General features: G+C 73.3%; 193 protein-coding genes, 6 tRNA genes, 1 other RNA gene, 2 pseudogenes and 1 riboswitch (2 of these 203 running past the window's edge). Of the genes and pseudogenes, 84 read left to right on the top strand and 118 right to left on the bottom strand.

Annotation, left to right across the window (positions count from 1 at the left end; translation table 11 throughout):
- A protein-coding gene (locus SNOUR_RS25405) for a toxin glutamine deamidase domain-containing protein (RefSeq protein ID WP_067351297.1) crosses the window boundary here: on the top strand, positions 1-2,109 show its 3' portion. Its footprint begins 3,783 nt before the window's first position; only the last 2,109 of its 5,892 coding nucleotides appear in the window; its start codon lies off the left edge, out of view; the stop codon is at positions 2,107-2,109.
- Complete coding sequence (locus SNOUR_RS25400; RefSeq protein WP_067351295.1) at positions 2,106-4,349, top strand: SUKH-4 family immunity protein; 2,244 nt, start codon at positions 2,106-2,108, stop codon at positions 4,347-4,349. Before SNOUR_RS25405 ends, SNOUR_RS25400 begins: the two co-directional genes overlap by 4 nt.
- A gap of 79 nt (positions 4,350-4,428) precedes the next feature.
- Here SNOUR_RS25400 and speB read toward each other — a convergent pair whose 3' ends face one another.
- Entirely contained in the window at positions 4,429-5,400 is a 972-nt protein-coding gene (speB, locus tag SNOUR_RS25395; protein WP_067351292.1) for an agmatinase, read from the bottom strand.
- 181 nt (positions 5,401-5,581) lie between these two features.
- Here speB and SNOUR_RS25390 point away from each other — a divergent pair, with 181 nt between their 5' ends.
- Entirely contained in the window at positions 5,582-6,373 is a 792-nt protein-coding gene (locus tag SNOUR_RS25390; protein WP_067351289.1) for a phosphatase, read from the top strand.
- A gap of 55 nt (positions 6,374-6,428) precedes the next feature.
- Here the strand turns inward: SNOUR_RS25390 and SNOUR_RS25385 are convergent, their stop codons facing one another.
- The 6 genes from SNOUR_RS25385 to SNOUR_RS25365 all read right to left on the bottom strand — a co-directional run bounded on the left by SNOUR_RS25385 (position 6,429) and on the right by SNOUR_RS25365 (position 13,322).
- Entirely contained in the window at positions 6,429-6,962 is a 534-nt protein-coding gene (locus tag SNOUR_RS25385) for a GNAT family N-acetyltransferase (RefSeq protein WP_067351286.1), read from the bottom strand.
- Entirely contained in the window at positions 6,959-8,242 is a 1,284-nt protein-coding gene (locus SNOUR_RS25380) for an NsdA family TPR-like regulatory protein (protein WP_067351283.1), read from the bottom strand. Before SNOUR_RS25380 ends, SNOUR_RS25385 begins: the two co-directional genes overlap by 4 nt.
- Before the next feature lie 831 nt (positions 8,243-9,073).
- Positions 9,074-9,574, bottom strand: coding sequence for a hypothetical protein (locus tag SNOUR_RS46365; RefSeq protein ID WP_159425919.1), 501 nt, complete (start codon positions 9,572-9,574; stop codon positions 9,074-9,076).
- A gap of 871 nt (positions 9,575-10,445) precedes the next feature.
- Positions 10,446-11,342 (bottom strand): acyl-CoA thioesterase, encoded by an 897-nt coding sequence (locus SNOUR_RS25375; protein WP_067351280.1) that lies wholly within the window; start codon positions 11,340-11,342, stop codon positions 10,446-10,448.
- A 21-nt stretch (positions 11,343-11,363) separates the two neighbouring features.
- A complete protein-coding gene (locus SNOUR_RS25370) occupies positions 11,364-12,521 on the bottom strand; it encodes an acyl-CoA dehydrogenase family protein (RefSeq protein WP_067351277.1) in 1,158 nt (385 codons plus the stop codon).
- A gap of 144 nt (positions 12,522-12,665) precedes the next feature.
- Positions 12,666-13,322 carry an SACE_7040 family transcriptional regulator gene (locus SNOUR_RS25365; RefSeq protein ID WP_067351275.1) on the bottom strand — a complete coding sequence of 219 codons (657 nt, stop codon included), beginning with the start codon at positions 13,320-13,322 and terminating at the stop codon, positions 12,666-12,668.
- A gap of 135 nt (positions 13,323-13,457) precedes the next feature.
- Between SNOUR_RS25365 and SNOUR_RS25360 the strand changes: the two genes are divergently transcribed.
- Genes SNOUR_RS25360 through SNOUR_RS25345 form a run of 4 tightly spaced genes read left to right on the top strand, consistent with a single transcriptional unit; the run spans position 13,458 to position 19,297 of the window.
- A complete protein-coding gene (locus SNOUR_RS25360) occupies positions 13,458-15,098 on the top strand; it encodes a carboxyl transferase domain-containing protein (RefSeq protein ID WP_312633634.1) in 1,641 nt (546 codons plus the stop codon).
- Positions 15,099-15,106: 8 nt separating this feature from the next.
- Positions 15,107-17,182, top strand: coding sequence for an ATP-binding protein (locus tag SNOUR_RS25355; protein ID WP_067351272.1), 2,076 nt, complete (start codon positions 15,107-15,109; stop codon positions 17,180-17,182).
- Positions 17,179-18,135 carry a hydroxymethylglutaryl-CoA lyase gene (locus SNOUR_RS25350; RefSeq protein WP_067351269.1) on the top strand — a complete coding sequence of 319 codons (957 nt, stop codon included), beginning with the start codon at positions 17,179-17,181 and terminating at the stop codon, positions 18,133-18,135. Before SNOUR_RS25355 ends, SNOUR_RS25350 begins: the two co-directional genes overlap by 4 nt.
- A 7-nt stretch (positions 18,136-18,142) precedes the next feature.
- Positions 18,143-19,297: an acyl-CoA dehydrogenase family protein gene (locus SNOUR_RS25345; protein ID WP_067351266.1), complete on the top strand. Its 1,155-nt coding sequence runs from the start codon at positions 18,143-18,145 to the stop codon at positions 19,295-19,297.
- A 183-nt stretch (positions 19,298-19,480) separates the two neighbouring features.
- Here SNOUR_RS25345 and SNOUR_RS25340 read toward each other — a convergent pair whose 3' ends face one another.
- On the bottom strand, positions 19,481-21,076 hold the full coding sequence (locus SNOUR_RS25340; protein WP_067351263.1) for a beta-N-acetylhexosaminidase: 1,596 nt from the start codon (positions 21,074-21,076) through the stop codon (positions 19,481-19,483).
- Between the two features lie 236 nt (positions 21,077-21,312).
- Here SNOUR_RS25340 and SNOUR_RS25335 point away from each other — a divergent pair, with 236 nt between their 5' ends.
- Positions 21,313-21,588 carry a hypothetical protein gene (locus SNOUR_RS25335; RefSeq protein ID WP_039636211.1) on the top strand — a complete coding sequence of 92 codons (276 nt, stop codon included), beginning with the start codon at positions 21,313-21,315 and terminating at the stop codon, positions 21,586-21,588.
- 71 nt (positions 21,589-21,659) lie between these two features.
- Positions 21,660-23,489 (top strand): glutamine--fructose-6-phosphate transaminase (isomerizing), encoded by a 1,830-nt coding sequence (gene glmS / locus SNOUR_RS25330; RefSeq protein WP_067358745.1) that lies wholly within the window; start codon positions 21,660-21,662, stop codon positions 23,487-23,489.
- Positions 23,490-23,816: 327 nt separating this feature from the next.
- Here glmS and SNOUR_RS25325 read toward each other — a convergent pair whose 3' ends face one another.
- Positions 23,817-24,338, bottom strand: coding sequence for a universal stress protein (locus SNOUR_RS25325; RefSeq protein ID WP_067351260.1), 522 nt, complete (start codon positions 24,336-24,338; stop codon positions 23,817-23,819).
- Between the two features lie 1,024 nt (positions 24,339-25,362).
- Between SNOUR_RS25325 and SNOUR_RS25320 the strand changes: the two genes are divergently transcribed.
- The 3 genes from SNOUR_RS25320 (at position 25,363) to SNOUR_RS25310 (ending at position 27,439) form a co-directional block, all read left to right on the top strand.
- On the top strand, positions 25,363-26,631 hold the full coding sequence (locus SNOUR_RS25320) for a GlxA family transcriptional regulator (RefSeq protein ID WP_067351257.1): 1,269 nt from the start codon (positions 25,363-25,365) through the stop codon (positions 26,629-26,631).
- A 5-nt stretch (positions 26,632-26,636) separates the two neighbouring features.
- Positions 26,637-27,257, top strand: a complete 621-nt coding sequence (gene orn, locus SNOUR_RS25315; RefSeq protein ID WP_039636204.1) for an oligoribonuclease — start codon at positions 26,637-26,639, stop codon at positions 27,255-27,257.
- Positions 27,258-27,363: 106 nt separating this feature from the next.
- Positions 27,364-27,439: transfer RNA gene (locus tag SNOUR_RS25310), tRNA-His, on the top strand.
- 86 nt (positions 27,440-27,525) lie between these two features.
- Here SNOUR_RS25310 and SNOUR_RS25305 read toward each other — a convergent pair.
- A complete protein-coding gene (locus tag SNOUR_RS25305; RefSeq protein WP_067351255.1) occupies positions 27,526-28,176 on the bottom strand; it encodes an NAD(P)-dependent oxidoreductase in 651 nt (216 codons plus the stop codon).
- 161 nt (positions 28,177-28,337) lie between these two features.
- Between SNOUR_RS25305 and SNOUR_RS25300 the strand changes: the two genes are divergently transcribed.
- Complete coding sequence (locus SNOUR_RS25300) at positions 28,338-29,246, top strand: helix-turn-helix transcriptional regulator (RefSeq protein WP_067351252.1); 909 nt, start codon at positions 28,338-28,340, stop codon at positions 29,244-29,246.
- Positions 29,247-29,362: 116 nt separating this feature from the next.
- Here the strand turns inward: SNOUR_RS25300 and SNOUR_RS25295 are convergent, their stop codons facing one another.
- The 4 genes from SNOUR_RS25295 to SNOUR_RS46360 form a co-directional block, all read right to left on the bottom strand.
- Positions 29,363-30,412, bottom strand: a complete 1,050-nt coding sequence (locus SNOUR_RS25295; RefSeq protein ID WP_067351249.1) for a chitinase — start codon at positions 30,410-30,412, stop codon at positions 29,363-29,365.
- Between the two features lie 149 nt (positions 30,413-30,561).
- On the bottom strand, positions 30,562-32,043 hold the full coding sequence (locus SNOUR_RS25290) for a sensor histidine kinase (RefSeq protein ID WP_067351246.1): 1,482 nt from the start codon (positions 32,041-32,043) through the stop codon (positions 30,562-30,564).
- Positions 32,044-32,089: 46 nt separating this feature from the next.
- A complete protein-coding gene (locus tag SNOUR_RS25285) occupies positions 32,090-32,782 on the bottom strand; it encodes a response regulator transcription factor (protein ID WP_039636196.1) in 693 nt (230 codons plus the stop codon).
- Between the two features lie 151 nt (positions 32,783-32,933).
- A complete protein-coding gene (locus SNOUR_RS46360; RefSeq protein WP_159425918.1) occupies positions 32,934-33,092 on the bottom strand; it encodes a hypothetical protein in 159 nt (52 codons plus the stop codon).
- A gap of 201 nt (positions 33,093-33,293) precedes the next feature.
- On the opposite strand from SNOUR_RS46360, the gene SNOUR_RS25280 reads away from it, so the two are divergent.
- Positions 33,294-33,866 (top strand): hypothetical protein, encoded by a 573-nt coding sequence (locus tag SNOUR_RS25280; protein WP_067351244.1) that lies wholly within the window; start codon positions 33,294-33,296, stop codon positions 33,864-33,866.
- Between the two features lie 29 nt (positions 33,867-33,895).
- Here the strand turns inward: SNOUR_RS25280 and SNOUR_RS25275 are convergent, their stop codons facing one another.
- Positions 33,896-34,753 carry a spermidine synthase gene (locus tag SNOUR_RS25275; protein WP_067351241.1) on the bottom strand — a complete coding sequence of 286 codons (858 nt, stop codon included), beginning with the start codon at positions 34,751-34,753 and terminating at the stop codon, positions 33,896-33,898.
- Positions 34,754-34,909: 156 nt separating this feature from the next.
- Positions 34,910-35,212 (bottom strand): chaplin, encoded by a 303-nt coding sequence (locus tag SNOUR_RS25270; RefSeq protein WP_067351238.1) that lies wholly within the window; start codon positions 35,210-35,212, stop codon positions 34,910-34,912.
- A gap of 230 nt (positions 35,213-35,442) precedes the next feature.
- On the opposite strand from SNOUR_RS25270, the gene SNOUR_RS25265 reads away from it, so the two are divergent.
- The 5 genes from SNOUR_RS25265 to SNOUR_RS25250 all read left to right on the top strand — a co-directional run bounded on the left by SNOUR_RS25265 (position 35,443) and on the right by SNOUR_RS25250 (position 40,562).
- On the top strand, positions 35,443-36,522 hold the full coding sequence (locus tag SNOUR_RS25265; RefSeq protein ID WP_312633619.1) for a hypothetical protein: 1,080 nt from the start codon (positions 35,443-35,445) through the stop codon (positions 36,520-36,522).
- Positions 36,523-36,584: 62 nt separating this feature from the next.
- A complete protein-coding gene (locus SNOUR_RS25260) occupies positions 36,585-37,763 on the top strand; it encodes a glycosyltransferase family 4 protein (RefSeq protein ID WP_067351233.1) in 1,179 nt (392 codons plus the stop codon).
- Entirely contained in the window at positions 37,760-39,190 is a 1,431-nt protein-coding gene (locus SNOUR_RS25255; RefSeq protein WP_067351230.1) for a sugar transferase, read from the top strand. Before SNOUR_RS25260 ends, SNOUR_RS25255 begins: the two co-directional genes overlap by 4 nt.
- Positions 39,187-39,312: a hypothetical protein gene (locus SNOUR_RS48475; RefSeq protein WP_312633616.1), complete on the top strand. Its 126-nt coding sequence runs from the start codon at positions 39,187-39,189 to the stop codon at positions 39,310-39,312. The genes SNOUR_RS25255 and SNOUR_RS48475 overlap by 4 nt, the downstream gene beginning before the upstream one ends.
- A complete protein-coding gene (locus SNOUR_RS25250) occupies positions 39,309-40,562 on the top strand; it encodes a glycosyltransferase (protein WP_067351226.1) in 1,254 nt (417 codons plus the stop codon). Before SNOUR_RS48475 ends, SNOUR_RS25250 begins: the two co-directional genes overlap by 4 nt.
- A gap of 78 nt (positions 40,563-40,640) precedes the next feature.
- Here the strand turns inward: SNOUR_RS25250 and SNOUR_RS25245 are convergent, their stop codons facing one another.
- A complete protein-coding gene (locus SNOUR_RS25245; RefSeq protein WP_079142871.1) occupies positions 40,641-41,123 on the bottom strand; it encodes a hypothetical protein in 483 nt (160 codons plus the stop codon).
- Positions 41,124-41,395: 272 nt separating this feature from the next.
- On the opposite strand from SNOUR_RS25245, the gene SNOUR_RS25240 reads away from it, so the two are divergent.
- A complete protein-coding gene (locus tag SNOUR_RS25240) occupies positions 41,396-42,925 on the top strand; it encodes an NsdA family TPR-like regulatory protein (protein WP_067351223.1) in 1,530 nt (509 codons plus the stop codon).
- 65 nt (positions 42,926-42,990) lie between these two features.
- Here the strand turns inward: SNOUR_RS25240 and SNOUR_RS25235 are convergent, their stop codons facing one another.
- A complete protein-coding gene (locus SNOUR_RS25235) occupies positions 42,991-43,584 on the bottom strand; it encodes a histidine phosphatase family protein (protein ID WP_067351221.1) in 594 nt (197 codons plus the stop codon).
- Positions 43,585-43,846: 262 nt separating this feature from the next.
- Between SNOUR_RS25235 and SNOUR_RS25230 the strand changes: the two genes are divergently transcribed.
- The 6 genes from SNOUR_RS25230 (at position 43,847) to SNOUR_RS25205 (ending at position 49,711) form a co-directional block, all read left to right on the top strand.
- Positions 43,847-45,037 (top strand): hypothetical protein, encoded by a 1,191-nt coding sequence (locus tag SNOUR_RS25230; protein WP_067351218.1) that lies wholly within the window; start codon positions 43,847-43,849, stop codon positions 45,035-45,037.
- On the top strand, positions 45,028-46,587 hold the full coding sequence (locus SNOUR_RS25225) for a hypothetical protein (protein WP_067351215.1): 1,560 nt from the start codon (positions 45,028-45,030) through the stop codon (positions 46,585-46,587). The genes SNOUR_RS25230 and SNOUR_RS25225 overlap by 10 nt, the downstream gene beginning before the upstream one ends.
- Positions 46,588-46,669: 82 nt before the next feature.
- The gene (locus SNOUR_RS25220) at positions 46,670-48,028 is read left to right on the top strand and encodes an AAA domain-containing protein (RefSeq protein ID WP_067351212.1); all 1,359 of its coding nucleotides are present in this window, start codon (positions 46,670-46,672) and stop codon (positions 48,026-48,028) included.
- Positions 48,029-48,228: 200 nt separating this feature from the next.
- The gene (locus SNOUR_RS25215) at positions 48,229-48,612 is read left to right on the top strand and encodes a DUF8844 domain-containing protein (protein ID WP_174717897.1); all 384 of its coding nucleotides are present in this window, start codon (positions 48,229-48,231) and stop codon (positions 48,610-48,612) included.
- A gap of 273 nt (positions 48,613-48,885) precedes the next feature.
- On the top strand, positions 48,886-49,581 hold the full coding sequence (locus SNOUR_RS25210; RefSeq protein WP_067351209.1) for a bifunctional DNA primase/polymerase: 696 nt from the start codon (positions 48,886-48,888) through the stop codon (positions 49,579-49,581).
- Positions 49,582-49,637: 56 nt separating this feature from the next.
- A tRNA-Lys gene (locus SNOUR_RS25205) sits at positions 49,638-49,711 on the top strand.
- A gap of 50 nt (positions 49,712-49,761) precedes the next feature.
- Here SNOUR_RS25205 and SNOUR_RS25200 read toward each other — a convergent pair.
- The gene (locus tag SNOUR_RS25200) at positions 49,762-50,967 is read right to left on the bottom strand and encodes a M6 family metalloprotease domain-containing protein (RefSeq protein ID WP_067358740.1); all 1,206 of its coding nucleotides are present in this window, start codon (positions 50,965-50,967) and stop codon (positions 49,762-49,764) included.
- A 403-nt stretch (positions 50,968-51,370) separates the two neighbouring features.
- Here SNOUR_RS25200 and SNOUR_RS25195 point away from each other — a divergent pair, with 403 nt between their 5' ends.
- A complete protein-coding gene (locus tag SNOUR_RS25195; RefSeq protein ID WP_067351206.1) occupies positions 51,371-53,236 on the top strand; it encodes a putative bifunctional diguanylate cyclase/phosphodiesterase in 1,866 nt (621 codons plus the stop codon).
- Positions 53,237-53,257: 21 nt separating this feature from the next.
- Here SNOUR_RS25195 and SNOUR_RS25190 read toward each other — a convergent pair whose 3' ends face one another.
- The 3 genes from SNOUR_RS25190 to SNOUR_RS25180 form a co-directional block, all read right to left on the bottom strand.
- The gene (locus tag SNOUR_RS25190; protein WP_067358738.1) at positions 53,258-54,388 is read right to left on the bottom strand and encodes an LLM class flavin-dependent oxidoreductase; all 1,131 of its coding nucleotides are present in this window, start codon (positions 54,386-54,388) and stop codon (positions 53,258-53,260) included.
- 140 nt (positions 54,389-54,528) lie between these two features.
- Positions 54,529-55,254 carry a maleate cis-trans isomerase family protein gene (locus SNOUR_RS25185; protein WP_067351203.1) on the bottom strand — a complete coding sequence of 242 codons (726 nt, stop codon included), beginning with the start codon at positions 55,252-55,254 and terminating at the stop codon, positions 54,529-54,531.
- A 55-nt stretch (positions 55,255-55,309) separates the two neighbouring features.
- The gene (locus SNOUR_RS25180; protein WP_067351200.1) at positions 55,310-56,218 is read right to left on the bottom strand and encodes a maleate cis-trans isomerase family protein; all 909 of its coding nucleotides are present in this window, start codon (positions 56,216-56,218) and stop codon (positions 55,310-55,312) included.
- 209 nt (positions 56,219-56,427) lie between these two features.
- Between SNOUR_RS25180 and SNOUR_RS25175 the strand changes: the two genes are divergently transcribed.
- Positions 56,428-57,483 (top strand): D-2-hydroxyacid dehydrogenase, encoded by a 1,056-nt coding sequence (locus SNOUR_RS25175; protein WP_312633607.1) that lies wholly within the window; start codon positions 56,428-56,430, stop codon positions 57,481-57,483.
- 84 nt (positions 57,484-57,567) lie between these two features.
- On the top strand, positions 57,568-58,986 hold the full coding sequence (locus tag SNOUR_RS25170) for an amidase (RefSeq protein WP_067351198.1): 1,419 nt from the start codon (positions 57,568-57,570) through the stop codon (positions 58,984-58,986).
- A gap of 6 nt (positions 58,987-58,992) precedes the next feature.
- On the opposite strand, the gene SNOUR_RS25165 is transcribed toward SNOUR_RS25170, so the two are convergent.
- Positions 58,993-59,493 carry a DUF3830 family protein gene (locus SNOUR_RS25165; protein ID WP_039636164.1) on the bottom strand — a complete coding sequence of 167 codons (501 nt, stop codon included), beginning with the start codon at positions 59,491-59,493 and terminating at the stop codon, positions 58,993-58,995.
- Between the two features lie 234 nt (positions 59,494-59,727).
- Here SNOUR_RS25165 and ehuB point away from each other — a divergent pair, with 234 nt between their 5' ends.
- The 6 genes from ehuB (at position 59,728) to SNOUR_RS25135 (ending at position 64,306) form a co-directional block, all read left to right on the top strand.
- Complete coding sequence (gene ehuB / locus SNOUR_RS25160; RefSeq protein WP_312633602.1) at positions 59,728-60,579, top strand: ectoine/hydroxyectoine ABC transporter substrate-binding protein EhuB; 852 nt, start codon at positions 59,728-59,730, stop codon at positions 60,577-60,579.
- The gene (ehuC, locus tag SNOUR_RS25155; protein ID WP_067358734.1) at positions 60,576-61,316 is read left to right on the top strand and encodes an ectoine/hydroxyectoine ABC transporter permease subunit EhuC; all 741 of its coding nucleotides are present in this window, start codon (positions 60,576-60,578) and stop codon (positions 61,314-61,316) included. The genes ehuB and ehuC overlap by 4 nt, the downstream gene beginning before the upstream one ends.
- On the top strand, positions 61,313-61,963 hold the full coding sequence (gene ehuD / locus SNOUR_RS25150) for an ectoine/hydroxyectoine ABC transporter permease subunit EhuD (RefSeq protein WP_067351194.1): 651 nt from the start codon (positions 61,313-61,315) through the stop codon (positions 61,961-61,963). The genes ehuC and ehuD overlap by 4 nt, the downstream gene beginning before the upstream one ends.
- On the top strand, positions 61,953-62,786 hold the full coding sequence (gene ehuA, locus SNOUR_RS25145) for an ectoine/hydroxyectoine ABC transporter ATP-binding protein EhuA (RefSeq protein ID WP_376738546.1): 834 nt from the start codon (positions 61,953-61,955) through the stop codon (positions 62,784-62,786). The genes ehuD and ehuA overlap by 11 nt, the downstream gene beginning before the upstream one ends.
- A 570-nt stretch (positions 62,787-63,356) precedes the next feature.
- On the top strand, positions 63,357-64,115 hold the full coding sequence (locus tag SNOUR_RS25140; protein ID WP_067351190.1) for an IclR family transcriptional regulator: 759 nt from the start codon (positions 63,357-63,359) through the stop codon (positions 64,113-64,115).
- Positions 64,116-64,232: 117 nt separating this feature from the next.
- Positions 64,233-64,306 (top strand) — tRNA-Lys (locus tag SNOUR_RS25135).
- 228 nt (positions 64,307-64,534) lie between these two features.
- Here SNOUR_RS25135 and SNOUR_RS25130 read toward each other — a convergent pair.
- Positions 64,535-66,487, bottom strand: coding sequence for an AMP-binding protein (locus tag SNOUR_RS25130; RefSeq protein ID WP_079142870.1), 1,953 nt, complete (start codon positions 66,485-66,487; stop codon positions 64,535-64,537).
- 423 nt (positions 66,488-66,910) lie between these two features.
- Positions 66,911-67,504 carry a lytic polysaccharide monooxygenase auxiliary activity family 9 protein gene (locus SNOUR_RS25125; protein WP_067351188.1) on the bottom strand — a complete coding sequence of 198 codons (594 nt, stop codon included), beginning with the start codon at positions 67,502-67,504 and terminating at the stop codon, positions 66,911-66,913.
- A 395-nt stretch (positions 67,505-67,899) separates the two neighbouring features.
- On the opposite strand from SNOUR_RS25125, the gene SNOUR_RS25120 reads away from it, so the two are divergent.
- On the top strand, positions 67,900-68,427 hold the full coding sequence (locus SNOUR_RS25120; RefSeq protein ID WP_067351185.1) for a DinB family protein: 528 nt from the start codon (positions 67,900-67,902) through the stop codon (positions 68,425-68,427).
- 280 nt (positions 68,428-68,707) lie between these two features.
- On the opposite strand, the gene SNOUR_RS25115 is transcribed toward SNOUR_RS25120, so the two are convergent.
- The 3 genes from SNOUR_RS25115 to SNOUR_RS46355 all read right to left on the bottom strand — a co-directional run bounded on the left by SNOUR_RS25115 (position 68,708) and on the right by SNOUR_RS46355 (position 70,926).
- Positions 68,708-69,970 (bottom strand): hypothetical protein, encoded by a 1,263-nt coding sequence (locus SNOUR_RS25115; RefSeq protein ID WP_312633599.1) that lies wholly within the window; start codon positions 69,968-69,970, stop codon positions 68,708-68,710.
- Positions 69,970-70,386 carry an SsgA family sporulation/cell division regulator gene (locus SNOUR_RS25110; protein ID WP_312633598.1) on the bottom strand — a complete coding sequence of 139 codons (417 nt, stop codon included), beginning with the start codon at positions 70,384-70,386 and terminating at the stop codon, positions 69,970-69,972. Before SNOUR_RS25110 ends, SNOUR_RS25115 begins: the two co-directional genes overlap by 1 nt.
- 372 nt (positions 70,387-70,758) lie before the next feature.
- Positions 70,759-70,926 (bottom strand): hypothetical protein, encoded by a 168-nt coding sequence (locus SNOUR_RS46355; protein ID WP_159425917.1) that lies wholly within the window; start codon positions 70,924-70,926, stop codon positions 70,759-70,761.
- Between the two features lie 78 nt (positions 70,927-71,004).
- Between SNOUR_RS46355 and SNOUR_RS25105 the strand changes: the two genes are divergently transcribed.
- Positions 71,005-71,078, top strand: a tRNA-Lys gene (locus SNOUR_RS25105).
- Positions 71,079-71,112: 34 nt separating this feature from the next.
- On the opposite strand, the gene SNOUR_RS44760 is transcribed toward SNOUR_RS25105, so the two are convergent.
- The 11 genes from SNOUR_RS44760 to SNOUR_RS25050 all read right to left on the bottom strand — a co-directional run bounded on the left by SNOUR_RS44760 (position 71,113) and on the right by SNOUR_RS25050 (position 81,115).
- The gene (locus tag SNOUR_RS44760) at positions 71,113-71,448 is read right to left on the bottom strand and encodes a hypothetical protein (RefSeq protein ID WP_067351180.1); all 336 of its coding nucleotides are present in this window, start codon (positions 71,446-71,448) and stop codon (positions 71,113-71,115) included.
- The gene (locus tag SNOUR_RS25095; RefSeq protein ID WP_067351177.1) at positions 71,432-71,767 is read right to left on the bottom strand and encodes a hypothetical protein; all 336 of its coding nucleotides are present in this window, start codon (positions 71,765-71,767) and stop codon (positions 71,432-71,434) included. Before SNOUR_RS25095 ends, SNOUR_RS44760 begins: the two co-directional genes overlap by 17 nt.
- 105 nt (positions 71,768-71,872) lie before the next feature.
- Positions 71,873-72,652, bottom strand: coding sequence for an HAD-IIA family hydrolase (locus tag SNOUR_RS25090; RefSeq protein ID WP_067351173.1), 780 nt, complete (start codon positions 72,650-72,652; stop codon positions 71,873-71,875).
- 122 nt (positions 72,653-72,774) lie between these two features.
- Positions 72,775-73,839: a 2-aminoethylphosphonate ABC transporter substrate-binding protein gene (locus SNOUR_RS25085; RefSeq protein ID WP_067351171.1), complete on the bottom strand. Its 1,065-nt coding sequence runs from the start codon at positions 73,837-73,839 to the stop codon at positions 72,775-72,777.
- A 56-nt stretch (positions 73,840-73,895) separates the two neighbouring features.
- Positions 73,896-74,693 carry an ABC transporter permease gene (locus tag SNOUR_RS25080; protein WP_067351168.1) on the bottom strand — a complete coding sequence of 266 codons (798 nt, stop codon included), beginning with the start codon at positions 74,691-74,693 and terminating at the stop codon, positions 73,896-73,898.
- Positions 74,680-75,657 (bottom strand): 2-aminoethylphosphonate ABC transporter permease subunit, encoded by a 978-nt coding sequence (locus tag SNOUR_RS25075; RefSeq protein ID WP_067351165.1) that lies wholly within the window; start codon positions 75,655-75,657, stop codon positions 74,680-74,682. Before SNOUR_RS25075 ends, SNOUR_RS25080 begins: the two co-directional genes overlap by 14 nt.
- A complete protein-coding gene (locus SNOUR_RS25070; protein ID WP_067358726.1) occupies positions 75,650-76,786 on the bottom strand; it encodes an ABC transporter ATP-binding protein in 1,137 nt (378 codons plus the stop codon). The genes SNOUR_RS25075 and SNOUR_RS25070 overlap by 8 nt, the downstream gene beginning before the upstream one ends.
- 151 nt (positions 76,787-76,937) lie before the next feature.
- Positions 76,938-77,678 (bottom strand): phosphonatase-like hydrolase, encoded by a 741-nt coding sequence (locus SNOUR_RS25065; RefSeq protein ID WP_067351159.1) that lies wholly within the window; start codon positions 77,676-77,678, stop codon positions 76,938-76,940.
- On the bottom strand, positions 77,672-78,793 hold the full coding sequence (locus SNOUR_RS25060) for a TIGR03364 family FAD-dependent oxidoreductase (protein WP_067351156.1): 1,122 nt from the start codon (positions 78,791-78,793) through the stop codon (positions 77,672-77,674). Before SNOUR_RS25060 ends, SNOUR_RS25065 begins: the two co-directional genes overlap by 7 nt.
- A 147-nt stretch (positions 78,794-78,940) precedes the next feature.
- Positions 78,941-79,711 (bottom strand): GntR family transcriptional regulator, encoded by a 771-nt coding sequence (locus tag SNOUR_RS25055; protein WP_067351154.1) that lies wholly within the window; start codon positions 79,709-79,711, stop codon positions 78,941-78,943.
- A gap of 240 nt (positions 79,712-79,951) precedes the next feature.
- On the bottom strand, positions 79,952-81,115 hold the full coding sequence (locus SNOUR_RS25050; protein WP_376738545.1) for an ROK family transcriptional regulator: 1,164 nt from the start codon (positions 81,113-81,115) through the stop codon (positions 79,952-79,954).
- A 56-nt stretch (positions 81,116-81,171) separates the two neighbouring features.
- On the opposite strand from SNOUR_RS25050, the gene SNOUR_RS25045 reads away from it, so the two are divergent.
- Both SNOUR_RS25045 and SNOUR_RS25040 read left to right on the top strand, forming a co-directional pair.
- Positions 81,172-82,281: a Gfo/Idh/MocA family oxidoreductase gene (locus SNOUR_RS25045; protein WP_067351152.1), complete on the top strand. Its 1,110-nt coding sequence runs from the start codon at positions 81,172-81,174 to the stop codon at positions 82,279-82,281.
- A complete protein-coding gene (locus tag SNOUR_RS25040; RefSeq protein ID WP_067351149.1) occupies positions 82,278-82,766 on the top strand; it encodes a heme-degrading domain-containing protein in 489 nt (162 codons plus the stop codon). The genes SNOUR_RS25045 and SNOUR_RS25040 overlap by 4 nt, the downstream gene beginning before the upstream one ends.
- 238 nt (positions 82,767-83,004) lie before the next feature.
- Here the strand turns inward: SNOUR_RS25040 and SNOUR_RS25035 are convergent, their stop codons facing one another.
- The 6 genes from SNOUR_RS25035 to SNOUR_RS25010 all read right to left on the bottom strand — a co-directional run bounded on the left by SNOUR_RS25035 (position 83,005) and on the right by SNOUR_RS25010 (position 89,036).
- The gene (locus SNOUR_RS25035; protein ID WP_067358723.1) at positions 83,005-83,862 is read right to left on the bottom strand and encodes a fumarylacetoacetate hydrolase family protein; all 858 of its coding nucleotides are present in this window, start codon (positions 83,860-83,862) and stop codon (positions 83,005-83,007) included.
- Positions 83,863-84,000: 138 nt separating this feature from the next.
- Positions 84,001-85,023: a YidC/Oxa1 family membrane protein insertase gene (locus tag SNOUR_RS25030; RefSeq protein ID WP_067351147.1), complete on the bottom strand. Its 1,023-nt coding sequence runs from the start codon at positions 85,021-85,023 to the stop codon at positions 84,001-84,003.
- Positions 85,024-85,222: 199 nt separating this feature from the next.
- Positions 85,223-85,531 carry a DUF6412 domain-containing protein gene (locus SNOUR_RS25025; protein WP_067351144.1) on the bottom strand — a complete coding sequence of 103 codons (309 nt, stop codon included), beginning with the start codon at positions 85,529-85,531 and terminating at the stop codon, positions 85,223-85,225.
- Between the two features lie 254 nt (positions 85,532-85,785).
- Positions 85,786-87,294: a sodium:solute symporter family protein gene (locus SNOUR_RS25020; RefSeq protein ID WP_067351142.1), complete on the bottom strand. Its 1,509-nt coding sequence runs from the start codon at positions 87,292-87,294 to the stop codon at positions 85,786-85,788.
- Positions 87,291-87,548 (bottom strand): DUF3311 domain-containing protein, encoded by a 258-nt coding sequence (locus SNOUR_RS25015; RefSeq protein ID WP_067351140.1) that lies wholly within the window; start codon positions 87,546-87,548, stop codon positions 87,291-87,293. The genes SNOUR_RS25020 and SNOUR_RS25015 overlap by 4 nt, the downstream gene beginning before the upstream one ends.
- A gap of 132 nt (positions 87,549-87,680) precedes the next feature.
- Positions 87,681-89,036, bottom strand: a complete 1,356-nt coding sequence (locus SNOUR_RS25010) for a DUF445 domain-containing protein (RefSeq protein ID WP_067351138.1) — start codon at positions 89,034-89,036, stop codon at positions 87,681-87,683.
- 324 nt (positions 89,037-89,360) lie between these two features.
- On the opposite strand from SNOUR_RS25010, the gene SNOUR_RS25005 reads away from it, so the two are divergent.
- A complete protein-coding gene (locus SNOUR_RS25005) occupies positions 89,361-90,671 on the top strand; it encodes an SGNH/GDSL hydrolase family protein (protein WP_067351135.1) in 1,311 nt (436 codons plus the stop codon).
- Between the two features lie 111 nt (positions 90,672-90,782).
- Here the strand turns inward: SNOUR_RS25005 and SNOUR_RS25000 are convergent, their stop codons facing one another.
- The 4 genes from SNOUR_RS25000 to SNOUR_RS24985 form a co-directional block, all read right to left on the bottom strand.
- Positions 90,783-91,493 carry a DUF1707 SHOCT-like domain-containing protein gene (locus tag SNOUR_RS25000; RefSeq protein WP_067351132.1) on the bottom strand — a complete coding sequence of 237 codons (711 nt, stop codon included), beginning with the start codon at positions 91,491-91,493 and terminating at the stop codon, positions 90,783-90,785.
- A 28-nt stretch (positions 91,494-91,521) separates the two neighbouring features.
- The gene (locus tag SNOUR_RS24995; protein ID WP_067351130.1) at positions 91,522-92,556 is read right to left on the bottom strand and encodes an ABC transporter ATP-binding protein; all 1,035 of its coding nucleotides are present in this window, start codon (positions 92,554-92,556) and stop codon (positions 91,522-91,524) included.
- 66 nt (positions 92,557-92,622) lie between these two features.
- The gene (locus tag SNOUR_RS24990) at positions 92,623-93,387 is read right to left on the bottom strand and encodes an ABC transporter permease (protein ID WP_067358721.1); all 765 of its coding nucleotides are present in this window, start codon (positions 93,385-93,387) and stop codon (positions 92,623-92,625) included.
- Between the two features lie 73 nt (positions 93,388-93,460).
- Positions 93,461-94,255, bottom strand: a complete 795-nt coding sequence (locus SNOUR_RS24985; protein ID WP_067351127.1) for an ABC transporter permease — start codon at positions 94,253-94,255, stop codon at positions 93,461-93,463.
- A gap of 381 nt (positions 94,256-94,636) precedes the next feature.
- On the opposite strand from SNOUR_RS24985, the gene SNOUR_RS24980 reads away from it, so the two are divergent.
- On the top strand, positions 94,637-96,919 hold the full coding sequence (locus tag SNOUR_RS24980; RefSeq protein WP_067351125.1) for a transglycosylase domain-containing protein: 2,283 nt from the start codon (positions 94,637-94,639) through the stop codon (positions 96,917-96,919).
- 30 nt (positions 96,920-96,949) lie between these two features.
- Here SNOUR_RS24980 and SNOUR_RS24975 read toward each other — a convergent pair whose 3' ends face one another.
- The 3 genes from SNOUR_RS24975 to SNOUR_RS24965 form a co-directional block, all read right to left on the bottom strand.
- Entirely contained in the window at positions 96,950-97,270 is a 321-nt protein-coding gene (locus SNOUR_RS24975) for a DMT family transporter (protein ID WP_039636118.1), read from the bottom strand.
- A gap of 31 nt (positions 97,271-97,301) precedes the next feature.
- A riboswitch (guanidine-III (ykkC-III) riboswitch) is annotated at positions 97,302-97,363 on the bottom strand.
- Between the two features lie 69 nt (positions 97,364-97,432).
- Positions 97,433-97,735 carry a GroES family chaperonin gene (locus SNOUR_RS24970; protein WP_052287519.1) on the bottom strand — a complete coding sequence of 101 codons (303 nt, stop codon included), beginning with the start codon at positions 97,733-97,735 and terminating at the stop codon, positions 97,433-97,435.
- A gap of 138 nt (positions 97,736-97,873) precedes the next feature.
- Complete coding sequence (locus SNOUR_RS24965) at positions 97,874-98,194, bottom strand: DUF3618 domain-containing protein (RefSeq protein ID WP_067351123.1); 321 nt, start codon at positions 98,192-98,194, stop codon at positions 97,874-97,876.
- A gap of 262 nt (positions 98,195-98,456) precedes the next feature.
- Here SNOUR_RS24965 and bcp point away from each other — a divergent pair, with 262 nt between their 5' ends.
- The gene (gene bcp / locus SNOUR_RS24960; RefSeq protein ID WP_067351120.1) at positions 98,457-98,924 is read left to right on the top strand and encodes a thioredoxin-dependent thiol peroxidase; all 468 of its coding nucleotides are present in this window, start codon (positions 98,457-98,459) and stop codon (positions 98,922-98,924) included.
- A gap of 75 nt (positions 98,925-98,999) precedes the next feature.
- Here bcp and SNOUR_RS24955 read toward each other — a convergent pair whose 3' ends face one another.
- A complete protein-coding gene (locus tag SNOUR_RS24955; protein WP_067351117.1) occupies positions 99,000-100,277 on the bottom strand; it encodes a sensor histidine kinase in 1,278 nt (425 codons plus the stop codon).
- Complete coding sequence (locus SNOUR_RS24950; RefSeq protein ID WP_067351115.1) at positions 100,277-100,783, bottom strand: hypothetical protein; 507 nt, start codon at positions 100,781-100,783, stop codon at positions 100,277-100,279. The genes SNOUR_RS24955 and SNOUR_RS24950 overlap by 1 nt, the downstream gene beginning before the upstream one ends.
- 460 nt (positions 100,784-101,243) lie before the next feature.
- On the opposite strand from SNOUR_RS24950, the gene SNOUR_RS24945 reads away from it, so the two are divergent.
- The 4 genes from SNOUR_RS24945 to SNOUR_RS24935 all read left to right on the top strand — a co-directional run bounded on the left by SNOUR_RS24945 (position 101,244) and on the right by SNOUR_RS24935 (position 104,351).
- Complete coding sequence (locus SNOUR_RS24945) at positions 101,244-102,785, top strand: MFS transporter (RefSeq protein WP_067351112.1); 1,542 nt, start codon at positions 101,244-101,246, stop codon at positions 102,783-102,785.
- Between the two features lie 135 nt (positions 102,786-102,920).
- Positions 102,921-103,583, top strand: coding sequence for an HNH endonuclease (locus SNOUR_RS24940; protein ID WP_067351109.1), 663 nt, complete (start codon positions 102,921-102,923; stop codon positions 103,581-103,583).
- On the top strand, positions 103,580-104,269 hold the full coding sequence (locus tag SNOUR_RS43320; RefSeq protein WP_079142869.1) for an HNH endonuclease signature motif containing protein: 690 nt from the start codon (positions 103,580-103,582) through the stop codon (positions 104,267-104,269). Before SNOUR_RS24940 ends, SNOUR_RS43320 begins: the two co-directional genes overlap by 4 nt.
- A tRNA-Leu gene (locus tag SNOUR_RS24935) sits at positions 104,269-104,351 on the top strand. Before SNOUR_RS43320 ends, SNOUR_RS24935 begins: the two co-directional genes overlap by 1 nt.
- A gap of 54 nt (positions 104,352-104,405) precedes the next feature.
- Here SNOUR_RS24935 and rdgB read toward each other — a convergent pair.
- The 4 genes from rdgB to SNOUR_RS24915 all read right to left on the bottom strand — a co-directional run bounded on the left by rdgB (position 104,406) and on the right by SNOUR_RS24915 (position 106,776).
- Positions 104,406-105,041 carry an RdgB/HAM1 family non-canonical purine NTP pyrophosphatase gene (rdgB, locus tag SNOUR_RS24930; RefSeq protein ID WP_067351106.1) on the bottom strand — a complete coding sequence of 212 codons (636 nt, stop codon included), beginning with the start codon at positions 105,039-105,041 and terminating at the stop codon, positions 104,406-104,408.
- Positions 105,042-105,050: 9 nt separating this feature from the next.
- Positions 105,051-105,464, bottom strand: coding sequence for a hypothetical protein (locus tag SNOUR_RS24925; RefSeq protein WP_067351102.1), 414 nt, complete (start codon positions 105,462-105,464; stop codon positions 105,051-105,053).
- Positions 105,465-105,663: 199 nt separating this feature from the next.
- The gene (gene rph, locus SNOUR_RS24920; RefSeq protein ID WP_067351099.1) at positions 105,664-106,395 is read right to left on the bottom strand and encodes a ribonuclease PH; all 732 of its coding nucleotides are present in this window, start codon (positions 106,393-106,395) and stop codon (positions 105,664-105,666) included.
- Positions 106,396-106,542: 147 nt separating this feature from the next.
- Positions 106,543-106,776 (bottom strand): PTS sugar transporter subunit IIB, encoded by a 234-nt coding sequence (locus SNOUR_RS24915; RefSeq protein ID WP_067351095.1) that lies wholly within the window; start codon positions 106,774-106,776, stop codon positions 106,543-106,545.
- A 258-nt stretch (positions 106,777-107,034) separates the two neighbouring features.
- On the opposite strand from SNOUR_RS24915, the gene SNOUR_RS24910 reads away from it, so the two are divergent.
- Both SNOUR_RS24910 and SNOUR_RS24905 read left to right on the top strand, forming a co-directional pair.
- Complete coding sequence (locus SNOUR_RS24910; RefSeq protein WP_067351091.1) at positions 107,035-108,369, top strand: PTS transporter subunit EIIC; 1,335 nt, start codon at positions 107,035-107,037, stop codon at positions 108,367-108,369.
- A gap of 283 nt (positions 108,370-108,652) precedes the next feature.
- Complete coding sequence (locus SNOUR_RS24905; RefSeq protein WP_376738544.1) at positions 108,653-109,864, top strand: PTS transporter subunit EIIC; 1,212 nt, start codon at positions 108,653-108,655, stop codon at positions 109,862-109,864.
- 65 nt (positions 109,865-109,929) lie between these two features.
- Here SNOUR_RS24905 and SNOUR_RS48470 read toward each other — a convergent pair whose 3' ends face one another.
- The 9 genes from SNOUR_RS48470 to clpS form a co-directional block, all read right to left on the bottom strand.
- The gene (locus tag SNOUR_RS48470) at positions 109,930-110,052 is read right to left on the bottom strand and encodes a hypothetical protein (RefSeq protein ID WP_312633575.1); all 123 of its coding nucleotides are present in this window, start codon (positions 110,050-110,052) and stop codon (positions 109,930-109,932) included.
- 38 nt (positions 110,053-110,090) lie between these two features.
- Complete coding sequence (locus SNOUR_RS24900) at positions 110,091-110,843, bottom strand: MBL fold metallo-hydrolase (RefSeq protein WP_067351085.1); 753 nt, start codon at positions 110,841-110,843, stop codon at positions 110,091-110,093.
- Between the two features lie 369 nt (positions 110,844-111,212).
- Positions 111,213-112,163 carry a PLP-dependent cysteine synthase family protein gene (locus tag SNOUR_RS24895; protein WP_067351082.1) on the bottom strand — a complete coding sequence of 317 codons (951 nt, stop codon included), beginning with the start codon at positions 112,161-112,163 and terminating at the stop codon, positions 111,213-111,215.
- A 1-nt stretch (position 112,164) separates the two neighbouring features.
- Positions 112,165-112,446, bottom strand: a complete 282-nt coding sequence (locus SNOUR_RS24890; protein ID WP_067351079.1) for a MoaD/ThiS family protein — start codon at positions 112,444-112,446, stop codon at positions 112,165-112,167.
- A gap of 161 nt (positions 112,447-112,607) precedes the next feature.
- Positions 112,608-112,790 carry a putative leader peptide gene (locus SNOUR_RS24885; protein ID WP_067358720.1) on the bottom strand — a complete coding sequence of 61 codons (183 nt, stop codon included), beginning with the start codon at positions 112,788-112,790 and terminating at the stop codon, positions 112,608-112,610.
- A gap of 174 nt (positions 112,791-112,964) precedes the next feature.
- Positions 112,965-113,390: a M67 family metallopeptidase gene (locus tag SNOUR_RS24880; protein WP_067351077.1), complete on the bottom strand. Its 426-nt coding sequence runs from the start codon at positions 113,388-113,390 to the stop codon at positions 112,965-112,967.
- 147 nt (positions 113,391-113,537) lie between these two features.
- Positions 113,538-114,980: an amino acid permease gene (locus SNOUR_RS24875; RefSeq protein WP_067351074.1), complete on the bottom strand. Its 1,443-nt coding sequence runs from the start codon at positions 114,978-114,980 to the stop codon at positions 113,538-113,540.
- Between the two features lie 350 nt (positions 114,981-115,330).
- Positions 115,331-115,924 carry a DUF2017 domain-containing protein gene (locus SNOUR_RS24870; protein ID WP_039636080.1) on the bottom strand — a complete coding sequence of 198 codons (594 nt, stop codon included), beginning with the start codon at positions 115,922-115,924 and terminating at the stop codon, positions 115,331-115,333.
- Positions 115,921-116,253 (bottom strand): ATP-dependent Clp protease adapter ClpS, encoded by a 333-nt coding sequence (gene clpS / locus SNOUR_RS24865; protein WP_067351071.1) that lies wholly within the window; start codon positions 116,251-116,253, stop codon positions 115,921-115,923. Before clpS ends, SNOUR_RS24870 begins: the two co-directional genes overlap by 4 nt.
- Positions 116,254-116,494: 241 nt before the next feature.
- Between clpS and SNOUR_RS24860 the strand changes: the two genes are divergently transcribed.
- Both SNOUR_RS24860 and SNOUR_RS24855 read left to right on the top strand, forming a co-directional pair.
- Positions 116,495-117,823, top strand: a complete 1,329-nt coding sequence (locus tag SNOUR_RS24860) for a nicotinate phosphoribosyltransferase (protein WP_067351068.1) — start codon at positions 116,495-116,497, stop codon at positions 117,821-117,823.
- Positions 117,824-117,959: 136 nt separating this feature from the next.
- The gene (locus SNOUR_RS24855) at positions 117,960-118,556 is read left to right on the top strand and encodes an isochorismatase family protein (RefSeq protein WP_067351064.1); all 597 of its coding nucleotides are present in this window, start codon (positions 117,960-117,962) and stop codon (positions 118,554-118,556) included.
- Positions 118,557-118,590: 34 nt separating this feature from the next.
- Here the strand turns inward: SNOUR_RS24855 and SNOUR_RS24850 are convergent, their stop codons facing one another.
- Entirely contained in the window at positions 118,591-118,947 is a 357-nt protein-coding gene (locus tag SNOUR_RS24850) for a hypothetical protein (protein WP_067351061.1), read from the bottom strand.
- Between the two features lie 117 nt (positions 118,948-119,064).
- Complete coding sequence (locus SNOUR_RS24845) at positions 119,065-121,455, bottom strand: immune inhibitor A domain-containing protein (protein WP_067351058.1); 2,391 nt, start codon at positions 121,453-121,455, stop codon at positions 119,065-119,067.
- A 411-nt stretch (positions 121,456-121,866) separates the two neighbouring features.
- Between SNOUR_RS24845 and SNOUR_RS47505 the strand changes: the two genes are divergently transcribed.
- Positions 121,867-122,166 carry a hypothetical protein gene (locus tag SNOUR_RS47505; protein WP_067351055.1) on the top strand — a complete coding sequence of 100 codons (300 nt, stop codon included), beginning with the start codon at positions 121,867-121,869 and terminating at the stop codon, positions 122,164-122,166.
- A gap of 65 nt (positions 122,167-122,231) precedes the next feature.
- On the opposite strand, the gene SNOUR_RS24835 is transcribed toward SNOUR_RS47505, so the two are convergent.
- Positions 122,232-123,008 (bottom strand): RDD family protein, encoded by a 777-nt coding sequence (locus tag SNOUR_RS24835; protein ID WP_067351052.1) that lies wholly within the window; start codon positions 123,006-123,008, stop codon positions 122,232-122,234.
- A 105-nt stretch (positions 123,009-123,113) separates the two neighbouring features.
- Positions 123,114-124,688, bottom strand: coding sequence for an RDD family protein (locus SNOUR_RS24830; RefSeq protein ID WP_067358718.1), 1,575 nt, complete (start codon positions 124,686-124,688; stop codon positions 123,114-123,116).
- Positions 124,689-124,928: 240 nt separating this feature from the next.
- Here SNOUR_RS24830 and SNOUR_RS24825 point away from each other — a divergent pair, with 240 nt between their 5' ends.
- On the top strand, positions 124,929-125,405 hold the full coding sequence (locus SNOUR_RS24825) for an SsgA family sporulation/cell division regulator (RefSeq protein WP_067351050.1): 477 nt from the start codon (positions 124,929-124,931) through the stop codon (positions 125,403-125,405).
- A 66-nt stretch (positions 125,406-125,471) separates the two neighbouring features.
- On the opposite strand, the gene SNOUR_RS24820 is transcribed toward SNOUR_RS24825, so the two are convergent.
- Together SNOUR_RS24820 and SNOUR_RS24815 are read right to left on the bottom strand one after the other, a co-directional pair.
- Positions 125,472-126,974 carry a dihydrolipoyl dehydrogenase family protein gene (locus tag SNOUR_RS24820; RefSeq protein WP_079142868.1) on the bottom strand — a complete coding sequence of 501 codons (1,503 nt, stop codon included), beginning with the start codon at positions 126,972-126,974 and terminating at the stop codon, positions 125,472-125,474.
- Positions 126,975-127,051: 77 nt separating this feature from the next.
- Positions 127,052-127,342 carry a hypothetical protein gene (locus SNOUR_RS24815; RefSeq protein ID WP_067351047.1) on the bottom strand — a complete coding sequence of 97 codons (291 nt, stop codon included), beginning with the start codon at positions 127,340-127,342 and terminating at the stop codon, positions 127,052-127,054.
- 142 nt (positions 127,343-127,484) lie between these two features.
- Here SNOUR_RS24815 and SNOUR_RS24810 point away from each other — a divergent pair, with 142 nt between their 5' ends.
- Positions 127,485-129,152 (top strand): hypothetical protein, encoded by a 1,668-nt coding sequence (locus SNOUR_RS24810; RefSeq protein WP_067351045.1) that lies wholly within the window; start codon positions 127,485-127,487, stop codon positions 129,150-129,152.
- Positions 129,153-129,163: 11 nt separating this feature from the next.
- On the opposite strand, the gene SNOUR_RS24805 is transcribed toward SNOUR_RS24810, so the two are convergent.
- Genes SNOUR_RS24805 through SNOUR_RS24795 form a run of 4 tightly spaced genes read right to left on the bottom strand, consistent with a single transcriptional unit; the run spans position 129,164 to position 131,074 of the window.
- Complete coding sequence (locus tag SNOUR_RS24805; RefSeq protein ID WP_039641541.1) at positions 129,164-129,574, bottom strand: VOC family protein; 411 nt, start codon at positions 129,572-129,574, stop codon at positions 129,164-129,166.
- 48 nt (positions 129,575-129,622) lie between these two features.
- Positions 129,623-130,030 carry a helix-turn-helix domain-containing protein gene (locus tag SNOUR_RS24800; protein WP_312633563.1) on the bottom strand — a complete coding sequence of 136 codons (408 nt, stop codon included), beginning with the start codon at positions 130,028-130,030 and terminating at the stop codon, positions 129,623-129,625.
- Positions 130,027-130,167, bottom strand: coding sequence for a DUF397 domain-containing protein (locus tag SNOUR_RS48465; protein ID WP_312633561.1), 141 nt, complete (start codon positions 130,165-130,167; stop codon positions 130,027-130,029). The genes SNOUR_RS24800 and SNOUR_RS48465 overlap by 4 nt, the downstream gene beginning before the upstream one ends.
- Positions 130,130-131,074, bottom strand: a complete 945-nt coding sequence (locus tag SNOUR_RS24795) for a helix-turn-helix domain-containing protein (protein WP_167739067.1) — start codon at positions 131,072-131,074, stop codon at positions 130,130-130,132. The genes SNOUR_RS48465 and SNOUR_RS24795 overlap by 38 nt, the downstream gene beginning before the upstream one ends.
- 189 nt (positions 131,075-131,263) lie before the next feature.
- Between SNOUR_RS24795 and SNOUR_RS24790 the strand changes: the two genes are divergently transcribed.
- Positions 131,264-131,608, top strand: a complete 345-nt coding sequence (locus SNOUR_RS24790) for a hypothetical protein (protein WP_079142867.1) — start codon at positions 131,264-131,266, stop codon at positions 131,606-131,608.
- On the top strand, positions 131,605-131,982 hold the full coding sequence (locus SNOUR_RS24785) for a hypothetical protein (RefSeq protein WP_067351037.1): 378 nt from the start codon (positions 131,605-131,607) through the stop codon (positions 131,980-131,982). Before SNOUR_RS24790 ends, SNOUR_RS24785 begins: the two co-directional genes overlap by 4 nt.
- On the opposite strand, the gene SNOUR_RS24780 is transcribed toward SNOUR_RS24785, so the two are convergent.
- A complete protein-coding gene (locus SNOUR_RS24780; protein ID WP_067351034.1) occupies positions 131,960-133,324 on the bottom strand; it encodes an FAD-binding oxidoreductase in 1,365 nt (454 codons plus the stop codon). The two genes, SNOUR_RS24785 and SNOUR_RS24780, sit on opposite strands and share 23 nt — an antisense overlap.
- Positions 133,325-133,472: 148 nt before the next feature.
- Positions 133,473-134,630, bottom strand: coding sequence for a 4-hydroxyphenylpyruvate dioxygenase (gene hppD / locus SNOUR_RS24775; RefSeq protein ID WP_067351032.1), 1,158 nt, complete (start codon positions 134,628-134,630; stop codon positions 133,473-133,475).
- Between the two features lie 129 nt (positions 134,631-134,759).
- On the opposite strand from hppD, the gene SNOUR_RS24770 reads away from it, so the two are divergent.
- The 6 genes from SNOUR_RS24770 (at position 134,760) to SNOUR_RS24745 (ending at position 139,706) form a co-directional block, all read left to right on the top strand.
- Positions 134,760-135,227, top strand: a complete 468-nt coding sequence (locus SNOUR_RS24770; protein WP_067351029.1) for an Lrp/AsnC family transcriptional regulator — start codon at positions 134,760-134,762, stop codon at positions 135,225-135,227.
- Positions 135,228-135,293: 66 nt separating this feature from the next.
- On the top strand, positions 135,294-135,941 hold the full coding sequence (locus SNOUR_RS24765; RefSeq protein ID WP_067351026.1) for an ABC transporter permease: 648 nt from the start codon (positions 135,294-135,296) through the stop codon (positions 135,939-135,941).
- On the top strand, positions 135,934-137,238 hold the full coding sequence (locus SNOUR_RS24760) for a betaine/proline/choline family ABC transporter ATP-binding protein (RefSeq protein ID WP_067351023.1): 1,305 nt from the start codon (positions 135,934-135,936) through the stop codon (positions 137,236-137,238). The genes SNOUR_RS24765 and SNOUR_RS24760 overlap by 8 nt, the downstream gene beginning before the upstream one ends.
- A complete protein-coding gene (locus SNOUR_RS24755) occupies positions 137,235-138,119 on the top strand; it encodes an ABC transporter permease (RefSeq protein ID WP_067351020.1) in 885 nt (294 codons plus the stop codon). The genes SNOUR_RS24760 and SNOUR_RS24755 overlap by 4 nt, the downstream gene beginning before the upstream one ends.
- A gap of 14 nt (positions 138,120-138,133) precedes the next feature.
- Positions 138,134-139,114, top strand: coding sequence for a glycine betaine ABC transporter substrate-binding protein (locus SNOUR_RS24750; RefSeq protein ID WP_512700991.1), 981 nt, complete (start codon positions 138,134-138,136; stop codon positions 139,112-139,114).
- Positions 139,115-139,283: 169 nt separating this feature from the next.
- Positions 139,284-139,706, top strand: a complete 423-nt coding sequence (locus SNOUR_RS24745; RefSeq protein WP_067351015.1) for a hypothetical protein — start codon at positions 139,284-139,286, stop codon at positions 139,704-139,706.
- A gap of 31 nt (positions 139,707-139,737) precedes the next feature.
- Here the strand turns inward: SNOUR_RS24745 and SNOUR_RS24740 are convergent, their stop codons facing one another.
- The 4 genes from SNOUR_RS24740 to SNOUR_RS24725 form a co-directional block, all read right to left on the bottom strand.
- Complete coding sequence (locus SNOUR_RS24740; RefSeq protein ID WP_067351013.1) at positions 139,738-140,526, bottom strand: S16 family serine protease; 789 nt, start codon at positions 140,524-140,526, stop codon at positions 139,738-139,740.
- Positions 140,527-140,655: 129 nt separating this feature from the next.
- Positions 140,656-141,297, bottom strand: a complete 642-nt coding sequence (locus tag SNOUR_RS24735; protein WP_067351011.1) for an IclR family transcriptional regulator — start codon at positions 141,295-141,297, stop codon at positions 140,656-140,658.
- Between the two features lie 405 nt (positions 141,298-141,702).
- A complete protein-coding gene (locus SNOUR_RS24730; protein WP_067351009.1) occupies positions 141,703-143,499 on the bottom strand; it encodes a DEAD/DEAH box helicase in 1,797 nt (598 codons plus the stop codon).
- Between the two features lie 111 nt (positions 143,500-143,610).
- Complete coding sequence (locus tag SNOUR_RS24725) at positions 143,611-145,248, bottom strand: MFS transporter (protein WP_312633553.1); 1,638 nt, start codon at positions 145,246-145,248, stop codon at positions 143,611-143,613.
- Positions 145,249-145,530: 282 nt separating this feature from the next.
- On the opposite strand from SNOUR_RS24725, the gene SNOUR_RS24720 reads away from it, so the two are divergent.
- Positions 145,531-145,602: transfer RNA gene (locus SNOUR_RS24720), tRNA-Cys, on the top strand.
- A gap of 524 nt (positions 145,603-146,126) precedes the next feature.
- On the opposite strand, the gene SNOUR_RS24715 is transcribed toward SNOUR_RS24720, so the two are convergent.
- The 6 genes from SNOUR_RS24715 to SNOUR_RS24690 all read right to left on the bottom strand — a co-directional run bounded on the left by SNOUR_RS24715 (position 146,127) and on the right by SNOUR_RS24690 (position 155,050).
- Positions 146,127-148,460: a xanthine dehydrogenase family protein molybdopterin-binding subunit gene (locus SNOUR_RS24715; RefSeq protein ID WP_067351005.1), complete on the bottom strand. Its 2,334-nt coding sequence runs from the start codon at positions 148,458-148,460 to the stop codon at positions 146,127-146,129.
- A 73-nt stretch (positions 148,461-148,533) separates the two neighbouring features.
- Positions 148,534-150,594, bottom strand: a complete 2,061-nt coding sequence (locus tag SNOUR_RS24710) for a (2Fe-2S)-binding protein (RefSeq protein ID WP_067351003.1) — start codon at positions 150,592-150,594, stop codon at positions 148,534-148,536.
- Complete coding sequence (locus tag SNOUR_RS24705) at positions 150,591-151,487, bottom strand: FAD binding domain-containing protein (RefSeq protein ID WP_067351000.1); 897 nt, start codon at positions 151,485-151,487, stop codon at positions 150,591-150,593. Before SNOUR_RS24705 ends, SNOUR_RS24710 begins: the two co-directional genes overlap by 4 nt.
- A gap of 232 nt (positions 151,488-151,719) precedes the next feature.
- On the bottom strand, positions 151,720-153,378 hold the full coding sequence (locus tag SNOUR_RS24700) for a beta-N-acetylhexosaminidase (protein ID WP_067350997.1): 1,659 nt from the start codon (positions 153,376-153,378) through the stop codon (positions 151,720-151,722).
- Positions 153,379-153,588: 210 nt separating this feature from the next.
- Entirely contained in the window at positions 153,589-153,873 is a 285-nt protein-coding gene (locus SNOUR_RS24695) for a DUF3039 domain-containing protein (RefSeq protein ID WP_026247947.1), read from the bottom strand.
- Complete coding sequence (locus SNOUR_RS24690; protein ID WP_312633549.1) at positions 153,860-155,050, bottom strand: MFS transporter; 1,191 nt, start codon at positions 155,048-155,050, stop codon at positions 153,860-153,862. The genes SNOUR_RS24695 and SNOUR_RS24690 overlap by 14 nt, the downstream gene beginning before the upstream one ends.
- Before the next feature lie 126 nt (positions 155,051-155,176).
- On the opposite strand from SNOUR_RS24690, the gene SNOUR_RS24685 reads away from it, so the two are divergent.
- Complete coding sequence (locus SNOUR_RS24685) at positions 155,177-156,187, top strand: LysR family transcriptional regulator (RefSeq protein WP_079142866.1); 1,011 nt, start codon at positions 155,177-155,179, stop codon at positions 156,185-156,187.
- A gap of 37 nt (positions 156,188-156,224) precedes the next feature.
- Here the strand turns inward: SNOUR_RS24685 and SNOUR_RS24680 are convergent, their stop codons facing one another.
- Positions 156,225-156,905, bottom strand: coding sequence for a hypothetical protein (locus SNOUR_RS24680; RefSeq protein ID WP_067350995.1), 681 nt, complete (start codon positions 156,903-156,905; stop codon positions 156,225-156,227).
- 201 nt (positions 156,906-157,106) lie between these two features.
- Complete coding sequence (locus SNOUR_RS24675) at positions 157,107-157,781, bottom strand: YqgE/AlgH family protein (protein WP_067350992.1); 675 nt, start codon at positions 157,779-157,781, stop codon at positions 157,107-157,109.
- A gap of 294 nt (positions 157,782-158,075) precedes the next feature.
- On the opposite strand from SNOUR_RS24675, the gene murA reads away from it, so the two are divergent.
- Complete coding sequence (gene murA / locus SNOUR_RS24670) at positions 158,076-159,422, top strand: UDP-N-acetylglucosamine 1-carboxyvinyltransferase (RefSeq protein ID WP_067350990.1); 1,347 nt, start codon at positions 158,076-158,078, stop codon at positions 159,420-159,422.
- A gap of 194 nt (positions 159,423-159,616) precedes the next feature.
- Here the strand turns inward: murA and SNOUR_RS24665 are convergent, their stop codons facing one another.
- The 4 genes from SNOUR_RS24665 to SNOUR_RS24650 all read right to left on the bottom strand — a co-directional run bounded on the left by SNOUR_RS24665 (position 159,617) and on the right by SNOUR_RS24650 (position 165,336).
- Positions 159,617-159,898 (bottom strand): HU family DNA-binding protein, encoded by a 282-nt coding sequence (locus SNOUR_RS24665; RefSeq protein WP_004951951.1) that lies wholly within the window; start codon positions 159,896-159,898, stop codon positions 159,617-159,619.
- A 245-nt stretch (positions 159,899-160,143) separates the two neighbouring features.
- The gene (locus SNOUR_RS24660) at positions 160,144-161,577 is read right to left on the bottom strand and encodes an NAD-dependent malic enzyme (RefSeq protein WP_067350988.1); all 1,434 of its coding nucleotides are present in this window, start codon (positions 161,575-161,577) and stop codon (positions 160,144-160,146) included.
- Positions 161,578-162,167: 590 nt separating this feature from the next.
- Positions 162,168-164,612, bottom strand: coding sequence for a HelD family protein (locus SNOUR_RS24655; RefSeq protein WP_067350985.1), 2,445 nt, complete (start codon positions 164,610-164,612; stop codon positions 162,168-162,170).
- 109 nt (positions 164,613-164,721) lie between these two features.
- The gene (locus SNOUR_RS24650) at positions 164,722-165,336 is read right to left on the bottom strand and encodes a CGNR zinc finger domain-containing protein (protein ID WP_067350982.1); all 615 of its coding nucleotides are present in this window, start codon (positions 165,334-165,336) and stop codon (positions 164,722-164,724) included.
- Positions 165,337-165,602: 266 nt separating this feature from the next.
- Between SNOUR_RS24650 and SNOUR_RS24640 the strand changes: the two genes are divergently transcribed.
- Positions 165,603-166,379 (top strand): class I SAM-dependent methyltransferase, encoded by a 777-nt coding sequence (locus SNOUR_RS24640; RefSeq protein WP_067350976.1) that lies wholly within the window; start codon positions 165,603-165,605, stop codon positions 166,377-166,379.
- Positions 166,380-166,446: 67 nt separating this feature from the next.
- On the opposite strand, the gene SNOUR_RS24635 is transcribed toward SNOUR_RS24640, so the two are convergent.
- Both SNOUR_RS24635 and SNOUR_RS24630 read right to left on the bottom strand, forming a co-directional pair.
- On the bottom strand, positions 166,447-167,637 hold the full coding sequence (locus SNOUR_RS24635) for a uroporphyrinogen-III synthase (protein WP_067350973.1): 1,191 nt from the start codon (positions 167,635-167,637) through the stop codon (positions 166,447-166,449).
- A 178-nt stretch (positions 167,638-167,815) separates the two neighbouring features.
- Positions 167,816-169,240, bottom strand: a complete 1,425-nt coding sequence (locus tag SNOUR_RS24630; RefSeq protein ID WP_067350970.1) for a nitrate/nitrite transporter — start codon at positions 169,238-169,240, stop codon at positions 167,816-167,818.
- Positions 169,241-169,917: 677 nt separating this feature from the next.
- On the opposite strand from SNOUR_RS24630, the gene SNOUR_RS24625 reads away from it, so the two are divergent.
- On the top strand, positions 169,918-171,819 hold the full coding sequence (locus tag SNOUR_RS24625; protein ID WP_067350969.1) for an asparagine synthase-related protein: 1,902 nt from the start codon (positions 169,918-169,920) through the stop codon (positions 171,817-171,819).
- 154 nt (positions 171,820-171,973) lie between these two features.
- Here SNOUR_RS24625 and SNOUR_RS24620 read toward each other — a convergent pair whose 3' ends face one another.
- Entirely contained in the window at positions 171,974-172,510 is a 537-nt protein-coding gene (locus tag SNOUR_RS24620) for a DUF4232 domain-containing protein (RefSeq protein ID WP_229921415.1), read from the bottom strand.
- A gap of 188 nt (positions 172,511-172,698) precedes the next feature.
- A pseudogene (locus tag SNOUR_RS24615) lies at positions 172,699-173,430 on the bottom strand (LysR substrate-binding domain-containing protein); the annotation flags it as partial.
- On the opposite strand from SNOUR_RS24615, the pseudogene SNOUR_RS43310 reads away from it, so the two are divergent.
- Positions 173,431-173,876: pseudogene (locus SNOUR_RS43310) on the top strand (MFS transporter); the annotation flags it as partial.
- 85 nt (positions 173,877-173,961) lie between these two features.
- On the opposite strand, the gene ssrA reads toward SNOUR_RS43310, so the two are convergent.
- The 5 genes from ssrA to ftsE all read right to left on the bottom strand — a co-directional run bounded on the left by ssrA (position 173,962) and on the right by ftsE (position 177,848).
- Positions 173,962-174,330, bottom strand: a transfer-messenger RNA (tmRNA) gene (gene ssrA, locus SNOUR_RS24610).
- Between the two features lie 124 nt (positions 174,331-174,454).
- Positions 174,455-174,955, bottom strand: coding sequence for an SsrA-binding protein SmpB (gene smpB / locus SNOUR_RS24605; protein ID WP_067350966.1), 501 nt, complete (start codon positions 174,953-174,955; stop codon positions 174,455-174,457).
- An 18-nt stretch (positions 174,956-174,973) separates the two neighbouring features.
- Positions 174,974-176,170: a S41 family peptidase gene (locus tag SNOUR_RS24600; protein WP_067350963.1), complete on the bottom strand. Its 1,197-nt coding sequence runs from the start codon at positions 176,168-176,170 to the stop codon at positions 174,974-174,976.
- A 67-nt stretch (positions 176,171-176,237) separates the two neighbouring features.
- Complete coding sequence (gene ftsX, locus SNOUR_RS24595) at positions 176,238-177,149, bottom strand: permease-like cell division protein FtsX (protein WP_067350960.1); 912 nt, start codon at positions 177,147-177,149, stop codon at positions 176,238-176,240.
- A 9-nt stretch (positions 177,150-177,158) separates the two neighbouring features.
- Entirely contained in the window at positions 177,159-177,848 is a 690-nt protein-coding gene (gene ftsE, locus SNOUR_RS24590; RefSeq protein ID WP_039635973.1) for a cell division ATP-binding protein FtsE, read from the bottom strand.
- A 392-nt stretch (positions 177,849-178,240) separates the two neighbouring features.
- On the opposite strand from ftsE, the gene SNOUR_RS24585 reads away from it, so the two are divergent.
- Positions 178,241-178,432 carry a hypothetical protein gene (locus SNOUR_RS24585; protein ID WP_039635971.1) on the top strand — a complete coding sequence of 64 codons (192 nt, stop codon included), beginning with the start codon at positions 178,241-178,243 and terminating at the stop codon, positions 178,430-178,432.
- A 143-nt stretch (positions 178,433-178,575) separates the two neighbouring features.
- On the opposite strand, the gene SNOUR_RS24580 is transcribed toward SNOUR_RS24585, so the two are convergent.
- The 4 genes from SNOUR_RS24580 to SNOUR_RS24565 form a co-directional block, all read right to left on the bottom strand.
- Positions 178,576-179,484 carry a hypothetical protein gene (locus tag SNOUR_RS24580; RefSeq protein ID WP_067350958.1) on the bottom strand — a complete coding sequence of 303 codons (909 nt, stop codon included), beginning with the start codon at positions 179,482-179,484 and terminating at the stop codon, positions 178,576-178,578.
- Between the two features lie 335 nt (positions 179,485-179,819).
- Complete coding sequence (gene prfB / locus SNOUR_RS24575) at positions 179,820-180,935, bottom strand: peptide chain release factor 2 (protein ID WP_067350955.1); 1,116 nt, start codon at positions 180,933-180,935, stop codon at positions 179,820-179,822.
- A gap of 156 nt (positions 180,936-181,091) precedes the next feature.
- Entirely contained in the window at positions 181,092-182,390 is a 1,299-nt protein-coding gene (locus SNOUR_RS24570) for a serine/threonine-protein kinase (RefSeq protein ID WP_067350952.1), read from the bottom strand.
- Positions 182,391-182,569: 179 nt separating this feature from the next.
- Positions 182,570-184,195, bottom strand: coding sequence for a serine/threonine-protein kinase (locus SNOUR_RS24565; protein ID WP_067350949.1), 1,626 nt, complete (start codon positions 184,193-184,195; stop codon positions 182,570-182,572).
- Between the two features lie 535 nt (positions 184,196-184,730).
- Between SNOUR_RS24565 and SNOUR_RS24560 the strand changes: the two genes are divergently transcribed.
- The 5 genes from SNOUR_RS24560 to SNOUR_RS24540 all read left to right on the top strand — a co-directional run bounded on the left by SNOUR_RS24560 (position 184,731) and on the right by SNOUR_RS24540 (position 194,466).
- Entirely contained in the window at positions 184,731-188,591 is a 3,861-nt protein-coding gene (locus tag SNOUR_RS24560; RefSeq protein WP_079142865.1) for an FtsK/SpoIIIE domain-containing protein, read from the top strand.
- A 985-nt stretch (positions 188,592-189,576) separates the two neighbouring features.
- Complete coding sequence (locus tag SNOUR_RS24555) at positions 189,577-190,875, top strand: ABC transporter substrate-binding protein (RefSeq protein WP_312636049.1); 1,299 nt, start codon at positions 189,577-189,579, stop codon at positions 190,873-190,875.
- Between the two features lie 97 nt (positions 190,876-190,972).
- Positions 190,973-192,307 carry a carbohydrate ABC transporter permease gene (locus SNOUR_RS24550; protein ID WP_067350946.1) on the top strand — a complete coding sequence of 445 codons (1,335 nt, stop codon included), beginning with the start codon at positions 190,973-190,975 and terminating at the stop codon, positions 192,305-192,307.
- On the top strand, positions 192,304-193,239 hold the full coding sequence (locus SNOUR_RS24545) for a carbohydrate ABC transporter permease (protein ID WP_376738543.1): 936 nt from the start codon (positions 192,304-192,306) through the stop codon (positions 193,237-193,239). The genes SNOUR_RS24550 and SNOUR_RS24545 overlap by 4 nt, the downstream gene beginning before the upstream one ends.
- Positions 193,240-193,494: 255 nt before the next feature.
- A complete protein-coding gene (locus tag SNOUR_RS24540; protein WP_067350943.1) occupies positions 193,495-194,466 on the top strand; it encodes a class I SAM-dependent methyltransferase in 972 nt (323 codons plus the stop codon).
- Between the two features lie 67 nt (positions 194,467-194,533).
- On the opposite strand, the gene SNOUR_RS24535 is transcribed toward SNOUR_RS24540, so the two are convergent.
- A complete protein-coding gene (locus SNOUR_RS24535; protein WP_067350940.1) occupies positions 194,534-195,223 on the bottom strand; it encodes a class I SAM-dependent methyltransferase in 690 nt (229 codons plus the stop codon).
- 252 nt (positions 195,224-195,475) lie between these two features.
- Here SNOUR_RS24535 and SNOUR_RS24530 point away from each other — a divergent pair, with 252 nt between their 5' ends.
- The 3 genes from SNOUR_RS24530 to galE all read left to right on the top strand — a co-directional run bounded on the left by SNOUR_RS24530 (position 195,476) and on the right by galE (position 202,062).
- Positions 195,476-199,033, top strand: a complete 3,558-nt coding sequence (locus SNOUR_RS24530; RefSeq protein WP_067350937.1) for a bifunctional glycosyltransferase/CDP-glycerol:glycerophosphate glycerophosphotransferase — start codon at positions 195,476-195,478, stop codon at positions 199,031-199,033.
- 317 nt (positions 199,034-199,350) lie between these two features.
- Entirely contained in the window at positions 199,351-201,030 is a 1,680-nt protein-coding gene (locus SNOUR_RS24525; RefSeq protein WP_067350936.1) for a glycosyltransferase family 2 protein, read from the top strand.
- 45 nt (positions 201,031-201,075) lie between these two features.
- Positions 201,076-202,062 carry a UDP-glucose 4-epimerase GalE gene (galE, locus tag SNOUR_RS24520; protein ID WP_067350934.1) on the top strand — a complete coding sequence of 329 codons (987 nt, stop codon included), beginning with the start codon at positions 201,076-201,078 and terminating at the stop codon, positions 202,060-202,062.
- Between the two features lie 69 nt (positions 202,063-202,131).
- Here galE and SNOUR_RS24515 read toward each other — a convergent pair whose 3' ends face one another.
- Positions 202,132-203,901 (bottom strand): CocE/NonD family hydrolase, encoded by a 1,770-nt coding sequence (locus SNOUR_RS24515; RefSeq protein WP_067350931.1) that lies wholly within the window; start codon positions 203,899-203,901, stop codon positions 202,132-202,134.
- A 113-nt stretch (positions 203,902-204,014) separates the two neighbouring features.
- Here SNOUR_RS24515 and SNOUR_RS24510 point away from each other — a divergent pair, with 113 nt between their 5' ends.
- Complete coding sequence (locus SNOUR_RS24510; protein ID WP_067350928.1) at positions 204,015-204,770, top strand: TetR/AcrR family transcriptional regulator; 756 nt, start codon at positions 204,015-204,017, stop codon at positions 204,768-204,770.
- A 72-nt stretch (positions 204,771-204,842) separates the two neighbouring features.
- Here the strand turns inward: SNOUR_RS24510 and SNOUR_RS24505 are convergent, their stop codons facing one another.
- Both SNOUR_RS24505 and SNOUR_RS24500 read right to left on the bottom strand, forming a co-directional pair.
- Complete coding sequence (locus SNOUR_RS24505) at positions 204,843-205,937, bottom strand: alpha/beta hydrolase family protein (RefSeq protein ID WP_312633525.1); 1,095 nt, start codon at positions 205,935-205,937, stop codon at positions 204,843-204,845.
- A 262-nt stretch (positions 205,938-206,199) separates the two neighbouring features.
- Positions 206,200-206,958, bottom strand: a complete 759-nt coding sequence (locus SNOUR_RS24500; protein ID WP_067350926.1) for a GntR family transcriptional regulator — start codon at positions 206,956-206,958, stop codon at positions 206,200-206,202.
- 212 nt (positions 206,959-207,170) lie between these two features.
- On the opposite strand from SNOUR_RS24500, the gene SNOUR_RS24495 reads away from it, so the two are divergent.
- On the top strand, positions 207,171-207,587 hold the full coding sequence (locus tag SNOUR_RS24495; RefSeq protein ID WP_067350923.1) for an ATP-binding protein: 417 nt from the start codon (positions 207,171-207,173) through the stop codon (positions 207,585-207,587).
- A gap of 47 nt (positions 207,588-207,634) precedes the next feature.
- Here SNOUR_RS24495 and SNOUR_RS24490 read toward each other — a convergent pair whose 3' ends face one another.
- Positions 207,635-209,617, bottom strand: a complete 1,983-nt coding sequence (locus SNOUR_RS24490) for a glycosyltransferase family 2 protein (protein ID WP_312633522.1) — start codon at positions 209,615-209,617, stop codon at positions 207,635-207,637.
- 148 nt (positions 209,618-209,765) lie between these two features.
- On the opposite strand from SNOUR_RS24490, the gene SNOUR_RS24485 reads away from it, so the two are divergent.
- The 3 genes from SNOUR_RS24485 to SNOUR_RS24475 all read left to right on the top strand — a co-directional run bounded on the left by SNOUR_RS24485 (position 209,766) and on the right by SNOUR_RS24475 (position 213,942).
- A complete protein-coding gene (locus SNOUR_RS24485; RefSeq protein ID WP_067350922.1) occupies positions 209,766-212,426 on the top strand; it encodes a YfhO family protein in 2,661 nt (886 codons plus the stop codon).
- Between the two features lie 74 nt (positions 212,427-212,500).
- Positions 212,501-213,493, top strand: coding sequence for a glycosyltransferase family 2 protein (locus SNOUR_RS24480; protein ID WP_067350919.1), 993 nt, complete (start codon positions 212,501-212,503; stop codon positions 213,491-213,493).
- Positions 213,493-213,942, top strand: coding sequence for a GtrA family protein (locus SNOUR_RS24475; protein ID WP_067350917.1), 450 nt, complete (start codon positions 213,493-213,495; stop codon positions 213,940-213,942). The genes SNOUR_RS24480 and SNOUR_RS24475 overlap by 1 nt, the downstream gene beginning before the upstream one ends.
- On the opposite strand, the gene SNOUR_RS24470 is transcribed toward SNOUR_RS24475, so the two are convergent.
- On the bottom strand, positions 213,939-216,119 hold the full coding sequence (locus tag SNOUR_RS24470; protein WP_067350914.1) for a PIG-L family deacetylase: 2,181 nt from the start codon (positions 216,117-216,119) through the stop codon (positions 213,939-213,941). The genes SNOUR_RS24475 and SNOUR_RS24470 overlap by 4 nt on opposite strands.
- Before the next feature lie 348 nt (positions 216,120-216,467).
- Between SNOUR_RS24470 and SNOUR_RS24465 the strand changes: the two genes are divergently transcribed.
- The gene (locus SNOUR_RS24465) at positions 216,468-218,147 is read left to right on the top strand and encodes a serine/threonine-protein kinase (protein ID WP_174717896.1); all 1,680 of its coding nucleotides are present in this window, start codon (positions 216,468-216,470) and stop codon (positions 218,145-218,147) included.
- 105 nt (positions 218,148-218,252) lie between these two features.
- Here SNOUR_RS24465 and SNOUR_RS24460 read toward each other — a convergent pair whose 3' ends face one another.
- Positions 218,253-218,888, bottom strand: coding sequence for a TetR/AcrR family transcriptional regulator (locus SNOUR_RS24460; RefSeq protein WP_067350911.1), 636 nt, complete (start codon positions 218,886-218,888; stop codon positions 218,253-218,255).
- A 155-nt stretch (positions 218,889-219,043) separates the two neighbouring features.
- Between SNOUR_RS24460 and SNOUR_RS24455 the strand changes: the two genes are divergently transcribed.
- The gene (locus SNOUR_RS24455) at positions 219,044-219,985 is read left to right on the top strand and encodes an ABC transporter permease (protein ID WP_067350908.1); all 942 of its coding nucleotides are present in this window, start codon (positions 219,044-219,046) and stop codon (positions 219,983-219,985) included.
- A 4-nt stretch (positions 219,986-219,989) separates the two neighbouring features.
- The gene (locus SNOUR_RS24450; RefSeq protein ID WP_067358701.1) at positions 219,990-220,793 is read left to right on the top strand and encodes an ABC transporter ATP-binding protein; all 804 of its coding nucleotides are present in this window, start codon (positions 219,990-219,992) and stop codon (positions 220,791-220,793) included.
- A 203-nt stretch (positions 220,794-220,996) separates the two neighbouring features.
- On the opposite strand, the gene SNOUR_RS24445 is transcribed toward SNOUR_RS24450, so the two are convergent.
- The 3 genes from SNOUR_RS24445 to SNOUR_RS24435 form a co-directional block, all read right to left on the bottom strand.
- A complete protein-coding gene (locus tag SNOUR_RS24445) occupies positions 220,997-225,955 on the bottom strand; it encodes an NAD-glutamate dehydrogenase (protein WP_067350906.1) in 4,959 nt (1,652 codons plus the stop codon).
- Between the two features lie 404 nt (positions 225,956-226,359).
- The gene (locus tag SNOUR_RS24440) at positions 226,360-227,022 is read right to left on the bottom strand and encodes an HAD family hydrolase (protein WP_067350903.1); all 663 of its coding nucleotides are present in this window, start codon (positions 227,020-227,022) and stop codon (positions 226,360-226,362) included.
- Positions 227,023-227,125: 103 nt separating this feature from the next.
- A protein-coding gene (locus SNOUR_RS24435; protein WP_067350900.1) for a DUF6912 family protein crosses the window boundary here: on the bottom strand, positions 227,126-227,131 show its final stretch. The gene runs 501 nt beyond the window's last position; 6 of the gene's 507 nt are visible here — the last part of the coding sequence; its start codon lies beyond the right edge, outside the window; the stop codon is at positions 227,126-227,128.

The raw sequence follows: 227,131 nt of genomic DNA, 5'->3' as shown, positions 1-227,131 counted from the left end.
CAGCCGCAGCCGCAGCCGCAGCCGCAGCCGCACAACCCGTACACCCAGAACCCGCAGACCCCTCACCACCAGCAGCAGCCCCAGTACGGCCAGCACCAGTACGGCCAGCACCAGCAACAGCAGCACAACCCCTATCAACAGGCCCAGCCGCAGCACCCCCAAAACCCGTACCAGCAGCACCAGCAGCAGAACCCCTACCAGCAGCACCAGGGGCCGCAGCCCCACAACCCGTACCAACAACCGCACCAGGGCCAGCCCCAGCACCCGTATCAGCAGCAGCCGCACCAACAGCACCAGCCGTACCCGCAGCAGCACGCGCCGGCGCCGCACCAGCAGCCGCAACCCCACGTGCCGCAACAGCAGCACCCCCAACAGCCCCACCAGCAGCCCCAGTACGGCCAGCAGTACGGCGGCGGGCGCCACCCCGCGGGCGCACCGGAGACCCACCACGCCCCCGGCGACGGGCACGCCCCGAACGCCGAGCACCCGCGCCACGACGCACCCGGAACGACGCCCGAGCACACCCCGAACCCCACAGCGGACCACCACACAGCGGACCACCCCACAGCGGACCACCGCACTCCGGACCACACGGCGGACCACACCCCGGAGCAGCACTCCCCGGATCACCACGCGGCGGACCACCACCCCCAGGACCACGGCCCCGAGCACCCGGCACCGGCACACGCCGGCCCGGAGCATCCGCACGCCGCGGCCCCGCCGCGCAACCCCGGCATGCTCCCGCCGCCGGACCCGTCGGGCCACCCGCACGCGCCGGAGCCGATGGACCTGGACGAGCCGCACCACCCGCACGACCAGCACGACGCACATCACGGCGATCACGACGTGCACATGGCGGACGCCGACCACGACGCCGACCACGACCGGCGTCCGCTGCCGGACGCGGAGGACCCGCACCACAAGCACCTGGACCTCGAACCGGACTCCGAGCAGCAGTCGCTGCGCGAGCACGCGCCCGTCCACCGCATCGAGCTGGACCACGTCCACGACCGGATGCGCGACTGGGCGGAGGACGGACGGCTGTCCCACCTCCTGGAGGAGTCGCACCAGCGTCTGGCGGCGGAGCGGGCCGCGCTCAAGGACGGCGAGCAGCCCCCGCCGACCGCGTTCACGCACCAGGAGCTGGAGCACCACCTCGGCGAGGACTTCCGGCGGATGAACGACGGCGAGCGCATGGCGGTCGTCGCCACGCTCGCCCGTGTGAGCAGCGACTACCACGAGAGCCAGGGCGTCGGCCACAACCCGAACCACGACTCCCAGCCGTACGCCAACGCGGGCGACCGCGCGGACGGCACCCCGGACCCGGCCAAGTCCTCCGACCGGCCGGTGAGCGCGGAGTCACGCGAGAGCGCCAAGCCCAATTTCCCGATCAAGTACCGCAACGAGGGGGACGCGCCGAGCGACCTGGCGACCCTGCACGAGCGGCTCACCGGCAAGGCCAAGAAACCGACGGTGGCCGAGGTGCACGGCATCGTCGATTCCCTCGGCCGGCACAAGCCCGATTTCTCCGGAAAGAACTACGCGGTGGTCGAGGTCACCGATCACAAGGGCAACACCACCTATATCGTCGACTCCTCGGTGCCCGCCGACCGCAGCGGCGTGACCCCCCGGCACTCGGAGAAACACCTGCTGGACTGGGTGGAGCGGCAGAATTCGCTGCGGCCCGAGGGCGAGAAGTACCACGTCGCGAGCCTCTACACGGAACGAGAGCCCTGCGGCAAGGGACAGGGGCACGCGCATTGTTCGAGGCTGCTCGATTCCCATACGTCGATGCACGGAAAGCCGGTGTACTACAGCACGACGTACCGCACCGACCCGGAGGGCCTGGAATCGCGCGCGGCGGAGCGCGAGAAACAGCGTCAGAAGTACGCTTCCCAGATCGAGAAGGCGAATCAGATCCAGGACCAGGACGAACGCCGTGAAAAGCTCAAGTCGATCAGCCAGAAGATCAATAACGCGGTGAAGAAGGTGGAGTCGCCGGCCGAGCAGAGCATGACGGCCGAGATGGACGCCCACCTCAGAGTCGTGGGCCAGATCTGGGCAAAGTCAATGACGCACATCGTTCCCCCGCAAGAGAGCTCCCCGTGACAGAACCGACCGCCGACCAGCCCCTGCACACCGCCGACCAGGCCACCGCCCGCGTCCTGGACTGGTGGGAGAACCACCGCGGTGACGCGAGCCGGGCCGACCTCGTCGTGGACCGGGACCGGGCCGCCGCCGGGGCGGTGGTGCGGGAGGTGCACCGGCGGGTTCCCGGCAGCGTGCTGCTCGACGCGGCCGGGAAGTCGGCGGAGGGACTGCTCCGCGAACTGCTCGCCGAACTGGGCGTGTTGGAGAAGTGCCGCTACTCCTTCGCCTGGGGGCAGGAGATCAGGAGGCTCGGCCGGGACCACCTGGTGCTGATCGACCGCGCCCTCTCCGCCGGCCCCACCCGCCGTTCCGCCCAGCCCGGTCTGGTGGTGCAGCGCCTGGCCGAGCAGCTGCGCCTGACCACCGGCATCGGCGTGGTCCTCGCCGTGCCCCCGGAGCACAAGGTGCGCAAGGGGCGGATCACGCTGCGCCTCGCCGCCCCGGCCGCGGAGGCACCGCCGGCGTCGCCGACCGCGCTCCCCCTGCCCGTCCAGGCGCTCGCCTTCTCCGAGCCGCGCCGGGTCCCGCCGGCCGTATGGCGGGAGCTGATCAGCGCGGCCACCGCCGCCGGCCTCGCCGCGCCGGACGCGGGCACCGGAGCGGCAGCTGCCCCCGGGACCGAGGCGGAACTCCTCGCCCTGGCCGCGCAGTTCCCCGACCACCTCCGCTGCGTCGACGGCCACGTCGGTTTCCACGACGAGAGCACCGCCGAGGCGATCCGCCGGGCGCACGGCCCCGAGCTGCCGGCCGCCGTCGGCCGCCACCTGGTCGCCTGGCTGCGGGAGCGGGCGGCCGACTTCCGCCACCCCGACGGCTGGGCCGCCTCCGGGCCCCTCGGCCGCTACGCCGCCGACGGCATCGCCATGCACGCCGTGCAGGCGGGCCTCTTCGACGAGTTGGTCGGCGACGGGACGGTCGTGGCCCAGGTCCCGCCGGATGTCCTCGTCGACGCCGCGCACTGCGCCCACGACGGCTCGCTCCCCGGCGGCAACGCCGCCGCCGACGCCGTCCACCTCCGCATGTACGGCCTGTCCCGACCGCCCCAGCCCGCATGGGCGGCCTGGCTGCACCTGATGGCCACCGCCCGCAACGACACCGCGCTGGCGGACGGCATCGCCCGCTCGGGCGTCCGGCTCCCGTGGCGGACCCTGTGGACCCACTGGCGTCCCCCGGGCGGCTTCCACCACACGTACCTGCGCCCCGGCGTGCTCGACACCCAGTTCTCCGTACGCTGGCAGGGCGCTCCGGCCGTCCTCTCCGTCGGGGAGGCCGTCCACGTGTGGGATCTGGCGTCCGGTGGGCTCCTCGCCGGGCCCTGGGCCGCGGACGGCGACTTCCCCGCCGAGGCCCGGTCCGCCCTCACCTGGGCCGCCGGCAGCCATCCCGCCCCCGGGCCGGCCTCGGTCCGCGAGCTGCGCGCCGCAGCCGACACCGCGGACGGCTGGCGGGGCGCACTCGAAGAGCTTCTCCACACGTATCTGGACACCGGGTTCGCGCTCTCCCCCGATGCCCCGGCGCCGCTCGTGCTGTCCGGCGCGGGCGGGCTCCTCGCCGTCCAGCCGCGGCCGGGAGTGGGCGTCGACGCCCTCCAGCAGCCGGACGTCCAACTGCTCCTCGGCAACCTCACCGCCGCCGGCCCGGCCGCACCGGCCGACGCCCCGGCCCCCGCGCCGCGGGACCTCGCCGACATCTACGGCACCGGGGCGTACGTCACCACGGCCGCCGAGGACCTCCCCGAGGACCTCACCGACGCCACCGCCCGCCGCGTCCTGACCGGCACCGGCCTCCCCGGGTTCGACGACCAGGGCCTCGCCCTCCAGCCGTCCCACGAGGACCACCTCCAGGAGGTCCCGTGGCCGGAGGACCTCCCCGAACAACCCGACGAGGAAGGCCCGTTCCACCGCCTCGGCAGGTGGATGGGCGGTTATGTCGTCCTCGACGGCCCGACCGGGCACGTCCTGCGCCGCCCCGTCGAGTACGACGACCCCACCGCGGAGAACGGCGTGCGGGTCGCCACCGACCTGGAGAACTTCCTGACGATGGCGGGGCTGTTCGTCACCGGACGCCGCATCCTGACGGAGATCCAGAACCGCGACGAGGCCCATCTGATGCGCCAGCACATCGACGACGCCCTGTTCGCCGTCGACTGGGAGTGCTCCGACGCGGGCGCCTGGCAGTACCCGCTCCACGAGGAGTGAGCGCCCCGGGAGACGGAACCGCCGGCGGGACCGGAGAGGCCCCGCCGGCGGTTTTGTGCCGTCCGCCGTCCGCGGTCGGTCAGCCGCGCGCGTCCGCGATCTGCCGGGACATGATCGTGGTCAGCTCGTAGGCGGTGTGCGAGGCCGCCACGGCCGTGATCTCGGCGTGGTCGTAGGCGGGGGCCACCTCCACCACGTCCGCGGACACCAGGTTGCAGGACGCCAGCCCGCGCAGGATCTCCAGCAGCTCGCGGGAGGTCATGCCGCCCGCCTCCGGCGTGCCGGTGCCCGGGGCGTGGGCCGGGTCGAGGCAGTCGATGTCGATGGAGATGTACAGCGGCCGGTCGCCGATGCGCTGGCGCAGCTGGTCGGCGACCTCGTCGGCACCGCGCCGGTAGATGTCCGCCGAGGTGACGATGCCGAAGCCCATCTTCTCGTCGTCGGTGAGGTCCTTCTTGCCGTAGAGCGGACCGCGGGTGCCGACGTGGGAGAGGGCGGAGGTGTCGAGGATGCCCTCCTCGACGGCCCGGCGGAACGGGGTCCCGTGGGTGTACTCGGCGCCGAAGTAGGTGTCCCAGGTGTCCAGGTGCGCGTCGAAGTGCAGCAGCGCCACCGGGCCGTGCTTCTTGGCGACCGAGCGGAGCAGCGGCAGCGCGATGGTGTGGTCGCCGCCGAGGGTCATCATGCGGGCGCCGGTGCCGAGGATGTCGTCCGCGGCGGCCTCGATGGTCTCCACGGCCTCGTTGATGTTGAACGGGTTGGCCGCGATGTCCCCCGCGTCGGCGACCTGCGCCAGCGCGAACGGCGAGGCGTCCTGCGCCGGGTTGTAGGGCCGCAGCAGCCGCGACGCCTCGCGGATCGCGTTGCCGCCGAAGCGGGCGCCGGGGCGGTAGGAGACGCCGGTGTCGAAGGGGACGCCGACGACGGCGACATCGGTCCGGCCGCCGACCTCGTCGAGGCGGGGCAGCCGGGCGAAGGTCGCGGGCCCGGCGTAGCGCGGAACGCGGGAGGAGTCGACGGGGCCCACGGGCTCGTGCGATGCGGTGGTCATGGCGCTGAGATTAGGGACCGGCCGACCACCGGGACATGGACATTTGCGGAACTCGGAGCCTTTGCGTTCGACATTCCGTCCAACGCTCGCGGTGTCCGTCGCGCGGCGCCCGGTGCGCCCGGCCGGTGTCCGCGCCTTGGAACGCCCCGCCCTCGGAGATCCGTACGGGCACAATGTCGCTATGCCGATAGCCGCTGCAGCCCCCTCGCGTGCCGAACTCGTCGACCATCTGGTCCGGACCCGGATCGCGGGGAACGTCGCCACCCCCCGCGAGAACAACCTCCTCCACTACCGCAGGCTCGCGAACGGCGACCGCCACTACTGGTTCGGCCTGGAGCTGGGCGACCGCTGGACGGACGAGCAGGACGTGCTGGCCGTGATGGCGGAGCGCTGCGGCGTCAACGACGACCCGGACCACCGGCAGGGCCAGGACACCATCGACCCCGAGCTGACCGTGGACGCCCTGGACCGCGCCGCCGCGGTGCTGCGCAAGGCCGCCGCCGACCGCCAGCGGGTGCTGTTCGCCACCGGCCACCCGGGCGGCCTGCTGGACGTGCACCGCGCCACCGCCCAGGCCCTGCGCGAGCACGACTGCGAGATCATGGTCGTCCCGGACGGTCTGCAGGCCGACGACGGCATGGTCTTCCAGTTCGGCGACGTGGCGATGCTGGAGCGCGGGGCGACGCTGTGGCACACCCACTCCCCGGCGCCGATGGCCGCCGTCCTCGACGGCCTGGAGCGCGCCGGCCGCCCGCTGCCGGACCTGGTGATGGCCGACCACGGCTGGGCCGGCTGCGCGGGCCAGCGCGGCATCCCCACGATCGGCTTCGCCGACTGCAACGACCCGGCGCTCTTCCTCGCCGAGTCCGAGGGCACCGTCCAGGTCACCGTCCCGCTGGACGACCATGTACTGAGCCCGCGCCATTACGACCCGCTCACCGCTTATCTACTGGACGCGGCAAGGCTCGGCTGAGGGCTCACTGGACTGAAGCCCCCGGGCGGGGCGGCTCCCCTCGGTGGCGCCCCGCTCAGCGCACCGTCCTGATCATCACGGTCAGGACCGGTGAGGCTGCTGAGGGCCGGCTCTGGCCGATGCCTTCGTATCCCCAGGTTTGGTAGAGGTGGTGCACCTTTCCGTCTCCGGCAGCGGGGTTGACCATGAGGGTGACGTACGGCTCGTCACATTCGGCGAGAAGGGCATCGTGGATGCGCCGAGCGGTGCCGGTACCGCGCCAGGGAATGCGCACACCGATTTCTTTGAGGGCCACGGCATGCCGGTCGGTGTATTCAGCCGACGGGGCGGGACTGACGCGCTTCCACCAACGGTCTTCGGAGTCAACGGTGTTGGCGTACGCATAGCCAATGGGCTCGTCCTGATCGTAGGCGAGGACAGCTACCCAGCCGGGTTCCTTGGAGTGCCGGTCGAGACGCTCGGCGAAGGCCGAGACGGCGTAGTTCGGAAGGTGCAGGAGGTCGGCGCGGACATCGGCATATACATCCAGGAGATGCCGCCGGGCCGGTTCGAGCGAGTGGAACGTACGCAGCTCGATGGTGGACGTCATACCGATTCCTTCCGGGTGGCGTGCGTGCACTGGCTCCACTGGCGGGCGGCCGAACTGCCCGGCGCCAGGGCGTGAATCTTGGTGTTGAAACCGCGGAGCATCTGGGCGACCCGCGGGTGGTGGGCCGCAATATCGGCGGAGATCGACATGGCGGTGGCAACAGCCGGTTCCAGGTCACCTTGGCCAAGTTGGGCGCATGCCAAGCGAGTACTGGCAATGGCCTTCGACCTCTGCATGTGCGGGCGGAGAGCCGCCAGACACCTGTGCGCATGCGCTTCGGCCGTCTCGTATTCGCCGAGTGCCAGGTACCCGGTGAGCGCAAGGGAATCCAGCTCCGCCCGGTCGTAGAACGAGGTCATCCATACGGGACGATCGGCACTGGGATCGGCGCGCTCCATAGCATCCTGGGCCTGACCGAAGCCGCGCCGGGTAGCCGAGGCATTTCCAGCTACGCCTTGAATGGCAGCCTGCCTGGCCAGAGCGAGGGAAGCGAACAGTGGATCGCGACGCGTGATGGACAGGCTTCGGGCAACGTCGTTTGCAGCCAGGGCTTCGGCTGGGCGCCCCATGTGCCGGTACAGCGTCCCGGCGTGTGACCAAATTCTGAACTTGATGGCCGGATCGGCAGCCAATTCGGCAAGGATCTGGGCTTCCCGCATGTGACCGATCGCGTCTGCGTAACGCCGACCGTCGATGGCCGCCCACATCGCGGAGGACCGGAATGCCGCCGCGCAACCGTAGACGTGAGCACGGACCCGCTGGCTCGCGCTCCCGGAGTTCTGCAAGGCCAGGGCCTCACCGGCGAGCGCCGCAGCTTTCTGCTCGATGCCGAGTCGGCCGCCATGACGGTGGTCGCTCACGATGATCTCGGTAAAGCGTTGCTGGAGCCGGACGACGTCACTTGTTCCGATGCGATGGCTGGAGGCGGACGCGGGTGTGGCCGAGGCAGCGGCCCAGGCCGTCCCGGCTGCAAGGAATCGACGACGTTCCACGGCGTCCTCCGGTGGCGGTTCGGGCGCGGGCGACGGGGCGCCGCCCCGCGGTACGAACCCTAAAGCGGTGGCAGCCAGGCCGGTGACCTTCTCCAGCGCGACCCGGGTCGCCGACTTGGGCCACCGTACCCGGCCCGCCTTCCAGTCACGGATCGACGAGCCGTCCAGCCCTCCGACCCTCCCCGTGAGGTCACCGACCGCTGAATTCACCGCCTCGGCCAGCGAGTTGGAGCTGTAGCCGTGCTCCTTCATCCAAGCCTCAAGCACTGTGTTCCGCGAGGCATTCATGTACGCACGGTAGTCCGGCGATCACCGCGTCGCCAGCTAAAGGACTGGCCAAATCGCCCTAGGAAACGGAGTGAAGGAGTCGCTCAATCTCCCTAATCGCCTCACCCCGGCGCGGCGTTAGCTGGTCGCAAGCCGACTGTGCCCGCGTCAGCAGCGCCTGGAGGACTGAACCACGATGTCGACTGACTCAACCGCTCGCCGCGCCCTCGCCAACGCCGCTCCACCCCCTCGTTCGGCACACGCCTTACGGACCGACGCCGACCTCCTGCCGCCTGAGGCCAGCGCATTCCGCCGTCAGCAGGGCGGCCCAGCCGGATGGGACGCCGTCCCCTCCCTGAGGACGTGGACGGTCGACGAAATCACGGGCAATGCATGCCCCTGCTGCCACTGCGTCTACAGCCTGGCGCGGGAGAAGGTCAGCGGTCCCGACGGACGACATGCCTGCCGGTCGTGCGTCGCCCTGCTCGGCGTCCCCGCAAGCTCGGAGGCCACGCTGTGAGTTCCGGGAAGCTCAAGAAACTGGCGGAAGTCGGAGATGAGGTCGAATACGCCCCGGGGCGGCTGGCTGTCGTGACCGACATCCGCCAAGGCATCCCATATCTGCGGAGGCCGGGAATGGCGGAATGGCCGGTGGCGGACCCGACCGCGTTAACGGTGAGTCGGAGTCGTGCCGAGCGCCTTGCTGCCGACGACTTCCATTGAAGACGAGAGGCTCCTGGCCCCGCCCCGACCGGCTGGGGCCAGCGGGCATAGGGGGACTAAGACGTGCCCTATGGCGAGCCGTCAGGTATGAGGTGCCTCATCGTACCCAGGCGCCTGGGAGCGCAGCCGCTACTTCCTTGCCGCCTTCAGGAACTGATCGACCGTTGCTTCAGCCTGTCGGGCGATCAATGCCACTCCACACGAATCGTTTACGGACTGGCTCAGGACCTGCCCTTCCGGGTCGAGTGAGATCTCTACGTCCATAAAGGGTTGGGTGTCCCCCTTCGCGAAACTTGCTCCCTCGCGCCATCGCGGAATCACCCACCACGCGTTCGCATATTCGGTGGCGTGCGTCAGGTTCAACATCTCGCTGCTGCGGTGAATTTCTGCGTGATAGCGAGAGAACTCGTCACCAGGTTGCGCGAGCCATTTGGGCGCGTCGCGCGTGTGCCGCATGTCACCTGATGTCGTTTCCCAGGAGAATTCGCCAGAATCGGGGTGGCTGCTCCCCGCTGTACATTTGTCACCCCTGGTGAAGCCGAAGTATGTGATGACGTTAACCCGGTCGAGGCCAGACCTCAGCGGTACGTCGATGATTCTCTCCGATGCGGGCTCGGCGCCCGGATCCACCGAAGCGCCCGGGTGTGTAACGGGAGCAGCGCATGTGAGAGGGATAGAAGACGACATGTCTCACTGTTGCAGCCCCACGTGCCACATCCCTCTTCCAATCTCTCATCGTGCTGCCCTTGGCGTCGAACCTGGTCGGAGAGCCCAGAGCCACCCAGGACGCACCCAGGACGAATGCACTCACCGATCCGGTGTTGCGGATTGTGAAGTGCACCGGAACGTGGAGCAGGGACCCGTCCGCGCTCATAGTGGGATCGCCGAACGAGATTGCGAACGGAATTCTTACGGGAGTGGTGTACGGAACATAGAGCTGTGAATAGCCCAGACTCGCGACTCCGATGGCACCGGAGACCACAACGCTCAGCGCGACACCCTTGGGATGTGGAATCCCTCGCCATACCCGCTGTCGGGTAAGCGTCCACAGCGCCCAGATCGCCCAGACCGCCAGGCCGATCCATAGCCAGAGAAACGGCGTGTAGTCCCCGCCTTCGATCTGGACGACCAGAAACATCAGATCCGTGACCGCTACGGTGCCGACCCCCAGGAGGACTGCTACACCCGAGTAGCGCAGGTTTCGCTTCCCCCAGTAGTCGCCCAGCGCCAGGACCGCGGCAACTTCCACCGAATCCACCACCTCGCCGGTCGGCCCTGGGTGGCGGGGGTGGGTGGCGGGGTGGGTGGCGGGGGTGGGGTGGCGGGGTGGGTGGCGGGGGTGGGTGGCGGGTGGGTGGCGGGGGTGGGTGGCGGGGTGGTGGCGGGGTGGCGGGGGGTGGGTGGGGGGGTGGCGGGGGGTGGGTGGTGGGTGGGGGGTGGTGCGGGGGTGGCGGGGGTGCCATGCCCTAGGGGCAATGGCACCCGTAGCCGCAAGCCATCCCTACACCCGCGGCACCCGCACAACCCCCTCCTGGATCACCGACACCACCAACTGCCCGTCGGCGGTGAAGATGCGGCCCTGGCCCAGGCCCCGCCCGGCCCGGGCGGTGGGCGACTCCTGGTCGTAGAGCAGCCACTCGTCGGCGCGCAGCGGGCGGTGGAACCACATCGCGTGGTCCAGGCTCGCGCCGACCACGTCGCCCACCGCCCAGCCGCCGCGGCCGTGCGCCAGCAGGATCGAGTCCAGCAGCGTCATGTCGGAGACGTAGGTGACCAGGCAGACGTCGAGCAGCGGGCGGGGGATCTCGCCGTCGTCGTCGAGCTTGCCGTGGGTGCGGAACCAGACCTGGGAGCGGGGCTCGCGCGGCTGCCCGACGGTGACGTAGGGCGGCTCGTCGACGTACCGCAGGTCGATCGCGGCGCGGGCCTCCAGGAGCCGCTCGGCGACGTCCGGGGTGAGGAACCCCTCGGCGGCGTGCCGGGGCAGCATCTCGGCGGCGGTGGGCAGCTCCAGCGGATCCGGCGCGGCCGGCATCGGCTCCTGGTGCTCCAGCGCCGCCTCCTCCTGCGCGTGGAAGGACGCGGTGAGGTGGAAGATCGGTTTGCCGTGCTGGACGGCGACGACGCGGCGCGTGGTGAAGGAGCGGCCGTCGCGGATGCGGTCGACGGTGTAGACGATGGGTGCACCGGGGTCGCCGGGGCGGAGGAAGTAGGCGTGGAGGGAGTGCGGCGGACGGTCTGCCGGGACCGTGCGGCCGGCCGCGACCAGTGCCTGCGCGGCGACCTGGCCGCCGAAGACCCGGGGCACGACCGAGGCGCGGCTCAGGCCGCGGAAGATGTCCTGCTCGATCCGCTCCAGGGCGAGCAGATCGAGCAGCGACTGCAGTGCGTCGTTCACGTGCGTGCGGCCCTCGCGCCCTTACAGGCCCATGGACTTGGCGATGATGGACTTCATGACCTCGCTGGTGCCGCCGTAGATGCGGTTGACGCGGTTGTCGGCGTAGAGGCGGGCGATCGGGTACTCGTTCATGAAGCCGTAGCCGCCGTGGAGTTGGAGGCAGCGGTCGATGACGCGGTGGGCGACCTCGGTGCAGAAGAGCTTGGCGGAGGCCGCCTCGGCCGCGGTCAGCTCACCGGCGTCCAGGGCCTCCAGGGCGCGGTCGGCGACGGCCTCGGCGGCGTCCACCTCGGCCTGGCAGGCGGCCAGTTCGAACTTGGTGTTCTGGAAGGAGGCGACGGTCTTGCCGAAGACGGTGCGCTCCTGCACGTACTGCTGCGCGAACCGGACGGCGGCCTTGGCCTGCGCGTACGCGCCGAAGGCGATGCCCCAGCGCTCGGAGGGCAGGTTCTGGCCGAGGTAGGAGAAGCCCTTGTTCTCCTCGCCGAGCAGGTCCTCGACGGGCACCTTGACGTCGACGAAGGCCAGCTCGGCGGTGTCGGAGACCTTCAGGCCGAGCTTGTCGAGCTTGCGGCCGATCGAGTAGCCCTCGGACTTCGTGTCGACGGCGAAGAGGGAGATGCCGAAGCGGCGGTCGTCCTCGCGGGGAGCGGAGGTGCGGGCGCAGACGATGACGCGGTCGGCGTGCACGCCGCCGGTGATGAAGGTCTTGGCGCCGTTGAGGACGTAGTGGGTGCCGTCGGCGGAGAGCTTGGCGGTGGTCTTCATGCCGGCGACGTCGGAGCCGGTGCCCGGCTCGGTCATCGCCAGGGCCCACATCTCCTCGCCGGAGACGAACTTGGGCAGATAGCGCTTTTGCTGCTCCTCGGTGGCGAGCATCTGGAGGTACGGCAGGCCGAGCAGCACATGGACGCCGGAACCGCCGAAGCTGACGCCGGCGCGGGCGGTCTCCTCGTAGATCACGGCCTCGAACTTGTGCGAGTCGATGCCGGCGCCGCCGAACTCCTCGGGCACACGGATGCCGAAGATGCCCAGCTCGGCGAGCTTGTAGTAGAAGTCGCGGGGCGCCTGGCCGGCGGCGCACCAGTCGTCGTAGACCGGTACGACCTCGGCCTCGATGAAGGCGCGTATGGTCTCCCGGAACGCCTCGTGATCCTCGTTGAACACCGTCCGGCGCATGCCCTCGGCCTCCTTCGCCACCCTGCTTGGCTAAGCGTTTGCTCAGCGAAAGCTACCCGCCGGTCACCAAAGCTGTCCAGAGGTGGGACGGGCCCGCGGCCGACCGCGGAAGCGGTGGGCGACGGGCCCGGCGGGACGTGTCACTCAGCCCGCCCGGCGGGACGCCGCGACGCCCTCCACGGCCACCGGCGCGGCCACCGCCACCTCCGCGTCCACCGCCCCGAACGCCCCCAGCGCCAGCCGGTGCAGCAGCCGCGCCATCTCCGCGCGGCCCGGGAGCGAACCCGGACGGCCCAGGTGCGGGGTGGAGTTCAGCAGCCCGAAGACCGCGTGCACGGCGGCCCGCACCTCGGACTCCGCCGACTCGGGGTGGACCTGCCGGACGACCTCCACCCACAGCTCGACGTACTGCCGCTGGAGCTGCCGCACCCGCTTGCGGTCGGCCTCCCGCAGGCGGTCCAGCTCGCGGTCGTGCAGGGTGATCAGGGGGCGGTCGTCGAGCGCGAAGTCGATGTGCCCGTCGATCAGCGCGTCGAGCACCGCCGGGGGGCTCTCGCCGCCCTCCTCGATCCGCATCCGGCCGCCGGCCAGCAGCCGTTCGCTGATCCCGACGAGGAGTTCGGCAAGCATCGCGTCCTTGCCGGCGAAGTGCCGGTAGAGCCCGGGGCCGGAGATGCCCACGGCCGCCCCTATCTCGTCCACGCCGACGCCGTGGAAGCCGCGCTCCGCGAAGAGCCGGGCGGCCTCCTTGAGGATCTGCTCGCGGCGGCTGGTCGGGGCGGGGGCGTGCGCATTGCTCATGCCGTCGATTGTAGACAGCCGGGTTAGTGGTCGTTAACCTGAGGGGAAAGAGGTTAACGCCCATTAACCCGCCTGGCCCCGGACACACCCCGCGGCACCCGGCGGGCAGCCGACCGAGCGAGGGGGCCCATAGCGATGGAGGCCATCGAGCAGGCACCGGTGCTGGCGAGCACCGCCGACCCGGCGTCCGACGCCTGGCGGGCCAACGAGGCCGCGCACCGCGAGCTGTCCGGGCAACTGCGCGAGAAGCTGGCCGCGGCCCGACTGGGCGGCGGCGAGAAGGCCCGGGCCCGGCACACCGCCCGCGGCAAGCTGCTGCCCCGTGACCGGGTGGACACGCTGCTGGACCCCGGCTCCCCGTTCCTGGAGCTGGCGCCGCTGGCGGCGGACGGGATGTACGACGGGGCCGCGCCGGCCGCCGGGGTGATCGCCGGCATCGGCCGGGTCAGCGGCCGGGAGACCCTGATCATCGCCAACGACGCCACCGTCAAGGGCGGCACGTACTACCCGATGACGGTCAAGAAGCACCTGCGCGCCCAGGAGGTGGCGCTGGAGAACCGCCTCCCGTGCCTGTACCTCGTCGACTCCGGCGGCGCGTTCCTGCCGATGCAGGACGAGGTCTTCCCCGACCGCGAGCACTTCGGGCGGATCTTCTACAACCAGGCCCGGATGTCCGCCGCCCGCATCCCGCAGATCGCCGCGGTCCTCGGGTCCTGCACGGCCGGCGGCGCCTACGTCCCGGCGATGAGCGACGAGGCGGTGATCGTGCGGGACCAGGGCACGATCTTCCTCGGCGGCCCCCCGCTGGTGAAGGCCGCCACCGGCGAGGTGGTCAGCGCCGAGGAACTGGGCGGCGGCGAGGTGCACTCCCGCGCCTCCGGCGTCACCGACCACCTCGCGGAGGACGACGCGCACGCCCTGCGGATCGTCCGCACCATCGTCGCCACCCTCGGCGACCGTCCGCCGCTGCCCTGGTCCGTCCGGCCCGTCGAGGAGCCCAAGGTCGACCCCGCCGGGCTCTACGGCGCGGTGCCGGTGGACTCCCGCACGCCCTACGACGTCCGCGAGGTGATCGCCCGGATCGTCGACGGCTCCCGCTTCGCCGAGTTCAAGTCCGAGTACGGCACCACCCTGGTCACCGGCTTCGCCCACGTGCACGGCCACCCGGTGGGGATCATCGCCAACAACGGCATCCTGTTCTCCGAATCCGCCCAGAAGGGCGCCCACTTCATCGAGCTGTGCGACCAGCGCGGCATCCCGCTGCTGTTCCTCCAGAACATCTCCGGTTTCATGGTCGGCCGGGACTACGAGGCCGGCGGCATCGCCAAGCACGGCGCGAAGATGGTCACCGCGGTCGCCTGCGCCCGCGTCCCCAAGCTGACCGTCGTCATCGGCGGCTCCTACGGAGCGGGCAACTACTCGATGTGCGGCCGCGCCTACTCCCCCCGCTTCCTGTGGATGTGGCCCAACGCCAAGATCTCGGTGATGGGCGGCGAGCAGGCCGCGTCCGTCCTCGCCACCGTCAAGCGCGACCAGTTGGAGGCGCGCGGCGAGGAGTGGAGCGCGGCGGAGGAGACCGCCTTCAAGGACCCGATCCGCGCCCAGTACGAGAACCAGGGCAACGCCTACTACGCGACCGCCCGGCTGTGGGACGACGGCGTCATCGACCCGCTCCAGACCCGCCAGGTGCTCGGCCTGGCGCTGACCGCCTGCGCCAACGCCCCCCTGCCCGGGCGGGACGACGCAGCGCCGGCCTTCGGCGTCTTCCGGATGTGAGAGGACCTATGACCAGCTTCGACACCGGCCTGTTCGACACCGTCCTGGTCGCCAACCGCGGCGAGATCGCGGTCCGCGTCATCAGGACGCTGCGCACGCTCGGCATCCGCTCGGTCGCGGTGTACAGCGACGCGGACGCCGACGCCCGGCACGTCCGCGAGGCGGACACCGCGGTCCGGATCGGCCCCGCCCCCGCCGCCGAGAGCTATCTGTCCGCCGCGCGCCTGCTGGACGCCGCCGCCCGCACCGGCGCCCGGGCCGTCCACCCCGGCTACGGCTTCCTCGCCGAGAACGCCGCCTTCGCCCGCGCCTGCACCGAGGCCGGACTGGTCTTCATCGGCCCGCCCGCGGACGCCATCGACCTGATGGGCGACAAGATCCGGGCCAAGGAGACGGTCCGCGCGGCCGGCGTCCCGGTCGTCCCCGGCTCCTCCGGCAGCGGCCTGAGCGACGCGGAACTCGCCGCCGCGGCACGGGAGATCGGCATGCCGGTCCTCCTCAAGCCGTCGGCCGGCGGCGGCGGCAAGGGCATGCGCCTGGTCCGGGAGGCCGGCCGACTGGCCGACGAGATCGCCGCCGCCCGCCGCGAGGCCCGCTCGTCCTTCGGGGACGACACCCTGCTGGTGGAGCGGTGGATCGACCGGCCCCGGCACATCGAGATCCAGGTGCTGGCCGACGGCCACGGCAACGTCCTCCACCTCGGCGAGCGCGAATGCTCCCTCCAGCGCCGCCACCAGAAGATCATCGAGGAGGCGCCCTCGGTCCTGCTGGACGAGGCCACCCGGGCCGCGATGGGCGAGGCGGCCGTCCAGGCGGCCCGCTCCTGCGGCTACCGCGGCGCCGGCACCGTCGAGTTCATCGTCCCCGGCAAGGACCCGTCCGGCTACTGCTTCATGGAGATGAACACCCGCCTCCAGGTGGAGCACCCGGTCACCGAGATGACGGTGTCCTTCGATCCGGCCGGCGCCGGGCGCGGACTGGACCTCGTCGAATGGCAGCTGCGGATCGCCGCCGGGGAACACCTCCCCTACGCCCAGGAGCACCTCTCCTTCACCGGGCACGCCATAGAGGCCCGGATCTGCGCCGAGGACCCCTCCCGCGACTTCCTGCCGACCGGCGGCACGGTGCTGACCCTGCGCGAGCCGAGCGGCGACGGGACGCGCACCGACTCCGGCCTCACCGAGGGCGCCGAGGTCGGCAGCCGCTACGACCCGATGCTCGCCAAGGTCATCGCGCACGGCCCGGACCGGGCCGGCGCCCTGCGCAAGCTGCGGGCCGCGCTGGCCGCCACCGTCACCCTCGGCGTGCCCACCAACGCCGGCTTCCTGCGCCGCCTGCTGGCCCACCCGGACGTGGTCTCCGGCGAGTTGGACACCGGGCTCGTCGAGCGGGTGGCGGCCGACCTGGTGGCCGACGCGGTCCCCGACGAGGTGTACGCGGCGGCCGCCGCGGTCCGGCAGGCGGCCCTGGAACCGGCCGACGACGGCGGCTGGCGCGACCCGTTCGCCGCACCGACCGGCTTCCGGCTCGGCGGCGAGCCCGCCCCGGTGCGGCACTGGCTGCGCGTCCCCGGCCAGGACCCGGTGGCCTACGACGTCCGTCCCGGCGTGGCCCCGGAACACTTCGAGGTCACCGCGGACGAGGTGCGGATCACCGTCGAGGGCATCCGGCACACCTTCCACCGCGGCGGCGACTGGCTGGGCCGGGACGGCGACGCCTGGCACGTCGGCGACCACGACCCGGTGGCCGAGGCGCTGCGCGAGGCCGCCCGCGGGCACGGCGTGGACACCCTCGCCGCCCCGATGCCCGGCACCGTCACCGTCGTCAAGGTGGCCGTCGGCGACGAGGTCACCGCCGGGCAGGGCCTGCTGGTGGTGGAGGCGATGAAGATGGAGCACGTGATCTCCGCGCCGCACGCCGGGACGGTCACCGAACTCGACGTCGCCCCCGGCAGCACGGTCTCCATCGACCAGGTGCTGGCCGTCGTGGCCCCCCACGAGACCGCCGACGGCGACGACCCCGACGCCTCCGACGCCCCCGCAGCCCCCGACACTCCCGGCACGGACGAGGAGGCGACGGCATGACCACCGACGGCGCACCGGCGACCGGACTGCCCATGGAGGTGGCCGCGGAGGGCCTGCCCACCCGCGTGCGGATCCACGAGGTCGGTCCGCGCGACGGCCTCCAGAACGAGCAGGCGGTCGTCCCCACCGAGGTCAAGGCGGAGTTCATCCACCGGCTGGCCGCCGCCGGCCTGCCGGTCGTCGAGGCCACCAGCTTCGTGCACCCCAAGTGGGTGCCCCAACTCGCCGACGCCGAGCGGCTGTTCCCGATGCTTGGCGACCTGGACCCGCGGCGGCTGCCGGTACTGGTGCCCAACGAGCGGGGGCTGGAGCGCGCCCTGGCGCTGGGCGCCCGCCGGATCGCGGTGTTCGGCAGCGTCACCGAGTCGTTCGCCAAGGCCAACCTCAACCGCACCGTCGACGAGTCGCTGGCGATGTTCGAGCCGGTCGTCCGGCGGGCCCGGGACGAGAGCATGCACGTCCGCGGCTACCTCTCGATGTGCTTCGGCGACCCCTGGGAGGGCCGGGTGCCGATCGCCCAGGTCGTCCGGGTCTGCCGGGCCCTTCTCGACCTGGGCTGCGACGAGTTGAGCCTGGGCGACACCATCGGCGCGGGCACCCCCGGCCACGTCCAGCACCTGCTCGCCGCGCTCAACGAAGCCGGGGTGCCCACCACCCGGCTGGGCGTACATTTCCACGACACATACGGACAGGCTCTGGCCAATACCTTCGCCGCGCTCCAGCACGGCGTCACCACCGTCGACGCCTCGGCGGGCGGCCTGGGCGGCTGCCCGTACGCCAAGAGCGCCACCGGCAACCTCGCCACCGAAGACCTCGTGTGGATGTTGCACGGCCTCGGCATCGAGACCGGCGTCGATCTGGGGCGGCTGACCGAGGCCAGCGAGTGGCTGGCCTCGTTCCTGGGCCGCCCCAGCCCTTCACGCACCGTCCGCGCCCTCTCCCACAAGGAGTGAGTGACCCATGTCCCTGGACCACCGCCTGCCCGAAGAGTTGGAAGAACTCCGGCGCACGGTCGAGGCGTTCGCACACGATGTCGTCGCCCCGGAGATCGGCGCGTACTACGAGCAGCACGCCTTCCCCTACGACATAGTCCGCCAGATGGGCCAGATGGGCCTGTTCGGCCTGCCGTTCCCCGAGGAGTACGGCGGGATGGGCGGCGACTACCTGGCGCTCGGTATCGCCCTGGAGGAACTGGCCCGGGTCGACTCCTCGGTGGCCGTCACCCTGGAGGCCGGGGTCTCGCTGGGCGCCATGCCCATCTACCGCTTCGGCACCGAGGAGCAGAAGCGGGAGTGGCTGCCGAAGCTGTGCAGCGGCGAGATGCTCGGCGCCTTCGGCCTCACCGAGCCGGACGGCGGCTCGGACGCCGGCGCCACCCGCACCACCGCGGTGCGCGAGGGCGACGACTGGGTGATCAACGGCAGCAAGTGCTTCATCACCAACTCCGGCACCGACATCACCGGCCTGGTGACGGTTACCGCGGTCACCGGCCGCAAGGACGACGGCTCCCCGCTGATCTCCGCGATCGTCGTGCCGTCCGGCACCCCCGGCTTCACGGTCGCCGCCCCGTATTCCAAGGTCGGCTGGAACGCCTCGGACACCCGTGAACTGTCCTTCTCCGACGTCCGGGTCCCGGTCGGCAACCTCCTCGGCGAGGAGGGCCGGGGCTACGCACAGTTCCTGCGGACCCTCGACGAGGGCCGGGTCGCCATCGCCGCACTGGCCACCGGCCTGGCCCAGGGCTGTGTGGACGAGTCGGTGCGGTACGCCAAGGAGCGGCACGCCTTCGGCCGCCCGATCGGCGCCAACCAGGCCATCCAGTTCAAGCTGGCCGACATGGAGATGCGCGCCCACACCTCCCGGCTGGCCTGGCGCGACGCCGCCTCCCGGCTGGTGCACGGCGAACCGTTCAAGAAGGAGGCGGCACTCGCCAAGCTCTACTCCTCCGAGATCGCGGTGGACAACGCCCGCGAGGCCACCCAGATCCACGGCGGCTACGGCTTCATGAACGAGTACCCGGTCGCCCGGATGTGGCGGGACGCCAAGATCCTGGAGATCGGCGAGGGCACCAGCGAGGTCCAACGCATGCTGATCGCCCGCGAGTTGGGGTTCTAGGAACACCCTGTCCGTCTGGAAACACCCCGTCCGTCCCCGAGCGGCGAACCCCTCGGGGACGGGCGAACAGATCCCCTAAGGGGCCGCAGCGCCCCCTGTGGGGCCACAACGCGCCGGGCCCGGGAGGCTGTTCCCGGGCCCGGCGCGTCATCGCGACGTGTCAACCGCCGCCGCCCCGACGCGTCACCGCGCCGGCCACGGCACCTCCGGCGCCCGGTAGTAGTCGATGCCCAGGGCGTCCCAGCGGGGGCCCTGGGCGGCCAGCCGCGTCCGGTACGCGCCCCAGTCGTGCGTCCGGGCCGGCGACCAGCCCAGCTCGGCGATCCCGGGCAGCCGCGGGAACGCCAGGTACTCGATGTTCGACGAGGTCGTCAGGGTCTCCGACCACAGGGGTGCCTCGACGCCCGCGACCGCCCCGGCGGGCGCGCCCTCCAGGTACCTCCCCGGGTCCCAGTCATAGGCGCGCCGGACGTTCACATAGCCGGCCCAGTTCAGGCCGAGCGGGGTGTCCTTGTCGTACTTCATGTCGAGGTAGGCGCGGTCGGCGGGCGAGAGGATCAGCCCCGTGCCGTGCCGCGCGGCGTCGGCGACCTGCCGCCGCTCCTGCGCGCCCGTCTTGTCGTAGCCCCAGTACTGGGCGAGGGCGCCCCTGACCGGGTGCGCCCCGGTCAGCTGGTGCCAGCCGATCACGGTCTTGCCGTACCTGGCGACCACCGGCTGCACCCGGTCCATGAAGGCGACGTAGTCCGCGTGGCTGGTGGAGTGCGCCTCGTCGCCGCCGATGTGGAGGTAGCGGCCGGGGGTGAGCGCGGCGATCTCCCGGATCACGTCGTCGACGAAGTCGTAGGTGATCTTCTTGGGCACGCACAGCGAGCTGAAGCCGACCTTGGTGCCGGTGTAGAGCGGCGGCGCCTGGCCGTTGCAGTTGAGGTCGGCGTACGAGGCGAGCGCGGCGTTGGTGTGGCCGGGCATGTCGATCTCGGGGACGACGGTCAGATAGCGGCTGGCGGCGTAGCGGACGATCTCGCGGTAGTCGTCCTTGGTGTAGTGGCCGCCGCGGCCGCCGCCGACCTGGGTGCTGCCGCCGTAGGTCGCCAGCCGCGGCCAGGAGCTGATCGCGATCCGCCAGCCCTGGTCGTCGGAGAGGTGCAGATGCAGCTTGTTGATCTTGTACTGGGCGAGCTGGTCGATGTACCGCTTGACCTGCCCGACGGTGAAGAAGTGCCGGGAGACGTCCAGCATCGCGCCGCGGTAGGCGTAGCGCGGGGCGTCGGAGATCGTTCCGCCGGCGATCCGCCAGGGCCCGGGCTGCCGGGTCTCCTTCTCCACGGCGGCCGGCAGCAGCTGCCGGAGGGTCTGGACGCCGTGGAAGAGGCCGGCCGGGCGGGCGGCGCTGATGGTGACCGCGCGCCCGCCCGAGGTCAGCTTGTAGCCCTCCGCGCCGAGGCCGCGGGTGTCCCGGCCGCCGAGCCGGAGGACGATGCCGTCGGCGCCGCCGCGGGTGGTGACCGGCAGCGAGAAGCCGGTGGCCGGCCGCAGCAGCCCCGCCAGGTAGCCGGCGATCCGCTGGGCCTCGCCGGAGTTGCCGGGCACCCGGATCCGGGTGCCCGCACCGATCGTGTACGCGTCCCCGGCCGGGCGGACCGAGGCGGGCGCCGGGATCACCCGGTCCAGCGGGGTGACGGCACGGGCCGCGGCACCCTGCGACGGCACGGCGGCGGTCGCCGTGCCGGCCGCCGCGACCAGCAGCAGCGAGGTCAGGAGTCTGCGTCGTCTCATGGACGGTCCCTTCGGCGAGCTTCGAGCGCGGCACGTCTTCGGCTGGGGCGTTGCGGACGGCGCGTTTCCCTGGGCGCACGTTCTGACTGGCGTGGAGCGACCGGACGGTGACCATGCGTACCGCGCGCCTGGTTACCGGTCAAGGTGTAGACCAGTTTCGAGGCGCGTTCTGGTATACGTGCCCGATATCGGGCAGATTTCTTGCGAATCTTGGCGAGGACCCGCAATATCGACGGGTGCTCGAACGCCGTCCGTCCCACGAGGACCTCATCGACCACCTGGTCCGCAGCACGCCGCTCCAGCGCGGCGAGGCGGCCCGGGTGGTGCTGGACGTGCTGGCGTACTTCGACGAGACCACGGAGGGCTTCGTCCGCCGCAGACACCGCGAGCTGCAGTCCCAGGGGCTGCGGAACGAGGCGATCTTCGAGCGGATCGCACACGAGCTGCCGCACCGCGCCGTGTCGCCCCCCGCGCTCTCGCTGCGCCAGCTGCGCCGCCTGGTCTACGGCTGACCGCCGGGACGGACCAGCGCCCGCCGGAGGACGGCCGGGCACCCATGAACGCCAACGAGAAGGGTCACCGTATGTGCGGGATCGTCGGATACATCGGCAAGCGCGATGTCGCGCCGCTGCTCCTTGAGGGCCTCCAGCGCCTGGAGTACCGCGGCTACGACTCGGCCGGTATCGCCATCCACGCCAAGGGCACCGGCAAGGCCGCGGGCGGTCTGAAGACCGCCAAGGCCAAGGGCCGGGTCCGGGAGCTGGAGTCCCGCCTGCCGAAGCGGTTCGCGGGCAGCACCGGCATCGCGCACACCCGCTGGGCCACCCACGGCGCCCCCACCGACGAGAACGCCCACCCGCACCTGGACACCGAGGGCAAGGTCGCGGTCGTCCACAACGGCATCATCGACAACGCCGCCGAGCTGCGCGCCCGGCTGACCGCCGACGGCGTGACCTTCGCCTCGGAGACCGACACCGAGGTCCTGGCCCACCTCATCGGCAGCTCCACCGCCGCCACGCTGGAGGAGAAGGTCCGCGAGGCGCTCCGCCACATCGAGGGCACCTACGGCATCGCCGTGCTGCACGCCGACTTCGCCGACCGCATCGTGGTCGCCCGCAACGGCTCCCCGGTCGTCCTGGGCATCGGCGAGCACGAGATGTTCGTCTCCTCCGACGTCGCCGCGCTGGTCTCGCACACCCGCCAGGTCGTCACCCTCGACGACGGCGAGATGGCCACCCTGAAGGCCGACGACTACCGCACGTACACCACCGAGGGCTCCCGTACGACGGCGACGCCGGAGACCGTCGAGTACGCGGCCGAGTCGTACGACCTGGGCGGCCACGACACGTACATGCACAAGGAGATCTCCGAGCAGGCGGAGGCGGTGGACCGGGCGCTGCGCGGCCGGATCGACGACCGCTTCTCCACCGTCCACCTCGGCGGCCTCAACCTCGACGCCCGCGAGGCCCGCGCGGTGCGCCGGGTGAAGATCCTGGGCTGCGGCACCTCCTACCACGCCGGCCAGATCGGCGCCCAGATGATCGAGGAGCTGGCCCGCATCCCCTCGGACGCCGAGCCGGCCTCCGAGTTCCGCTACCGCAACCCGGTCGTGGACCCCGACACCCTCTACGTCGCCGTCTCCCAGTCCGGTGAGACCTACGACGTGCTGGCCGCCGTCCAGGAGCTCAAGCGCAAGGGCGCCCGGGTGCTGGGCCTGGTCAACGTGGTCGGTTCGGCGATCGCCCGGGAGACCGACGGCGGCATCTACGTGCACGCCGGCCCCGAGGTCTGCGTCGTCTCCACCAAGTGCTTCACCAACATGGTGGTCTCCTTCGCGCTGCTCGCCCTGCACCTGGGCCGGATCCGGGACCTGTCGGTCGCGGACGGCAAGCGGATCATCGAGGGCCTGCGGAAGCTGCCGGGCCAGATCGACGAGATCCTCAAGGGCGAGGACGACATCAAGAAGCTCTCGGCGCTGTACGCCGACGCCAAGTCGATGATGTTCATCGGCCGGGTGCGCGGCTACCCGGTGGCCCGCGAGGCATCCCTGAAGCTCAAGGAGGTCTCGTACATCCACGCCGAGGCGTACCCGGCCTCCGAGCTCAAGCACGGCCCGCTGGCGCTCATCGAGCCGGCGATGCCGACGGTCGCGATCGTGCCGGACGACGACCTGCTGGAGAAGAACCGGGCCGCGCTGGAGGAGATCAAGGCCCGCAGCGGTCGGATCCTCGCCGTCGCCCACCAGGAGCAGGAGAAGGCCGACCACACCATCGTGGTGCCGAAGAACGAGCCCGAGCTGGACCCGATCCTGATGGGCATCCCGCTCCAACTCCTCGCCTACCACACGGCGTTGGCCCTGGGCCGGGACATCGACAAGCCGCGCAACCTGGCCAAGTCGGTGACGGTGGAGTAATCCCCCGCAAGGGGGGAGCGCTGGCTCCGTGTGCGTGCCACCATACGCACACGGAGCCGGCGCCTCCCCTTTTGCCGGCGTCGCCCATTACGCCGGCGGGATGCCGCCACCCCGGGATCCGTCACTTCCCGACCGGCAGCACATCGTTGTGACCGTTTTCTACCCGTCACAAGCGCACGAGCAACCTCCGGACGGCAACCGGAGGCCCGCTCTCCACAATCCCCATGACGCCTCCTCAACTGTGGACATACCACGGAGAGCCGATCAACGAGGGGCGCAGGCAAGGGAGTTCACCCGCACTGCGGGCGGGTCGGCCGCGCGCCGGCGTCAGGGAATGACCATGACCGGGCGCTGCGCGCGGCGCGCCAGCCGGCCGGCCACCGAGCCGAAGATCCGGCCGACGAGGCCGTGCGTCGAGCCGACCACGATGGCGTCGGCCTCGTACTCCCGGCCGACCTCCTCCAACTCGTGGCAGATGTCGCCGCCGCGCTCGACGAGGATCCAGGGGACCTCGGCGAGGTGGTCGGCGCAGGCCAGCTCCAGCCCGAGCACCTCGGTGCGGTGATCGGGGACGTCCACGAAGACCGGGGGCTCGCAGCCCGCCCACACCGTCGTCGGCAGCCGGTTGGCCACGTGGACGATGATCAGGCCCGAGCCGTGGCGCCGCGCCATACCGATTGCATACGCCAACGCGCGTTCGCTCGACGTGGAGCCGTCGAAGCCGACCACGACGCCGTGCCGGAAGGCGGGATCGCAGGAGTGGTGCTTCTGTTCCGCCGCTTCGAGGTCCGCCATCGGATCGGCGACCTGCTTGCGGTCCGCGGGTTCAGGGGTTTCGTGACCGGCCATGGGTGTCTCGGCGAGAACGTCCTCTTGCGGAGGGGCGAACGGGGAACGGCGATTGACTTGATCCGGCAGTTGACCTGGGCGGCTCGATCAAGGAGCGGGAGCCATAGTTCAAAGAGGAACGATACGACTGGGAATCATCTTTCCAAGCCGATACCCCAAGAGTACGGCGCTACTCCTCCACCGCCCAGAACGCGCACGGACCCCCGGGGAGCCCGCACGGGGCGCCCCGGGACCGCAAGCGTTCCCCGGAGCATGCCGGAGCGTGGCGCGGATGGCAATGCCCCGGCCTGCCCCCGTACGTACCCCCGGCGGCCTCTTGTGATCGCCGGCGGCGCCGCCCCCGCCGGCCGTCCGCGGTGATCTCCACGCCACCGACGCCGTCCGGTAGATCACCCGACCCGGTGAGCGGCGGCGTACCCCGGGGCGCATCCGGACGCGCCCCGGCGCCCGTCACCTTGATCGCTCGCGGGGCCGCCGGGACGGATGCGGGCGGCGGTGCCGACGGCCCCGCGGCGGCGGCCGGCGCGCGGCGCGGGTCGTCAACCCGGCCCGGACGGACGGCCGCACGGCGACCCGTCGTAGACATCGATCACCAGGGGGACAGAAGTGGGCATACGCAGACAGAAAGGCAGGGGAGGGAGGGCATCAAGAGGGGGTCTACATCGACCGGTAGAGGCGTCCGCAAGTCTGTGCACGACCGTTTTCAGCCAACTTCCGGCCCGGATCCTCACCTTGCCCCAGACCCCCCTCAACCCGGGTGTGAGCAGGGAGGAAAGGACCGCCGGGCATGGTTGTGCCCTACTGCGAACGGGCAGAGCCGAGACGCGCACTTCCCATGCAGGCCCGACGAGTGGAACGCTTCGTGATCGAATGCTTCGCGCCAAGTTGCCATATCGACATACCAGTGGGTGGTGAACTTGGCACTCCATCCTCACGGGACACAGTAGATTCGATCTTGGTCAGTGACGGCGGGGGAACTGTGCAGGACCGAGAGGGCGAGACGACCGAGGGGGGCTTAAGTGCCATGAGCCAGGACTCCGCTGCCGTACCAGATGCCGCACGCAAGCTCGCCGCCCGACGACGCCGCGAAATAGTCGCGGTGCTCCTCTTCAGCGGCGGCCCCATTTTCGAGAGCTCCATTCCGCTCTCGGTCTTCGGCATCGACCGCCAAGACGCCGGCGTTCCGAGGTACCGGCTGCTTGTGTGCGCCGGCGAAGATGCGCCTTTGCGCACGACCGGGGGGCTCGAACTGTCGGCCCCCTACGGGCTGGAGGCGATCTCCCGTGCCGGGACGGTCGTCGTACCGGCCTGGCGTTCCATCACCCAGGCCCCGCCGCCCGCGGCGCTCGACGCGCTGCGCCGCGCGCACGAAGAAGGGGCCAGGATCGTCGGGCTGTGCACGGGGGCGTTCGTCCTCGCCGCGGCCGGACTGCTCGACGGCCGACCGGCCACCACCCACTGGATGTACGCGCCGACGCTCGCCAAGCGTTATCCGTCCGTCCATGTGGATCCGCGCGAGCTCTTCGTCGACGACGGCGACGTGCTCACCTCCGCCGGCACCGCCGCCGGAATCGACCTGTGCCTGCACATCGTGCGCACCGACCACGGCGCCGACGCGGCCAACGCGCTCGCCCGCCGCCTGGTCGTCCCGCCCCGGCGGACCGCGTCCGACCTCGGGCACCAGCGCTACCTGGACAGGTCATTACCGGAGGAGATCGGCGCCGACCCGCTCGCCGAGGTCGTCGCCTGGGCGCTGGAGCACCTCCACGAGCAGTTCGACGTGGAGACGCTGGCGGCCCGCGCGTACATGAGCCGACGCACCTTCGACCGGCGGTTCCGCTCCCTCACGGGCAGCGCGCCGCTCCAGTGGCTGATCACCCAGCGGGTCCTCCAGGCCCAGCGGCTGCTGGAGACCTCCGACTATTCGGTGGACGAGGTCGCCGGCCGCTGCGGGTTCCGCTCGCCGGTCGCGCTGCGCGGCCACTTCCGGCGGCAGCTGGGCGCCTCGCCCGCGGCCTATCGGGCGGCCTATCGCGCCCGTCGGCCGCAGAGCGGTGCACCCGAGCCCGCGCTGCGTCCGGAGCGGGCCGAGCGTCCCGAGCGCGAGCGGGCGGCGCTGGGCAGCGAGCGGTTCTCGGCCGCCGCACTGGGCGGGCACGGTCTGGCCGCCGAGGTGGCGGACGCGACCAAGCCGCCGTCGGAGGGGTACGCCACCCGACTGCCGGAGACCCCGGTCGGCCGGGGGGCCGGTCGGCCCGTACTGCCCGGTCAGCGGGAGCGCCCCGTAGGGTGAGACGTATGAACGATCGCATGGTGTGGATCGACTGCGAGATGACCGGACTCTCGCTGGCGAGTGACGCGCTTATCGAGGTGGCCGCCCTGGTCACCGACTCGGAACTGAACGTGCTGGGTGACGGGGTGGATGTGGTGATCCGTCCCCCGGCCGAGGCGCTGACCACCATGCCGGAGGTGGTGCGACAGATGCACACCGCCTCCGGGCTGCTGGCCGAGCTGGACTCCGGAACGACGCTGGAGGCGGCCGAGGCACAGGTGCTTGATTACATCAAGCAGCATGTGCCGGAGCCGAGGAAGGCGCCGTTGTGCGGAAACTCCGTCGGCACCGACCGCGGCTTCCTGCTGCGCGACATGCCGACGCTGGAGAGCTACCTGCACTACCGGATCGTCGATGTGTCGTCCGTGAAGGAACTGGCCCGGCGCTGGTTCCCGCGGGCGTACTTCAACAGTCCGGACAAGAACGGCAACCACCGGGCGCTGGCCGACATCCGCGAATCCATCGCGGAGTTGCGCTACTACCGGGAGGCCGTGTTCGTGCCCCAGCCGGGGCCGGACTCGGAGACCGCGAAGGCCATCGCGGCCAAGCACAAGCTGCCTGCCGAACCGGAGTCGGCGGCACAGTGACGCAGCTCGCTCCCAGGGACGCGAAACCTGGGAGCGAGCACCCCTCCGGAGCCTGTACACTTTTTCTCAGCCGGTGGGGAAAAGGAACCACACAGCACCGGTCTTGGTGGGTATAGCTCAGCTGGTAGAGCACCTGGTTGTGGTCCAGGATGTCGCGGGTTCGAGTCCCGTTACTCACCCCAATGTCGAGGCCCCCGATCTTCGGATCGGGGGCCTCGAGTGTTTCCGGGCGGATGCCGCCGCCGGCCGGGGCGGGCCGGCCGGGCCTTTAGTAGCCGACGGTGAAGCGCTCGCCGATGTGGGCGGGCCGCTCCAGCTCGTCGAGGAGCGCGACGGCGTAGTCCTCGGTGGAGATCCGGCTGCTGCCGTCCGCGCCGACCACCAGGTCCTCGAGGGCGGTGCGGTAGGTGCCGGTGCGCTCGCCGGGCTCGATGGTGCCGGCCGGGCTGAGGTTGGTCCACCGGACGTCGGAGACGGTGCGGTAGAAGTCCAGCGCGTCGCCGTGCGCGTGCATGATCTGCAGCAGCGGGATCGGGAGGCCCTCGGTGTCCCAGACCTGGACGCCGTCGGGCTTGCGGAGCGAGCCGGCGCCACCGACCGCGATCAGTCGGGGCATGTCCCCGCCCAGCAGGCGCAGGCCCTCGACCAGCGCCTCGGCGGCGGGCCGGATGGTGGCGATGTGGCCCGGGCCGTCGCCGCCGCCGACCGCGCTCACCACCACGTCCTGGCCCTTGGCGACCTCGGCGACGGATTCCGGATCGAGCACGTCGCCGTAGGTCACGGTGAGGGCGGGGTGGGTCATGGTGACCTTCGCGGGGTCGCGGACGGCCGCGGTGACCTGGTGGCCGCGGCGCAGCGCCTCGTCGAGGATGCGGCTGCCGATGGTGCCGGTGGCCCCGAAGAGAGCGATCTTGGACATGGTGGGTTCTCCCGGTGGTTCGGTGGGGGCGAGGTGTGCCCGTGTGGACCGCGGTGTTCCGGCCTCCGCGGTGCGGCTGCCGTTTTCCGCCATCAGTGGTGCTGACGTCTCCTACGCTAGGGGTATCAACGGGAGATTTCGGGGTAGCGAGGCGACGGGTCATGGTGAAAAAGCGACAGGACCCCCGAGAGGACGCAGAGGCGATCCGTGAGGTGCCGTTCTCCGCGCCGGCCGGGCGGCCCGCCGGCGTGGAGGTGCTGACCCTCGCCGAGCTGCGCGAGCGTGCGGACGCCTGTCGACTCTCCACCCCGCACCGGCCCGGATTCCACCATCTGCTGGTCCTGGACCGCGGGCGGCTGGTGCACTGCGTCGACTTCAAGGAGCACCGCCTCGCGCCCGGGGACCTGCTGTGGTCGCGCCCCGGGCAGGTGCAGCACTTCGGGGATCTGACGCGCGCGGAGGGGCGGTTGGTGCTCTTCGAGTCCGGGTTCCTGGACCCGGCGACCGCCGCCGCGGCCCGGATCGAGGACTGGTACGGGCCGGCCGTGCTGCACCCGGAGGACGCCGCGGCCCGGGCGCTGGACGAGGCGCTGGGGCAACTGCACCGGGAGTTCGGGGCGCTGGGCGGACTGCCGCTGGAGGTGCACCTGGAGGTGCTGCGGCATCTGCTGGCCGTCCTGGTGCTGCGGGCCGCGCATCCGGCCGGGCCGGCGGACGGGGCGGCCGACGGGACGTGCGAGGCGGGCGAGACGTATCTGCGGTTCCGCGACGCGGTGGAGCGGGGGTTCGCCCGCAGCCGCCGGGTGGCCGACTACGCCCGGGCGCTGGGCTATGCGCCGCGCACCCTCTCGCGGGCCACCGAGGCGGCGGCGGGGGTCGGCGCGAAGGAGTTCATCGACCGGCGGGTGGTGCTGGAGGCCAAGCGGCTGCTGGCGCACGGCGACCAGCCGGCCTCGCGGATCGCGGACCGGCTGGGCTTCGCGGACGCCACCAACTTCAGCAAGTTCTTCCAACGGCAGGCCGGGATCACGCCGATCGCGTTCCGGGCCGCCGTGCGGGGCGGCGACTGACCGGGGGCCGTCGGCCCGGGAGGGGTGGGGCGGGGCGCGGCGGGTGGGGGGTGGGGCCGCCGCGCCCCGCATCGAGGGCAGTCCGGGGCTCGGTACGGGCCCGGACCGGTGGGGGGTCAGCCGGTGTAGGCGCCGAGTGCCTGGGTGAAGGCCAGCGGGGCCTGGTCGAGGGAACTGCACGTCGGCTGGGCGGAGTTGGTGGATCCGCCGGGGCAGGGCCGGTCGCGGTTGGCGGACCACATGGCCAGCCAGGCCAGGCGCTTGCTCTGGGCGAACTTCACCAGGGCGGCGGCGTCGGCGGGCTTGAAGACCTCGCCCTGGACGTCGTTGACGCCGATCATCGGGGTGACCGCCACGGTCCTCCAGGCGTCCGCGTCGCCCAGGCCGAGGGCCTTCTTCAGCTGGGCCTGGGTGGCGGTGGCGGCCTGGGTGGCGTACGTGCCCATGTTGCCGTTGTAGGAGGAGCCGTAGTCCATCGCCATGATGTTGACCGCGGAGATCCGCGCGCCGTTCCGCTTGGCGTTGGCCAGGAGGTTGACGCCGTCCTGGGTGAGGCCCTCGGGCATCACCGGCAGGGTGAAGGAGACGTCGAGGCCCGGGTGCTGCTTCTGGAGCTGGGCGATGGCCTGGGCGCGGCGGGTGTTGGCGGCCGTGTCGGGCAGCGCGCCGCCCTCGATGTCGAAGTCCACCTTGGTGAGCTTGTACTGGTCGACGGCCTTGCCGTAGGCGGCGGCCAGTTGGGAGGCGGAGGAGCAGGCGGCGGCCAGCTCGGTGCCGTTGGCGCCGCCGAAGGAGACCCGGACGTCTCCGCCGGCCTTGCGCAGCGCCGGTATCTGCTGGGCCACCGCGTCGCTGCCGAGGTCGCCCGAGCCGCCCCACTTGGGGACGCAGCCGCCGCCGGAGGTGAGGAAGGCGAGGGTGAAGTGCTTGACCCCGGTCTGCCGCGCGGTGCCGGCCAGGTCGAAGGCCGGGGTGAGGGAGGTGTCGACGTACGGGGCGAAGCCGGCCTTGGCGCCGGCTGCGGGGGTGCCGGGCCGCGGGGCCTTGGTGGCCATCGCGGAGCCGGCGACGACGAACCCGCCGCCGACCGCCAGCGCGCCGGCCACCGCCGCGCCGATCACCATGGTCGTGCGGCTCGTCCGGCGCCGGTGTGCCGAGGAACTCATCTCGTGCCTGCCTGTCGTCACGTGGGGGGGTGGGGCGCACCGAGGGGGAGGTGCGTTCTGCACGCTAGCGGCAGCGAAACGGACAAATGCCGGGTTCCGTACGGCGGTTGGCGGAATTATGGCCCCCTTAAGGAAGCGGAAGGGGGCGGTTAAGAGCCGGCGCCCCGGCCCGGGGAGCCGGCGCCCGGCGCGGCGGTGCGGGCGGCCCGCCGTCCGTGGGCGCCGAACACCCGGCCGCCGATCCGGCGCCGCAACCGGTGGCCGCGCCGGGCGCCGGCGTGGGCCCGCCGCCCGTCCAGGGCCAGCCAGACCCGGACCTCGGTGCCGCCCAGCACCGAGCGCCCGATCCGGACGTCGCCGCCGGTGGACTCCGCCAGCCGGCGGACGATGTCCAGGCCGAGCCCCGTGGAGCCGCCCCCGGTCGCCGCCGGACGGTCCTCCCGGCCGCCGCCCGACCAGCCGCGGCGCAGCGCGGCGGCCGGATCGGCGATGCCCGGTCCGGCGTCCGAGACCAGCACGATCACCGCGTCGTCGGCGTTGTGGACGTCGACGGCGAAGGCGGTGCCCTCGGGGGTGTGCCGGAAGACGTTGCCGAGCATGGCGTCCAGGGCCGCGGCGAGGTCGGGGCGGGCGACCGGCACCCGCACCGGGCGGTCCGCGCCGGCGACCCGGACGGTGCGGCCCTCGTCCTCGGCCAGCGCGGACCAGAAGTCCATCCGCGCGCGGATCACTTCGGCCGCGTCGCAGCCGGCCGCGGCGGCGGCCTGTGCGGTGTGCTCCCGCTGGGCGCGGGCGGTGCGGATGATCTGGTCCACCTCGTGCTCCAGTTGCTCGACGGCGGCCCGGGTCTGCTCGGCGGCCGGTCCGTCGCCGAGCGAGGCCGCGTTGAGCCGGAGCACGGTCAGCGGGGTGCGCAGCCGGTGCGAGAGGTCGGCGGCCAACTCGCGTTCGTTGGTGAGGAGTTGGACGACCTGGTCGGCCATGGAGTTGAAGGCGCTGGCCGCCGAGCGCAGCTCCTTCGGGCCGTCCTCCTGGACGCGGACGCCGAGGTCGCCGCGGCCCAGGTCGTGGGCGGCGGCGGACAGCCGCTCGGCGGGGCGCACCATCCGGGTGCCGAGCCGGTCGGCGACCGCTACCGACCCCAGGACCAGCGCCAGGCCGACGCCGGCCAGTACCGCCCAGGAGGTGGCCACGCCGTTGGTGAGCGCGTCGTCGGGGACGTACACCTCGACGACGGCGATGCCGGAGGCGACCGCGGTGGGCTGGAGCAGCGCGGTGCCGCCGGGGACCTCGGCGATGGAGGCCCGGCCGAGCCGGACGGCGGCGGCGACATCGGCGGGGGCGGCCCGGCGGACGCCGACCTCGGTCGGGCTGCCGCCCTTGGTGGCCGCCGGGACGTGGATGCCGATCCCGCCGCCGGGGCCGGTCTCGGCGCTCGCCAGGGCCCGTTCCAACTGGGTGCGGTCGGTGGTGATGGCCAGGACGGGGCCGATGGCGGCGGCCTGCCGCTCGGCGCCTCCGTAGGCGCGGTCGGAGGCCATCTCCTTGACCACCAGCCCCAACGGGACCGCGAAGGCGACCACGACCATCGTGGTGACCGCCAGGGCCACCTTGACCAGGGCCCACCTCACGGCGTCCCGCCTCTCCGCCCCTGCGCCGGGCGGGGCCGCCCCCGGCTCACCGGGGCGGCTCCAGCTTCACCCCGACACCGCGCAGGGTGTGCAGGTACCGGGGCCGGGCCGCGGTCTCGCCCAGTTTGCGGCGCAGCCAGGACAGGTGGACGTCGATGGTCTGGTCGTCGCCGTAGGACTGCTGCCAGACCTCGGCGAGGAGTTCCTTGCGGGGCACGACCACGCCGGGGCGCTCGGCGAGGAAGGCCAGCAGGTCGAACTCGCGGCGGGTGAGGTCCAGTGCGACGCCGTCGAGTTCGGCCTGGCGGCGCAGCGGGTCGATGGACAGCCCGCCGACCCGGGTCGCCCGCGAGGGCGGTTCGGCCCCCGGCGCCCCGCCCCGGGACCGGCGCAGCACGGCCGCCATCCGGGCCGAGAGGTGCTCGACCGAGAACGGCTTGGTGAGGTAGTCGTCGGCGCCGTCGTTGAGCAGCCGGACGATCTCGGCCTCGTCGTCCCGCGCGGTGGCGATGATCACCGGGACGTCGGTGATGCCGCGCAGCATCTTCAGCGCCTCGCCGCCGTCCAGATCGGGCAGACCGAGGTCGAGGACGACCAGGTCGAAGCCGACGTGCGCGACCTCGCGCAGCGCCTCCAGGGCGGTCCCGACGCTACGCACCGCGTGCCCGGCCTCGGTCAGATGCCGGATGAGCGCGGAACGTACGAACTGGTCGTCCTCGACCACGAGCACTCGTGCCATGGGCGGCACCGTACGCCATACGGGCGTGTTCCCCTGCGCACGGTTGACGGGCGGACGGCGTCACCCCCGTTGGCGGGCGGGCGGATTGGCCCCCACCGGCGCCGCGGTGACGGCCTCCCGCGGCCCCGTACGGGCGGGCGCCGGGGTGCGGCTAGCCGTGCATCACCATGTTGGTGTCGCCGACCTGCGGGTCGATGAGTCGGGAGCCGAACAGGCCGCTCCCCGAAGGGTCCGGATCGGCGCTGGCCGGCGCACTGAACACGGCCAGCGTGATGAGGGTTCCGACGATGAGGGCTGCGACACGGCGCATTGCACGAGCCTCCCGAGAAGTCGCTGATCTTTCGCTCACTCTGCCCGAGTTCCTCCGCTTATACGCGCTAAATCCCTCTTGTGGCGGTTATATGACGCGGCGTCGGACCGGGGAAACCGAGGCGCCGCCCCGGCCCCGCACCGTCAAGCCCGCGTGGACGGGGTTGTTCTTTCCGCCGGCCGGCGTGGTCCTATAGGGGGCATGGACAGAGGGAGTTCGGGGCGGGGCCTGATGCACGCGGCGGCCTGGACGCTGGCGACCGGCGCCGCGGTCGCCCTGTCGTGGTTCGGCGTGCACACCGTGCTGTCCGGCACGGTGTACGACGCGCCGCGGGCGCTTCCGCTCTCCGACCAGGTGGCGTCCTCGGCCCTGCCGCAGGTCTCCTCCACCCATCGACCGAAGCCGTCCGCCTCGCCGTCCGCGAGCCCCTCCTCCTCCCCCGCCGACGACCGTCCGCCGCGGACCGCGGACCCGTCCCGCTCACTGGACGCCCCCTCGTCCACCTCCTCGGCCCTGCCCGGCAGCGGCACCCCGGCACCCACCGGCGACCGGATCCGCGGCTATGTCACCAACGGCGGCCGGGTGGTGCTCTCGCTGGGCGCCGACTCCGCCGAGCTGGTGTCCGCGACACCGAACGCGGGCTGGCAGATGCAGGTGTGGAAGCAGGACCAGTGGCTCCGGGTCGATTTCACCGGCGGCGGCGCGCACACCTCGGTGATCTGCACCTGGAACGGCCATCCGCCCCTGGTGGTGACCAGCAACCACGCGACGTAGCAGGTGAGTTGACGCGCCGTCGGACGCCCTTACGTGAAGACCCCGGCGGGCGGGGACGGCGAGGCGACCGCGGTGGCGTCGGTGACCGGGGCCGCGCCGCCGGTGAAGTCCAGCAGCGCCCGGCCGTGCTCGACCCGGCCGACGTGCGGGTCGCCGGCCGCCCGCCGGGTCAGCTCGGCGACCGGCAGCGTCCGGTCCGCGGCGAGCAGCACCGCGTTGCCGAACCGCCTGCCGCGCAGCACGGCCGGCTCGGCGGTCAGGGCCAGCTCGGGGAAGACGGTGTGGACGGTGGCTATCTGGCCGCGCAGGAACGCCAGCGGCGGCCCGTCGGCGAGGTTGGCCGCGTAGTGGCCACCGGGCCGCAGCGCCCGGCGCACCTCCGTCGCGAACTCCACGCTGGTCAGGTGCGCGGGTGTGCGGGCGCCGGCGAAGACGTCGGCGATGACCAGGTCCGCCCAGCCGTCCGGGATCCTGGCCAGCCCGGCGCGGGCGTCCGCACCGCGCACCCGTATGCGCCAGGTGCTCTCCAGCGGCAGCCGCTCACGGACGAGCTGGACCAGTGGGGTGTCGATCTCCACGACCTGCTGGGTGGACCGCGGCCGGGTCGCGGCGATGTACCGGGCCAGGGTCAGGGCGCCGCCGCCGAGGTGGACGACGCGCAGCGGCGCACCGGGCGGGGCGACCAGGTCGGCGATGTGCCCCAACCGCCGCTGGTAGGAGAACTCCAGGTACGCCGGGTCGTCGAGGTCCACGTGGGACTGCGGGGCGCCGTCTATCAACAGCGTCCAGCCGCGCGGCCGGTCCCGGTCGGGTCGGAGTTCCGCGACCCCGCCGCCCACCGTTCCGGTGACGGACTCCGGGCCGCGCCCGCGCCTGCTTCTCGCCATGCCTCCAGTATGGCGGTCCGCTGTGAGACGGTATCCGCAGGTCAGGGACGGCGCGAGAAGCCAGGCGGCGGACCGCCCGACGGCCTGAGCCGCGGGCAGCCCGCCTGGTGTACCGCGACCCGAGCCGGTCCGATGTCCCTTCGGACCGGCTCCGGATCACTTGTTGATGCAGTGGTTACCGAACGCCGGGTTCAGCAGCGCGATGATGTTGACGCTGTTGCCGCACACGTTGATCGGAATGTCGATCGGGATCTGGATGACGTTGCCGCTGAGGACGCCCGGCGAGTGCTTGGCGATCCCCTTCGCGTGCGCGCCGCGGCCATGGTGACGGCCCTCCTTGAAACGGCCGTGGCTCTTGCCGTGGTGCCCGCCGTCGTAGGCGGTGGCGGCGCCCGCGCCGCTCAGCACCAGGGCTGAGGTGGCCGCGGCCATCGCGGCGGTCTTGACGAACCGCTTCATCCCATTCTCCTTTTCAGTCGCGTATGGGGCATCGGACACAACGAACAATATGGGTTACGGATACGGCCGTTACCACTTAAGCGGATTCATTAGGCTGACTGGCTGGCGGACGACCGGTGGAAAACGGGGGTGCGGCCGCGGCGCGCCTGCCGCGATTTCCAACATGATTTCTGCCAGAGTTCTCTCCTGTTTGACTGATTGAAGTCGGAGAGGACCACATGCCGAAGTCGATGGACCGCACCAGGTGCGGCGCGGTATGCGCGCTCGCGACCCTGGCTTTGTCGGCCGCGCTGACTTCGGCGGTGGCCGCCCCGACGCCCCCGGAATCCCCGCGCATTCCGTTCGCCGAGCGCTTCCACATCACCGGGCACGGCGGCATCGCGCGGGCCGCCGGTACCTCGGTGACCTGCCGGCCCGCACCGCACCGGGCGGGGCCCGCCGGCCCGCCCTGTGCGGCGTCCCGACGGACCGACCGCACCACCGTCGCCCGAACGGCGTACCTCGACGCCGACGAGGACCGGCGCGCCGTCGGCTCCAGCAGCGCCCGGCTGCGGCTGCCGGCCGGCTCCCGGGTGCGCTACGCCCGGCTCTACTGGGGCGGCGACCTGCGTCCCGGTGGGCCCCGGGCGGCCCGGACCACCGGTCAGGTGCTGCTCGCCGGGCCCCGCGGCCGGTACGAGGAGGTGCGCGCGGACGGCCCGATCGGGCGCCGCAGCACCGCCTGGACCGACACCTACCAGGCGTCCGCGGACGTCACCGCCCTGGTGCGGCGCGGCGGGCCGGGCACGTACACGGTGGCCCAGGAGGCCACCGGGCACCGGGCGGCGCGGGCCGGGACCCGGGGCGGCTGGGTGCTGGTGGCCGCCTACGAGAACCCGCGGGAGCCGCTGCGGCGGCTGACGCTGTGGGACGGATTCGAGGCGCTGGGCGGGAAGCGCCGGGCGCTCGCGGTGGAACTGCCCGGGCTGCGCATTCCGGCGCATTCCCGGGGACGGGCCGGAGTCGTGGCCTACCACGGAACGCCCGGAACCCACGGAAAAATCTCCGCCCGAGCCGGTCGCATTACTCCGGTCGCGCTCCGTGGTGCGGCCGATCCAGCGAATGAGGGGCGGCAATCGATGCGCCCGAATTCCGGTCGGCAGGCGCCGGATGGGGCCACATACCACAACGCCCTCGGTTTTGATTCCGATGTCTTCGACCTGACGCCGGCGCTCCGGTCCGGAGGCGACCGGCTGGCATTCCGCTTCACCACCCGAAAGGCGGGTTATTTGCTCGGCGCGCTCTTCGTCCAGGCCGATCTCCGGCGCTGAGCGGCGGGCTTCGGCAATTCCCGCGGAGTTTTTGACAGCTCGGTAATCAGGGAGCAGTGCGCGTGCCGCCACAAGACCCGCCGTCCCAGGAGCGGCTCACGGTCCTGCATGTGTCCCAGCCGGTCGACGGCGGGATCGCCCGGGTCGTCGCCGGCCTGGTCCGTTCCCAGGTGGCGGCCGGGCTGCGGGTGGTGGTGGCCGCGCCGCCCGGCGGCACCCTGCACGTGGAGGCCGCGGTCGCGGGCGCCGAGGTGGTGCTCTGGCCGGCCCGCGGCGCCCTCGGCACGGCGCTGTCCGCGTCGGCGCGGCTGGCCCGGCTCGTCCGGCGCACCGGCCCGCACCTCGTGCACTCCCACGGTGCCCGGGCCGGGTACGCCGTCCGGCGGGCGGTGCGCGGGCGGATCCCCACCGTCCACCAGCCGCACTGCTGGCCGTTCGAGGACGGTGGGCCGGCGGGCCGCACGGCGCGGGTCTGGGAGCGGTACGCGGCCCGCTGGACGCACCGGATGCTGTGTGTGAGCGAGGCGCAGCGGGCGCGCGGGACGGCCGTGGGCGTGACCGGCCGCTGGGTGGTGATCCCCAACGGCGTGGACCTGCGGCGGTTCGCCCCCGCCGACGACGACGGCCGGGCGGCGCTGCGCACGTCCCTGCCCGCGCTGCGCGACGCGGTGCCGGCCGGGGCGCCGCTGGTGGTGTGCGTGGCGCAGCTGTTCCCGCAGAAGGGCCTGCCGACGCTGCTGCGGGCCTGGCCCCAGGTGACGGCGGCGGTCCCCGACGCGCGCCTGGCGCTGGTCGGCGACGGGCCGGACCGGGCGGCGCTGCTCCGGGCCGCGCCGCCCGGCGTGCTCTTCACCGGCGCCGCCGACAGCGTCGCCCCCTGGTACCAGGCGGCGGACCTGGTGGTGGTGCCGTCCCGGTGGGAGGGCATGGCGCTGGTCCCCCTGGAGGCGATGGCCTGCGGCCGGGCCGTGGTGCTCAGCGACGTCGGCGGGGCCCGCGAGTGCCTGCCGGCGGACGCCGCGGACGGCTGCCTGGTGCCGCCGGGCGACCCGGCCGCGCTGGCCCGGGCCGTCATCACCCTGCTGGCCGACCCCGAACGGCGGACAGCGCTCGGCGAGCGGCTGCGGGACCACGTGCGGATGGCCCACGACGGGCAGCGGGCGGCCGGCGCGGTGCTGAACCTCTACCGGGAACTGCTGGCGGTGCCGCCCGTCCTGACCGTGCCGCGGGCCGAGCGATGACCGCCGAGCGCGCGGACGCTCCGCCGGCGCACGCGGGGCGGCACGCCCGGCCGCCCGCCGGGGCACTGCCCCGCCCCGCCGCCCCGGCCGCCGCCCCGGTGGCACCGACGCCCCCCGGCCGGGCCGTGCCGCGCCGGGCCGTCCCCGTCCTGCTGGCGGCGACCGACGCGCTGGCCACGGCCGGCGCGACCCTCCTCGTCGACACCGACCCGGCACTGCTCGCGGGCCTGGTGCCGGTCCTGCTGCTGCTCAACTCCCGGGCCGGGCTCTACCGTCCGGGCCCGGCCCCGGCCGCGTTGGACGAGGTGGCACCGCTGCTGGGCCGGGCCGCCGCCGGCTGGTGCGCGGCGGGCGCGGCGCTGGCCGCGCTGCACCCCGGGCTCGCGCTGGGCCCGGTCGCCCTGCCCGTCGCGGTGGCCGCCCAGGCGGCGCTGGCCGCCACCGCCCGGGCCGTGGTGTACCGGGCGCGACGTGCCACCGCCCGGCGCCGGCCGCGGTCGACGCTGCTGGTCGGCCCCGAACCGGTCGCCCGGCAGCTGGCCGCGGCGCTGCTGGCGCACCCCGAGTACGGGCTGCGCCCGGTGGGCCTGGTGCCGACCGGGCCGGCCGCGCCGCAGGGCGCCCCGGCGGGCGCGGCGCCGCCGCTGCTCCGCTCGTCCGACGCGCTGACCCGTGCCGTCATCCGGTACACCGTCCGCGACGCGGTGTTCCTGCTGCCGCCGGAGAGCGACCCGTACGCCGCGGCGCTGCTGCGCCGGTTCCTCGGCCAGGGCACCGCCGTCTGGCTGGCCGGCGCCGCCGCGGCCCGCGACGGCCGGCCGCCGGGGCCCGGCACCGGCCACCTGTGGGGGTTCGCCTGCCGGCCGTGGGAGGCCGGCCGCCCCCGGCCCGGCGGACCGGCCAAGCGGGCGCTGGACCTCGTCCTGGCGTCGGCGGCGCTGCTGTTGACGCTGCCGCTGCTGCTCGGCTGCGCGCTGGCGGTACGGCTGGTGGACGGGCCCGGGGTGTTCTGCCGGCTGCCCCGTCTGGGCCAGGACGGCCGCCGCTGCGCCCTGCTGCGCTTCCGCATCGCGCGCCCCGGCACCCCGCCCGGCGGCCTGGGCCGCTGGCTGCGGCGCACCTCGCTGGACGGGCTGCCGCAGCTGTGGAACGTGCTGCGCGGCGAGCTGAGCCTGGTCGGGCCGCGCCCCGAACGCCCGTCCCGGGCCGCCGAGTTCACCCGCCGTCACCCCGGCTACGCCGCCCGTCACCGGATGCCGCCGGGCCTGACCGGCCTGGCCCAGGTGCACGGGCTGCGCGACGGCGCCCGCGCCGAGGAGCGGGCGCGCTTCGACAACCTCTACATCGACGGCTGGTCGCCGGGAGGGGACCTGCGGATCCTGCTGCGGGCCGCGGCCCGACCGCTGTTCCGGCGGGAGGACGGATGACCCCGACCACCCCGACCGACCGCTCCGCGCAGCCGCGGCACCGCCGCGCGCGGCCCCCCGACGAGGCCGACCCGGCCGCTGACCAGGCCACCCTGGCCGCTACCCCTGGAGGGATCCGGTGAAAGTCCTGCACGTCATCACCGGCCTCGAAGTGGGCGGCGCCGCGCAGCAGCTGCGGCTGCTGCTGCGGCGGCTGCCCGCCCACTGCGAGGTCGTCACCCTGACCCGCCCCGGCCCGCTCGCCGAGGCCATCGAGGCGGACGGCACCCGCGTCACCCACCTCGACATGACCGGCAACCGCGACCTGTCGGTGCTCCGCCGCCTGGCCGGCCTGATCCGCGCCGCCGACCCCGACCTCGTCCACACCCACCTCTACCGGGCCTGCGTCTACGGCCGGATCGCCGCCCGGATGGCCGGCGTCCGGGCGGTGGTCGCCACCGAGCACTCGCTGGGCGACGCGGTCATCGAGGGCCGGCGGCTGACCCGCGGCGTCCGCACCCTGTACCGGGCCACCGAACGGCTGGGCTCGGCCACCGTCGCGGTCTCCGACACCGTCGCCGCCCGACTCCGCCGCTGGGGCGTCCCCGCGCGGCGGATCCACGTGGTGCCCAACGGCATCGAGGCGCACCGCTTCGCCTACGACCCGGCGGCCCGGGCCGCGCTCCGGGCCCGACTCGGCCTGCCGCACGACGCGTTCGTGGTCGGCGGCGCGGGCCGGCTGGTGCCCGGCAAACGGTTCGACGTCCTGGTCCGCGCGATCACCCAACTCCCCGGCGTCCACCTGCTGCTGGCCGGCGACGGACCGGAGCGGGAGCTGCTGCGGCGGATGGCCGGGCAGTTCGGCTCCGGCGACCGGATCCACCTGCTCGGCGCCTACGGCGGCGCGGACGGCCCGGTGCCCGGCGACGGGCCGGACATCCCCAGGATGCTGTCGGCCATCGACGTCTTCGTCTCCCCCTCCCCCGACCAGGCGTTCGGCCTGGCGACCCTGGAGGCCCTGGCGTCCGGTCTGCACGTCCTCTACGGCAGCTGCCCGGCCGTCGACGACCTCCCCGACGACCAGGCCCCCGGCGCCCACCGCTTCGGCCACGGCGTCCACGAACTGGCCACCGCACTGCGGGAGTTGCGCCGCACCGAGCCCGGTCGGCTGCCCGTGCCCCCGGTGGTGCGCCGCTACGACATCGACCGCAGCGCCCAGCAACTGATGGCCGTCTACGAGCAGGCCCGCGACGCGACGCGACGGGCCCGCCCGGCGGCGAAGCTCACCGCGCCTCCCGTGGGGCCCCCGCCCCAGGGCCTGCCCCCGGGCTTCACGCTGCCCGACCCGTCGCCGGCCCCGGCCCCGGACGGGCACTCGCTCTCCAAGCGCTGACGGGCGACAGGGGCGGCACACGAAGCGGTGGAGGGGCGGCACCGGCCGCCCCTCCACCGCTTTCCGTCGCCGGCCGCCTCACTGGCAGCGGTCGACCGCCTCGATCGTGCGGGCCGCCTCGCCCAACGCCGCCCGCAGCACCGCCGGGTCGGTGGCGTCGGCGTACGCGCCGTCCGGCGGCACCAGCCAGCCGGTGCCCTGCACCGGCGGCTCCGGTGCCGCGCCGCCCTCCGGCCCGCCCAGGGGGATTCCGCGCCCGGACGTCTGCGTACAGGCGCTGCCCGGCACGTCCCACCCGGCGGCCGTCCCCGGCGGGACCAGGAAACCGAGGGTGTCGCAGGCGCCGTCGTGCAGCACCGGGCCGACGCCGTCCCGCAGTCGCAGGATGTCCACCGCCTCCAGTCCCTGCCGGGCCGGCACCGTGACCAGGTCACAGGGCTGGGCGACGATCCCGGGGGCGATGCGCCCCTCGCGGCCCGCGACCCGGCCCGCGGACTCCTTGCCGCCCCTGCTGACGCCGGTCTCCCACACGGAGAACCCCTCCTCCTGCACGCGCCACACCCTTTACACCGTCTTCAACGGAGAAACGCGTCAACAGCTACGGCGGCGGAACGCTGCAAAGGATGGCACTTCATGGCGGATCGAGGGTGAGATATTCCGGTTTGTAGCCAAACACAGGGTGGCGGACCCGTCACAGCCGGTACCGTCGTCCCGCCGCACCGCCAGGACGCGGCGAGGTCACACGATGGCACGGAGGAGGGTCGGCCTGGTGGATCGGGGTCGGGCCCGGCCGTGATCCACCGGGCCGCCCCTGGGGCACGGAGAGGTCCGCCATGGCGTCGCAAGCTCAACGTCCAGCGTCGTCCCGCACCGCACCCGCCCGCCCGAACACCGCCTTCCGACAGCTGCGCGGCCGGCTGTCGCCCGGCGAGTTCGCGGCGGCGGTCCGACGGTCCGCCCGTGAGATCGGCGAGCAGGTCTCGTGCGACGCCCGCTATGTGGGCCGCGTCGAGTCCGGGGAGATCCGGTGCCCGAACTACGCCTACGAACGGGTGTTCCGGCACATGTTCCCGGGGCTGACGCTGCCCGACATGGGGTTCGCGCCGCGGGAGACGGTACGCGGACGGCGGGCGCCGAAGGGGCGGGCGGCGTCGGGCACTCCGGTGGAGCAGGTGCTCGCACCGGGCGGCCCCGCGTCCCTGGCGACCGACCCCGACCACCGCGATACCCGTATCCAGAACTGCGAGGAGAGCGACGTGCTACGTCGCGCGTTCATCACCGGCGGCCCGGCGGCCGCCCTGGGCCTGGCCGGCCTCTGTCCGCCCGGCCCCGCGCCGCACGCATCGATCCCCCGGCCGTCGAGCCCGCTCGACCAGGGCAGGGCGCCGTCGCCCGACGGCTTCGCCGCGACCGTGCCCGGACCCCGAACCGCCCCCGGCGGCCGGGCCGGCGCCGCCGAGGCCACCGCCGTCGAGGAGGCCGTCCGCCGGATCCGCCTGCTGGACGACCGGCACGGCGCCGACGGCCTCTACCACCGCGCCACCCAACCCCTGCGCATCGCCTACGAACTGCTCGACGCCGGCGTCCAACGCCGCGCGGTCTACGACCGGTTGCACGCCGGCGCCGGCGAACTCGCCATCTCCGTGGGCTGGCTGGCGCACGACTCCGGCCGCTTCGAGGACGCCCGCTCGCACTACGCCGAAGCGCTGTCCACCGCCCGGGTCTGCGGCGACGCCGCCCTGGAGGCGCACGCGTTCTGCAACACCGCGTTCCTGGCCCGCGACGCCGGCCGGCCGCGCGAGGCGGTGCGGGCCGCACAGGCCGCCCAGCAGGCCGCCAAGCGGCTCGGCTCGCCGCGGCTGCGGTCGCTGCTGGCGCTGCGCGAGGCCGGCGGCTGGGCCGGGCTCGGCGACCGCACCGGCTGCACGCAGGCGCTGGCCCGGGCCGAGCGGCTGTTCGCGGCCGGGCCGAGCGAACGCGACCCGGAGTGGATGACCTTCTACGGGGAGGCCGAACTGGCCGGCCTCACGGCGCAGTGCTGGTCCGCGCTGGGCGAGCGGGGGCGGGCGGCGGAGCTGGCCCGCCACGCGGTGGCACTGCAGGATCCGCACTTCACCCGCAACATCGCGCTGTTCACCGCGGAGCTGGCCGGCAACCTCGCGGCCAGCGGCGCCGCCGAGGAGGCCGCCGCGGCGGCCCTCCAGACGCTCGCCCTGCTGACGCAGGTCCGCTCGGCCCGGATCCGGGCGATGCTGGACGCCGTCGCCCACACGCTCCGCCCGTACCGCAGCTGCGCCCCGGTCGCCGCGTTCCTGGGGCGGTACCGGGCGGCCGGCGACCCCGCGCGGCGCCAGCCGTCCTGACCCCCCGGTGCAAGCACCGGCTCCACCGGTGCGGCTGACGCCGCGCCCCCAAACCGGGTGCCGGCTCAGTCGAGGTGGCCGGTGTCGTTCCAGCTCACCACGGCCGGCTCGCCGTAGGCCCAGCCGAGCACCGACAGGGAGGTCGGCGCCAGCCGGAGCCGCGCCGCGAAGGAGACGTCCAGGCCCAGCCAGCGCGCGCCCAGCACCCGCAGGATGTGGCCGTGCGCGAAGACCAGCACGTCGCGGTCGGCCGAGCGCGCCCAGTCGACCACCGCGTCGGCCCGCGCGCAGACCTCGGCGAGCGTCTCGCCCGCCGGCACCCCGTCCCGCCAGATCAGCCAGTCCGGCCGGTCGGCCTTGATCTGCGCCGGGGTCAGCCCCTCGTACGCGCCGTAGTCGATCTCCAGCAGCGCGTCCCACTCCTGGGCCCGCGGCCCGAAGCCGGCCAGCTCGCAGGTCTCCTTGGCGCGCACCAGGGGGCTGGTGCGGACCTCGACGTCCGGCAGGCCGTCCCAGGGGGCGTGGTGCAGCCGCTCGCCCAGCAGCTTGGCGCCCCGGCGTCCCTCGTCGAGCAGGGGGATGTCGGTGCGTCCGGTGTGCCGTCCGGAGACGGACCACTCCGTCTGTCCGTGCCTGGCCAGGAGAATGCGCGGTGCCATGGGTCGTACCTCTCGCCGGATTCCCGGCTTGTCGTCGTGCTCGGCTGGGCGCGGGCGGCGCTGACCGCGGCCCTTCCATCATCGCGTACCCGCCGGGAAGCCGGCCGGGGGCCTCGGCCGAGGACCCGGCGCCGGCCGATCCGCCGCACCGGGGTCCGCCCTGCCCAGGGGCCCCGCGCGGGCGAAGCCGAGCGCCGGGGAGGATGCGCGAGCTCGGGGACCGGTGCCCGTACCGGGGGTGTGAGATGCCAGACTTCGGCGGGTGAACGTTTCCCGCGAAAGCCGACCGAGCCTGCGGAAGCAGTTGACCGAGCTGCGCGGACCCGGCGTGCGCCCCCGCTCGCTGGACGCCCGCGCGCTCGCCGCGCTCGCCGCCAACCCCGGCTGCCGGCGCCGGGCGCTGCTGGACGGCGCCGGCGTCGACAAGGGCGCGCTGGCCCGCGCGCTGGGCTCGCCCGCGGCGTACGGCCAGTCCCAGTTCGCCCTGGTCCGCGGCAACTCCTTCGAGGCCCGGGTGAAGGCCGACGGCGGCCTGGAGCTGCTGCGGCTGGTGTGCGAGCGGCTCGCGCCGGGCACGGCGGTGCCGGAGGACGGCGCGGTCGCCCGGCCCGACCTGTCCGCGGCCGGCCCCGAGGGCCGGGCGGCGCGCACCGCGCTGGCGCTGCGCGAGGCGACCGCGGCCGGCGGCTGGGCGCTGCTGGACCACCCCCTGCTGGCCATGGAGGTCGCCGGCTCCCCCGCCTACGTGGAGCCGGACGCGGTGGTGGTGCACCCGGACGGCAGCTGGACGGTCGTCGAGATCAAGTCCTTCCCGATGATCGACGGGACCGCGGACGCCGCCAAGGTCGGCGCCGCGGCCCGGCAGGCCGCCGTGTACGTCCTCGCCCTGGAGGCGGTGGCGGAGCACACCGCGGCGCACACCGGCCGCCCCGCCCGGGTCCGCGACCGGGCGCTGCTGGTCTGCCCCAAGGACTTCTCCAACCTCCCGACGGCCGCCGCCGTCGACGTCCGCAAGCAACGCGCCACCACCCGGCGCCAGTTGGCCCGGCTCACCCGCGTCGAGGAGATCGCCGCCGCGCTGCCCGCCGGGACCACCTTCGACCTGCGGCTGGCCGACGACGGCCAGACCCCGACCCGCCCGGCCGCAGAACTGGCCGAGGCGGTGGAGACGGTCACCGCCGCCTACGCCCCGGAGTGCCTGGCCGCCTGCGAACTGGCCTTCCACTGCCGCCGGCGGTCCCGCCAGGACGGCGCGGTGGAGAGCCTGGGCCGCGGCCTGCGGGGCGAGTTGGGCGGACTGCGCACCATCGAGGAGGCGCTGGCGGCGGCCGGCGGCGCACCGGAGGCGGACCCCGACGACCCGGCCGTGCAGGCCCTCCGCACCGCCGCCGCACTGCGCGCCGCGGCGCTCTCCGGCCGCACGCCCCGTCAGGGAGAGGACACATGTCGCTGATCGAGACGCTGGCCCGGATGGAGGCGGTGGCCGCGGGCCGCGCCCAGCCGCTGACCACGGTCCGCCACCGCCACCTCGCCGAACGCCCGCTGGTCCTGGTGCCGTTGACCACCGCCGGTGAGGCCGGCGCCCCGCTGGGTGCCCTGGTCGGCACGGACCGGGAGAAGCCGCTGCTGCTGACGGTCCCCCAGCCCCGCGACCGCGACCTGCGGTTCGGGTTCCTCGCCGACCTCGCCGAGGCGGTGCTGCCCTATGTGGACGGCTTCGCCGACGACGTCGAATTCGAGGAGCGCAAGGAGACCGACGCGGAGACCGGCCAGAAGGTCCCGGTGCAGGTCGAACTGTGCACCGACGCGCCACAGGTGATCGTGCCCAGCGCGGCCGGCATCGACTACGTCCGGCTGCTGGGCCGCTCCATGCGGTTCCGGCGGACGGCCGAGCAGGAGCCGGAGACGCCGCACCCCGCGCCGCCGCACGTCCCGCTGCTGGGCCGCTGGTTCACGCACCTCGGCGAGCGGGCCCGGGTGCCCGGCGCCGGTCTGCTGCTGTCCATGACGGGCCTGCTGACCCGTCACTGGGCGACCGGCCAGAGCGTCCTGGAGGACCAGCACCTGGGCGCGCTGCTCGCCTGGATCGCCCCGCCGCCCGGCGTACCGGCCCCGCGGGCGGCCGAGTACGCCGAGGCGGCGCGCGACGCGGACGGCCAACTGCGCTGCCCGCCGGCCGGTCCCGCCACCGACCCGGCGTTCGACAACCGGCTGCTGGCGCCCGCGATGGCCGGCTACGACGCCGGTCTGCCCGGCGCCGAGGAGGCCCTGCGCGCCCTCGTCGAGAGCCAGCTGCGGCCCACCTGGGACGCCGTCTGGCAGGGTATCGACCTGCTCCGCGGCCTTCCCGAGGGCGCCCGGGTCGCCGACCGCTGGAAGCGCGACCGCTGGTCGTACACCGCCCACCGCGACCGGATCCGGGCCGGGGAGCCGCCGCAGCCCAAACAGGACGACGCGGTCACCGCCGCCCGGAAGCTCGCCGCCCGGGAGGCCGCGCAGGCCCAACTGGACGCCCAGGAAGCCCTGGACGACCCGCTGGTGATGGCCGCCCGGCGGCTGGCCGGCGAGGCGCTGTACGGCACGGTCACCGCCGTCGAGATGGCGTTCTCCGAGGGCCGGCGGCCGATGCCGCGCCCCCTGGTGACGCTGCACACCGACGACCGCCCCCCGCTGTCCGAGGGCGTCAAGGTCCACCGCCCGCTGGCCGACGGCCGCACCCAGACCGCCGAGTTCGTCGCGTACGCCGCGGGCCCCGAGGACGCCGAGGGCGCGCCGGTGTTCCGGCTCACCGGCGGGATGGGACGCGGCCGCACTCCCGAGCCGGGCTCGGTCCCGGAGCCCGGCGAGACGACCTGCTGGACGCTCTTCGAGCACGCCCCGCGCGGCGGCCCGGGCCTGCCGGAGCCGGAGGACACCCCGTGGACGCACGGCGGCCCGCCGTCCGGCCCCGGCGACGCGCCGCCCGCCGCGCCCGACCCGGTGACCCTTGAGGACTTCCTGTGACCGGATCGCCCCGCCGCCGTCCGGCCCCGGCGCCGCGCGGCCACCGCCCGACGCCCGCCCACCCCCCGGAGAGCGCCCCGGCATGACGCCCCCTCAGCCCCTGCCCGTCCCGCCGCCGGTCGACCCCGCCGCGGCGGCGGCGAAGGCCACCGAAGCGATCCTCCACGACACCCTGCACAGCCCCCGGCGCGGCGTGGTCGTCGACTCCCCGCCGGGCGCCGGGAAGTCCACCCTGGTGGTCCGCGCCGCCCGCGAACTGGCCGCCGCGGGCCGCCGGTTGATGATCGTCGCGCAGACCAACGCCCAGGTCGACGACCTCGTGCTGCGGCTCGCCGCGAAGGACCCCGAACTCCCCGTCGGCCGCCTGCACAGCAGCGAGCCCGGCGCCTTCGACCCGGCCCTCGCGGACCTCCCCGCCGTCCGCACCTCCGCCAGGATCGCCGACCTCACCGCCCTGGACGTCGTCGTCTCCACCGCCGCCAAGTGGGCCTACACCAAGGTCGAGGAGCCCTGGCGGCACGCCATCGTGGACGAGGCGTACCAGATGCGCTCGGACGCGCTGCTGAGCGTCGCCGGCCTCTTCGAGCGGGCACTGTTCGTCGGCGACCCGGGCCAGCTGGACCCCTTCAGCGTCGTCGGCGCCGACCAGTGGGCCGGCCTCTCCTACGACCCCTCCGCCAGCGCCGTCGCCACCCTCCTCGCCCACAACCCCGACCTGCCGCAGCACCGGCTCCCCGTCTCCTGGCGCCTGCCGGCCTCCGCCGCTCCCCTCGTCTCCGGCGCCTTCTACCCGTACACGCCGTTCCGCAGCGGCACCGGCCCCGGCGACCGGCGGCTGGCGTTCGGCGTGCGCGGCGACGGCTCGGCCGTGGACCGCGTGCTGGACGAGGCCGCGGAGTCCGGCTGGGGCCTGCTGGAGCTGCCCGCCCGGCACACCCCGCGGACGGACCCGGAGGCGGTCCGCGCCGTCGCCGGGGTCGTCCGCCGGCTGCTGGACCGCGGCGGGGCCGCCACCAGCGAGCACGCAGGCGCCCCGGAGCCGCTGACGGCCGCCCGGATCGCGGTCAGCACCGCCCACCGCGACCAGGCCGCGGCGGTCCGCGCCGCCCTCGCCGGGCTGGGCGTGACCGGTGTCACGGTGGACACCGCCAACCGCCTCCAGGGCCGCGAGTTCGACGTCACCGTCGTCCTCCACCCGCTCTCCGGCCGCCCCGACGCGACCGCCTTCCACCTGGAGACCGGCCGCCTGTGCGTGCTCGCCTCCCGGCACCGGCACGCCTGCATCGTCGTCTGCCGCGCCGGCGTCACCGAGCTGCTGGACGAACACCCCGCCACGGAACCGGTCCAACTCGGCGTCACCGTGAAGTTCCCGGACGGCTGGGAGGCCAACCACGCGGTCCTCGCCCATCTCGCGGAACACCGGGTGGCCTGGCGCCCTTGACCGGACGGAGTCCGGCACGCCGCCGGAGGCGGCCCGGAGTTACCGCCCCGGACGGCTGGGAGGCCAACCACGCGGTCCTCGCCCATCTCGCGGAACACCGGGTGGCCTGGCGGGCGTGATCGTCCCGCGCACCGCGGCTCCGGGCCCCCTTGCGCGGAGCGGGACAATGGAATGCGGCAGACAACGATGGAGGTAGGTACATGTCCGAGCCGCAGTCGGCTCCCGATCCCCGCGGTACGGCGCCCGCCCCCCGCCGCATGAAACCCGCGCAGCTGCTGTTCGAGCCGCCCGAGGCCACCGCCGATCCCGAGCACTTCTTCGGGCTGGAGTCGATGGAGGACCCCGGCGCCCTGCTCGCCCGCGCGACCGAACTCACCATCGCCTTCCGGGCGGCGGCGGACCGCGCGACGGAGTTCCAGGCGATGGCCGCCGCGCAGCTGACCGACCCCCGTCGCTTCGACCGGCTGCCGCTCGCGGAGGTCGCCGAGCGGGCCGACTGGACCGAGGACTACGCGCAGAAGATGGTCGAGTTCGGCCAGAGCCTGATGCGCAGCGGCAGCACCGTGCCGCCGGACATCGACTGAGCGCCGGTGCGTCGGCGGGTGGGCACGCGGGCGCCGCGGGGCAAGGGGCCGGGCGGCCCGGGAGCCTTCGCGCGTCGGCCGGCACCCCCGTCGATCGCCCCGGCCCCCGTCACATACGTAACATACGTCACAGGTGCCCCTCTCGGCTCATGACCCAAGATCATGAGCCGCTGGCATATGCAGGGAGGGGAAGATACTCCCCGGCGCCCTGCCCTGTCCTGATTTCCGCCAATCGACTCGGCAGCGGCACGGGAAGTCGATAGAACCTGTCCCATGAGCGACTGGCTGCCTGAGACTCCCCGGAACCTGGCCTTCCCGACCACGGCGTACGTGACCCTCGCCGGGGCCGACTGGCTCGCCTCCGCCAGCCCGCACCCGGAGGGGATGCACATGCTGTGGGCGGAGCGGCCCACGGCGCCGAGCGTGCTGCCGTGCGGGGCGGTCTTCGACGTGATCAACGCCCCGGCGCTCTTCGGCCGGCGCATGGTGGACCGCCTGTGGTCGGCCGGGCCCGGGTCGGGTCCGGTGGCCACCCACCGGGGCCGGATCCTGCTCTTCGCCTCCCCCGGCACCGCGCAGCGGCTGCCCGCGCTGCTGGCCTGGGAGGAGTGGGGCAGCGCGGTGCCGCACCTGCTGTGTCACGGCAGCGGGGACGCGGTGACGGTGCCACCGCTGCACCCCCGTCCCGCCACCGCCCGCCCGGGGACGGCGCGGGCCGCGGGCGCCGGGCGCGGGCGGGCGGTCGGACACCCCGCCGAGGGCGCCGAGCCGGGCGACCCCGCGGCGTCCACCGGTTCCCGCTGGCTGGTGGCGCCGGACGTCCGCGACCCCTGGCTGCCGGGGCCCGACGTGCTGTTGTGGGCCTGTGTGCGCGCCGCCCGCGGCGCGCTCGGCGCCGACCAGGAGACCGCCCGCCCGCACCAGGAGCCCGCCGTGCACACCGCGGACACCGCGCTGACGGGCGGCTGAGGACCATCGATTTTTGCCCTACCCGGCCAGGATGCTAGTGTTTTCCCCGTCAGCAGGCGCCGCTAGCTCAGTTGGTTAGAGCAGCTGACTCTTAATCAGCGGGTCCGGGGTTCGAGTCCCTGGCGGCGCACAGACGGTCGAAGGCCCCCACTCCGGTGGGGGCCTTCGGCGTGCCGGGGGTCATGCGGTGCTGCGGGTGACCTTGACCGCCCATTCGCCGTCGGCGCCGCGGCCCTCGACCTGGATGCGCACGCCGTCCTCGGTGTCGTTCATACTCTCCCCGACGCCGAGCGGGGCGTCGGCGAGCGGCGGGTAGACGGAGGAGCCCCGGCAGGCCGAGGCGCCCGGGTGCCCGTCGAGCACCTGGACGGGGCCGGAGCCGGACGCGGTGGTGCTGCGGACGCGGTAGACGAGGACGCCCTCGGTGCACAGGGAACGGTCGTTGCCGCCCGCGACGCGGGCCTCCATGGCGAGTGCGCTGTCGGGGCCGGTGCGGACCACCAGGAGGCGGGGGCGGTGGCGCTCGTCGGGGTCGTCGGGGGCGGAGAGCGGGCGCAGCGCGTGCATCCGGGGGTGGTCCAGGCCGACGCAGTCGACCTGGGCGTCGGTGATCCAGCCCAGCCGCCACTTGTGCCAGGCGAAGGGGTCGGGGGCCAGCCCGAACTGGCTGCCCATGAGGTCCCAGTCGCCGACGTAGGTGTCCCAGTCGCCGTGGCCGTTCTCGGGGCGGTGGTAGAGGTCCGGCAGGTCGAAGACGTGGCCGGTCTCGTGGGCGAGGACGTTGCGGTCGGGCGGGCTGTGCTCGAAGACGGTGACGAAGCGGCGGAGCTCGACGCCGTCGGCGTGCATGGGCTGGTCGAGGTTGACGACCTTGGTGGCGTCCGAGTCGACGCCGGGGGCGCCGGGGTCGGCGGTGAAGTAGACGAGGTCGTAGCGGCTGAAGTCGATGACCGGGTCGGCGGCGGCGACCGCGTCGCGGAGGTAGGCGGAGCGGCGGCCGGAGTCCCAGTCGCGTTGTATGCCGTACGAGGTGGAGGGGTGCGGCATGCGGACCCAGCGGTTGTGGATGTGGGTGCGCAGGCGGAACTTGCCGTAGGAGGCGCGGTCGAAGAAGCGGGAGGTGGCGGGGAAGTAGTCGCCGGAGAGCTGCTGGGGGGAGGTGGTGGGCCTGGCGTCGGGGAAGGACAGGAAGATCATCACCGCGTCGAGGTGGCGGTCGGGGCGGGGGTAGGCGCCGTTCCAGCCGTCGACGCCTTCGGAGTGGTGCGCGTCGGTGCGTCCCAGGGCGCAGGAGAGGGCGGCTTCGGAGGCGGTGGCCGGGCCGGCGACGATGGAGGTCGCGATGAGCGCGCTCAAGGAGGTGGCGACGGCTGCGACGCGCCGCATGCAGCGGCGGTCCACCCCGTGGGGTGTCTGTACGCGCGGCACGTAGACCTCCAGGGGTGGATTCGGGACACCCACTTACCCTGTGGTGATTTCATGCTCTTCGTCCTGATATGGCAGCCCGAATGAGTGACCCGCGCGCCTCCCCCGCCTCGTAACGGAAAGTCACAAGCGACTAAAGGTGCAATAGGGGCGAACAGAGCCGGGCAGAATTGGCTGAACTTCCGTCATGCGTGCGGATGGTCACGGCTTCGTCGCTGGATCGGCCCTCGTGCCAGCCTCTATGATCGCCACACTTTCCAGCGCGAGGTCCCCCCTCCGTCACGAGACAAGTGCCATGCGGGAGCGAGCAGTGAGCGGACACCCCGACAGCACGGGCCGCACGCCCGGAGCGACACTGCCCTCGGTGACGGAGCGTGATGGTTCGACCAAAGACCCCGACGCCCGGACCGCACCGCCGTCCTCCCCCGCCGCTTCGGACGGCACGACCGGCCCGCCGTCGTGCGACGCCTCGGCGCGCTGCGACGGCACCGCCGCCTCGCTCGGCGACTACCGCGCCGCCTTCCACACCGCGAGCCTGCCGATGGCCGTCCTCAACCGCGACGGACTGGTGCTCGCCGCCAACCCCGCACTCGGCGAACTGGTCGGCGCCGACCCGGACGAGCTGATCGCCGCCAACGCCGCCGACCTCACCGACCTGGGCGCCGACCCGAGGGTGTGGGCCGCCTACCGCGAGGTGCTGTGCGGCCGCAGCGAGCGGCTGCGCTGCACCCGGCGGCTGAAACGGTCCGACGGGGCGTCGGTGTGGGTGGAGGTGACGGTCGAGCCGGTCGCCGAGGGGCAGCCGGGCGGCGCCGAACGGGTGCTGCTGTCGGCCGCGGACATCAGCGACCGGCACGATCTGCTGGCCCGGGTGCGCCATCTGCAGATGCACGATCCGGTGACCCGGCTGCCCAACCGCACGCTGTTCTTCGAGCGGCTCACCGCGGCGCTGGAGGCGGCCTCCTTCGAGCGGTCGGGCACCGGCCGGATCGGGCTGTGCTACCTGGACCTGGACGGCTTCAAGGCGGTCAACGACACCTTGGGGCACCGGGTCGGCGACCGGCTGCTGAGCGCCGTGGCGCAGCGGCTGACCCGCTGCGCGGAGAGCGCGGCGGAGCGCGGGCCGGGCCGCGGCGGGCACCTGGTGGCCCGGCTGGGCGGCGACGAGTTCGCGCTGCTGGTCGAGAACTCCACCGGCACCGACCAGCTGGCGGAGCTGGCGCAGTCGCTGCTGGACGCGCTCCAGCGGCCGTTCGACCTGGCCGGGCAGCGGCTGTCGGTGTCGGCGAGCATCGGCGTCGTGGAGCGGGCCGCCGGCGGAACCACCGCGACCGGGCTGATGCAGGCCGCGGACACCACGCTGTACTGGGCCAAGGAGGACGGCAAGGCCCGTTGGACGCTCTTCGACCCGGAGCGCAACGCCCACCGGATGACCCGGCAGGCGCTGTCCAGCACGCTGCGGCCGGCGGTGGACCGGGGGGAGTTCACCCTGGAGTACCAGCCGCTGGTCGGGCTGGGCGACGGCCGGGCGCAGGGGGTGGAGGCGCTGGTGCGGTGGCGGCACCCGCAGTTCGGGGTGCTGGCGCCGAATCGGTTCATCGCGCTGGCCGAGGAGAACGGCGCGATCGTGGAACTGGGCCGCTGGGTGCTGGAGCGGGCCTGCTATCAGGCGCGGGCCTGGCAGCTGGCGCACCCCGGGGGGCAGCCGCTGTTCGTCAGCGTGAATGTGGCCGTGCGTCAGGTGTGGGACTCCGACCTGGTCGCGGACGTCGCCGGGATCCTGGCGGAGACCGGGCTGCCGCCGCGGCTGCTCCAGCTGGAGCTGACCGAGTCGGCGGTGATGGGCTCGGCCGGCCGGCCGCTGCAGGCGCTGCAGGCGCTCAGCGACATGGGCGTGCGGATCGCCATCGACGACTTCGGCACCGGCTACTCCAACCTCGCCTACCTCAGCCGGCTGCCGGTGTCGGTGCTGAAGCTGGACGGGTCGTTCGTGCACGGCTTCCGTTCGCAGGAGCACCCCAACCCGGCGGACGAGATGATCGTGGAGGCGCTGGTCGCGCTGGCGCACCGGCTCGGGCTCACGGTGACCGCGGAGTGCGTGGAGAGCGCCGAGCAGGCCGAGCGGCTCCGCCGGATCGGCTGCGACACCGGCCAGGGCTGGCTCTACTCCCGGCCGGTGGCCCCGGACCGGGTGGAGGCGCTGTTGGACGCGGGGCGCGCCTGCGGCTGAGCCGCGCCCCGCGCGCCCGGGTCAGCCCCGCGGGAAGTCGTAGGCGTCCGCGATCAGGTCGTAGGAGCGGCGGCGGACCTCGCCGGTGTGGGCGTTGGCGGTGATCATCAACTCGTCGGCGCCGGTGCGCTTGGCGAGGTCGTCGAGGCCCTGGCGGACGGCGTCCGGGGTGCCGTGGACGACGTTGCCGAGCCAGCTGTCGACGAAGTTCTGCTCGACCTCGGTGAAGCGGTGGGCGGCGGCCTCCTCGGGCGTGGGGACCAGGCCCGGGCGGCCGGTGCGCAGCCGGATCATGGCGAGCGCGCCGGTGCGGACCTGACGGAGCGCCTCCTGTTCGTCCTCGGCGGCCAGCGCGGAGACGCCGATCAGGGCGTAGGGCTCGGCGAGCGTCTCGGAGGGGCGGAACGAGGCGCGGTAGAGGTCGAGTGCGGGGAGGGTGTTGGCCGCGGAGAAGTGGTGGGCGAAGGCGAACGGCAGGCCGAGCGTGCCGGCCAGGCGGGCGCTGAAGCCGGAGGAGCCGAGCAGCCACAGCGGCGGGCGGTGCGGGGACTGGACGCCGCCGGGAGCGGTGGCCTGGACGGGGCCGGGGACGGCGTGGATCCGGGAGTAGGGGTGGCCGTCGGGGAAGGAGTCGTCGAGGAAGCGGGTCAACTCGGCCAGCTGCTGCGGGAATTCGTCGGCCCCCTCGTGGAGCCGCTCGGTGCGGCGGAGCGCGGCGGCGGTGGCGCCGTCGGTGCCCGGGGCGCGGCCCAGGCCCAGGTCGATGCGGCCGGGGGCCATCGCCTCCAGGGTGCCGAACTGTTCGGCGATCACCAGCGGGGCGTGGTTGGGCAGCATCACGCCGCCGGAGCCGAGCCGGATGCGGTCGGTGTGCGCGGCGAGATGGGCCAGCAGCACCGCCGGCGAGGAGGAGGCGACGCCGGGCATGGAGTGGTGCTCGGCGACCCAGTAGCGGTGGAAGCCGCGGCGCTCGGCGGTGCGGGCCAGGTCGACGGCGGTGCGGACCGCGGCGCCGGCGGTGCTGCCGGCGCCGACCGTCACCAGGTCGAGCACGGACAGGGGGACGGGTGCGGTGCCCAGGGCGGTGCCGGGTATCCCGTCGCCCCCGGGCCGGTCGTCGGTGCTCGGGGTCTGCTGGTCTTCGCCGCTCACGGTGCGGGTCCTCCTCGCGTCGCGCGTGGTGACGTCGTCGGGGGTTCCGACGCCGGTGGTCTGCGAGCAGGACAACCGGAGCAATGCTCCGGTTATTCCCGGGCGGGGACGGGGATTCCGTGCGGGCGGGGCGGTGGGCCCTACGCGCCGACCGCGCGGGAGAAGAGGGCGCCCAGCTCCGGGCGGGCGAGCGGGCGGTCGAGCAGCCGCAGGCCCTCCCAGACCGTCACCTGATTGGCGGTGAGGACCGGTTTGCCGAGCGCCGCTTCGAGGGCGGGCAGGTGGGCGGCGGTGTGCAGGGCGGTGTCCGGCAGCAGCACGGCCTCGGCGTCCGGGTGGTCGCCGGCGCGGGCCAGGGCCAGCACCTCGTCGCGGCCCCAGGTGCCGACCTCGGCGGCGGTGACGATGCCGCTGCCGCGGGTGGCGACGACCTCGGCGCCGGCGGCCTTGAGGAACGCGTGGAAGTACGCGGCGACGTCGGCGGGGTAGGTGGCGGCGATCGCGACCCGGTGGACGCCGAGCGCCTGGACGGCGTGCGCGAAGGCGAAGGAGGTGCTGGAGGCGGGCAGCCCGGCGGTGGCCGACAGCTCCCGCACCTGCTGCTGGGCGCCGTCCCAGCCGAAGACGAAGCTGGCGCTGGTACAGGCCCAGACGACGGCCTGGGCGCCGCGGTCCCGCAGCGCGCCGACGCCGGCCGCGAGCCGGGCCGCGGAGCCCATCTCCAGCAGGGCGTCGACGCGGTGGGCGTCCTCGCCGATGTCGGTGTGGACGAGCGGCAGGCGGACCGCGCCGCCCAGGAGGGCCTCCAGGCGGGGGTAGTCGTCCTCGGCGGAGTGGCCGGGGTAGAGGAAGCCGACCGATGCCATGCAGTTCTCCCTTGCGGGTGGTGGGTGCGGTGCGCGGTGGTACGGCGGACCGGGCTCAGGCCGGGGGCTGATGCCCGGGGTCCTCGGGGTGGTACGCGGACGGTTCGGGGCCGTCGCCGGGCTCCGCTTCGGGCGGCGCGGGCGGGCCGGCGAAGGCGGCCTCGGGGGTGGGCGGGGCGGGGCTGCACGGCGGTGGCCGGGTGCCGGTCATGGCGGCCGGGCCGCTGCGCGCCACCGGGTCGAGCAGTGCCTGGTACGGGCCGACGGCCTGCACGCCGATGGCGCGCAGCGCGGCCCACATCGTCACCTGGTTGGCGGAGAGCACGGGCATCCGCAGCTCCGCCTCCAGTTGGGGGATGACGTCGTAGGTGGGGAGGTTGGTGCAGCTGATGAAGAGGGCGTCGGCGGCACCGACGACGGCCGCGCGGGCCATGTCGACGACGTCGCGGTAGGGGACCTTCCAGATGTGCCGGGTGAGTCCGAGGTAGGCGCGGCCGGTGACGGTGATGGCGGCCTCGCCCAGGTACTCCTCCAGGGAATCGGTGACCGATTTGGTGTACGGGGTGACGACGGCGATGCGTCGTGCCCCGATCTCCTGGAGCGCCGCGAGCGCGGCGCCCGAGGTGGTGAGGGCGGGTACCTCCCCCGCCTGGGTCATGGCCACGCACATCGCGCGTTCGCCGGCCATGCCGCCGACGAAGCTGCCGGACGTACAGGCATAGGCGATGACCTGCGGCGATACCGCGCACAGCGCCTGGACGGCGGCGTCCAGGGTCTCGTGCTCGCTGACCAGTCGGGCCAGGTCGAGGCTGACCTCGACGGGTACGAAGGGAGTTCGGGTCAGGTGGAGGGACACGTCGTCGGGGACCCAGCGCCACAGCTCGCGGTCGAGCGCGAAGTCGAAGGGCGCGACGACGCCCACGCCGAGCTGGGGCTGTGGGCCACCCAGGAAAGAGACGTCCATGAAGGCCCCTAGAAGGCACGAAGGGCTGGAATGGCAAGGCCAGTGGCCGGGAGAGGTGATGCAGCCGGACAAGCCGGGACGTCGGGACAGAGCCGTTGTTGACACGGTAGATACGACTTCTTAGCGTGGTCAATCCTCGCATCTCAGGCATCTGTCGGCGCCCTGTTTCGTGATACGGGGCACTCGTTTCAGAACGGTTTCTCTGGCCTATGTCCGATCGCACCGGAAGCACCGGAAGCACCGACGACACCGGAAGCACCCGCAGCACCGTCAACACCGGCAGCACTGTCAACACCGGCAGCACCGGCAGCACTGTTCTCGTACTGGGTTCCGATCCGCGCCCGCGGCTGGACCGGCTCGCCGGACGGGCCGAGGTGGTCTTCGCCGACGAGAAGACTCTGGCCGGCCTACTCCCCACCGCCGATGTGCTGTTGGCCTGGGACTTCACCTCCGACGCGATCCGGGAGAGCTGGCCCGGGCGCGGCCCGCGGCCCCGCTGGGTGCACACCGCGAGCGCCGGCGTGGACCGGCTGCTGTGCCCGGCGCTGATCGCCGACGACACCGTGGTCACCAACGCCCGCGGGGTCTTCGAGCAGCCGATCGCCGAGTACGTCGCCGGACTGGTGATCGCCATGGCCAAGGACTTCTACGGAAGTTGGGAGCTCCAGCGTCAGCGGCGCTGGCAGCACCGGGAGACGCTGCGGCTGGCCGGGACCCGCGCGGTGGTGGTGGGCTCGGGGCCGATCGGCCGGGCCGTCGGCGGCACCCTGCTGGCACTGGGTGTCGAGGTCGATCTGGTCGGCCGTCGGGAGCGGGACGGCGATCCGGAATTCGGCCGGGTGCACGCCGCCGAGGCCCTGAACGGGCTGCTGCCGCACGCCGATTGGGTGGTCTGCGCGGCGCCCCTGACGGAGGAGACCCGGGGGATGTTCGGGGCCGCGGCGTTCGCGCTGATGCCGCGCCGGGCCCGCTTCATCAACGTCGCGCGGGGGCCGCTGGTGGACGAGGAGGCGCTGGTCGCGGCGTTGCGGGAGTGGCGGATCGCGGCGGCGGCGCTGGACGTCTTCGCGCATGAGCCACTGGGCGCGGACAGCCCGCTGTGGGACGTGCCGCACCTGATCGTCTCGCCGCACATGAGCGGCGACACCCTGGGCTGGCGGGACGTGCTCGCCGCGCAGTTCCAGGACAACTTCGACCGGTGGGCGGCCGGCGAACCGCTGCTCAACGTGGTCGACAAACGCCTCGGATACGTACCGGTGCAGTGACCCCGCGGGCCGTCCGGCTCCGGCCCGCGGCGGTCCGTGCCCCGCCCGCCGTCCCACCCGGGGCGGCCGACGCTCGGAGGACGCATGACCAACGGACCGACCCGCCTCGCCGACCTGACCGCCACCCGCCTGACGGCCGGCTACGCCGCCGGCGAGTTCTCCCCCGTGGAGGTGACCCGGGAGGTGCTGGAGCGCGCCGAGGCCGCCCAGGCCGCCGTCAACGCCTTCACCCGGATCGACGCGGAGCAGGCGCTGGCGCGGGCGGCGGAGTCGGCGGAGCGCTGGCGGCGCGGGGCGCCGGCCGGGCCGGTGGACGGGGTGCCGGTCACCGTCAAGGACGTGCTGCTGATGCGGGGCGCGCCGACGCTGCGCGGGTCGCGGACGGTCCGGGCGGAGGGCGCGACGTGGGACGAGGACGCGCCGGCGGTGGCCCGGCTGCGGGAGTCCGGGGCGGTGTTCGTCGGCAAGACCACCACCCCGGAGTTCGGCTGGAAGGGTGTCACCGACAGTCCGCGGCACGGGGTGACGGGCAATCCGTACGACCCGGGGCGGACCGCGGGCGGCTCCAGCGGGGGCGGTGCGGCGGCGGTGGCGTCGGGGGCCGGGCCGCTGAGCCTGGGGACGGACGGCGGCGGGTCGGTGCGGATCCCGGCGTCGTTCTGCGGGATCTTCGCGCTGAAGGCGACCTACGGGCGGGTGCCGGCGTATCCGGCGAGCCCGTTCGGGACGCTGGCGCACGTGGGGCCGATGACCCGGGACGCGGCGGATGCGGCGCTGATGATGGACGTGATCTGCGGCCCGGACTGGCGGGACTGGTCGCAGCTGGCCCCGCCGACCGGGTCGTTCCGGGAGGCGCTGGCCGGGAAGGTGGCGGGGCTGCGGGTGGCCTACAGCCCGTCGCTGGGCTGGGACGTGCCGGTGGCACCGGAGGTGGCGTCGGCGGTCCGGCGGGCGGTGGACGCGCTGGCCGGGCTCGGTGCGGACGTCGAGGAGGTCGACCCGGGCGTGGCGGATCCGGTGGCGGCGTTCCACACGCTGTGGTTCAGCGGCGCGGCGCGGTTGGTGCAGCCGCTGGGGCCGGCCGACCGGGAGCTGCTGGACCCGGGGCTGCGGGAGATCTGCGAGCAGGGCGCCCGGTACGGCGCGCTGGACTATCTGGCGGCGGTGGACGTCCGGATGGCGCTGGGCCGGGCGATGGGCCGATTCCACAGCGTCTACGACCTGCTGGTGACGCCGACCGAACCGATCACCGCGTTCGCGGCCGGCGTGGAAGTGCCGCCCGGTTCCGGCCACACCCGGTGGACGGGCTGGACGCCGTTCACCTACCCGTTCAACCTCACCCAGCAGCCCGCCGCGACCGTGCCGTGCGGGGTGGACGGCGACGGGCTGCCGATCGGAGTGCAGCTGGTGGGCGCGCGGCACGCGGACGCACTGGTGCTGCGCGCCGCGCACGCCCTCTACGAGGCGGGGGCGGCCGGGATCCCGGCGCCGACGGTGCCGTAGGGGGCGTCAGGCCCGGCGGAAGGCGAGGGTCTCCCCCAGCGCGCCGGCGCGCCACAGGTCCTGGCAGGCGTCGGCCATCCGGTCCAGGCCCTCGACGACCGCGCCCCAGACGATGCCCGGCACCCAGCCCGCGTCACCGTTGATCAGCAGGTTGTTGCGTTCGTAGAAGAGCGCGAGGTCGACGACGGTGGCGCGGCCGCGGTGCTTGGCCGCGCTTTCGTAGCCGTAGGAGGCGGTGCCCAACTGGGTGTCGCTGAAGGTGAAGTAGCACAGGTCGCCGGGGATCGGGGTGACCGTGGGGTTCTCCAGCGGCGGCTCCTCGGGGGCGAACGGCGGGACCAGGGCGTAGATCTCGTTGCGGGCGTACTTGGCGTGGTAGACGTCGCCGCCGAGCGGCAGCGCGTCCCAGATGGCGGCGCACGTGAGCGGAGCACGATCGTCGAGCAACTTGGCCGTGCAGCTGACGCCGCGCTTGTCCAGGGAGACTTCGATGAAGCGATCGGTCATATCCCGAGCGTAGGGGGCAATACCGGCGTACGGGAACATCTCCCGCGGCGGTGTGAAGGGCTCGAAACCATCGGCATAGGTGTGAACGGTTCGGGTAGCCGCGCGCCCATGGCTCCACCACAGAGCACGACCTCAGACAATCAGGGACCACATCCCGGCGGCCACACCCCCTGGAGACCCGAGATATCAGGACAACGGACCAGCGGTCTTCGCCGCCGGTCGCTGCTCGCGGGGGTGGCGGCGCTCGGCGCAGCGGGGGCGATCGGCGCGGCCAGCGGCTGCAGCCGGGTCCCGACCGCGCAGGCGCAGGGCGGCGGGCGGCTGTTGGAGCGGCTGCGCGCCAAGGGCTCGGTGACGCTGGGGCTGGCCGGCGAGCAGCCGTACGGCTACATCGGCACCGACGGCAAGATGACCGGTTCGGCGCCCACCATCGCCCGGGTGATCTTCAAGCGGCTCGGCGTCCCGCGCGTCGAGCCCTTCCCGACCGACTTCGGCTCGCTGATCGTCGGCCTGAACTCCCAGCAGTTCGACGTGGTCGCGGCCGGGATGTACATCAATCCCGAGCGCTGCGCGCAGGTCGTCTTCGCCGATCCCGAGTACCAGATGCTGGACGCCTTCATCGTCCGCAAGGGCAATCCGCTGAAGCTGCGCACCTACAAGGACATCGCGCGGACCGGCGCGCGGATGGCCACCGGCGTCGGCTACGCCGAGATCGACTACGCCAAGGAGGCCGGGGTCACCCACATCACCACGCTGCCCGACCAGTTGGCGGGGCTGCTGGCGGTCGAGCAGGGACGGGTGGACGTCTTCGTCGGCACCGCGGTGACGGTCCGCAACGTGGTGAAGCAGTCGCGCACCACCAAGGCGGAGGCCACGCCCGAGGTCACCCCGTACGTGAAGGGGAAGCCGGTGATCGACGTCGGCGGGTTCGCGTTCCGCACCCCCGAGACCGACCTCCGCGACGCGTTCAACCGCGAGCTCCACAAGATGAAGCGGTCCGGGGAACTCCTGGACCTCATGCGGCCCTTCGGCTTCACCGCGCAGCAGATGACGGAGATCACCGCCAAGGAGAAGTGCCGGCCATGAGCGACATCACCTGGGGTCTGTGGGAACTCCTCCTCAAGGGCGTGTGGATCACCGTCCAACTGACCGTCTACAGCGCGGCACTGGCCGCCGTCGCGGCCTTCGGCATCGGTCTGGCACGCACCCACCGGCGGTGGATCGTGCGGTTCCTGTCCGGGGCCTACTTCGAGATCTTCCGCGGCACCTCCGCGCTGATCCTGATGTTCTGGATGTTCTTCGTGCTGCCGATGGGCTTCGGCTGGCAGTTGGCCCCGATGTGGGCCGCGGTGCTGACGTTGGGGCTGACCTACGGCGCGTACGGGTCCGAGGTCGTCCGGGGCGCGATCGCCGCGGTGCCGCCGGGGCAGCGCGAGGCCGGCGTGGCGCTCAGCTTCTCGCCCGCGCAGACGCTGCGGAAGATCGTCCTGCCGCAGGCCTGGCCGGGAATGGTCCCGCCGTTCAACAACCTGCTGATCGAGCTGCTCAAGGGCACCGCGCTGGTGTCGATCCTGGGCGTCGGCGACATCGCCTTCGGCGCCTCCCTGGTGCGCAACGCCACCGCGCAGAGCGCCCCCGTCTACACGATCATCCTGGTGATGTACTTCGTCCTGGCGTTCGCCCTGACCCGCGGGATGCGGGCGGTGGAGCGGCACGCCAAGGCCGGCATCGGGCAGGCGCCGGCCGGGCGGTCGCGGCTGCGGCCCGCCACCGGCCCGACGGTCACCGGTGCCGCCGCTCCCGCGGAAGGTGAGGCCCGATGAAGTTCGACTGGTCCGCGGTCGGCGCCTTCCTGCCGACGTTCTGGAACGGCGTCCTGGTCACCCTCCAGGCCCTGGCGCTCGGGTCGCTGATCGCCTTCGGGCTCGGCCTGGTCTGGGCGTTGGCGCAGCGCTCGTCCCTGAAGGCGGTGCGCTGGCCGGTGACCGCGCTCACCGAGTTCGTGCGCAACACCCCACTGCTGGTGCAGCTGTTCTTCCTCTTCTACGTGATGCCCGAGTGGGGCGTCACGCTCAGCGCCCTGGCCACCGGCGTGATCGGGCTGGGGCTGCACTACTCGACGTACACGGCCGAGGTCTACCGCTCCGGTATCGACGGTGTCCCGGCCGGCCAGTGGGAGGCGGCGATCGCGCTCAGCCTGCCGCGCCGCCGCACCTGGACCGCGGTGATCCTGCCGCAGGCGATCCGCCGGGTGGCGCCGGCCCTGGGCAACTACGTCATCGCGATGCTGAAGGACTCGCCGATGCTCTTCGCCATCGGTGTGCTGGAGATGCTGGGCGAGGCCCGGCAGTTCTCGTCCCAGACCTTCCAGACCGTCGAGCCGTACACGGTCGTCGGGGTCGCCTTCGTCGCCATCGCCTACCCCGCCTCCCTTCTCCTGCGAGCCCTGGAGCGCCGCCTTGTCCGCTGACCGCAGCACCCCGAACACCCCGCCCGCCGACGGCACCGACGCCGCCTCCGCCTCCGGACAGACCGAGCTGATCCGCTTCGAGGCGGTCACCAAGCGGTTCGGCTCGCACACCGTCCTCGACGCGCTGGACATGAAGGTCTACCCCGGCAAGCACGTCACGCTGATCGGCCCGTCCGGCTCCGGCAAGACCACGATCCTGCGGCTGATGATGACGCTGCTGAAGCCGGACGAGGGCACCATCAAGCTGGGCGACCGGTATCTCACCCACGAGGACAAGGGCGGCAGGCTCGTCCCGGCGAGCGACCGCTACAGCCGCGAGATCCGGAAGAACATCGGCATGGTCTTCCAGCAGTTCAACCTCTTCCCCAACATGAAGGTGCTGCGGAACATCACCGAGGCCCCCGTGCACGTCCTCGGCATGGACAAGGACGCGGCCGAGCAACGCGCCCGCGAGCTCCTGGACCTGGTCGGCCTCACCGCGCACCTCGACAAGTACCCCTCGCAGCTCTCCGGCGGCCAGCAGCAGCGGGTCGCCATCGCCCGGGCGCTGGCCATGCGCCCGCAGGTGCTGCTGCTGGACGAGGTGACCTCGGCCCTGGACCCGGAGCTGGTGGCCGGCGTCCTGGACCTGCTGCGGGACATCGCCCACAGCACGGACATCACCATGCTCTGCGTGACGCACGAGATGAACTTCGCCCGGGACATCTCCGACTGCGTGATGATGTTCGACGCCGGGCGGGTCATCGAATTCGGCCCGCCGGAGCAGATCTTCACGGCCCCGGAGCACGAGCGGACCCGGGAGTTCCTGAGCGCGGTGCGGTAGACGGCGCCGGCGGCGGTGCCCCGGTGGGCGCCGCCCGGGGGCGTGCGGAGGTGCGGCACGTGGTGCGCGTCTTTGCACGCCCCGCCCGCGTCCCGTCGGCCCGGTGGACGGGTGCCGGGACCGCGCACCGCGCATTTTTGAGACATCCGTGACCACTGCGCTGCAGGTGACGGATGAGGTGTATGAACATCAGACGGAAAGACGTACATCAGGCGGAAGGGCGGGGCGTGCGAGCCTCAGGCGAAAACCCGACACTCCGTCAACTCCGCACGTCACCGCCGGCCGTCAACCCCGATCGTCAGCGGACCGGCCGGTCGGCTCCGGTCAGCCGTTGTCGCCGGTCCGCGGGGCATCCCACGCTCCGCTCATGACCTGGGCATATGCCAGAGTGCAGGGCGCCTGCACAGACGCGTGAACCAATCCGGTTTTCGGTCAAGACCCCCTCCATCGGCGCCCGTTGACCGCTATCGTGGTACGAGCCCGTTGTCCGGAAGCGAACCGCGTTCCACGTGGTCGCGCCCGCCGACAACGGTCACGACGCAAGCGGTACCAACCTCTTAGGGGGACACCGTGGCGCTGAAGCCCGAGCCGACCGCGCCGTTCCATTCGGTGCAGCACGCCCTACGCGTACTCGAAACGATCTCGCGGCACGCCGATGGCGTGGCCGACGCGCAGATCGCTCGCGAGACCGGCCTGCCGGCAGCCCACCTCACACAGCTGTTGTCGATGCTGCGCCGCGAAGGCTACGCCCAACAGCTCGCCGACGGCGCGTATGTCGTCGGCGAGTCGCTTCTCCTGCTGGGCTCGGGCTCCGACCGCAGCCGCGCCCTGCGCGACAAGCTCCAGCGCACGCTGGACCAGCTGCGCGATTCGGTCGGAGCGGCGGTCTACATCAGCCGGTACATCGACGGCGAGGTGAAGATCCTCCACTACGCCGACGGCCCGCTGGCCCCCAAGGTCAACGAGTGGGCCGAATTCCGCCGCACGGCACACGCCAGCGCGGTCGGCAAGTGCCTGCTGGCCCAACTCGACCACGACGGGCGGATGGACCACCTCTCACGCCACAAGACCGCCCGGCTCACCTCCCGGACGATCACCAACGAGAAGGTGCTCTTCCACAAGCTCGACAGCCAGCCACCGACCGTCCCCGTCCTGGACCTCCAGGAGTACGCGGTCGGCACGGTCTGCGCCGCGGTGCCGATCACCGCCGGCAAGACGGTCGGCTGTCTGGCGCTGTCGATGCCGCTGGAGAACGCCCACCGCCTGCGGCAGGCCGCCGACACCCTCAACCGCAGGGCCGCGCCGGTCCTGCTGTCACTGGCGATCTGAGCACCGGGGCCGGCGGTGAGCACCCCGGCGCGCTCCGGCGCAGGGCCTCTCCGGGCCCGATCGCCAGGGTGGTCATGAGCACCCCTCTCGACCAGGTAGTATTTCTTTCGTCAGCAGGCGCCGCTAGCTCAGTTGGTTAGAGCAGCTGACTCTTAATCAGCGGGTCCGGGGTTCGAGTCCCTGGCGGCGCACAGCGAATAGGTCGCTGACCTGGGGCTTCTCGGTTCACCGAGAAGCCCCTTTCGCATGCCGTGGTGGCGCGTGCCCTGATTGCCGTGTGACGTAATCCATCCGCGTGCGTCCACGTCTATCCATATTTATCCGCTTCCATCCACGCCCATCCTTCGGTGTGCCGATGTCGGAGGCGTCATGGATGACGGTGGCGGTGGCGGTGGCGGTGGCGGTGGCGGTGGCGGTGGTCAACGCTCCAGAAGATGCTCCCGGCCGTGGTCGCGGTACTGCGACAGGAGGGCGGCACGGTCCTCGTCCGTGAAACGGCGGTAGCGCAACGGTCCGGAGCCCGGCCGTTCGACGCGGCCGCCCGCGGCTCGCGCGCGAAGGCGCGTCGGGGGCTCGATCGGCCGCCACCAGACCGGGTCCGGGCAGTGGAAACCGGCCCGCCGGAGCGCGACCCGATGGATCTTGTTGGTCGCGGTGACCGGCAGCGCGGCGACGGCCCGCACGAACCGGGGCGCCATCTTCGTACCGAGGTCGGGCTGGGCGGCGAGGAAGGCCGCGAAGTCGTCCGGGTCGAAGGCCGTGCCGTCGGGCAGCGCGAGCGCCGCCATGACCTGATCACCGGCGACCGGGTCGGGCACGGCGTAGACGGCGGCTCCGGTGGCCGGGGCGTAACGGGCGAGGATGTTCTCGATCACCGCGGCGGCCAGGTTCTCGCTGTCCACCCGCAGCCGGTCGTCCGCCCGCCCCGCGAAGTGGAAGAACCCCTCGGCGTCCCGGAAGAACAGGTCACCGGTCCAGTACCAGCCCGCGCCGACGCCGCCCCCGGACCGGCCCCGGGTGCGGGCGGCGGTGGCCTCCGGGTTGCGCCAGTAGCCCTCGAAGGCGCTGCGCCCCCGGTTGACCAACTCCCCTATGGCCTGCGCACCGTTGAGCAGCCGGCCGGCCGGGTCCAGGTGGGCGCGCGGCAGTTCGTCGCCGGTCTCCGGGTCGACGACGGCGAGGTCGTCCCCGGGGGCGGGGCGGCCGACGGCGCCGGCCGGGGTGTCCGGGGTGCGTTGCAGGGACGCGCCGCCTTCGGAGGAGCCGTACCCCTCGATCAGGCGGACGCCGAACCGGTCGGCGAAGCGGGCGACGTCCACGGCCCCCGCCTCCGTCCCGAACCCGGTGCGCAGCGGGTGGTCGCGGTCGTCGGGGGCGGGCGGGGTGGCGAGGAGGTACTGCACGGCCCGGCCGACGTAGGTGAAGTACGTGGCCCCGTAGCGGCGTACGTCGGGGAGGAAGGCGGAGGCGGAGAAGCGGCGGCGCAGGGCGACGGCCGCGCCGCCGGCGAGTGCCGGGGACCAGCCGGCGATCACCGCGTTGCCGTGGAACATCGGCATGCACAGATAGTGGACGTCCTCCCTGCGCACCCCGAAGTAGGCGACCAGGGAGTGGCCGGCGGCGGCGAGCCTGCCCTGGGTGCACAGCGCGGCCTTCGGCGCCCCGGTGGAGCCGGAGGTGAAGTAGAGGAGCATACGGGTGGCAGGGTCCGGCCGGCCGGCCCGGCCGTGCCCGGTGGCACGGAGCGCGGACCCGAGGACGTCCTGTGGCCGCGCGCCCTCGTACGGGGCGAGCAATTCCCGGTAGGCCGGATCGTCGGGGTCGTCGTCGGTGAGCAGGATGCGCTCGGGCGGCAGCGGCAGGTCGAGTCCGGCGAGCAGCGGCAGGTGGGCCCGTTCGGTGATCAGCAGCGCGCAGTCGGTGTGGGCGATGTCGCGGACCAGCTCCGGGCCGCGGCGGGTGGGGTTGATGCCGGCGACGGCGGCTCCGGCGAGCGCCGCCGCGCCCAGCCACAGCGGGAATTCGGGGACGTTGTCGAGCAGCACCCCGATGTGCGGCTCCGCGCCGCGCGGCAGTACGTCCCCCAGCAGTGCGGCCCGCGCGGCGGCGGCGCCGGCGACCTGGTGATGGGTGAGCGCCGAGTCCTGGTACTTGAGGGCGATGCGGTGGTCGCCCCACTGCGCCTGGACCAGCTCGGCGATGGTGCGGGCGCCGGGGCGGTCGGGGGCGGCCTCGACGGGTCGGTCGGGCGTGGTGACGGGGCCGCCGAGGCGGGCCTCGGCGGAGCTGCCGGCCGTGTCACGGCCGGGCGGACGGCAATCGCGGGCGTCGCGGGCGAGCGGACTGTCGCTGCGGGAGCTGTCGGCCACCATGACGGCGGAGCCTAACTGACGCAACGTCAGATGTGGAGGGCGTGGGCGGGCCGCACGCCGGTACGACCCGAGAGGACGCGATCAAACCGGAGAACTCCCCCACAGCCCCCTCAACCCCCGGGCCTGCCTCCGCCCCCACCCAGGACCAACCCGTGGTGTGACGCCCCCGAACTTCCCCCGCCCGTACGGTTCTTACACGGCGCCGAACCGACGAGACCAAACGACGAGACCAAACGACGGGACCAGGCCGACGGGACTAGGCCGACGGAACACCAGGCGGACGGGAGACCAGGCCGACGGCACTGAACCGGCGGGACGGAATCCCGGAGCGGCCACGGAGCAGTCACAGAACAACCGCACACGATCTCGGGGCGGCGAGGGCCTCCCCGAAGGAAGGACAGGGAGGCCCCATGAAGGCATCGCTCAGGAGAGATCGACGTCCGAGCAGGCGTAGAACGCATTGCCCGTGTCGGCGATGTTCCATACGCCCAGGATGATGTGGCGCCCGGACTTGAGGGTGGGGACGGTGCCCTGGTGCTGCACCGTCTCCCCCGGCCGCGCACCACGCATCGGCACCGTCATGAACGGCTCGGGTTCGAGGTCGGCGCGGGTGAGCGGCTTGGTGGGGTCGTAACCGTCCTTGGTGATGAAGTACTCGAAGTCCGTGGTCGCGTGGCGGGCTGTTAGGCGCCAGGTGAAGGTGTAGCCCTGCCCCGGCGAGAGCTTGGTCGCGGGCCACGCACCGCCGCGCGGGTCGTCCAGCTGGGCGAAGTTGTCGTGCCCACCGGAACATATCTTCCCGTCAGCCGGGCCGGCGGCCGGGAACCCCTTGGGCGCCTCGACACTCTGCGGCTCGTACTGGATGGCGCCACAGTCCTTGACGGTGCCGTTGGCGCAGAGCGCCTGCCGGCTCGGGGGCGCATCGCTGTAGCCATGACTGGAGGCACTGCCCGTCGCGAGAAAGGAGGCCCCGACGATACCGAGGCCGATCACGGCAGCACTGAGCTTCTTACGCATGCTTCGCTCCTGAAGTACGTGGGGGAAGGGAACGCCCGGAGAGGACGACGGAGAGGGAGGGAGGGAGCCGTCGGGTGGGTGGGGGCGGGGCAGGGGGCGGGGGCAGGGGGCGGGGGCAGGGAAAAGCGAGGAGAGACAGGGAGAAGGGCGCGGGGGTTGAGGTGCCCAGGGCGGCGGGCGTGGGGTGGGGTGGGGTGGGGGGAAGAGCGGAGGGGATAGCGGGAGCGCTGGGGGTCGAGTGAAGGCTGGCGCCGTGTGGTCCAGACCAACCGGCAGACTAGTGAGGCGAATTGAGCATGTCTAGACCATGAATCGATCGCGTCCGCGCCTCCGTCGTGGTCGTGCCCCGGTCGGATGGGCGGGGGTTGTCAGTGGTCTGTGTGAGAGTGACGGGCATGCAGACAACACCTGATGGCCGCCCGATTCCGCCCCCGCATGCCGGGGAGCGCGAGAACCTGAAGAGCTGGCTGGACTTCCATCGCGCGACGCTGGAACTGAAGTGTGCGGGCCTCGACGACCGTCAGCTGCGACTGGCCTCCGTGGCATCGTCGTCGATGACGTTGTTGGGGCTGGTTCAGCACCTGGCGGAGGTCGAACGCCATTGGTTCCAGCGGGTGTTCGCGGGCGAGGACGTGCCGCTGGTGTACGGGGAAGGTTCGGGTGACGGCTTCGCGCTCTCCCCGGACCGGGGGATCGATGCGGCCCTGGACCTCTGGCGTGCGGAGGTCGCCCGGGGCAAGGAGCTGATCGCCGATGCGTCGCTGGAGGACTCGGGTGCGCTCTCGGAGCAGGAGGCCGGGTACCTCGGCGACCAGGGGGTGTCGCTGCGCTGGATCCTGGTCCATCTGATCGAGGAGTACGCGCGTCACAACGGGCATGCGGATCTGATCCGGGAAGGCATCGACGGCGCCACGGGCGCCTGAGGTCGGCGCCGGCACTCACCGGGGCGGCGGGGCGGCACCACTCCCCGCCGCGCACCGAATATCGGACACCAGGCACCGGTCACCGCGCACCAGGCACCGCGAGTCCCAAGAACCGCAGGAACGCCGGGCACCACGCGAGCACCGCGCAGCACAGGAACACCAGAAGGCGCAGGAACACCGGGCGGCACAGGAACGTCGGGTGGCGTCGAGGTCGCGGGGGCGCCGGGTGTTGCGGTGGTGGGGCCAGGGGACCGGCCGGCCCCGGCCCGTCGGGCGGGGCCTAGGCCGCCTCGGGGAGGGGGCCGTCCGGTGTGGGGGCGGCGGCGGTTTGGACGAGGGCGGTGTAGGTGCGGCGCAGCGCGATGAGGGATTCCTGGGCCTCGCGGTAGACGGCGGCGTCGGGGCCGCCGCGGTGGGCGAGGGTGCGGACGGGTGCGCAGTGCCGGTCCATGGCGCTGAGCCAGGCGCGGTGCTGGGCCGGCAGGTGGCGGCGCAGGTGTTGGCGTCGGCCTTCGCCGGGGCGGCGTCCGCCGATGCCCAGGACGGCGTCGGCGGCCTGGAGGACAGGGGGTTCCAGGGCGCCCTGTTCGGCGAGCGCGGCGAGCACCGCGCGCTGCTGGTCGGTGGCCGGGGCCGCCGCCAACTCCGCTGCCTCGGAGTGGAGTTGGGCGCGCAGGGCGTGCTGGATGCGGACCAGGCGGCGCAGTGCCGTCGGTGTGGAGGAGTCGTCGGGGGCGCGGCCGGCCAGGGTGTCGGCGAGGCGGAAGAGCCAGATGCCGTGTGCCTCCAGGCGGGTCGCGGCGAGCATCAGCCGGTCCAGGCGGCTGAGCGGTTGGCCTTCCGGGGCCCAGCGCACGATCGGGACGAGTTGTTCGGTGCGGGCCAGCTGGTCGATGGGGATGTGGCGGCGCGGTTTGCGTTCCGGGGCCCAGTTGTGGAGCGCGAGGGTGGGCAGGGCGACGAACTGGTCGTGGTCGATGCGGTGGGCGATGGCGGCCCAGAGTTCCAGGAACGCCTCGTTGGCGACCTCGCGGGCGGCCGGTGCCTGCGGGTCGAGGGCGCCCCAGCCACAGGACACGGCGATGACCGCGACGCGCATCGCGGCGGCCTCGGCGTTGCGCGGCGAGAGGCGGGAGACGCGCTGTCGCAGGGCGGTCAACTCGTCGGCGCGGTCGGCGCGGTCGACGATGTCGACGGCGGTCGCGCGGTCGGTTGCGACGGCGGCGTCGCGGGCCAGGGCGTCCAGTCGGGTCCAGGTGCCGATCATGGAGCGTACGGGGGGCCGCTCGGGGAGGAAGCCGTGTGCGCAGGGGTCGTGCGGGGCCGGGGCGCCGGTGGTGTCGCCGTCGGCAGGGGTGGTGTCGGTGGGGGTGGTGTCGGTGGGGGTGGTGCAGCCGGTGCGGGTGCCGGGCGGGCCGGCCTGTGCCGGGATGCGGACGGCCGGGTCGGCGCCGGTGACCGGGGGCGCGCCCGCTTCGGTGGCGGTGGTCGCGCGTATGGTGCGGCGGACGTCGGGGGTGGTCGTCATGGGAGTGGGAGTCATCAGCACTTCCCCGCTAGCAGGCGGGCCAGGTGGGCGTCGATATCGAGGTGGCGGCCCTCGTGGCCGGGCGGGACGATGGCGGTGGTCTGCTCCAGCCAGGCGGTGAGTTCGGTGGTGCGCACCGCCAGCTCGCAGATGCTGTCGTCGGTGGCGAGTTCGATGTGTACGCGGTGGGCTCCGCCGGCGCGGTGGGTGGGCCAGACCCGGACGTCGCCGTGCCCGACCTCGTCGCGCAGTCCGTCGATCAGCAGGTCGCGGGCGAACAGCCAGGTGGCGACGGTCTCGCCGCGGCTGATGAAGGCGACCTCGACCTCGTAGGGGCGGTCGCTGCGGTAGCTGAACCGGCCGGCCACCGGAACCGTGTCGTCCGGCCCGAGGAGGAGCTGCATCTCAAGGGTGCGCTTGGCTGTCGACACCACGACGATCAACCTTTCCGAGGAGGGGCGAGTCCCGGGGCCCCGGGTCGGGGCTCGCGTCCTAGCAGACGTCGGCTTGCGGGATGGGGTTGCAGGCGATGGCGGAGTAGTGATGGACGCCATGATCCGCGGGGGAGCGGGTGGGTGCGGCCGGTGGTGCGGCGGCCGGGCCGGGTGGGGTGTGGTGGGTGCGGTGTTGCGGGCGGGGTGTTCGGGAGTGTCATTTCCCTTCACCTCCGGGCCGACTGGTCGTGGGGTCCGCGTGCCCGGCCCGGTTCCGCCGTGCCCCGACGCTGGCCTCACCCTCTCAACCGGCAGGAGATACCGCATGTTGACGGGGCAATCGCGGCACTGCGGCCATGGATTCGATCTTCACAGAGCGATGTGGGCGGCCTTGTAGGCGAAGGTCCTGATGTCGCGGGACTTTCGGCCCGGGTCGGAAGGGCGGGTGGTGCGGTAGAGGCGGGTGGGGTCGGCAGGGTGGGCGCGGAGGTGTGGGTGGGGCGGGCGGCGGGCGGGCGCGCGGGTGACGGGGATCACAGGGGGCGTGGGCGTGGGGGGCGTATTGGTGGGTACGGACCACCCCTGGAGTTCGTGTAGAGTTTTCTTCGTCAGCGCGCGCCGCTAGCTCAGTTGGTTAGAGCAGCTGACTCTTAATCAGCGGGTCCGGGGTTCGAGTCCCTGGCGGCGCACGTAGGACTGAGGCCCCTCGCATTGCGGGGGGCCTCAGTCGTGTTGTGGTGCGGTGTCGTGGGCGTCCGGGGTCGCGGGGCGCGGCGGGGGTGCGTGGGTCGTGGGGCGGCCGACGGCGGCGGCGTCGCCGGTCGCGGGGAATCGCGCCGGGCCGCTGTCCGGCAGGCCGGGGTGGCCGCCGCAGAGCCAGCAGGTCAGCAGCAGGACGGTCCAGACGATGCCCGCCAGGAGGCGGGTGGTGGCGGGTGCGTCGCGCGGGGGTTCCTTCCCCGTGGCGGTCCCCGGGGCGGTCGTGTGCTGTGCGTCCGTCGGGGCGGCGGGCCGGTCGGGGCGGTTCGGGGTGGTGGTTTCCTCAGTGTTCGTCGGCACTGCCGTTCCCCTGGCGTTCGCGGCGGAGGCGGAGTCGGAGGCGGAGCAGCTGGCCGGCGATGACCAGCGCCGCGCCGCCCGCGAGGACGAGGCCGACGGCGGAGGTGCTGCTCAGTTCGCGGTGGGCGGCGAGCTGCCGGGGGTCGGGGCCGGCGGGGTGCGGGGCGACGGGCGCGGTGCGGGGCGGGGCGGTGGCGGCCGGGGCGACGGCGGTCGGCGCGGTGGCGGGGCCGTGTGCGGCGGTGGCGGCGTACGCGGGTGTCGTGGTCAACGCGCACGCCGCGATCGCGGCGCAGAGTGTGAGCTGCGGTGAGCGCATGGTGCACCTCCGGATACTTCCGAAGGTCCGCCGGTGCGCTGCCGGGCGCATCCGGGGCGGGGCCGGGCTGCGCCGTTCGGGTGGGCGGGGGTCCGGCGGGGTGGGTCAGACCAGGTCGACGAGGTCGGCGATGGAGTCGACGACGCGGGAGGGGCGGAATGGGTGGCGTTCGACGTCCTCGGGGCGGGTCAGGCCGGTGAGTACGAGGAAGGTTTCCATGCCTGCTTCCAGGCCGGCGACGACGTCGGTGTCCATCCGGTCGCCGATCATGGCGGAGCTCTCGGAGTGGGCGCCGATGGCGTTGAGGGCGTGGCGCATCATCAGCGGGTTGGGCTTGCCGACGAAGTACGGTTCGACGCCGGTGGCCTTGGTGATGAGGGCGGCCACGGAGCCGGTGGCGGGCAGTGGGCCTTCGGTGGAGGGGCCGGTCTCGTCGGGGTTGGTGGCGATGAAGCGGGCGCCGTTCTCGATGAGTCGGATGGCCTTGGTGAGCGCTTCGAAGCTGTAGGTGCGGGTTTCGCCGAGGACGACGTAGTCGGGGGCGTGGTCGGTGAGGATGTAGCCGATGTCGTGCAGGGCGGTGGTGAGGCCGGCCTCGCCGATGACGTAGGCGGTGCCGCCGGGGCGCTGGTCGTCGAGGAACTGGGCGGTGGCCAGCGCGGAGGTCCAGATGGATTCCCAGGGGACGTCCAGGCCGATGCGGTTGAGGCGGGCGTGGAGGTCGCGGGGGGTGTAGATGGAGTTGTTGGTCAGGACGAGGAAGGGCCTGCCGGACTCGCGCAGCCGCTTGATGAAGGCGTCCGCGCCGGGGACGGGGACGCCTTCGTGCATGAGGACGCCGTCCATGTCGGTGAGCCAGGACTCGATCGGCTTGCGCTCTGCCACTGCCACTCCTGTGGTGCGTGTTGACCAGGGCTGGCCGGTTGGCCAGGGCGTCGGCCGGCCGGGTGGCGGCCGACGGCCCCAGCCTAAGTCAGGGGTGGGCCGCTGGTCCCGGTCCGTGGTGGTCAGCTTCCGGTGGCCGTCTTCCAGGCGTTGATGTAGGTGTCGAGGTTCTTGTCGATGTCGTTCCAGTTGGGTTCGAAGACGTCGACACCGTTCATGATCTTGGCGAGGGCGGTGGCGTTGGGGTCGGTGGCCTTGACGTCCTTGCGGGAGGTGAAGCCGCCGCCGACGGCGGAGACCTGTTGCTGGACGGGCTTGCTGATCAGGTAGTCGAGGAACTTCCGGGCGTTGGCGGCGTGCGGGGCGTCCTTGACCAGGCCGGCGGCGTAGGGGAGGGCGAAGGTGGTGGGTCGGGCGCCGGGCTTGGGGGCGGGGAAGAAGATGCCCTGGTTGGGCATGGACTTCATGTTGGCGTAGTTCATCTGGACGTCGCCGTTGGCGATCAGGAGTTCGCCCTTGTCGGTCTTGGGGGCGAGTTGGCCGGTGGAGGAGGACGGGCCGACGTTGTTGGCCTGGAGTTTCTTGAGGAAGTCCATGGCCGGGCCCTGGCCGCCGAAGTCGTGCAGGGCCTTGATGAGGACGGCGGTGCCGTCGCCGGCGACGCCGGGGGTGGAGTACTGGAGCTTGCCGGCGAAGCGGTGGTCGGCGAGGTCCTGCCAGGTGGCCGGGGGTTGCTGGAGTTCCTTCTTGTTGTAGATGAAGCAGAAGTAGTTGTTGACGATGGAGACCCACTTGCCGTTGGGGTCCTTGTCGGCGGCGGCGACCTGGTCGGAGCCGTTCGGGCGGTAGATGTCCAGCAGGCCCTTGTCGTCGGCCTGTTGGATGAACGGGGGCAGGGTGACGAGGACGTCGGCCTTGGTGTTGGCGCGTTCGCGGGCCAGGCGCTGGACGGCGGCGCCGGAGCCGGACTCCACGTAGTTGACCTTGATGCCGGTCTGCTTCTCGAAGTCCTTGAAGACCTTGTCGTAGAAGCCGTCGCCCTGTTCGCTCTTGAGGCCGTCGGCGCTGTAGACGGTGATCTCCTTGGCCTGGGGGTCGGCGGAGGGGGTGCCGCAGGCGGTGACGGAGCCGGCGAGGGCGAGGACGGCGGCGCCGGCGGCGAGGGGGCGGTGCGGGCGGCTGGGCATGGTGGGTGCTCCTGGGGGACGGTGCGCGGGCGGGGTGGAGTGGGGTGGTGTGGGGGTCAGCGGTAGGTGGCTCGGGTGCGGATGCGGGAGACACCGAGGAGGACGAGGAGGGTGGTGGCCATGAGGGCCACGGCGAGGGCGGCGCCGGTGAAGAGGGCGCCGCGGTCGGTGGCGGCGAAGATCTGGACGGGCAGCGGCATCCAGTCCGGGGGGTAGAGCATCATCGTGGCGCTCAGTTCGCCCATGGACAGGGCGAAGCACAGGCCGGCGGCGGCGGTCAGGGACGGCAGCAGCAGGGGGAGTTTGACGCGCCACAGGACGTAGGCGGGTCGGGCGCCGAGGCCGGCGGCGCTCTGCTCGTAGGCGGGGTCGAGGCGGGCGAGCGCGGCGGTCACGGACTGGTAGGCGAAGGCGGTGACCAGCACGGTGTGGGCGGTGATCACGATCTGCGGGGTGCCGTTGAGGAGGAACGGGGGGCGGGAGAAGGCGACGAGGAGGGCGAGGCCGACGACGACGGAGGGGACGGCGACCGGCAGGAGGAAGAGGGCGTCGAGGATCCGGCGGGCGCGCCGGCCGAGCTTTTCGGCGGCCAGGGCGGCCCAGGTGCCGGTGGTCAGGGCGGCGAGGCTGGCGGCGAGGGCGGTGAGGACGCTGGTGGTCAGGGCGGTCAGGGCGTCGCCGTGCGCGATGTCCTGATAGTGCGTCAGGGTCGGGCCGGAGGGGAGGGCGCCGCTCCAGCCGTCGGCGAAGGAGGCGGCGGCGATGACCAGCAGGGGGAGGGCGAAGACCGGGACGAAGAGGAGGAGGAACACCGCCCAGATGGTCCGGCGGGCGGCTGCGCTATGGACGAGCACGGTCGGCGCCTCCGGTGGCGAGGGCGGGGACGGGGGCGGGGGTGTGCGCTGCGGTGGTGTGGTGGGCAGCGGCCGGTTGCCGGGCGGGCTTGCGGCGGGTGGCGGTGCCTGCGGTGCGGGCCATGACCGTCCGGTAGAGGGCGTAGAGGGCGGCGGACAGTGCGATGTTGATGACCGCGACGACGCAGGCGCCGGTGTAGTCGCCGTCGAGGATCGCCTTGGTGTAGACGAGCATCGGCAGGGTGACGACGTTCTTGGCGCCGGTGAACAGCACGATCCCGAATTCGTTCAGGCACATGACGAGCACCAGGGCGCCGCCGGCGGCGAGCGAGGGCAGTGCCTCGGGCAGGATCACCGTCCGCACGATGCGTCCCGGGCGGGCGCCGAGCGAGCCGGCGACTTCCAGTTGTGCGGTCTCCACCTGCGCGAACGCGGCGAGCAGGGGGCGCATCACGAACGGGGTGAAGTAGGTGACCTCGGCCAGCAGGACGCCCCATGGGGTGTGCAGGAAGTCCAGGGGGCCGTGGGTGGCGCCGGTGAGGTCCGTCCACAGGCCGTTGGCGATGCCGACGGTGCCGTAGAGGAACAGCAGGGCGAGGGTGATCAGGAAGGAGGGGAAGGCCAGGAAGATGTCGATGAAGCGGGCCAGTGCCCGGCCGCCGGGGAACGGGACGAAGGCGATGACCAGGGAGAGCAGCAGGCCGAGGAGGAGCGCGCCGAGGGTGGCGCCGGCCGCGATCAGCACGGTGTTGGTCAGCGCGTCCTGGAAGGAGGTGGCGGCGAGGACGGTGGTGTAGGGGGTGGTGGACGGCCCGCCGCCACTTTCGGGGGTGAGGGACTGGCGGACCACCAGGGCGAGCGGGTAGAGGAACACCAGCGCGAGGGCGGCGACGGGTGGCAGGGCCCACAGGGCGGTGGTCCGGGTGCGGCGGGGCCCGGTGTCCGGTGTGGTGCGGTCAGGCATGGTGCGGTCCGCCGTCCGCCGGGTCGGTCGGGGTGTTCGCCGGGGTGTCGGGCCGGGCCGCGGGCTGGAGGTCGGCGGGGATGAGGGCGGCGTCCTGGGGGGCGAAGTGCAGGGTGAGTTCGGTGCCCAGTGGTGGGGTCTCGCGCAGTTCCCGCAGGTCGGCCATGAGGCGGTGGCCGTCCACCGTGAGGTGGAGCCGGTGGGTGGCGCCGCGCCACTGGACCTCGGTGACGGTGCCGCGCAGGGTGTTGCCCTGTGGGTCGGGGGCGGTGCCGAGGCCGAGGAGGTGCGGGCGGATGCAGAGGGTGGCGGTGGCGCCGGGGGTGGCGTCCCCGGTGGGGACGGTCAGGTGGCGGCCGGCGAACTCGACGCCGTCGGCGCGCACGGTCACCGGCAGCAGGTTGGCGGTGCCGACGAAGGATGCGGTGAATGCGGTGCGCGGCCTGCGGTAGAGCTGGTGCGGGGTGCCGCACTCGCGCAGCCGGGCCGATTCCAGGACGGCGATCCGGTCGGCGAGGGTGAGTGCCTCCACCTGGTCGTGGGTGACGTAGAGGATGGAGACGTGCGGCAACTCGCGGTGCAGGTGGGCGAGTTCGGCGAGCATGTCGGAGCGCAGCTGGGCGTCGAGTGCGGACAGCGGCTCGTCGAGGAGGAGGACGCGGGGGCGGATGGCGAGGGCCCGGGCGATGGCGACGCGCTGCTGCTGGCCGCCGGACAGTTCCCGGGGGTGCCGGTCGGCGTAGCCGGCCATGCCGACCATGTCCAGGGCTTCGGCGACGCGGCCGGGGATCTCGGCGCGCGGGGCCTTTTGTGCTTTGAGGCCGAAGGCGACGTTCTCGGCGACCTTCATGTGCGGGAAGAGCGCGTACTGCTGGACGACCATGCCGATGCCGCGCTTGTGGGGCGGCAGGTCGGTGACGTCGTGGCCGCCGATCAGGACGCGGCCGGAGGTCGGGCGGACGAATCCGGCGACGGCGCGCAGGGCGGTGGTCTTGCCGGAGCCGGACGGGCCGAGCAGGGCCATCACCTCGCCCGGTTCGACGGTGAGGTCGAGGGAGTCCAGGGCGGTGGTGCGGCCGTGGGCGACGGTGACGCGGTCGAAGCGGATGCCGGAATCCGTGGACGACACCGACGGCACTGACGACACTGACGGCACCGACGACCCGGCTGACCCGGCCGGGGCGGCGGGTCGGGCGGAGGCGTAACGGGAGGTGTCGCCGCGTAGCGGCGCCGTTGAGGGGTGGTGGCCGGGCGACGGGAGGGCCATGGGGGCGGGCATGTCACACCACTCCCAGCAGGGCGGGCAGTTCGGCGACCGAGTCCAGGACGTGGGTGGCGCCGGCGGCCCGGAGCTGCGCGGTGTCGTGGGCGCCGGTGCGTACTCCGGCGACCACCGCGGCGCCGCTGCGGCGTCCGGCGATCATGTCGTAGGAGGTGTCGCCGGCGACCGCGATCTGCGCCACGTCGTCGGCGGCGCCGGTATGCAGCAGGGCGGTCAGCACCATGTCGGGGTAGGGGCGGCCGCGTCCGCCGGCGTCGGCCGGGCAGAGGGTGCGGGCGACGAGGTCGCGCCAGCCGAGGGCGTCGAGGATGGCGTCCTGGGTGACCCGGGCGAATCCGGTGGTGAGGACGACGGTGCGGCCGGCGGCCTGGAGGGCCTCGATGGCTTCGCGGGCGCCGGGTACGGGGGCGATCCGGCCGGCATCGACGAGGGTGCCGTAGGCCGTCTCGAAGGCGCGGTTGGCGCGCTGGGCGGCTTCCTCGGTGGCCCGGGGGTCGCCGTCGGGGTCGGCGAACAGGTGCCGGAAGACGGAGATCTTGGATTCGCCCATGGTGGCGCGTACGTAGGCGAGTTGCTCGGCGTGCCGGGGGGTGCCGGGTTCGACGCCCATCCGGCGGGCGGCGGTGTCGAAGGCGAGCTCGACGAGGCCGCCGTCGGCGACGGTGGTGCCGGCCATGTCCAGGACGACGAGCCGGATGTCGTCGGTGTGCGGGGCGGGGTGTGTCAAGGGGCTCACCATCCCAGTGCGTTCACGGTGGTTTCGGCGATGGCCGGGGAACAGGTCATGCCGCGTCCGCCGGGTCCGGTGATCAGCCAGACGCCGTCGCGGACCTGCTGGCGGTGGACGACGCGGCTGGTGTCGGTGCACTGGGCGTAGACGCCGGCCCAGCGGTGGCGGATGCGGGGCAGCGGGCGGCCCAGGATCGTCTCGACGACTCCGGCGAGGTGCTCGTAGGGCTCCTCGACGGTGTCGAAGGCGAACGGGGTGTCGTATTCGTGGGTGTCGCCGATGGTCAGGCCGCCGTCGGCGCGCTGGACCATCAGCAGTTGCATCTTGTGGGCGGCGGCGGTCGGGGTCTGTGCCTGGTCGGCGTTGAGGGCGTCCAGGGCGTCGCCGCGGTAGGCGGGGTAGTAGCGGAAGCTGTCGGCGTCGGCGACGGAGGTGGTCAGCGGTTCGCCGAGCGGGTCGGTCTGCATCATCTGCAGGCGCACCCGGCGCACCGGCAGGTCGGGGACGAGTTCCCGGACCAGGCCGCCGAGCCAGGCGCCGGTGCACAGGATCACCGCGTCGCCGTGGTGGGTGGCGCCGTGGTCGTCGCGGACCGCGCGTTCGCCGACCACGTCGCGGACCTCGCGGCCGCCGAGGTAGGTGTAGCGGCCGGATGCCGACAGGGCTTCCTTGAGGGCGCGTTGGGCGACGCGGGGTTCGACGGCGGCGTCCCGTTCGCACCACAGGGCGGCGGTGAAGTCGCCGCGCAGTGCGGGGTTGAGGGCGCGGGCCCGGTCGGCGTCGAGGAGCCGGTAGCCGCGGGCGGTGGCGTCGGGGCGGCGGGTGGCGGCCTCGGCGACGGCGTATTCGGTGTCGTTGCGGACGACGGTCAGTGAGCCGATGGCGCGGAAGCCGATGCCGGGGACGCGGGCGCCGATGCCCTCCCAGAGTTCGCGGGCACGCAGGGCGGTGTCCAGTTCGGCGCCGCCGGCCCGGCCGCTGACCCAGATCTGTCCGAAGTTGCGGACCGAGGCGCCGCGGGCCTCGGCTTCCCGTTCGATGTGGAGGACTTCGTGGCCTCGTTCGACTGCGTGCCAGGCGTGCAGGGTTCCCAGCACGCCGGCTCCGACGACTATGACTCGCATGCCCCAGACGGTCGCGTCGGCGGGTGGCCCGCGGGGGACGATTCGGCGACGCGTCGGTTAACACGCGCTCAAACTTGGCCTAGACCCGTTATCTTCCCGTGACATGGCGGGCGGAGGTCCGCCGTCGTCCGGCCCGCGGCGGGCCCGTCAGGAGTCCCGGGCGCCACCCAGGTGCGTGGTGAACGAGAACCGGTCGCCCCGGTAGAGGGAGCGCACCCGTTCCAGCGGGCGGCCCTCGGTGTCCCGGGACAGCCGGTGGATGAGCAGCATCGGCAGCGCGCCGGGCGTCCCGATCAGCAGCGCCTCGCGCGGGGTGGCCAGGACCGTCTCCAGACGTTCGTCGGCGTCCCCGAAGCCGATGCCGAGCCGCTCGTGGAGGTAGCCGTAGAACGACGAGTCCGGCTCGAAGTCGGCGGCCAGGTCCGGGACTCGGGACACCGCGACATAGGTGCTCTCCAGGCCGACCCGCTCGTCGTCGGCGAGCAGCACCCGCTCCATGTGCCAGACCGCGTCGCCGGCACTGACGCCGAGGTCGCGGGCGAGCGCCGGCGGGCTGGGGAAGCGGTCCAGCGAGACCAGGTGCCGGCCGGGCGTGCGGCCCTGACGGCGGACGCCCTCGGTGTAGCTGGCGAGGGAGAGCGGCTGCTCCATCTTGGGTCCGGCGACGACCGTGCCGCGGCCCATCCGGCGCAGGCGCCCCTCCAGCACCAGTTCCCGCAGGGCCTGGCGCAGTGTCTCGCGGGACACCTCGAACCGCAGCGCCAACTCGCGTTCGGTGGGCAGCGGTTCGCCCTCGCCCAGCTCCTCCAGCAGGGCGGCGATGTCGACCTTCGCCGCGTAGTACTTGGGAATGCGTCCGTGCTCGGGAATGCCGGACCGGACGGGTGCGCCAGGATCCTGGCCGTACGGAAACTCCACCCGGCGATCTTCGCACCAGCGGCGGACCGGGGGGCCGGCACCCTCGGCACTCCTCTTCCGCGTGGCGGACAGGCCCTAGGGCCTGTCCGATGGGCCAGGGTCGGCAAGGCCGTGGCGTCTGGTGCGGTGCATCGCAAGGCGCCGGAGCGGCTCGATAGCGGAGCTATTGGGGCGTTTCGGCAACGCGGCGAGGTGCCGTACCAGACGCCGCGGACCCGGCCATGACCCATCGGACAGGCCCTAGCGGAACAGTCCGGTCAGCACCAGCTCCGCGGCGCCGTCCGCGACGGTCCGGGCCCCGCCGCGGGCCCGTTCCACCGGCACCGCGGGCGCGGCCCCGGGGTCGCCCCCGGGCGCCGGTCGGCCGCGCAGGGCCGCGTGGTCGGCCAGCTCCCGGGCCACGCCGTCCCGGAACACCTCCGGGTGCGCCAGGACGGTGCGGCCGCCGAGCAGCACCCGGTCGACGTCGAGGAGTTCGACGAGGTTGGCCGCGGCCACGCCCAGCACCCGGGCCGCCGCCGGCAGATCGCCGCGGGCCACCGCCGCCAGGCACAGCGCCTCGACGCAGCCGCACCGCCCGCAGCCGCACCGCGGCCCGTCCAGCTGCAGCACCTGGTGGCCGAACTCGCCGGCGCCGGTGTGCGGTCCGCGGTAGAGGCTGCCGCCGAGGACCAGCCCGGCGCCGAGCCCGGTCCCCAGGTGGAGGTAGGCGAACGAGGCGCCGCCGACCTCCTCCGGCGCCCGGCTGAGGCCGAGGGCCGCCGCGTTGGTGTCCTTGTCGAGGACGACGGGCAGGCCCAGGCGCGCGGCGAGCGCCTCCCGCAGGGGGAAGCCGTCCCACTGGGGGGCGCCGGTGACCTGGCGCAGGACGCCCGTGGCGTGGTCCAGCGGCCCGGGGCAGGCCACCCCCGCGCCGAGCACCGGCGGCCCGCCCGCCGCCTCCCGCAGCGCCGCGACCTCGCCGGCGGTGGTGGTCAGTACGGCCTCGGCGCCGGCGCCGAAGTCCAGCGGCGCGCGGCGGACCGCGGTCGGCCGGCCGGCGAGGTCGGCCAGCACGCAGACGATCTCGTCGCGGTCCAGGTGGACGCCGACGGCGTGCCGGGCGCCGGGGACCAGCCGCAGCACGGTGCGGGGCTTGCCGCCCGTGGAGGCCCGGCGGCCCGCCTCGGCGACCAGGCCGTCGGCCCGCAGCCGCGCGGTGATCTTGCTGACCGCCTGCGGGGTGAGCCCGGTCCGCTCGGCCAGCTCCAGCCGGCTCGCGCCCTCCTCCCCCGCCGCGCGCAGCAGCCCCAGCAGCAGGGCGGCGTTGTGCCCGCGCAGGGCGAGGAGGTTGGCGCCGGGCGCGGCGGCGCCGTCCGGGCGGGCGCCGATGTCCGGACGGTCGAGGTCGTGGTCGTGGCTCACCCCTCCATTCTCCGCACTGCTTGCACTTTGGCAACAGCGTTGCGAAAGTGGAGGGCATGAGCGACCCCGAAGCACGCACCGCCCCCCACCGCGTCGGCCTGATCGGCTACGGCCTGGCGGGCTCGGTCTTCCACGCCCCGCTGATCGCCGCCACCGACGGGCTGGTGCTCGACACCGTCTCGACCCGCAGCCCCGACCGGCAGGCGCAGGCCCGCGCCGAACACCCGCAGGTCCGCGCGGTGGCCACCGCCGAGGAGGTGCTGGACCGGGCCGCCGCCGGCGACCTCGACCTGATCGTGCTGGCGTCGCCGAACAAGACGCACGTCCCGCTCGCCACCGCCGCCCTGGAGGCCGGCGCCGCGGTCGTCGTCGACAAGCCGCTGGCCGCCACCGCCGCCGAGGCCGAGCGACTCGCCGCGCTCGCCGACCGCCGCGGGCTGCTGCTCTCGGTCTTCCAGAACCGCCGCTGGGACAACGACTTCCGCACCGTGCGCAAGCTGCTCGCGGACGACGCGCTGGGCGAGGTCCAGCGCTTCGAGTCCCGCTTCGAGCGCTGGCGGCCCCGGCCCAAGGGCGGCTGGCGCGAGTCCGGCGACCCGGCGGAGCTGGGCGGACTCCTCTACGACCTCGGCAGCCACCTCGTCGACCAGGCCCTGACCCTCTTCGGCCCCGCGGTCTCGGTCTACGCCGAGGCCGACATCCGCCGCCCGGGCGCCGAGGCCGACGACGACACCTTCCTCGCCGTCACCCACGCCGGCGGCGTCCGCTCCCACCTGTGGGTGAGCGCCACCACCGCCCAACTCGGGCCGCGCTTTAGGGTGTTGGGCAGTCGCGCGGGCTATGTGAAGTACGGCCTGGACCCGCAGGAGGCCGCCCTGCGGGCCGGCCGGCGCCCGGACACCGAGGGCGCCGCCTGGGGCGTGGAACCCGAGTCCGACTGGGGCCGGCTCGGCGCCGGAGAATCGCCGGTGACCGGCGGCGGACAGCCCGTCCCGACCCTGCCCGGCGCCTACCCGGCCTACTACGCGGCGATCGCGCGGGCCCTGCGCGAGGGCGGCGCGCCGCCGGTGACCGCCACCGAGGCCGCGGCGGCGCTACGCGTCCTGGAAGCCGCCAAACGCTCCGCCGCACAGGGCGTCACGGTCCGGATCGGAGCCGGTTCATGACGGCCCCCGGCACCGCCCACGGGCCCGACGAGGTCCGCGAACTGGCCGCCCAGGAGGAACGGCTGGTCCTGGACACCTTCGGCAACGACGAGGCGTGGGAACTGGGCTCCCTGCTGGTCGGACTGGCCCGGGAGCGCGGCGCCGCGGTGACGATCGGGATCCGGCGCGGCGCCCAACGGCTCTTCCACTGCGCGCTCCCGGGCACCTCCGCCGACAACGACGCCTGGATCGACCGCAAGTCCGCCGTCGTCGAACGGTACGGGGAGTCCTCCTACCTGGTCGGCGCCCGCTTCCGCGCCAAGGGCCGCACCTTCGAGGACTCCTCGCGCCTCGACCCCGACCGCTACGCCGCACACGGCGGGGCCTTCCCGATCCGCCTGCGCGGGACGGGAGTGATCGGCGTGGTCGCGGTGTCCGGCCTGCCCCAGGCCGACGACCATGCCCTGGTGGTCGAGGCCCTGGAGCGCCACCTGACAACGAGCTGACACCCGCACCGACCCACTCACGCCAGCCCCACCGGCCCGCTTCCCACCCCGCAACGGGAGGTGACGGGCCGGAGGGGCAGGGGGTGTCCGGACGTGAAGCGCAGCAGTCCGGACACCCCCTGCCCCGCAGGCCCGTCACCGCACCCATCGACCACCGCGCCGCAGGCGCACAAGACGAACCCCCACGGCGGGACAGCCGACAACGCGGGAAGCCGGCCAAGCGCAGCGAACGGGCGGATCAGGCCAACCGCAACGCCTGCCGTTGACGCCCCAACCCGTCGATCTCCAGCTCCACCACATCGCCCACCCGCAGGTACGGCTTGGGCTCGGGCTGCCCCATCGCCACCCCCGCCGGGGTACCGGTGTTGATCACGTCGCCCGGGTAGAGGGTCATGAACTGGCTGACGTAGCGGACCACTTCGGCCACCGGGAAGATCTGCTCGGCGGTGGTGCCGTCCTGCTTCAGTTCCCCGTTGACCCACAGCCGGATGCCCAGCGCCTGCGGGTCCGGTATCTCGTCGGCGGTCACCAGCCACGGGCCCAGCGGGTTGAACGTCTCGCAGTTCTTGCCCTTGTCCCACTGGCCGCCGCGCTCGATCTGGAAGGCCCGCTCGGACACGTCGTGCGCCACCGCGTAGCCGGCCACGGCCGCCAGCGCCTGCTCGTCGTCCTCCAGGTAGCGGGCGGTCCGGCCGATGACGACGGCCAGCTCCACCTCCCAGTCGGTCTTCACGCTGCCGCGCGGGATGAGGACCGTGTCGTCGGGGCCGACGACGGTGTCCGGCGCCTTCATGAAGACGATCGGTTCCTCGGGGGTGGCGGCCCCGGTCTCCCGCGCGTGGTCGTGGTAGTTCAGCCCGATGCACACGACCTTGCCGATCCGGGCGACCGGCGGGCCGATCCGCAAACCGGCGGTGTCCCGTACGGGCAGGTCGCCGGCGGTCACGGCGGCCCGGACGGCGGCCAGCGCGGCGTCGTCCGCGAGCAGCGCGCCGTCGATGTCCGTGACCAGGTCCGACAGGTCGCGCAGCAGGCCGGCCTCGTCGAGCAGCGCCGGGCGTTCCGCCCCCACCGGTCCGACACGCAGCAGCTTCATCGTCACAACTCCCGTGGTCGAAGGGTCGGCCCGGGAGGGTCCTCCCCGGCCGGCCGATGGGGGACGGCCATCGAGCGATTTGGCTGATCCTCCAAGAACGGGGTCCACTCCGCAAGACCCCGTTCACGGACTGGACCGTTACTGAGGGGTAGTAACGATCGGGCCGGTGTCGGCGTCGGCCGGACGGCGCTCGGCGTCGGTCCGCCGGCCCGATGTGCCCGCCCGCGCCGCGGTGTTGGCCCTGGCCCGCGCCGCCTTCTGCCGCGCGGCCCGGGTCCTGGGCCCGCCCCGCCGCACCGGCCGCTGGGCCGGGGGCTGCGGTACGCCGTCCACCGACGCCGCCGGACCGCCCGCGGGGGTGCGCTCCCCCTCCACTACCGGCCCACGGCCCTGCTCCGCCTCACGGTCCCCCGCCTGCTTCCCTTCCCCGGCCGCCTCGCGGTCGGCCGCCGGCTTGCGGTCGCGGTGCAGCAGGGCCCGCTCGCAGGCCGTCCAGGTCGTGGTCGTCACCATGTAGAGGCCGGCCGCCAGCGGCACCACGGCCACGGTGAGCAGCGTGCCGAAGGACAGCAGCGGCATCAGCCTGCCCAGGGCGCCCAGGCCCGGGGTCGCGGTGCCCGCGGCGGGCGCCGGGGCCGCGGCCGCCGCCGCCCGGGCGCGCCGGTAGTTCCAGGTGGCGACCGCCGCGATCAGGACGAACAGCGCGAGGTAGACCAGCCCCTGAGGTCCGGTCACGCCGCCGTCGGCGAGGGCCTGCCGCCACGTCCCGCCGAGCGGTGCGCCCAGCAGTGTGTGGCTCAGCAGGGCGTCGTTCCCGCTGGTGAACAGGTGGTACGTCACGAAGAAGACCGGGAGCTGGAGCAGGCTCGGCAGGCAGCCGGCCAGCGGCGAGGATCCCGTCCTGGCGTAGAGGTCGCTGATCGCCTGCTGGAGCCGCTCCCGGTCGTTGCCGTACTTGCGCTGGAGGGCGGCGATCTGCGGGGCGAGGGCGGAGCGGGCCTTCTCGCCGCGGGCCGCGGCGCGGGCGAGCGGGTGCAGCGCGGCGCGGACGCCGAGCGTGAACAGGACGATGGCGGCGGCGGTGGCCGCGGTGCCGAAGAGCGGTTCGATGACATGGGCACCGCGCGCCAGTGCCGCACCGAGGATGTCGAAAACGGACATGGGTGAGCCCTCCACGGGTCTCGTCGTGCCGGAATGGAGAGACGGCGTGACGAGCCGCGCGGGCACGCACCGGCGCAGCGGCAAGGCAGATCGGGTCGAGCCGCATCAGGTCACAGCTGATCGGCTCGGGTCACGTTCACGGTCGTCCCGGGCAGATGCCACAGGACGGTCGGACGTCGAGAGGAGTGCGCCGGAGCGGCTACGCGGCCGCCGGGAGGGCGCGGCCGGGTGCTCGCGGGCGCGGACGGCCGGCGGCGTCGGGGTCGCGCTGTGGCAGGAAGGCCGTACGGCGCTCGCGGTCGCGGATGGCGGTGCGTATCCGGCCCGGTGGGACCGGGCGGGCGACGGCGGCCAGGGCGAGGGCGCTGCACAACAGCAGCAGCACCGCCGAGGTGGTCGCGGCGGCGGCCAGCGACGTCGTCAGACCGCTCTGTTCGAGCAGGAGCTCGGCGAGCAGGAAGAACAGTGCGCTGGTGTAGAGCCGCCAGGCTTCGACGATGCGGTACATCCGGCGTCCCCCTCCCGCGCTCCCCCGCGCGTCGTTCTCGGTGCTCTCGGTCGTCGGTCCGACCGTCCGTCCCAGGGTAACCGCACCCCCGAGCCGCTGCGACAGTCAGTTCGAGAATTCACCCCCGCCGGTGAACGGTACGCCGTCGGCAACCGGGGGCGCACCAGCGGTCGGTGGCCGCACACGGGGCCGGCCGCCGCGGCGTACTGCCACGACGACCGGCCCGCGACGCGCCCCCGCCTCCGGGGCCGCCCTCAGCCGCTGCCGGACGCGGCGGCCCCGGCCCGGGGGAACTCGTCCTCCAGCGCCAGGACTTCGGTGTCCGGCCGGTCGTCGCCGCGCTCCCGCGGGCCGAGCCAGGTCACCGCCAGGGCCACCACCACGTTCACCGCGAGCCCGACGATCCCGGCGTTCACCCCCCACACCGGGTCGTGGCCGCCGAAGACCAGGACGCACACCAGGGCGAAGCCCGCCACCAGGCCGCTCACCGCCGCATACATCGTCAACCGCCGCCACACCAGCCCCAACAGCAGCATCGGCACCAGCTGCGCCATGCCCTCGTACGAGATCAGGGAGAGCCGGACGAGGGTGTTGGGCGCGGTGTAGGTGAGCACCAGCGCGAGCGCCCCGGCGACCACCACGACCACCTGCGACCAGAGCTTCTGACGGGACGCCAGCCGGGGCACCGCGCCCAGTACGCTGCGCCCCCACATCGTGCCGATGACCAGCATGAACACCGCCATCGGCACGATCGAGGAGAGCGCCGCGGCCACCCCGATCACCCCCACCGCCCAGGCCGGCAGGGAGTCCACGACCAGTTTGAACAGCGCCAGGTTGGACCCGGCGCCGGTCAGCCCCGGGACGACGAACAGCGCCGCCAGTCCCAGCAGCATCGGCACGAACAGCAGGACGTTGTAGAAGGGCAGGTACATGGCGTTGCGGCGGAGCACGTCGGCGTTGCGGGCGCCCAGGTAGCCGGCCACGGTCGTCGGGAAGATCACCACGGTCAGGGAGTTGATCAGGGTGGTGGTGATGAACCACGACTGGCCCAGGCCGCCGGAGGCGTGGCCGGGGAAGGTCAGCCACTGCGGCTTCTCGGCGACGATCCGGTCCAGGAACGGGCCGTAGCCGCCGAAGTAGTGCAGCGGGACGTAAACGGCGAGAAACCCGAGCGTGGCGATGACCAGCACGTCCTTGAGGACCGACACCCAGGCGCTGCCGCGCAGTCCGCTGACGACCACGAAGCCGGTGGTGACCGCGAAGCCGATGAAATAGGCCCAGTCGAGGCTGATCGTGCCGTAGGAGATGGTCGAGACGACCACGCCCATGCCGGTGATCTGGAGCTGGATGTAGGGCAGCAGGCAGACGGTGGCGAGGACGGCGACGGCGGCGCCGAGCCACGGCCGGCGGTAGCGGTGGGCGACGATGTCGGTGATGCCGACCAGGCCGTGCCGGCGGGCGTAGGCCCACAGCATCGGGCCGACGACGTAACCGATGGCGTAGCCGCAGGACATGTAGGCCAGGACGTAGAGCACGGGGGCGCCGAAGTTGTAGCCCCAGCCGGCCGCGCCGAGGTAGCTGAAGCTGGTGTAGCTCTCGCCGGCCATCAGCACCCAGATGAAGACGGTGCCCAGGCTGCGGCCGCCCACCGACCACTCGGTGAGGCCGCCGCCGGATCCCCGGCCGCGGACCGCGAGCAGTCCCAGGACGACGGTCAGCACCATGAACGCGGCGAAGATCGCGGTGGCGACGGTGGCGTTCACGCGCGCCCCCCGGTCAGCCCGTCGTCCCGGCCCCGCTTGTGGTCGCCGCGGCGTGCCAGCCACACCGACACCGGGGTCAGCAGCGTGGCGAGCAACATCCAGAAGAAGAGGAACGGCAGGCCGAGGACGGTCGGGGTGACCCGGTTGACGAGCGGCAGCACCACCAGGAACAGCACATACGGCAGCAGCAGCCAGAGCAGCGCGGGGCGCTTTCGGGATCCCGGGGGCGGGCCGCCGGGGGACTGGTTTCGCACGTGGGAAGAGCCTAGGCCCTGTCGTCGGGGTGGGGTAGGCACCGGGGCGGCCCCCGCCCGAGCCCCACCACCGACCGACGACCGACCGACGACCACGCACCCGTCTCCCGCCCCGCGACGGGAGGGGCGGACCTACCCGAACACCTGAGAGACGCTGTAGATGCACAGCCCCGCGAGGGCGCCCACGACCGTGCCGTTGATGCGGATGAACTGCAGGTCGCGGCCGATGTGCGCCTCGATCTTCCGGGAGGTGTGCTCGGCGTCCCAGCTCGCGACGGTTTCGGTGATCAGGGCGGTGATCTCGCTCCGGTACGTCGTCACCACGTAGACGGCGGCGCCCTCCAGCCAGCCGTCGACCTTGTCGCGCAGCCGCCCGTCGGCGGCCAGCCGGCCGCCCAGGGACAGCAGCGCCGCGCGCACCCGCAGCCGCAGTTCGCTGCGCTCGTCCTCGGCGGCGGCCACGATCATCGCGCGGACCGCGCCCCAGGCGGAGGCGATCAGGTCCTGCACCTCGCCGCGGCCCAGCACCTCGGACTTGAGCCGTTCGACCTTCTCCCGGGTGCCCGGGTCGGACCGCAGGTCGGCGGCGAAGTCGGTCAGGAAGCGGTCCACCGCGCCGCGCGCCGGGTGCTCGGGCATGTCCCGCATCTCGGTGACGAAGCGGAGGAGCTCCTTGTAGACCCGGTCGCCCACCTTGCGGTCGACGAACCGGGGGGTCCATCCGGGGGCGCCGCCGGAGACCGCGGCGACCACCGAATCCCCGTGGTCGACCAGCCAGTCGTGGGCGCGGGCGCAGACCAGGTCGACCACCCGGGTGTGGCCGCCCTCGGCGACGATCTTCTCCAGCAGGGAGCCGATGCCGGGCGCGATCTCCTGGGCGTCGGCGCGCCGGGTGATGGCCTCGCCGACCACCGCCTGGACGTCGGAGTCGCGCAGCACGGTCAGCGCGCCGCGCAGCGCGGTGGACAGCTCGGCGGTGACCCGGTCGGCGTTCCGCGGCTCGGCGAGCCAGTGGCCGAGCCGGGCGGCGATGCCGACCGACCGCAGCCGGCGGCGGATCACCTCGCCGGAGAGGAAGTTCTCCCCCACGAAGTCGCCCAGGCTGCGCCCGAGTTGGTCCTTCTTGGTGGGGATGATCGCGGTGTGCGGGATCGGCAGACCCATCGGCCGCTTGAACAGCGCGGTGACCGCGAACCAGTCGGCCAGCGCGCCGACCATGCCGGCCTCCGCGGCCGCCGCCACGAAGCCGGTCCAGCCACCCGCACCGGCCGCGCCGGCCCACTTCGCCAGGACGTACACCGCGGCGACGGCCAGCAGCAGGCCGGTCGCCAGGGCCTTCATCCGGCGGACGCCCTGCCGCTTCTCCTCGTCGGCGGCGCTGTAGCGGAAGCCGCCGGGCGCCGGCCGGCCGCCCGGCGCGCCGCCCGCCGCGGGCACCGGCTGCGCGGTCCGCGTCCCCTCGCTCCCCTCCGTATGGGTGCGTTCCATCCGTTCCACCACTCCCACCGTCTCCCCCGTCCTGCGTACGCCGTCGGGTCCGCGGCGCCCGTGCCGTCGAGTTCCGTCCATACCCGGCCGTACGCCCGTATGTGTCCCACAGTGCCCTACTCCCGGAACGCGGCACGAGTTCCCCGCGCCCGGGACACCCGATGCGGAGCAGGGCACCGGGCGGCCTCCGGGGGGTACGTGGGATCATTGACCACCGGCCGGAACGCGACGGCGCCGCTGTTCACCGGGCGTCCTCGGCCCGCCGCCCGCCCCCAGTCCGCCCGGAGCGTGCAGCTCCGCCAGCCCCCAGGAGACGCCTGCGGCATGACCAGACGTGTGGGTTACACCCTGCTCGCCGGCCTGGTGGCAGTGGTGGTGCTGATCTCGGCGGCGATATTCGTCGGCTTCGACGGCACCCCCGGCATCCGAGGCGGCGCCCCGAGCGAGCCGCAGACCTCGGCCGCACCGGCGGTTTCCGGCCAGTGGGTCGGCACCTGGTCGGCGGCCGTGGCCGCGGCCGAGCCCGGCACCCAGGACGGCTACGCGCAGATGTCGATCAGGAACGTCGTCCACACCAGCGTCGGCGGGTCCGGTGCCCGGATCCGGCTGTCCAACCTCTACGGCACCCGCCCGCTGCCGTTCAGCCATGCCTCGCTCGCCCTGTCGGCCGGCAGCGGCAGCCCGATGGCGGCGGCCGGGAGCATGCGCCGGCTCACCTTCGACGGCAAGCCGTCGGTGACCATCCCGGTCGGCGGCGAGATCACCAGCGACCCGGTCCGGCTGGCCGTGCCCGGCAACGCCGACCTGCTGGTCACCATGTACTCCCCGGCCCCCTCGGGACCGGCGACCTACCACCCCTACGCCCGCCAGACGTCCTATCTGGCGCGCGGCGACCACACCGAGGACGCCCCCGGCACCGCCTACACCGAGCAGAGCCCCTACTGGCGCTATCTGACCGGCGTGGACGTGCTGAGCACCCGGGCGCGCGGCGCGGTGGTGGCGGTCGGCGACTCGATCACCGACGGCATCACCTCCACCCCGGGCGCCAACCACCGCTGGACCGACTTCCTCGCCGCCCGGCTGCGCGACGAGCCGGGCGCTCCCCGCTACGGCGTCCTCAACACCGGCATCAGCGGCAACCGCCTGCTCACCGACAGCAACCGCCTCTCCCCCACCAACGGCCCGAGCCTGCTCTCCCGTCTGGACCGCGATGTGCTGTCCCGTACGGGGGTGAGGGCGGTGGTGGTCGAGATCGGCATCAACGACCTGTTCAAGACCCCGCGCCAGCTCGATCCGGAGAAGGTCGTCGCGGGCATGCGGGAGGTGGTGCGGCGGGCGCACGCCCACGGGCTGCGGGTCACCGGCAGCACCCTCACCCCGTTCGGTGGGCACCGCGGGTACTCCCACCAGCTCAACGCGGTACGCGAACGGGTCAACCGCCTGATCCGCTCCGGCGGCGTCTACGACGAGGTCGTCGACTTCGACCGGGCGCTGCGCGACCCGGCGCACCCGCTGCGGCTGCTGCCGGCATACGACTCGGGCGACCATCTGCACCCCAGCGACGCCGGTTACCGCGCGATGGCCGACGCGGTGGACGTCGACCAGCTCCGGCAGGCCGCGCCCGCCGCGCTCTGACCGCCACGGACCGGCCGGGCGGACGGGCCCGATGGCCCCGGTGGACCCGGTGCCCCGGGTCGGTGCGGTGCCATGCCGTGCGCGCCGTGCCGTGCCGTGTGGCGAAACCGGTCAGTCCAGTTCGCGGCGCACCCGGCGCTCCTCCTTCAGCCGCCGCCGCTCCTCCTTGCGCTCGGCCTTCAGGCGCCGCTCCTCGTCCTTGGGCAGCTTGCGCTCCACCCCGACGCCGCCCATCAGGGCCACCCCCGAGACGATCACCCGGGGCGCCCCGGGGTGGCCGGGGATCCCGTCCTCCTCGGAGTCGAAGCCGCCCATGATGCCCAGGCCGCGGATCTCGACCTCGACGCCCGGCGGCACGATGACGTTGACCCCGCCCATCACCGCGAAGACGTCGATGCGGACCTCCGGCCCGGCGAAGTCGGCCTCGCGCAGGTCGAGTTCGCCGCCGCCCATCAGGCACAGCGCGGTGAACCGGCGCCCGATCGTCCACCGGCCCTTGCGCTCGAAGCCACCCATGACCGCGATGCCCGTCGTGGAGCCCTTGGCGTCCTCGCGGATCCGCTCGGACCAGACCGTCACCGCTCCGCCGGGCGCCGGTTCCTTGCGGAGCGACAGCGGTTGCGCGGGCGCTGCGGCCACCGGCAGGTCGGCGGTGATCTTCTCCAGCTCCCCGTACGTACGGGCCTGGTGGGTGGCGTCGAACCGCTCGTCGAACTCCGCCATGTCCAGCCGGCCCTCGGCGAGGGCGTCCCGCAGGATCTCGACTACCCGGTCGCGGTCGGCGTCGGAAGCACGAAGCTGAGGGAGCCGTTCGTCAGTCATACGGACAGATTAGGGCCTGCCCGGTGAATCAGGGGCGAGACGGGTCGGGCGCCACCGGGGCCGCCCCGCCCGGGTCGCGGCGGGCGGCGCCCCCGCCCGCGTACAACTCGGCGATCAGGGCCTCGATGTCCGGTTCGCGAACCGCCAGGTCCACCAGCGGATAGCGCGCCGCGATCGCGGTCACCAGGGGTGCCGCGCTCCGCTCGGCCGGGAACGCCAGCCACTGCCGCGGGCCCTCCACCTTCACCGTGCGGGCCCCGGGAACGCCCTCGATCGGCGGGAGTTCCTCGGCCAGGTCCACCACCAGGGTGCGCTCGCCGTCGGCGGCGGCGCGCAGCCCGGCCAGGTCCCCGTCAAAGACCAGCCGGCCGTGGTCGATGACCATCACCCGGCGGCACAACTGCTCGATGTCGGTGAGGTCGTGGGTGGTGAGCAGGACCGTGGTGCCCCGCTCGGCGTTGGTCTCGCGCAGGAACGAGCGGACCTTGGCCTTGCTGACGACGTCCAGACCGATGGTCGGCTCGTCGAGGTAGAGCACGTCGGGGTCGTGCAGCAGCGCCGCGGCGATGTCGCCGCGCATCCGCTGGCCGAGCGAGAGCTGACGGACCGGGACGTCCAACAGCGGTGCCAGGTCGAGGAGTTCGATGCAGCGGTCGAGGTTGGCGCGGAAGGCGGCGGGAGGGACCCGGTACATCCGGCGGACCAGCTCGTAGGAGTCCTTCAGCGGCAGGTCCCACCACAGGGTGGTGCGCTGCCCGAAGACCACGCCGATGCGGCGGGCGAGGCGGGTGCGTTCCCGATGGGGGTCGATGCCGGCGACCCGCAGCCGGCCGCCGCTGGGCACCAGGATGCCGGTCAGCATCTTGATGGTGGTGGACTTCCCGGCGCCGTTGGGGCCGATGTACCCGACCATCTCGCCGCGCGGCACCTGGAAGGTGAGGCCGTCGACGGCTCGCACCTCGTGCCGGGTGCGGCGCAGCCGGCCCGCCCGGCGGCGGACGGTGAAGACCTTCTCGACGCCGGCCAGCTCGATCAGCGGCTCCGCGGCCACCCCGTCCGTCACGACAACTCCCTTTCCCCTGCGCTTCGTTGATCCTGTGTTCGGCGTCCGACATGTGGTGTTCCGATGTCAGCTGCCGGTGCTGCGGTAGGCGCGGACGCCGCACCGCCAGGCCAGCGCCGCGCCGGCGACCATCAGGGCGGCCACGGCGGGCCCCAGGAAGGCGGTCCAGGGCGGCAGCCCGAGCGGGTAGGGGCGGCCCAGCAGCCACAGTGCGGGCAGCCAGTTGACGAAGGCCAGCGGGACGATGAAGGTGACCCCGCGGACCAGGTCGCGGGCGAACACCGTCGGCGGGTACTGGAGCAGCGCGTTGCCGCCGTAGGTGAGGGAGTTCTGCAGCTCGGCGGCGTCCTGCGCCCAGAACTGGAAGGCCGCCCCGGCGGTGAAGACCGCGCCGAAGATCACCGCGCCGCACACCACCGTCAGCGGCACCATCAGGATCCGGCCGGGCGTCCAGTCCACCTCGATCCGGCCGGTCGACCAGAGCAGCACCAGCAGCCCCTGGGAGGTGCGGCCCAGGCGGCGCAGCGCGAACCGGTCCGCGGCGATCTGGGCGTAGACCGGTGCGGGGCGCAGCAGCAGGGTGTCGAGGGTGCCGTCGCGGATCCGGGCGCCGAGCCGCTCGGCGTTGCCGACCGCCAGGTCCGCCAGGCCCAGCGAGAGGCTGCAGGTGCCGTAGAGGAAGGCGACCTCGGGGAGGGCGAAGCCGCCGAGCGCGTGGACGCGGGAGAACATCAGCAGCAGCGCGACGAAGTCCAGTGCGCTGGAGGCGAAGTTGCCGAACGTCATCAGGACGAACGACGTCCGGTAGGCGAGCGTGGAGCGCACCCACATCCAGGCGATCAGGCCGTAGGCGCGGACCCCGTCCCCCAGGATCCGCAGCCGGCCGTCCGCCGCCCCGTCGGACCTAGCCACCGTGGACCACCACCTTGCGGGTGGCGGCGGACTGCAGCAGCCGTCCCAGCGCCAGCAGCGCCGCCGCCCAGGCCGCCTGGAACGCCAGCCCGCGCAGCAGCGCCCCGCCGGTCCGCGCGCCGATCAGGACGTCGGCCGGCACCTGCAGGAGCGCCGCCCACGGCAGCAGTTGGGCGACGTCGGACAGCCCGTCGGGGAAGACCCGCAGCGGCAGCACCATCCCGGAGAAGAACATGCCGGACAGGCCGCTGATCATGGCCAGTCCCGAGCTGTCCAGCAGCCAGAACGTCGACAGCGCGACGAGGTAGCGCAGCGCGAAGCTGACCACCACGCCCAGCAGCGCCGACAGCAGGAACCAGCCCCAGGTCAGCGGGTCGCCGGGAAGTGCCAGCGGGAAGGCCAGGGCGCCCACCGCCATCGGTGCCACGCCGCGCCCGAACAGCTGGATGCCGGCCCGGCCCAGATCCGCGGCGAGCCACCACAGCTGGAGGTCGGCGGGCCGGTAGAGGTCCACCGCGACGTCGCCGCTGCGGATCCGCTCCTGGAGTTCGGACAGGCCGCCGGTGGCGATCATGGCGACGGCCAGCAGCGCCTGGCCGGCCCAGACGAAGGTCAGCGCCTGCGCCGGGCCGTAGCCGCCCAGGTGCGGCCGCTGGTCCCACAGGGCGAGGTAGGCGTAGGCGATGATGAAGCCGAAGACGGTGTTGGTGACGATGCCCGCGGCGGTGGCGGCGCGATAGGTGGCGTACCGCCGGAAGCTGCCGGCCGCCACCGCCATGTACAACACGCCGTGCTCCCCGCGCTCTTGGTCGGTCCCGTCCGGGGGCGTGCGGGCGGGAAAGCACCGGAGCCTAAGGTGCGCCCGCGGCGGGCACCATCGATTTATCACTCGTTCGGGTGAGGCGAGGGCGCCATTCGGCCTGTCACCGGGCGGACGCGGGTGCGCGCCACCCCTGGCGACCGGGACACATGATGCGAAAGTTGCCTACCGGGCGTCAGTTGCCTTTTCCGGCATAGCGCATGGACCACCGCACACCGCACGGCATCCGCAACCGCACCGGAACGGCCGCACCCCGGTACGACGCCGGTCCCGACACCCCACCGGTCCTGACACGACACCGCTCCGCCGCGGTACAACCTCCGGCGGTGGCCGAGGAGTCACACAGACATGAGCGACGACGCGCGGCACGACGGCACGGGCAGCGAGCACGGCGAGACCGGCGAGACCGGCGAGGCAGCCGCCGACCGCCCCCGGCGCACGGGCTGGCGCCGGCTCGTGCCGACCTGGCGGGTGGTGGTGGGGGGCGTGCTGCTCTTCCTGCTGCTGATCGTGGGCGGGCTGACCGCCGGCTACCTCCTCGTCGGCATCCCGCCCGCCAACAGCGCCGCGAAGGCGCAGAGCAACGTCTACCTCTACTCCGACGGTACGGAACTGGCCCGCGACGGCGACGTGAACCGCGAGAACGTCCCGCTCGGCCAGGTGCCCAGGACCGTCCAGCGGGCCGTACTGGCCGCCGAGGACCGGGACTTCTACTCGGAGTCCGCGGTCGACCCGGCCGCGATGCTGCGCGCCGCCTGGAACACCGTTACAGGCAAGGGGAAGCAGTCCGGCTCCACCATCACCCAGCAGTACGTCAAGAACTACTACCTCGGCCAGGAACAGACCCTCACCCGCAAGGCCAAGGAGTTCTTCATCGCCATCAAGCTGGACCGCGAGGAGAGCAAGGACGAGATCCTCCAGGGCTACCTCAACACCAGCTACTACGGCCGCAACGCCTACGGCATCCAGGCCGCCGCCCGGGCGTACTACGGCAAGGACGTCGGCGCGCTCACCACCGCCGAGGGCGCCTACCTCGCCGCCCTCCTCAACGCCCCCAGCGCCTACGACATCACCGCCCACCCCGAGAACCGACCGCGCGCCGTGGCCCGTTGGAACTACGTCCTGGACGGCATGGTCAAGCAGAAGTGGCTCGGCCGCGCCGAACGCACCGCGATGGCCTTCCCCGCCCTCACCCGGGCCCCCGCCTCCGCCGGCCTCTCCGGCCAGCGCGGCTACCTCGTCGAAGCGGTCCGGGACTACCTCACCGGCCACGACATCCTCGACGACGGCACCCTGCGGGCCGGTGGCTACCGCATCACCACCACCATCGACCACAAGCGGCAGAACGCCTTCGTCAAGGCCGTCCGCACCCGGCTGATGGACCAACTCGACGGCCACCGCACGGTGGACGGCTACGTCCGGGCCGGCGGCGCCTCCATCGACCCCGCCACCGGCCGGGTCGTCGCCCTCTACGGCGGCATCGACTACGCCAAGCAGTTCGTCAACAGCGCCACCCGCCGCGACTACCAGGTCGGCTCCACCTTCAAGCCGCTCGTCTTCGCCTCCGCCGTCCAGAACGAGTCCGTCACCCAGGACGGCTCCCCGATCACCCCCAACACCGTCTACGACGGCACCAACAAGCGGATGACCGTCAGCCACGGCCACCCCACCGGCTTCGCCCCCGGCAACGAGGACGACCGCTCCTACGGCCCGATCACCGTCACCGAGGCCACCGACAAGTCCGTCAACGCGGTCTACGCGCAGATGGGCATCGACGTCGGCCCGGACACCGTCCGCAAGACCGCGGTGGCCCTCGGCATCCCCGCCGACACCCCCAGCCTCGCCACCTCCCAGGGCGCCATCTCCCTGGGCACCGCGACGCCCAGCGTGCTGGACATGACCCAGGTCTACGCGACCCTGGCGCACCACGGCCGGCAGCGCCCGTACACCCTGATCGACCACGTCACCAAGGCCGGCGAGGCCATCGACCTGCCGGAGCGCGAGGAGACCGCCGCCGTCGAGCGGGCCGCCGCCGACACCACCACCCAGATGCTGCGCAGCGTCGTCGAGGGCGGCACCGGCACCGCCGCGCAGGCCGCCGGACGCCCGGCGGCCGGCAAGACCGGCACCGCGGAGCAGGACAAGGCCGCCTGGTTCGCCGGCTACACCCCCGACCTGGCCACCGTCGTCGCCGTCCTGGGCCAGCACCCGGAGACCGCCGTCCAGGAACCGCTCTACGGAGTCGCCGGGCGGGACCGCCTCAACGGCGGCGACTTCCCCGCCCAGATCTGGGCCGACTACACCGCGGCGGCGCTGGCCGGCCGCCCCGCCCGCGACTTCGACCTCCGGCTCCAGGACGGCGCCGAGCCGAGCCCGTCCGCCGTGCCGTCCGCCGACGACTCGGAGTCGGCGAGCGATTCGGCCTCCCCGAGCACCGGCCCGACCGACAGCGCCACGCCCACCGGCAGCGGGGCGCCGACCGGCACCGGCGCCCCCACCGGCCCGACCGGCCGACCGACCCTCCCGCCGACCCCCACCGAGGTGCCGACCACCGCCGAGCCCACCGAGGAGTTCCCGACCGTGGGCCCACCGGACGCCGACGACTACGCGCAGCGGTGGACCGGCGGCTAACCGCCGGCGAGCGGGGCCGGCCGGTGAACCTCAGTGGCCGGACGTCGCCTTCAGGCCGACGACGGCGACCAACAGCAGACAGATGAAGAAGATCCGGGCGGCGGTCGCGGGCTCGCCGAGCACCAGCATCCCGACCACCGCCGCGCCGGCCGCGCCGATGCCGACCCAGACGCCGTAGGCGGTGCCGATGGGCAGGGTCCGGGCCGCGTAGGAGAGCAGCACCATGCTGACGACGATGCCCGCGCCGGTGGCGACACTGGGCCACAGCCGGGTGAATCCGTCGGTGAACTTCATGCCGATCGACCAGCCGACCTCCAGCAGGCCGGCGACGACGAGCAGGATCCATGCCATGACGGCACCTCCGTGAAAGGACTTCAACAGGGGTGCGTCGTCTTGTCCTGACCCGGTACGGCGCGTCTCGTCGGGTTGCCACCGAGGCTAGCAAAGGGCTCCCCCGCAGGTGGTGACGCGGATCACCACCCGTGAGGGAGCCCCTCCGGCACGGATACGGCGCTACAGGTACAGGCCGGTCGAGTCCTCCGCGCCCTCCAGGCGCTCCGCGGCCACCGCGTGCAGATCGCGCTCGCGCATCAACACGTACGCCACCCCGCGCACCTCGACCTCGGCCCGGTCCTCGGGGTCGTACAGCACCCGGTCGCCCACCTCGACGGTCCGTACGTTCTGCCCCACCGCGACGACCTCGGCCCAGGCCAGGCGGCGTCCGACCGCCGCGGTCGCGGGAATGACGATGCCCCCGGACGAGCGCCGCTCGCCCTCGGGGATGTCCGTCCGGACCAGCACGCGGTCGTGCAGCATCCGGATCGGCAGCTTGTCGTGGGTGTCCTTGGTGTTATTCGGGCTCACGGCATGACCGTACCTGCCCGACGGCGACGATCATGCACCGCGGGCCGGATCCGAGGGACCCGAGGCCCCGCCCGACGCCCCCGCGGGACGCTACTTGTGGCGCTTCTTGGAGCCCAGCGCGAGCAGGCCCACCACGGCCACGCCGATCATGGCCACCGGAATGATGCGCTCCAGCCGCGGCGCCCCGTCCTCGGACACCAGCTGACCGCGTACGTCCGAGACCAGGCGGTTGACGGCCACGTAGGCCCGACCCGCCGTGCGGTCCACGGCCGCCGACGCCTTCGCCTTCGCCTCGTCCATGATCGTCTTGGGATGGAGCCGGACGCCGATCTCGTCGAGCGTCACGGCGAGATCCTGCCGCCTGCGGACGATGTCCGCCTCGATCTGCGCAGGGGTCCTGGCTTCCGACACCGCGCCGCCTCCGTCATCTCGTGCCGATGCGTACAAGGGGCCGGACACGTTCCGGATCTGCCCCGTGCGGAACCGGCCACCCGATCATGTGCCGATTCGTGAAGGACAGTCTGTCAGCTCCCACCCGCGGGCGCCCCACAGCACCCCCGTTTCGCGCCGCCCCGGCGCCCCCGACGCCGTTCCGGCGCGCCGACAGGGCCTAATGTCGGGGCGTACCACCGACCCATCCGCAGCACCCACCGCAAGGAGACGGAGACCCACCATGAGCGAGCGACTCCAGCCCGGCGACACCGCGCCCGCCTTCACGCTCCCCGACGCCGACGGCAAGCAGGTCTCGCTCGCCGACCACAAGGGGCGCAAGGTCATCGTCTACTTCTACCCGGCCGCGCTGACCCCCGGCTGCACCAAGCAGGCGTGCGACTTCACCGACAACCTCGACTTCCTCGCCGGCCACGGCTACGACGTCATCGGCATCTCCCCCGACAAGCCGGAGAAGCTCGCGAAGTTCCGCGAGAAGGAGGACCTCAAGGTCACCCTGCTCGGCGACCCGGACAAGGAGGTGCTCACCTCCTACGGCGCCTTCGGCGAGAAGAAGCTCTACGGCAAGACGGTCACCGGCGTGATCCGCTCCACCGTCGTCGTCGACGAGGACGGCAAGGTCGAGCGCGCGCTGTACAACGTCAAGGCCACCGGCCACGTCGCCAAGATCATCAAGGATCTGGGGCTGTAACCGGGACCCGGGCCGGCACACCGCACGGCGGCAACGCCGCCGCACCGCCGCCGGCCCGGTCGCGGCGGCCACCGGCTACGGCGCCGGCACCGCCTCCGGGACCGTCACCACGGTCCGGTCCGGCAGCTCCAACACCGCCTCGGCGCCGCCCCCCTCGGCGGCGCCGAACTCCAGCCGCGCCCCCAGCACCTCGGCCTGCCCGGCCGCGATCGTCAACCCCAGCCCGTGCCCCGTACCGCGCTCCGGCGCCGCCGTACGGAACCGCCGCGGCCCCTCCGCGCACAGCTCCGCCGGATACCCCGGCCCGTGGTCCCGCACCACGATCCGCGATCCGGCCACCACCACCTCGATCGGCGGCTCGCCGTGCTTGGCCGCGTTCGCCAGCAGGTTCACCAGGACCCGCTCCACCCGCCGCCGGTCCGTCTCCACGATCACCGGCTCGCCCTCGACCGTCACCGACACCGCGAGGTCGTCCACCCCGCGCTGCCGCGCCGCCCGCTGCACGATCCCGCGCACCAGCGACGGCAACTCACAGGCGTCCAGATCGGCCCGCTCCACCCCCGCGTCCAACCGCGAGACCTCCAGCAGGTCCTCCACCAGCCGCCGCATCGCCTGCGCCCGGTCCCGCACCAGCTCCACCGCCCGCGGCTCCGGCAACAGCTCCGCCGCCGCCACCAGCCCCGCCACCGGCGTGCGCAGCTCGTGCGCCACGTCCGCGGTGAACTCCCGCTCCGCCTCCACCCGCGCCGCCAACGACATCGCCATGTGGTGCACGCTGCGGCCCAACTCGGCCACCTCGTCCCGGCCGTTGCTGGCCAGCGCGTCCGCGTCCGGCGGCTCCCCCGCCGCGATCCGCCGCGCCGCCGCCGCGCTCAGCCGCAGCCGCCGCGACAGCCGCTGCGACACGAACCACGACACCACCGCCATCAGCACGACCGTGCCGCACCCCGCGATCAGCAGCGCCCGGTCCAGCGCCACCTGCGCCGGATCGTCCTCCGGATACGCCGCCGACACCGACAGCGAACGCGTCGGCCGGTCGCCCTCCCCGCCGACCCCGGTCGCCGCCCACACCCGCGGGTCGTCGCCGCCGCTGAGATACGTCCCCGAGCGGTTGTGGAACACCGCCGCCCGCAGCGGCCGCGGCAACGTCGCGTCGTCCAGCTGGGCGCCCAGCGCCAACGTGCCGTCCCGCTCATAGATCTGCAGCGCCGAACTCAGCCGCTCATCCTGATACGCCCGGGCCGACCGCTCCCTCTCGGCGTCGGCAATGTGGTGCACGGCGAAGCCGAGCACCACCACCGCAAGCGCCGTCATACCCGAAATGGCCAGGGCGATCCGGCCTCGAATGCCCATCACGCGAGGTTATACATCTCCGTCGTGTCGCCGAGCGGCGTGGAACCCTCGTAGGTCACCTCCAGGCCCGTGAAGGCCCGTGCACCGTCGACCTCCTTCGCACCGTAGAGCCGGAACGTCGCCCGGTACCCGGCGTCCGTGCCCACCCCGGCCGCGGTCTTCTCGACCTGCACCACGCCACGGCCCTCGGCCTCGTCGGCGTCGTAGCGGTCCCAGGTGATCCCGGTCGCCACCATCCCGGCGTCCGCGCAGGTCAGCGTGATCACCTGGGGCCGGATCTCCGGCTCCCCGATCCCGCAGTCGCGCACGCCCGGGAGCCCGCCGGTGGGCCGGCCGTCCGACTTCACGTCCTGGACGGCCGAGGTCTTCGGGGCGGCGTCCACCGCGGACGCGCGCTGCGACGCCTGGCTGAACCACACCCCGCCGGCCGCCAGCGCGGTCACCACGAGAAAGGCCAGCAGGGCGGTGCGCCCGCGCCTCCAGCGGGCCCCTTCGCGGTCGGTCATCACACACTCCTCCCGAGGCACCTTCGCCCCGTCAACCCCACCAGCAAACAACGACCGCCGTGGCGGCCCCGCACCGGCTCCTGAGCCGGGCCACCGCACCGCGGCACCACACGACGGCTCACGGCCACCACTTCCTGCGACGAAAGGGCCCCCTTCGACGGGCCTGCGACGGAAAGGGGCAATTTCGTCACCGCCACTCTCCTCTCCCCCCGACACAGGCTGATTGCCCGAATGCCGCGGTGACCACTCGGCTGTGTACCAGTCCTGTAACAAGAGCCCCCGCCACGACAACCCTGCACTCCTGTGACGTGCGCCGTCCGGCCGACTCCGGGTGACATACCTCGCGATCACCGCCCACAGTGTTTCGACCCGCCGTCCAGCGTGCAGGCGCACCGGTCGTAGCCCCAACCCCCGCCCGCGCACCCCGTACCGCGCGCCGACCGACCGGGAGGACCGCCGCGTGCCGCACCTCAGTACCGAAGCCAGCCACTCCGCACCGGAACCGGACCGCGCCGCGCGCAGACGCCACCGGGTGCTCTTCCGCGCCATCGACCGGCGCCGCAACCCACGGCTCCGCCGCACCGACATCACGGTCACCGACGAACCCACCGTCCGACGCGCCGTGAAGGCCGCCGCCCTCGGCAACGCCATGGAGTGGTTCGACTTCGGGATCTACAGCTACCTGGCCCTCACCATCGGCAAGGTCTTCTTCCCCGGCGGCAGCTCCACCGCCAGCCTGCTGTCCTCCTTCGCCACCTTCGCCGTGGCCTTCCTCGTACGCCCCCTGGGCGGCGCCTACTTCGGCCCACTCGGCGACCGCATCGGACGCAAGAAGGTCCTCGCCCTCACCATGATCATGATGGCGCTGGGCACCCTCGGCATCGGCCTCGTCCCGTCCTACGCCAGCATCGGCCCGTGGTCCCCCGCCCTCCTCATCCTCTTCCGCCTCGTCCAGGGCTTCTCCACCGGCGGCGAATACGGCGGCGCCTCCACGTTCATCGCCGAATACGCCCCCGACAAGAAGCGCGGCTACTTCGGCAGCTTCCTGGAGATGGGCACCCTGATCGGCTACACGGGCGCCGCCGGCATCGTCCTCCTGCTCAACACCACGCTCGGCCCCGACACCATGCTCGCCTGGGGCTGGCGCGTCCCGTTCCTCGTCGCCGGCCCACTCGGCCTGGTCGGCCTCTACCTCCGCCTCCGGCTCGACGAGACCCCGGCCTTCCAGAAACTGGAGTCCACCCAGACCCACGCCCCCACCGACTCCCCCACCCGGACCGAGGAAGAGCCCTCCCACCCGTCCACCCACACCCCGAAGCGGAAGCTGGGCGAGATCCTCACCCGGCACTGGCCGACCCTCGTCCTGTGCATCGCCCTGGTCGGCGCCTACAACATCACCGACTACATGCTCCTCTCCTACATGCCGACCTACCTCACGGACACCCTGGACTACGACGAGACCCACGGCCTGCTGATCCTGCTGGCCACCATGGTCGTCCTCATCTGCCTGCTCCCCACCGTCGGCAGACTCAACGACCGCTACGGCCGCAAGCCGCTCCTGATGGCCGGGATGCTCGGCTTCTTCGTCCTCGCCATCCCGGCGTTCCTGCTGGTCAAACAGGGCTCCCTGCTCACCGTCGGCTGCGGCACGGCCCTCCTCGGCCTCTCCCTGCTCTGCCTCCTGGGCACCATGTCCGCCGCCCTGCCCGCCCTCTTCCCCACCAACGTCCGCTACGGCTCCCTGTCCATCGGCTACAACCTCGCGGTCTCCCTCTTCGGCGGCACCACCCCGCTGGTCATCACCGCCCTCATGGACACCTTCGACAAGAACGTGATGGTGCCCGCCTACTACACGATGGGCGCGGCCCTCGTCGGCGTCATCGCCGTCGCCTGCATGAAGGAGACCGCCCAACAGCCCCTGGAGGGCTCCCCGCCCTCGGTCTCCACCAGGGAAGAGGCCCTCGAACTGATCGCGTCCCAGACCCCGGAACCGCGCTTCTGACCACACCCGCACCCCCGCATCCTCCGTATCCGACCACTCACCCGCCGTAACCACCCCTGCGTTCGATCGTTGTTCAGTTCGACAACCGAGAGAGCGCACGGGGTGGGCCTGGTGCGCCTGCACCGAGGGGGCAACATGCCGGTGAGTCCGTACACCCGGGAGCGACTGGCGGCCGCGGCGTCGTCATCACGGACGCTGTCGGAGACGTTGGCGAAGTTGGGCGCGGACCCACGGAGTTCGCAACGGAACTACCTCAGAGAGCGGATGAGGAAGCTGGGGGTGGACACCTCCCACTTCGAGCGGGAGGGGGTGAAGTGGACGAAGGAGATCCTTGAGCCCGTGGTCGCCCTGTCCACAAGCGTCAACGAGGTCGTACGCCGCCTCGGACTTGATTGCGTAGGTGGCCACCAGACCCACATCGCCCGGCGGATCAAGGCATGCGGGATCGACACTTCACACTTCTCAACGGTGGTCCGTACCGAGAACATGAGGTACAACCAACGTCGCCGGACGGCCGAAGAGATCCTCGTCGAGGCCACCTCAGCGCACGCCAGACGACTTCCGAACAGCCGGCTCAAGAGGGCGATGCGCGAGCTGGGCGTAGCGGAGCGCTGCACCCTTTGCGGTATCGAGCCCGTCTGGCGAGGGGATCCGCTCCCTCTGGAAGTCGACCACATCGACGGCAACTGGCGGGACAATCGGATCCGAAACCTGCGGTTCCTCTGCCCCAACTGCCATTCGACGACCGATAGTTATCGGGGGCGGGGCAAGCGGCGCACCAAGGGTGGCGCGGCATGAGCAGCGGCGTGCAGTACACCCGTGAGCGACTCACCGAAGCTGCTGGCCAGTGTTCCGACATCGACGAGGTCATCGCATTCTTCGGCACCCGCCCATACGGCCAACTCCGCCGCTACCTCTACCGTCGCTTCAGCCATTTCGGGATTGATGTCTCGCACTTCCGTCACCGCGGCAACATGACCCGACGCAAAACCCGCCCCACACCTGAGGTGTTGCGCACCGCAGTAGCCGACTCGACTTCCCTCGCTGAAGTGCTCCGCCTTCTAGGACGGCCCGACAACGGACGCCAGCGCGCGATGCTGCGCAAGTGGATCACAGAAGAGCAACTGTCGACCGCTCACTTCCTGGGACAGGCGCATCAGCGGGGAAAGCCTGGGCCCGTGCCGGCCAAGCGCCCCCAAGAGATCCTGGTTCGGCACGACCGCAAGCACCGCACGAGAACCCGCCTACTGCGGCGAGCACTCCGAGAAATCGGCGTGCCTGAGCGCTGCGCCGGGTGCGGGGTCCTCCCGGAGTGGCTCGGCAGGCCCATGACCCTGGAGGTCGATCACATCAGCGGGGACTGGAGCGACGACCGGCAGGAGAACCTGCGGTTACTGTGCCCCAACTGCCACGCGATTACGAGCACGTGGTGCAGGGGAGGCAGAAGGCTACGGAAGACTCCCGGTACGATGGCAGGCAACTAGCGGCGGTGGTGCAATGGCGACACAGCTGGTTTAGGTCCAGTGACCCGTAAAGGGTTTGAGGGTTCGAATCCCTTCCGCCGCACACAAACGGCCTGCGATTCGAAGGAGCGATCGCAGGCCGTTTCTCTGTACAGACTCAGCCCAACAACTCCCGCACCACCGGTGCCAGCGCGCGGAACGCCTTTCCGCGGTGGCTGATGGCGTTCTTCTCGGCGGGGGTCAGTTCGGCGCAGGTACGGGTCTCCCCCTCCGGCTGGAGGATGGGGTCGTAGCCGAAGCCGCCGGTGCCGGCGGGGGTGCGGCGGAGGGTTCCGTCGAGGGTGCCCTCGACGACGCGCTCGGTGCCGTCGGGGAGGGCGAGGGCCGCGGCGCAGGCGAAGTGGGCGGCGCGGTGTTCGTCGGCGATGTCGGAGAGCTGGGCGAGCAGCAGGTCGAGGTTGGCCTGGTCGTCGCCGTGCCGGCCGGCCCAGCGGGCGGAGAAGATGCCGGGGGCGCCGCCGAGGACCGTGACGCAGAGGCCGGAGTCGTCGGCGACGGCCGGGTGTCCGGTGGCCTGGGCGAGGGCGTGCGCCTTGAGGAGCGCGTTCTCGGCGAAGGTGACGCCGGTCTCCTTGACGTCGGGGACGTCGGGATAGGCGTCGGCGCCGACGAGTTCGACGTCGAGGTCGGCCGCGTCGAGGATGGCGCGGAGTTCGGCGATCTTGCCGTTGTTACGGGTGGCGAGGACGAGGCGGCGGTGGGCCGCCGGGCGGCCGCCGGTGGGTGACTCCATGGGGCGTGATTATTCCTTGTCGCCGGGGGTGCAGGCCGCGGTGATGTCGCTGGTCGCCTGGCCGATGGAGGTGAGGTCGGGGGCCTTGTGGTCGCGCAGGGCCGTGCGGGCGTCCTTGATGCCGCCGTTCATCTTGTCGATGGCCTTGGACAGCTCGGGGTCGTCGGTGGAGGCGCTGAGCTTGCGGAGGTCGGCGTCGAGGGCGTCGAGGGCCTTGTCGGCCCCCTGGGGGTCGTCGACGGCCTTGTCGGCGGCGGTGCGGAGGGTGTCGACGCCGTCGACGAGGGCGGTGGCGGTGTGGGTGCAGTCCATGGCCTTCTGGACGGCGCCGCAGGCGGACAGGAGCGGGAGCGCGAGGGTGGCGGCGGCCAGTGCGGCGAGCGCGGTGGTGGCGGGGCGGAGCCGGCGGTGGGGACGGGCCATGGGGCGTTCCTTCCCTTGCGGTGTACGGAGGATGCGTACGGGAGCCGGGGGCCGGGGGCCGGGTCGGCCTCCGGTGGCGGTGTACGGCGGGCTCGGTACTGGGGGAAACGCAGGGCGGGGAAGGGGGGTTGCCCGGGCGGTGGGGGCGGGGGCCGTGGTGCGTCCCGCCCCTTTCCGGTGGCCGCGGTGGCCGCGGTGGTCAGAGGGTGCGGGCCAGGGCTTCCTGCTGGGCGGCGTCGAGGGCGCGGCAGCCGGCGACGGCGAGGTCGAGCAGGGAGTCGAGTTCGGTGCGGTCGAAGGGCGTGGCCTCGGCGGTGCCCTGGACCTCGACGAAGCGGCCGTCGCCGGTGCAGACGACGTTCATGTCGGTCTCGGCGCGGACGTCCTCCTCGTAGCAGAGGTCCAGGAGCGGGACGCCGTCGACGATGCCGACGCTGACCGCGCTGACGGTGCCGGTGAGCGGGCGGCGGCCGTGCTTGATGAGCTTCTTGCCCTGGGCCCAGCCGATGGCGTCGGCGAGGGCGACGTAGGCGCCGGTGATGGCGGCGGTGCGGGTGCCGCCGTCGGCCTGGAGGACGTCGCAGTCCAGGACGACGGTGTTCTCGCCGAGGGCCTTGAAGTCGATGACGGCGCGCAGCGAGCGGCCGATGAGGCGGGAGATCTCGTGGGTGCGGCCGCCGATCTTGCCGCGGACGGATTCCCGGTCGCCGCGGGTGTTGGTGGAGCGGGGCAGCATCGCGTATTCGGCGGTGACCCAGCCCTCGCCGGTGCCCTTGCGCCAGCGCGGTACACCTTCGGTGACCGAGGCGGTGCAGAAGACCTTGGTGTCGCCGAAGGAGACGAGGACGGAGCCTTCGGCGTGCTTGCTCCAGCCGCGTTCGATGGTGACGGGGCGGAGCTGTTCGGGGGTGCGGCCGTCGATGCGAGACATGGCTCAGACCCTATCGGCTGTGCCGAGGGCCCCGTTCCGGCGGCGGGGGTGCTCCCTTCGCCGGGGGCGGGGCCCTCGGGTGGCCGCGGGTGCGGGGCACCTCGCGTGCGCGTGTGCGCAGGTCATGCGCGCGTCATGAGTGGTGGCTCACATCATGTCTTCGATCTCGGCGGCGATCGGGTCGGCGTCGGTGCCGATGACGACCTGGATGGCGGTGCCCATCTTCACGACGCCGTGGGCGCCGGCGGCCTTGAGAGCGGCGTCGTCGACGAGGGAGGCGTCGTTGACCTCGGTGCGGAGTCGGGTGATGCAGCCCTCGACCTCTTCGATGTTGTCGAGTCCGCCGAGCCCGGCGACGATCTTCTCAGCCTTGGTGGCCATGTCCACTCCTGCTTGTCTCGGCCGTCGGCGGTTTCCGCCGCTCGGTTTTCACACGGTAACGCACGTTCGGCCCACTTCAGCGGGCGTCTGACCGCAATCTGACGAAGGATGGCGATCGTCGGAGGGGGTGTCCGGAAGGCCCCCTCCGACAAATGGTCTACACCACCAGTATGCGGCAAGCGGCGGGCCGGGCGCCGCCGGGTCGGCGCCAGGAGCACGCGGAGGGCGCGGAGCACGCGGAGGGCGCGGAGGGCGCGGATGAGTTCGGACGCAGCGGGCACGGCGCCGGGGCAGGGCCCGGCGAAGCCGATCAAGATCCGGGCGGCGGGTCTCTTCCAGGGGCTGCAGAAGATGGGCCGCAGCCTTCAGTTGCCCATCGCGGTGCTGCCGGCGGCGGGCATCCTGAACCGGCTGGGTCAGCCGGACGTCTTCGGCGACAAGGGGCTGCGCTGGGGGAACGTCGCCAGGGTCTTCGCGGGGGCGGGTGGGGCGCTGCTGGATTCCGGGCTGGGGCTGCCGTTGCTGTTCTGCATCGGTGTGGCGATCGGGATGGCGAAGAAGGCGGACGGGTCGACGGCGCTGGCGGCGGTGACCGGTTTCCTCGTCTACTACTCGGTGCTGCACGCGTTCCCGGCGAGCTGCGCCGTCGGGCAGAAGTACACCCAGGCCGGTCAGTGGACCGGGGTGTGTGTGGACACGTCCGCGAAGGTGACCCAGGCGGCGTTCCAGAATCCGGGGGTCTTCGGCGGCATCGTGATGGGTTTCCTCTCGGCCTGGCTCTGGCAGCGTTTCCACCGGGTGAAGCTGGTGGCGTGGCTGGGCTTCTTCAACGGCCGCCGGCTGGTCCCGATCATCATGGCCTTCGTCGGGCTGGTCTTCGCGGTGCTGTGCCTGTTCGTCTGGCCGCCGATCGGTGACGGGCTGATGCGTTTCAGCGAGTGGCTGACGGCGCTGAGTGCGTGGGGTGCGGGGATCTTCGGGGTGGCGAACCGTGCGCTGCTGGTGGTGGGGCTGCACCAGTTCCTGAACATTCCGTTGTGGTTCCAGTTCGGGAGTTTCACCAAGCCGGACGGGACGGTGGTGCACGGCGACATCAACCGGTTCATGGCGGGCGACCCGACGGCGGGCCAGTTCACCACCGGCTTCTTCCCGATCATGATGTTCGCGCTGCCGGCCGCGGCGCTGGCGATCACGCACTGCGCGAAGCCGCATCGTCGCAAGGAGATCGCGGGGATGATGCTGTCGGTCGGCCTGACGTCGTTCGTCACCGGCATCACCGAGCCGATCGAGTACGCGTTCATGTTCGTGGCGCCGGCGCTGTATGTGATGCACGCGGTGCTGACGGGGGTGTCGATGGCGGTGAGCTGGGGGCTGGGGGTACATGACGGCTTCAGCTTCTCGGCCGGTCTGATCGACTACGTCATCAACTGGGGACTGGCGACGAAGCCCTGGTTGCTCATTCCGATCGGGCTGTGTTTCGCGGCGGTCTACTACGCCGTCTTCCGTTTCGCGATCACGAAGTTCGATCTTCAGACCCCGGGGCGGGAGCCGGACGAGGTGGGGGACGCCATGGAGCGGGAGAACGTGAAGTAGCGCTCACCCCGGAAGCGCGGGGCCGGTCGGCTCCACGGGCATCCGGCGCGGGGAGGCCCGGCCGGTGCCCGATCACAGGTTCCTTGCGGTGCCTTCGCCGTGCTACAACAGGTCTACACCACCTCGCGTGTGGTGTAGACCTGCGGCCGGTCTGGCCGTGTCCCCCCGAGACGCCGCCGTCCCCCACCACTTCGTCCAGGCGGCGCCTTGTCCACTGGAGGAAGTTGTGTCCACGGCCAGTGCCGTCCCCGCGGCCGAGAAGAAAAAGAAGGGTTCCGGCGCGATGGCTGTCATGCAGCGCATCGGCCGCAGCCTGATGCTGCCGGTCGCCGTGCTGCCCGCAGCCGCCCTGCTCGTCCGCCTCGGCAACAACGACATGCTCGGCCGGGACTCGTTCCCGACCGTCATCACCAAGATCGCCGGCTATATGGCCGCCGGCGGCGGCGCGATCCTCGACAACATGCCGCTGCTGTTCGCCGTCGGCATCGCGATCGGCTACGCGAAGAAGTCGGACGGCTCGACGGCCCTGGCCGCGGTGACGGGTTACCTCGTCTTCCAGAAGGTGCTCGCCACCTTCACCGACAAGAACCTGCCGAAGGTCGCCGCCGTCGTGGACGGCAAGATCGTCATGAACGAGGCGCCGGTCAACGCCGGCGTGCTCGGCGGTGTCGTGATGGGCCTCGCCGTGGCGCTGCTCTACCAGCGCTTCTACCGCACCAAGCTGCCCGAGTGGCTGGGCTTCTTCGGCGGCCGCCGGCTGGTGCCGATCCTGTCGGCCTTCGCGGGCCTGGGCATAGGCATCGTCTTCGGTCTCATCTGGCCGGTGCTCGGCGCGGGTCTGCACAACTTCGGCGAATGGCTGGTCGGCTCGGGCGCCGTGGGTGCGGGCATCTTCGGTGTCGCCAACCGCGCGCTGATCCCCGTGGGCATGCACCACCTGCTGAACTCCTTCCCGTGGCTCCAGGCGGGCGACTACCACGGCAAGCACGGCGACATCGCGCGCTTCCTCGCCGGCGACCCGTCGGCCGGCCAGTTCATGACCGGCTTCTTCCCGATCATGATGTTCGCGCTGCCGGCCGCCTGCCTCGCGATCGTGCACTGCGCCCGCCCCGAGCGCCGCAAGGTCGTCGGCGGCATGATGCTCTCGCTCGCGCTCACCGCGTTCATCACCGGTGTGACCGAGCCGATCGAGTTCACGTTCATGTTCATCGCCCCGGTCCTGTACGCGATCCACGCGGTGCTCACCGGTGTCTCGATGGCCCTGACGTGGGCGCTGGGCATGAAGGACGGCTTCGGCTTCTCGGCCGGCGCGATCGACTACCTGCTCAACCTGGGCATCGCCTCCAACCCGTGGGGCCTGGCCCTGGTGGGCCTGTGCTTCGCCGCGGTGTACTACGTGGTCTTCCGCTTCGCGATCACCAAGTTCAACCTCCCCACGCCGGGCCGTGAGTCCGACGAGGAGCTGGCGGAGCTGCAGAAGGCCGAGTCCAAGTAGCCGGCACTTTCCGCCCGTTCACCGCCGGGTTCCCCTTCCGCACCGGAAGGGGAACCCGGTTTTTTTCATCCGCCGACACCACCGCCACCGCCGCGCCGGCCGGCGGCCGGTACGAACTCGTCGCCGGCGCCCACCGGATGGCCGCCGGGCCCGGCGCGGGTCAGGGCCCGGCGGACGACGTCGGCCACCTGCGGCAGTTGCCGACCCGCCTCGATCCGGGCCCGGGTCAGATCTCGTAGACCGCGCCGGCCTTGGCGACCTCGACCGGCCCGTCGTAGACCTTCTGGGCGTCGCGGAGGCTGATGTCCGGGTCGGTCCACGGCGGGATGTGGGTGAGCACCAGTCGGCCGGCGCCGGCCCGCCGGGCGTGCTCGCCGGCCTCCCGCCCGTTGAGGTGGAGGCCGGGGATGTCCTCCTTGCCGTGGGTGAAGGACGCCTCGCACAGGAAGAGGTCGGCGCCCTCGGCGAGGCGCTCCAGCGCCGCGCAGGGGCCGGTGTCCCCGGAGTACGTCAGGGTGCGGCCGCCGTGTTCGATGCGGAAGCCGTACGCCTCGACGGGGTGGCTGACCTGTTCGGTGCGGACGGTGAACGGGCCGATGGTCATGGTGCCGGGGGTCAGCGTGCGGAAGTCGAAGACCTCGCTCATGGCCGCCTCGTGCGGCAGGTCGGCGTGCGCGACGGTCAGCCGGCGCTCGGTGCCGGCCGGCCCGTAGACCGGCATCGGCGCGCAGCGGCCGCCGTCCGGCCGGTAGTAGCGGACGACGAAGTAGCCGCACAGGTCGATGCAGTGATCGGCGTGCAGATGCGACAGGAGCACGGCGTCCAGGTCGTAGAGACCGCAGTGGCGCTGCAACTCGCCGAGGGCGCCGTTGCCCATGTCGAGGAGCAGCCTGAAGCCGTCGGCCTCCAGGAGGTAGCTCGAACAGGCCGATTCCATGGAGGGGAACGACCCCGAGCATCCGACGACGGTGAGCTTCATGCGGGCGTGAACCTCCGTGGGCTGGGGGCACCTCCCAGCGGTAGCTGGGGGAGGGCGGCAGCCGGCGGCTCCCCTTGGGGGTGGTGGTCCCGGCGGTGCCGTGCCGGGCTGCTGCCGGGTCCTTGGCAGTCGGTGCGGTGCCCCCGAGCGTAAGGCGCGAAGGGGCGTGTGACGCCTTTGGTGGGGCGAGCTGTGGGCGGAATCACCAGTCCGGGTGGGGGTTCGGCGGGCGGCCGTGCACCGGGCTTCCGGTGGGCGGAAAGTCCGCCGTGCCCGCGCCGCGCGGGACGTGTCCGGCGGCGGCCCGGCGACGCGCGAAGGGGTGGCTCCGGCGGACGCCGGAAGCCACCCCTTCGGGGGCTGTCGGGCCTATGCCCAGAGCTGCCCGTGCAGCGTCGCGATCGCCGCCTCGGTCGACTCGGCGGTGTAGACGCCGGTGGAGAGGTACTTCCATCCGCCGTCGGCGACCACGAAGACGATGTCGGCCGACTCGCCGGCGCGGACCGCCTTCCGGGCGACGCCGAGGGCGGCGTGCAGCGCGGCGCCGGTGGAGATGCCGGCGAAGATGCCTTCCGTCGCGAGGAGTTCGCGGGTGCGGCGGACCGCGTCCTCGGAGCCGACGGAGAAGCGGGTGGTGAGGACGGACTCGTCGTAGAGCTCGGGGATGAAGCCCTCGTCGAGGTTGCGCAGGCCGTAGACGACGTCGTCGTAGCGGGGTTCGGCGGCGACGATCTGCACGCCGGGGACGTGCTCGCGCAGATAGCGGCCGACGCCCATCAGGGTGCCGGTGGTGCCCAGGCCCGCCACGAAGTGGGTGACCGAGGGCAGGTCGGCGAGGATCTCGGGGCCGGTGGTGGCGTAGTGGGCACCGGCGTTGTCGGGGTTGCCGTACTGGTAGAGCATCACCCAGTCGGGGTGCTCGGCGGCGAGTTCCTTGGCGACCTTCACGGCGGTGTTGGAGCCGCCCGCGGCCGGCGAGGAGATGATCTCGGCGCCCCACATGGCGAGCAGTTCGCGCCGTTCGGAGGAGGTGTTCTCGGGCATCACGCACACGATGCGGTAGCCCTTGAGCTTGGCCGCCATGGCGAGCGAGATACCGGTGTTGCCGCTGGTGGGCTCCAGGATCGTGCAGCCGGGGGTGAGCCGGCCGTCCTTCTCGGCCTGCTCGATCATGTGGAGCGCGGGCCGGTCCTTGACGGAGCCCGTGGGGTTGCGGTCCTCCAGCTTCGCCCAGATGCGGACGTCCTCGGAGGGGGAGAGGCGCGGGAGGCGGACGAGAGGGGTGTTCCCGACCGCCGCCAGCGGGGAGTCGTACCGCACGTCAGCTCTTTCCGCCGGCCACGGCGGGCAGGATCGTCACGCTGTCGCCGTCGCCGAGCTCGGTGCCGATGCCGCCGAGGAAGCGCACGTCCTCGTCGTTGAGGTAGACGTTCACGAAGCGGCGCAGATCCCCACCGTCGTCGACCAGGCGCTCCCGGATGCCGGCGTGCCGGCCGTCCAGGTCCTTGAAGAGTTCGTCGAGAGTGGCCCCGCTGCCCTCGACGGCCTTCTGGCCGTCGGTGTAGCTGCGCAGGATGGTCGGGATGCGGACCTCGATGGCCATGGGAGTGCTCCTGTCGGAGTTCGGGATGCGATGGCGGGGGCGGTGTGCGGGCGGTGCGTCGGCGATGCGCCGCGGCGGTGCGGGGATGCGGGCGGTGCGGCGCGCCGGAACGGCGCGGGGCCCTGCGGGGTGCGGCGTGGCGCCGCGGGCCGACGCGACGGTCAGCGCGCGGCGCAGCGCGGACAGATGGCGCTGGAGAGGCGGCACAGGTCGACGTGCAGTCGCGCGGCTCCGCCGCCGAAGGCGCCCAGGAGGGTGGAGGCGGAGCGGCGCGTGGCCAGCGGGGCGTGCGGCAGCACGCCCGGCCTCTGCTCGCTCACTCCGCACACGACACGGTCAACCATGCGGTCATCGTATCGATTCCCGGTCCGGGTTCTGGAACCCCGTCTCAGGATCCGGTCGGCCGCCGCACACCAGGTGGGACGGGGCACCGGCCCGGTCCGCCGCACGTGCCGTGCCCGGGGGCGAATGCCCAGGTCACGGCCGCAGACCGGCTCCGGCATGAGGTCCGCCACGGGTCAGGCGTAGCTCTCGACTATCCGGACCTCTTCCTCGGTGACCTCGCCGTCCACGATCCGGAACGAGCGGAACTGGAAGGGGCCGGCGTCGTCGGCGTCGGCGGTGGAGACCAGGACGTAGTGCGCGCCGGGCTCGTTGGCGTAGGAGATGTCGGTGCGCGAGGGGTACGCCTCGGTGGCGGTGTGCGAGTGGTAGATGATCACCGGCTCCTCGTCCCGGTCGTCCATCTCGCGGTAGAGCTTGAGCAGGTCGGCGGAGTCGAACTCGTAGAACGTGGGCGAGCGGGCGGCGTTGAGCATCGGGATGAACCGCTCGGGCCGGCCGCTGCCGGCCGGGCCCGCGACCACGCCGCAGGCTTCGTCGGGGTGGTCCTGGCGGGCGTGCGCGACGATCTCGTCGTGCAGGGCCTTGGTGAGGGTCAGCATGCGGCCAAGGATAGGGAGGTGCGTGCGAAGCACTCCGGCAAGGGTGGTGGTGGGCGACGGGCGGGCAGGCCCGCGCGTACCGAAGAGTGGTACGCGCGGGCCCGAATGCTGGACAGCCGGTGGATTTCCCGCCGGGCGCCTCGAGGGTCAGCCCTTCTCGGCCGGCTCCACGGGGGTCAGCTGCGCGCTGTCCCGGCGCTTGATCGCCAGGTAGCCCACGGCCATGATGAGCGCCCACACGGGGGCCGCGTAGAGCGAGATCCGGGTGTCCGGGTCGATGCCCATCATCACGATCACCATGGCGATGAAGGCCAGCGCGAAGATCGAGGTGTAGGGGGCACCGGGGGCCTTGAACTCGGACTGCGGCAGCTCGCCGCGGTTCGCCTTGGCCCGGTAGCGCAGCTGCGAGAGCAGGATGACGATCCAGGCCCACATACCGGAGATGGTGGCGAAGGAGACGACGTAGTTGAACGCGTCACCGGGCCACTGGTAGTTGATGTAGACGCCGAACAGCATCAGGCCGACCGAGATGCCGGTGCCCCGGGTGGGCAGGCCGTTCTTGCTGAGCTTGGTGAAGAACTTCGGGCCCTGGCCGTTGAGCGCGAGGTCGCGCAGCATCCGGCCGGTGGAGTACATCCCGGAGTTGGCCGAGGAGAGCGCGGCGGTCAGCACGACGAAGTTGACGATGCCCGCGCCGGCCGGCAGGCCGATCTGCTGGAAGGCGGCGACGAAGGGGCTGACGCCCGGCTTGAAGACCGTCCAGCTGACGACGGACAGGATGATGATGAGCGCGCCGATGTAGAAGAGGCCGATCCGCCACGGCACGGTGTTGATCGCCTTGGGGAGGACCTTCTTCGGGTCGGTCGCCTCGCCCGCGGTGACGCCGACGAGTTCGACGGCGAGGAAGGCGAACATCACGATCTGGAGCGTCATCAGCGTGCCGCCGATGCCCTTGGGGAAGAAGCCGCCGTGGCTCCACAGCAGGCTGAACGACGCGGTGTCGCCGGCCTTGGAGAAGCCGAGGGTGATGACGCCGATGCCGATCAGGATCATGCCGATGATCGCGGTGACCTTGACCATCGAGAACCAGAATTCGAGTTCACCGAAGATCTTCACCGAGATCAGGTTGATACCGAAGAGCGCGACGGTGAAGACCAGTGCGGACACCCATTGGGGTATGCCCTCGTTCCAGTACTGGACATAGGTGGCCGCGGCGGTCACTTCGGTGATGCCGGTGACGACCCAGAAGAGCCAGTACGTCCAGCCCGTGACGAATCCGATGAACGGGCCGAGGAATTCCCGGCCGTACTCGGAGAACGAGCCGGAGACGGGCCGGTACATGAGCAGTTCGCCCAGGGCCCGCATGATGAGGAAGATGACCAGACCGACGATGGCGTACGCCAGGATGATGCTCGGTCCGGCCTTGGAAATGGCCTTGCCTGCTCCGAGGAACAGACCGGTACCGATGGCGCCACCAATGGCGATCATCTGGATCTGGCGATTGCCCAGACCCCGCTGGTAGCCCTCTTCGGGGGCTTCGCCAGCGGCCTCGTTGCCGTCGCGATTCTTGTCGACCTGCACAGAGGTCATGAGTGGTGCGCCTTTCTCCATACCGACCCGGTTCTTTCCGGATCGGGTCCCGATCCCCCCGGATGGAGTTCCTGCACGCCGACGGTCGGCCGGCTCAGCGCTCCCGCAGCGACAGGGGTGGCGTCGCTGACGGCAGGTCGAGAACTTTTATCACGGCTTGACGGAGATCGACCAGGGACGGCGTGAGCCGGCGCACAGGTAAATCAGGACAAAGGGCGAAATCTACAACACACCACACGGGTCCAGTAACGCGATCGTTATCCGGATTTGAGCATCCGCTGAGCGAACGCGGGGTAAAGGCCCGGCCGCCGTGCCCCCGTTCGCGCCGGAGCCGCCGGGCGGTCCGGCGGTCAGCCCGTCAGCGCCTCGACGAGCGTCTCCTGGAGCCCGCCCAGCCAGAAGTAGGCCAGCACCATCGGCTTGCGCGGATCGCTGTCCGGCAGCCGCAGCAGTTCCCCGCCGTCGTCCTCGTCGGTGACCTCCAGCCGGGTGCCGATGGCCAGCCGGAGGTCGTTGAGCGCGCCGAGCCACTGCCGGCACTCGTCCGGCTTGAGCCGCAGCACCGCCCCGCCCCCCTCGGCCGACAGCGCGTTCAGCGCATGGACCAGCGCCAGGGCGTCCGAGCGCTTGCGGTCCCGCAGGTCGTTCTCGGTGTAGCGGCGGAACTCGGCGGAGGCGGCGCGCACGTCGTCGTCCGGGACGAGGTCGGGGCCGCCGTAGGCGTCCGGGAAGAAGCGGGCGAGCACCGGATCGGACGGCGGCTCACTGGGGCCCTCGGCGAAGAGCGCGGCCAGCATGGCGTCCTCGTCGGTCCCGGCGGGCTCCTCCCCCGGGCCGATCAGCTCCAGGAGTTGGACGGCGAGGCTGCGCAGGATGGAGATCTCGGCCTCGTCGAGCGGGGCCGCCGCGCCGCCGCCGGGCAGCGGTTCGAACCGGCCGGTCATCCGCGGTCCTGCTGCAGGGTCGCCCACAGGCCGTAGCCGTGCATGGCCTGCACGTCGCGTTCCATTTCTTCCCGGGTGCCGCTGGAGACGACCGCGCGGCCTTTGTGGTGGACGTCGAGCATCAGCCGGTGCGCCTTGTCCTTGGTGTAGCCGAAGTACGTCTGGAAGACGTAGGAGACATAGCTCATGAGATTCACGGGGTCGTTGTGAACGATCGTGACCCACGGGACGTCGGGCTCCGGCACCGCGAAGGGGGCCTCACTGGTCTCCGGACGTTCGATCTCGACCGGCACGCTGAGGGTGCCGTGGTGTGGCCGGAGGGTGCTCATGGGTGACGGGTGGGCGCTCACAGGGCCCATGCTGCCACCAGCGGACGGCAGACGCACAAACGGCCCTGACGTGGGTCGCACCGGCGCGGCGCCGCGGGCCCCGAGGGTCACCCGCACCCACTATCGTCAAAGTGACGAGTATTGGGGGTAGCATCGTCCTCATGCCGCATCCCCCGGGGGACAACCCCCGGCCTTCCAGCCGGTGTCGGGTGTGGCGTATCGAATTGCGAGGTATGCCGAAGTGAACGTTGCAGACCTGGGGCTGCCGGTGGCCGTGCCGTCGACTGCGCTCTTCACCGACCAGTACGAACTCACCATGCTGCAGGCCGCGTTGCGGTCCGGCACCGCGGACCGGCGGTCGGTCTTCGAGGTCTTCACCCGGCGGCTGCCCGAGGGCCGCCGCTACGGCGTGGTGGCGGGCACCGGGCGGGTGCTGGACGCGGTGGAGAACTTCCGCTTCGACGACACCATCCTGGGCTTCCTGCGGGAGCGCGGCATCCTCGACGGGCCGACGCTGGACTGGCTGGCCGACTACCGCTTCCGGGGCGACATCTGGGGCTACCCGGAGGGCGAGGTCTACTTCCCCGGTTCGCCGATCATGCGCGTCGAGGGCACCTTCGCCGAGGCGGTGGTGCTGGAGACGGTGATCCTCTCGATCCTCAACCACGACTCGGCGGTGGCCGCGGCCGCCTCCCGGATGGCGGTGGCGGCCGGCGACCGCCCGCTGATGGAGATGGGCGCCCGGCGCACCCACGAGCTCTCCGCGGTGGCCGCGGCCCGCGCCGCGTACGTCGGCGGCTTCCACGTCACCTCCGACCTGGCGGCCGGCTTCCGCTACAACATCCCCACGGTCGGCACCAGCGCGCACGCCTTCACCCTGCTGCACGACAGCGAACGGGACGCCTTCACCGCGCAGGTGGAGACCCTGGGCAGCGGGACCACGCTGCTGGTGGACACCTTCGACGTCACCGAAGCGGTGCGCTCCGCCGTGGAGGTGGCCGGCCCCGGCCTGGGCGCGGTGCGGATCGACTCCGGCGACCTGCTGCTGATCGCGCACCGGGTGCGCCAGCAGCTGGACGAGCTGGGCGCGACCAAGACCAGGATCGTGGTCACCAGCGACCTGGACGAGTACGCCATCGCCTCGCTGGCCGCCGCGCCGGTGGACGCGTACGGGGTCGGCACCCAGCTGGTGACCGGCAGCGGGCACCCGACCTGCTCGATGGTCTACAAGCTGGTCGCGCGGGCGGACAGCAACGAGCCGGGCGCGCCGCTGCGGCCGGTGGCGAAGAAGTCGATGGGCGCCAAGTCCTCGGTCGGCGGCCGCAAGTGGGCGGCCCGCCGGCTGGACGAGGAGGGGGTGGCCGAGGCCGAGGTGGTCGGCACCGGCCCGGTGCCGGCCGAGTTGACCGACCGGCTGCTCCAGGTGCCGCTGGTCAGCGGCGGCAAGGTGGTGGCCCGGGAGCCGCTGGACGCGGCCCGGAGCCGGCACATCGCGGCCCGCGCCGGGCTGCCGCTGTCGGCCACCCAGCTGTCCCGCGGCGAGCCGGTGCTGCCCACCGAGTTCGTCTGAGCGACCCCCGCGGGCGGCGGCCGGCGGGCGGGTGCGGCGGGACCGCGCCCACCCCTCCCGCCGCGCGCCCTCAGTGGCTACCCTCGGTCACACCACGCCACGCGCCCCTTCGAACCCCAGCCGGAAGGCACGCACCATGCACCGGGCACTGATCGTCGTCGATGTACAGAACGACTTCTGCGAGGGCGGCAGCCTCGCGGTGGCGGGCGGCGCGGACGTCGCGGCGGCCATCACCGATCTGGTGGGCGCCGCGGCCGGCAGCGGCTACCGCCACGTCGTGGCCACCCGCGACCACCACGTCGATCCGGGCGACCACTTCTCCGACCGCCCCGACTACCGCGCGTCCTGGCCCGTGCACTGCGTGGCGGGCACCGAGGGCAGCGGCTTCCACCCGAACTTCGCGCCGGCCATCGCCTCCGGCGCGGTCGACGCGGTGTTCTCCAAGGGCGCCCACGCCGCCGCGTACAGCGGCTTCGAGGGCACGGACGAGCACGGCACCCCGCTCGCCCGCTGGCTGCGGGAGCGGGGCGTCACCGAGGTCGACGTGGTCGGGATCGCCACGGATCACTGCGTGCGGGCCACGGCGCTGGACGCCGTCCACGAGGGGTTCGCCACCCGGGTCCTGCTGGACCTGACGGCCGGGGTGGCCGCCGAGACCACCGAGCTGGCGCTCACGGAGCTGCGCGCGGCGGGCGCGGAGCTGAGCGGCAAGCCGGTGGTCGCCGGCGGCTGACGGACCCGTGTCGCGGCCTGGCGGCCGCTCGTCCTCACACGCCGGACGGGCTGGGAGCGCCCTGGCGCAGCAGGGCGCGTATCGGGTGCCAGGACTCGGTGTCGTCGTCGGGGGCCTCGCGCCAGACCAGGCCGTCGGGGTGGTGCAGCACCGCGGTGATCTCGTCGGGCGTCGGCGGCTCGGTGTTGCCGCGCAGGTAGACGGCCCGCAGTCCGAGGTTGCGCAGCCTGGTCAGGGCGCGCTGGCGGTTCACCGCGTGAACCAGGACCCGGATGCGGCAGCCGCCGTCGTACGGCCCGCAGAGCGGTCCGTGGTCCGGTCTGGGCAGTGAGAGGGCTACCACCACGCTTCCGCCCGGAAGCCTGATGAAGCCGCCTCTGGTCATCGTCATATCTCCCCCGTGAGACTCGGCGTCAACAAGGAACTGTAGGACGCATCTAAACGCCTATCGGCCGCCGCCCGCTAGGGGGCGACGGCCGACAACGCTTTGACCTGCGACTTTTACTTTCTACTTACCCGCAGGGCCCACCGTGAGGATCACCGTGGAGCCGTCGCCGGCCTCCTTGGCGATCGCGATCTTGGTGTTGGTGTCAGGAACGATCACCCCGCCGGTCGGGTTCGCCTTGTCGTAGTAGACGCCGTGGCGGTCGTCGAAGACCCGCACCCCGGGCTTGGACTTGATCTTCACCGTGGCGCCGTCCTTGTGGAGCGTGAGGGCGTCCGTCCGGGCGCCGGTGAAGGTCGCGTCGTAGGTCTGGAAGCGGTTGCGCATCAGGGTGCCGTCGGCCCAGCGCTCGGCCGCCGGGTGCGCGTCGACCGGGAGGATCCGCCCGACGCCGGGGTGCACGCCGACGTTGTTGTCCCGCTGCGAGGTGTCCCAGAGCCAGATCAGCACGCCGTTCTGGAACGGGAAGTGCTCGACCCAGCCCGGCCGGGTGCTCTTCCAACCGAAGTTGTACGGGCCGGACTTGAGGGTCTTGTCGTAGGAGACGTACTGGCGGTTCTCGGCGAGGTAGTACTGCGGGTAGTCCTTGGTGAAGGACGCGCCGATCCGCGAGAAGCCCTTGCTGGTCCAGCCGTTGTCGCCGTGCTCGGCGTCGTCGGTGAACAGCGGGGCGCCGTCGGCGGTGAGGGTCAGGGCGTCGGCGGTGAAGCCCTTCTGCGCGACGCCGCCGTCGGTCTGGTAGCGGAAGCGCAGGCCGATCTTCTTGCCGGCGTAGGCGTCCAGCGGGAAGGCCAGGTCCTGCGGGGCGGTGACGGTGCCGGTCAGCGCGGGCTTGCCGGACGCGTCGCGCGGGAGGGCCGCGCCGTTCGCGGTGCCGTCCAGGGGCGTCCAGTTGGCGCCGCCGTCCGTGGAGACCTCGACATAGGCGTAGTCGTAGTCCTTCTCGGTGTCCCACCATCCCTTGAGGGTGAGCGCCGCGTGGGACTTGCCGGTGAGGTCCACCGTCCGGGTCAGGGTGTTGGAGAGGTCGTCGCCCATGCCGCTCCACCACTGCGTGGCGCCCTCGGCGGGCTTGACGATCTCGGTGGTGACCTTCTTCGCGGGCAGGTCGACGACGAGTGCCTGCTTGTTCCTGGTGTTGTACTCGGCGACGCCCAGGGTGTGCCGGGACGGCGTGGCGGCCTTGGCGGTGGCGTAGTTGAGCCAGCCCAGCTGGAGCTTGTCCCAGGCGCTCATGTCGCCGGGCAGGTCGCCGATGGCGTCCTTGCCGCGGCCGAGCCAGGAGCCGGCGGACATCAACGACCAGAAGTCCACCGAGGATTCGCCCTTGCCGGTGGTGTCGTACTCGTCCGGCAGGCCCAGGTCGTGGCCGTACTCGTGGGCGAAGACGCCGAGTCCGCCGTTCTCCGGCTGCATGGTGTAGTCGCCGACCCAGAAGCCGGTGTCGCCGATCTGGGTGCCGCCGGCCTTGTTGCCCGCGGGGCCCGTCTTGCCGGCGTCGGTGCCGTACGCGTACCAGCGGTGCGCCCAGATGGCGTCGGTCTTCTGGGCGCCGCCGCCGGCCGACTCGTCCTCACCGGCGTGCACGATCTGGAAGTGATCGAGGTAGCCGTCCGGCTCGTTGAAGTTGCCGTTGTGGTTGTAGTCGTTGCGGTCCCACTGGTCGTACTGCGCCAGGTCCGCCTTGATCTGGGCGTCGGTGCGGCCCTTGGCCTTCTGGTCGGCGACCCACTGGTTGACCGCGTCGCGGATCAGGTCCCAGGCGCTGGGGCAGTTGGTGGAGCCGCAGTAGTTGGAGCCGTAGCGGGCCTCGTTCCACGGGACCCGGACCCAGTCGGATACCTGGCCGTCGACGGAGTAGCGGCCCGAGGACTGCTTCTCGTAGTACTTGGCCAGCGACTCCTTCTTCTTGTCGTGCGAGAAGTAGAGGTCCTGGTAGTGCTGCCGGTTGTAATCCGCCTGCCAGGCCGTGCTGTTGTCGTTGGCGCGGTCCGGCTTGGCGATCTGGTTGTGCGCCGGGCCGGGGGTGCCGCCGTACTTCTTGACCGGGGGCAGCGGGCCGTCGCCGTCCGGGTCGTACATCGTGGTGTCGTCGACCTTGTCGCCGAAGTCCACGAGGATGGTGAAGATCTTGTCGGTCTTCTCCCGGGCCAGTTCGACGTACTTGCCCTTGCCGAGCTTGACGACCTTGGAGCCGCCGCGCTCGGTCGCCTTGGCGTCGCCGGATATGACCTGCTGGAGCGCCTCGGTGCGCTGCGCCCGCTGGCGGTCGCTGAACGGGCCCTTGAGGTCGTGGGCGTCGGCGCGTTCGGGGGCCGGGTCCTGGCGGACGGCGGAGGCGGCAGGTCGGGTGGTGTCGGCCGCGGCCACCCCGGTCGAGAGAACGGCCGCCCCGGTAGCGGCGATTGCCGTGGCCAGGGCGGCCGTTCCGAACAGTCTTCGGTGGTGTCTCACTTGGCGAAGTCCTCCCCAGTAACTGGCCAATACTGGAGGGCATTCGACCGGATGTGGGGAAGAAAAGACAGATCTTGACGTGTGTGTGCACGCCCAAGTACGTTATCCGGCTTGGTTTTCACAGGTATCGGACAGCGGACTCATAGCTTCCGGATCACCGGAAGACCCCGGGCCCCGCGCGGGTGGATATGCCCCAGGGGCATGCGCCCCCGCTGTCAGCAGGCGGGATGCTCCCCGGGGCGCCTTGTCGGAAGGATCCGCGACCGGCCCGTGCGCCCCCGTGCTCCGGACCGGTGGGTTAGGTCACGCTTACCCAGCGCTCCCCTCGGGCACAAGGGATCGTAGGCTCGTTCGGCGGCGCGCCGCCGAACGCCCGCTCCCCCTGCCGACCCTCCGAGGACGGATTCCGCCATGCCTCGTCCGACCGCCACCCAGCTCGTCTACGGTTCGGCAACCGTCTTTCTCTCCACCCTCGCGATGCTGCTGCTCTCGCAGACGCAGACCGGGATCGGGGTCGCGGTCATCGCCCTGGCCGGCCTCGGGCTCGGGTTGCTGGTCGCGATGACCGCGCCCATTCCGAGGATGTCGCGGGTGGTGCGGCGGGGCGGCGGGACCCCCGAGGCCCCCGCGCCGCTGCGGGCCGTGCCGCCCCCGGCCGAGCAGCTGCCGCGGCAGCGGACCGGGGCGCGGGTCGGCGAGCGCACCCGCTGACCCGCGCCCATCTGACGCAGCGTCAATTCCCTTGCCCGCGAACGGGATCTCGCCCGCGACCGGGATCAGTCCGTGGCGACCACCACGGTCCGGGCCGCCTTGTCGTGCAGGCAGTGTTGATAGGGCTTATCCCAGGTGCACCACAACACGTTGACCAGCCAGAAGATGAAGCCGCAGCACGGGACGATCTCCGGCAGGGTGTAGACCGCGGCCCGGGTCCAACCGGCCTGCGCGGTCGGGATCGAGCCGTCGGAGAGCATCGCGACCCGGATCTTCATCGCCATCTTGCCGACCGTCTGACCGCGGCTGGTCAGCATCAGCCCCTCGTAGATCAGATACGCCAGCATCGTCACGCCGGACACCGTCGCCTGCTTGCTGGTCTCCACGCTGCTGGTGCTGAAGTAGTCCACCCAGCCGACGATCGCATTCATGATCAGGGTGACCGGGACGCCGATGAGGAGCGCGTCGATGATCCGGGCCACCAGCCGCTTGCCGCGGTTGGCCAGCGGCGGCATCCCGGCCAGCGGGTCGGCGCCGTACTCCCCCGCGCCATAGGGACCGCCCGCCGAGGGCCCGCCGTACGGGCCGCCGCCGTGGGACGGCGGGGGTCCGGCACCCGGGGGCGGCGGGGGCGGTGGGCCGCCAGGGGGCGGCGGGCCGCCCGACGGAGGGCCGCCCGGTGGTGGGGTGCCGCCGGGGGGCGGGGCGCCAGCGCCCGGGCCGGCGCCGTACGGGGAGCCGTTGCGCGGAGCGCCACCCGCCGGGGGCTCCTGCGGCTGCTTCAGGAACGGGTCGTTCTCCGGCGGTTCACCGGGGCCGGGCCGGGGCTGGTCGGTACTCATGGCCCGAGTCGACCCCTTGCCGGCGGGCCCCGCATCCGGCGACGTCCGATCGGGGTACCCGGGCCGTCAGGGCGGGTGACGCCCCGGGGAACGACCGGGTGACGGTCAGTCGGACGCCGCGTCCGAGGCGATGAAGGTGCGGGCCAGCTTGTCGTGCCAGCACTGCCGCCACGGCTTGTCGAACACGCACCACAGGGCGTTGACCACGCCGATCACCAGGATCCCGAGCACGCCGTAGACCAGCCAGCGCTTGATGGCCTGCGCCAGCACCGGGGTGTCGTGGCTCTCGATGTCCAGCACCCGGACGCCGCAGAGCTTCTTGCCCAGCGTGCGGCCCCACTTGAGGGTCGGCAGCACCTCGTAGAGGCCGCCGCCGATCAGGACGACCGCCAGGATCGCGAGGAAGACCGGCGCGGTGGTGCCGTCGACCAGATACACCGTCACCTGGCGGCCGGACTGCTTGGCCGCCTCGACCTTGGCGTCGATGTGGCCGGTGACCGTGGACCACAGCGGCAGCGCCACCGCGAGGGTGATCAGCGCCAGCACCACGGTGTCGATCAGCCGGGCGGCCAACCGGCGGCCGAGCGGCGCCGGATGGCCCTGCGCGGCCTGCGCCGCGGCGAAGAAGACGTCGGAGGACGGCGGCTTCCAGGGGATGACGCCGTCGTCGCCGGTGGCGGCGCCGCCCTGCGGCGGGAGACCGGTCGCGGGCGCCGGGGCGGCCGGCTGCTGTTGCGCGGCGGGGGGCTGCTGCACGGCAGGGGGCTGCTGCGCGGCAGGGGGCTGCTGCGCGGCAGGGGGCTGCTGCGCGGCCGGCGGCTGGGCCGCCTGCGGGGCCGGCTGCTGCGCGGCCGGCGCCCCGGTGGCGGGCAGGGACCGGGGGGCGCCGCCGGCCGGGCCGGACGTGGACCGGTCGTCCGCCGGCAGCCGGAAGGCCATCGTCTCGTTCTTGGGGGCGGGTTGGCCGCCCTCGCCGGCGTCCGGCCGGACGGCGCGGAAGGCGGTGGTGCCCTGGTCCCCGGCGGGTGCCTTCCCGGGCGGGTTCCCGGGCCGCACCGCGCGGATCGCGGTCGTCCCCTGATCGCCGGAACCGCGGCGGCCCGCCGGGTTGACGGCGCGGATGGTGACCGTCCCGTCGGCCGGGGCGTCCGGCGCCGGGGCGGGCGCGTCACCGGCCGCGGCGGGGTCGCCCTCCGCGGCGCGCTGCGGCGGGAGGTTGGCCCAGGAGGCGCCGCCGGCCGGCGTGCCGGCGGGGGCCTGACCGGGCGCGCCCCAGGAGATCCGGGCTTCCTCGCCGAAGCCGGACTGCCGGGAGGCGTCGGCGTGCCAGGACGTCGCCCCTTCCGGGCCGGCGCCGTGCAGCCGCGCCGGGTCGTCCCAACTCGCGCCGGGGGCCTGGCCGTCGCCGTGCGGGCGGACGGCCCGGGCCCCGGAGCCGGCCGGGTCCGCCTCGTCCAGGAACACCGGGCCGGTCTCCTCGACGGCGGCGGGCGCGGGGGACGCCGGGGCCGTGCCGGGCGGCGGCGCCGGCATCGGCTCACCCTCGGCGGGGGCCGGGCGGCTGGTGCCCGGCACCCACGCGGCACCGTTCCAGTACCGGATGTAGCCGGGGATGGACGGGTCCGGGTAGAAGCCTGGCGTGGGGCTGCCGCCGGCGGATCCTGAGGTAGGGGCGCTCATGTCCGAAGTCCCGTATCTGTTCTCGGCCTGGTGGGTGTCGGGGTGCAGTCTGCCGCAACGCGGCGTCCACATCTATCAGACCCCGGGTCGTAACCGTGTTCCTCCCCTGCCCCGGCAGCCACCGGGAACTCCCGGAAAAAAGTTCTCCGAAGTCGTGTAAGAGTCCGGCCGCCGGCCGCTCTCTCCCGGTGCGGGCCCGCGCAGGGCCCCGCGCAGGGAGCCGGAGAGAGGCGGAGAACGATGCACACCGTGGTGGAACGAGAGTTGGAACTGAACATGGTCCTGTCGCCGGAGCGAAGCATTCCGGTACCGGCCCGACTCACCTACCGGACGGATGACCCCTATGCCGTCCACGTCACCTTCCACGTCGGGTCGGACGCCCCCGTGCACTGGACGTTCGCCCGCGAACTGCTCGTCGAGGGCGTGTTCCGGCCCTCCGGCGAGGGCGACGTACGGGTCTGGCCGACGAAGCTGGACGGCCGCAGCCTGGTCTGCATGGCGCTGACCTCGCCGGACGGCGACGCACTGCTGGAGGCGCCGGCCGCCGCGGTGTCGGCCTGGCTGGAGCGCTCCCTGCGGATCGTGCCGCCGGGCTCGGAGAGCACGCACCTGGGCATCGACAAAGGGCTGAGCGCGCTGTTCGCGCTGGCCTCCCGGGACGACGCCGGGCCGAACGGACCCTGGCCGGCGGACGACGCCCAGGAGCCAGGGGCGTAGACGGTGGTGTCGCACTCCCCCCGGTACGCCTCCCGGTGCCGGCCCCGCCCGGCGGCCGGCACCCGTTCAGTCGCCGCGGTACGTCTCCAGCAGCCGCAGCCAGATCTCGCTGATCGTCGGATAGGCGGGGACCGCGTGCCAGAGGCGTTCGACGGGCACCTCCGCGGCGACCGCGACGGTGGCCGAGTGCAGCAGTTCGCCGACGCCCGGCCCGACGAAGGTGACGCCCAGCAGCACCTCGCGGTCCAGGTCGACGACCATCCGGGCGCGCCCGCGATAGCCGTCGGCGTACAGGGACGCACCGGCCACCGCGCCCAGGTCGTGGTCGACGACGCGGATCCGGTGCCCGGCCCGTTCGGCCTCGGCGGCGCTGAGGCCCACCGCCGCGGCCTCGGGGTCGCTGAAGACGACCTGGGGGACGGCGTGCCGGTCCGCGGAGGCGCTGTGCGCGCCCCAGCGGTCGGACTCCAGGATCGGCACCCCGCGGGCCCGCGCGGCGATCGCGGCGCCGGCGATCCGGGCCTGGTATTTGCCCTGATGGGTGAGGAGGGCACGGTGGTTGACGTCGCCGGCGCCGTAGAGCCAGCCGCCGGGCACACCGGTGGCCCGCAGGGTGTCGTCCACCTCCAGCCAGCCGCCCGGCGTCAGACCGACGGTCTCCAGACCCAGGTCCTCGGTGCGCGGCGCGCGGCCCGTCGCGATCAGCAGCTCGTCGGCGACGATCTCGTCCCCGGGACCCAGTACGACGGTGACCGGCCCACCCGGCGCCTCCCGGCGCACCTCGCGCACCTCCGTGCCGGTCCGCAGGAACACCCCGGCCTCGGCCAGCGACTCGGCGACCAGATGCCCGACGAACGGCTCCATCCGGGGCAGCAGCCCGTCACCGCGCACCAGCAGCGTCACCGAGGCGCCCAGCGCGCGCCAGGCGGTCGCCATCTCGACGCCCACCACCCCGCCGCCGACGATCACCAGCCGGCCCGGCACCGTCTTGGAGCTGGTGGCGTCGCGACTGGTCCACGGCTTGGCCTCGGCCAGCCCGGGGACGTCCGGCAGCACCGGGCGGCTGCCGGTGCACACCGCGACCGCGTGCCGGGCGATCAGCGTCCGCCCGCCGTCGACGGTCACCCGCCGCGGCCCGGCGAGCCGTCCCCGTCCGCGTACGAGGTCGATCCCGGCGGAGTCCAGCCAGCGGACCTGCCCGTCGTCCTTCCAGTAGGAGGCGAACGCGTCGCGGTGGGCGAGGACGGCGGGGGCGTCCAGCGGTCCGGCCACCGCGTCCTTCAGCCCCGGCACCCGGCTCGCCTCGGAGCGGGCGGTGACCGGGCGCAGCAGGGCCTTGCTGGGCATGCACGCCCAGTAGGAGCACTCCCCGCCGACGAGTTCGTGCTCCACCAGCACCGCGCTCAGACCGGCGGCGTGCACCCGGTCGGCGAGGTTCTCACCGGTCGGCCCGCCGCCCAGCACGATGACGTCGTAGGTGTCGGGCGCGGCCCGGTCGCCGCCGGCCGGCCCCCCTCCGCCGGCCGTTTCCGTGCCGTCGGTCGCTTCGCTCGCTCGGTTCGCTGCCATCGACGCTCGCTCCCTGCCGCGCATGGGGTGGGCCGGGGTCCCACGGCCCTATCGGCCATCCTCTTCCCGGTGCGGGCTCACCGCATCCGGCGTTCGACGGCTTCCTTCGCCTCCGCCAGCCCCGCGTCGGTCACCTCGCGGTAGACCTTGATCGCGTGGACCGTCTTGCCCTTCGCCAGCAGGGCGTCGACCTCGGCCATCCGCGGGTCCTCGACCTCCTCCATCCCGAGGTGGGCCATCAGCCGGTCCACCTTCTGCTCCAGTCGCGCCATCCGCCGCTCCAGCGGCTTCGTACGGCGGTCGGTGGCGGAGGCGAGCACCGCGAGGGCGAGCACGAAGAGGGCGAGGGCGCTGAAAGTAGTGTCCATGCCAGGAAGCCTACGGTCCCTGACCTGGGCGAAGGACCGCCCGCCTCTCCCCCGCCGCCACCACACCCCGACACCCGTGAAAATCAACGGACTTGGTGATCTAAGGTCGTTCCTCATCGATGTCCGAACGGGGGACCCAGGGATGGACGACCACACGACGCACGACGTCCGCACGACGGACCACGACCACGCGGCGGACCACGACCACGCCACGGACCACGACTACCTGGCGGGCGGACACGCCCCGGAGGGCTCGCCCGCCCACCGGCTCCACCTCTGGATCGCGCGCCTGCACGACCTCATGACCCTCTTCTACGAGCAGTTCATGCACGAGGGCTGGGAGCACGAGTACACCGCCGGTTCGCTGCCGGAGCTGGAAGCGGCGATGCTCGACTTCTGCTCGCACGACGACGGCCGGGACGACGGCAACGCGCTGTACGTCGAGGCCGTCGCGGCCTACCTGGGCGAGACCCTGCTGGAGGAGGCGGGCGGGCGCTGGGACTGGGACGCGACCGCGGGCACCGACGGGCTGCCCGTCGTCCGCCCGGACCCGGCCCTCGCCCTGCCGCCGGTCGTGCCGCTGCTCGTCGTCGGCCAGGCGCTGCGCGAGAGGTCGGGGCAGGTCCTCGCCACGGCGGTGCGGCTGCTGCGGGCGGCGGTCCGGGACCGGCAGCGGGAGCATCCGGAGTGGTGGCCGCGGCGGGTCCGCACACCGTGGGTGCATGCCGGCGCGGTCATCTCGTCCTGCCACGCCGCGGAGCGCTGGCGCAACCAGCGCATGGTCGACTACCTGCACTGGTGGGCCGAGGAGGCCGGCGGCCGGGAGCGCTGGCTCTTCGCCCCCGCGTCCCTGGACGCCCTGCAGGCGCTGCTGCGCAAGCACTTCCGGACGGTCGAGGACTACGACCGGGTCGCGGACGAACGGTTCTGGATCATGGCCGCCTGGTACGTGGGCCACTACGTCGTCGAGAAGAAGGACGCGCTGTGGCAGTACCGCGGGGTCGACCCCGACGCCCCGCCCGGCACCCCGCACGCGGCGGACGACCCCTGGACCGGCAGCTTCTTCGTCAGCCAGCGGCTCCGCCACGACGGCCACGCCGAACACCCGGGGGCGATGCTGCGCGAGGCCGTCGCCGGCAGGGACCTGCACGAGATCGTGGCCCGCTTCCCCGATCCCCGCCCGCACGGCGAGTACGCCGAGGCGCCGCCCTGGCCCGAGGCCCTGTGGCCGCAGGCCCGCCCGGAACACCTGGCGACGCCCGCCCTGCCGCCCCTCACCGAGGCCGAGTTGGCGGCGCTGACCGCGGCCGACGACCTCGCGGGGCCCGACTGGCACGACAACCACCGGCTCCGCACCTGGCTGGCCGAACGCCGCGCCGCCTTCCCCGCCTGGGCCGACGCGGCGGGCGGCGGAACCGCGGCCTGGGACTTCTCCCCCGAGTCCCTCGACCGCCTCGAAACCCTGGTGCGCGAACGCTTCGCCACCTACGAGGAGATGGTGGCCGCGAAGGCCGACCCGTTCCTGGTCGGCGCCGCCTGGTACTTCGGCGAGGTCCAGGTCGCCGAGTGCGGCGCCCTGTGGCGGTGCCACCCGAAGCCCCCCGAGAACCCCGACGACACCTACGCCGTCCCGATGGTGCAGGCCCCCGAACCCGCCCCCGACGAGGACGCGGACGAGGACGAGGACTGGGAAGACGACGAGGAGGACGAGGACTACGTCCACATCTGCGACCCGGCGGGCGAACTCCGCGCCCTCCTGCTGCGCGGCCCGGAGAACCACCTACGGGACGCGCTGGAGCACTACGCCTGAGGGCCGCCCGCTCAGGCCAGCGGCTGGGTGAACCGGATGCGGTTGCCGAACGGGTCGCGCAGACCGCAGTCGGTTCCGTACGGGCGCTCGGTGGGCTCCTCGGTGAACTCGACGCCCCGGCCCAGCAGCGTCTCGTAGGTCTTGCGGCAGTCGTCCGTGGTGAAGATGAGCCAGCCGCCCATCGCCCCCTTGGTCACCAACTCCCGCACCTGCTCCGCCGTTTCCTCGGACATCGCGGGAGCGCCAGGCTTCTCCAGCAGGATCTGGCGCTCCGGGTGTCCGGGGACGCTGACGGTCAGCCAGCGCATGAAGCCCAGCTCGACGTCGGCGGCGACCTCCAGGCCGAGCTTGCCCACGTAGAAGTCGAGGGCCTCGTCCTGGTCCAGGACGTATATCTGCGATTGCGTGATGGCGTTGAACATGGGGATCACGCTACTGAGCACGCCGGACGAATACTTATCCAAAACTGCTCAGTCGGCGGACGGTGCGGAACTCGGCCGCATCCACGCCATCGCGAAGCACGTGGGGACGCCCGTGGCCGGCGTCTCCTTGCGGTACGTCCGCGGCGACCGGCCCACGATGTCGCGGAACGTCCGGCTGAAGGTCCCCGGACTGCCGAAGCCCACCTCGAAGCAGATGTCCGTCACGCTGCGGTCCGTCTCCCGCAGCAGGAACATCGCCCGCTCGACCCGGCGACGCTGGAGGTAGCGGTGCGGCGTCTCGCCGAACGTGGCCCGGAAGGTGCGCGTGAAGTGCGCCTCCGACACATGCGCGATCCGCGCCAGGGCCGGCACGTCCAACGGCTGCGCATAGGCATGGTCCATGGCGTCCCGCGCCCGCAGCATGCGGCGATTGCTGTCCTCTACGGCCCGACTCACGACACCATCGAAGGGAACACCCCACCCTTGACGGCCCCGACGAACGAAGCCCAACCCGCCTCCGGGAAAACCACCACCGGACCGTGCGGAACCTTGCTGTCACGCACCGGAACGACGCCGGGGATATCGGGGGCCACCTCGATGCAGTTGCCGCCGTTGTCGCCGCTGTAGCTGCTCTTGACCCACGTCGCCGAGTTGAACTCGTGCCTGTCCACGGTGTCCGTACCCTTCCATCGCTTCTTCGATCAGCGCGGCAGAATCCGGGGCTGACAGAGCGTCCGCCCTGAGCACATCATAGGTCTGGCTGTGACGCCCGTAGACGGCTGGATCGTCGTTGAAATGGCCACGGTCCAGTGATTCCGAGTAGACCCACTCACACCCGTCCGCCAGCTTGATCAATGACATGGAAGTGTTGGGGCGAACGAGATCGGCACGGCCGGCTGGGGCGATCTGCACCCGGACGTTGGGGAGTTTCCCCACGACCAACAGGTGTGCGCACTGGCCGTACATCACCGCCGGGTCACCCACGACGTTGCGCAAACAGCTTTCGTCCAACACAACCAGGTAGAGAGGGCCGTCCGGGGCGAGGAACCGTTGCTGTCGGCTGAGTCGCGCCCTGACGCGCTCGGTCACGTCGTCACCATGCGCGACTCGGGAGAACAATGCACATGCGTAGTCCTCCGTCTGCAATAGCCCCGGCATGACCTGAGACTGGTATTCGCGCAGGACGACCGCCACCGCGTCCATATCGGCCCGACGCTGGAACCAATCAGGGTGCGCGACCTCGGGGTACCAGTCGATCCTCCCCCACAGCCTCTTCAACACCCCACCCGTGCCCAGTAATTCGTCGCACTTCTCGGCGGAGGTCTCGTGTGGGACGCGCGTTCCGCGCTCGACCCTGGCCACCTGCGACCGGTCGCACGGGATCTTCCGCGCCAGCTCCTCCTGGGTGAGTCCGGCCGCCTCCCGGAAGTGCTTCAACACCTCCCCGAACACCGCGGCGTTGGTGGCTGCCGTTCCCCCTGTGGCATTGCGTCGGCTCACGCATCCCCCTTTGTGACAGTCGGCAAGTGGCACGCGTCAGGCATTGCACCCCGGAACTCCGCAGAGCAACGCTGTACCCACCCAACGTAACGGGTTGGGTGCGGAACGACGGGCCACTCGCACAAGACCCCCGCGACCGTGCGACCGGTCCGGGGGCATGGCCACCAACTTCAGGGAGTTGACGACACGATGAACCGTATCGCGAGCTTGCTCACGCCGCTGCTGCGGCTGTTATTTCCGGCCGGTGGGCGGCATCGGGCCGCCGGCCAGGTCCATCCGGCCGTCGCGTCGCACGGCGGGGCCCGGCCGGCGGCGGTCGCGCCGCTCCGGGGACGCGTCCAACCGCTGGCACCGCTGCGCGGCGAGGACGTTCACCTCGTCCGGCCGTACGTGCTCAGCACGGCGGAGCGCGAACAGCGCCGGGAACGGCGGGAACGGCGGTCGCGGCGCGGGCGGCGGCGGGTGCTGTGGCTCGCGGCGCACGGCGTCGAGATCCCTCCGCGCGAGCTCCGCGGGATGGAGGTGGCCGCATGACGGAGCACGCCGACGGCAGGCCACGGCTGTTGCCCTGGACGACCGCGAACGGCAACCCGTGCTTCCTGTTCCCCGGCGACGGGACCGGGTACGTCTCCCGTCTCGCCGACCGCATGGAGGCCGAGCAGCTCGGCTTCGCCGCCGTCCTCATCGAGGAGGCGGAGCGGGTGCTGTCCGGCCGGGCCTGGACCGCGGGGGAACTTCAGCTGCTCACCGTGCGGTTGAAGGACTCGCTGGTCGTCGTCCATCGGGTCGCGGAGAGCCGGGGAGCCCGGCTGCCGGTGCCCGACGACGACCCCGACGAGGCCGGTGAGCCCAGTGAACCCACGACCCCGTCGGGCCCGGCGAGCCCTAGAACAGCTTCCCGGGGTTGAGGATCCCCAGCGGGTCGAAGACCTGCTTGATGCCGCGGTGCAGGGCCACGCCGTCGGGGCCGAGTTCGCGGGCCAGCCAGTCCTTCTTCAGGACGCCGACGCCGTGTTCGCCGGTGATGGTGCCGCCCAGGTGGAGGCCGAGCGCCATGATCTCGTCGAAGGACTCGCGGGCGCGCCGCTCCTCGTCCGGGTCGGCCGGGTCGAAGCAGACCAGCGGGTGGGTGTTGCCGTCGCCGGCGTGCGCGCAGACGCCGATGGTCAGGTCGTACTTCTCGGCGATGGCGGCGGCGCCCGCCAGCATCGTGGCGAGCTGGGAGCGCGGCACGCAGACGTCGTCGATGAGCATCGCGGGCTTGATCCGCTCCAGGGCGGTGAAGGCCAACCGGCGGGCCTGGAGCAGGAGTTCGGACTCCGCGTCGTCGTCGGCGGGGACGACCTGGGTGGCGCCGGCCGCCTCGCACAGCGCCCCGACCGCGGCGAGGTCGGCGGCCGGGTCGGGGGTGTCGAAGGCGGCCAGCAGCAGCACCTCGGTGGTCTCCGGCAGGCCCATCCGGGCCATGGCGTTGACCGCGCGGACGGTGGTGCGGTCCATCAGCTCCAGGAGGGAGGGAGTGTGGCCGTCGGCCATGATCGCGCAGACCGCCTCGCCGGCCGCCGTCACCGAGTCGAACTCGGCGACCAGGGCGAGCTGTCGGGGCGGGGCGGGCTTCAGTGCCAGGGTGGCGCGGACGACGACGCCGAGGCTGCCCTCGGAGCCCACGAAGAGGCGGGTGAGGTCGTAGCCGGCGACGCCCTTGGCGGTGCGGCGGCCGGTCCTGATCAGCCGGCCGTCGGCGAGGACCACCTCCAGGCCGAGCACGTACTCGGCGGTGACGCCGTACTTCACGCAGCACAGGCCGCCGGCGGCGGTGCCGATGTTGCCGCCGATGGTGCACGACTCCCAACTGGAGGGGTCCGGCGGGTAGTAGAGGCCGTGCTCGTCGACGGCACGGGACAGAACGGCGTTGATGACGCCCGGCTCGACGACCGCGATCCGGTCGACGGGGTTGATTTCGAGGATGCGGTCCATCTTGACGAGGGAGAGCACTATGCAGCCGTCGACGGCGTTGGCGGCGCCGGAGACCCCGGTCCGCGCGCCCTGGGGGACGACCGGGACGCGCAGTTCGGTCGCCGTCCGCATCACGTGCTGGACCTGCTCGACGGTGCGCGGCAGCACGACCACGGCGGGGGCGCCCGCGTCGCAGAAGTTGGCCATGTCCCGGGCGTAGGAACCGGTGACGTCGGGGTCGGTGAGCAGCGCTTCCGCCGGGAGCCCGGCGCTCAGGCGTTCGATGAGGTCCATGGTTTCAGCCTGCCATGGGGCCAGCGCGCAGCGCTGTCTTCTGGGGGTGGAGGTCGGGCGACGGGCGGGCAGGCCGTACGCGGAAGATCGTGTACGGCCCACGGGGGGGGTGCGGCTCGGCCGGTAGGACGGCACCGGCCGGGCCGGGTCAGAGGTTGCCGCGCCGGTCCTGCTCGCGCTCGATGGCCTCGAAGAGGGCCTTGAAGTTGCCCTTGCCGAAGCCGAGGGAGCCGTGCCGCTCGATCATCTCGAAGAAGACGGTCGGGCGGTCCTGGACCGGCTTGGTGAAGATCTGCAGCAGGTAGCCGTCCTCGTCGCGGTCGGCGAGGATCTTCAGCTCGCGCAGCTCGTCGATCGGGACCCGGGTCTCGCCGACCCACTCGCCGAGGGTGTCGTAGTACGAGCCGGGCACGTCGAGGAACTCCACGCCCGCGGCGCGCATCTGGCGCACCGACGCGACGATGTCGTTGGTGGCCAGCGCGATGTGCTGGACGCCGGGGCCGCCGTAGAACTCCAGGTACTCGTCGATCTGGGACTTCTTCTTGGCGACGGCCGGCTCGTTGAGCGGGAACTTCACCTTCTTGGTGCCGTCCGCGACGACCTTGGACATCAGCGCCGAGTACTCGGTGGCGATGTCGTCGCCGACGAACTCCTTCATGTTGGTGAAGCCCATGACGTTGTTGTAGAAGGCCACCCACTCGTCCATCTTGCCGAGTTCGACGTTGCCGACGCAGTGGTCGACGGCCTGGAAGAAACGTTTCGTCGGGGCGGCGACGAGCGGCTCGGCGGCGACGAAGCCCGGCAGGTACGGACCGTCGTAGCCGGTGCGCTCCACCAGGGTGTGGCGGGTCTGGCCGTAGGTGGCGATGGCGGCCCGGACGACCGTGCCGTGCTCGTCCTTGGTCTCGTAGGGCTCCTCCAGGCCGGTCGCGCCGTGCTCGACGGCGTAGGCGTACGCCGCGCGGGCGTCCGGCACCTCGATGGCCAGGTCGACGACGCCGTCACCGTGCGCGGCGACGTGGTCGGCGAGGAAGCGGCCCCACTCGGTGGTCGGCTTGACCACCGAGGTGAACACGAACCGGGCACCGCCGGAGGTCAGGACGTAACTGGCCGTCTCGCGGCTGCCGGTCTCCGGGCCCTGGTAGGCGACGCGCTTCATGCCGAAGGCGGTGGAGTAGTAGTGCGCGGCCTGCTTGGCGTTGCCGACGGCGAAGACGACCGCGTCCATCCCCTTGACCGGGAAGGGGTCCGCCTGCCGGGCCGTGGCCGGGGTGGTGGGCTGGGTGTGCATCGTGGTGTCTGCCATGTCCGCAGAGTCCCGCCGATCCACAAGGTGCGCAATAGTTTGCGCATTTACTGGGCAGTCTGTATAGCGACTGACGGGTACCGTCGAGCGATCTGTACATGATGACCATCGAAATCGGAGTGCGCGGCCATGGCGATCGATCATTTGGACGGGGCGTTGCTGGAACTGCTCGCCCGGGAGCCGCGGATCGGCGTGCTGGAGGCGTCCCGCCGGCTGGGAGTGGCCCGCGGGACGGTCCAGGCGCGCCTGGACCGGCTTCAGTCGAATGGAGTGATCAGGAGTTTCGGGCCGGACGTGGACCCGGCGGCGCTGGGCTATCCGGTGACCGCGTTCGCGACCCTGGAGATCAAACAGGGCCAAGGCAGCGACGTGCGGGCCCACTTGGCGTCCGTCCCGGAAGTACTGGAGCTGCATACAACGACCGGACACGGGGACATGCTCTGCAGGCTCGTCGCGCGGTCGAACGCCGATCTCCAGCGGGTGATCGACCGGGTCGTGGGCTTTGATGGCATCGTGCGGGCATCGACGGCGATCGTCATGGAAAATCCGGTTCCGCTGCGGATCATCCCGCTGGTGAAGCAGGCCGCGGGAGGCTGACGGCGGCGGGCGCCCCGGCCGCTTCCGGCGCGGCCGGCACCGGGCGACGGACCGAGGAGGCGACGGGTGAGCTTCTGGGAGTACGTCGGCAGCCGGCACGCCCAGCTGCTGACCGACACGTTCCAGCACGCCAGCGCGGTCTTCCAGTGCATGGTGGTCGCCACCGTCCTGGGCGTCGTCATCGCCGTCGCCACCTACCGCAGCGAATGGGCCGGCGCACTCGCCACGACGACCACCGCGACGATCCTGACCATCCCGTCCCTGGCCCTGATCGGCCTGCTGATCCCGGTCGTGGGCCTCGGCGTGGCACCGACCGTCGTCGCGCTGACCCTGTACGGGCTGCTGCCGGTGGTCCGCAACGCCATCGTGGGGCTGCGCGGGGTGGACCCGGCGCTGGTCGACGCGGCCAAGGGCATCGGGATGTCGCGGACCGCCCGGCTCTTCCGGGTCGAACTCCCGCTGGCCTGGCCGCCGATCCTCACCGGCATCCGGGTCGCCACCCAGATGCTGATGGGCATCGCGGCCATCGCCGCCTTCGCCTCGGGCCCCGGCCTCGGCAACGAGATCTTCCGCGGGATCGCCTCGCTGGGCAGCGCCAACGCGCTCAACCAGGTGCTCTCCGGGACCCTCGGGATCGTCGTCCTGGCCCTCCTCTTCGACGCCGCCTACGTCCTGATCGGACGCCTGACCATTCCCAGGGGGATCCGTGCCTGAGCCGTACGCGAGCCACGGGAGCAACACCGCCGCCGCGCGGCCGGCCGGCTCGGTGGGCGCCGCCATCCGCCTGGAGCACCTGACGAAGGTCTACCCGGGCAACCCCGCCCCGGCGGTGGACGACGTCAGCATGGAGATCAGGGCCGGCGAGACGGTGGTCTTCGTCGGGCCGTCCGGCTGCGGCAAGTCCACCACGCTCAAGATGATCAACCGGCTGATCGAGCCGACCTCGGGCCGGATCCGGATCGGCGACGAGGACGTCACCGCCATCGACCCGGTCGGGCTGCGCCGCAAGGTCGGCTACGCCATCCAGGCGTCCGGGCTCTTCCCGCACATGACGGTGGCGCAGAACATCGCGCTGGTGCCGCGGATGACCGGCTGGTCGAAGGCGCGGACCCGGGCACGGGTCGAGGAGATGCTCGACCTGGTCGGCCTGGACCCGGGCGAGTTCCACCACCGCTACCCCCGGCAGCTCTCCGGCGGCCAGCAGCAGCGGGTCGGGGTGGCCCGCGCGCTCGCCGCCGACCCGCCGGTGCTGCTGATGGACGAGCCGTTCGGCGCCGTGGACCCGATCACCCGCGACCACCTCCAGGACGAGCTGATCCGGCTCCAGCACGAACTGCACAAGACGATCGTCTTCGTCACCCACGACTTCGACGAGGCGATCAAGCTCGGCGACCGGATCGCGGTGCTCCGCGAACGCTCGCACATCGCCCAGTTCGACACCCCGGAGGCCATCCTCACCAACCCCGCGGACGACTTCGTCTCCGGCTTCGTGGGCGCCGGGGCGGCGCTCAAGCGGCTGAACCTGACCCGGGTGCGGGACGTGGAGGTGGTGGACTTCCCCACCGCGCAGCTCGACGACCCGCTCCAGTCGATCTTCGACCTGCTGCGCGACGGCACCACCAACGAGGTGCTGCTGCTGGACCGCCACCGCCGCCCGTACAAGTGGCTGCGCCGCGGCGACCTCTCGCGCGCCAAGCAGTCGCTGGCCCGGGCCGGCACGCTGGTCACCGACACGGTGACCCGGGACGCGACGCTGCGGGACGCCCTGGAGGCGGTGCTGACCGACAGCGCGGGCCGGGTCCCGGTCACCGGCCGGCGCGGCGAGTTCCTCGGTGTGGTCGACATGGAGACGCTGATGAACAACGTCCACGAACTGCTGGAGGCGGACCGTCTGGAGGCCCTGGAGCACCAGCACGAGCTCCGGGCGCTGGGCGCCCACCGGACCCAGCTCGCCCAGGAGGGCCTGGACGGCGCCGGCGGGCCCGGGGGCGGCGCGGGAGGCCGGGCGTGACGCCGGGCGCGTCGCCGGACGGCGGGGGCCGCCGCCGGCCGGCGGACGGACCCGCCGGCGCGGCCGTCCCGGACGACGCGGAGACCGCGGAGCGGGAGCTGGCGGCCGGGACGGCGCCCACCGCGTCCCTCGCCCCCGGCGGGCGCCGGATCAGCTGGCGGAAGTGGACGTTCATGCCGGCGTTCCTGGCCGCCGCGCTGCTGACGACCTGGCTGTGGTTCCGGGGCGCCCGCCTGGACTCCATCGCCCACCAGGCGGTCGATCACGGCAAGGTGTGGCTGGCGCTGCGCCAGCACGTCCAACTGACCGCGATCTCCACCGTCTTCGTGCTGGTGATCGCGATCCCGCTGGGCATCGCGCTGACCCGGCCGCGGCTGCGCCGGGCCACCCCGGTCGCGATGGCCTTCGCCAACCTCGGGCAGGCCGTCCCGGCGCTGGGCCTGCTGGTGCTGCTGGTCATCTGGCTGGGCATCGGCGCCCGCTCGGCGATCGTCGGCATGGTGGTCTACGCCGTCCTGCCGGTGCTGGCCAACACCCTCGCCGGGCTGCGCGGCATCGACCCGACGCTGACCGAGGCGGCGCGCGGCATCGGCATGTCCCCCATGGGCGTACTGACCAAGGTCGAACTCCCGCTGGCCGTCCCGCTGATCCTGGCCGGGGTGCGCACCGCGCTGGTGCTGAACGTGGGCACCGCGACGCTGGCCACGTTCGGCGGGGGCGGCGGGCTCGGCGATCTGATCTCGGCGGGCATCATCACCCAGCGGATGCCGGTGCTGATCCTCGGCTCGGTGCTGACCGTGGCGCTGGCGCTGCTGGTGGAGTGGCTGGCCTCGCTGGCCGAACTGCTGCTGCGCCCGCGCGGGTTGGAGGTGGCGACGTGAGGGGGACCCGGGGGGTGCGGCGGGCGTGCGGGGTGGTCGGCGCGGCGCTGCTGGCCGCCGTGCTGCTCGGCGGCTGCGGGCTGGTCAGCGGCAGCCCGATGTCCGACGACGTCAGGCCGGGGACGGTGGGCCGCGGGCTGCCCCTCAAGGGGGCCGATCTGACCGTCACGTCCAAGGAGTTCACCGAGAACATCATCCTGGGCCAGATCATGGGGCTGGTGTTCAAGGCGGCCGGCGCCACCGTCATCGACAAGACCAACATCCAGGGCACCATCGGCGCCCGCGAGGCGGTCCGCACCGGCACCGCGGACGGGATGTACGAGTACACCGGCACCGGCTGGATCACCCACCTCGGCCACGAGAAACCGATCCCGGACCCGCACCAGCAGTGGGTGGCGGTGCGGGACGCCGACCTCCGCAACGGCATCGTCTGGCTGCCGCCGTCCCGGCTGAACAACACCTACGCGCTGGCGCTGAACGCCGCCAACGAGAAGAAGTACGGGGTGCGCACCCTCTCCGACGTCGCCGCGCTGCTGAAGAAGGACCCCGGCGCGGTCACCCTGTGCGTGGAGAACGAGTTCGCCACCCGCAACGACGGCCTGCCCGGGATGGCGAAGGCGTACGGCATGGACATCCCGCCCGGGAACGTCCGGCGGATGACCGGCGGCGTGGTCTACACCGAGACGGCGAAGGGGACGTCCTGCACGTTCGGCGAGGTGTTCACCACCGACGGCCGGATCAAGGCGATGGGGCTGACCGTCCTCGCCGACGACAAGCACTTCTTCCCGAACTACAACGCGGCGCCGGAGATCAACGCCGCCGCGCTGCGCCGCCACCCGCGGATCGCCGAGGTCCTCGCCCCGGTCACCGCCGCCCTGGACAACGACGTCGCCCGGAAGCTCAACGCCGAGGTCGACGTCGAGGGCCGGGATCCGCACCAGGTCGCCAAGGCGTGGCTGGTGAAGAAGGGGTTCATCAAGGAGGGCGGCGGCTGAGGGCGGCGGCCGGCTCGCTCCTGCCGGTGGCGCGAGCCGGGGGGGGAGCGAGCGTCCGGAAAAAGCCCCCGTTTCCCCGCAAGATCACGTATGTTTGCTCCACCCAAAAACGAACAAGTGTCGCAGTCGCCACAACCGCGACCGCGCAGGGGGAAGGGCAGAGAACTCCATGAAGGCATCCCGGATCCGCCGCCGTCTCGCCGGTGCCGCCACCGTCGCCGCCCTGGTCGGCGCCGGCGTCCTGGCCGCCGCGCCGACCGCCTCGGCCAAGGCCAACCTGATCGCCATCGACAAGGTCGCACTGGACGCGCCGGCCCTGAAGGTGAACGTCACGTACTCCTGCGACCCCGGCATGCACCACGAGTTGGTCGCCAACGCCGAGCAGCTCACCTCCTCGAAGCTGGCCAAGACCGGAGCCGGCACCATCAAGACCGACAAGCTCGTCTGCGACTACGCCGACCACGTCGCGCAGGTGAAGCTCAAGCCGGGCGGGGGCGGCTTCGCCAAGGGCGACGAGGTGAAGATCACCGTCTTCTACTTCGACGAGGACGGCTTCCGCTACGCCGACCGGGAGACCATCGCGACCGTCTGAACGCGGCGCTGAGCGCTCTCGGGCCCTCGACTCAGGCGCCGGTGCAACTGGGCACCGCACCACCGGAGTTGAGGGCCTTGAGGGCGTCCACCGCGCCGTCCAGGGTGGTGACGGGGATCAGTCGCATCCCCTTGGGGAGTTCGGCCCGGGCGTCCGTGCACTCCTTGCGCGGGACGAGGAAGACCGTCGCGCCGTCGCGGCGCGCGGCCTGGGTCTTGAGCGCCACCCCGCCGACCGCGCCGACCGCGCCGTCGGCGTCGATGGTGCCGGTCCCCGCGATGGTCCGGCCGCCGGTGAGGTCGCGTCCGGCACCGTCGCCGTCCAGCTTGTCGACGATGCCCAGCGCGAACATCAGGCCGGCGCTGGGCCCGCCGATGTCCGCGAGGCTCAGGGTGACCTTGACGTCCTTGGGGGACTTGCCCAGCCGGTTCAGCGCGGCGTGGGTGGCGCTCTCCTGGGACTGCTTCATCTGCTCCGCGTTGTGCTCGGCGATCTCCTCGGTGTTGTTGCCCACCGGGTAGACCGAGTCCCGCGGCATCACCGCCTCGTCGGTGCGGAACCACGCCCGGACGACGTCCGGCAGATGGACCGAGGCGTCCGGCCCGGTGGCGGTGATCGAGGTCATCCGCAGCTGCCCGCTGGTGTCGCGGGTGCGGACACCGGAGACGGTGATCACCGGCTTGCCCTTGTCGTCACCGAGGACGTTGGCCGTCACACCCGGATACGCGACCGCGTACGGCAGCGGCGCCAGGGCCGCGGTCACGAGGACGGCGAGGACGAGGGCGGTGCAGACCAGCAGGGCACGGGCGCGTGAGGACACCCCGCCACCCTAAAGGACCCCCACCCCATCCGCCCCGCGCGGCGCCCTGGGCGCACGGCAGCGCCACAGGGTCGCCACACGGAACACGTGATCGTCACCGGTCGCGGGCGGTCGACGACCGCCGCGGCCTCAGCGCAGCGCCTCGGAGACCTCCCGGGCCGCGTCCACCACCCGCGGCCCGATCCGCTCCCCGACGTTGTCGGTGAGCATCACCACGCCCACGCTGCCCTCGATCCCGCTGACGCCGAGCAGCGGCGCCGCGGCACCGCTGGCCCCGGCCTCCAACTCCCCGTGCGTCAGGGCGAGTCCACCGTCCTGGAGGCGGCCCTGGCGGGCCTTGATGATCGCCCGCCCGGCGGCCCCGCGATCCAACGGGTGACGGAAACCGGCCCGGTAGGCGACGTGGTAGTCGGTCCAGGTCGGCTCGACGACCGCGACCGCCAGCGCCTCGGTGCCGTCGACGAGGGTCAGGTGCGCGGTGGCGCCGACGTCCTCGGCCAGCGAGCGCAGGGCCGGCAGCGCGGCCTCCCTGACCAGCGGGTGGACCTGGCGGCCCAGGCGCAGCACGCCCAGTCCCACCCGGGCCCGACCGCCGGCGTCCCGGCGCACCAGTGCGTGCTGCTCCAGCGTCGCCAGCAGGCGGTAGACCACGGTGCGGTTGACGCCGAGCTTGTGCGAGAGCTCGGTGACGGTCAGCCCGTGGTCGGTGTCGGCGAGCAGTTTGAGGACGCGCAGTCCCCGGTCGAGCGTCTGGGAGGTCTCTGCAGTCACGACGCCCCCTCCTGAGGTGAGTGGCGGCGTCCGTACACGGCGTGCTGTTCGTCCCGGAACAGCGCCCAAGAGCCGCCGGCCGCTTTGCACCGGCTGCGCTCCGCGGCGGCGCTGCCACGGGGCGTGTGTGTGACCGGGACAGTAGCGAGCCACTCCGGTCAGCGGAAGAGCGCGTCCAGAATCCGGGCTTTCCCGCCCGGAATATCCCGGCTCGTCCGCACCGCAGTCCGTCTCCGTAGGGGCCAGGATGCGCCACCCCGCGGCGGGGTGGCAGCGCGCCTCACGAGCCCCTACGGCGGCGGCACCGCGCCCCGCACTCTCACCGCACCCTCACGGAACCCCCATCGGGTCGCCGCGGAGCGGCTCCTCCACGGACACCGCCGGCTTTCGGCTTTCGGGATGCCCTCAGCGCATCCGCGTTGCCCACTCCCGCACCTTCTTGATGCGCTCGTTGAGCTGCCCGGCCGTCGCCTCCGCGCTCGGCGGGCCGCCGCACACCCGGCGCAGCTCGGTGTGGATCACCCCGTGCGGCTTGCCGCTCTGGTGGACGTAGGCACCCACCAGCGTGTTGAGCTGCTTGCGCAGCTCCAGCATTTCCTTGTGCGAGACGACCGGCCGCCGCTCGGCGGGCAGTTCCAGCAGGTCCGCCTCGGAGTCCGGTTTCTTCCGGCTGTGCGCTATCTGTCGGGCCTGCCGCTTCTGGAGCAGCAGCTGCACCTGGTCGGGCTCCAGCAGCCCGGGAATGCCGAGGTAGTCCTGCTCCTCCTCGCTGCCCGCGTGCGCCTGCATGCCGAACTCGGCGCCGTCGTAGAGCACCCGGTCGAAGACCGCCTCCGACTCCAGCGCCTCGAACGAGAACTGCTCCCCGGCGTCCCCTGTTTCTTCGTCTTGCTCCTTGTTCGCCTCGTCCATCTCCTTCTCGGACTCGGCGTACGGGTCCTCCTCGCCGTCCTTCTTCGGCTTGTCCAGGACGTGGTCGCGCTCGACCTCCATCTCGTTGGCGAAGCCGAGCAGCATCGGGACGGTGGGCAGGAAGACGGACGCGGTCTCGCCGCGCTTGCGGGACCGGACGAAGCGGCCGACCGCCTGCGCGAAGAACAGCGGGGTGGAGATCGTGGTGGCGTAGACGCCGACCGCGAGCCGGGGCACGTCCACGCCCTCGGACACCATCCGGACCGCGACCATCCAGCGGTCGTCGGAGTGCGAGAAGTCGTCGATGCGCTGCGAGGCGCCCGCGTCGTCGGAGAGCACCAGGGTCGCGCCCTGGCCGGTGATCTCCCGGATCAGCTTGGCGTACGCCCGGGCCTGCTCCTGGTCGGAGGCGATGACCAGGGCGCCGGCGTCCGGGATGCCCTTGCGGACCTCGGTCAGCCGCCGGTCGGCGGCCCGCAGCACGTTGGGCATCCAGTCGCCGCGCGGGTCCAGCGCGGTGCGCCACGCCTGGGAGACGGCGTCCTTGGTCATCGGCTCGCCCAGCCGGGCCGCGATCTCGTCGCCGGCCTTGGTGCGCCAGCGCATGTTGCCGCTGTAGGAGAGGAAGATGACCGGCCGGACGACGCCGTCGGCCAGCGCGTTGCCGTAGCCGTAGGTGTAGTCGGCGGACGACCGGCGGATCCCGTCGTTGCCCTCCTCGTACGCCACGAACGGGATCGGGTTGGTGTCGGAGCGGAACGGGGTACCGGTCAGCGCCAGCCGCCGGGTCGCCGGCTCGAACGCCTCCAGGCACGCCTCGCCCCACGACTTCGAGTCGCCGGCGTGGTGGATCTCGTCCAGGATCACCAGGGTCTTGCGCTGCTCGATGCGGTTGCGGTGCAGCATCGGGCGGACGCCGACGCCGGCGTAGGTGATCGCGATGCCGTGGTACTCGCGGCCCAGCGGGCCGGCGCTGTACTCCGGGTCGAGCTTGATCCCGATCCGGGCCGCGGCCTCCGCCCACTGCTTCTTCAGGTGCTCGGTCGGCGCGACCACCGTGACCTGCTGCACGACGTGGTGGTGCAGCAGCCACGAGGCGAGGGTGAGCGCGAAGGTGGTCTTGCCGGCGCCGGGCGTGGCCACGGCGAGGAAGTCCTTGGGCTGGGTCTGGATGTAGCGGTCCATGGCCGCCTGCTGCCAGGCACGCAGCTTGTTCGCGGTACCCCACGGGGCCCGCCCCGGGAAGGCCGGGGACAGGTGATGGCTGTTGGTGGCGCTGGTGGTAGTCACGGTCTCCGTCGGCTGAGGTCGGCGATCGGCAACCGCGTCAGCCTACCGGTGCCCCGCTTGCGGCCCGGCGCGGAACGCCCGCTCCCGCCCGGGGGTGGGAGCGAGGTCACATCACGCGCGCGCCGGACCCCGGTCGGCCTTCGGGCGGAGCCGGCCGGCCACCGCCGCACCGGCGGCCGCGACCACCGCCATCGCCGCGAAGACCGCCAGGAAGGCCGCGGGATGGCTCGTCGTCGCGGCGCCCGCGGCATCCGCGGCGCCGGCCGACGCGGTGCCGGCCGCGGCGATCGAACCGCCGCCGAAGGCCGCGAACAGCACCCCGCTGACGCCGACGAAGGCCACGTTGCCGAGTGCGTCGGACATCTGGAGCGAGGAGGAGTTGCTGCCCGCCTCCTCCGGGCGGGAGAGCTTCAACAGCAGCACGCTGCCGCTGGAGATGTTCAACCCCATCCCGAACCCGCCGATCGTCCACGCCACGGCCACCGTCCAGACCGGCACCCCGTCGATCAGCACCAGCGGCACCAGCACGATCGCCGTCGCCAGCAGCGCCATGCCCAGGCCCATCAGCCGCTCGCGGTGGGCGTCCAGGCGGGGGCGACTCTGCACGTACGAGCCGAGCGCCCAGGTCAGGCCGCCGCCGGTGAGCGAGAGCCCGGCCAGGGTGGCGGACAGCCCGCGCTGGGTGACCAACAGCAGCGGGATGAAGCTCTCGGCGGCGACCAGCGCCCCGGCGGCCAACCCGCGCATCAGCACCACCGTCGGCAGCCCGCGGCCCGCCCGGAACGTGCCCCGGGGGAGCAGCCGCACGATGGCCGGGGCCAGCAGCGCCAACCCGGCGGCGGCCGGCAGCAGCGCGAACCAGCTCGGGTGCTGGCCCGCGTACTGCAGCAGCGACGCGCCCACCGCGACCGCCAGGGCCAACAGGCTGCGCCGGCTGGCCAGGATGTGCCGGAGGCCGCCGTCCGGGCCGGGGGCGGTGCGCGGCAGCTTGCGCAGCGCCGGCAGCATCACCGCGAGCGGCAGGAGTATCAGCACGGGTATGGAGAGGAACACCCAGCGCCAGCCGAGGTGTTCGGTGACCGTCCCGGCGACCAGCGGGCCGACGATCACCGGCACCACCCAGGCCGCCGAGAACGACGCCATGACCGAGGGCCGCAGCCGTTCGGGATAGCCGCGGCCGACGACGACGTACAGCGACACCATCGCCAGGCCGCCGCCCAGGCCCTGGACGCCCCGCCCGGCGACGAACATGCCCATGTTCTGCGCCCCGCCGGCGATCACCAGCCCGGCACCGAATGCCGCGATACCGCTGAACAGCGGTGCCAGCGGCCCGCGTCGATCGCTCCACACACCGGAGAGCGCCATCGCGAACAGGCTGGCGGTGAAGAAGGCCGAGAAGGCGAAGGCGTAGAGCCCGATGCCGTCGAGGGCCCTGGCGGCCACCGGCATGGCGGTGTTCACCGCGCTGGCCTCGAAGGCGATGAGGGAGACGACGGAGATGATGCCGAGGGTCAGGGCACGGTGGCGCCGGCCGAGGACACCACCGGAGCCGTCCGGAGGAGAACCGGTAGGCGGGCCGGCGGGCGGGTCGGTGGGCACGGTCCGGCCGCGGGCCTGGTGCGGGCCGTGCTCCGGACCGTGCCCCTGGGGGTCCGTCCGTCGGGGGGTGGTGGCGGTGGGGGGTGCGGCGGTGCTGCCCGTCGCGACCTGGGCGGCCGCGTCCGCGGGGCTCGAAGGATCAGCGGTCATCGGGCCAGCGTAAGGGCCGTAAGGCCGTTGCGCCCCTGTCCGGAGGCGGGGATTCCCTACGCCGTCCGTCCTACGCCACGGGTCCGCCCCGCCCCCGCGACGACGCCCCGCCGCACCACCGCGCGCTCGGGCCCGCCGACTCGTCTCTGCCGCCCCTGAGGCCGCCGTGCCACCGCCCACCGCCCGTTCGTGAACTGCGTGTTGCAGCCTCGTGGCAGCCCGCCCGCCGCCCTTGTCCGGCCCCCCACCCGGCGGCCTAGAGTCGGAAGCACACCGCACCCCGGCCGTGTGCCCGAGTGGTTTAGGGGCTCGCCTGCAAAGCGAGTTACGTGGGTTCGAATCCCGCCACGGCCTCTGACAGTCCCGCAACGCCGCGCGCGGTGCGCGTAACGCCGCGACAGGCAGCGCGCGGGCGCTGCGGCGCAGCCGTCCGACGGCGGCCCCGACGAGCGCGGGGACCGCCGTCCGGCGCGCGCACGCCCTCCGGGCCGCGCCCGCTCCCGTGCTGCCGCCGCCCTCGCCGTTTCCCCCGTGCACCCCGACTCCCCCGTGCACACCGTTTCCCCCGTACATTCCGCCCGCCCCCTCGCTCGGCAGCGTCCGCCGCCGGTCGGCCGTCCGCCGGTCCCCGACCGGCGCCACGCACGAAATCGCGCGCTGGAAAAACCGTAAGTGACGGCACTGACAACGGCCGTGACGGAGAGTGAAGCCGCAGGTCGCGCGCGGGAAGGGCAGAGGCAGCCGCAGCCTCAGCCGCAGCGGCAGGGGCGGGGACGGAGAGGCGCGATCGGGCGCGCCGCGCGGACCGCCGCGGGGCCGCACGACGCGGCGTCACCGCGGCGTCGTCGCAGCCTCGCTACGGCGTCGTCGCGGCCTCGCTACGGCGTCTGCACCGGCTGTGCCACCGCCGCCTGCGGCCGGATCGGCAGCCGGCCGATCGGGCGGCCGGTGGCGGCACGGACCGCCGACGCCACCGCGGCCGGCGAGGTCACCACCGGCACCGCGCTGGCCGCCTTGGCGCCGAACGGGGCGACCACATCGCGGTCCTCGACGAGCTTGACGATCCGGATGTCCGGCGCGTCCAGCGCGGTCGGCAGCGCATACCCGGTCAGGTCGGGGTGGCGGACCTGACCGCGGGTGGTGCGGAGGTTCTCCATCAGCGCGGCGCCCAGGCCCTGGGTGACCCCGGCCTCGATCCGGGCCCGCAGCTGGCGCGGGTTGAGCACCCGGCCGACGTCCTGGGCCACGGTCATCTCCACCACCCGGACGGTACCCAGCTCGATGTCGACGTCGGCGACGCAGCGGATGGCGCAGAACGCCAGGCCGACGAAGGCGTCGCCCTGCCCGGTCTCGTCCAGCGGTTCGGTGGGGTGCGGCCGGCACTGGGCGGTGGCCCACAGTTCCTTGCCGTCCAGCGCCTCGGCAACGGTGGTGCTGAGCACCCCGTCGTACGAGGTGATCTTGCCGTCGGCGATCTGCAGCAGCTCGGTGGACATCCCGAACTTGTGGGCCAGCGGCTGCAGGAGCTGGGTGCGGACCATCTTCGCGGCCCGCTCGACGGCGCCGCCGGAGACCCAGGTGTGCCGGCCGTGGCAGGCCCGGCCGGCCGGGGGCTGGTCGGTGTCCACGCCCGCGACGTGCACCTCGTCGACGCCCAGGGTCTCCTGGACGATCTGCCGGGCCAGCGTGGAGAACCCGGAACCGGTCTCGACCGCGGCGCAGATGACGGTGGCGACGGAGCCGCTGACCTTGACGGTCGCGGTGGACACCTCGTCGGCCCCCTCCGCGCCGAGCATGTGCACCATGCCCAGGGCGTAGCCGACGCCGCGCCGGACCGCGCCCGGCTCACCCGCGCCCTCGGGACCGCCCGGCAGCAGCCACTCCGCCTCGGGGGTGTCCTTGGGCAGCTCCGGCAGCGGCGCCTCGGTGACGGCGCGCAGGAGTTCGGCGACCGGGGCGGGGCAGGTGACGGTCTGCCCGGTGGGCAGCAGGTCGCCGGTGGCCATGACGTTGCGCCGGCGGATCTCGTCCGGCTCCAGACCCAGGTGGGCGGCGAGCTTGTCCATCTGGCCCTCGTAGGCGGCGCAGACCTGGAGGGCGCCCTCGCCGCGCATGTGGCCGGACGGCGGGTTGTTGGTGCGCACCGCCCAGCCCTCGACGACGGCGTGCGGGACGACGTACGGGCCGCAGGCGAACGAGACCGCGGCGGCCAGCGCCTCGGCGGAGGTGTCCGCGTAGGCCCCGGCGTCCATCAGGATCTGCGCCTCCACCTTGACCAACTTGCCCTCGGCGTCGGCGTGGTGGCGGTAGCGCAGCAGGGTGGGGTGGCGGTGGGCGTGGGCGAGGAAGGACTCCTCCCGGGTGGCGGCCAGCTTCACCGGGCAGCCCGTACGGAGCGCCAGCAGCCCCAGCGACAACTGGATGCCGGGGTCCTCGCGGTCGCCGGTGGCCCCGGGCACTCCGGTCACCACGACCTTGACCTGCTCCGGTTCCAGGCCGAAGGAGGCGGCGGCCAGGTCGCGGTCGGTGTGCGGGTCGGTGGAGGCGGTGTAGATCTCCACCCCGCCGTCGGGGCGCGGCACCGCGAGGCCGGCCTCGGCCCCGATGGGCGCCGGGTCCTGGCGGCCGATCCGGTAGAAGCCCTCCACCATCACCTCGCCCATCGCCTCGGCGTCGCCGAAGCGGAGCGGGATGTGCCGGATGAGGTTGCCGTCGGGGTGCAACGGCTCCGCCTCGAAGGCGAGTTGGGGGTCGGTGACGGCCTCCAGGACCTCGTAGTCGACCACGATGGCGGCGGCGGCCAGCCGGGCCGTATCGGGGTGGTCGGCGGCCACCGCGGCGATCGGCTCACCGTGGTGACGGACCTCGTCCATGGCGAACACCGGCCGGTCGGCGATGCCCCGGCCGTACCCCTTGTCGCCGGGCACGTCCTCGTGGGTGACGACGGCGCGCACGCCCGGCATCTCCGTGGCGTGCCGGGTGTCCACGGACCGGATCCGGGCCCGCGGGTGCGGGGAGCGCAACACGGCCGCCCACAGCAGGCCCTCGGCCCACAGGTCGGCGGCGTACGGGAAGGTGCCCTCCGCCTTGGCCGCCGCGTCGGCGGACATCAGGGAGACGCCGAGTCCGTGCGACGACGGTTCCACGGGGGCCTGGACACCCGCCGCGGGCGTCGCGGTGACGGCACCGGCGCCGTCGGTGGTACCGCTCATGCCAAGACCTCGCTCCGCTCGCCCTCGCATCCGCGAGGCCCGCACCTTGTGACGAATCGCTCGCTGCGCTTGCTCACCCAGCGCCTCCCGGCTGCGTGTCCGGGTGGTGCGGCGCCCCGTCCATCGGGTCGGCGGGACCCGCCTGGTGGGGAATGCGGGCGGTTTCGACCGGCGCCGCGTCGGCGACGGCGGCCTCGGCGACGTCGCTCGCCTCGGCGCGGGACTTCACGACGTCGGCGACGGCCTCCAGGACACCGCGGTAGCCCGAGCAGCGGCAGAGGTTGCCGCAGAGCGCCTTGCGGGTCTCCAGCTCCGTGGGGGCGTGGTTGCCCTCCAGGAGGTCGTGCACGGTCATCGCCATGCCCGGTACGCAGAAGCCGCACTGGACGGCCCCGGAGGCGGCGAGCGCCTGCTGGACGTCGGAGGGCACGCCGTTGCGCGCGAGCCCCTCGACGGTGCGGACCTCGCTGCCGGCCGCGGTGACGGCAGGCACCAGGCAGGAGGCGACCAGCCGCCCGTCCACCTGGACCGAGCAGGCCCCGCACTCCCCCTGGGAGCAGCCGTCCTTGGCGCCGGCCAGGCCGAGCCGTTCGCGCAGCACGTACAGCAGCGACTCGCCGATCCAGGCGTCCTTGACGGGCCGGTCGATGCCGTTGACGCACAGCATGTAGGACGCCGAGGGGTGTTCGTCGTGCCCGTCGAGGACCGCCGCGGCGTCCGGGACGTCCGGGACGTCCGGGGCCTCGGGAACGGCTGCCTCGGGGGCGGCCGGAGCCTCAGGGGCGGCCGCGGGGGCGTCCTCGGTCCCGTGCGCGGCCGGTCCGGCGGGTGCCGCGGCCTCGGCGGGGACCGGCTCGGCGGCGGGCGCGCCGGCGTCCGTGACGGGCTCCCCCGCAGGGCCGGCGTCCGCGGCGTCCTGAGCGGCGGGGGCGGCCGGCGCGAAGGCGTCGGCGGCGGGCGTCGGCGTCGGGTGGGCGTCCACGGCCTCGGTGGGGGCCTCGGGCGCCGCGGGGGCACCGTGCCCGGTGAAGTCGTCGCCGACCGGCGTGCCGGGCACGGCACCGGGGTCGACGAGCGCACCGACGCTCGCACCATGGGCGGCGTCGATCATGAACTCGCCCGTGGTGTCCGGCTGTTCGCCCTCCACCACCGGGACCGACCAGCCTTCGGCGCCACTCGGGGCGGGCACCTCGGCGGCGGCTTCCCGGCCCGCGGCCCCGTCCTGCCGGTGGGCCGTCTGGCCGGCCGGCGGCCACTGGGCCAGTGCGTCGGCGGGCAGCGACCAGTGGCCGGTGGCACCGCCCGTACCGGCCGCCGCGGCGCCCTGCGCATACGGGTCCTCGGCCGGCGCCGCGAACGGCTCCTCCGCGACACCGCCCTCCCCGGCATCGGCAGCACCGGCGGCATGGCCGGCGTCGACCGCCCCGGCCGACCCGCCGGTGGCGTTGAGCCCGGCGGTGAAGTTCCAGTGTCCGGTGGCGCCGGTCTCCGCGGGGCCGCCCTGGCCCGCGGCCTGGCCGCCCTCGTAGGGCAGGCCGGAGTAGCCGCCGTCCGGGTAGGTCGGGGCGGCGCCGTGGCCGGTCGGCCGGCGGTCGTCGCCGACCAGGTACTCGCCGGACTCCTCCAGGGTGTCGTCGGCCGCCGGGACGGCCCACGTACCGCCCGCCGCCTCCGGGCTGCCGGCGACCGGCCAGTGCACCTGTTCGCCGCCCCACGGCTGGGCGCCCTCGGGCGCGTTGGCCTGGTAGGCCGCGGCGGGGTCGTGGTGCGGTGCGGGCTCCTGCCGCCCCATGTGGTCGGCGTAGCCCGCCGCGGGGTCGGCGTAGCCGGTGGCCGGGTCGGCGAACGGCATCGTCCACTGCCCGGTGGCCGCCGGGTCGGTGCCCGCGTCCGGTACCGGGGGCGCGGCGGAGTGCGCGGGGAACGAGGCCGGCGGGGTGTAGCCGTGGCCGGGGGCGGCCAGCGGGTCGGCGCCCGGCGCGCGGTAACCGGCGCCGTACGCGCCGGTGGTGAAGCCTTCGGGGAGCTGGACGAAGGCGGTCGCCTCCGACTCGTACTCGCCGCCCGGCGGCAGCGGCTGCCAGCCCTGCTCGGGGTGCGGCTGCTGCGGATGACGGTTGTCTGCGTTGCTCACGCGAGCGCCCTCCCAAGTGCGCGGCGGGCCAGGGCTGCCACCGTACGGCGCAGGTGCAGGGCGGCCGGCGGCAGGGCCGCAGGTTCGGAGCCGTCCTGCGGCGGCACCGGGTCGGGGATGCAGGCGGCGGCCACGTAGTCGCCGAAGGCGGCCAGCGCCTCGGGGACCAGGCCGCGTTCGCCGTCCCAGTCGATGAGCGAGGCCACCCACTGCTCGGCCTCCAGGGGGCGCAGCGGCATGGCGGCGACCGCGCCGACCGCGCAGCGCACCGAGCGCCGGGCCGGGTCCAGGACCAGCGCGACGGAGGCGGTGGCGCGGCCGGGGCCGGTGCGCCCGGTGGCCTTGAGGAAGGTCTGCGGGGCGTGCAGCAGCGGAACCCGTACGAAGCCGACGAGTTCCCCGGGGCTCAACATCTCGCGACCGGTGAGCAGGTGGCTGACCGGGATCTCGCGGCGGGCGCCCCCGGGGCCGGCGATGATCACCGTGGCCTCCAGGGCGGCCAGCACCGGGAGGGTGTCACCCGTGGGGGCGCTGGTGACGATGTTGCCGCCGAGGGTCCCGGCGTTGCGGATCTGCGGCGGGCCGGCCGCGCGCGCGGCGGCGGCCAGACCCGGGATCAGGGCGGCGAAGTCGGGACGCCCCATACGGGCGAGGGTGAGGCCGGCGCCGAGCAGCGCATGACCGTCCAGGTACTGCCAGCCGCGGATCTCGCTGATCCGGCCGAGGCCCACCAGGCCCGCGGGTCTGAGGAGTCCGGCGTTGACCGCCGCCATGAGATCCGTGCCGCCTGCGACGGGCACGGCGGCGGGCATGGCGGTGAGTGCCGCCACCGCCTCGTCGAGCGAGGCCGGCAACGTCACCGATTGCGACGCGTGCGGTGCGTGCGTGGTCAACCCAGCTGCCCCTTCCCCGGTGTCCCGGCAGTTCCGCTCCGCCGTACGGTACGTGCTCACGGCCCGGACGTGGCAACTCTGGCACATCTTCGCGGACCCGGTACGCGCGAGGGTCCGCGAAGCGGTGTTCCGTCCTCGAAGAGGGCGCTGGTCCGGTTTCGTCCGCCGATTCCGGTGAACCCGCACCACCGTTCCAGGTCCGGCCGGACGGGCGCCCTCCTTGGGCGCGGGCTCACACGTTTGGGGGCGCCCCGTCGAAGGGGCGTCCGAGGATGCCGGGGCGCTGCTGCCAGGGGAGGGGGCCGCCGGGTGGGCGGTAGTCGACGCCGAGGGCGTCGAGGCGGGCGTAGTGGTCGGCCATCCGCCGGGTGAACTCCGGGTAGTCGCGGGCGGCCGGGGCGGGCAACCGGGACCAGGCGACCTCGGCGAACGCGGCCAGCCGCGGGAAGACCTGGTAGTCCAGGCGCTGCCGGCTGTCCATCGCCTCGCTCCAGGCGTTGGCCTGGGTGCCGAGGATCCGCGCGGCCTGTTCGCCCGTCAGCTCCGGTGGCACCGGCTCGAAACGGTAGACGTCCTCCAGGGTCCGCACGTAGCCGATCGGCACCGGCTCGTCGGCGGAGGCGTGCTGACGGTGGTCCAGATACACCTGCTGCTCGGGGCACATGACGACGTCGTGCCCGGCCTTGGCCGCGGCGACCCCGCCCGCGTACCCGCGCCAGGAGGAGACCGCGGCCCCCTCCGCCAGGCCCCCTTCGAGGATCTCGTCCCAGCCGATGAGCCGTCGGCCGCGGGCGGTCAGCCAGCGGTCGAAGTGCCGGATGAACCAGCTCTGGAGGCCGTCCTCGCCGTCCAGCGACAGCGCGGCGATCCGGGCCTGCGCGGCGGGCGAGGCCCGCCACTGGTCCTTGGGGCACTCGTCGCCGCCGAGGTGCACGAAGGACGACGGGAAGAGTTCGAGGACCTCCTCCAGCACGTGCTCGTAGAAGCGCAGGGTGCTGTCAGTGGGCGCCAGTACGTTGGGATTGACGCCCCAGGTGTCCCAGACCTTCAAGGAGGTGGTGTCGATGACGTCGGTGTTGCCGAGCTCCGGGTATGCCGCGATGGCGGCCTGCGAGTGCCCGGGGATATCGATCTCGGGGACGACGGTGATCTGCCGCGCGGCGGCGTAGGCGACGATCTCGCGGATGTCGTCCTGGGTGTAGTGGCCGCCGTGCGGGCGCGGGTCCCACAGCGGCGAGTCGCGGTGGCCGAGCTTGCTGCGCTCGCGCCAGGCACCGATCGCGGTCAGCTTCGGATAGCGGCGGATCTCCAGCCGCCAGCCCTGGTCGTCGGTGAGGTGGAAGTGCAGGACGTTCAGCTTGTGGGCGGCCATCAGGTCGAGGTAGCGCAACACCCCGTCCTTGGGCAGGAAGTGCCGGGCGACGTCCAGCATCAGGCCGCGCCAGCGGAAACGGGGGGCGTCCTCGACGGTCTGCTCCGGCAGGCCCGGCGTGCGCCCCGGGTCGAGCGGCGCGCTCCGGAAGGCGGCGGGGCCGAGGAGCTGACGGAGCGTCTGTGCGCCCCAGAAGACACCGGCCGGGCCGCCTCCGGTGACGCGCACGCCCCAGTGGGCGTCGGCGTCGAGCCGATAGCCCTCCTCCGGGAGGGCCGGGTCGAGGGCCAGTGTCAGGGTGTCCGGTGCGTCGGCGGGGCCGGGCGGCAGCGGCAGAGCGAAGGCGGCGCCGAGGGTGCCGCGCAACCAGCGGGCGGTGTCCTCGGTGCCGGGGGCGGCGGCCAGCGCGGTCTGCGCACCGAGCCGTACGGTCCGGGGGCGGGCCCCGGCGTCGCCCAGGTCGCGGCTCAGCGGTGCCGGGATCAGACCCGTGGGGGGAGCGGTCTCCAGAGCTGTCATCACGTCAGTCTTCACCGCGCCGCCGCGGGGAGAAACCCGCGCCTGCCGGCCCGTGCCGAAGAGCGCGCCGCCCGGGGGCCGGGACGGCGGCACACGGGCCGGGCACGGCGACGGGCCCGGGCCCACGAGGGACCCGGGCCCGTGCAGGCCCTGGGCGCGGAGCGGCGGGCCGGGGCGCCGGGCCCAGCGGGCGGGCGCCGCGGCCGGCGGTTACTTCTTGCCGCCGTCCTTGTCCTTGTCGCCACCGGCGCCCATGGACTCGAAGATCTCCTTGCACAGCGGGCAGACCGGGTACTTCTTCGGGTCGCGACCCGGGACCCAGACCTTGCCGCAGAGCGCCACGACGGGGGTGCCGTCGAGCGCGCTCGCCATGATCTTGTCCTTCTGGACGTAGTGGGCGAAGCGCTCGTGGTCGCCGTCGCCGTGCGACACCTGCGGTGTCGGCTCTACGAGGGTCCCCGTACCTGCCCCGCGCTCGGGCTCAAGAGTGCTCATAACTGCCAAGGGTACTCACGCGCGGCGCGGGTCGGGAGCGTCGGCCCGCCACCAGATGCACCAACAGTCCCAGGGCCGCGACCCCGGCCGCCGCCCAGGGCAGCGCGGCCGGCGTCAGCCCCGCGGCCAGGGCCAGCCCGCCGAGCGCCGAGCCGACCGCGCTGCCCAGATAGAGCGCGGAATTGTTCAGCGCGAGGGCGACGGTGCCGCGCTGCGCGCTGGCCTGGAGCAGCCGGTGCTGCTGCGGCACCTGGAACGCCCAGCCCGCCGCGCCCCAGGCCACCAGCGCGACCACCGCACCGGGCAGCGCCACCGCCGCCAGGGTCGGCAGCAGGGCCTGGGCCGCGGTGACCACCAGCAGAATCACGCCGGCCAGCAGCCGCACCCGTCCGGTCCGGTCCACCAGCGGCCCGGCCAGCACGCTCCCCAGCACACCACCGGCGCCCCAGGCCCACAGATACGGGGCGACCTCGTGGACGCCGCCGGCCGCGGCCAGCACCGGCGCGAGGTAGGTGTAGAGGCCGAGGCTGGCCACCGCGGCGAGGAAGGACACCGCGACCACCGGCGCCACCGCGCGGTCGGCGATGGCCGTCAGCCGGGCCCGTACCGGGACGGCGGGCCCCGCGGGCACCTGCGGCAGCAGCGCCGCCAGCCCGCCGAGCGCGACCGCGCCCAGCGCGGTGACCAGCCAGAGCGTGGCCCGCCAGCCGGTGTGCTCGGCCAGCAGCACCCCGATCGGCACGCCCAGCACGGTGCCCGCGCTCATCCCGCCCATGACCAGCGCCAGCGCCCGGCCGCGCTTCTCCTCCGGGACCAGTGCGGCGGCGGCCGCGGTGGACAGCGCGGAGTAGACCCCGGCGCCGGCGCCCGCGACGACCCGGGCGGCGAGCAGCGCGCCCAGCGACGGGGCCAGCGCGGTCAGGCCGTTGCCGACGGTGAAGACGGCCAGCGCCGCCAGGATCAGCAGCCGGGGCCGCACGCCGGAGAGCAGCCCGGCGACCAGCGGCGCGGAGATCGCGTAGGCCAGCGTGAAGACCGTCACCAGCTGGCCGGCGAGGGACACCCGGGTGCCGATGTCCGCGGCGAGGACCGGTAGCAGCCCCGCCATCACATAGGCGTCCAGGCCGAGGGTGAACGCCCCCAGCGTCAGCAGCCAGACCTTGCGCACCGTGCTCATCTCCCCTGGTGGTCCGGGAGGCGCCGGGGACCGTCCCCGGCCCCGGGACGGACCGACGCGGGGAAACGTAGGCAGTCTCCGGATAGCCGGGGAAATGCTCGGACGGAGCACTTATGCTGGGGCGACATGAATGGTGTCCGCGATACCCAGGACGGCGCCGGCATCCAGGACGGCGCCGACGGCCAGGACCGCGCCGCGACGGGGTCGGCCCACGACGACGCCCCCGACCCCACGTCCGACCCCGCGTCCGGCGACGCCGACTGGCTCGCCGACCCGGCCCTCGACGGCGTCGAACTCCGGCACCTGCGGGGCTTCCTCGCCGTCGCCGAGGAGCGCAGCTTCACCCACGCCGCGGCCCGGCTGCGGACCGGCCAGCCCGCGCTGACCCGGGCCGTCCGGGCCCTGGAGGCCACGCTCGGCGTCCGGCTGCTGGACCGGACGACCCGGCGGGTCGCCCTCACCGACGCCGGCCGCCGCCTCTACACCGACCTCGCCCCGCTGCTCCCCCGGCTCGCCGCCGCGCTGCGCTCCCCCGCCGGGCCGGGGGAGCTGCGACTGGGCTTCACCTCGCTGCTGCCGGCCGCCTGCCGCACGCTGGTCACGGAGTTCAGGGCGGCGACCGGCGCCAGGGTCCGGCTCGTCCGCCGGGACACCCCGCTGGCCGGGCTGGAGACCGGGGAGTCGGACATCGTGGTGCTCCGCGGCGAGGTGCCGCGGGACGCCGGGCTGCGCACCGCGCTGCTGTTGCAGGAACCGCGGGTGGCCGCCGTGCCGCGGGCCGGCGCCCCGGAGGGCCTGGCCCACCGGCGGGTGCTGGACTGGGCCGAGCTGGCGGAGCTGCCGCTGGTGGTCAACACCGTCACCGGCACCACCCGGCCCGAGCTCTGGCCCGCCGACCGGCGCCCCCAACTCGCCTGCACCGCGGACAACTTCGACGAGTGGCTGGAGGCGGTCGCGGCCGGGCACGGGGTCGGGGTGGCCCCGGAGAGCGTGGCCGAACGGCACCCGCACCCCCAGATCCGCTACGTCCGGCTGAAGAACGCGCCGCCGGTGCCCGTGCGCCTGGCCCTGCCGGCCCGCGACGCCCATCCGCTGGCCGAGCGCTTCTTCACCCTGGGCGGACAGCGCCGCCGCTGACGCCCACAGGGGCACTCCGGCGCGCGCCGGAGCGGCGCTACGACGCCACCGCCGGCACCCCGCCCCGGTCCCCGGTCAGCCCCAGGTCGGCGGCGAACGCCAACGCGGCCTCCGGGCGGACCTCGTACCAGCAGTCCGGGCCGCAGACCGCGTCCAGCAGCGCGGAGACGTCCGCCGCGCCGACCGTGCGGGCCGCGGCGGACGCGATGAAGGCGCGGACCGTCTCGGCGGGGTGGACGTCGGTCTCCGTGAGGGCCACCAGGTGCTCGGTGATCTCCCGCACCGCCGCATCACCGGGCGCCGCCCAGCTCAGCGCCATCTCCAGGCCGTCGTCCGGCATCGTCGCGGGATACGGGGCGCGGGCCCAGACGCCGTCCTCGTACCAGTAGGCGAAGCCGAGGAGGTTGCCCTGGGCGTCGTCGCGCAGCTGCTCCCAGGGCAGCCATGCGGGGCCGCCGGCCAGGAAGTCGATCTGCCTGTCGCCGCTGTGCGTGTAACTCCCGTCGGAGTCCTGGCCGCAGAGCAGGGCCCGGCCGTCGTCGTACAGCTTCAGCCGCCACCAGTACGAGCCGCCGCAGTTCCAGCAGGCCAGGCCGCCCGGCCCCCAGGAGTACTCGTCCCCGTCGTTCATGGCCGCGGCCACCACCGCCAGCGTCGCGGCCCGTGCCCACAACTGCTCGGGATGGTCCAGGTCCTCGGGCACGCTCGGCCTGTGCATGGTGCTCTCCCCCGTCCGATCGGCGCGACCGCGCCCTTGCGTCCGCGCAGCGTTCCTGGCACTCCGAACGATAGCGACGGGGTCTGACAATTCCCCATGACGAAGCCGTCACAAAATGCGCCGGTGAGCGCCCGGGCGCACTCCCCGGCGCACGAGCCCCCGGCACGCGCGGCGCGGCGACGCCCGGTGCGGTCCGGCGGCTCAGTTCAACGACGGGTCGTCGGGGTAGGTGGCCACCATCGCCAGCTCGTTGCGCTGCCGGCGCAGCACGGCCCGCCACAGCTGCTCCGGATCGGGCGAGGAGACGTCGCCCGGCTCCGACTCGACGACGTACCAGGCCCCCTCCACCAGCTCGTCCTCCAACTGGCCGGGCCCCCATCCCGCGTACCCGGCGAAGATCCGCAGGCTGCCGAGGACCGCGGCGAGGAGCTCCGGCGGCGCCTCCAGGTCCACCAGGCCGATCGCGCCGTGCACCCGGCGCCAGCCCAGGGGCTCGTCCCCGGGCCCGGCGCCCTCCGCTGTGTCCGTGACCGGGGCGCCGGCCGTCCCGCCGTCCGCGCCGCCGGTGCGGGGGCCGCTCCCCGGGGACGGGGCGCCCTCGCCGGACGGCCCGCCGCCGGGCACCACGGCCACCCCGAGCGCCGAGTCCAGCGAGACCGGGCCGCCCTGGAAGACCACCCCGGGCTCCCCCGCCAGCTCGGCCCAGGGGGCGAGGATGTCGGCGACGCCGACCGGTGTGGGACGGTTGAGGATCACGCCGAGGGACCCCTCCTCGTCGTGGTCGAGGAGGAGCACCACCGCGCGGTCGAAGTTCGGGTCGGCGAGCGCGGGTGTGGCGACGAGCAGTCGCCCTGTGAGCGAGGACACCTCGGTCATGGCCACATGATCCCGCACTTCCGGCCCGAAGGGGGAGTCAACGCCCGAACCTGCTGGGAGAGCAGGGTGGGCGTACGGCGGCAGGCCCCGGCGCACGGACTTCGGACCGAATGACCCATTCGCGACATTCGCCGCATTAGACATAAAGAGTGATGACGAATCACAGGGGGACCGTAGCGGAGCGTGTTGTGACAAAGCCATTACATGCCCGGAGCGGGGGCACCGCCACGGGCACCCCCTCTCCCGCCCTTACCATTTCTGGTGGCCCAGACCGACTCCAGGAACGCGAGATCCATGACCGTCTCTACTGACGACGTACTGCTTGTCCACGGCGGCACCCCGCTGGAGGGCGAGATCCGGGTTCGCGGCGCGAAGAACCTTGTGCCCAAGGCCATGGTCGCCGCCCTGCTGGGCAGTGGTCCGAGCCGGCTGCGCAACGTTCCCGACATCCGGGACGTCCGCGTGGTGCGCGGGCTGCTCCAGCTGCACGGCGTCACGGTGCGCCCGGGCGACGAGCCCGGCGAGCTGGTCCTGGACCCCTCGCACGTGGAGAGCGCCAACGTCGCGGACATCGACGCGCACGCCGGTTCGTCGCGCATTCCGATCCTGTTCTGCGGCCCGCTGCTGCACCGGCTGGGTCACGCCTTCATCCCCGGTCTGGGCGGCTGCGACATCGGCGGCCGGCCGGTGGACTTCCACTTCGACGTGCTCCGCCAGTTCGGCGCGAAGATCGAGAAGCGCGCCGACGGCCAGTACCTGGAGGCGCCGCAGCGGCTGCGCGGCACCAAGATCCGGCTGCCGTACCCGTCGGTCGGCTCGACCGAGCAGGTGCTGCTGACGGCCGTGCTGGCCGAGGGCGTCACCGAGCTGTCGAACGCCGCCGTGGAGCCCGAGATCGAGGACCTGATCTGCGTCCTGCAGAAGATGGGCGCGATCATCTCCATGGACACCGACCGGACGATCCGGATCACCGGTGTGGACAAGCTCGACGGCTACACCCACCGCGCCCTCCCGGACCGCCTGGAGGCCGCCTCCTGGGCGTCCGCGGCGCTGGCCACCGAGGGCAACATCTACGTCCGCGGCGCGCACCAGCGCTCGATGATGACGTTCCTGAACACCTTCCGTAAGGTCGGCGGCGCCTTCGAGATCGACGACGAGGGCATCCGCTTCTGGCACCCGGGCGGCTCGCTCAACGCCATCGCCCTGGAGACCGACGTCCACCCCGGTTTCCAGACCGACTGGCAGCAGCCCCTGGTGGTCGCGCTGACCCAGGCGTCGGGCCTGTCGATCGTGCACGAGACGGTCTACGAGTCCCGGCTGGGCTTCACCGAGGCGCTCAACCAGATGGGCGCACACATCCAGCTCTACCGCGAGTGCCTGGGCGGCTCCGCCTGCCGCTTCGGCCAGCGCAACTTCCTGCACTCCGCGGTCGTCTCCGGCCCCACCAAGCTGCAGGGCGCCGACCTGGTCATCCCCGACCTGCGCGGTGGCTTCTCGTACCTGATCGCGGCGCTGGCGGCGCAGGGCACCTCCCGGGTGCACGGCATCGACCTGATCAACCGCGGCTACGAGAACTTCATGGAGAAGCTCGTGGAACTGGGCGCGAAGGTGGAGCTGCCGAACCACAACCCGCGCGGCTGATCCCCGCTCGTCCCCGAGGGCGCCGTACGGTCACGTCGACCGTGCGGCGCCTTCGCCGTACCCGGGCAGCACCACGGCGGGCCGGGTCCCGGGTGTGCGGCCCTCCGAAGGCCCCTGGACAGGCCGTACGCGGGCATACGAAAAGGCGGCCACCCCCCGGAGGGGTGGCCGCCTTTCATGCCGTGGCAAGGGCCTTACTTGCCCTTGGCGGCTTCCTTGAGCTTCGAGCCCGCGGAGACCTTGACGCTGTAGCCGGCCGCGATCTGGATCGGCTCACCGGTCTGCGGGTTGCGCGCGGTGCGAGCGGCACGGTGGGTGCGCTCGAAGGTCAGGAAGCCGGGGATGGTGACCTTCTCGTCGCCCTTGGCGACGACCTCGCCGACGGTCTCGGCGAGCGCGGCCAGAACGGCGTCGGCGTCCTTGCGGGTCACCTCGGCGCGATCGGCCAGTGCGGCCACCAGCTCACTGCGGTTCATGTATGTACTCCCGTGTTCTTCTTGCCAATGCGGCGTGAGATCGAAGCCGATGCTGCCAGGGCCCTCGGACGGCCCACCGAACCGGGTCCGTCCTTCAGCTCCCTCGCGCCTGAGGTCCCCCTGGACAATGTCCTTGGGAGAGCATCCTGCCCCCACCTGCGGCGGTAAAGCCAATCCGGCACCCTGGAGGGTCACTCGACACCCTATGGGGGGCCTGCTGAGGGCAGGTCCTGCGACGCGCCGTCTCAGATCTCCGTGGCAGTCGTCACAGCATCGCCCGCGGCCTTCGCCGCGTCGCGCACCGCGCCGGCCACCGCGCCCGCGACCTTCTCGTTGAAGACGCTGGGGATGATGTAGTTCGCGTTGAGCTCGTCGTCCAGCACGACATCGGCGAGAGCGCCGGCCGCGGCCAGCATCATCTCGGTGTTCACCGTACGCGAGGCGGCGTCGAGCAGGCCGCGGAAGACCCCGGGGAACACCAGGACGTTGTTGATCTGGTTGGGGAAGTCGGAGCGGCCGGTGGCGACGACGGCGGCGGTCTGCCGGGCGAGGGCCGGGTCGACCTCCGGGTCGGGGTTGGCGAGGGCGAACACGATCGCGCCGTCGGCCATCCGCGCCACGTCGTCACCGTCGAGGACGTTGGGGGCGGAGACGCCGATGAAGACGTCGGCGCCGACCACGGCCTCCTTGAGGGTGCCGGTGATGCCGTCGGGGTTGGTGTTGTCGGCGATCCAGCGCAGCGCCGAGTCGGGGTCGGCGTCGACCAGGTCGGCGCGGCCCGCGTGCACCACGCCGTGGATGTCGGCGACCACCGCGTGCCCGACACCGGCGGCCAGCAGCAGCTTGAGGATGGCGGTACCGGCCGCGCCGGCGCCGGACATCACGACCCGGACGTCCTCGATCTTCTTGCCGACGACCCGCAGCGCGTTGGTGAGCGCGGCGAGCACCACGATGGCGGTGCCGTGCTGGTCGTCGTGGAAGACCGGGATGTCCAGGGCCTCGCGCAGCCGGGCCTCGATCTCGAAGCAGCGGGGCGCGGAGATGTCCTCCAGGTTGATGCCCGCGAAGCCGGGGGCGATGGCCTTGACGATCTCGACGATCGCGTCGGTGTCCTGGGTGTCCAGGCAGATCGGCCAGGCGTCGATGCCGGCGAAGCGCTTGAAGAGGGCCGCCTTGCCCTCCATGACGGGCAGGGCGGCCTTGGGGCCGATGTTGCCGAGGCCGAGGACCGCGGAGCCGTCGGTGACCACGGCGACGCTGTTGCGCTTGATGGTGAGCCGGCGGGCGTCCTCGGGGTTGTCGGCGATGGCCTGGCAGACCCGGGCGACGCCGGGGGTGTAGACCATGGACAGGTCGTCGCGGTTCCGGATGGGGTGCTTGGACGACATCTCGATCTTGCCACCGAGGTGCATCAGGAAGGTCCGGTCGGAGACCTTGCCGAGCGAGACGCCCTCGATGCCGCGCAGCTGGGAGACGATCTCCTGGGCGTGCGCGGTGGAGGTCGCGGCGATCGTGACGTCGATCCGGAGTTTCTCGTGGCCGGACGCGGTCACGTCGAGGCCGGTGACCGACCCGCCGGAGGACTCCACGGCCGTGGTGAGCTGGCTGACGGCGGTGCCGCTCGCTGGGACTTCCAGTCGCACCGTCATCGAATACGAGACGCTAGGCGCCGTTGCCATGGCCGACTTCCTCTGCTTTCCCTGGTTTGGCTCTAAGCGGCCCCGGGTCTCAGGGGTGCCCGAGCCGGAGCGCGTTGTTCGATCGTCCCACCTACCAGCCGGTACACGGTAACCAGCCACAAATTCCGGAAAGACTCTTCCACCATACGAGAGTTGACCTGGAGAGCGGAACCCCCCTCGGTGTCGCGAACCGGCCAAGGCGCGCCCCCGGCACCGGCGCAGGGGAAAACGGGGGGCGAATCAGGGGGGAGCCACGAGGAGACCGGCGGGAGAAGCCAGGGGGAAACCGGTGGGAGAACGACCGCGGGCGCCCCTCCCGAAGGAGGGACGCCCGCGCCGTTGGTTCATGACACCGACCCGCCATGCTCGCCTCGCGGCAAGTGGTCGCTCGTAGCGACGATGGTTGGGCCCGGGGGCTTGGATCGAGCCGGTGCCGCCACCAAGGCTAACAAACCATCCCGGCAAGCGAATCCCGTCCCGCGCGACTGATTTCACAACCCCTCGGATGGCAGCACGCCCGCCGGTGCGGCGGTACGCCCGCGCAGGGGCGCACCGCCGGGGACCGGGGCCGGGCCCGGGGCGGACACGAACTAGTCGCGCAGCAGATCCGGTACGCCGTCGGCGTCCGGGTCGTCCGCGGCGGCGGAGAGCACGGTCAGCTGCTGGGTGGCCCGGGTCAGGGCGACGTAGAGCACCCGCAGGCCGGCCGGGGACTCGTCGGCGATCTCGGCGGGCGAGACCACCAGGGTGGCGTCGTACTCCAGGCCCTTGGCCTCCAGGGAGCCCAGCGCCACCACGCGGTCGCCGAGCCCGGCCAGCCAGGCGCGGGCCTGCTCGCGGCGGTGCATCGCCACCACGACGCCGACCGTGCCCTCGACCTCGGCCAGCAGCCGTTCGGCCTCGGCGACCGCGGCACGGGCCAGTGCCGCTTCTGCGGCACCGCGCGTGCCGGGCGCCCCGTCCACGACGCCGAAGCGCGGCTCCAGGCCGGTGGAGCGGACCGCCCTGGGCGACGGGGTGCCGGGCATGGCCAGCGCCAGCACCTTGGACGCCAGCTCCGCGATCTCGGCCGGGTTGCGGTAGTTCACGGTGAGCGTGAAGCGCCGGCGCGGGCGGGTGCCGAGCGCCTCGTCGCGGGCCTCGGCGGCCTCGTCCGGGTCCGACCAGGAGGACTGCGCCGGGTCGCCGACCACGGTCCAGGTGGCGTGCCGGCCGCGGCGGCCCACCATCCGCCACTGCATCGGCGTCAGGTCCTGGGCCTCGTCGACGATGATGTGGGCGTAGTCGGCGCGCTCCTCCTCCAGCCGCTCGCGGCGGCCGGAGCGGCCGGCCGAGAGCCGGTCCGCGTAGGTGGTCAGCTCCTCCAGGCCGGTCAGCTGGTCCAGCGGGTCGGCCTCGCGCGGGCGGGCCGGTCTCGCCGGGGCGCCCAGGATCTGCTGGAGCTCGTCCAGCAGCGCGACGTCGTGCACCGACAGCGGGCCCCGGCCGTCGCCGCCCAGCCGCCGCAGCGAGCGGGCGAGTTGACGCACCTCGCGGGGGTTGAGCAGACGGCGCGCCCAGCGGCCCAGGCGGCGCTCGTCGGCCATCGCGGCCAGCACCCCGCGCGGGGTGAGTTCCGGCCACCAGGCGTCCAGGAACTCCTGGAACTCCGGCTCGGTGACGAGGTCCTCGTCGAAGCCCTGGCGGACCTCGGCGGCCAGCTCCGGGTCCGGGTAGCGGCGGGCGGCGCCGGACTTGGCCCACAGGGCGTCCAGGATCAGCCGGCGGGCGCGCGGGCGCAGCAGGTTGACCGGGGCGGTGCCGCCCAGCGCGGACTGCCGGATGGCGCGCAGCTCGGCCTCGTCCAGTTCGAGCCGGGCGCCGAACGCGACGACCCTCAGGCGGGTCGGCGGGACCGGGGCGGCGGCCGGGGCGTCCGTCCCCGCGGCGAGGTCCTCCAGGGACAGCTGGGCGTCCTCCGCGGTGCGGGCGCGCGGCGGGGCGGCCGGGGCCGCCGCCTCCAGCGCCCCGCGGGCGGCCTTGCGCAGCAGCTTCTGCATCCGCGCCGAGCCCTTGACGCGGGAGACCGCGGGCGGGTCGTAGGCGGTCGCCTCGGCGCCCTCGACGAGCGAGCCGAGCGCCCGGATGGCGACCTGCCCCTCCTCGCCGAGCGACGGCAGCACGCCCTCGGTGTAGGAGACCAGCAGCGGCGTCGGGGAGACGATCAGGATGCCGCCGGCGTAGCGGCGGCGGTCCTGGTAGAGGAGGTAGGCGGCGCGGTGCAGGGCGACCGCGGTCTTGCCGGTGCCCGGCCCGCCCTCGACCTCGGTGACGGAGGCGGCGGGGGCCCGGATCACCATGTCCTGTTCGGCCTGGATGGAGGCGACGATGTCCCGCATGGTGTGGCTGCGGGCCCGGCCCAGCGCGGCCATCAGTGCGCCGTCGCCGATCGCCGGCAGCTCCTCGCCGTTCAGGGTGGCGGTGACCTCCGGGCGCATCAGGTCGTCCTCGACGCCCAGCACCCGGCGGCCCTTGGAGCGGATCACCCGGCGGCGGACCACCCGGCCGGGGGCGACCGGGGTGGCGCGGTAGAAGGGCGCGGCGGCCGGCGCCCGCCAGTCGATGACCAGCGGCGAGTAGTCGGCGTCCAGGACCCCGAGGCGGCCGATGTGCAGCGTCTCGGCGATGGCGGCGCGACCGTCCTGGATCACGCCGTCGGCGGGCTCGACGGAGGTGTAGGCGCCGTCCGGGCCCTTCTTGCCGTCCTTGCCCAGGAGCAGGTCGATCCGGCCGAAGAGGAAGTCCTCGTACTCGGAATTGAGACGGTGGAGATGGACGCCGGCCTGGAAGACCTGGGCGTCGCGTTCGGCGAGCGCGCCGGGCGTGCCGACCTGGCCGCGCTTGGCGGCGTCGTCCATGAGGAACTCCGCCTCGTGGATCTTCTCCTCGAGACGCCGGTAGACGAGGTCGAGATGCGTCTGCTCGGCCTCGATCTCACGGTCCCGAACGGAATCCGGTGCGTGGTCCGGTGCGTGCGTGGCGTTGTGCGCGGCCACCCAAGCCCCCTTCTGCTGTGCGTAGGGCAGCCGTCAACCGTACGCGAACCCGGCACCGCGCGCACCTGGAGAGACGGACAAAACTGGACGGAGCCGGTCGGATGTTGCCTCAGAACACGGTTCGTACGGGCGGGTCCGGTCGCCCGGCCCGTCCGGCCCGCTGCCGGTGCCGGGCCACCCGGGCGCGGTTGCCGCAGACCTCGCTGGAGCACCAGCGACGGCGCCGGCCGCGCGAGGTGTCCAGATAGACCAGCCCGCAGCCCTCGCCGGCACATTGCCGCAACTGCCCGCGCACCACGGGGTCGGTGAGCAGCGCGACAGCGTCCCGGGCCACCACCGCCAACAGCCCGGCACAGTCGGGCGGCCCGGCCAGGGCGCCGGCCAGCGCACCGTCCGGGCCGCGGACGGCCTGCACCGCGGGCGGCGGGGCGGCCCCGGCCGCGGCGTTCAGCAGCACCAGGTCACAGGCGGCGGCCCGGCCGCGCAGTTCGGCGCGGACGATCCGGCCCAGCACCTCGCGCAGCGCCCGGAAGCGGGCGACCCAGCAGGCGTCGACCGCGTCCAGCGCGGCGCCGGGCGGCACCACCCCCGCACCGGTCAGCCAGGCGGCCAACGGCCCGGGGCCGGTGAGCCGTTCGACGGCGGCCGGGGCGCCGGCGGCGGTGGCCACCAGGTCCAGGCAGATCCGCCCGCAGTCGAACCGGAGGCCGTAGAGGGCTGCCATGTGCCTGTCACTCCTCGGGAACGGACACGGGAAACACGGGAAAGGGGGCGGAGGGGGCGTACGGGAGCGCTCCCAGGGTGCCCGGCCGCGCCGCTCCCCGGAACCCCACGGACGACGCGCGGCCCATCCGCGCCGGCCGCGGGATGGGGCGGGACGGGGCGGCGGGCACCGGCACGACGGAGCGGCGCGCCGCCCACCACCTAGACACCCCATGTAGACACCCCATGTAGATATCGCGCGTATACATCTGCTGTATAGTCCGCCGCATGTCGCCCTCTCCGCTGCTCAAGAACCGCGCCAGCCTGACCCACAAGCTCGGTTACGCGGTCCGCAACCCCGCCCGGATCGCCCCGTACGTCAAGCGCACCGCCCGCGACACCTGGCTGCGCCTCAAGCACCCCGACCACGTCGCGTACTACCGCGCGGTGATGGCCTCCGACACCAGCCGCAACCCGGAGGCCGCGGTCGGCAGCCGCAGCCACCAACGCTGGCTGGCGCTGGGCGAGATGCAGTTCGACTACCTGGTGGAGCACGGGCTGCGGCCCGGGCACCGGATGCTCGACATCGGCTGCGGCAACCTGCGCGCCGGCTGGCGCTTCATCGCCCACCTGGACGCCGGCCACTACTACGGCATCGACATCTCGCCCGACATCCTGATAGCCGCCAAGCAGACCCTGACGACCTACGAGCTCCAGGACAAGCTCCCGCACCTGACGATCACCCAGGACCTCAAGCTGGAGTTCCTGCCGTCCGCGCACTTCGACGTCGTCCACGCGCACAGCGTCTTCTCGCACTCGCCGATCCACGTCATCGACGAGTGCCTGGCGCACGTCGGCCGGATCCTGGCGCCCGGCGGGTTCTTCGACTTCACCTTCGACCGCACCGAGGGCACCGAACACCAGGTGCTGCGGGAGGACTTCTACTACCGGACCGAGACCCTGCTGCGGCTGGCCCGCAAGCACGGGCTCCAGGCGCGGTTCATGGAGGACTGGGAGTCCCGGCCGCACGGCCAGTCCAAGATCCGGGTGACCAACCCGGCCTGAGGGAGCCGGGACGGGCCGCGGGACGGAGGACGGGGCGGACGGACGGGAAGGTGGCGGCAGACCCTGGCTAGGCCGTGCCGTCGCCGTACTTCTCGGTGTCCGCCGGGGCGTCCAGCGCCAGCCGGTAGCCGCGCTTGACCACCGTCTGGATCAGCCGGGGCTCGCCCAGCGCCGTCCGCAGCCGCGCCACCGCGGTCTCCACCGCGTGCTCGTCCCGGCCCGTGCCCGGCAGCGCCCGCAGCAGCTCGCCGCGGGCCACCACCCAGCCGGGGCGGCGGGCCAGGGCGCGCAGCAGCGCCATCCCGGCGGGCGGCACCGGCCGCAGCCCGCCGTCCACCACCGCGGCCCGGCCGCGGATCTCCAGCCGCCGCCCGGCGACCGGCAACGGCGGCACCCGGCCCGGGAGTTCCCGGCACAGCAGCTGCACCAGCGGCCCCAGCCGGAAGCGCTCCGGCTGCCGGGTGGGTACGTCCAGCGCCTCCAGCGGCAGCGCCGTCACCGGCCCCACGCACGCCACCAGCACGTCCTGCCGGAGCGCGGCCAGCAGCTCCGGCTGGATGCCGCGCTCGGCGGCCCGGCGCAGCAGCGACGCGGCGGCCGGCGCGCTGGTGAAGGTCACCGCGTCCAGGCCGCGCGCCAGCACCGCGTCCAACAGCCGGTCCACCGGCCCGAGGTCGGCCGGCGGCATCCACCGGTACACCGGCACCCCGATCACCTCCGCGCCACCGGCCCGCAGCGCCTCGACGAACCCCGGCAGCGGCTCCCCGTGCAGCTGAACGGCGACCCGCCGTCCGGCGACGCCCTGCGCCAGCAGCCGGTCGAGGACCTCGGCCATCGACTCCGAGGCCGGCGACCACTTCTCGGTCAGCCCGGCGGCCCGGATCGCGCCGCGCACCTTCGGGCCGCGGGCCAGCAGCTCCGCGCCGGTCAGCCGGCCCAGCAGCGCCTCGCCCAGCCCCCAGCCCTCCGCCGCCTCGATCCAGCCGCGGAACCCGATGGCGGTGGTGGCCACCACCACGTCCGGCGGGTCCTCGGTCAGCGCACGGGTGACGTCGAGCAGTTCGGCGTCGTCCGGCAGGGGCACGATGCGCAGCGCCGGGGCGTGCACCACGTGGGCGCCCCGGCGCTCCAGCAACGCGCCCAGCTCCTCCGCCCGACGGGCCGCGGTCACCCCGACGGTGAAGCCGTCCAACGGGCGCAGCGCCCGCTCCGGCTCCCCGGGCCGCTCCTGCCCGGCAGGCTCCAGCTGATCGTGCATCGGTCCGTTCCGCTCCGCCCCGAGTGGTCTGTTGCGCCGGGCGCTCCCGTCCGGGGAACCCCCGGGTGCCACGGCTCCGGCGCACCGCGCCAGGTTTCGAGCCTGCCAACGGCACATGACAGGCCCGGTGCGCCAGTATTTCCCTCCTGTTACGGACGCGCCTCCCGGGGCACGGCTTTCAGACGTCGGCGTACACGGGCCGGGGCGCCGCCCCGTCCACCTCCGCGCCGGCCGCCCCGCGCCGCGGCCGGCGTACGTACACCGCCCAGGTGACCGCCCCGCACACCACGTAGAACACCAGGAACGCGGCGAACGCCGCGGCCCCGGAGCCGGTGGCGGCGAACGCCTCCCGGAAGGCGAGGTTGATGCCCAGCCCGCCCAGTGCGCCCACCGCCCCGATCAGCCCCATCGCGGCACCCGACAGCCGCCGCCCGGCCGCCGCGGCCGCCTCGCCGACCAGCCCCCGGCGCACCGCCCGGGCCAGGAAGATGCCCGGAATCATCTTGTAGGTGGCGCCGTTGCCCAGTCCCGTCAGCAGGAACAGCGCGGTGAACCCGGCGAGGAAGAGCGGCAGCGAGCGCACCGCCGAGGCCGCCAGCACCACCCCGGTGGCCAGGCCCATCGCCACGAAGTTCCCCAGGGTGATCCGCGCGCCGCCGTAGCGGTCCGCCAGCCACCCGCCGACCGGCCGGGCCAGCGACCCCAACAGCGGCCCGAGGAAGGTCAGCGACGCCGCCTGGAGGGGCGTGCGCGCGAACTGGCTCTGCAGGACGAGGCCGAAGGCGAAGCTGTAGCCGATGAACGACCCGAAGGTGCCGACGTAGAGCAGCGCCATCACCCAGGTGTGCCGCTCCCGGGCCGCCGCCACGGCCGCCCCGGTGTCGTTGGCCACCGGCGCGAGGTTGTCCATGAACCGCGCGGCCAGCACCGCCGCGAGCACGATCAGCGGCACGTACACGGCCAGCACGATCCGCGGCTGGGCGGCGCCCGCGGTGCCGATCACCAGCAGCCCCAGCAGTTGCACCACCGGCACCCCGAGGTTGCCGCCGCCGGCGTTCAGCCCCAGCGCCCAGCCCTTCTTCCGCAGCGGGTAGAAGGCGTTGATGTTGGTCATGGACGAGGCGAAGTTCCCGCCGCCGACGCCGGCCAGCGCGGCCATCGCCAGGAACACCCCGTAGGGCGTGCCCGGCACCATCACCACCGCCGCGGCGACCGTCGGCACCACCAGCAACAGCGCGCTGAAGACCGTCCAGTTGCGCCCGCCGAACCGCGCCACGGCGAAGGTGTACGGCACCCGCAGCACCGCGCCCACCGCCGTGGGGACCGCCACCAGGAAGAACTTCCCGGCCGGGTCGATCCCGTACTCCGGGCCCATGAACAGCACCATCACCGACCACAGGCTCCACACGGAGAAGCCGATGTGCTCGGTCAGCACCGACAGGACCAGGTTGCGCCGGGCGATCCGCTCCCCGGACTCCCGCCAGAACGTCTCGTCCTCCGGGTCCCAGCGCTCGATCCAGCGCCGCCCCTTCCTCACCCGGCCACCCGTACTGCGGGTGCCGTCAGTCGCTGTCGCGGTCGCTGCCGCGGTCTCGGCCGTCATGGCGCCTCCAAGGCTCGGTTCGGTCCGCGGACCGGGTCCGTCCTCGACGCTAGGGACGGCGGGTTACCGCCCTGTGGCAGCACGTGACCTGCACGAAACCTTGCACTCACGCGGCGCGGATGCATGTGGTGAGCCGCCGCGGCACATCCGCGGCGTACGGCGCGGGAACGGTGCGCCGCCGTGCACCACGCGCCCCCGCCTTCACCCGAACGGGGTAATGGCACGTGCCCCCGAACACTGCCAGCCTTCTTATCGGACGCACGGAGTGATGAGCCCACCACGCACCGTCGCCGACCGCGGGAGGCGCCTCCCGCCCGGCGACGGCCGTTCGCCCCTGCCAGGGCGCCACACCCACCCCCGCAGGGATGCCGGGCTCCCCAGGGCAGCGGAAGGAAAGGGATGCCATGCACCGACCACCGCAGCGGATCACGGGCGGACGGCACGGTTCCTGACGTCCCCCGCCCGCCGCGCGATCCCCCTGCCGGGGCACCTCCCCGCCCCGGCAGCACCGAGGCCGGTCCGGCCGACCGCGGCCGGACGGGCCCGGGCTCGCCCCCCGACGACGCCGCTCCGCGAGGGCACCGCCCTCCCGTCGCCCGACCCACCACTCCTCGACGACCCCCACTACGCGGCGGCAGTGATCGTTGCGCCCCGAGGCCAAGGAACGGTAACCGCCCGTGGATTTCCTGGTGTTCCCCGACCACCCCGTCACCGACCGGCTCGCCGCCCGCCTGCCCCGGACCTCGGCCACCCGCACCATCGCCCACCTCTCCGGCCGCCCCTGGATCGTCGGCCACTGGCGGCGCGAGGAGCTGGTGACCGCCCGGGTCGGCCCGCGCTGCGCGGTGCTGCTCGGCACGACCTCGGCCACCTCGGACGCGCTGGCCCGGCTGCTGCCCCGGCTGCGCGGCCTCGACGACCTCGCGGAGCTCCGCCACGAACTCCCCGGCAGCTACTTCCTGTTGGCCTGCATGGGCGCCGAGGTGCGCGCCCAGGGCAGCCTCTCCGCGGTCCGCCGGCTGCACCGCACGGACCTCGGCGGCCTCACCGTGCTGGGCAGCCGCCCCCAGGACCTGGCCGCGCTGGCCCACACGGCGGCCGCCGCCGGACTGCCCGGCGCGCCCCGCACCGGCACGGTCGACGAGGAGGCGCTCGCCGCCCGTCTGCTCGCGCCCGGCGCCCCGTTACCCCTCGCACTGCGCACCTGCTGGCGCGCGGTGCACGCCGTACCGCCCGGCCACTGCGCCGCGCACGACCCGGCCGGCCGGTACCGCGAGGTCCGCTGGTGGCACCCGCCGGAGCCGGACCTCCCGCTTCCGGAAGCCGCCGAGGCGGTACGGGAGGCCCTCAGTGCGGCCGTGCACGCCCGGACCCACCGGGCCACGCTCAGCGCCGACCTCTCCGGCTCCCTGGACTCCACCAGCCTGTGTTTCCTGGCCGCCCGTGACAGCACCGAGCTGATCACCACCGCCTGGGAGGGCCGCGACCCGGCCGACGACGACCCCCTGTGGAGCGCGCACAGCGCCTACCGCCTCAGCCGGGTCCGCCAGGAGGGCCGCCACCTCTCCCTCCCGTATACCGACGCCCCCACCTGGTACACCCCGCCCGCGCAGCCCGCGCACACCGACCCGGCCGGCCCGCTGGCCGCCGTACGGGACGCGGCCCGGCTGCTGCACCAGGCGCGGCTGGTCGCCAGGTTCGGGTCCCGGATGCACCTGACCGGCATCGGCGGCGACGCGCTCTTCGCACCCCGGCCGGTGGCGCTCAACTCCCTCGCCCGCGGCGACTTCCGCGAGGCGTTACGACTGGCCCGCCGGGCCCGGCGGCTCGCCCCCTGGACGCTGCGGGCCACCGTGCGCACCCTGCTCGGCGGCCGCTGCTACCCCCGGTGGCTGGCCACCGGCGCCGACCGGATCGTCCCCGGCGCCCGCCGCCGGCCCGACGGCACGGACTGGGAGGACGTCCCGGCGATGCCGCCCTGGGCCCATCCGGACGCGGTCGCCACGGTGCGCCGGCTGCTGCGCGAGGCCGCCGCCGCGGCACCCGAGCCGCTCGACCCGCTGCGCGCCCAGCACGAGGTGGCCGCCGCCGCGGTACGGGCCGGCGAGCGGGTGCGCGGCATCGACGCCCTGACCTCGGCGCACGGTGTGGTCTACGAGGCGCCGTTCCTGGACGACGCGGTGATCGAGGCGGCGCTGGCCGTGCGGCTCGCGGACCGCGTGCCGGGCGGCGGCGAGCCCGTGCTGGCCGCGGCGATGCGCGGCCTGGTGCCCGGACCGGTCCTGGGCCGCGGCAGTCGGCGCGCGCACAGCGCCGAGCTGCACGCCGGGCTGCGCCGGAACCGCCGGGCACTGGCCGCGCTGTGCGAGGACTCCCACTTGGCGGCGCTGGGCCTGATCCGGCCGGAGGCACTGCGCCCGGTCCTGACGTCCCTCCAGCCGGACACCGGCGCGCTGCGGCCGCTGGACCCGACCCTGGCCGCCGAGTTCTGGCTGCGGGCGCGGCCGGCACCGCCGGACCACGACGCAGCCCCGGCACCCGCCGCCCGGATCTCCGCCCCGGCAGTGGAAGGCGGCTGACCCGGCCCGGCGCGGGCCCACCGGCGGTCGGCCCGACCGGTCCGCCCGGCCGACGAACCCGGCCCGACGAACCCGGCCCGACGGACCAGCCGATCGCCCCGGCCGAGTCACCCGGCCGGCCGGTTCAACCGGTCGGTCGGTTCAACCGGCCGGTTCAGCCGTTCTGCTCGATGGGCGGGCCCATCCAGATCGTCTGCTCGCAGATGTTCATCCGGGTCTTCTTGCCCTTCTCGTCCCGGACCTTTATCAGCTTCTGATGGCGATCACGGGGCGCGCCCACGATCGCCTCGTCGTTGCTCACCAGGCAGTCGGCGGGCGTCATACCGGGCCCGTGGTCCTTGTAGCGCAGGTGAGTGGTGACCATGCCACCGCGCCGGAGGTCTATCGGCATGGTGCGGCCCTGCCCCTTGCCGTCCGACTCCGGCCCCTTGCCGACGTGGACAGCGAAGGTGGGGAAGCCGTCGAAGACGCACGGCTGTGACCCCTTGTTGACGACCGACAACTTGGCCTCGCGGTGGGCGCTGTGCGGCGCCGCCTTCAGGACGGTGACCTTCCAGCTCAGGCCCTTGGTCTTGCAGTTACCGTGCAGCGCCGCCATCCGCCCCGAGCCGCAGCCGGTCACGGTCAGTCCGGCGGTCACGGTCAAGGCGAGCGCGGCCATCGTCGTCGCGAGCAAGGAACGTCGCTGCACGACTCCCCCCTTGTTCCATCCGTTTGTCCTGTTCGCACACATCGTTCGCACGCGATGTCTTTCCGTAAGGAAGGAATTTCGCTGCCGTTGGTTGCCTGCGCCCGGACACGGATATGCATCACGTAAAGAGACATCGATCACGTGGCGGTCGCGCGCGGCCCGTCGTCCGCCCGGCACCCCGCGGGATCCTACGGCCCCTCAGCGCCCGCCGCGGCCACACCCATCGCCACGACGTCCGCCTCCGGCAGCCACCAGTCGCCGTCGGGGAGCGCCCGCCGGCCCTCCCGGGCGCCCAGTTCCCGGGCGGCGGCGCGCAGCGCGTCCAGCCCCGGATGCCGCAGTCCCCGCCGCCACACCATCCCCACCGGCGACAGCGGCACCGGATCGACCACCGGCCGCAGCACCATCCCCGGCACCTCGATGAACTCCACGCTCGCCAGCACCGACCAGCCCCGCTTGCGCACCACGCGGACGAACTCCTCCGCCCCCGCGATCTCCGGGAACGGCTCCGCCATCGCGATCCCCCGCCCCGCGAAGAGCCGCTCCGCCAGCTCCGTCCACTCCGCGGTGTCGGGGTTCCCGGCCGCCGCGTAGAGGGTCTCGCCGGCCAGGCCGCCCAGCGGTACGCACCCGGCGCCGGCCAGCGGATGGTCCGCGCGCAGCAGCACCGCCATCGGCTCCAACCGGACCGGCTGATGGCCGAGCCCGGCCCGGACCTGGGCCGACAGCCCCGCGAACCGCCCGAAGGAGACGTCCAGTCGGCCGGCGGCCAACGCCGCGGCGGCACCGGTCAGCCCGCTGTGGAAGCGGGCGACCAGTTCGCAGCTGTCCGGCAGCCGCCGCCGGGCCTCGGCCAGCACCCGGTACGCGGTCCCGACCGGCGCCCCCACGTCCACCACCAACGGCCGCGCGGGGTCCGCCAGGCGGCCGGTTCCGGCGCGGCCGGGCTGCTGTTCGGCCTGCTGCCGCCGGCGGCCCGGCCCGGCCGGCGCTTTCTGGCCTGCCTCGCCGCGATGGCCGCGCTGCTGACGCTGCCGCTGCTGGCCGCCGCGTCCGGCGCCCCGGTACTGCTCGCCGTCGCGCTGCTGATCGCCGGGACGGCCACCGCCCCGACGATGGTCACCGGCATGGGTCTGGTCCAGTCCCGCACCCCGCGGGCCGGCTGAACGAAGGGCTGACGCTGGCGGTGACCGCGCTGCTGACCGGCATCGCGGCCGGCTCGGCGACCGGCGGCCGGACCGCCGAGCACCTGCCGTTCCCCGCCGCCGGATACGCCGTACCGGCCGCGGCGGCGGCCCTGTCCCTGACGGCGACGGCGACGGCGACGGCCGCGGCAACCACCGCCCGGCGGTCCCGCCCGGCCTGACCGCCGGGCCCCCGGGCCCTGGGCCGAAAAAAACGAAGGCCCCGGTGTTCCTTTCGGAACGCCGGGGCCTTCATTCACATGGGAATTGTGGAGATGGCGGGAATCGAACCCGCGTCCAACGGTGTGGAATCAGGGCTTCTCCGAGTGCAGTCCGCTGCGATTTTCTCGGCCCCGGAGATCACGCGGACAAGTCTCCGACGGGCTCAGTCACTGTTTGATTTCCCTCTTCACCCCGTGACCGGGATCAAGGTTTAGTCCCCTAGCTGATGCCAGGATCCGGGTCGGGAACAGCCCCGGGCTGACACTTCGCAAGTCGCTACTTAGGCAGCGAGGGCGAAGGAATCGCGCTTGGTGTTGGCGATTATTGGTTGCGACATATGGTTAACGAGATCATTGCCGCTTCCTCGACTCGCTTCCCCTGCTTCGACATCCGCTGTCGAAACCGATCATCCCCATGTTTTCTTTTCAAGGTGGTGCCACACCCTCGCGGGGTGTGCCCCCATCGTACGTGACCAACGCACGCGAGTGCCAGCATATTCCCGGCGGCCGTCGCGGACCCCGGCCCGGCCGCCGGTTTCTCAGGCCCGCTGCCGGCGTCGGGCCGCCGAGATCGCCCGATCCGTCTCGCGGCGGTCCTGCTGCTCGCGCAGCGTCTGCCGCTTGTCCCACTCCTTCTTGCCCTTGGCCAGCGCGATCTCGACCTTGGCCCGACCGTCCTTGAAGTACAGGGACAGCGGCACGATCGTGTGACCCGAGTCCTGGGACTTGACCTCCAACTTGTCGATCTCGACGCGGTGCAGCAGCAGCTTCCGCTTCCGCCGCGCGCTGTGATTCGTCCAGGTGCCCTGCGTGTATTCGGGGATATGGACGTTGTGCAGCCAGGCTTCCCCGCCGTCGATCTGGACGAATCCGTCCACGAGCGACGCCCGGCCCTGGCGCAGCGACTTCACCTCGGTGCCGGTCAACACCAGACCGCACTCATAGGTGTCCAGAATGTGGTAGTCGTGCCGCGCCTTCTTGTGCTGCGCGACGAGCTTGCGCCCGTCGTTCTTGTCCTTGCCCTTGCCCTTGGTAGCCATAGTGCGGCCATTTTCGCACTACGCACCGGTGCCGAGGCCACTCAATACTGTGCGGGCCCGTTTTTCGGCATGGTCCTCGACGAGCAGGTCCGGGGTGATGCCTGCGCCGTCCACGGCCCGGCCGGCCGGAGTGCGGTAGTGGCCGACGGTCAGCTCCGCGACCGAGCCGTCCGGCAGCTCGCTGGGCATCTGCACCGACCCCTTGCCGAACGTCGGGGAGCCCACCACGACCGCCCGGCCGCGGTCCTGGAGCGCGCCGGACAGCAGCTCCGCGGCGCTCATCGTGCCGCCGTCCACCAGCAGGACCAGCGGGATCCGGGTGTCCCCGGCGCGCTCGGCGTACAGGGCGCGCTGACTGCCGTCCACGTCGTAGGTGGCGACCAGGCCGCCGTCGAGGAAGACCGACGCGGTGGCGACCGCCTCGGTGACCAGGCCGCCGGTATTGCCGCGCAGGTCCAGTAACAGCCCGCCCCGCCGGTCCGCGGCGCGCACCGCGCGGCGGACCGCGGCGCCGGTGCCCTTGGCGAATGCGGTGATCTTGATGCGGGTCGGGCCGTCGGCACCGTACGGGCGGTCCACGGTGACGTTCCGGGTGTGCAGGCGGGTCCGGCGCAGGGTCACGCTCCAGTGGCGGGCGCCGCGCCCGAGGTCCAGCCGGACGGACGTGCCGGGGGCACCGGAGCCCCCGGGCCCGTCGCCGCGCAGCCGGGCGACGACGTCGGTGACCGGGCGTCCCCGGGCGGGCCGGCCGTCGACCGCGTCGAGGCGGTCGCCGACGGCGATGCCGGAGCGGGCGGCGGGCCCGTCGGGCCGCACCCGGGACACCGTTATCCGGCCACCGCCCTGCTCCCGCACCCACAGCCCGACGCCGACATACGTGCCGTCCAACTGGGCCTGGAAGTCCTCGAATTCGCCGGCGGTGTAGACCGCCGACCACCGGTCGCCGCTGCGACTGACGACGTCCGCGGCGGCCTGCGCACCGGACTTGCCGTCCCCGGCGGCCTGCGCCGCGGCCCGTGCGGCCCGCTCGACGGCGGGCCGGTCGACGGCCGTGTCCCCGGCGGGCCGGCCGTGGGCGACGGACTCCGCGGCGTCCCCGGCGTCGTCCCAGGTGCCGGTGGCCGCGCCCGCGGCGAGCACCCCGGCGAGGAACAACGTCAGGGCCGCCCCGCGGCGGATGCGGCGGGGCCGGTCGTACCCACACGGGCCCAGCATGCCGGTGAGTCTAGGCGACGAAAGGGCGCCGTACGGGGAGTTGACCGTACGGCGCCCTTGGCGAAGCTCACACCTTGAGGTACTTGCGCAGCGCGAAGAACGCGGCGAGCGCGGGCATCAGCAACCCGATGAGCAGGACCAGCGGAAGCACCGCCAGGACGGCGTCCCAGCCGATGAAGTTGACCACCTGGATCTGCTTCGCCAGCCACTGGTTGATCATGAAGTACTTGCCGCCGACGAGCAGGACGCAGGCGAACACGGCACCGATGAGGCCGGCGATCGCGGCCTCCATGATGAACGGCAGCTGGATGTAGAAGCTGGAGGCGCCGACCAGCCGCATGATGCCGGTCTCCCGGCGGCGGCTGAACGCGGAGACCCGCACGGTGTTGACGATCAGCATCAGCGCCACCACCAGCATCAGACCCATGACGCCCAGGGCCGCGTACCGCATGCCGTCCAGGAGACGGAACAGCGGTTCGACGGTGTCCCGTTGGTCCTGGACCTGCTCGACGCCGGGGCGCTCGGAGAACGCCGACTTGATCACGTCGAACTTGGTCGGATCCTTGAGCTTGACCCGGAAGGACTCCGGCAGCTGGTCGGGCGTGACCAGACCGGCCACGGGCGTGTCGCCGAACTGCTCCTTGTAGTGCTTGTACGCCTGGTCGCTGGTCTCGTGCTCCACGTTCTGCACCAGCGGCAGCCGGTGCAGCTCGGCCAGGATGTCGTCCTTCTGCTGCTGGGTCGCCGCACCCTTGGCGCAGTTGGCGGCCGTCTCGGCGTCGTTCTTGTTGCAGAAGAAGATGGAGACGTTGACCTTGTCGTACCAGTACCCCTTCATCGTGTTGACCTGGTCGCGCATCAACAGCGAGGCGCCGAACAGGCCGAGCGAGAGGGCTACCGAGACGATGACGGCGAAGGTCATCGTGAGATTTCGGCGGAGACCGACGCCGATCTCCGACAGGACGAACTGGGCGCGCATGGCGTCCTTTCAGTGCTGGTAGCCGTACACGCCGCGCGACTGGTCGCGTACGAGCCGGCCCTTCTCGAGTTCCATGACCCGCTTGCGCATCTGGTCGACGATCTGCTGGTCGTGGGTGGCCATGACCACCGTCGTCCCGGTGCGGTTGATCCGGTCCAGCAGCTTCATGATGCCGACGGAGGTCTGCGGGTCGAGGTTGCCGGTGGGCTCGTCGGCGATGAGCAGCAACGGCCGGTTGACGAAGGCCCGCGCGATGGCGACGCGCTGCTGCTCACCACCGGACAGCTCGCCCGGCATGCGGTCCTCCTTGCCGCCGAGGCCGACGAGTTCGAGGACTTCGGGCACCGTCTTGCGGATCTGTCCGCGCGGCCTGCCGATGACTTCCAGGGCGAAGGCGACGTTCTGCCCCACAGTCTTGTTGGGGAGCAACCGGAAGTCCTGGAAGACCGTGCCCACCTGGCGGCGCATCTGCGGCACCTTCCAGTTGGACAGCTTGGCCAGATCCTTCCCCAGTACGTGCACGGCGCCATGGCTGGCGCGCTCCTCACGCAGGAGCAGCCGCAGGAAGGTGGACTTACCGGAGCCCGAGGAACCCACCAGGAAGACGAACTCGCCGCGCTCGATCTCCAGGGAGACGTCCCTGAGGGCGGGGCGGTTCTGCTTCGGGTAGGTCTTGGAGACGTTGTCGAATCGGATCACAGATGCACCACGGTCGACCTGGGTAGGGGCACGGGTTGCCGGTCACGGCTCCCGTCGGTGTGCGTGACCCTACGCGAACCTGGTGTGGGGGCCCAGCCGGCGGGGGAGGTTGGTGCGGTTCTTCACGGTGCCTACGGGACAAAAAGCGCACAATTCCGGGCGGGTGGGCGGAAGGGACGCTGCCGGGCGGAAAGGGGCGGTGCCGGGTGGACGGGAGGGGGAGATGCCGGGCGGGTGGGAGGGGGAGCCGCCGGGAGGGGTGGGAGGGGGAAACACTGCCGGGCCGGAAGGGGGTGAACCCCGGGGCGCGCCGTCCGGCGGCGGAACTGGCACAGTGGTAGAGGGAACCAATGCGCCGCCCGGTGCGTTGATGCGGTAAGTAAGGAGGTCGCATGACGTACGACCGATTGGTGTGCGCCAACTGCGCGGCCCCTGTGAGCGAGGGCCGCTGCCCTGTGTGCCGGGCCAGCAGGGAACGGCTCCAGCGACAAGCGGGCTTTTTCGGCCAGCTCAATCCCGTGGTGCTGGCGGCCCTGCTGATAGCGCTGCTCGCGGTCGCGGTGCTGCTCCGCCAGGCCGTCTGAAACTCCCCGGGCGCCCCGCGGCGCCGCAGAGTGACGACCCCGCCGCGCAGGGTGCCCGTAAACCTCGCCCACCATCGCCCGCGGACGCCCGAGGGGCCCGGGACGCATGCGTCCCGGGCCCCTCGTCGTGTGCCGCGTCAGCGTCAGGCAGCCGCCGCGCCGCCGCTCTTGTTGATCAGGCGCGGCAGGACCCGGAAGCCCACACCGCCGGCGATCATCGTGGCGGCGCCGATCAGCAGAACGGTGGTGCCGGACGAACCGGTCTCCGCCAGCTGCTGACCACCCTTGGCCTGCTGCTTGGCCTGGCCCGGGGTGTCGATGACCTGCTCCTTGCCCTGACCGGGCTGCTCGATCGGCTTGGAGCCCTCGTTGTCGGTACCGGTACCGGTGCTGTCGCCGCCGGTGGTGGTGCCGCCCGTGCTGGTGCCGCCGGAGTGGCTGCCACCGGTGCTGCCACCGGTGCCGCCACCGGTGCTGCCGCCGGAGTGACCACCGGTGCTGCTGCCGCCGGTCTGGCCGCCGGAGTTCTGACCACCGGTGGTCTGACCGCCGGAGTTCTGGCCACCGGTGGTCTCGCCACCCGTGGTCTGACCGCCCGAGTTCTGGCCACCGGTGGTCTCGCCACCCGTGGTCTCGCCACCCGTGGTCTGACCGCCCGAGTTCTGGCCACCGGTGGTCTCGCCACCCGTGGTCTGACCACCCGTGGTCTGGCCGCCGGAGTTCTGGCCACCGGAGGTCTCGCCACCGGTGCCGCCGATCTCGCCGCCGGAGGTCTGGCCGCCGGAGTTCTGGCTGCCGATCTCACCGCCGGTGCTGTCGCCGCCGGTGCTCTCGCCGCCGGTCGACTGGCCACCGGTGCTGTCGCCGCCGGTGCTCTCGCCGCCGCCGAAGATGCCACCGATAATGCCGCCGATGATGCCGTCACTCTGCTTCGCCGGCGTACCGTCCGTGCCGGCGGCGGATGCCGCACCGGCCGCGGTGAGCGACGCACCGGCCGCGATCACCGCACCGGCCGCAATGCGCGCCACGCGCAGCCGCGTCTTCTTCGTCATGTACTGCTACCCCCAGTAGCTGAACTCGTCATTGGAGCACCGCCGCACGGGGCAACGACCGATGGGGGTGTGCACACCACGGCCCGGCACTGCCGGCGGGCCGTTCGCCTCCCCGTTCCTACACGCGCCCCATGACACACGCATGCCGCGCTCAGCCTTCCCAGTTCTCGGAACATCGTCAAGGCCGAATAAAGGCTTGATGACCGAATTGCCATGACTTGGGCGATACATGGACGTACGACTGTGACCTAACCGCCACCGCAAAAAACAACTGCCCCCCTTGGGGAGGCAGTTGTCCGAACCTTCTGAAGGCGTTTGTCCGCTTGCGCCCGCGGCTACTTCGCCTGCTGCTCCTGCTGCTTGCGCCAGCGGATGCCGGCCTCCAGGAAGCCGTCGATGTCCCCGTCCAGCACGGCCTGCGGGTTGCCGACCTCGAACTCCGTCCGCAGGTCCTTGACCATCTGGTACGGGTGCAGGACGTACGAACGCATCTGGTTGCCCCAGGAGTTGCCGCCGTCGCCCTTGAGGGCGTCCATCTTGGCCTGCTCCTCCTGGCGGCGCCGCTCCAGCAGCTTCGCCTGGAGGACGTTCATGGCGGTGGCCTTGTTCTGGATCTGCGAGCGCTCGTTCTGGCAGGAGACGACGATGCCGGTGGGGATGTGCGTCAACCGGACCGCGGAGTCGGTGGTGTTGACGCCCTGGCCACCGGGGCCGGAGGAGCGGTAGACGTCCACCCGCAGGTCGCTCTCGTCGATCTCGATGTGGTCGGTCTGCTCGACGACCGGCAGCACCTCGACGCCCGCGAAGGAGGTCTGACGGCGGCCCTGGTTGTCGAACGGCGAGATGCGCACCAGGCGGTGCGTGCCCTGCTCCACCGAGAGCGTGCCGTAGGCGTAGGGCACCTGGACGGCGAAGGTGGTCGACTTGATGCCGGCCTCTTCGGCGTACGAGGTCTCGTACAGCTCGGTCTTGTAGCCGTGCCGCTCGGCCCAGCGCAGGTACATCCGCTGGAGCTTCTCGGCGAAGTCCGCGGCGTCCACGCCACCGGCCTCGGCACGGACGCTCACCAGCGCCTCGCGGGCGTCGTACTCGCCGGACAGCAGGGTGCGGACCTCCATCTCGTCCACCGCCTTGCGGACGTCGACCAGCTCCCGCTCGGCCTCGGCGCGGGTCTCCTCGTCGCCCTCGGCCTCGGCGAGCTCGAAGAGCACCTCAAGGTCGTCGACGCGACCGCGCAGCGCCTCGGCCCGGCGCAGCTGGCCCTGGAGGTAGGACAGCTGGCTGGTGATCTTCTGTGCGTTCGCCGGGTCGTCCCACAGGGACGGCTCCGCGGCCTGCTCCTCAAGCACGGCGACATCGGCCCTCATCTTGTCGAGGTCCAGGACGGCCTCGATCGACCCCATGGTCGAGGAGAGGGACTTCAGCTCTTCGGATACATCGACGACTGCCACGCACCCAGCCTAACGGCTGCCACCGACAATCTGTCCCGGCGTGTCCCCGGCCCGTCCCGGCCGGACCGGATGAAAACGGGGCCGGCGGGCCGCCCGCCGGGCCCGCGCCGAGCTGCCCGCGCAGGCCCCGGCGCCCTTAGGCCCAGGTCACAGGCCCTATCGCGGATGGTGCACGCCCGGCCGGACGCCGCCCGGCTCGTCACCGCCGCCCGAGGCCAGCAGGCCGCCGACCGCGCCCGCCACCACGACGACGGCGGCCACCACGCCCACCTTGATCCGACGGCGGCGCACCGCCTCCGGGGAGGAGCGGTGCCGGGCCGAGCCCGCCCGGCGCTCCCCCGCGGCCCGCGGGGCGCGGGCCGTGCCGTGCGCGCCGCCGGCCAACTCGTCCGGCCCGGGGACCCGCATGCTGGTGTGCGTCTCCCGGCTGGAGTCCGGCTTCGCCCCTTGGACGAGGGGGACCGCGCCGCGCGGCGGGCCCTCGGGCGCCGCCACCGGATAGCGGGCCTCCTGGCGGGACCCGGCGGGGGCGCCCTCCGGGTCGTCCGCCGGCTGCTCGTCGTCGGGCTCGTCGATGTCCAGCGGCGGGATGCCGGCCAGGCCGGGCAGGATCTCCCGCAGTCGGGCGGCCAGCTCCGGGGCGCGCAGCCGGGAGGCGGGCGCCTTGGCCAGGCACTGGAGGAGCAGCTGCCACAGCTCGTCCGGGATGCCGGGCAGCGGGGCGACGCTCTCGGTGACGTGGCGGCGCAGCACCGCACCGGGGTGGCCGCCCCCGAAGGGCGTGAAGCCGGCGAGCATCTCGTACAGGACCGTCGCCAGCGCGTAGACGTCCACGGAGGCGCGCGGCGGCAGGCCCTCGATGATCTCCGGGGCGAGGTAGTCGGGGGTGCCGATGACCTTGGCGGAGCGGAGCGAGAGGGTGGACCCCCCGCTCTGCGGCTGGGAGAGGGTCCTGCGGGGGGAGTCCACCAGGCGCGCGATGCCGAAGTCGGTGAGCAGCGCGGGGTGCGCGCCACCGGGGCCGAGCGGCCCCTGCATGTCCAGCAGGACGTTCTCCGGCTTGACGTCGCGGTGCACGATCCGCGCGGCGTGCGCGGCGACGAGGCCGTCGGCGACGTCGGCGGCGATGGCGACCGCGGCCTCGGGGGCGAGCCGCCGCTCGCGCTCCAGACGGGTGCGCAGGTCGGTGCCGCGGACCAGGTCCATGACGAGCGCGAGGTCGGCGCCGTCGACGACGAGGTCGCGGACGCCGACGACGCGCGGGTGCTCCAGACTCAGCAGTGCCGCCCGCTCCTGCACGAAGCGGCCGACGAGCTCCTGGTCGGAGGCGAGATCCTCACGCAACAGCTTGATGGCCACGGCCCCTTCGGGACCCTCGCCCAGCCATACCGTGCCGGCACTGCCGCGCCCCAGGATCTGGTGGGCGGTGTACCGGCTGCCGATCTTCCGTGCCAAGACTGCTCCGACGTGTCGGGCCCCCGGGCGTCCTCGGGGGCTGAGGTTGGCGTCAAAGCTACGCGGGCGCCAGAGGGTTCAGTGCCCCCAATGGCGGCAACCGTCACTTCTGTACGGGAATTCACCGGCTGGATGTCGACAAATAGACGATGCCGTCGACATCCCGTCCGTACGGACCGTCAGCCGCCGAGCTTCTGTACGAAGTGCTGCACGCTGGCGAAGACGTCACCGATCTGCTGGAAGAAGCCCTTGGTCGTCCCGATCCACTCCTGGAGCGGGGTGAACTCCCAGATCAACCAGGCCGCCACGAACAGCAGCAGCACCGTGAAGAGGCAGCCCTTCAGACAGCCCAGACCCGGGATCCGCATCGGGTTGGCGCTGCGCGGCCGCGGCTCGCGCCGGGGGCGGGGCTCCCGGGCGGGCAGCGGGGCCGGCTCGTAGCGCTGCGGCGGCGGCTCCTGGCGGCGCTGCGGGGCCGGCGGCCGCTGCGGGGCGTACCCGGCGGGCTGACCGCCGTACGGGGGCCGCTGCGGGGCCTGGGCGGGCGCCGGGCGGCGCTGCGGACGGCGGCGCAGCGGGTCGTCCTGCGGGTCCAGGTACTGCACCTGGGTCTGCTCGTTGCGGTCCCGGGCGGCCCGCAGCTGGGACTCCCACGGGTGCGGCCCTTCGGGCTCCGGCGGACCGGCCATGGGCGCGGCGGCCGGCATCGGGGGCACCGGCGGCATGGCCCGCGTCGGGGCCGGCCCCTGCCCCGGGGCACCCGTGGACGGCAGCACGCTGGTCGGTGCGCCCGGGTCGTAGGGGGAGGGCGCGTTGGTCGGCAGCACCTGGGTGGGGGCCGCGGCGTCCGTCCCCTGGGAGCCCTCGGTGCCCGGGACCGTGGCCGGCTCCGGGTCGGGGGCGAGCAGCGCGGCGACGCCCAGCGCCGCCTCGGCCTGCTGCGGGGTGGCGTGCGCGCCGATGCCGGCGGCGACGGTGCGCAGCCCGCGCGCGAGGTTCTCTGCGCTGGGGCGCTCCTCGGGACGCTTGCGCAGGCAGCGCTCGACGACCGTCCACAGCGGCTCGGGAACCGCGGCGGGGCGCTGCGGCTCCTCGGCGAGGTGCCGGTGCAACACCTCCAGGGCGGTCGCCCCGGCGAACGGCGGGCGGCCGGTGAGCAGCTCGTAGAGCAGGATGCCGGCGCCGTAGATGTCCACGGCGGAGGTCTGCGGACGGCCCTCGGCGGACTCCGGCGCCACATAGGCGGGGGTGCCGACGAACTCGTGCGTACGGGTCAGCCCCGGGGAGTCGGCGAGCCGGGCGATGCCGAAGTCGGTCAGCATCGGGTGCATCTGCTCGGCGCCGTCGGAGCCGGCGAGCAGGACGTTGGCGGGCTTGAGGTCGCGGTGGACGACGCCGTCGGCGTGGCTGGCGGCCAGCGCGTCGGCGATCTGCGCGGTGAGCAGCGCCGCCGCCACCGGGCTGAACGGGCCGTTGTCGCGCAGGTAGCGATGCAGGTCGGGGCCGTCGACCAGGTCCATGACGAGCGCCAGCAGGTCGCCCTCGACGACCAGGTCGCGGGTCCGGACGATGTTGGGGTGGGTCAGCCGCAGCAGGACCGAGCGCTCGCGCAGGAAGCGCATCACCACGTCCGCGTCGGACGCCAGCTCCTCCTTGAGGACCTTGATCGCGACCGTCTCGCCGGGCTCCCCCGGGACGGCCGCCTCGGCACCCGCCGTCTCCCTCTGGCGGGCACGCCAGACGGTGCCCGTGGCGCCGCGCCCCAGAGGCTCCTCAAGCAGGTACTTGCTGCCTACCGGCCGCACGTCATGCGCTCCCTGGTTCGTGGTGGATCCTTGCCTGGCCCGCTGGGTCAGCTCGCGGCCCGTCGCCCCACTGTAGTGCCGTCGCACAAACATTTCGGTGCGCCGGACGGGGCGGGGCTCCTCGGGAAGACGCGCGTTCCGAGCCGTTGGTTGCCCGGATTCCGGACGCCTCCGGGGCCGTTCCGCACAAGGGCGGGGGGCCTTCGCGTCAACACGACCGGAACCCGCGTCAGCGGTCCGGGTGCCGTCCGCCCCTGACCGCTTCCCCGGCACCCGTTGATCGAAAACGGCCGGTTCGGTGCGTGTAAGCAGGCAGTTTTCCGCCGGGCGCCGACCAATCAAGATCATTAATGGGCGGTCGGCGGGCGTGTTGTCAGCGGCAGGTGCGAGGATGCATCCCAGCACGCACGCGGTAGGGGCGCGCGGTCACTGTCGCGACGTGCATGGGACATGTCCGTGCCGACGTGCCCGGGGTGCGGTGGGGGAGCGAGCGGAGCCCCGGCCGGATACCCGGCAGAAGGGACCGTTGACGGCGATGCAGATCCGGCTGACCGTCCTCGGGCCGCGCAGCGGCCCCACCACACGGGCCTGCGACGTCCTCGTGACGGCCCCCGCCGGGACCGCCCTGGCGACGGTCGCCGGCTCGCTCGCGGCGGCCGTGGCGGGCTCCGGCGCGGACGTCGGCACCGGCGGCAGCAGCGCCCCCGTCGTGCTCTACGCCGGCACCGAACGGCTCGACCCGCAGCGCGCGGCGCTCGGCGAGCCGCCGCTGATCGACGGCGCGGTGCTCTCCCTCCAGGGCCCCGGCCCGGCCCCCGCGCACGGCCTGCCCCACGGCTCCGCCCGACTCCGCGTCGTCTCCGGCCCCGACGCCGGCGGCGTCCACCTCCTGCACGGCGGCCAGGTCCGCATCGGCCGCTCCGCCGACGCCGACGTCCCCCTGGACGACCCGGACGTCTCCCGCCTGCACTGCGCCGTCACCGTCGAGCCCGACGGCTCCGTGTACATCGCCGACCTGCGCTCCACCAACGGCACCATCGTCGACGGCACCGAGCTCGGCGACCTCGCCGTCCCCCTGCCGCCCGGCGCCCTGCTGCGCATCGGCGAATCGGCGCTCCGCCTCCAGTCCCCGCCACGCACCCCGGACCCGGCCCTGAGCGCCACCCCCGACGGAGAGGGCCACCTCCGGGTCGCCTCCGGACGGATCGCCCCCGGAGCGACGGCCGGCGGGGCGACCACGTCCGGCGCCCTGTACGCCGGCCCGGCCCCCACCGCCGCGGAGGCCGACGGCACCCCGCCGCCGGCCGTCCGGTGGGCGCCCGGCGCGGAGGCCACGTCCGGCGACGGGCCCGGCCGCCGCCGGGACACCCCGCTGCGCGGCGTTCCCGCCCCGGCCACCGGGTATCCCCACGGCCCGGCGACCGGCCCCGGGGATACCCCCCGCACGCCCGGAATCCCGACCCGGGGCCCGGGCGGCCCGGCAGCGGACGGCCTGTTCCCGCCCGCCGCCCCCGCCACGCCCCTCCCTGAGCCCACCCCCGACCCCACCGCCCACGGGCCGGGCGCAGCCGGCACCGCGGCACCCGGCGCCGAGGCACCCGGCTCGCTCCCCGCCCACCCCGCGCACACACCGGGACACCCCGGAGCGGAACACACAGCGGAACACGGGGCCCGGCCGGCCGGCCACGACGCGACGACCGGGCACGGGCACGAAGCGCTGTCCGGCCACGGAGCCCCGCCCACGGGCGGGCAGACCCACGGCGGACAACAGTCCCTGGCCCCGGCCGAGTCGATGGCCCGTAAGGCGGGCCGCCGTGGCGGCATCGGCGCCTGGGCACGGCGGCTGGCCGGCGGACGCCCCGTGGTGGACCCGCCGGACCCGATCCCGGACGACGCGTACGACGACGCCCCCGCCCCGGTCGACGGCGCGTCCCGCGCACCCGCCGGCAGCGCCCCCGCCGGCCCGGTCGCCGACGAACGCTGGCCGGACGCCGCCGCGGTCCTGCTCACCGCGCTCGGCCCGGGCCCCCGGCTCTGGGAGCGCGGCCCGGAGCACCCGGACGCGCTCACCGTCCGCCTGGGCACGGCGGAGCGGGACGGCGGCCGGTCCGCCGCGCCGGTCTCCGTCGAGCTGCGCCGGGCCGGCGCCCTCGGGCTGGCCGGGCCGCGCGGGCGGCTCGTCGGGCTGGCCCGGTCCGCCACCGCCCAGCTGGTCGCGCTGCACTCCCCCGGGACGCTGGAGGTCGTGCTGGTCAGCACCGATCGGGCGCACACCCTGGAGGAGCGGGTGGCCGACTGGTCCTGGCTGGGCTGGCTGCCGCACGTCCGCCCGACCCGCGGCCAGGACTGCCGGCTGCTGCTCGCCTACGACAAGGAGCAGGCCGCGGCCCGTACCGCCGAGTTGGTGCGACGGCTGGACGACGGCCCCCTGGGCCCCGGCTGGCCCAGCGCCGAGCGCGCCGAGGTGGCCTCCGCCGCCGCCCGCCACCAGGGGCCGTACACCCTGCTGATCGTGGACGGCGACCCCGGCTCGTCCGCGCTGCGCGAGACCACCGCACGGCTCGCGGCGGGCGGCGCTGCGGCCGGCATCCACGTGCTCTGCCTGGCCGAGACCCCGGCCGCCTCCCCCGCCTTCCCGCTGGCCGCGACGTACGAGGCGGCGCGGGTCGCCTCGCCGGCGTTCGGCGAGTGCGGGGCGGTGGCGGTGCTCAGCGGCGATGTCGCCACGGCCCTGCGGGTGGTCCAGCCGGGCTCGGGGCCGAACGGCACGGTCGCGACCGTGGACGCCGTCTCGGTCGCCTGGGCGGAGCGTTTCGCCCGGGCGCTGGCGCCGCTGCGCGAGGTCGAGGCGGGCGGCGGCCCGGGGCCGGCGGCACCGCGCGCCGCCATACCGCTGCCGGAGTCGGCACGCCTGCTGGACGAACTGGGGCTGGCCCGCGCCACCCCCGCGTCCCTGATGGCCCGTTGGGCGGCGGTACAGGACACCGACCGGCCCAACGCCGCCGCAGTACTGGGCGCCGGGCCGCACGGCCCCGTGGTCGCCGATCTCGCGGCCGACGGCACGCATCTGCTCGTCGAGGGCGCGGCGGCCACCGGCAAGACCGAGCTGCTGCGGTCCCTCGCCGCGTCGCTGGCCGCCGCCGACCGCCCGGACCGACTGTCGCTGGTGCTGGTGGACGGCGCCGGCACCGAGCGCGGCGAGGGCCTGCGGGTCTGCACCGACCTCCCGCACGTCACGACGCACCTGGCCGCCTCCGACCCGCTGCGGATGCGGGAGTTCGCCCAGGCGCTCTCCTCCGAACTCAAGCGGCGCGCCGAAATACTGGCCGGCACCCCCTTCTCCGAGTGGCGCACCAAGCACCTCCCGGCCCCGCGCATCATCGCCCCGCGCCGCTCCGCCGAAGGCACCCCCACGTCCTCCGGCACCTCCTACCCCTCCAGCACGTCCCACCCCTCCGGCACCTCCAGCACCTCCCGTGCCGCCATGGCGTCCGGCGCCTCCCCCGCCACACCACCCCACCCCGACGCCCCCTCCCCCAACACCCCCAACGCCCTCAACGCCCCACCCACCTCATCCGGTTCATCCACCTCACCTGTCTCCTCCGCCACCTCCACCCCACCCCCCACTTTCACAACGAGTAACGAATCCCAGGAACAAACTACTCTCCGTAATCGTTGCCGAAACAAGGAAGGAGGCGGCGGCACCCCGGCCGGCCCCGCAGACCCCTCCCCCACGGGCACCCTGCGCCTACGCACCCGCCCCGGCGCCCCACCCCAGGACCACGTCCACCCCGACGAGACGCCGACCCACCAGACGGCTCACCAGACGGCCTACCAGGCAGGAGCCCCGGCGGCCGCCCCGATGCCCCGACTCTTCATCCTGGTCGACGACTTCGACGCCCTGGTCTCCCCGGCCCTGGGCAGCACGGGCCGCCCGGCCGCCGGTTCCGTGGTGCGCGCCCTGGAGGCGGTGGCCCGGGACGGCGTGGCGCTGGGCGTGCACCTGATAGCCGCCACCGGCCACCCGGACCGCACCGAAGGCACCGCCACCGCCGAACGCGCCGCCCTGCGGATCCAGTTGGGCACCGCCACCGACCCGGCCGAGCCGGCGCCGGCCGGCTCCGATCCGGTGCCGCCCGGCCGCGGGTGGCTGCACCGCGCGGGGGACGGCGCGTCCACGCCGTTCCAGGCGGGCCGGGTGACCGGGCGGATACCCCGTACGTCCACGCTGCGGCCGACCGTGGTGCCCCTGGAGTGGTCGCGGATGGGCGACCCGCCGGCCCGGCGCCCGCTGCGCGAACTGGGCAACGGCCCGACGGACCTGGCACTGCTGGCCAGCGCGCTGCAACGGGCCGCCCAGTCCTCGGGCGCGCCGGCGGGGCCACCGTTGGTGTGAGCGTGAGGTGAGACGCGGGGGCCACCGCCACGGGGCGGGGCCCCCGCCGGCCTGAGGGCGCGATGCCGACGGGCCCGTCGGCCCGCGGCGGCCGAAGCGGGCCCATGACGGCAGTGGGCTCGTGACGGCAGTGGCCCCGTGGCGGCCGCGGGCCCATGGCGACACCGGGCCCATGACGGCAGTGGCCCCGTGGCGGCCGCGGGCCCATGGTGGCCGTAACGGGCCCATCACGAAAGGGGAGTTGGCGTGGGTGGCGGTATTGCGGAGCCGGTGGTGGGGGCGTAGGACTGTCGCACGTGCCGTGGTCACGGGGCGGGCGGAGCATCACCGCATCACCGCACCGGGGTCATGCAGGGCACCGCCCCGCACCGGCACCAGGGCACGGCTTCAGCGCACCGGCACCAGGGCACCACGTACGGCAGCACCACGTACGGCAGGGGCGCATCGGCACCAGCGCACCCCGTACGGCAGCACGGCACTCGGCACGCAGCGGCACTCGGGCACGCAGCGACGCGGAACGGCGCCACGGCACGCACGCACTCGGCACGGGAATCACGTACTCGGTGTCACGCACTCGGCACGGAAGTCACGTACTCGGCACGGCAGTACGGCGCTCAACGGCAGTACGGCACGGCGGCGTGGCGTCGGCGTGTTCGGAAGGGGACGGCGCCGCGGCACCGGCGCACCCGCACGGAGGCGGTCCGCACGGGACGGGGACCGCTCGGCGGGCACGGGTTCTTGGGGCCGCGGCAAGGGCTACGGAGGGGCTACGGGGATGCGCGGACGAGTCGACCACATGGGGCGGACGGGCGCCAACACCGGCACCGGCACCAGCACCAGCACCAGCACCAGCGTCGGAGTCGGAGTCGGCATCGGGAGCGGGAGCGGGAGCGGCGCCGGTGCTCATGGAGCAGGGCGGGGCGTGGGTGGGAGGTCGCGGCGGGGTGTGTGGGTGGTGGCCGGTGTCGCGGTGGTGGCGCTGGGGATGGCGGGGTGCGGGAGTGGAAGTGGTGGGAGTGGGCGCACGGGGGGCGGAGGCGGGGGTGGAGGTACCGCGCCGACGGTGGCCCTGCCGAAGCTCAGTGGGCAGCGGTTGCAGGTGACGGCGGTCTGGACGGGGGCCGAGCGGGACAACTTCACCAAGGTGCTGGCGGAGTTCGAGAAGCGCACCGGGGCGAAGGTCGACTTCGTGCCGAGCGGCGACGACATGGCCGGTTTCATCGGGTCCAAGATCGCCGGTGGCGGGCCGCCGGACGTGGCGCTGTTGCAGCAGGTCGGGGTGTTGAACGAGTTCGCGGAGAAGGGGTGGCTCAAGCCGCTCGGGGCGGACGCCAAGGCGCAGTTGGTGAAGAACTTCAGCAAGGGCTGGCGGGATCTCGGGGCGCACAAGGGCACCGAGTACGGGGTGTATTTCAAGGCCAGCAACAAGTCGTTGGTCTGGTACAACGCGAAGGTTTTCGAGAATGCCGGGGTTTCCGAGCCGAAGACGTGGCCGGAGTTCCTGAAGGTGGCGCAGACGGTTGCCGAGTCGGGTGTGGAGCCGGTGTCGGTGGGCGGGTCGGACGGGTGGACGCTGACCGACTGGTTCGAGAACGTGTATCTGTCGCAGGCCGGGCCGCAGAAGTACGACCAGTTGGCGAAGCACGACCTGAAGTGGACGGATCCGTCGGTGACGCGGGCGCTGACCACGTTGGGGCAGTTGTTCGGCCGCAAGGAGTTGTTGGCGGGCGGCAATGCGGGGGCGTTGCAGACGGATTTCCCGACGTCGGTGACGCAGACGTTCAGCGGGGGTGACACGCCGAAGGCGGCGATGGTGTCGTCGGCCGATTTCGCGGCGGCGAACATCGCACAGACGAAGGCGAAGGTGGGGACGGACGCGAAGGTGTTCCCGTTCCCCGCGGTGGGGGCCAGGTCGCCGGTGGTGACCGGTGGGGACGTGGCGGTGGCGCTCAAGGACGGCACGGCGGCGCAGGCGCTGCTGACGTTCCTGGCGTCGACGGACGCGGCGAAGATCTGGGCGCAGGCGGGCGGTTTCCTCTCGCCCAACAAGGAGCTGGACCAGGCGGCGTACGCGGACGACGTGATGCGGAAGATCGCAGGGGCGTTGGTCGCGGCGGGGGACGACTTCCGGTTCGACATGTCCGACCAGGCGCCGGCGTCGTTCGGGGGGAAGCCGGGGCAGGGCGAGTGGAAGGACCTGCAGGACTTCCTGAAGAACCCCAAGGACGTCGCGGGCATCCAGCAGCGGCTGGAGCAGGACGCGGCCAAGGCGTTCAAGCACTGAGTCCGGGGCGTCGGGGTCCGGGTGCCGCGGCCCGGGCCCCGGTGCGGCCACGCGAGGGAGCCATGTCGATGCGATCGGGAGCGGGGGGATCGTCACGATGAGCGGTGCGGGCACGGGTGCGGGCGGGCGGGTCGGGGCGCGGCGGCGGGCGGTGGCCGGGTCGCGGTGGTGGGTCGCCGCGGTGTTCCTGTTGCCGGCGTTGGTGTTGCTGGGGGCGCTGGTGGTGTATCCCATCGGGTTCTCGGTGTACCGGAGTCTGTTCGACGCGTCGGGCAACGGCTTTGTGGGGCTGGGGAATTACGGGGCGATGTTCTCGGACGAGGGCATCCGGACGGCGTTGAAGAACAACGTGGTGTGGGTCGTGGTGGCGCCGACGGTGTCCACCGCGCTGGGGTTGATCTTCGCGGTGCTGACCGAGCGGGTGCGTTGGGGTACCGCGTTCAAGTTGGTCGTCTTCATGCCGATGGCGATCTCGATGCTGGCGGCCGGGATCATCTTCCGGCTGGTCTACGACCAGGATCCGCAGCGCGGGGTGGCCGATGCGGTGTGGGTGGCGGTGCACGACACGTTCGCGGAGCCGGCGCCGTTCCCGGGGGCCAAGCCGCGGCCGAACGCGGATCTGCGGCCGTCGGGGGGCGGGTCGTTCACGACGCGGTCGGTGGTGCGGGCGGGGTCGTCGGTGCGGCTGCCGTTGGTGGCGGTGCAGCCGCGGGACGTGCGGGGGGCGGGGCCGGCGGTGGCCGCGCGGCCGCGGCCGGGGAAGGTCACCGGTACGGCGTGGCTGGACTTCACGCGTGGGGGCGGGGGGCGGCCGGGTGTGATCGATCCGGGTGAGAAGGCGTTGGCCGGTCTGACGGTGGAGGCGGTCAAGGGCGGCCGGGTGGTGGCGTCGGCGGTGACGGCGGCGGACGGGACGTATGTGTTGCCGGCGGAGGCGGCGGGGGCGCGGCTGCGGTTGCCGGCGGCGAACTTCGCGGCGGCGTACAACGGGGTGGACTGGCTGGGTCCGGCGTTGGTCACGCCGGCCATCATCGGCAGTTATGTGTGGATGTGGGCCGGTTTCGCGATGGTGTTGATCGCGGCGGGGTTGGCGGGTGTGCCGCGGGAGCTGTTGGAGGCGGCGCGGGTGGACGGGGCCGGTGAGTGGCAGGTGTTCCGTCGGATCACGGTGCCGCTGCTCGCGCCGGTGCTGGTGGTGGTGCTGGTCACGCTGATGATCAACGTGCTGAAGATCTTCGACCTGGTGTACATCATCGCGCCGGGCTCCAGTCTGCGGTCGGCGAATGTGCTGGCGTTGCAGCTGTTCCAGTCGTCGTTCGGCACGGATGTGGACGAGGGGCTGGGGAGTGCGATCGCGGTGTTCTTGCTGGTGTTGGTGTTGCCGGTGATGTACGTGAATCTGCGCCGGATACGGAAGGAGCGCCGCCGATGACGTCGCCGATGTCGGCCGTGGAGGGGGCCGCGGTGCCGGCCGGACGTGGGGGGCGCGGGCGGGGGCGGCGGGCGGGCGGTGGGCCGTCGGTGGCCGCGCGGCTCGCGGCGCGCGCCGGGGGCGGTGCGGTGCGGGTCTTCCTGGTGCTGGTGGCGTTGTTCTGGCTGATGCCGTCGGTGGGGTTGCTGCTGTCGTCGCTGCGCAGTCCGGCGCAGATCGCCGAGTCGGGTTGGTGGCAGGTGTTCACCCGGCCCGCGCAGCTGACGTTCGACAACTACGGCCATCTGCTGTCGAACGGGAAGGTGATGGGGTCGCTGGTGACGACGGCGGCGATCACGGTGCCGTCGACGGTGCTGGTGGTGGTGATCGGGTCGCTGGCGGGTTATGCCTTCGCGTGGCTGGAGTTCCCGGGGCGGGACGCCTGGTTCATGGTGGTGGTGGGGCTGCTGGTGGTGCCGGTGCAGGTGGCGCTGATCCCGGTGGCGAAGCTGTTCGGTGCGGTGGGGTTGTTCGAGACGACGGCCGGGGTGGTGCTGTTCCACACGGCGTTCGGGCTGCCGTTCGCGGTGTTCCTGCTGCGGAACTTCTTCGCGGAGATCCCGCGGGAGCTGCTGGAGGCGGCGCGGCTGGACGGGGCGGGTGAGCTGCGGCTGTTCACGCGGGTGGTGATGCCGCTCGGCGGGCCGGCGATCGCGTCGCTGGGGATCTTCCAGTTCCTGTGGGTGTGGAACGACATGCTGATCGCGTTGATCTTCGCGGACAGCGGGCATCCGCCGATCACGGTGGCGCTGCAGCAGGAGGTGCGGCAGTTCGGCAACAACATCGATGTGCTGGCGCCGGGGGCGTTCCTGTCGATGGTGGTGCCGTTGGTGGTCTTCTTCGCCTTCCAGCGGCAGTTCGTGTCGGGCGTGATGGCGGGCGCGGTGAAGTGACCTCCCCCGGCCGGCGGGGAGGGGCCCGGGCGGCGGGCGCGGTCGGGCGCCGGGTGGGAGCGGTGCGCGGGAGATGACCGGAGCGGGGGGTGGCGCTCACCTTCCGTTCATGTTGCTGCCCCACGATGGCGCCGCTCCGTGAAGCGCGTGGTGCGACGGGGGTGGTCGGCGGGCGTCCGCCGGACCCCGGTGGTGTGCCGCGCCCTCGTGTCGTATGTCGTCATCGATTCCCGACCGTCTGGAGACGGACCGCACATGACTGCCGTTACCGCAGACCAGAGTGCCGACCAGCTGCCGCGCCCGACCCGGCTGTCCGAGGTCAAGGGCTGGTTCTTCACCGCCGATCAGCTGCTCTTCGACTGGTTCCTGGAGCATCAGCAGGACCGGTCGGTGGCGGGTGACCTGCTGGAGCTGGGTGCCTACATGGGCAAGAGCGCGATCTTCCTGGGGGCGCGGCTGCGTCCGGGTGAGCGCTTCACGGTCTGCGACCTGTTCGACTCGCCGGCGGCGGACGACTCCAACTCCAAGGAGATGGCGAAGTCGTACGCGACCCTGACGCGCCGCGCGTTCGAGGCCAACTACCTCGCGTTCCACGACGAGTTGCCGGTCATCGTGCAGGGGTTGAGTTCGCTGGTGAGCGAGCACGTCGAGGCGGACAGCGTGCGGTTCGCGCACATCGACGCGTCGCATCTGTACGAGCACGTGCACGGCGACATCCTGGCGGTGCGGGAGCTGCTGGCCGACCGCGGGGTGGTGGTGATGGACGACTACCGTGCCGAGCACTGCCCGGGGGTGGCCGCCGCCACCTGGCAGGCGGTGACGAACCACGGGCTGCGGCCGATCTGTGTGACCGGCACCAAGTTCTACGGCACGTGGGGGGATCCGGAGCGGTATCAGGGTGCGTTGCTGGAGTGGCTGGCGGCGCGCGGTGACGTCTGGCACGAGGTGCAGGAGGTCAACGGTGCGCCGCTGATCCGGTTGAGCGCCAAGGGCGCGAAGGAGCCGGCGCATCCGGTGTCCCGCCACCGGGCGGCGCCGCAGCGGCCGGCGGAGCGGCAGCCGGTGGCGCGGCCGGCGGAGGCCAGGCCGGCGGAGGCCAGGCCGGCGGCGGGGCGGCCGGCGCCGCGCCCGGCGGGCGGTGCGCTGCGCCGGGTGGCGCTGGACGTGCTGCCGCCGATCGTGACCCGGGCGCTCGTGCGGGCCCGCAAGGGCTCCTCGAGGCGGTAGTCGGGGAGGGTCGCCGGGCCGTGGGGCGGGCGGGCGGGCCGGCGCGGGGGTGCCGGGCCCGTCCGGTTCAGCCCCGGGGCACCTGTCCGACGAGCACGAAGGAGTTCGACCGCAGGACGCGGCCGGCGGTGCGGGGCAGGGGGTGGGAGTAGGTGCGTCGGACGGCCAGTCCGGCGGATTCCGCGAAGGCCCGCAGCAGGGGGAAGTCGGTGAAGCGGACGGGTTCGGGGCCGGCGCGGTGGCCGGCTTCCTGCGCGGTGATCAGCAGGACGCCGCCGCCGGGCCGGACGTAGCGGACGTAGGCGTGCAGCAGTTCCTCGGCCTGTTCGTCGTCGAGGTGTTGCAGGACGTGGGCGGTGAGCAGCGCGTCGAAGGCGCCGGGGCGGGCGTGCGGGCCGGCCAGGAAGGCGTCGGCGGTGTAGGCGGTCAGGCCGCGGGCGCGGCAGCGGGCGACGGAGCGCGGGTCGTGGTCGATGCCGACGCTGCCGGGGGCGCAGGCGGCGAGGGTGTCGCCGTCGCCGCAGCCGATCTCCAGGACGCGGCCCGGGCCGATCCGGCGCAGTTGCCGGGCGAAGGGGGGCCGGGCGGGCAGGAGCCGGGCCAGGCCGGCGCGGTCGTGGAGGGCGGGGAGGCGGACGGTGGAGGCGGCCGGGGCGGTGCCGGCCGGGTGGGGGGTGCGGGCGGCGGGGGTGCCGTGGGCGGGGGCCGCGGTGTCGGGGCGGTCGGTGGCGGCGGAGCTGTCGGTTCGGCCGGGCATCGCGGGACGGTCACCTTCCTGAGCTGCGGACGGTTGCCGGTGTCCGGCGCGCGGGGCACCGGGCACGCTGTCCCACGGTCTACGCCATCGCGCGGTCCGGGCCGTTCCGCCGCACCTTCGCCTCACCCTTTCAGCGCAGCGCCGGTGACCGGGCCGCCGATGGACGAGTTGAGGGACGAGTCGGCCGCATCGTCCCGTGTGTGTCCCGGGGTTGGCCCCGTGGTCCGCCAGTCCGGAAAGGCTCGTCCGCCCATGAAGCCTCGACTCACCGTCGTCGTCCCGGTCCCGCGCGGTGCGGGGTATGCGCGCCATGTGGAGGAGTGTCTGGAGTCGGTGGCGGCCCAGACGCTGCCGGAGCTGGATGTGGTGCTGGTGGACGACGGGCCGGCGGAGGAGGCGGACGGGCCGCCGGCGGGGCCGTGGCGGGGGCTGACGGAGCGGGATCCGCGGTTCCGGGTGGTGCACGACGGCGGTGGGGGTCGGGGCGGGGCGTGGAACGCGGGTGCCCGGCACGCCTTTCCGCACACCGAGTACGTGGCGTTCCTGGCGTCGGACGATGTGCTGCTGCCGCGGGCGTACGAGGATCTGACGGGGCTGTTGGACAAGTCGGGGGCGGATCTGGCGACCGGCAACGTCTACCGGCTGGGGGCGGCGGGTCGGAGCCAGTCGGTGGACCATCCGGCGGCGCGGGAGACGGTGTTGCGCACCCATGTCAGCGAGGATCCGGCGCTGCTCGGCGACCACTTCGTGCGGAACAAGGTGTTCCGGCGCTCCTTCTGGGAGCGGCACGGCTTCGCCTTTCCCGACGGGGAGTGGTGCGACGGGGCGGCGGTGGCGCTGCCGGCGCACGTGCTGGCGGAGGCGGTGGACGTGCTGCACGAGCACGTCTGTTACTGGCGGCTGCCGGAGGGCGCCGGTCGGCATCGGCGGCCGACCGCGCAGGGGGTGCGGGACCGGTTCGCGGCGGTGGCGCGGATGCGGGCGCTGCTGGCCGATCCGGCGCGTCCGGAGTGGGGCCGGCTGCGGGCGGACTACGACCGGGCGCAGTTGACCGGGGGGTTGGTGGACCTGGTGGCGGGGTTGCCGGGGGCGGCGCCGGAGGTGCGGACGGCGTTCCTGGACTGTGCCCGGGACTTTCTGTCGCGGACCGATCCGCGGTTGTTGCGGGCGCTGCCGGTGGAGCTGCGGATGCGGTGGTATCTGATCCGGGCCGGGCGGCTGACGGATCTGGTGACGCTGTTGGCGCACGAGGCGCGCAATCCGGGGGGGTTCGCGGTGGCCGGGCCGCCGCTGCGGCGGCGGGCGGTGCTGCCGGTGGCGCCGCCGGTCGCGTTGCCGGCGGGGGTGGCGCGGCTGGAGCGGGCGGACTTCCCGGTGCGGGCGGAGGTCCGGGAGGCGGTGTGGCGGGGCGGGGTGCTGCTGTTGCGGGGCTGGGCCTATGTGCGGAACCTGCCGGCCGGGACGCGGCACGGCTATCTGCGGACGGCGGTGCTGTCGTGCGGGCGGCGGCGGATCGTGCTGCCGCTGCGGACGGTGGCGATGCCGGAGGCGACCGCGGCGTCCGGGCAGGAGCTGCACTGCTACGACTGGTCGGGTTTCGAGCTGCGGCTGGATCCGGCGCGGCTGCGGCGCGGCGGGCGCCTGGTGCCGGGCGAGTGGCGGGTGGAGGTGCTGCTGGCGTCGGCGGGGGTGGTGCGGTCCGGGGAGTTGGGCGCGGCGGAGTGCGGTTCGGGGGCGGCGCCGGGGGCGTACGAGGGCACGGACGGGATGTGGGTGACGCCGCGGTATGTGGACGGGCGGCTGCGGATCGCGGTGGCTCGGCGGGCGCGGCGGCTGGCGGCGCCGCCGGTGGTGGCGGGCGGGGCGTTGGAGCTGGCGGTGACCGCGCCCGGTCCGGCGCCGGTGGCGCTGCGGCTGACGCACGAGGAGACGGGAACGGTGGTGTCGTTCCCGGTGGAGGAAGCCGGCGGGGACGGCGACGGGGCGTCGGCGGCGGACGGTGCCGCGCGGTGCGTCGTCCGGGTGCGGCTGGACGCGTGGGACGCGGCGCGGCCCGCGCGGGACGGTGCGCCGGCCGCGATCCCGCCGCCGCACACCGAGACGTGGCTGCCGGAGCTGGTGCTGCCCGGCGGCGGCACCGATCCGGTGGGCTGTCCCCCGGAGATGGCGCCGGTGGTCCATCCGCTGTCGCACGGGCGGGAGTTGGTGGCGGCGGCGTCCCCGGCCGGGGAGTTGGTGCTGCACGACCGGGTGCCGCAGGCGTACGTGGACCGGGTGGTGTGGCGGACGGACGGGACGCTGCTGTTGGCGGGGGCGCTGCCGGACGTCGCGCCGCCCGTTCCGGAGCTGGTCCTCAAGCACGCCGCGCACGCGGCCGAGGTGGTCTTCCCGGCCGTGCACGACGACGGGCGGTTCCACTGCGCGCTGCCGCTGGCCGCACTGCCGTCGTTGGCCGGGGAGGTGCCGTTGCGGGAGGGCCGCTGGACGGTGCACCTGCGGGAGCGGGGGGCGGTGGGGTCGTCGTCGGACGCGCCGGTGCGGTGCGTGCCGTCGGTGTTCGACGGGTTGCCGGTGTCGCGGACGGTGCGCGGGAAGCCGTTCACGTTGGACCGGATGCGGCACGACGAGGTGTTCGTGGTGGCCGGGCCGGCGCTGCCGCCGGTGGATCGGGGCCCGTACCGGCGGCGGGTGCTGCGGGAGCAGCACTATCCGCTGCACCGGTCCCGGCCGCTGCGCGACACGGTGCTCTACAGCAGCTTCGGCGGCCGGGCGTACGGGGATTCGCCGCGGGCGGTGCACGAGGAGCTGGTGCGGCGGGGGATGGACGTGGAGCACCTGTGGGCGGTGCGGGACGCGCAGACCGCGGTGCCGCCGTCGGCCCGGCCGGTGGTGGTGGGCAGCGCGGCCTGGCACGGGGCGCTGGCGCACAGCCACTGGATCGTGACCAACACCCATCTGCCGCGCTGGTTCGTGCGGCGGGCCGGGCAGCGGGTGATCCAGACCTGGCACGGGACGCCGCTGAAACGGATCGGCGCGGACCTGGCGGGGACGCTGTGCGGGGGGCTGACGCATCTGGCGCCGCGCCCGCGGCTGGGCCGGCAGTGGAGCGTGCTGTTGTCGCCGAACGCGGTGAGCACCCCGGTGCTGCGGTCGGCGCTCGGCTATGCGGGGAAGCTGCTGGAGACCGGGCTGCCGCGGACCGATGCGCTGCACGCCGCGAACCGGGACGAGGTGGCCGCCGCAGTCCGCGCCCATCTGGGCGTCCGGCCGGATCAGCGGGCGGTGCTGTACGCGCCGACGCCGCGCGACGACGTGGCGTACGACGCCTCGCACCACCGGCTGCACCTGCCGTTGGACCTGGCGGCGGCGCGGGCGGCGCTGGACGAGAGCCATGTGCTGCTGGTGCGCAGTCATCCGCAGGTGCCCGACCGGCTGCCGGCGCACCATGCGCCGTTCGCGGTGGACGTGTCGTCGTACCCGGACGCGACCGAGTTGTTGTTGGCCGCGGACGTGTTGGTGACCGACTACTCGTCGTTGGCGGTGGACTTCGCCAACACCGGTCGTCCGATGCTGTTCCTCACCCCTGATCTGGCGCACTACCGCGACACGTTGCGCGGTTTCAGCCTGGATTTCGAGGCGCGGGTGCCGGGTCCGCTGCTGTCGTCGACGGGCGAGTTGGTGGAGGCGCTGGGGGATCTGCCGGCGGTGGTGCGGGCGAGCGCGGAGGCGTATGCGGAGTTCCGGGGGGCGTTTTGCCATCTGGACGACGGTGGGGCGGCGGGGCGGGTCGCGGACCTGGTCATGGAGTGAGCGGGCGGGCCGCGGGGTGCGGGTGGCGGGCGCGGTCCGGTGGGGGCGCGGTCCGGTCCGGTGCGCGGTGGCCGGATCGGCATCTCCCGGCGCCCGGGTCGTTACAGCATGTGCGGGCGCCCTAGCGGGTGTCCGCGCGGGTTGGCCGACGGCGCCGTTGCGGGGGCCGGCTGGTCACGAGACGGCAATGAGGCGGAAAATTGCGGGCGGCCGGTGCAACCGCTCGACGGTTTTCGGCCTCTGACCCTGGAGAGGCAGGGGTCCGAACCCGCTCGCGCCAAGAGCTGCTGTCGACACGAAATGTAGATTTAGTGACTGTGAATGACGCCCTTGAGCCACAGCCTGGGCCTGCCCTCTCTTCCGCCGCGCAGGTCAGCGTCGTCGTCATCGCGTTCAACGACGCCCGGCACGTCGCCGACGCGGTGCGTTCGGCGCTGGCGCAGGGAGACGCGGTCGCCGAGGTGATCGCGGTGGACGACGCCTCCACCGACGGCACCGGCGCCGCCCTGGACGCCCTGGCCCGCACCGAGCCGCGGCTGCGGGTCCTGCACCGCGGCGAGAACAGCGGTGGCTGCGGGTCCCCGCGCAACGACGGGCTGCGGGCCGCCACCGGCCAGTACGTGATGTTCCTCGACAGCGACGACGTGCTGCCGCCGGGCGCGGTGCCGGCCCTGCTGTCCGCCGCGCGGCAGCACCGGGCGCCGGTCGCCGCGGGCGCCTGTGTGCGCCGGGAGCTGCCGGCCCGGCGCGACGTGCCCTGGCAGCCCGCCCTGTACCGCGAGCCGGCCGTGTACGACAGCCCCGACACGGCGCCGCAGCTGGTCCGCGACACCCTCTGCGTGAACAAGCTCTACGCCCGGAAGTTCCTCACCGGCCACCGCATCGCCTTCCCCGAGGGCCGTTACCACTACGAGGACTTCGTCTTCACCGCCCGGGTGCTGGCCGCCGCGCCGAAGATCGTCACCATCCCCGACACGGTCTACATCTGGCACGTCCGGCGCGCCGCCGCGCAGCAGTCGATCTCCCTGGACCGCAAGGACGTCGCCAACTGGCGGCAGCGCATCGAGGCGCACCGCACCGTGCTGCGGATCCTCGGCGACGCCGGTCGGAAGACGCTGGTGCAGGCCGCGGCCACCAAGTTCCTCGACCACGATCTGCGGATGTACGTGCGCGAGTTGCACACCCGCGGCATCGACTACCGCACCGAGTGGTGGCAGCTGACCCGGGACCACCTGGCGTCCTTCGAGGAGGCCGAGCTGCGCGCCGCGCACGCCCCGGCGCGCTGGCTGGCCCGCGTCGTCCTGGCCTCCTCCGCCCCCCGCGACCTGGACCGGCTGACGCAGCTGGCGGCCCGTCCCGGCCGGCTGCTGCCCCCGTATGCGACGGGTCCGGACGGTGCCCCGGTCTGGTCGGCGGACCTGCCCGAGGTACGGCTGGACGGTCTGTCCCCGGGGGACGCGGTGGACGCCGCCGACGAGGACGTGCCCGGTATCGGGGCCACCCCCGTACTGCCGGTGACGATCGACGCCGATCCGGTGCTGGGCACCACCCGCGGGGTGCTCCGGCTCCGCGTCCACGACCTGTACGGCCGGCTGGCCGCGGCCGGCCCGGTCAGCGTCGACCTGACGCTGCAGCGCCGCCGCGACGAGCGGCCCGGCCCGGTGCTCACCGCGGCCCTGACGCCCGCCACCGACGGCACCGCCTGGACGGGCACGGTGGTGCTGGACCTCGCGCCGCTGACCGAGCTGCCCGGGTCCCGGCCCGACGAACCCGAGCCGTGGGACGTGACGGCCCGGGTGACCTGCGCGAACGGCACCGTCATCGGAGCCGGGCTGCGTGCCGTGGGCACCGGGCTGCGGCGCCGGGTGCTACCCAGCCGGCGCCGGCTGGTGCTGCTGGCCCAGCCCTACACGACCACCGGCGGTGCGCTGGCGTTCCGGGTGGCGTCCGGGCCGCGCAGTGTGTGGCGGATCGCCGCCCGGCGGCTGCGGCGCTGACCCGCACGCCGCCGTCCGTTTGTCCCTCTGCCTAGGATGGGCGCTATGTCTTACCTGATCACGGGTGGTGCCGGTTACATCGGCGCCCATGTCGTACGAGCCCTTCGGCAGGCCGGCGAGACGGTCGTCGTCCTCGATGATCTGACGACGGGCGTGCGCGCCCGGGTCCCCGAGGAGGTGCCGCTGGTCGTCGGCTCGACGCTGGACCGCGCGGTGCTGGACGCCACGATCGCCGAGCACGGCGTCACCGACGTCGTCCACCTGGCCGCCAAGAAGCAGGTCGGCGAGTCCGTGGAGATGCCGCTGCACTACTACCGCGAGAACGTCCACGGCCTGCAGACCCTCCTGGAGGCGATGGCCGCGGGCGGCGTCCCGCGCTTCGTCTTCTCCTCCTCCGCCGCCGTCTACGGCATGCCGGACGTGGACCTGGTCACCGAGGACACGCCGTGCGTCCCGATCAACCCGTACGGCGAGACCAAGCTCGTCGGCGAGTGGATGGCGCGCGCCGCGGGCAAGGCCCACGGCATCAGCACCGCCTGCCTGCGCTACTTCAACGTGGCCGGCACCGCCACCCCCGAGCTGGCCGACACCGGTGTCTTCAACATCGTCCCGATGGTCTTCGAGCGGCTCACCCAGGGCGCCGCGCCGCGCATCTTCGGTGACGACTACGACACCCCCGACGGCACCTGCATCCGCGACTACATCCACGTCGCGGACCTCGCGGACGCCCATGTCGCGGCGGCCCGCAAGCTGGCCGAGCCGGGCCCGGTGCGCGACCTGACCCTCAACATCGGCCGGGGCGAGGGCGTCTCGGTCCGCGAGATGGTCGATCTGATCGCCGAGATCACCGACCACCGTGGCGTGGTCCCCGAGGTGACCCCGCGCCGTGCCGGCGACCCGGCCCGGGTGGTGGCCGCCGCCGACCGCATCACCAAGGAGCTGGGCTGGGAGGCCCGCCACGACGTCCGCGACATGATCACGTCGGCGTGGGCGGGCTGGCAGCACCACCACCCGGAGTCCCGCCAGGGCTGACGGCCCCGGCCGCGCGTGCTCCGTCCGGGCCGCCCGCTCCCCTTCGCCGGGGGCGGGCGGCCCGGCGTTTCAGCGCCCGGCGGTCGGGGGTTGCACGGTCGGGGGCAGTTCCAGCGCCGACCCCGGGTGGAGCTCGACCCGTACGGGGCCGGCGTCGTGGCCGGTCGGCGGCGCGTACCGCGGGAACGCGCCGCCGCTGATCTGCAGCCGCACCCGGTGCCCGGCGGCGAACCGGTGCGCCGCCGCGGTCATCGGCACCACCGCCACCACGACCGTCGGCGCCCCCGTCGGATCCGCCGCCCCGGCCCGCGCGGTCACCCGCACCAGCCCGTCGCACACGTTCACCGACCGGCCCCGGGCGTCCACGTCGCACAGCCGCGCGAAGACGTCGAAGGGCCGGTCGGCGGGGGCGCCGTCCGCGCCGGCCGCCGTGACCCGCAGCCGCGCGGCGACCGGCCCCAGCACCTCCAGGGGCTCGGCCAGCACCGGCCCGGTGAAGGTCAGCACGTCCGCCCGGGCCTCCAGCCGCCGGTTGTCGCGGCGCCCGGCGCCCGGGGAGAGCACCGGCCCGCCGAGGGACGGGGTGGGGTCGGCCGGGTCGTGGCGGAACTCCCCCACCGGCGCGGTGCCGGCCGGGGCCGCCGCGGCGGCGGGCGCCCGCGGCCCGAGCCGGCCGCCGGGGCCGAGGTACCAGCGGTCCGCCGCGCCCTCCGCCGGCGGCCACTGTGCGAGGTCCCGCCAGCCGCCCCCGCCGTCCCCGGGGCCGTCCCCGCCGACGTGCACCCGCACGCGGGTGGGCGGCAGCCCGGCCCGGTCGCCGCACAGGTGCGCCCGCAGCCAGGCCAGGCTCGTCGCGAACACCTCGGGCCAGCCGTCCTGGAGTGCCGCGTTGTGCGTCCAGGGCCCGACGAGCAGCGTGGTCTCGCACCCGGCCCGGCGCAGCCTCCGGTACTGCGCGAGGTTCTGGTCGAGGAAGACGTCCTGCCATCCGGCGATCAGGCAGGTGGGCACCGCCGGCTGTTCCGCGGCCACCGCCGGCGATGCGTCCCGCCAGTACGGGTCGGTGCCGTCCGATCGCTCCAACGCCTCTGCCAGCCACGGCAGTTCGGCCGCCGGTCCGGACGTGTGCGGGGCCGGCTCGCGGTGCGCCCCGCGCAGCCACCGGCGCAGCCGCAGCGCGGCCCGCAGGAACGGCCGCCACCCCTGGTGCTGGTGGGCCATCCCGATGCCCGACACCAGCGCGTTCTCCAGATGGACCGCGCCGCCCGCGTGGAAGTAGGCGTGCGGGTCGTTGAAGCCGACCTGTGTCACCATCGCCCGCAGCTCCGGCGGGGGGTCGGCGGCGAGCGCCCACTGGGTGTACCCCAGGTAGCTGGCTCCGATCGCCCCCAACGTCCCGTCGAACCACGGCTGTTCCCGCAGCCAGGCCACCGTGGCCCGGCCGTCCGCGGCCTCGTTGCGCCACAGGTGGAAGGCGCCGCCCGACCCGCCCGTGCCGCGGCAGCTCTGCACCACCACATGGAACCCGTGCTCGGCGAAGAGGATGCCGTAGAGCGGTGCCCACGGCGCTCCTCGCCCGTACGGCGAGCGCACCAGCAGCGTCGGGAACTCCCCCGGCGCTCTCGTTCCGTCCGGTCGCACCGTGCCCGCCCGGGACTCGCCTCCCGTCCGTGGGAAGTAGTGATCCGTCAGCAGGGGGGCGCCGTCCGCGCCCGGCACCACCAGCCCCGCCTCGCATCCGACCCGGTAGGGCCCCGTCGGCACCTTCCGCCAGGTCGCCCGCATCCATCGCGCGCCGCGCGCCGGCCGTCCCTCCGGCGCGGTCCACCCCTCCGCCATCCTCGCCCCTCCCACCTCGACCACATTCTCGTACGTCGTACGAGAATAGCGGATGCTTGGATGGTGCCCCACGGCCCGCCCACCACCCACGTCCGCAAGAGGAGCGCCGCACCGTGCCCGCATCCCCCGGCGACCGGCCCGGCGCCCCGGGCGCCGACCCCCGGCAGCTCTGGCTGACCCCCGACCGCCCCCGCCGCGGGCGCCGCCCCGCCTTCAGCCGCGAGGCGATCACCGCCGCGGCCGTCGCCCTCGCCGACGCCGAGGGGCTCGACGCGGTCACCATGCGCGCGGTCGCCGCGCGGGTCGGCGCCGGCGTGATGTCCCTCTACAGCTACGCCCCCGACAAGGAGACGCTGCTGGAGCTGATGGTCGACCACGTCAGCGGCGAACTCCTGCCGCCCGCCCCGCTCTCCGGCGACTGGCGCGCCGACCTCAAGGCCGTCGCCCGCCACCAGCGCGCCCTGATGCTCCGCCACCCCTGGCTGCCGGCCGCCCTGACCGCCCGACGGACCCTCGGACCGCACACCCTGGCGTTCCTGGAGCACGCCCTCGCCGCGCTCCGGCCGCTCCCCCTGGACGGCGCCGCGAAGCTGGAGGTCTTCAGCCTCCTCACCGGCTTCGTGACCTCCCACGTCGGCCACGAGCTCGCCCGTGCCGCCACCGCCGACTCCGCCGACCGCGCCACCGCCGAGGCGGACTACCTCGCCACCGTCGCCGCCGACGGCCGGCACCCCGAACTCGCCCGGGCGCTGGCCGCCCCCGGCCGCCCCCGCACCCCCGAGGCCACCTTCACGCGCTTCCTGGACCGGCTGGTGGACGGACTGGACACCCGGCCGGGGCCGGAGGCGGCGGCGCGGCCGGGCGGGTGAGCGGCACGACCGCCCCGCCGGACGGGATCCGGCGGGGCGGAGGTGCGCACGGGTCGGCGTGCTGAAGGGGCCTCAGTTCCCCGTGTCCTGGCGCCAGGGGCGGACGAACGTGTGCAGGGCCCGTCGCGCGGCCGGGGCGATCATCGCGTCGTCGGCCGGGGCCCCGGCGGGGTGCAGCAGATGGTCGAGACCGGGCAGGACCCGCAGCCCGGGGCCGGTGGTGCGGGCGGCGGCGAGGGCGGACACCAGGGCCGGCGTGGTCCGGCACGGCACATTGGTGTCCTCCGTGCCGCAGGTGACCAGGGTGCGGGTGCCGGGCGCGACACCGCGGGCCACGGACGGCGGGTAGACGGCGTCGTCGCTGCGGACGAAGTCCGCGTTGACCGGGCCGAACATGCCGTCGAGGGCGGCGGCGACGTCGGGCAGCAGCCCCGCGGTGTCCACCGGGCGCCCGGCCCGGAAGTCCGCGACGGCCCTGGTCACGCCCCTCTTGTTCGACGCCGCCCGGGCGGCGTCGAGTCGTCCGGCCGCGACCGCCCGGTCCAGGGCGCCCGCCAGCTGGAAGTCGACCATGTCCAGCAGGTGCATGTCCTGCGGGGCGATGAGCGCGAGCCCGGCGGGCTTGACGGCCACCGCGCGGTCCACGAGCAGCGCCCGCAGGCCGCCCTCGCTGTGCCCGACCACCAGCAGCGCGCGGGGATCGGCTTCCGGCTGATGGCGCAGGGTGTCGTACGCGGCCACGGCCTGGCGGGTGTAGGCGGCCATGTCGGGGGCGCCGGGACCGCCGCCCAGGCCCGTCCGCCCGGAGCCGTACTTGTCGAACCGCAGGCTCATCACGCCGTCCTCGCCGAGGGTGTCCGCGAAGAGGGAGAGGGTGTGCGGGAACGTGGGCGGCACGTCGCCGTTGCGGTCGGTCGGGCCGCTGCCGGGGATCAGCAGCGCGGCGGCGAGCCTGCGGCCCGGCCGGTGGGCGGGGATGTGCACGGTGCCGTGGGCCGTGGTGCCGTCCACGGTGAACCGGACCTCGCGGTCCTGTGCGGGGACCAGGGCGGCGGCACGGGGGGCCGCGGACGCCCCGGCCGCGCCTAATACCGGCCCGGCGGCGACGGCCACCGCCGCCGCGAGCGCGGTGAGCATCCTGCCGCGCCAAGGGGTGCGCGAACGCATGGGATCTCCCTGTGTGTTGAGGCGGTGTGAGGAGACGGGGAGCGGCGGGGGACCGAGGACGGTCCACGAAGCCCCCGTCGGGTTGTTCTAGCTTTTATAGAACAATTTGGCACCGCGGGGCTACGGGAAACGCGCCAAGAACGCGACAAGGAAGGAGTGTTGGGCACCCGGCACCGAGAGCGCCGAGGGGGGACGGAGAGGACCGAGAGGACGGAGGGCACCGACAGCACCAGCAGCGCCGGCGGCGCCACCGCCGGCGGTCTCACGCGTCGAAGCCGTACTCCAGCACGTACGACGCGGCGTCGAGCGTCATCTCGTTGAACTCCACGGGGCGCCCCTCGTCCGCGAAGGCCGTCCGGTGGATGAGGATCACCGGCGTGCCCGGGGAGATGCTCAGCTGCTCCGCCTCCTCCTTCGTGGGCATCCGGGAGCGGATCTCCTCGCGGAAGTGCACCGGCCCGGAACCGAGTTCGGCGAGCCGGGCGTACATGCCGCCCGGTCCGGTGTCCTCGTGGGCGATGACCGATCCCGCGACCAGCGACGCCGGGAGGTAGCTCGTCGCGAGCAGGACGGGCTTCTCCTCCAGCACGTAACGGCGGCGGCGCACGCAGACGGTGTCCTCGCCGCCCAGGTCCAGGACCTTCCTGACCGCCTCCGGGGCGGCCTCCTCCGACACCGCCACCTGGTCCACGACCACCCGGCGGTTCTCGGCGTCGGCGGACCAGATCGAGCGGCCGGCGCCCCACTGCCCGCGCGCCAACCGCTCTATGCCCTGACGCCGCAGCGGGCGGAAGGCCCGCACGAAGACGCCGGCGCCCTTGCGGGACTCGGCCAGCCCTTCGTTCTGGAGGACGCCCAGCGCCTGACGCGCGGTCATGCGCGCCACGCCGTGCGCGGTCATCAGGTCGTTCTCACCCGGGAGCCGGTCGCCGGGGCCGTAGGTGCCCGCCCGGATCGCCTCGCGCAGCGAGTCCGCGATCCGCTGGTACTTCGGCCGGCGGTCGCCCTCGGTGCTGGCCATGCGGGAGCCCTCCTCTTCCTCTCTAGACACCCTAGGCCATGGGCGCGCCGCCAGCACCGTGCGTGTGATCGCAGAACTCGCCTCCCATCCTCTCTAGAGAGCACATTGACGTCTCTAGAGAGGAGCGCTCTAATAAATATGTCTAGAGATGTTGCATCGCGCCTGCTCCCCCGCGCGGAACGCAGCGAGCGAACCAGTGAACCGAGGTCCTGATGGCCGTCACCGTTCGTCCCACCGGACACCCTGAATACACCCAGACCCTGCCGTGCGCGGCCGAAAGCGCCGCCCCCGCCCGCATCCTGGTCCGCACGGCCCTGACCGCCTGGGGCCTGCACTCCGTCGTGGACAGCGGAGCCCTGGTCGTCACCGAACTCGTCTCGAACGCCGCCCGGCACACCCGCGCCTGCGCCGTACGGGTCACCGTCACACGCCCGGCCGGGACGGTGGTCCGGATCGCGGTCGTGGACACCTCCCGGCGCATCCCCGAGGTCCGCGTGACGGGCATCGGCGACGAGTACGGGCGGGGCCTGGCCCTCATCGACGCGCTCTCCCACCGCTGGGGCTGCGAACGGCTCCCCTGGGGCAAAAGCGTCTGGGCCGAGCTGCGGCGCGAGAACGACCCGCGCTGAGCCCGGGGGCCCGCGACGCGCGCCGGACGACGGCGCCGCGCGGGGCGTCAGCGCCCCGGCCCCGGCACGGTGAGCGTCAACGGCCCCGCGCCGTCGGCGGATCGGACCGGGAGTTCGCGCCGCAGGCCGCCCGCGGTGAGGCGGAGGGCGACCCGCCAGGTGCCCGGGGGGCCGCTGCGCAGGCGGGAGCGGGCGCGGTAGCGGTCGCCGGCGCCGCGTTCGACGGTGGTGCGCAGGGCCACGCAGCGGGTGGCGTCGCGGAGCACGAACTGGAGGCCGGCGTCGACGGGGCAGCCGGGGAGGGTGAGGCGGGCGGCGACCGTGGCGCGGCCGGCGCGGGTGCAGGCCGCCTCGCCCCGCAGGTCGGCGCCGAGCGGGCGGCGGGCGCCGTCGTGGTCCAGGTCGAGGTGGAGGTGGCCGTGCGGGGAGGAGAGGAAGAGCGCGGCGACGGTGGGGCCCTCGGGGCCGTGGCCGACGACGCGGGGGGCGGTGTCGGTGGCCGGCGCGCCGCCTTCGGGGACCAGCCAGACCTCCCGGCGGAGGGCGGTGGCCGGCTCGGCGGCCGCGGCGTCCGCGCCGCCCGCCGCGACCGCGATCTTCAGGCCCCAGATGCCCTCCGCCAGCGGTGCGCCGTGGGCCGCGGCGGCCGGGTCGAGGGCGGCGTGCCAGGCGCCGTCGGGGCCGTATGCAGCGGGGACGCGGAGGTGGGCGCCGCTGCGGTGCAGGACGAGATCCACCTGATCGGTGCCGACGTCGCCGGCGGCGCTAAGGGCCGCGGTGCCGTGGAGGTGGAGGACGCCGCCGACCCACTGGAGGTCGGTCAGGCGCTGGTGCACCGCGATGCGGTCGGTGAGGTCGTAGAGGGCGTCCGGCAGCGGGTGGTCCGGGTCGCGGAAGTGGGGGTAGGCGGCGTAGGCGCGGCCGTCCTCGACGAGGGGCGGGCCGGGTGCCGGGCCGGGGCCGGAGTCGGCCCGGACGACGGCGTCCAGTTCGGCGGCGAGACCGGCGCGCAGGCAGTGGGCGCGGAGGCGGAGGCCGGGCGGGAGGGCGGCGAGCACCCGGTCGGTGAGGTGGCGGTCGACCAGGGGGCGGGCGGCCTCGCGCATCGCGCGGCGGCCGGCCTCGTCCCGGGCGAGATAGGAGGCCGCGAACGGCATGAGTATCTCGCCGTGGAAGTGGCGGACCATCAGCTTGTCGCGGTCCGGGCCGGGCGGGACCTCGGCGGTCAGGACGGCCAGGACGGTGTCGATGTAGGCGAGGTAGCCGGGCCAGTCCATGTCCTGGCGGGAGGCGTTGCTGTCGTCCTCGCGTCCGTGCAGGTAGTAGCAGTCGTAGTCGGCGAGGACGGAGACGGTCCCGGCGCGCAGCAGGGCGGTGATGCCGAAGGGGAGGTCCTCGCCGAGCAGGCGGCCCTCGACGAAGCGCAGGTGGTGGCGCTCGACGAAGGAGCGGCGGAAGAGCTTGTAGGCGGCGAGGGTCCAGTAGACGGGCGAGTCGAAGACCGAGACGCGGGGGCTGGTGGTGCGCAGGTCCACGGGGGCGCCGCGGCCCTCCACGCCGACGATGCGGCCGTAGACGATGTCGGAGTCGTGCTCCTGGGCCATCCGGACGAGGCGGGCCAGCGCCTCGGGGCCGAGGTGGTCGTCGGAGTCGAGGAAGAAGACGTAGTCGCCGGTGGCGCGGTCCAGGCCGACGTTGCGGGGCCGGCCGGCGCCGCCGGAGGCCGGCTGGTGGACGACGGTGAGGCGGGGGTGGGCGGCGGCGGCCTCGTCGAGCCAGGCGGCGCTGCCGTCGGTGGAGCCGTCGTCGACGGCGATGATCTCGATCCGGTGCGGGTCGAGGGTCTGCGCGAAGACCGAGCCGAGGCTGCGGTCGAGGTAGCGGCGGGTGTTGTGGACCGGCACGATCACGGTGACGGTCGGGTCGGGGCGGGCCCGGTCGTCGCGGCCGTCGGCGCTTTCGAGGCCCGTGGGGTTCTCGGGGTTCTCGGGGTTCTCGGCGTGGTCGGGATGAGCGGAGTTGCGGGACACGGGAACAGTGGCCTCCGTTCCTTCTCTGCGGGTCCTCGCCCTACCCCGCCCCCTCCGGGGTAAAACGGACTATCAAGACATCAAGCCATATAAATCGTTCGCTGCCTGTCTGCGCGCGGAGCACCGCGCCGACCTCGGAGGAGCGCCGGTGAGCCCGACACCTTCCGCACCGCAAGAGGGGGTGCGGGCCCGGGAGGTTGCCCGGACGCCGTCCGGCGCGACGCGCCCCACATCCCCGACCGGGATCCGGCGGTGGCCGGCCGCGCCCATGCTCGCGGCGCTGCTGTCCATGGGCGCGTACTGCCTGGCGCTGGCCGTCCACGGCAGCTATCCGTTCGGGCCGCGGTCCCGCTCCGTGAACGATCTGGGCAACCAGTTCGTGCCCTTCCACGCCCGGCTGTGGGACCTGCTGCACGGCGGCGCCCACGGGGACCTGTTCTTCAACTGGGGCAGCGGGTACGGCGTCCCGTTCCTGGCGGACTTCGTCACGTATCTGATGAACCCGTTCTCGCTGCTGGTGGGGGTGTTCCCGCGGGCCCTGGTGGATCTGCCGGTGTTCCTGGTGACGCTGCTGAGCATCGGGCTGGGCGCGGCGCTGATGACCGTCCTGCTGGGGCGGCTGCGACCCGGGCCGGGGGTGCTGCGGGCGCTGCTGGCGGTGGGGTACGGGCTGTGCGCCTGGGTGCTGAACGACGGGTACGCCGATCCGATGTGGATGTGGGGGCTGGTCTCGCTGCCGCTGCTCGGGATCGCGGCGGACTGGTGCCTGCGGCGGGTGCGCTGGGTGACGGGGACGCTGCTGGTGGCGGTCGCCTTCGCCGGGAACTTCTACACCGCGGCGATGGCCGCGTTGGCGACGGGGCTGGTGCTGGCGGTGCGGCTGACGACCGACGCCGAGACCGCCGGCGGGCGGCTGCGGGTGGTGGGCCGGGCGGCCGGTATGACGGCGGCCGGGGTCGCGCTGGCCGCGCCGGTGCTGACGGTGTCGCTGCGGGCCAGCCGGGTCGCCCAGCCGCCGCCCACGGCGGTGTACGGGGGCCGGCCGCCGCTGCTGGACCAGCTGGCGCAGTTGCTGCCGGGCGGGCACGGCGACGTGCCGGCGCCCAACGTCTTCGTCGGGGTGCCGGCGCTGCTGCTGGTGGCCGCCTTCCCGTTCGTCCGGGCGGTGCCGGCACGGGTCCGGATCGGGTGGTCGCTGCTCGCGGTGGGGATCGGCGCCTCGTTCGTGTGGAAGCCGACGATCCTGCTGTGGCACGGGCTGGCGCTGCCCAACGGGAGCCCGTACCGGGCCGCCTTCGTGCTCAGCGGGGTGCTGGTGATGATCGCGTGGCTGGCGCTGGCGCACCGCCCGCGGGCGCGCGAGCTGGCCGCGGGGGCGGCGCTGGTCGCGGTGCTGCTGGGCTGCTGCCGGAACCGGAGCGCGGTGGGCGGCGCGACCTGGCTCGTGGTGGCGGGCGGCGGGGCGGTGGTCCTGGCGGCGCTGGCCCGCCTCCGTGGGCGGCCCCGGGCGCGGCTGGCGGCCACCGCGGTGCTGACCGGCGCCGCCACGCTCACCGCGGCGTACACGGCGTTCTCGGTGACGGCCGTGCGGGACGGGATCCCGTGGTTCCGGCCGAAGCTGACGATGACCGCGGGGTCGCTGGCCACCCGGCGGGGGCTGATCGCCCGCGACGACTGGCCGCGCTCCCGTACCGACCCGGGCCCGCACGAGTACGCGAACAACGATCCGCTGCTGCTCGGCGGCGAGGGCGGCTCGTACTACAGCAGCTATGTGCCCGTGGCGACCGCCCGGGCGCTGCACGGCCTGGGCGCCGGCTGGTACATCCGGGGCCGGCACACGCTCAGCTTCGAGGACCCGGTGGGCCGGGCGCTGATGGGGGTGAGCAGCGCGCAGGCGATGCCGCCGGCGGGCGGGCCGCGCGGCCGGTACACCGTGGTGCGCGACCGGCCGGCGCCGCTGGTGACCGTGCGGCGCGGGCCGCTGCCGGGCCCAGGCAGAGGCCCGGACACCGTCTTCGCCCGCCAGGAGCGGCTGCTGGGCGCCCGGGTCTACGAGGTGCCGCGGCTGGTGCCGGCCGCCGGCACACCCGCGGCCCCGGCCCCGGAGCGCGCGCCCGGCGGCTGGCTGCTGCCGGACCGCCCGCTGCCCGCCGCGGACGCCGAGGCGCTGGCCGCGCCGAACACCGGGACGGCCTTCACCGCGCGGTGCACCCCCGGCAGCGTGGCGCTCTGGTACGCGCCGTGGTTCGGGGGCGAGGTCGGCGGGCCGGGCGGGACCGCCCGGGCGGTGGGCCGGTGGGACGTCACCGCCAATCCGCTGCGGCGGCTGGGCACCGTACCGGCCGACGGGGTGGTGCGGGTGCGGTTCGCCGGGCAGGGCCGCCCGTACGTGCCGGAGCGGGCCGTCGGCTGCCTCTCGCCGGGGCGGCTGGCCGCGGCGGTGCGGGCCCTGGAGGGGCCGGTGCGGCTCACCGCGGGCGGTCACGAGCTGACCGCGACGCTGCGCCCGGGGGCCGCGGGGACCGCGGTGCTCGCCCTGCCGGCGGTGCCCGGATGGGGCTGTTCGGTGGACGGCGGACCGGACCGGGCGCCCGGCGCGTTCGGCGGGCTGCTGGCCGTTCCGCTGGCGCGCGGGGCGACCCGGCTGAGCTGTGCCTACACCCCTCCGGGCCTGGCCGCGGGGCTGGCGACGAGCGGGGCGGCGGCGCTGGTGGTGGGCGCGGTGGCCGGTGCGGCGCGCGTCCGCCGCGGCCGGTGGCGCCCCACTCCACCCTCCTTCCCAAATAGTGCATTTCGCCCAAATTCGTAGAATTGCCTTTCAGGGGACGGCCACTTCGACCGCCCCCTGACACCCGGCGAACCCCCCGGCGAAACGGCCCGCTCATGAAGCTCTCCATCGTCGTGCCCTGCTACAACGAAGAGGCCGTCATAGGCCGCTTCGACGAACAGCTGCGCGCGGTGCTCGACCCGCTCGCGGTCGAGTACGAGCTGTGCTACGTGGACGACGGCAGCCACGACGGGACGCTGCCCCGGCTCCGCGCCCTGGCCCACCAGCACCGCGGCACCACCCGCTACCTCTCCTTCAGCCGCAACTTCGGCAAGGAGCCGGCGATGCTGGCCGGGCTGCGGACCGCCACCGGCGACGCGGTGATCATCATGGACGCCGACCTCCAGCACCCGCCGGAGCTGATCGAGAAGATGCTCGACCTCTACCAGCTCGGCCACGACCAGGTCATCGCCCGGCGCAGCCGGGACGGCGACCGGCGGCTGCGCACCGTCCTCAGCCGCCTGTACTACCGCGCCGTCAACACCTGGATCGACGTCGAACTGGTCGACGGCGCGGGCGACTTCCGGCTGCTGTCCCGCAAGGCGGTGGACGCGCTGGTCTCGCTGCCCGAGTACAACCGCTTCTCCAAGGGGCTGTTCTCCTGGATCGGCTTCGACACCGTCAGCTTCGACTACCGCAACGCCGCCCGGGAGGCCGGGGAGACCAAATGGCGCTTCGGCTCGCTGGTCAACTACGGCATCGACGGGATGATCTCGTTCAACTGCCGTCCGCTGCGCGCCGCCATCTACGCCGGGCTGAGCCTGGCGTCCCTCGCCACCCTCTACGCCCTGTGGGTCATCGGCGTGGCCGTCGCCGGCGGGGTCACCGCGCCCGGCTATGTGACGCTGGTGGCCATCATCGTGGGACTGGGCGGCCTGCAGATGGTGATGCTCGGACTGATCGGCGAGTACATCGGGCGGATCTACTACGAGACCAAGCGCCGGCCGCACTTCCTGGTCAAGGAGAGCGACGGCGCCACGCCCACGGGCGCCCCGGTGCGCGCGCCCACTCCCTCCGGGACCGCCGCCGTGGGCCCGCGGTCCCCCTGATGCGCGGCCCGGCCGCGGCGGTCCCCTGGGGACAGGTGGCCCGGTTCACGATGGTCGGCGGCGTCAACACCGCGACGTTCTACGCCTGTTACCTGCCGCTGCACCGGCTGCTGCCGTACTTCGCGGCCTACACGGCCGGCTTCGTGCTCAGCCTGGTCGGCTCCTTCTTCCTCAACACCTACTTCACCTACCGCACCCGCCCCACCTGGAAGAAGTTCCTGCTCTTCCCGCTGACCCAGGTCACCAACTACGCGGTGCAGAGCGCCGGTCTGGTGACGCTGGTGAGCTGGCTGGGGATGAACAGCGTGGCCGCGCCGCTGGTCGCGGCCCTGCTGGCGCTGCCGGTCACCTTCGTCGTCTCCCGGCGGATCCTGCGGCCACCGCGCCGCCCGGACGGCGCCTCCGATCAGCCCGAGTCGCCGCCGGCGCGCTCCGGCCGACCGGCCTAGGCCGTGCCCGCGGCCCGCCAGGCCAGGAACGGCGCGGTCTGGCCGGCCTTCTGCTGCCGGGCCGTGTACAGCCGGCCGTCGTTGCCGAGGGCGACCAGCACCGCCCGGCCGGCCGTGTCCTGGGCCACCCCGGCCGCCGCCGAGTGCGCCAGTGCGCACCGCTGCCAGGGCTTGGGCGCGGCCTGCGCCATCGCCACCCGGACGTCGCCGGCGTCGTCCCGGGCGGCCAGCACCATCCGGTCGCCGCGACCGGCCGGCGCCAGCGCCACCCGCCCGTAGCCGCCGGCCCGTTCGCACTGCCCGGAGACCCGCCAGGTGCCGAGCGCCCGCCGCCGCTCGGCGATCAGCACCCGGGCGGTCATCGACTGCCGGTAGGCGATCCGCACCATGCCGCCGGCCAGGGGGACGACGCTGACCGGACCGCCCGGCTCCGGCAGCCCGGTGGCCGCGCCGGGCCGGGGCGTGCCCCCCGGCTCCTTGGACACCCAGTGCTGCACGGTCCGGACGCTGGGCGCCACCAGGTGGATCAGCCCCCCGGTGTCCACACACGCGTCGATCCCGTCGACGACCTGCGGGGACGCCGTGAGGGTGCCGACCCCGGCCGGCCCCTCCAGCCGGTCCCAGGGCGACCACTGCGCGCCGTCCGGCCCGCCGCGGTGGCCGATCCCGCCGTCCCAGGTCCGGACGAAGACGTGCACGGTGCCGTCCGGCGCCGCCACCGCGGCCGGGTAGCCGACCTCCAGCGACCGGACCGGGTCCGGTTCCGGGGACCCCAGCGACGCCCAGTCCCCGAAGGCGGGCACCCCACCCCGGCCGGTCCCGGTCTGCCGCGCGGTGACCAGCTCGCGGTGGTGCTCGGTGTCCGGCCCCGGCAGGACCGTCCGGGACGCGAACAGCTGGAGCGTGCCGTCCGGGTGGCGCACCACGTGGATCTGACTCTCCAGCGACTCCCCGCCGACGAGCGCCGGGGCGCCGAACCGGCCGCTGCCCGGCGCCGTCTCCGCCCAGCAGTACGCGGCCCCGCCGAGCACCGCGAAGGCGGTCAGCCGCCCGTCCCTGGCCGGCCGCACCCAGGCGTTGGAGCCGGGGGCGCGCAGCCGGGTGCTGCGGGTCCAGTTCCGCGGGCTGCCGTTGAGCGCGGTGCCGCCGACCTTGCGGTCGCCGCAGCCCGCCGGGTCGGCGCAGGGGCGGCGGTCGACCCAGCCGTAGATGTTCAGCGTGCCGGCCTTGCGGCGGGCGGTGGACAGGTCGAGGTCGTTCGGCAGGACGCCGAGTTCGTAGCCGAGGTAGTTCTCCACGATGGTCGGGGCGGGGGCGCCGCGTCCCCAGTAGCGGGCCAGCGCCGCCTGGGTGAAGTGGGCGGAGGCGGTGTGGTCCTGGTGGTCGAAGTAGCGCAGCCCGGCCAGCCGCGGGTCGAGGGTGGGCAGCTGCGGCTTGTCGGAGTGCACCGCGTTGGGGTCCAGGGTGCGCACGACGGTGGGCCGGACCCAGTCGAGGACCTCGGCCAGGGTGTCGGTGACCTGGTCGCGGGTGTAGCGGAACTGCCGCTGGACGGGGCTGCCCTCGGGGCGCAGCGTGGGCAGCGCGTCGATCACCCCGAGCCAGAGCCCGCGCAGGCTGGTGGCGCGCGGCAGGTAGACCGCGCGGGCCTCCACCAGCTCCACGAAGACCAGCTGGTGCTGGGGGGCGGCGCGCAGCGTCTGGACCTCCACCTGCAAGCCCGACAGCAGGGTGCGGGCCTCGGCGTCCCAGACGCTCTCCTCGTCGCCGGTGGCCATCTGGGCGTGCGCGGCGAGCAGACCGTTGACCCGGGCCCGGGCGAAGGCCGACCGGTCGGGCACCACACGGTCGTGCAGGGTGCTGCGGCGGGGCGCGTTCCGGCCGTCGGACTCACCGCCCGTCAGGCACACCGTGACGGTCCGCGCGCCGCTGCGGATGGCCTGTGCCAGGCCCGGGTTCATGAAGAACAGGCCGTCGTCGGGGTGCGCGATGACGTGCAGGAACACCTGCTCGGCCGGATCCTCGGCGGACTCCTGCGAACGGGCCGGCGGGGCCGGGCGGGTGCCGTCCGGGGACAGCCAGGCCCAGACGCCGGTGCCCACGGTGCCCGCGAGAACGGCACCGCCGGTGGCCTGAAGCAACCGGCGGCGGGAGACGAGCGGTCCTGACCGGGGCACGTCCTCAAGTATTTGCGGGCCCCGGCGATCCCGCGCGCCCGCGGTGCCCGCGGCGGCGCCCCCGTGCACCGGACGCCGGGGCTCACCCACCCCGCACGACAACCCTTTCGGGTGAACGCCCGTCAGTCGACCGACGGGCGCCACGCCGGCGGGCCGCCACCGCGCACCCCCGCGCCCCCGCCGACCCGGCCGGCGGACTGCCCGCGCCGGCCCCGGAGTTGGCGTCCTGGTCATTCCGCCGGACAGGTGTACGGATAACATCCCCGGTAGTTCTCGATCGGGGGGTGGCTCCACATCAGCACGCACGACGACGTCTTCAAACCCCTGCGCGCCGAGGATCCGCGGGAGGTGGCCGGCTACCGGCTGCTAGCGCGGCTCGGCGAGGGCGGCATGGGGTCGGTGTACCTCACCCGCACCCGCGGCAACCAGCCCGCGGCCCTGAAGGTCATCCGCCGGGAGTTCGGCCAGGACCCGGACTTCCGCAGCCGCTTCGAGCAGGAGGTCCGGGCCGCCCGCCGGGTGCAGGGCTACCACATCGTGCCGGTCCTCGACCACGACACCGGCGGCGAACTCCCCTGGCTGGCCACGGCGTTCATCCCCGGCCTGCCGCTCGACGAGGCGCTGCGGGACGGCCCGCTGCCGCTGCCGGCGGTCTTCCAGCTGATCGGCGCGGCGGCCGACGCACTGGGTTCGGTGCACGCCGCCGGGGTCGTCCACCGCGACCTCAAGCCCAGCAACGTACTGCTCGGCCCGCAGGGCCCCTACGTCATCGACTTCGGCATCGCCCGGGCCGCCGACGCCACCCAGCTCACCCGCAGCGGCGGCTTCATCGGCACCCCGCAGTACATGTCCCCCGAGCACGCGAGCGGCGCGCAGGTCACGCCCGCCGCCGACGTCTTCTCGCTGGGCCTGATCGCGGCGGTCGCCGCCACCGGCCGGCACCCGTACGGGGACGGCGCGGCGATCACCGTCGCCGCCCGGATCGCCAACACCGCGCAGGTCGCCCCGGACCTCGACGACTACCCGGAGGCGCTGCGCCCGCTGCTGACCCGCTGCCTGTCCGCCGACGCCCGACTGCGGCCGACGCCGGCCGAGTTGGCGGAGCTGTGCCGGGCGGCGTCCGGGCGCGGGCCGCGGGACTTCGACGGCTGGCTGCCGGACGCGGTGGCCGCCGAGATCGCCCGCCGGGAGCGCGCCGCCAAGGAGCTGCCGGAGCCGCCGCCGGCCGCGACCCCGCCGCCGCCCGGCTACGCCCCGACCCAGGGCCCCGCCGGCTACACCCCCACCCGGGGCACGGGCCCGCACGCCGCCCCGACGCAGGGCGCCACCGGCCCGGTGCCCCCGCCGCCGGGCGGCCCGCACGCGACACCCACGGTCGGCCCCGGCGCGCCCGCGGCCGGCAAGCGGCGCAGCCCCGTGCTGCGGGCCGCGGTCGGCGCGGTGGCGCTGGTCGCCGTGGTCGGCGTCACCTGGACGGTGGCACGTGCCGGCAGCCCCGGCGACGACGTCAACAGCCGCCACAGCTCCTCCAGCGGCCCGGTCACGCCCACCCCCGCGCACCAGAACACCACTCCGCCCGCGCAGACCCCCTCGCCCGACCAGAACGCCGGCTACCAGGTCGTGTTCAAGGACCGTCCGTTCGCGCTGCGCGCCCCCGCGGCGGCGGACTTCAACTCCATCGACCTGGACGTCCCCAAGGCGATGCCGGGCGTGCAGGGCGACGACTCCCCCTTCGAGATCTCCTACGTCTCGGTGGCCGGCGAGGGCCTGACGTTCCGCACCCCCATGGGCCGCAGCACCGGCCGCACCGCCCAGGCGTGCCTGGACGGTTCGCACACCGACGTCCTCCCGAAGACCATGAAACGCGAGGAGCTGGACAAGGGCCGCACGATCCACGTCGGCACCCTGCTGTGCACGGAGACCACGGACGGCAACCTGGCGATGGTCGAGATCACCGGGATGACCCCGAACACCGCGAGCGAGATGCCGGACTTCGCGACGAAGGTGACGCTCTGGAAGAAGGGCTAGGGCCTGTCCGATGGGTCAGGCCCTAGGCGCCTTCCGTTCCGGAAGGACGGGGCGGGGCGGCCGGATCTCCTCCGGCCGCCCCGCCCCGCTTCGTACCCGCCCGGCCTACTCCGCGCCCAGCGCCGCCGTCACCGACCCGGCGAGCGCGTCGAGGTACCCCGCGGGCACCTCGTCGCGGACCACCAGCAGCCGCCAGTACAGCGGCCCGGTCAGCAGGTCGAGCGCCAGTCGGGGATCCACGTCCGGCGGCAGCTCGCCGCGCTCCACCGCCCGCGCCACCACCGCCGCCGCGACACCCTCCTGGCTGTCGTGCAGGGCGGCCTTGAGCGCCTCGGCCAGCTCCGGGCTGCGTGCCGCCTCGGCGAGCAGGTCCGGGATGATCTGCGAGGCCATCGGGTGTCCCAGCGCCCGGGCCGCGACCTCCAGCACCATCCGCACATCGCCGCGGAGCGACCCGGTGTCCGGGGCCGGCAGCCCCGCCGCGGCGACCGCCGAGACCACGTCCAGGACCAGGTGCAGTTTGGAGCGCCAGCGCCGGTAGACGGCGGTCTTGCCGACCCCGGCCCGGCGGGCGATGCCCTCGATGGACATCCGGGCGAAGCCGACCGCGGCCAGCTCCTCGAAGACCGCCGCGCGGATCGCGGCGGTCTTGTCCTCCCGCAGCACGGCGGCGCCGGCCGGGGCCCGGCGCGCCCCGGATGCCGCCGGGCCTCTCTCGCTCTCGGTGCCGTTTTTTGCCATGCCTTGATCCTAGCGGCACGACGCTACGGTTGCGTTTCGACGTGACCTCGCTCTAGTCTCGGCGTCGCGACGATACGGACCCGTTCCGTCGTCGTCCGGATCCTGCCGTCCCCGCGACCGCACTCCGCAGCCCCCGTACGAAAGCGAATGGCCGCATGCCCCAGACCCTCGCGCCCCCGGCCCCCGAACCGGCCGCCGTCCGACCGTCCGGCTCCGGCACCGCGCCCGACGCGGAGCTGAGCGCCCTGGCCGAACGCCACGGCCTCACGGTGAGCGGCGCCCGCCCCTCGCTGTCCGAGTACACCCGCCAGCTGTGGCACCGACGGCACTTCATCACCTCGTTCGCCACCGCCAGGCTCACCGCGATGTACACCACCGCCAAGCTCGGCCAGCTGTGGCAGGTGATCACCCCGCTGCTCAACGCCGGCGTCTACTACTTGATCTTCGGTGTGCTGATCGGCACCCGGAAGGGCGTCCCGGACTACATCCCGTACCTGGTGACCGGCGTCTTCGTCTTCACCTTCCTGCAGAACTCGGTGATGGCCGGCACCCGGGCGATCTCCGGCAACCTCGGCCTGGTGCGCGCCCTGCACTTCCCGCGCGCCTGCCTGCCGATCTCGTTCTGCCTGGCACAGCTGCAGCAGCTGCTGTACTCCATGGGCGTGCTGATGGTCATCCTGCTGGCCTTCGGGCAGCTGCCGACCTGGTCCTGGCTGCTGGTCGTCCCGGCGCTGGCCCTCCAGTTCGTCTTCAACACCGGCCTGGCGATGGTCATGGCACGGCTCGGCGCGCGGACCCCGGACCTGGCGCAGCTGATGCCCTTCATCATGCGGACCTGGATGTACGCGTCCGGCGTGATGTTCAGCATCAGCGTGATCCTCAAGGGCAAGCACCTCCCGCAGATCGTGGTGGTGCTGCTGAACGGCAACCCCGCCGCGGTCTACATCGACCTGATGCGCTTCGCCCTGATCGACAGCTTCACCCGACACCAACTCCCGCCGCACGTATGGGCGTTCGCGGCCGGCTGGGCGCTGCTCGCGGGCGTCGTCGGCTATGTGTACTTCTGGAAGGCCGAGGAGCGGTACGGACGTGGCTGAGCACATGACGGAAGACCAGGGCGGCACCCGCCCGACGGCAGCGGACGAGGCCCGCGTCCCGACCGTGATCGCGGACGATCTCCACATCGTCTACCGGGTCTACGGCACCGGTGCGGGCAAGGGCAGCGCGACCGCCGCGCTCAACCGCATCGTCCGGCGCCGCCCCTCGGTGGGCGTGCGCGAGGTGCACGCGGTCAAGGGCGTCTCCTTCACCGCCTACCGCGGCGAGTCGATCGGCCTGATCGGTTCGAACGGCTCCGGCAAGTCGACCCTCCTCAAGGCCGTCGCCGGACTGCTGCCCGCCGAGCGCGGCAAGGTCTACACCCACGGCCAGCCCTCGCTGCTGGGCGTCAACGCCGCCCTGATGAACGACCTCACCGGCGAGAAGAACGTCCTCCTCGGCGGACTGGCGATGGGCATGAGCCGCGAGCAGGTCCGCTCCCGCTACGACGACATCGTCGACTTCTCCGGGATCAACGAGAAGGGCGACTTCATCTCCCTGCCGATGCGCACCTACTCCTCCGGCATGGCGGCCCGACTGCGGTTCTCCATCGCCGCCGCCAAGGACCACGACGTGCTGCTGATCGACGAGGCGCTGGCCACCGGCGACCGGGCCTTCCAGAAGCGCTCCGAGGCCCGCATCCGCGAACTGCGCGAGGAGGCCGGCTCGGTCTTCCTCGTCAGCCACAACAACAACTCCATCCGCGACACCTGCGACCGCGTCCTCTGGCTCGAAAGGGGCGTCCTCCGCATGGACGGCCCCACCGACGAAGTCCTCGCGGCCTACGAGGAATTCACCCACGCCTAGGACCCGCAACTCCCAGCCCGTCCGGCGTTTGAGGACGAGCGCAGCGATACCCCGGCCCGCACGGGCCCACCACCCGCACCCCCTGAAGCCCCACGGCCCCACCGCACCGGCACACCACGCACAAGCGCCGGACGGGCATCACCAGCCCGTCCGGCGCTTGAGGACAAGGGGGGCGGGCGCCGAACGGCGCCGCCCCACCCGGCTCAGCTATGCGTACGCAGCAACGTACGCATCGTCCGCATGGCCACCGAAAGGTTCGCCAGATCGAACCCCTCGGACCCGTGGATCTCCTCCAGCGTGGCCCGGGCCCGCGTCAGGATCGCGACGTTGGTCTCCTCCCACGCCTTGAACCGCTCCTCCGGCGTCGCGGACCCGTTGCCCACCGCGAGCACGTCCGAGGTGAGCGCGGCGTGCGCGGCGAAGAGGTCCTCGCGGATCGAGGCGCGAGCCATCGACTGCCAGCGGTCGTTCCGCGGCAGCTCCAGGATGCGGTCCAGGAGCTGGTTGATCCGCAGCCGGTCGCCCAGGTCGTAGTAGACCTCGGCGACGGCCAGCGGCTCCTTGCCGGTCCGGTCCGCGATGGCGACGATGTCCAGCGCCGGGAAGACCGAGGAGAAGCCGGACACCTGGACGGCCAGCGGCTCGGGCACCCCGGCGTCGGTCAGCTCCTCCAGGATCGTCCGGTACCACTCCAGGTCGCTGCCCTGGAGCAGCTTGGGCAGCTCCGCCCAGACCTGCGCCACCCGCTCCGAGAAGAAGTCGATCGTCCCGGACAGCTCCAGCGGCTGGCGGCGGTTGTTGAGCAGCCAGCGGGTGCCGCGCTCGACCAGCCGGCGCGAGTGCAGCCGGATCCGGGTCTGGACGTCGGCCGCGGCGGTGTTGTCCAGCGCCTCGACGTCGTCCCAGACCTGGCCCAGCCGGAAGATCGCGCGGGCCGCGGTGTGCGCCCGGACGACCTCCTCCAGCGACGCCCCGGTCTCCTCCCGCATCCGGTGCAGGAAGCTCGTACCGCCGGTGTTGACGGTGTCGTTGACCATCACCGTGGTGACGATCTCGCGGCGCAGCGCGTGCCCGTCGACCTGCTCGGTGAACTTCTCCCGCAGCGCGGTCGGGAAGTAGGCGTACAGCAGGTGCTGGAGGTAGGGGTCGTCCGGCAGTGCCGTCTGGATCAGCTCGTCGGCCACCGTGATCTTGGTGTAGGCGAGCAGGACCGCGGTCTCCGGCTGGGTCAGACCGCGCCCGGCGCTCAGCCGCTCCCGGATCTGCCGGTCGGCGGGCAGGAACTCCAGCGCCCGGTCCAGGTGTCCGTCGCGCACCAGGCGGCGCATGAAGCGCTGCTGGGCGTGGAGCATGCTGGAGGACTGGGCGATGGCCAGCGCCAGCGCGGTGTTCTGCGCGTAGTTGTTGCGCAGCACCAGCGAGCCGACCTCGTCGGTCATCTGCGCCAGCAGCTTGTTGCGCTGCTTGACCGTCATGTCGCCGTTGGCGACGACGGAGTTGAGCAGGATCTTGATGTTGACCTCGTGGTCGGAGGTGTCCACACCGGCGCTGTTGTCGATCGCGTCGGTGTTGATCTTCCCGCCCGCCGAGGCGAACTCGATCCGGCCCAGCTGGGTCAGGCCGAGGTTGCCGCCCTCGCCGACGACCTTGACCCGCAGGTCCTCGCCGTTGACCCGGATCGCGTCGTTGGACTTGTCGCCCACGTCGGCGTGCGACTCCGTCGACGCCTTCACGTACGTGCCGATGCCGCCGTTCCACAGCAGGTCCACGGGGGCCTTGAGGATGGTCTGCATCAGCTCGGCCGGCGTCATCTTCTTCACGCCGGACTCGATGCCGAGCGCGGCCCGCACCTGGGCGTTGATCGGGATGGACTTGGCCGACCGCGGGTGGATGCCGCCGCCCTGCGAGAGCAGTTCGCTGTTGTAGTCCGCCCACGAGGAGCGCGGCAGCTCGAACAGCCGGCGGCGCTCGGCGTACGAAGTCGCCGCGTCCGGCTTGGGGTCGAGGAAGATGTGCCGGTGGTCGAAGGCGGCGACCAGCCGGATGTGCTCGCTGAGCAGCATGCCGTTGCCGAAGACGTCACCGGACATGTCGCCGACGCCGACGACGGTGAAGTCCTCGGTCTGGGTGTCGTGGCCCAGCTCGCGGAAGTGCCGCTTGACCGACTCCCAGGCGCCGCGGGCGGTGATGCCCATGCCCTTGTGGTCGTAACCGGCGCTGCCGCCGGAGGCGAACGCGTCGCCCAGCCAGAAGCCGTAGGACTCGGCGACCTCGTTGGCGATGTCGGAGAACGTCGCGGTGCCCTTGTCGGCGGCGACCACCAGGTAGGTGTCGTCCTCGTCGTGCCGGACGACGCCCTTGGGCGGCACGACCTCGCCGGCGACGAGGTTGTCGGTGATGTCCAGCAGACCCGAGATGAAGGTCTTGTAGCAGGCGATGCCCTCGGCCAGCCACGCGTCGCGGTCCTGCGCCGGGTCCGGCAGCTGCTTGCCGACGAAGCCGCCCTTGGCGCCGACCGGCACGATGACGGTGTTCTTGACCATCTGCGCCTTGACCAGGCCGAGGATCTCGGTGCGGAAGTCCTCCCGCCGGTCCGACCAGCGCAGACCACCGCGCGCCACCTTGCCGAACCGCAGGTGGACGCCCTCGACGCGGGGCGAGTACACCCAGATCTCGTAGGCCGGGCGGGGCGCCGGCAGATCGGGGATGGCCTGCGGGTCCAGCTTCATGGACAGGTAGGAGTGCGGCCGGCCCGTGCTGTCGCGCTGGTAGTGGTTGGTGCGCAGGGTCGCCTTGATGACGGTGAGGAAGGAGCGCAGGATGCGGTCCTCGTCGAGGGAGGCGACCTGGTCCAGGGCGCCGTCCAGCTCCTCCAGCAGCCCGTCGATCAGCTCGGTGCCGGCGCTCTGCCGCTCCGGGGACATCCGCGCCTCGAAGAGCGAGACCAGCAGCCGGGTGGTGTGGACGTTGTTGGAGAGGGTGTCCTCCATGTACGTCTGGCTGAAGGTCGAGCCGGCCTGCCGCAGGTACTTGGCGTAGGCGCGGAGCACCATCGCCTGCCGCCAGTCGAGGCCGGCCCGCAGCACCAGCTGGTTGAAGTCGTCGCTCTCGGCGGCGCCCGTCCACACCGCGGTGAACGCCTCCTGGAAGCGCTCGCGGGCGTCGTCGCCCGAGACGTACGAGGGCATCCGCAGACCGAAGTCGTAGATCCAGGCGAGCGTGGAGTCCGCGCAGCGCAGCTCGTGCGGACGCTCGTCGATCACCTCGACGCCCAGGCGGTTGAGGCCGGGCAGCACCTTCGACAGGGAGACCGGCTCGCCCCGGCGGTAGATCTTGAAGCGGCGCTCACCGGGGCCGGCGTTGACCGGCTCGTAGAGGCTGACCGCGAAGTCGTGGCCCGGCTCCCCGGTGAGCTTCTCCAGGTGTTGGAGGTCGGCGACCGCGCCGCGCGGGTTGTTCTCGGCCTTGTAGCCCTCGGGGAAGGCGTGGGCGTAGCGGCGCAGCAGCTCGGCGGCGCGCTCCTCGCCGACCTCGGCGGTCAGCGCCTCGGCGAAGCCGTCGGCCCAGGAGCGGGCGGCCTCCACCAGCCGGCTCTCGATGCGGTCCACGTCCGTGTCGGTGAGCTCGGACAGCGCGGTGCCGGGCTCGACGCGGATGAGGAAGTGCAGCCGGGAGAGCACCGATTCGGTGTTCCAGGCGGTGAAGTCGACGCTGGTGCCGCCCAGTTCCTCCTTGAGGATGTCGATCAGCCGCAGCCGGACGGCGGTGGTGTAGCGGTCCCGCGGGAGGTAGACGAGGGCGGAGTAGTAGCGGCCGTACTCGTCCTGGCGGAGGTAGAGCCGCAGGCGGCGGCGCTCTTGGAGGTAGAGCACGCTGGTCGCGATGGACCGCAGCTGGTCGGGCGGGGTCTGGAACAGCTCGTCGCGCGGGTAGGTCTCCAGGATCTGGAGCAGGTCGCGGCCGTCGTGGCTGTTCGGGCTGAAGCCGGCGCCCTCCAGGACCTCGGCGACCTTGCGGCGGATCACCGGCACCCGGCGGACGGACTCGGTGTACGCGGCCGAGGAGAACAGGCCCAGGAAGCGCCGCTCCCCGATGACGTTGCCCTCCTTGTCGAACTTCTTCACGCCGACGTAGTCGAGGTAGGAGGGCCGGTGGACGGTGGCGCGGCTGTTGGCCTTGGTCAGGATCAGCAGCTTGTGCTCGCGCGCCTTGGCGCGGGCGTCCGCGGGCAGCCGGTTGAAGGACGGCGAGACGGGGTGGCCGGCGTCGCTCTCGCGGTGTGCCGGGTCGGAGCGCAGGATGCCCAGGCCGGTGCCGGGGATCGCGGTGAGGACGTCCTCCTCGGAGCCGTCCTCGCAGGGCGCGGAGGCGAGCTCGTACTCGCGGTAGCCGAGGAAGGTGAAGTGGGCGTCGGAGAGCCAGCGCAGCAGCTCCCGGGCCTCCTCGACATCCTCCTCGCGGATGTCGTCGGCGATCGGCTCGGTGGGCAGGTCCTCGGCGATCCGCAGCGCGGCGGAACGCATCTTGTCCCAGTCCTCGACGGCCTCGCGGACGTCGGAGAGCACCCGCAGCAGATCCGCCGTGATCTGCTTGAGGTCCTCCTTGTCGGTCTCCCGGTCGGTCTCGACGTGGATCCAGGACTCGGTGACCGCGTCGTGCGGCAGCTCGGCGACCTTGCCGCCGTTGGCGCCGCGCCCGCCGCCGTTGGCGCCGAGGATCTCGATCAGCTTGCCGGTGACGTCCCGGCGGACGGTGACCTGCGGGTGGATCACGACATGGATGCCGCGCCCCTGCCGCGAGAGCTCGTTGGTGACCGAGTCGACCAGGAAGGGCATGTCGTCGGTGACCACCTCGACCACGGAGTGGCTGCACATCCAGCCGTTCTCCTCGACGGTCGGGGTGTGCACCCGCACATTCGCGGTGCCCTGGGGCCGGTGCTCGGCGAGGCGGAAGTGGGAGAGTGCGGCACCGAAGACGTCGACCGGGTCGCGGTCGGCGAGGTCCTCGGGGGCGGTGTGCAGGTAGTAGCGCTGGAGGTATCCCGTAAGGGTGTCCGGGTCCAGTCCGCGGACCGGGGACTTCCCCCCGGCCGGGCTGCTCTCACCTACCCGGGCGGCCCTCGCGAGCAGCTCGTTTTTGGCTTCGTCCAGCTTGGTCTGCATGTCCTCTGGCTCCTGTCGCGCGCCGTTGCGTGACGTTGTGGAAAAACGTGGGAAGGGCTGCTGAAGCCGCACAACGCCACCGCGACGCGAGGTGTCCTGTCGCTGTCGACGCTATGCCGCGATGGGGGGAGGCCGTGCCGTTGTCGACGAGTTGTGATGACGTCGACATGGATTGGCGGCCGCAACGGTCAGCGCTCGCCCGGTCACGGTGGTGTCCCGGGCGCACGGCGGGGGCCTTGCCACCCCCGCGGGCTATCGCGCTGATCACGGTGCAAGGCTATCTCTCCCGGCAAGTGCCCCGTTATGCGCCGTGCACGTAAAACCACACCCTTAACTTGGCCCTTCTGGACAATGGGGCGCCGAGGTGGCGTATGCGTGGCGGCTCGGGCGCCGGTCCCCGTCGCCTAGGCGGCGAGGTCCTCCGCGATCTGCACGGCCTCGGTGAGGCTGTCCACCACCGGTACCCCGGCGGCCGTCAGGCTGCTCCGGCTGTGCGATCCGCCGGTGTACAGCACGGCGTGGGCTCCCGCGTCGCGGGCGGCCACCGCGTCGTCGACGGCGTCCCCGATCACCACCGTACGCCCCGGGTCGACGCGCTCCAGGGCCGCCAGATGGCGCACCATGTGAGCGCTCTTCGACCCCCCGGACGGGCCCGTGCGGCCCTCGACCCGCACGAAGCGCGAGGCGATGCCGAGGCCGCGCACCAGGGGTATCAGCTCGTCATGGCCGAACATGCTGAGGATCGACTGGCTCCGCCCGGCCGCCTGCCACGTCGCCAGCAGCCCGTCCGCGCCGTCGGCGAGGCCGCAGCCGGCCCGGTGCTCGGTGTAGTGCCGGTGGAAGGCCGCGTCCATCAGCAGCCACTCGGCCTCGGTCGGCAGCCGCCCCATCAGCCGCTCGTAGAACCGCGGCACCGGCACGCAGTACAGCTCGCGGTACCGCTCCAGCGTGATCGGCTCCAGGCCGATCTCCGCGAAGGCGGAGTTGGTCGCCGCGATCACGGCGTCGGTGTCGTGGAACAGGGTGCCGTTCCAGTCCCACACGATGTGCGCAACGGGCTTCGTCATGTCGTCCCCCGGTCCTTCCCCCGTGCGGTTGCCATGGGGAAAACCGTACCCGCCGCCACTGACAGCGGCGCCGAGCCGGCGGCCGGGCCACCGCGCCGGGGCGTCACCC

Source organism: Streptomyces noursei ATCC 11455 (assembly GCF_001704275.1).
GTDB lineage: Bacteria > Actinomycetota > Actinomycetes > Streptomycetales > Streptomycetaceae > Streptomyces > Streptomyces noursei.
This window is presented reverse-complemented; position numbering and strand designations above follow the sequence as displayed.

What these genes read in the sequence shown, in the direction of transcription:
- SNOUR_RS25120 (WP_067351185.1), top strand. Translation starts at nt 67,900, where the DNA reads ATGCAGACAACACCTGATGGCCGCCCGATTCCGCCCCCGCATGCCGGG.
- SNOUR_RS24855 (WP_067351064.1), top strand. Translation starts at nt 117,960, where the DNA reads ATGCACCGGGCACTGATCGTCGTCGATGTACAGAACGACTTCTGCGAG.
- SNOUR_RS24835 (WP_067351052.1), bottom strand. Translation starts at nt 123,008, where the DNA reads ATGAGTACCGACCAGCCCCGGCCCGGCCCCGGTGAACCGCCGGAGAAC.
- SNOUR_RS24580 (WP_067350958.1), bottom strand. Translation starts at nt 179,484, where the DNA reads ATGACGAAGAAGACGCGGCTGCGCGTGGCGCGCATTGCGGCCGGTGCG.
- SNOUR_RS24770 (WP_067351029.1), top strand. Translation starts at nt 134,760, where the DNA reads ATGGCGATCGATCATTTGGACGGGGCGTTGCTGGAACTGCTCGCCCGG.
- SNOUR_RS24475 (WP_067350917.1), top strand. Translation starts at nt 213,493, where the DNA reads ATGCGCGGCCCGGCCGCGGCGGTCCCCTGGGGACAGGTGGCCCGGTTC.
- SNOUR_RS25255 (WP_067351230.1), top strand. Translation starts at nt 37,760, where the DNA reads ATGACCGCCGAGCGCGCGGACGCTCCGCCGGCGCACGCGGGGCGGCAC.
- SNOUR_RS24505 (WP_312633525.1), bottom strand. Translation starts at nt 205,937, where the DNA reads ATGCGTTCGCGCACCCCTTGGCGCGGCAGGATGCTCACCGCGCTCGCG.
- SNOUR_RS24880 (WP_067351077.1), bottom strand. Translation starts at nt 113,390, where the DNA reads ATGCTGACCCTCACCAAGGCCCTGCACGACGAGATCGTCGCGCACGCC.
- SNOUR_RS24450 (WP_067358701.1), top strand. Translation starts at nt 219,990, where the DNA reads ATGACGGAAGACCAGGGCGGCACCCGCCCGACGGCAGCGGACGAGGCC.
- SNOUR_RS25280 (WP_067351244.1), top strand. Translation starts at nt 33,294, where the DNA reads ATGGACAGAGGGAGTTCGGGGCGGGGCCTGATGCACGCGGCGGCCTGG.
- SNOUR_RS25045 (WP_067351152.1), top strand. Translation starts at nt 81,172, where the DNA reads ATGAGCGACCCCGAAGCACGCACCGCCCCCCACCGCGTCGGCCTGATC.
- SNOUR_RS24555 (WP_312636049.1), top strand. Translation starts at nt 189,577, where the DNA reads ATGGCGGGGTGCGGGAGTGGAAGTGGTGGGAGTGGGCGCACGGGGGGC.
- clpS (WP_067351071.1), bottom strand. Translation starts at nt 116,253, where the DNA reads ATGAGCACCCTCCGGCCACACCACGGCACCCTCAGCGTGCCGGTCGAG.
- SNOUR_RS24665 (WP_004951951.1), bottom strand. Translation starts at nt 159,898, where the DNA reads ATGAACCGCAGTGAGCTGGTGGCCGCACTGGCCGATCGCGCCGAGGTG.
- SNOUR_RS24820 (WP_079142868.1), bottom strand. Translation starts at nt 126,974, where the DNA reads ATGGCAGCGAACCGAGCGAGCGAAGCGACCGACGGCACGGAAACGGCC.
- SNOUR_RS24980 (WP_067351125.1), top strand. Translation starts at nt 94,637, where the DNA reads ATGAGCGACGACGCGCGGCACGACGGCACGGGCAGCGAGCACGGCGAG.
- SNOUR_RS25340 (WP_067351263.1), bottom strand. Translation starts at nt 21,076, where the DNA reads ATGAGACGACGCAGACTCCTGACCTCGCTGCTGCTGGTCGCGGCGGCC.
- SNOUR_RS25305 (WP_067351255.1), bottom strand. Translation starts at nt 28,176, where the DNA reads ATGTCCAAGATCGCTCTCTTCGGGGCCACCGGCACCATCGGCAGCCGC.
- SNOUR_RS24780 (WP_067351034.1), bottom strand. Translation starts at nt 133,324, where the DNA reads ATGGACCTCATCGAACGCCTGAGCGCCGGGCTCCCGGCGGAAGCGCTG.
- SNOUR_RS24830 (WP_067358718.1), bottom strand. Translation starts at nt 124,688, where the DNA reads ATGAGCGCCCCTACCTCAGGATCCGCCGGCGGCAGCCCCACGCCAGGC.
- SNOUR_RS24650 (WP_067350982.1), bottom strand. Translation starts at nt 165,336, where the DNA reads ATGGCAGCCCTCTACGGCCTCCGGTTCGACTGCGGGCGGATCTGCCTG.
- SNOUR_RS24695 (WP_026247947.1), bottom strand. Translation starts at nt 153,873, where the DNA reads ATGAGCACTCTTGAGCCCGAGCGCGGGGCAGGTACGGGGACCCTCGTA.
- SNOUR_RS24745 (WP_067351015.1), top strand. Translation starts at nt 139,284, where the DNA reads ATGAAGGCATCCCGGATCCGCCGCCGTCTCGCCGGTGCCGCCACCGTC.
- SNOUR_RS25225 (WP_067351215.1), top strand. Translation starts at nt 45,028, where the DNA reads ATGTCGCTGATCGAGACGCTGGCCCGGATGGAGGCGGTGGCCGCGGGC.
- SNOUR_RS24535 (WP_067350940.1), bottom strand. Translation starts at nt 195,223, where the DNA reads ATGCCCGGCCGAACCGACAGCTCCGCCGCCACCGACCGCCCCGACACC.
- SNOUR_RS24550 (WP_067350946.1), top strand. Translation starts at nt 190,973, where the DNA reads ATGAGCGGTGCGGGCACGGGTGCGGGCGGGCGGGTCGGGGCGCGGCGG.
- SNOUR_RS47505 (WP_067351055.1), top strand. Translation starts at nt 121,867, where the DNA reads ATGCCTCGTCCGACCGCCACCCAGCTCGTCTACGGTTCGGCAACCGTC.
- SNOUR_RS25035 (WP_067358723.1), bottom strand. Translation starts at nt 83,862, where the DNA reads ATGAAGCTGCTGCGTGTCGGACCGGTGGGGGCGGAACGCCCGGCGCTG.
- SNOUR_RS24540 (WP_067350943.1), top strand. Translation starts at nt 193,495, where the DNA reads ATGACTGCCGTTACCGCAGACCAGAGTGCCGACCAGCTGCCGCGCCCG.
- ftsX (WP_067350960.1), bottom strand. Translation starts at nt 177,149, where the DNA reads ATGCGCGCCCAGTTCGTCCTGTCGGAGATCGGCGTCGGTCTCCGCCGA.
- glmS (WP_067358745.1), top strand. Translation starts at nt 21,660, where the DNA reads ATGTGCGGGATCGTCGGATACATCGGCAAGCGCGATGTCGCGCCGCTG.
- SNOUR_RS24495 (WP_067350923.1), top strand. Translation starts at nt 207,171, where the DNA reads ATGGCCGTCACCGTTCGTCCCACCGGACACCCTGAATACACCCAGACC.
- SNOUR_RS25385 (WP_067351286.1), bottom strand. Translation starts at nt 6,962, where the DNA reads ATGACGTCCACCATCGAGCTGCGTACGTTCCACTCGCTCGAACCGGCC.
- SNOUR_RS25355 (WP_067351272.1), top strand. Translation starts at nt 15,107, where the DNA reads ATGACCAGCTTCGACACCGGCCTGTTCGACACCGTCCTGGTCGCCAAC.
- SNOUR_RS24785 (WP_067351037.1), top strand. Translation starts at nt 131,605, where the DNA reads ATGACGGAGCACGCCGACGGCAGGCCACGGCTGTTGCCCTGGACGACC.
- SNOUR_RS24460 (WP_067350911.1), bottom strand. Translation starts at nt 218,888, where the DNA reads ATGGCAAAAAACGGCACCGAGAGCGAGAGAGGCCCGGCGGCATCCGGG.
- SNOUR_RS24560 (WP_079142865.1), top strand. Translation starts at nt 184,731, where the DNA reads ATGCAGATCCGGCTGACCGTCCTCGGGCCGCGCAGCGGCCCCACCACA.
- SNOUR_RS25130 (WP_079142870.1), bottom strand. Translation starts at nt 66,487, where the DNA reads ATGGTGGCCGACAGCTCCCGCAGCGACAGTCCGCTCGCCCGCGACGCC.
- SNOUR_RS24500 (WP_067350926.1), bottom strand. Translation starts at nt 206,958, where the DNA reads ATGGCCAGCACCGAGGGCGACCGCCGGCCGAAGTACCAGCGGATCGCG.
- SNOUR_RS24715 (WP_067351005.1), bottom strand. Translation starts at nt 148,460, where the DNA reads ATGAGCGGTACCACCGACGGCGCCGGTGCCGTCACCGCGACGCCCGCG.
- ehuD (WP_067351194.1), top strand. Translation starts at nt 61,313, where the DNA reads ATGAAGTTCGACTGGTCCGCGGTCGGCGCCTTCCTGCCGACGTTCTGG.
- SNOUR_RS24545 (WP_376738543.1), top strand. Translation starts at nt 192,304, where the DNA reads ATGACGTCGCCGATGTCGGCCGTGGAGGGGGCCGCGGTGCCGGCCGGA.
- SNOUR_RS25295 (WP_067351249.1), bottom strand. Translation starts at nt 30,412, where the DNA reads ATGAGTTCCTCGGCACACCGGCGCCGGACGAGCCGCACGACCATGGTG.
- SNOUR_RS25300 (WP_067351252.1), top strand. Translation starts at nt 28,338, where the DNA reads ATGGTGAAAAAGCGACAGGACCCCCGAGAGGACGCAGAGGCGATCCGT.
- SNOUR_RS24975 (WP_039636118.1), bottom strand. Translation starts at nt 97,270, where the DNA reads ATGGCATGGATCCTGCTCGTCGTCGCCGGCCTGCTGGAGGTCGGCTGG.
- SNOUR_RS24635 (WP_067350973.1), bottom strand. Translation starts at nt 167,637, where the DNA reads ATGCACGATCAGCTGGAGCCTGCCGGGCAGGAGCGGCCCGGGGAGCCG.
- SNOUR_RS24515 (WP_067350931.1), bottom strand. Translation starts at nt 203,901, where the DNA reads ATGGCGGAGGGGTGGACCGCGCCGGAGGGACGGCCGGCGCGCGGCGCG.
- SNOUR_RS25270 (WP_067351238.1), bottom strand. Translation starts at nt 35,212, where the DNA reads ATGAAGCGGTTCGTCAAGACCGCCGCGATGGCCGCGGCCACCTCAGCC.
- SNOUR_RS25125 (WP_067351188.1), bottom strand. Translation starts at nt 67,504, where the DNA reads ATGCGTAAGAAGCTCAGTGCTGCCGTGATCGGCCTCGGTATCGTCGGG.
- SNOUR_RS24970 (WP_052287519.1), bottom strand. Translation starts at nt 97,735, where the DNA reads ATGCTGCACGACCGCGTGCTGGTCCGGACGGACATCCCCGAGGGCGAG.
- SNOUR_RS24815 (WP_067351047.1), bottom strand. Translation starts at nt 127,342, where the DNA reads ATGGACACTACTTTCAGCGCCCTCGCCCTCTTCGTGCTCGCCCTCGCG.
- SNOUR_RS24480 (WP_067350919.1), top strand. Translation starts at nt 212,501, where the DNA reads ATGAAGCTCTCCATCGTCGTGCCCTGCTACAACGAAGAGGCCGTCATA.
- SNOUR_RS25235 (WP_067351221.1), bottom strand. Translation starts at nt 43,584, where the DNA reads ATGGCACCGCGCATTCTCCTGGCCAGGCACGGACAGACGGAGTGGTCC.
- SNOUR_RS25220 (WP_067351212.1), top strand. Translation starts at nt 46,670, where the DNA reads ATGACGCCCCCTCAGCCCCTGCCCGTCCCGCCGCCGGTCGACCCCGCC.
- SNOUR_RS43320 (WP_079142869.1), top strand. Translation starts at nt 103,580, where the DNA reads ATGAGCAGCGGCGTGCAGTACACCCGTGAGCGACTCACCGAAGCTGCT.
- SNOUR_RS25075 (WP_067351165.1), bottom strand. Translation starts at nt 75,657, where the DNA reads ATGCCTGACCGCACCACACCGGACACCGGGCCCCGCCGCACCCGGACC.
- SNOUR_RS24445 (WP_067350906.1), bottom strand. Translation starts at nt 225,955, where the DNA reads ATGCAGACCAAGCTGGACGAAGCCAAAAACGAGCTGCTCGCGAGGGCC.
- SNOUR_RS25265 (WP_312633619.1), top strand. Translation starts at nt 35,443, where the DNA reads ATGGACCGCACCAGGTGCGGCGCGGTATGCGCGCTCGCGACCCTGGCT.
- SNOUR_RS25210 (WP_067351209.1), top strand. Translation starts at nt 48,886, where the DNA reads ATGAGCGACTGGCTGCCTGAGACTCCCCGGAACCTGGCCTTCCCGACC.
- galE (WP_067350934.1), top strand. Translation starts at nt 201,076, where the DNA reads ATGTCTTACCTGATCACGGGTGGTGCCGGTTACATCGGCGCCCATGTC.
- rdgB (WP_067351106.1), bottom strand. Translation starts at nt 105,041, where the DNA reads ATGGAGTCACCCACCGGCGGCCGCCCGGCGGCCCACCGCCGCCTCGTC.
- SNOUR_RS48475 (WP_312633616.1), top strand. Translation starts at nt 39,187, where the DNA reads ATGACCCCGACCACCCCGACCGACCGCTCCGCGCAGCCGCGGCACCGC.
- SNOUR_RS25180 (WP_067351200.1), bottom strand. Translation starts at nt 56,218, where the DNA reads ATGGACGTCTCTTTCCTGGGTGGCCCACAGCCCCAGCTCGGCGTGGGC.
- SNOUR_RS25390 (WP_067351289.1), top strand. Translation starts at nt 5,582, where the DNA reads ATGCCGATAGCCGCTGCAGCCCCCTCGCGTGCCGAACTCGTCGACCAT.
- SNOUR_RS24990 (WP_067358721.1), bottom strand. Translation starts at nt 93,387, where the DNA reads ATGTGGGTGCGCTCCACGCTCGCCTACCGGACGTCGTTCGTCCTGATG.
- SNOUR_RS25000 (WP_067351132.1), bottom strand. Translation starts at nt 91,493, where the DNA reads ATGACTGACGAACGGCTCCCTCAGCTTCGTGCTTCCGACGCCGACCGC.
- SNOUR_RS25200 (WP_067358740.1), bottom strand. Translation starts at nt 50,967, where the DNA reads ATGCGGCGCGTCGCAGCCGTCGCCACCTCCTTGAGCGCGCTCATCGCG.
- SNOUR_RS25025 (WP_067351144.1), bottom strand. Translation starts at nt 85,531, where the DNA reads ATGTACCGCATCGTCGAAGCCTGGCGGCTCTACACCAGCGCACTGTTC.
- SNOUR_RS25360 (WP_312633634.1), top strand. Translation starts at nt 13,458, where the DNA reads ATGGAGGCCATCGAGCAGGCACCGGTGCTGGCGAGCACCGCCGACCCG.
- SNOUR_RS24690 (WP_312633549.1), bottom strand. Translation starts at nt 155,050, where the DNA reads ATGAGCACGGTGCGCAAGGTCTGGCTGCTGACGCTGGGGGCGTTCACC.
- SNOUR_RS25285 (WP_039636196.1), bottom strand. Translation starts at nt 32,782, where the DNA reads ATGGCACGAGTGCTCGTGGTCGAGGACGACCAGTTCGTACGTTCCGCG.
- SNOUR_RS24870 (WP_039636080.1), bottom strand. Translation starts at nt 115,924, where the DNA reads ATGACCGGCCGGTTCGAACCGCTGCCCGGCGGCGGCGCGGCGGCCCCG.
- rph (WP_067351099.1), bottom strand. Translation starts at nt 106,395, where the DNA reads ATGTCTCGCATCGACGGCCGCACCCCCGAACAGCTCCGCCCCGTCACC.
- SNOUR_RS24455 (WP_067350908.1), top strand. Translation starts at nt 219,044, where the DNA reads ATGCCCCAGACCCTCGCGCCCCCGGCCCCCGAACCGGCCGCCGTCCGA.
- SNOUR_RS24950 (WP_067351115.1), bottom strand. Translation starts at nt 100,783, where the DNA reads ATGACCGACCGCGAAGGGGCCCGCTGGAGGCGCGGGCGCACCGCCCTG.
- SNOUR_RS25185 (WP_067351203.1), bottom strand. Translation starts at nt 55,254, where the DNA reads ATGGCATCGGTCGGCTTCCTCTACCCCGGCCACTCCGCCGAGGACGAC.
- SNOUR_RS24805 (WP_039641541.1), bottom strand. Translation starts at nt 129,574, where the DNA reads ATGTTCAACGCCATCACGCAATCGCAGATATACGTCCTGGACCAGGAC.
- SNOUR_RS24790 (WP_079142867.1), top strand. Translation starts at nt 131,264, where the DNA reads ATGAACCGTATCGCGAGCTTGCTCACGCCGCTGCTGCGGCTGTTATTT.
- SNOUR_RS25085 (WP_067351171.1), bottom strand. Translation starts at nt 73,839, where the DNA reads ATGCCCAGCCGCCCGCACCGCCCCCTCGCCGCCGGCGCCGCCGTCCTC.
- SNOUR_RS25370 (WP_067351277.1), bottom strand. Translation starts at nt 12,521, where the DNA reads ATGCGCCGGACGGTGTTCAACGAGGATCACGAGGCGTTCCGGGAGACC.
- murA (WP_067350990.1), top strand. Translation starts at nt 158,076, where the DNA reads ATGACCGTCTCTACTGACGACGTACTGCTTGTCCACGGCGGCACCCCG.
- SNOUR_RS25320 (WP_067351257.1), top strand. Translation starts at nt 25,363, where the DNA reads ATGAGCCAGGACTCCGCTGCCGTACCAGATGCCGCACGCAAGCTCGCC.
- SNOUR_RS24685 (WP_079142866.1), top strand. Translation starts at nt 155,177, where the DNA reads ATGAATGGTGTCCGCGATACCCAGGACGGCGCCGGCATCCAGGACGGC.
- SNOUR_RS25175 (WP_312633607.1), top strand. Translation starts at nt 56,428, where the DNA reads ATGTCCGATCGCACCGGAAGCACCGGAAGCACCGACGACACCGGAAGC.
- SNOUR_RS24915 (WP_067351095.1), bottom strand. Translation starts at nt 106,776, where the DNA reads ATGGCCACCAAGGCTGAGAAGATCGTCGCCGGGCTCGGCGGACTCGAC.
- SNOUR_RS24890 (WP_067351079.1), bottom strand. Translation starts at nt 112,446, where the DNA reads ATGGCCATCGAGGTCCGCATCCCGACCATCCTGCGCAGCTACACCGAC.
- SNOUR_RS24675 (WP_067350992.1), bottom strand. Translation starts at nt 157,781, where the DNA reads ATGACCGAGGTGTCCTCGCTCACAGGGCGACTGCTCGTCGCCACACCC.
- SNOUR_RS24905 (WP_376738544.1), top strand. Translation starts at nt 108,653, where the DNA reads ATGGCTGTCATGCAGCGCATCGGCCGCAGCCTGATGCTGCCGGTCGCC.
- SNOUR_RS25040 (WP_067351149.1), top strand. Translation starts at nt 82,278, where the DNA reads ATGACGGCCCCCGGCACCGCCCACGGGCCCGACGAGGTCCGCGAACTG.
- SNOUR_RS24885 (WP_067358720.1), bottom strand. Translation starts at nt 112,790, where the DNA reads ATGGTTGACCGTGTCGTGTGCGGAGTGAGCGAGCAGAGGCCGGGCGTG.
- SNOUR_RS24630 (WP_067350970.1), bottom strand. Translation starts at nt 169,240, where the DNA reads ATGACGGCCGAGACCGCGGCAGCGACCGCGACAGCGACTGACGGCACC.
- SNOUR_RS24900 (WP_067351085.1), bottom strand. Translation starts at nt 110,843, where the DNA reads ATGAAGCTCACCGTCGTCGGATGCTCGGGGTCGTTCCCCTCCATGGAA.
- SNOUR_RS25365 (WP_067351275.1), bottom strand. Translation starts at nt 13,322, where the DNA reads ATGAGCAATGCGCACGCCCCCGCCCCGACCAGCCGCCGCGAGCAGATC.
- SNOUR_RS24810 (WP_067351045.1), top strand. Translation starts at nt 127,485, where the DNA reads ATGGACGACCACACGACGCACGACGTCCGCACGACGGACCACGACCAC.
- SNOUR_RS24825 (WP_067351050.1), top strand. Translation starts at nt 124,929, where the DNA reads ATGCACACCGTGGTGGAACGAGAGTTGGAACTGAACATGGTCCTGTCG.
- SNOUR_RS25215 (WP_174717897.1), top strand. Translation starts at nt 48,229, where the DNA reads ATGTCCGAGCCGCAGTCGGCTCCCGATCCCCGCGGTACGGCGCCCGCC.
- SNOUR_RS25115 (WP_312633599.1), bottom strand. Translation starts at nt 69,970, where the DNA reads ATGACTCCCACTCCCATGACGACCACCCCCGACGTCCGCCGCACCATA.
- SNOUR_RS46360 (WP_159425918.1), bottom strand. Translation starts at nt 33,092, where the DNA reads ATGCGCCGTGTCGCAGCCCTCATCGTCGGAACCCTCATCACGCTGGCC.
- SNOUR_RS24700 (WP_067350997.1), bottom strand. Translation starts at nt 153,378, where the DNA reads ATGACAGCTCTGGAGACCGCTCCCCCCACGGGTCTGATCCCGGCACCG.
- SNOUR_RS24530 (WP_067350937.1), top strand. Translation starts at nt 195,476, where the DNA reads ATGAAGCCTCGACTCACCGTCGTCGTCCCGGTCCCGCGCGGTGCGGGG.
- SNOUR_RS24955 (WP_067351117.1), bottom strand. Translation starts at nt 100,277, where the DNA reads ATGGGCATTCGAGGCCGGATCGCCCTGGCCATTTCGGGTATGACGGCG.
- SNOUR_RS24925 (WP_067351102.1), bottom strand. Translation starts at nt 105,464, where the DNA reads ATGGCCCGTCCCCACCGCCGGCTCCGCCCCGCCACCACCGCGCTCGCC.
- ehuC (WP_067358734.1), top strand. Translation starts at nt 60,576, where the DNA reads ATGAGCGACATCACCTGGGGTCTGTGGGAACTCCTCCTCAAGGGCGTG.
- SNOUR_RS25165 (WP_039636164.1), bottom strand. Translation starts at nt 59,493, where the DNA reads ATGACCGATCGCTTCATCGAAGTCTCCCTGGACAAGCGCGGCGTCAGC.
- SNOUR_RS24850 (WP_067351061.1), bottom strand. Translation starts at nt 118,947, where the DNA reads ATGACGATGACCAGAGGCGGCTTCATCAGGCTTCCGGGCGGAAGCGTG.
- SNOUR_RS25240 (WP_067351223.1), top strand. Translation starts at nt 41,396, where the DNA reads ATGGCGTCGCAAGCTCAACGTCCAGCGTCGTCCCGCACCGCACCCGCC.
- SNOUR_RS24940 (WP_067351109.1), top strand. Translation starts at nt 102,921, where the DNA reads ATGCCGGTGAGTCCGTACACCCGGGAGCGACTGGCGGCCGCGGCGTCG.
- SNOUR_RS25010 (WP_067351138.1), bottom strand. Translation starts at nt 89,036, where the DNA reads ATGGAACGCACCCATACGGAGGGGAGCGAGGGGACGCGGACCGCGCAG.
- smpB (WP_067350966.1), bottom strand. Translation starts at nt 174,955, where the DNA reads ATGGCTACCAAGGGCAAGGGCAAGGACAAGAACGACGGGCGCAAGCTC.
- orn (WP_039636204.1), top strand. Translation starts at nt 26,637, where the DNA reads ATGAACGATCGCATGGTGTGGATCGACTGCGAGATGACCGGACTCTCG.
- SNOUR_RS24680 (WP_067350995.1), bottom strand. Translation starts at nt 156,905, where the DNA reads ATGCACAGGCCGAGCGTGCCCGAGGACCTGGACCATCCCGAGCAGTTG.
- SNOUR_RS24725 (WP_312633553.1), bottom strand. Translation starts at nt 145,248, where the DNA reads ATGACCGCTGATCCTTCGAGCCCCGCGGACGCGGCCGCCCAGGTCGCG.
- hppD (WP_067351032.1), bottom strand. Translation starts at nt 134,630, where the DNA reads ATGGCAGACACCACGATGCACACCCAGCCCACCACCCCGGCCACGGCC.
- SNOUR_RS24640 (WP_067350976.1), top strand. Translation starts at nt 165,603, where the DNA reads ATGTCGCCCTCTCCGCTGCTCAAGAACCGCGCCAGCCTGACCCACAAG.
- speB (WP_067351292.1), bottom strand. Translation starts at nt 5,400, where the DNA reads ATGACCACCGCATCGCACGAGCCCGTGGGCCCCGTCGACTCCTCCCGC.
- SNOUR_RS24600 (WP_067350963.1), bottom strand. Translation starts at nt 176,170, where the DNA reads ATGCTGGGCCCGTGTGGGTACGACCGGCCCCGCCGCATCCGCCGCGGG.
- SNOUR_RS25095 (WP_067351177.1), bottom strand. Translation starts at nt 71,767, where the DNA reads ATGCGCTCACCGCAGCTCACACTCTGCGCCGCGATCGCGGCGTGCGCG.
- SNOUR_RS25065 (WP_067351159.1), bottom strand. Translation starts at nt 77,678, where the DNA reads ATGGTGAGCCCCTTGACACACCCCGCCCCGCACACCGACGACATCCGG.
- SNOUR_RS24660 (WP_067350988.1), bottom strand. Translation starts at nt 161,577, where the DNA reads ATGGCAACGGCGCCTAGCGTCTCGTATTCGATGACGGTGCGACTGGAA.
- SNOUR_RS24440 (WP_067350903.1), bottom strand. Translation starts at nt 227,022, where the DNA reads ATGACGAAGCCCGTTGCGCACATCGTGTGGGACTGGAACGGCACCCTG.
- SNOUR_RS25005 (WP_067351135.1), top strand. Translation starts at nt 89,361, where the DNA reads ATGACCAGACGTGTGGGTTACACCCTGCTCGCCGGCCTGGTGGCAGTG.
- SNOUR_RS25030 (WP_067351147.1), bottom strand. Translation starts at nt 85,023, where the DNA reads ATGTCCGTTTTCGACATCCTCGGTGCGGCACTGGCGCGCGGTGCCCAT.
- SNOUR_RS24585 (WP_039635971.1), top strand. Translation starts at nt 178,241, where the DNA reads ATGACGTACGACCGATTGGTGTGCGCCAACTGCGCGGCCCCTGTGAGC.
- SNOUR_RS25350 (WP_067351269.1), top strand. Translation starts at nt 17,179, where the DNA reads ATGACCACCGACGGCGCACCGGCGACCGGACTGCCCATGGAGGTGGCC.
- SNOUR_RS25060 (WP_067351156.1), bottom strand. Translation starts at nt 78,793, where the DNA reads ATGCGAGTCATAGTCGTCGGAGCCGGCGTGCTGGGAACCCTGCACGCC.
- SNOUR_RS24910 (WP_067351091.1), top strand. Translation starts at nt 107,035, where the DNA reads ATGAGTTCGGACGCAGCGGGCACGGCGCCGGGGCAGGGCCCGGCGAAG.
- SNOUR_RS25170 (WP_067351198.1), top strand. Translation starts at nt 57,568, where the DNA reads ATGACCAACGGACCGACCCGCCTCGCCGACCTGACCGCCACCCGCCTG.
- SNOUR_RS25345 (WP_067351266.1), top strand. Translation starts at nt 18,143, where the DNA reads ATGTCCCTGGACCACCGCCTGCCCGAAGAGTTGGAAGAACTCCGGCGC.
- bcp (WP_067351120.1), top strand. Translation starts at nt 98,457, where the DNA reads ATGAGCGAGCGACTCCAGCCCGGCGACACCGCGCCCGCCTTCACGCTC.
- SNOUR_RS25275 (WP_067351241.1), bottom strand. Translation starts at nt 34,753, where the DNA reads ATGGCGAGAAGCAGGCGCGGGCGCGGCCCGGAGTCCGTCACCGGAACG.
- SNOUR_RS24875 (WP_067351074.1), bottom strand. Translation starts at nt 114,980, where the DNA reads ATGACCTCTGTGCAGGTCGACAAGAATCGCGACGGCAACGAGGCCGCT.
- SNOUR_RS25380 (WP_067351283.1), bottom strand. Translation starts at nt 8,242, where the DNA reads ATGAATGCCTCGCGGAACACAGTGCTTGAGGCTTGGATGAAGGAGCAC.
- SNOUR_RS25325 (WP_067351260.1), bottom strand. Translation starts at nt 24,338, where the DNA reads ATGGCCGGTCACGAAACCCCTGAACCCGCGGACCGCAAGCAGGTCGCC.